The sequence below is a fragment of the Enterobacter sp. BNK-29 genome, from assembly GCF_048684785.1.
Taxonomy (GTDB): Bacteria; Pseudomonadota; Gammaproteobacteria; order Enterobacterales; family Enterobacteriaceae; genus Enterobacter; species Enterobacter cloacae_M.
Map to the genome: position 1 here is coordinate 2,682,408 of NZ_JBLQTU010000001.1, position 230,686 is coordinate 2,913,093.

197 protein-coding genes, 3 tRNA genes, 3 rRNA genes, 2 pseudogenes, 1 riboswitch and 1 other annotated feature (2 of these 207 only partly in view) are annotated in these 230,686 nt (G+C 55.9%); of the genes and pseudogenes, 127 read left to right on the forward strand and 78 right to left on the reverse strand.

The annotated features are described in order from the left end of the window. Window positions 1–971 carry the 5' portion of a YjjI family glycine radical enzyme gene (locus ACMGGX_RS12870; RefSeq protein ID WP_420298461.1) on the reverse strand. Its footprint begins 577 nt before the window's first position, so the window shows 971 of its 1,548 coding nt (coding positions 1–971); it begins with the start codon at window positions 969–971; its stop codon lies off the left edge, out of view. 262 nt (window positions 972–1,233) lie between these two features. Here ACMGGX_RS12870 and deoC point away from each other — a divergent pair, with 262 nt between their 5' ends. The 4 genes from deoC to deoD all read left to right on the forward strand — a co-directional run bounded on the left by deoC (window position 1,234) and on the right by deoD (window position 5,570). Further along, entirely contained in the window at window positions 1,234–2,013 is a 780-nt protein-coding gene (deoC, locus tag ACMGGX_RS12875) for a deoxyribose-phosphate aldolase (RefSeq protein WP_023310320.1), read from the forward strand. A 109-nt stretch (window positions 2,014–2,122) separates the two neighbouring features. Then, window positions 2,123–3,445 (forward strand): thymidine phosphorylase, encoded by a 1,323-nt coding sequence (deoA, locus tag ACMGGX_RS12880; RefSeq protein WP_420298462.1) that lies wholly within the window; start codon window positions 2,123–2,125, stop codon window positions 3,443–3,445. Between the two features lie 53 nt (window positions 3,446–3,498). Beyond that, window positions 3,499–4,722 carry a phosphopentomutase gene (deoB, locus tag ACMGGX_RS12885; RefSeq protein WP_033144579.1) on the forward strand — a complete coding sequence of 408 codons (1,224 nt, stop codon included), beginning with the start codon at window positions 3,499–3,501 and terminating at the stop codon, window positions 4,720–4,722. 125 nt (window positions 4,723–4,847) lie between these two features. Then, window positions 4,848–5,570, forward strand: a complete 723-nt coding sequence (gene deoD, locus ACMGGX_RS12890; protein WP_010427122.1) for a purine-nucleoside phosphorylase — start codon at window positions 4,848–4,850, stop codon at window positions 5,568–5,570. Window positions 5,571–5,630: 60 nt separating this feature from the next. On the opposite strand, the gene lplA is transcribed toward deoD, so the two are convergent. Next, window positions 5,631–6,647, reverse strand: coding sequence for a lipoate--protein ligase LplA (gene lplA / locus ACMGGX_RS12895; protein ID WP_420298463.1), 1,017 nt, complete (start codon window positions 6,645–6,647; stop codon window positions 5,631–5,633). Between the two features lie 39 nt (window positions 6,648–6,686). Beyond that, entirely contained in the window at window positions 6,687–7,331 is a 645-nt protein-coding gene (locus ACMGGX_RS12900) for a YtjB family periplasmic protein (RefSeq protein WP_023310324.1), read from the reverse strand. Between the two features lie 117 nt (window positions 7,332–7,448). Between ACMGGX_RS12900 and serB the strand changes: the two genes are divergently transcribed. From serB to nadR, 3 genes are all read left to right on the forward strand, one after another. Further along, a complete protein-coding gene (serB, locus tag ACMGGX_RS12905; protein WP_202770903.1) occupies window positions 7,449–8,417 on the forward strand; it encodes a phosphoserine phosphatase in 969 nt (322 codons plus the stop codon). Window positions 8,418–8,491: 74 nt separating this feature from the next. Next, window positions 8,492–9,877 (forward strand): DNA repair protein RadA, encoded by a 1,386-nt coding sequence (gene radA, locus ACMGGX_RS12910; RefSeq protein WP_014068810.1) that lies wholly within the window; start codon window positions 8,492–8,494, stop codon window positions 9,875–9,877. Between the two features lie 37 nt (window positions 9,878–9,914). Then, window positions 9,915–11,147 carry a multifunctional transcriptional regulator/nicotinamide-nucleotide adenylyltransferase/ribosylnicotinamide kinase NadR gene (nadR, locus tag ACMGGX_RS12915; RefSeq protein ID WP_006810194.1) on the forward strand — a complete coding sequence of 411 codons (1,233 nt, stop codon included), beginning with the start codon at window positions 9,915–9,917 and terminating at the stop codon, window positions 11,145–11,147. Window positions 11,148–11,211: 64 nt separating this feature from the next. Here the strand turns inward: nadR and ACMGGX_RS12920 are convergent, their stop codons facing one another. Then, complete coding sequence (locus ACMGGX_RS12920) at window positions 11,212–12,213, reverse strand: zinc-binding alcohol dehydrogenase family protein (protein WP_420298464.1); 1,002 nt, start codon at window positions 12,211–12,213, stop codon at window positions 11,212–11,214. A gap of 108 nt (window positions 12,214–12,321) precedes the next feature. Between ACMGGX_RS12920 and ACMGGX_RS12925 the strand changes: the two genes are divergently transcribed. Continuing rightward, window positions 12,322–13,221: a LysR family transcriptional regulator gene (locus ACMGGX_RS12925; RefSeq protein ID WP_252047013.1), complete on the forward strand. Its 900-nt coding sequence runs from the start codon at window positions 12,322–12,324 to the stop codon at window positions 13,219–13,221. Window positions 13,222–13,780: 559 nt separating this feature from the next. On the opposite strand, the gene ettA is transcribed toward ACMGGX_RS12925, so the two are convergent. Next, window positions 13,781–15,448 (reverse strand): energy-dependent translational throttle protein EttA, encoded by a 1,668-nt coding sequence (gene ettA, locus ACMGGX_RS12930; protein WP_006810191.1) that lies wholly within the window; start codon window positions 15,446–15,448, stop codon window positions 13,781–13,783. Between the two features lie 227 nt (window positions 15,449–15,675). Here ettA and sltY point away from each other — a divergent pair, with 227 nt between their 5' ends. Both sltY and trpR read left to right on the forward strand, forming a co-directional pair. Further along, complete coding sequence (gene sltY / locus ACMGGX_RS12935; protein ID WP_348561999.1) at window positions 15,676–17,613, forward strand: murein transglycosylase; 1,938 nt, start codon at window positions 15,676–15,678, stop codon at window positions 17,611–17,613. A gap of 55 nt (window positions 17,614–17,668) precedes the next feature. Then, window positions 17,669–17,998, forward strand: a complete 330-nt coding sequence (trpR, locus tag ACMGGX_RS12940; protein ID WP_023310330.1) for a trp operon repressor — start codon at window positions 17,669–17,671, stop codon at window positions 17,996–17,998. Window positions 17,999–18,025: 27 nt separating this feature from the next. On the opposite strand, the gene yjjX is transcribed toward trpR, so the two are convergent. Then, window positions 18,026–18,541 carry an inosine/xanthosine triphosphatase gene (yjjX, locus tag ACMGGX_RS12945; RefSeq protein WP_023334447.1) on the reverse strand — a complete coding sequence of 172 codons (516 nt, stop codon included), beginning with the start codon at window positions 18,539–18,541 and terminating at the stop codon, window positions 18,026–18,028. Window positions 18,542–18,591: 50 nt separating this feature from the next. Here yjjX and gpmB point away from each other — a divergent pair, with 50 nt between their 5' ends. Then, window positions 18,592–19,239: a 2,3-diphosphoglycerate-dependent phosphoglycerate mutase GpmB gene (gpmB, locus tag ACMGGX_RS12950; protein WP_023310332.1), complete on the forward strand. Its 648-nt coding sequence runs from the start codon at window positions 18,592–18,594 to the stop codon at window positions 19,237–19,239. Here the strand turns inward: gpmB and robA are convergent. After that, a complete protein-coding gene (gene robA, locus ACMGGX_RS12955) occupies window positions 19,236–20,105 on the reverse strand; it encodes an MDR efflux pump AcrAB transcriptional activator RobA (protein ID WP_023310333.1) in 870 nt (289 codons plus the stop codon). The genes gpmB and robA overlap by 4 nt on opposite strands. A gap of 211 nt (window positions 20,106–20,316) precedes the next feature. Between robA and creA the strand changes: the two genes are divergently transcribed. Continuing rightward, window positions 20,317–20,790 carry a protein CreA gene (gene creA / locus ACMGGX_RS12960; RefSeq protein WP_032660778.1) on the forward strand — a complete coding sequence of 158 codons (474 nt, stop codon included), beginning with the start codon at window positions 20,317–20,319 and terminating at the stop codon, window positions 20,788–20,790. Between the two features lie 45 nt (window positions 20,791–20,835). Here the strand turns inward: creA and arcA are convergent, their stop codons facing one another. After that, entirely contained in the window at window positions 20,836–21,552 is a 717-nt protein-coding gene (gene arcA / locus ACMGGX_RS12965) for a two-component system response regulator ArcA (protein WP_003856501.1), read from the reverse strand. Between the two features lie 95 nt (window positions 21,553–21,647). On the opposite strand from arcA, the gene yjjY reads away from it, so the two are divergent. The 7 genes from yjjY (at window position 21,648) to ACMGGX_RS13000 (ending at window position 28,477) form a co-directional block, all read left to right on the forward strand. After that, window positions 21,648–21,788: a protein YjjY gene (gene yjjY, locus ACMGGX_RS12970; protein ID WP_085928893.1), complete on the forward strand. Its 141-nt coding sequence runs from the start codon at window positions 21,648–21,650 to the stop codon at window positions 21,786–21,788. A 399-nt stretch (window positions 21,789–22,187) separates the two neighbouring features. Next, window positions 22,188–22,874 carry a tRNA/rRNA methyltransferase gene (locus tag ACMGGX_RS12975; protein WP_029740855.1) on the forward strand — a complete coding sequence of 229 codons (687 nt, stop codon included), beginning with the start codon at window positions 22,188–22,190 and terminating at the stop codon, window positions 22,872–22,874. 211 nt (window positions 22,875–23,085) lie between these two features. After that, on the forward strand, window positions 23,086–23,154 hold the full coding sequence (gene thrL, locus ACMGGX_RS12980) for a thr operon leader peptide (RefSeq protein ID WP_015572623.1): 69 nt from the start codon (window positions 23,086–23,088) through the stop codon (window positions 23,152–23,154). Continuing rightward, window positions 23,093–23,210 (forward strand) — a sequence feature (Thr leader region). (Overlaps the previous gene by 62 nt.) Before the next feature lie 24 nt (window positions 23,211–23,234). Then, window positions 23,235–25,697: a bifunctional aspartate kinase/homoserine dehydrogenase I gene (thrA, locus tag ACMGGX_RS12985; RefSeq protein ID WP_348562002.1), complete on the forward strand. Its 2,463-nt coding sequence runs from the start codon at window positions 23,235–23,237 to the stop codon at window positions 25,695–25,697. A gap of 1 nt (window position 25,698) precedes the next feature. After that, complete coding sequence (gene thrB / locus ACMGGX_RS12990; RefSeq protein WP_063439479.1) at window positions 25,699–26,628, forward strand: homoserine kinase; 930 nt, start codon at window positions 25,699–25,701, stop codon at window positions 26,626–26,628. A gap of 3 nt (window positions 26,629–26,631) precedes the next feature. Beyond that, complete coding sequence (gene thrC, locus ACMGGX_RS12995) at window positions 26,632–27,918, forward strand: threonine synthase (RefSeq protein WP_133550692.1); 1,287 nt, start codon at window positions 26,632–26,634, stop codon at window positions 27,916–27,918. Window positions 27,919–28,174: 256 nt separating this feature from the next. After that, window positions 28,175–28,477: a DUF2502 domain-containing protein gene (locus ACMGGX_RS13000; RefSeq protein WP_023310339.1), complete on the forward strand. Its 303-nt coding sequence runs from the start codon at window positions 28,175–28,177 to the stop codon at window positions 28,475–28,477. A 31-nt stretch (window positions 28,478–28,508) separates the two neighbouring features. Here ACMGGX_RS13000 and yaaA read toward each other — a convergent pair whose 3' ends face one another. Further along, window positions 28,509–29,282 (reverse strand): peroxide stress protein YaaA, encoded by a 774-nt coding sequence (gene yaaA, locus ACMGGX_RS13005; protein ID WP_420298465.1) that lies wholly within the window; start codon window positions 29,280–29,282, stop codon window positions 28,509–28,511. A gap of 66 nt (window positions 29,283–29,348) precedes the next feature. Further along, a complete protein-coding gene (locus ACMGGX_RS13010; protein ID WP_181594361.1) occupies window positions 29,349–30,779 on the reverse strand; it encodes an alanine/glycine:cation symporter family protein in 1,431 nt (476 codons plus the stop codon). Between the two features lie 262 nt (window positions 30,780–31,041). Between ACMGGX_RS13010 and tal the strand changes: the two genes are divergently transcribed. The 3 genes from tal (at window position 31,042) to ACMGGX_RS13025 (ending at window position 34,137) form a co-directional block, all read left to right on the forward strand. Next, window positions 31,042–31,995: a transaldolase gene (tal, locus tag ACMGGX_RS13015; RefSeq protein WP_023310342.1), complete on the forward strand. Its 954-nt coding sequence runs from the start codon at window positions 31,042–31,044 to the stop codon at window positions 31,993–31,995. A gap of 110 nt (window positions 31,996–32,105) precedes the next feature. Continuing rightward, complete coding sequence (gene mog / locus ACMGGX_RS13020; RefSeq protein ID WP_023310343.1) at window positions 32,106–32,693, forward strand: molybdopterin adenylyltransferase; 588 nt, start codon at window positions 32,106–32,108, stop codon at window positions 32,691–32,693. Between the two features lie 121 nt (window positions 32,694–32,814). Beyond that, window positions 32,815–34,137, forward strand: coding sequence for an MFS transporter (locus ACMGGX_RS13025; RefSeq protein ID WP_181594362.1), 1,323 nt, complete (start codon window positions 32,815–32,817; stop codon window positions 34,135–34,137). Here ACMGGX_RS13025 and satP read toward each other — a convergent pair. After that, window positions 34,114–34,680, reverse strand: coding sequence for an acetate uptake transporter (gene satP, locus ACMGGX_RS13030; RefSeq protein WP_023334461.1), 567 nt, complete (start codon window positions 34,678–34,680; stop codon window positions 34,114–34,116). The two genes, ACMGGX_RS13025 and satP, sit on opposite strands and share 24 nt — an antisense overlap. Window positions 34,681–34,976: 296 nt before the next feature. Here satP and dnaK point away from each other — a divergent pair, with 296 nt between their 5' ends. The 4 genes from dnaK to nhaR all read left to right on the forward strand — a co-directional run bounded on the left by dnaK (window position 34,977) and on the right by nhaR (window position 40,429). Then, window positions 34,977–36,890 (forward strand): molecular chaperone DnaK, encoded by a 1,914-nt coding sequence (gene dnaK / locus ACMGGX_RS13035; RefSeq protein WP_023310346.1) that lies wholly within the window; start codon window positions 34,977–34,979, stop codon window positions 36,888–36,890. An 87-nt stretch (window positions 36,891–36,977) separates the two neighbouring features. Then, entirely contained in the window at window positions 36,978–38,123 is a 1,146-nt protein-coding gene (gene dnaJ, locus ACMGGX_RS13040; RefSeq protein ID WP_023310347.1) for a molecular chaperone DnaJ, read from the forward strand. 172 nt (window positions 38,124–38,295) lie between these two features. Further along, on the forward strand, window positions 38,296–39,471 hold the full coding sequence (gene nhaA / locus ACMGGX_RS13045; protein WP_181594363.1) for a Na+/H+ antiporter NhaA: 1,176 nt from the start codon (window positions 38,296–38,298) through the stop codon (window positions 39,469–39,471). 58 nt (window positions 39,472–39,529) lie between these two features. Further along, window positions 39,530–40,429 carry a transcriptional activator NhaR gene (nhaR, locus tag ACMGGX_RS13050; protein WP_032660752.1) on the forward strand — a complete coding sequence of 300 codons (900 nt, stop codon included), beginning with the start codon at window positions 39,530–39,532 and terminating at the stop codon, window positions 40,427–40,429. A 57-nt stretch (window positions 40,430–40,486) separates the two neighbouring features. On the opposite strand, the gene rpsT is transcribed toward nhaR, so the two are convergent. Next, complete coding sequence (gene rpsT, locus ACMGGX_RS13055; protein WP_003856458.1) at window positions 40,487–40,750, reverse strand: 30S ribosomal protein S20; 264 nt, start codon at window positions 40,748–40,750, stop codon at window positions 40,487–40,489. A gap of 101 nt (window positions 40,751–40,851) precedes the next feature. Between rpsT and ACMGGX_RS13060 the strand changes: the two are divergent. The 13 genes and pseudogenes from ACMGGX_RS13060 (at window position 40,852) to folA (ending at window position 56,150) form a co-directional block, all read left to right on the forward strand. Then, window positions 40,852–41,070: pseudogene (locus tag ACMGGX_RS13060) on the forward strand (DUF2575 domain-containing protein). A gap of 7 nt (window positions 41,071–41,077) precedes the next feature. After that, a complete protein-coding gene (gene ribF, locus ACMGGX_RS13065) occupies window positions 41,078–42,004 on the forward strand; it encodes a bifunctional riboflavin kinase/FAD synthetase (RefSeq protein WP_023310350.1) in 927 nt (308 codons plus the stop codon). 45 nt (window positions 42,005–42,049) lie between these two features. Further along, window positions 42,050–44,866 (forward strand): isoleucine--tRNA ligase, encoded by a 2,817-nt coding sequence (gene ileS, locus ACMGGX_RS13070; protein ID WP_420298466.1) that lies wholly within the window; start codon window positions 42,050–42,052, stop codon window positions 44,864–44,866. Beyond that, a complete protein-coding gene (gene lspA / locus ACMGGX_RS13075) occupies window positions 44,866–45,366 on the forward strand; it encodes a signal peptidase II (protein ID WP_008502034.1) in 501 nt (166 codons plus the stop codon). The genes ileS and lspA overlap by 1 nt, the downstream gene beginning before the upstream one ends. A 52-nt stretch (window positions 45,367–45,418) precedes the next feature. Then, a complete protein-coding gene (gene fkpB, locus ACMGGX_RS13080; RefSeq protein ID WP_003856450.1) occupies window positions 45,419–45,868 on the forward strand; it encodes an FKBP-type peptidyl-prolyl cis-trans isomerase in 450 nt (149 codons plus the stop codon). Between the two features lies 1 nt (window position 45,869). Further along, window positions 45,870–46,820, forward strand: coding sequence for a 4-hydroxy-3-methylbut-2-enyl diphosphate reductase (gene ispH, locus ACMGGX_RS13085; protein ID WP_045888142.1), 951 nt, complete (start codon window positions 45,870–45,872; stop codon window positions 46,818–46,820). Between the two features lie 205 nt (window positions 46,821–47,025). Beyond that, window positions 47,026–47,847, forward strand: coding sequence for a 4-hydroxy-tetrahydrodipicolinate reductase (gene dapB, locus ACMGGX_RS13090; RefSeq protein WP_126796832.1), 822 nt, complete (start codon window positions 47,026–47,028; stop codon window positions 47,845–47,847). A gap of 453 nt (window positions 47,848–48,300) precedes the next feature. Further along, window positions 48,301–49,449: a glutamine-hydrolyzing carbamoyl-phosphate synthase small subunit gene (gene carA / locus ACMGGX_RS13095; protein WP_010427050.1), complete on the forward strand. Its 1,149-nt coding sequence runs from the start codon at window positions 48,301–48,303 to the stop codon at window positions 49,447–49,449. A gap of 18 nt (window positions 49,450–49,467) precedes the next feature. Continuing rightward, window positions 49,468–52,692: a carbamoyl-phosphate synthase large subunit gene (gene carB / locus ACMGGX_RS13100; RefSeq protein WP_023310356.1), complete on the forward strand. Its 3,225-nt coding sequence runs from the start codon at window positions 49,468–49,470 to the stop codon at window positions 52,690–52,692. A 138-nt stretch (window positions 52,693–52,830) separates the two neighbouring features. Then, entirely contained in the window at window positions 52,831–53,064 is a 234-nt protein-coding gene (locus ACMGGX_RS13105) for a YgdI/YgdR family lipoprotein (protein WP_023310357.1), read from the forward strand. 103 nt (window positions 53,065–53,167) lie between these two features. After that, window positions 53,168–53,698 (forward strand): glutathione-regulated potassium-efflux system oxidoreductase KefF, encoded by a 531-nt coding sequence (gene kefF, locus ACMGGX_RS13110; RefSeq protein ID WP_023310358.1) that lies wholly within the window; start codon window positions 53,168–53,170, stop codon window positions 53,696–53,698. Then, window positions 53,691–55,556, forward strand: a complete 1,866-nt coding sequence (gene kefC / locus ACMGGX_RS13115; protein WP_348562007.1) for a glutathione-regulated potassium-efflux system protein KefC — start codon at window positions 53,691–53,693, stop codon at window positions 55,554–55,556. The genes kefF and kefC overlap by 8 nt, the downstream gene beginning before the upstream one ends. 114 nt (window positions 55,557–55,670) lie before the next feature. Further along, a complete protein-coding gene (gene folA / locus ACMGGX_RS13120) occupies window positions 55,671–56,150 on the forward strand; it encodes a type 3 dihydrofolate reductase (RefSeq protein WP_008502023.1) in 480 nt (159 codons plus the stop codon). Window positions 56,151–56,189: 39 nt separating this feature from the next. Here folA and apaH read toward each other — a convergent pair whose 3' ends face one another. The 6 genes from apaH to lptD are packed head-to-tail and all read right to left on the reverse strand — an operon-like array spanning window position 56,190 to window position 62,919. Further along, window positions 56,190–57,038 carry a bis(5'-nucleosyl)-tetraphosphatase (symmetrical) ApaH gene (gene apaH / locus ACMGGX_RS13125; protein WP_023310360.1) on the reverse strand — a complete coding sequence of 283 codons (849 nt, stop codon included), beginning with the start codon at window positions 57,036–57,038 and terminating at the stop codon, window positions 56,190–56,192. Window positions 57,039–57,042: 4 nt separating this feature from the next. Next, entirely contained in the window at window positions 57,043–57,420 is a 378-nt protein-coding gene (apaG, locus tag ACMGGX_RS13130) for a Co2+/Mg2+ efflux protein ApaG (RefSeq protein ID WP_023310361.1), read from the reverse strand. A gap of 3 nt (window positions 57,421–57,423) precedes the next feature. Next, on the reverse strand, window positions 57,424–58,245 hold the full coding sequence (gene rsmA / locus ACMGGX_RS13135; protein WP_023310362.1) for a 16S rRNA (adenine(1518)-N(6)/adenine(1519)-N(6))-dimethyltransferase RsmA: 822 nt from the start codon (window positions 58,243–58,245) through the stop codon (window positions 57,424–57,426). After that, window positions 58,242–59,228, reverse strand: coding sequence for a 4-hydroxythreonine-4-phosphate dehydrogenase PdxA (gene pdxA / locus ACMGGX_RS13140; RefSeq protein ID WP_029740873.1), 987 nt, complete (start codon window positions 59,226–59,228; stop codon window positions 58,242–58,244). The genes rsmA and pdxA overlap by 4 nt, the downstream gene beginning before the upstream one ends. Next, complete coding sequence (gene surA, locus ACMGGX_RS13145; RefSeq protein WP_420298467.1) at window positions 59,228–60,514, reverse strand: peptidylprolyl isomerase SurA; 1,287 nt, start codon at window positions 60,512–60,514, stop codon at window positions 59,228–59,230. The genes pdxA and surA overlap by 1 nt, the downstream gene beginning before the upstream one ends. 53 nt (window positions 60,515–60,567) lie before the next feature. Beyond that, window positions 60,568–62,919 carry an LPS assembly protein LptD gene (gene lptD, locus ACMGGX_RS13150; protein WP_181594369.1) on the reverse strand — a complete coding sequence of 784 codons (2,352 nt, stop codon included), beginning with the start codon at window positions 62,917–62,919 and terminating at the stop codon, window positions 60,568–60,570. Window positions 62,920–63,158: 239 nt separating this feature from the next. Here lptD and djlA point away from each other — a divergent pair, with 239 nt between their 5' ends. Further along, entirely contained in the window at window positions 63,159–63,974 is an 816-nt protein-coding gene (gene djlA, locus ACMGGX_RS13155; protein WP_023310366.1) for a co-chaperone DjlA, read from the forward strand. 28 nt (window positions 63,975–64,002) lie between these two features. Here djlA and rluA read toward each other — a convergent pair whose 3' ends face one another. From rluA to araB, 6 genes are all read right to left on the reverse strand, one after another. Beyond that, window positions 64,003–64,662: a bifunctional tRNA pseudouridine(32) synthase/23S rRNA pseudouridine(746) synthase RluA gene (rluA, locus tag ACMGGX_RS13160; RefSeq protein ID WP_181594370.1), complete on the reverse strand. Its 660-nt coding sequence runs from the start codon at window positions 64,660–64,662 to the stop codon at window positions 64,003–64,005. A 12-nt stretch (window positions 64,663–64,674) separates the two neighbouring features. Further along, entirely contained in the window at window positions 64,675–67,581 is a 2,907-nt protein-coding gene (gene rapA, locus ACMGGX_RS13165) for an RNA polymerase-associated protein RapA (protein WP_420298468.1), read from the reverse strand. A gap of 128 nt (window positions 67,582–67,709) precedes the next feature. Then, window positions 67,710–70,067 carry a DNA polymerase II gene (polB, locus tag ACMGGX_RS13170; RefSeq protein ID WP_420298469.1) on the reverse strand — a complete coding sequence of 786 codons (2,358 nt, stop codon included), beginning with the start codon at window positions 70,065–70,067 and terminating at the stop codon, window positions 67,710–67,712. A gap of 74 nt (window positions 70,068–70,141) precedes the next feature. Further along, on the reverse strand, window positions 70,142–70,837 hold the full coding sequence (araD, locus tag ACMGGX_RS13175) for an L-ribulose-5-phosphate 4-epimerase (RefSeq protein WP_420298470.1): 696 nt from the start codon (window positions 70,835–70,837) through the stop codon (window positions 70,142–70,144). Between the two features lie 86 nt (window positions 70,838–70,923). Continuing rightward, window positions 70,924–72,426: an L-arabinose isomerase gene (gene araA, locus ACMGGX_RS13180; protein ID WP_420298760.1), complete on the reverse strand. Its 1,503-nt coding sequence runs from the start codon at window positions 72,424–72,426 to the stop codon at window positions 70,924–70,926. Between the two features lie 10 nt (window positions 72,427–72,436). Continuing rightward, on the reverse strand, window positions 72,437–74,146 hold the full coding sequence (araB, locus tag ACMGGX_RS13185; protein WP_420298471.1) for a ribulokinase: 1,710 nt from the start codon (window positions 74,144–74,146) through the stop codon (window positions 72,437–72,439). 337 nt (window positions 74,147–74,483) lie between these two features. Here araB and araC point away from each other — a divergent pair, with 337 nt between their 5' ends. Continuing rightward, window positions 74,484–75,329, forward strand: coding sequence for an arabinose operon transcriptional regulator AraC (gene araC, locus ACMGGX_RS13190; protein ID WP_023310373.1), 846 nt, complete (start codon window positions 74,484–74,486; stop codon window positions 75,327–75,329). A 128-nt stretch (window positions 75,330–75,457) separates the two neighbouring features. Next, complete coding sequence (locus tag ACMGGX_RS13195) at window positions 75,458–76,225, forward strand: DedA family protein (protein WP_023310374.1); 768 nt, start codon at window positions 75,458–75,460, stop codon at window positions 76,223–76,225. A 44-nt stretch (window positions 76,226–76,269) separates the two neighbouring features. On the opposite strand, the gene thiQ is transcribed toward ACMGGX_RS13195, so the two are convergent. The 4 genes from thiQ to sgrR all read right to left on the reverse strand — a co-directional run bounded on the left by thiQ (window position 76,270) and on the right by sgrR (window position 81,348). Beyond that, window positions 76,270–76,971 carry a thiamine ABC transporter ATP-binding protein ThiQ gene (thiQ, locus tag ACMGGX_RS13200; RefSeq protein WP_181594375.1) on the reverse strand — a complete coding sequence of 234 codons (702 nt, stop codon included), beginning with the start codon at window positions 76,969–76,971 and terminating at the stop codon, window positions 76,270–76,272. Further along, on the reverse strand, window positions 76,955–78,565 hold the full coding sequence (gene thiP, locus ACMGGX_RS13205) for a thiamine/thiamine pyrophosphate ABC transporter permease ThiP (RefSeq protein WP_181594376.1): 1,611 nt from the start codon (window positions 78,563–78,565) through the stop codon (window positions 76,955–76,957). Before thiP ends, thiQ begins: the two co-directional genes overlap by 17 nt. Beyond that, window positions 78,541–79,524, reverse strand: a complete 984-nt coding sequence (gene thiB, locus ACMGGX_RS13210; protein ID WP_420298472.1) for a thiamine ABC transporter substrate binding subunit — start codon at window positions 79,522–79,524, stop codon at window positions 78,541–78,543. Before thiB ends, thiP begins: the two co-directional genes overlap by 25 nt. Before the next feature lie 31 nt (window positions 79,525–79,555). Beyond that, window positions 79,556–79,656, reverse strand: a riboswitch (TPP riboswitch). Between the two features lie 36 nt (window positions 79,657–79,692). After that, window positions 79,693–81,348: an HTH-type transcriptional regulator SgrR gene (sgrR, locus tag ACMGGX_RS13215; RefSeq protein WP_420298473.1), complete on the reverse strand. Its 1,656-nt coding sequence runs from the start codon at window positions 81,346–81,348 to the stop codon at window positions 79,693–79,695. Window positions 81,349–81,436: 88 nt separating this feature from the next. Here sgrR and sgrT point away from each other — a divergent pair, with 88 nt between their 5' ends. Both sgrT and ACMGGX_RS13225 read left to right on the forward strand, forming a co-directional pair. Further along, entirely contained in the window at window positions 81,437–81,589 is a 153-nt protein-coding gene (sgrT, locus tag ACMGGX_RS13220; RefSeq protein WP_023310379.1) for a glucose uptake inhibitor SgrT, read from the forward strand. A 119-nt stretch (window positions 81,590–81,708) separates the two neighbouring features. Further along, on the forward strand, window positions 81,709–82,887 hold the full coding sequence (locus ACMGGX_RS13225; RefSeq protein ID WP_023310380.1) for a sugar efflux transporter: 1,179 nt from the start codon (window positions 81,709–81,711) through the stop codon (window positions 82,885–82,887). A gap of 48 nt (window positions 82,888–82,935) precedes the next feature. Here the strand turns inward: ACMGGX_RS13225 and ACMGGX_RS13230 are convergent, their stop codons facing one another. The 7 genes from ACMGGX_RS13230 to leuL all read right to left on the reverse strand — a co-directional run bounded on the left by ACMGGX_RS13230 (window position 82,936) and on the right by leuL (window position 89,535). Beyond that, window positions 82,936–83,517 (reverse strand): cytochrome b/b6 domain-containing protein, encoded by a 582-nt coding sequence (locus ACMGGX_RS13230; protein WP_045400998.1) that lies wholly within the window; start codon window positions 83,515–83,517, stop codon window positions 82,936–82,938. A 106-nt stretch (window positions 83,518–83,623) separates the two neighbouring features. Next, window positions 83,624–84,514, reverse strand: a complete 891-nt coding sequence (locus tag ACMGGX_RS13235) for a cation diffusion facilitator family transporter (protein WP_420298474.1) — start codon at window positions 84,512–84,514, stop codon at window positions 83,624–83,626. A gap of 161 nt (window positions 84,515–84,675) precedes the next feature. Beyond that, complete coding sequence (gene leuD / locus ACMGGX_RS13240) at window positions 84,676–85,281, reverse strand: 3-isopropylmalate dehydratase small subunit (protein ID WP_420298475.1); 606 nt, start codon at window positions 85,279–85,281, stop codon at window positions 84,676–84,678. A gap of 10 nt (window positions 85,282–85,291) precedes the next feature. Beyond that, window positions 85,292–86,692 (reverse strand): 3-isopropylmalate dehydratase large subunit, encoded by a 1,401-nt coding sequence (gene leuC / locus ACMGGX_RS13245; RefSeq protein ID WP_063441674.1) that lies wholly within the window; start codon window positions 86,690–86,692, stop codon window positions 85,292–85,294. Window positions 86,693–86,694: 2 nt separating this feature from the next. Next, on the reverse strand, window positions 86,695–87,786 hold the full coding sequence (leuB, locus tag ACMGGX_RS13250; protein WP_348562020.1) for a 3-isopropylmalate dehydrogenase: 1,092 nt from the start codon (window positions 87,784–87,786) through the stop codon (window positions 86,695–86,697). Then, complete coding sequence (gene leuA / locus ACMGGX_RS13255) at window positions 87,786–89,357, reverse strand: 2-isopropylmalate synthase (protein WP_029741222.1); 1,572 nt, start codon at window positions 89,355–89,357, stop codon at window positions 87,786–87,788. Before leuA ends, leuB begins: the two co-directional genes overlap by 1 nt. A 91-nt stretch (window positions 89,358–89,448) precedes the next feature. Continuing rightward, window positions 89,449–89,535: a leu operon leader peptide gene (gene leuL / locus ACMGGX_RS13260; RefSeq protein WP_071786497.1), complete on the reverse strand. Its 87-nt coding sequence runs from the start codon at window positions 89,533–89,535 to the stop codon at window positions 89,449–89,451. Window positions 89,536–90,141: 606 nt separating this feature from the next. On the opposite strand from leuL, the gene leuO reads away from it, so the two are divergent. The 23 genes from leuO to mutT all read left to right on the forward strand — a co-directional run bounded on the left by leuO (window position 90,142) and on the right by mutT (window position 117,319). Further along, on the forward strand, window positions 90,142–91,086 hold the full coding sequence (leuO, locus tag ACMGGX_RS13265; RefSeq protein WP_029741223.1) for a transcriptional regulator LeuO: 945 nt from the start codon (window positions 90,142–90,144) through the stop codon (window positions 91,084–91,086). A gap of 380 nt (window positions 91,087–91,466) precedes the next feature. Next, window positions 91,467–93,191 carry an acetolactate synthase 3 large subunit gene (gene ilvI / locus ACMGGX_RS13270; RefSeq protein ID WP_029741224.1) on the forward strand — a complete coding sequence of 575 codons (1,725 nt, stop codon included), beginning with the start codon at window positions 91,467–91,469 and terminating at the stop codon, window positions 93,189–93,191. A gap of 1 nt (window position 93,192) precedes the next feature. Next, on the forward strand, window positions 93,193–93,684 hold the full coding sequence (gene ilvN, locus ACMGGX_RS13275; protein WP_023310389.1) for an acetolactate synthase small subunit: 492 nt from the start codon (window positions 93,193–93,195) through the stop codon (window positions 93,682–93,684). 179 nt (window positions 93,685–93,863) lie between these two features. Further along, the gene (cra, locus tag ACMGGX_RS13280) at window positions 93,864–94,871 is read left to right on the forward strand and encodes a catabolite repressor/activator (protein ID WP_008501993.1); all 1,008 of its coding nucleotides are present in this window, start codon (window positions 93,864–93,866) and stop codon (window positions 94,869–94,871) included. A gap of 599 nt (window positions 94,872–95,470) precedes the next feature. After that, window positions 95,471–95,929: a division/cell wall cluster transcriptional repressor MraZ gene (mraZ, locus tag ACMGGX_RS13285; protein ID WP_420298476.1), complete on the forward strand. Its 459-nt coding sequence runs from the start codon at window positions 95,471–95,473 to the stop codon at window positions 95,927–95,929. A gap of 2 nt (window positions 95,930–95,931) precedes the next feature. Further along, complete coding sequence (gene rsmH / locus ACMGGX_RS13290) at window positions 95,932–96,873, forward strand: 16S rRNA (cytosine(1402)-N(4))-methyltransferase RsmH (protein ID WP_023310390.1); 942 nt, start codon at window positions 95,932–95,934, stop codon at window positions 96,871–96,873. After that, a complete protein-coding gene (gene ftsL / locus ACMGGX_RS13295; protein ID WP_008501989.1) occupies window positions 96,870–97,235 on the forward strand; it encodes a cell division protein FtsL in 366 nt (121 codons plus the stop codon). Before rsmH ends, ftsL begins: the two co-directional genes overlap by 4 nt. A gap of 15 nt (window positions 97,236–97,250) precedes the next feature. After that, window positions 97,251–99,017 (forward strand): peptidoglycan glycosyltransferase FtsI, encoded by a 1,767-nt coding sequence (locus ACMGGX_RS13300; protein WP_181594383.1) that lies wholly within the window; start codon window positions 97,251–97,253, stop codon window positions 99,015–99,017. Next, window positions 99,004–100,491, forward strand: coding sequence for a UDP-N-acetylmuramoyl-L-alanyl-D-glutamate--2,6-diaminopimelate ligase (gene murE, locus ACMGGX_RS13305; protein WP_420298477.1), 1,488 nt, complete (start codon window positions 99,004–99,006; stop codon window positions 100,489–100,491). The genes ACMGGX_RS13300 and murE overlap by 14 nt, the downstream gene beginning before the upstream one ends. Further along, the gene (gene murF / locus ACMGGX_RS13310; RefSeq protein WP_420298478.1) at window positions 100,488–101,846 is read left to right on the forward strand and encodes a UDP-N-acetylmuramoyl-tripeptide--D-alanyl-D-alanine ligase; all 1,359 of its coding nucleotides are present in this window, start codon (window positions 100,488–100,490) and stop codon (window positions 101,844–101,846) included. Before murE ends, murF begins: the two co-directional genes overlap by 4 nt. Then, the gene (mraY, locus tag ACMGGX_RS13315; RefSeq protein ID WP_008501985.1) at window positions 101,840–102,922 is read left to right on the forward strand and encodes a phospho-N-acetylmuramoyl-pentapeptide-transferase; all 1,083 of its coding nucleotides are present in this window, start codon (window positions 101,840–101,842) and stop codon (window positions 102,920–102,922) included. The genes murF and mraY overlap by 7 nt, the downstream gene beginning before the upstream one ends. 2 nt (window positions 102,923–102,924) lie before the next feature. After that, window positions 102,925–104,241 carry a UDP-N-acetylmuramoyl-L-alanine--D-glutamate ligase gene (gene murD / locus ACMGGX_RS13320; protein ID WP_181594386.1) on the forward strand — a complete coding sequence of 439 codons (1,317 nt, stop codon included), beginning with the start codon at window positions 102,925–102,927 and terminating at the stop codon, window positions 104,239–104,241. Beyond that, a complete protein-coding gene (gene ftsW / locus ACMGGX_RS13325) occupies window positions 104,241–105,485 on the forward strand; it encodes a cell division protein FtsW (RefSeq protein WP_023310395.1) in 1,245 nt (414 codons plus the stop codon). Before murD ends, ftsW begins: the two co-directional genes overlap by 1 nt. Continuing rightward, complete coding sequence (gene murG, locus ACMGGX_RS13330; RefSeq protein WP_039260813.1) at window positions 105,482–106,546, forward strand: undecaprenyldiphospho-muramoylpentapeptide beta-N-acetylglucosaminyltransferase; 1,065 nt, start codon at window positions 105,482–105,484, stop codon at window positions 106,544–106,546. Before ftsW ends, murG begins: the two co-directional genes overlap by 4 nt. Window positions 106,547–106,602: 56 nt before the next feature. Beyond that, a complete protein-coding gene (murC, locus tag ACMGGX_RS13335; protein WP_023310397.1) occupies window positions 106,603–108,078 on the forward strand; it encodes a UDP-N-acetylmuramate--L-alanine ligase in 1,476 nt (491 codons plus the stop codon). Then, window positions 108,071–108,991, forward strand: a complete 921-nt coding sequence (locus ACMGGX_RS13340; RefSeq protein WP_029741229.1) for a D-alanine--D-alanine ligase — start codon at window positions 108,071–108,073, stop codon at window positions 108,989–108,991. The genes murC and ACMGGX_RS13340 overlap by 8 nt, the downstream gene beginning before the upstream one ends. A gap of 1 nt (window position 108,992) precedes the next feature. Beyond that, the gene (ftsQ, locus tag ACMGGX_RS13345) at window positions 108,993–109,835 is read left to right on the forward strand and encodes a cell division protein FtsQ (protein WP_023310399.1); all 843 of its coding nucleotides are present in this window, start codon (window positions 108,993–108,995) and stop codon (window positions 109,833–109,835) included. Further along, on the forward strand, window positions 109,832–111,088 hold the full coding sequence (ftsA, locus tag ACMGGX_RS13350) for a cell division protein FtsA (protein ID WP_023334508.1): 1,257 nt from the start codon (window positions 109,832–109,834) through the stop codon (window positions 111,086–111,088). The genes ftsQ and ftsA overlap by 4 nt, the downstream gene beginning before the upstream one ends. 63 nt (window positions 111,089–111,151) lie before the next feature. Further along, window positions 111,152–112,303, forward strand: a complete 1,152-nt coding sequence (gene ftsZ, locus ACMGGX_RS13355) for a cell division protein FtsZ (protein WP_008501978.1) — start codon at window positions 111,152–111,154, stop codon at window positions 112,301–112,303. Between the two features lie 101 nt (window positions 112,304–112,404). After that, complete coding sequence (lpxC, locus tag ACMGGX_RS13360; RefSeq protein WP_008501977.1) at window positions 112,405–113,322, forward strand: UDP-3-O-acyl-N-acetylglucosamine deacetylase; 918 nt, start codon at window positions 112,405–112,407, stop codon at window positions 113,320–113,322. A gap of 279 nt (window positions 113,323–113,601) precedes the next feature. After that, a complete protein-coding gene (gene secM, locus ACMGGX_RS13365) occupies window positions 113,602–114,105 on the forward strand; it encodes a secA translation cis-regulator SecM (protein ID WP_420298479.1) in 504 nt (167 codons plus the stop codon). A gap of 58 nt (window positions 114,106–114,163) precedes the next feature. Further along, window positions 114,164–116,869 (forward strand): preprotein translocase subunit SecA, encoded by a 2,706-nt coding sequence (gene secA / locus ACMGGX_RS13370; RefSeq protein WP_023310402.1) that lies wholly within the window; start codon window positions 114,164–114,166, stop codon window positions 116,867–116,869. A gap of 57 nt (window positions 116,870–116,926) precedes the next feature. Beyond that, complete coding sequence (gene mutT / locus ACMGGX_RS13375; protein WP_181594393.1) at window positions 116,927–117,319, forward strand: 8-oxo-dGTP diphosphatase MutT; 393 nt, start codon at window positions 116,927–116,929, stop codon at window positions 117,317–117,319. A gap of 34 nt (window positions 117,320–117,353) precedes the next feature. Here the strand turns inward: mutT and yacG are convergent, their stop codons facing one another. The 3 genes from yacG to coaE are packed head-to-tail and all read right to left on the reverse strand — an operon-like array spanning window position 117,354 to window position 118,921. Then, entirely contained in the window at window positions 117,354–117,548 is a 195-nt protein-coding gene (gene yacG / locus ACMGGX_RS13380; protein ID WP_023310404.1) for a DNA gyrase inhibitor YacG, read from the reverse strand. A gap of 9 nt (window positions 117,549–117,557) precedes the next feature. After that, window positions 117,558–118,301, reverse strand: a complete 744-nt coding sequence (zapD, locus tag ACMGGX_RS13385) for a cell division protein ZapD (RefSeq protein ID WP_023310405.1) — start codon at window positions 118,299–118,301, stop codon at window positions 117,558–117,560. Beyond that, window positions 118,301–118,921, reverse strand: a complete 621-nt coding sequence (gene coaE / locus ACMGGX_RS13390; RefSeq protein WP_348562027.1) for a dephospho-CoA kinase — start codon at window positions 118,919–118,921, stop codon at window positions 118,301–118,303. Before coaE ends, zapD begins: the two co-directional genes overlap by 1 nt. Before the next feature lie 228 nt (window positions 118,922–119,149). Here coaE and ACMGGX_RS13395 point away from each other — a divergent pair, with 228 nt between their 5' ends. Further along, complete coding sequence (locus ACMGGX_RS13395; RefSeq protein WP_181594394.1) at window positions 119,150–120,193, forward strand: GMP reductase; 1,044 nt, start codon at window positions 119,150–119,152, stop codon at window positions 120,191–120,193. 43 nt (window positions 120,194–120,236) lie between these two features. Here the strand turns inward: ACMGGX_RS13395 and hofC are convergent, their stop codons facing one another. The 4 genes from hofC to nadC all read right to left on the reverse strand — a co-directional run bounded on the left by hofC (window position 120,237) and on the right by nadC (window position 124,308). Then, window positions 120,237–121,421, reverse strand: a complete 1,185-nt coding sequence (hofC, locus tag ACMGGX_RS13400; RefSeq protein WP_348562028.1) for a protein transport protein HofC — start codon at window positions 121,419–121,421, stop codon at window positions 120,237–120,239. Continuing rightward, entirely contained in the window at window positions 121,411–122,793 is a 1,383-nt protein-coding gene (gene gspE, locus ACMGGX_RS13405) for a type II secretion system protein GspE (RefSeq protein ID WP_420298480.1), read from the reverse strand. Before gspE ends, hofC begins: the two co-directional genes overlap by 11 nt. Window positions 122,794–122,803: 10 nt before the next feature. Then, window positions 122,804–123,241, reverse strand: coding sequence for a prepilin peptidase-dependent pilin (gene ppdD / locus ACMGGX_RS13410; RefSeq protein WP_047060126.1), 438 nt, complete (start codon window positions 123,239–123,241; stop codon window positions 122,804–122,806). A 173-nt stretch (window positions 123,242–123,414) separates the two neighbouring features. After that, window positions 123,415–124,308, reverse strand: coding sequence for a carboxylating nicotinate-nucleotide diphosphorylase (gene nadC / locus ACMGGX_RS13415; protein WP_033144643.1), 894 nt, complete (start codon window positions 124,306–124,308; stop codon window positions 123,415–123,417). 87 nt (window positions 124,309–124,395) lie between these two features. Between nadC and ampD the strand changes: the two genes are divergently transcribed. Together ampD and ampE are read left to right on the forward strand one after the other, a co-directional pair. Then, a complete protein-coding gene (gene ampD / locus ACMGGX_RS13420; RefSeq protein WP_063439736.1) occupies window positions 124,396–124,947 on the forward strand; it encodes a 1,6-anhydro-N-acetylmuramyl-L-alanine amidase AmpD in 552 nt (183 codons plus the stop codon). A 9-nt stretch (window positions 124,948–124,956) separates the two neighbouring features. Beyond that, window positions 124,957–125,811 carry a beta-lactamase regulator AmpE gene (gene ampE / locus ACMGGX_RS13425; protein ID WP_181594398.1) on the forward strand — a complete coding sequence of 285 codons (855 nt, stop codon included), beginning with the start codon at window positions 124,957–124,959 and terminating at the stop codon, window positions 125,809–125,811. 18 nt (window positions 125,812–125,829) lie between these two features. Here ampE and ACMGGX_RS13430 read toward each other — a convergent pair whose 3' ends face one another. From ACMGGX_RS13430 to aroP, 3 genes are all read right to left on the reverse strand, one after another. Next, window positions 125,830–126,780 (reverse strand): family 43 glycosylhydrolase, encoded by a 951-nt coding sequence (locus ACMGGX_RS13430; protein WP_181594399.1) that lies wholly within the window; start codon window positions 126,778–126,780, stop codon window positions 125,830–125,832. 10 nt (window positions 126,781–126,790) lie between these two features. Beyond that, the gene (locus tag ACMGGX_RS13435) at window positions 126,791–128,188 is read right to left on the reverse strand and encodes a glycoside-pentoside-hexuronide (GPH):cation symporter (RefSeq protein ID WP_047742805.1); all 1,398 of its coding nucleotides are present in this window, start codon (window positions 128,186–128,188) and stop codon (window positions 126,791–126,793) included. A gap of 164 nt (window positions 128,189–128,352) precedes the next feature. Further along, window positions 128,353–129,723 carry an aromatic amino acid transporter AroP gene (gene aroP, locus ACMGGX_RS13440; RefSeq protein WP_181594401.1) on the reverse strand — a complete coding sequence of 457 codons (1,371 nt, stop codon included), beginning with the start codon at window positions 129,721–129,723 and terminating at the stop codon, window positions 128,353–128,355. A gap of 537 nt (window positions 129,724–130,260) precedes the next feature. Between aroP and pdhR the strand changes: the two genes are divergently transcribed. The 4 genes from pdhR to lpdA all read left to right on the forward strand — a co-directional run bounded on the left by pdhR (window position 130,261) and on the right by lpdA (window position 137,325). Then, window positions 130,261–131,025: a pyruvate dehydrogenase complex transcriptional repressor PdhR gene (pdhR, locus tag ACMGGX_RS13445; protein ID WP_008501960.1), complete on the forward strand. Its 765-nt coding sequence runs from the start codon at window positions 130,261–130,263 to the stop codon at window positions 131,023–131,025. Between the two features lie 123 nt (window positions 131,026–131,148). Beyond that, on the forward strand, window positions 131,149–133,812 hold the full coding sequence (gene aceE, locus ACMGGX_RS13450) for a pyruvate dehydrogenase (acetyl-transferring), homodimeric type (protein ID WP_023310418.1): 2,664 nt from the start codon (window positions 131,149–131,151) through the stop codon (window positions 133,810–133,812). A gap of 14 nt (window positions 133,813–133,826) precedes the next feature. Further along, window positions 133,827–135,725: a pyruvate dehydrogenase complex dihydrolipoyllysine-residue acetyltransferase gene (gene aceF / locus ACMGGX_RS13455; RefSeq protein ID WP_348562031.1), complete on the forward strand. Its 1,899-nt coding sequence runs from the start codon at window positions 133,827–133,829 to the stop codon at window positions 135,723–135,725. Window positions 135,726–135,900: 175 nt separating this feature from the next. Continuing rightward, window positions 135,901–137,325: a dihydrolipoyl dehydrogenase gene (gene lpdA / locus ACMGGX_RS13460; protein WP_003856313.1), complete on the forward strand. Its 1,425-nt coding sequence runs from the start codon at window positions 135,901–135,903 to the stop codon at window positions 137,323–137,325. Between the two features lie 54 nt (window positions 137,326–137,379). Here the strand turns inward: lpdA and ACMGGX_RS13465 are convergent, their stop codons facing one another. Next, on the reverse strand, window positions 137,380–138,171 hold the full coding sequence (locus ACMGGX_RS13465) for a DUF2950 family protein (protein WP_348562051.1): 792 nt from the start codon (window positions 138,169–138,171) through the stop codon (window positions 137,380–137,382). Window positions 138,172–138,181: 10 nt separating this feature from the next. Next, window positions 138,182–139,738 (reverse strand): DUF3300 domain-containing protein, encoded by a 1,557-nt coding sequence (locus tag ACMGGX_RS13470; RefSeq protein ID WP_348562032.1) that lies wholly within the window; start codon window positions 139,736–139,738, stop codon window positions 138,182–138,184. 399 nt (window positions 139,739–140,137) lie between these two features. On the opposite strand from ACMGGX_RS13470, the gene acnB reads away from it, so the two are divergent. Beyond that, complete coding sequence (gene acnB, locus ACMGGX_RS13475) at window positions 140,138–142,735, forward strand: bifunctional aconitate hydratase 2/2-methylisocitrate dehydratase (RefSeq protein WP_126796864.1); 2,598 nt, start codon at window positions 140,138–140,140, stop codon at window positions 142,733–142,735. A 190-nt stretch (window positions 142,736–142,925) separates the two neighbouring features. Next, complete coding sequence (gene yacL, locus ACMGGX_RS13480; RefSeq protein WP_023310423.1) at window positions 142,926–143,288, forward strand: protein YacL; 363 nt, start codon at window positions 142,926–142,928, stop codon at window positions 143,286–143,288. A gap of 31 nt (window positions 143,289–143,319) precedes the next feature. On the opposite strand, the gene speD is transcribed toward yacL, so the two are convergent. From speD to ACMGGX_RS13495, 3 genes are all read right to left on the reverse strand, one after another. After that, window positions 143,320–144,114: an adenosylmethionine decarboxylase gene (speD, locus tag ACMGGX_RS13485; protein WP_032649781.1), complete on the reverse strand. Its 795-nt coding sequence runs from the start codon at window positions 144,112–144,114 to the stop codon at window positions 143,320–143,322. Next, window positions 144,115–144,984, reverse strand: coding sequence for a polyamine aminopropyltransferase (gene speE / locus ACMGGX_RS13490; protein ID WP_023310424.1), 870 nt, complete (start codon window positions 144,982–144,984; stop codon window positions 144,115–144,117). It abuts the gene before it with no gap. A 115-nt stretch (window positions 144,985–145,099) separates the two neighbouring features. Beyond that, window positions 145,100–145,447, reverse strand: coding sequence for a YacC family pilotin-like protein (locus tag ACMGGX_RS13495; protein WP_014882582.1), 348 nt, complete (start codon window positions 145,445–145,447; stop codon window positions 145,100–145,102). A gap of 145 nt (window positions 145,448–145,592) precedes the next feature. Here ACMGGX_RS13495 and cueO point away from each other — a divergent pair, with 145 nt between their 5' ends. After that, entirely contained in the window at window positions 145,593–147,161 is a 1,569-nt protein-coding gene (gene cueO / locus ACMGGX_RS13500; RefSeq protein ID WP_348562033.1) for a multicopper oxidase CueO, read from the forward strand. A gap of 178 nt (window positions 147,162–147,339) precedes the next feature. Here cueO and ACMGGX_RS13505 read toward each other — a convergent pair whose 3' ends face one another. Beyond that, window positions 147,340–149,730, reverse strand: a complete 2,391-nt coding sequence (locus ACMGGX_RS13505) for a glucose/quinate/shikimate family membrane-bound PQQ-dependent dehydrogenase (RefSeq protein WP_196367366.1) — start codon at window positions 149,728–149,730, stop codon at window positions 147,340–147,342. Between the two features lie 208 nt (window positions 149,731–149,938). On the opposite strand from ACMGGX_RS13505, the gene hpt reads away from it, so the two are divergent. Continuing rightward, window positions 149,939–150,475, forward strand: a complete 537-nt coding sequence (gene hpt, locus ACMGGX_RS13510) for a hypoxanthine phosphoribosyltransferase (RefSeq protein WP_008501948.1) — start codon at window positions 149,939–149,941, stop codon at window positions 150,473–150,475. Window positions 150,476–150,536: 61 nt separating this feature from the next. Here the strand turns inward: hpt and can are convergent, their stop codons facing one another. Then, entirely contained in the window at window positions 150,537–151,199 is a 663-nt protein-coding gene (gene can / locus ACMGGX_RS13515; RefSeq protein WP_348562034.1) for a carbonate dehydratase, read from the reverse strand. A 107-nt stretch (window positions 151,200–151,306) separates the two neighbouring features. Between can and ACMGGX_RS13520 the strand changes: the two genes are divergently transcribed. The 4 genes from ACMGGX_RS13520 to ACMGGX_RS13535 all read left to right on the forward strand — a co-directional run bounded on the left by ACMGGX_RS13520 (window position 151,307) and on the right by ACMGGX_RS13535 (window position 154,855). Further along, the gene (locus tag ACMGGX_RS13520) at window positions 151,307–152,233 is read left to right on the forward strand and encodes an ABC transporter ATP-binding protein (protein ID WP_003856300.1); all 927 of its coding nucleotides are present in this window, start codon (window positions 151,307–151,309) and stop codon (window positions 152,231–152,233) included. Continuing rightward, window positions 152,230–153,000 carry an ABC transporter permease gene (locus ACMGGX_RS13525; RefSeq protein WP_023310428.1) on the forward strand — a complete coding sequence of 257 codons (771 nt, stop codon included), beginning with the start codon at window positions 152,230–152,232 and terminating at the stop codon, window positions 152,998–153,000. Before ACMGGX_RS13520 ends, ACMGGX_RS13525 begins: the two co-directional genes overlap by 4 nt. A gap of 104 nt (window positions 153,001–153,104) precedes the next feature. Beyond that, on the forward strand, window positions 153,105–153,545 hold the full coding sequence (locus tag ACMGGX_RS13530) for a PTS sugar transporter subunit IIA (RefSeq protein ID WP_181594407.1): 441 nt from the start codon (window positions 153,105–153,107) through the stop codon (window positions 153,543–153,545). Window positions 153,546–153,607: 62 nt separating this feature from the next. Next, window positions 153,608–154,855, forward strand: a complete 1,248-nt coding sequence (locus tag ACMGGX_RS13535) for a polysaccharide deacetylase family protein (RefSeq protein ID WP_045355167.1) — start codon at window positions 153,608–153,610, stop codon at window positions 154,853–154,855. 3 nt (window positions 154,856–154,858) lie between these two features. Here the strand turns inward: ACMGGX_RS13535 and panD are convergent, their stop codons facing one another. The 9 genes from panD to thpR all read right to left on the reverse strand — a co-directional run bounded on the left by panD (window position 154,859) and on the right by thpR (window position 161,796). Next, window positions 154,859–155,239: an aspartate 1-decarboxylase gene (gene panD / locus ACMGGX_RS13540; RefSeq protein WP_006810068.1), complete on the reverse strand. Its 381-nt coding sequence runs from the start codon at window positions 155,237–155,239 to the stop codon at window positions 154,859–154,861. A gap of 33 nt (window positions 155,240–155,272) precedes the next feature. After that, entirely contained in the window at window positions 155,273–156,124 is an 852-nt protein-coding gene (gene panC / locus ACMGGX_RS13545; RefSeq protein WP_023310431.1) for a pantoate--beta-alanine ligase, read from the reverse strand. Window positions 156,125–156,135: 11 nt separating this feature from the next. Next, window positions 156,136–156,927 (reverse strand): 3-methyl-2-oxobutanoate hydroxymethyltransferase, encoded by a 792-nt coding sequence (gene panB / locus ACMGGX_RS13550; protein WP_223534982.1) that lies wholly within the window; start codon window positions 156,925–156,927, stop codon window positions 156,136–156,138. Window positions 156,928–157,050: 123 nt separating this feature from the next. Further along, window positions 157,051–157,530: a 2-amino-4-hydroxy-6-hydroxymethyldihydropteridine diphosphokinase gene (gene folK, locus ACMGGX_RS13555; RefSeq protein WP_420298481.1), complete on the reverse strand. Its 480-nt coding sequence runs from the start codon at window positions 157,528–157,530 to the stop codon at window positions 157,051–157,053. Beyond that, a complete protein-coding gene (gene pcnB / locus ACMGGX_RS13560; RefSeq protein WP_072162357.1) occupies window positions 157,527–158,924 on the reverse strand; it encodes a polynucleotide adenylyltransferase PcnB in 1,398 nt (465 codons plus the stop codon). The genes folK and pcnB overlap by 4 nt, the downstream gene beginning before the upstream one ends. 42 nt (window positions 158,925–158,966) lie before the next feature. Continuing rightward, a complete protein-coding gene (gene gluQRS, locus ACMGGX_RS13565; RefSeq protein WP_420298482.1) occupies window positions 158,967–159,857 on the reverse strand; it encodes a tRNA glutamyl-Q(34) synthetase GluQRS in 891 nt (296 codons plus the stop codon). 59 nt (window positions 159,858–159,916) lie between these two features. After that, window positions 159,917–160,372, reverse strand: a complete 456-nt coding sequence (dksA, locus tag ACMGGX_RS13570; protein WP_001155232.1) for an RNA polymerase-binding protein DksA — start codon at window positions 160,370–160,372, stop codon at window positions 159,917–159,919. A 175-nt stretch (window positions 160,373–160,547) separates the two neighbouring features. Continuing rightward, a complete protein-coding gene (gene sfsA / locus ACMGGX_RS13575; RefSeq protein WP_205916166.1) occupies window positions 160,548–161,252 on the reverse strand; it encodes a DNA/RNA nuclease SfsA in 705 nt (234 codons plus the stop codon). After that, window positions 161,242–161,796, reverse strand: a complete 555-nt coding sequence (gene thpR, locus ACMGGX_RS13580) for an RNA 2',3'-cyclic phosphodiesterase (RefSeq protein WP_126796870.1) — start codon at window positions 161,794–161,796, stop codon at window positions 161,242–161,244. Before thpR ends, sfsA begins: the two co-directional genes overlap by 11 nt. Before the next feature lie 73 nt (window positions 161,797–161,869). On the opposite strand from thpR, the gene hrpB reads away from it, so the two are divergent. From hrpB to fhuB, 6 genes are all read left to right on the forward strand, one after another. Next, entirely contained in the window at window positions 161,870–164,299 is a 2,430-nt protein-coding gene (gene hrpB / locus ACMGGX_RS13585) for an ATP-dependent helicase HrpB (protein WP_348562036.1), read from the forward strand. 144 nt (window positions 164,300–164,443) lie between these two features. Next, a complete protein-coding gene (gene mrcB, locus ACMGGX_RS13590; protein WP_420298483.1) occupies window positions 164,444–166,954 on the forward strand; it encodes a bifunctional glycosyl transferase/transpeptidase in 2,511 nt (836 codons plus the stop codon). 234 nt (window positions 166,955–167,188) lie between these two features. Further along, window positions 167,189–169,438, forward strand: a complete 2,250-nt coding sequence (gene fhuA, locus ACMGGX_RS13595; RefSeq protein WP_033144662.1) for a ferrichrome porin FhuA — start codon at window positions 167,189–167,191, stop codon at window positions 169,436–169,438. Between the two features lie 50 nt (window positions 169,439–169,488). Beyond that, window positions 169,489–170,286, forward strand: a complete 798-nt coding sequence (gene fhuC / locus ACMGGX_RS13600; protein WP_033144663.1) for a Fe3+-hydroxamate ABC transporter ATP-binding protein FhuC — start codon at window positions 169,489–169,491, stop codon at window positions 170,284–170,286. Beyond that, window positions 170,286–171,176, forward strand: a complete 891-nt coding sequence (gene fhuD, locus ACMGGX_RS13605) for a Fe(3+)-hydroxamate ABC transporter substrate-binding protein FhuD (RefSeq protein WP_126796873.1) — start codon at window positions 170,286–170,288, stop codon at window positions 171,174–171,176. Before fhuC ends, fhuD begins: the two co-directional genes overlap by 1 nt. After that, window positions 171,173–173,155, forward strand: coding sequence for a Fe(3+)-hydroxamate ABC transporter permease FhuB (gene fhuB / locus ACMGGX_RS13610; protein WP_420298484.1), 1,983 nt, complete (start codon window positions 171,173–171,175; stop codon window positions 173,153–173,155). Before fhuD ends, fhuB begins: the two co-directional genes overlap by 4 nt. Window positions 173,156–173,251: 96 nt before the next feature. Here the strand turns inward: fhuB and hemL are convergent, their stop codons facing one another. Further along, window positions 173,252–174,532: a glutamate-1-semialdehyde 2,1-aminomutase gene (gene hemL, locus ACMGGX_RS13615; RefSeq protein ID WP_348562039.1), complete on the reverse strand. Its 1,281-nt coding sequence runs from the start codon at window positions 174,530–174,532 to the stop codon at window positions 173,252–173,254. A 177-nt stretch (window positions 174,533–174,709) separates the two neighbouring features. Between hemL and clcA the strand changes: the two are divergent. Continuing rightward, window positions 174,710–176,109, forward strand: a pseudogene (gene clcA / locus ACMGGX_RS13620) (H(+)/Cl(-) exchange transporter ClcA). A gap of 79 nt (window positions 176,110–176,188) precedes the next feature. Next, window positions 176,189–176,536 carry an iron-sulfur cluster insertion protein ErpA gene (erpA, locus tag ACMGGX_RS13625; RefSeq protein WP_420298485.1) on the forward strand — a complete coding sequence of 116 codons (348 nt, stop codon included), beginning with the start codon at window positions 176,189–176,191 and terminating at the stop codon, window positions 176,534–176,536. 92 nt (window positions 176,537–176,628) lie between these two features. Here the strand turns inward: erpA and ACMGGX_RS13630 are convergent, their stop codons facing one another. From ACMGGX_RS13630 to mtnN, 3 genes are read right to left on the reverse strand one after another with little or no spacing between them, the layout of a single operon-like run. Then, window positions 176,629–177,252, reverse strand: a complete 624-nt coding sequence (locus tag ACMGGX_RS13630) for a TRIC cation channel family protein (protein ID WP_023310447.1) — start codon at window positions 177,250–177,252, stop codon at window positions 176,629–176,631. Between the two features lie 27 nt (window positions 177,253–177,279). Beyond that, window positions 177,280–178,080 (reverse strand): vitamin B12 ABC transporter substrate-binding protein BtuF, encoded by an 801-nt coding sequence (gene btuF, locus ACMGGX_RS13635; RefSeq protein ID WP_223605197.1) that lies wholly within the window; start codon window positions 178,078–178,080, stop codon window positions 177,280–177,282. Beyond that, window positions 178,073–178,771: a 5'-methylthioadenosine/S-adenosylhomocysteine nucleosidase gene (gene mtnN, locus ACMGGX_RS13640; protein WP_420298486.1), complete on the reverse strand. Its 699-nt coding sequence runs from the start codon at window positions 178,769–178,771 to the stop codon at window positions 178,073–178,075. Before mtnN ends, btuF begins: the two co-directional genes overlap by 8 nt. An 82-nt stretch (window positions 178,772–178,853) precedes the next feature. Here mtnN and dgt point away from each other — a divergent pair, with 82 nt between their 5' ends. From dgt to ACMGGX_RS13655, 3 genes are all read left to right on the forward strand, one after another. Continuing rightward, window positions 178,854–180,368 (forward strand): dGTPase, encoded by a 1,515-nt coding sequence (gene dgt, locus ACMGGX_RS13645; RefSeq protein WP_420298487.1) that lies wholly within the window; start codon window positions 178,854–178,856, stop codon window positions 180,366–180,368. Window positions 180,369–180,499: 131 nt separating this feature from the next. Beyond that, window positions 180,500–181,936: a serine endoprotease DegP gene (gene degP, locus ACMGGX_RS13650; RefSeq protein ID WP_023334569.1), complete on the forward strand. Its 1,437-nt coding sequence runs from the start codon at window positions 180,500–180,502 to the stop codon at window positions 181,934–181,936. Window positions 181,937–182,082: 146 nt separating this feature from the next. Beyond that, a complete protein-coding gene (locus ACMGGX_RS13655) occupies window positions 182,083–183,240 on the forward strand; it encodes a CdaR family transcriptional regulator (protein WP_338234829.1) in 1,158 nt (385 codons plus the stop codon). A gap of 104 nt (window positions 183,241–183,344) precedes the next feature. Here the strand turns inward: ACMGGX_RS13655 and ACMGGX_RS13660 are convergent, their stop codons facing one another. From ACMGGX_RS13660 to map, 4 genes are all read right to left on the reverse strand, one after another. Beyond that, window positions 183,345–183,734 (reverse strand): DUF3461 family protein, encoded by a 390-nt coding sequence (locus tag ACMGGX_RS13660; RefSeq protein WP_008501916.1) that lies wholly within the window; start codon window positions 183,732–183,734, stop codon window positions 183,345–183,347. Between the two features lie 111 nt (window positions 183,735–183,845). Further along, complete coding sequence (gene dapD, locus ACMGGX_RS13665; RefSeq protein WP_008501915.1) at window positions 183,846–184,670, reverse strand: 2,3,4,5-tetrahydropyridine-2,6-dicarboxylate N-succinyltransferase; 825 nt, start codon at window positions 184,668–184,670, stop codon at window positions 183,846–183,848. A 32-nt stretch (window positions 184,671–184,702) separates the two neighbouring features. Then, entirely contained in the window at window positions 184,703–187,378 is a 2,676-nt protein-coding gene (glnD, locus tag ACMGGX_RS13670) for a bifunctional uridylyltransferase/uridylyl-removing protein GlnD (RefSeq protein WP_029741204.1), read from the reverse strand. A 63-nt stretch (window positions 187,379–187,441) separates the two neighbouring features. Further along, on the reverse strand, window positions 187,442–188,236 hold the full coding sequence (gene map, locus ACMGGX_RS13675; RefSeq protein WP_047060083.1) for a type I methionyl aminopeptidase: 795 nt from the start codon (window positions 188,234–188,236) through the stop codon (window positions 187,442–187,444). A gap of 321 nt (window positions 188,237–188,557) precedes the next feature. Here map and rpsB point away from each other — a divergent pair, with 321 nt between their 5' ends. From rpsB to tilS, 20 genes are all read left to right on the forward strand, one after another. Beyond that, window positions 188,558–189,283: a 30S ribosomal protein S2 gene (gene rpsB, locus ACMGGX_RS13680; protein ID WP_003856207.1), complete on the forward strand. Its 726-nt coding sequence runs from the start codon at window positions 188,558–188,560 to the stop codon at window positions 189,281–189,283. Between the two features lie 117 nt (window positions 189,284–189,400). Next, window positions 189,401–190,252 (forward strand): translation elongation factor Ts, encoded by an 852-nt coding sequence (tsf, locus tag ACMGGX_RS13685; RefSeq protein WP_014882627.1) that lies wholly within the window; start codon window positions 189,401–189,403, stop codon window positions 190,250–190,252. A gap of 150 nt (window positions 190,253–190,402) precedes the next feature. Next, on the forward strand, window positions 190,403–191,128 hold the full coding sequence (pyrH, locus tag ACMGGX_RS13690) for a UMP kinase (protein ID WP_008501910.1): 726 nt from the start codon (window positions 190,403–190,405) through the stop codon (window positions 191,126–191,128). A 167-nt stretch (window positions 191,129–191,295) separates the two neighbouring features. After that, window positions 191,296–191,853 carry a ribosome recycling factor gene (frr, locus tag ACMGGX_RS13695; RefSeq protein ID WP_003856180.1) on the forward strand — a complete coding sequence of 186 codons (558 nt, stop codon included), beginning with the start codon at window positions 191,296–191,298 and terminating at the stop codon, window positions 191,851–191,853. A gap of 95 nt (window positions 191,854–191,948) precedes the next feature. Then, complete coding sequence (gene ispC, locus ACMGGX_RS13700; protein ID WP_420298488.1) at window positions 191,949–193,148, forward strand: 1-deoxy-D-xylulose-5-phosphate reductoisomerase; 1,200 nt, start codon at window positions 191,949–191,951, stop codon at window positions 193,146–193,148. Between the two features lie 186 nt (window positions 193,149–193,334). Then, complete coding sequence (gene ispU / locus ACMGGX_RS13705) at window positions 193,335–194,093, forward strand: (2E,6E)-farnesyl-diphosphate-specific ditrans,polycis-undecaprenyl-diphosphate synthase (RefSeq protein WP_024907522.1); 759 nt, start codon at window positions 193,335–193,337, stop codon at window positions 194,091–194,093. A gap of 12 nt (window positions 194,094–194,105) precedes the next feature. Further along, complete coding sequence (cdsA, locus tag ACMGGX_RS13710; protein WP_023310457.1) at window positions 194,106–194,963, forward strand: phosphatidate cytidylyltransferase; 858 nt, start codon at window positions 194,106–194,108, stop codon at window positions 194,961–194,963. An 11-nt stretch (window positions 194,964–194,974) separates the two neighbouring features. Beyond that, the gene (rseP, locus tag ACMGGX_RS13715; protein WP_023310458.1) at window positions 194,975–196,327 is read left to right on the forward strand and encodes a sigma E protease regulator RseP; all 1,353 of its coding nucleotides are present in this window, start codon (window positions 194,975–194,977) and stop codon (window positions 196,325–196,327) included. 29 nt (window positions 196,328–196,356) lie between these two features. Beyond that, entirely contained in the window at window positions 196,357–198,774 is a 2,418-nt protein-coding gene (gene bamA, locus ACMGGX_RS13720) for an outer membrane protein assembly factor BamA (RefSeq protein WP_126796880.1), read from the forward strand. 122 nt (window positions 198,775–198,896) lie between these two features. Beyond that, window positions 198,897–199,391: a molecular chaperone Skp gene (gene skp / locus ACMGGX_RS13725; RefSeq protein WP_029741200.1), complete on the forward strand. Its 495-nt coding sequence runs from the start codon at window positions 198,897–198,899 to the stop codon at window positions 199,389–199,391. Between the two features lie 3 nt (window positions 199,392–199,394). Beyond that, window positions 199,395–200,420, forward strand: coding sequence for a UDP-3-O-(3-hydroxymyristoyl)glucosamine N-acyltransferase (gene lpxD, locus ACMGGX_RS13730; RefSeq protein WP_029741199.1), 1,026 nt, complete (start codon window positions 199,395–199,397; stop codon window positions 200,418–200,420). Between the two features lie 102 nt (window positions 200,421–200,522). Next, entirely contained in the window at window positions 200,523–200,978 is a 456-nt protein-coding gene (gene fabZ, locus ACMGGX_RS13735; RefSeq protein WP_010426706.1) for a 3-hydroxyacyl-ACP dehydratase FabZ, read from the forward strand. Between the two features lie 3 nt (window positions 200,979–200,981). Then, on the forward strand, window positions 200,982–201,770 hold the full coding sequence (gene lpxA, locus ACMGGX_RS13740; RefSeq protein ID WP_023310462.1) for an acyl-ACP--UDP-N-acetylglucosamine O-acyltransferase: 789 nt from the start codon (window positions 200,982–200,984) through the stop codon (window positions 201,768–201,770). Continuing rightward, on the forward strand, window positions 201,770–202,918 hold the full coding sequence (lpxB, locus tag ACMGGX_RS13745) for a lipid-A-disaccharide synthase (protein ID WP_420298489.1): 1,149 nt from the start codon (window positions 201,770–201,772) through the stop codon (window positions 202,916–202,918). The genes lpxA and lpxB overlap by 1 nt, the downstream gene beginning before the upstream one ends. Further along, on the forward strand, window positions 202,915–203,511 hold the full coding sequence (gene rnhB, locus ACMGGX_RS13750) for a ribonuclease HII (RefSeq protein WP_023310464.1): 597 nt from the start codon (window positions 202,915–202,917) through the stop codon (window positions 203,509–203,511). The genes lpxB and rnhB overlap by 4 nt, the downstream gene beginning before the upstream one ends. 38 nt (window positions 203,512–203,549) lie before the next feature. Next, window positions 203,550–207,032 carry a DNA polymerase III subunit alpha gene (gene dnaE / locus ACMGGX_RS13755; protein WP_023334580.1) on the forward strand — a complete coding sequence of 1,161 codons (3,483 nt, stop codon included), beginning with the start codon at window positions 203,550–203,552 and terminating at the stop codon, window positions 207,030–207,032. A 12-nt stretch (window positions 207,033–207,044) separates the two neighbouring features. Continuing rightward, window positions 207,045–208,004 carry an acetyl-CoA carboxylase carboxyl transferase subunit alpha gene (accA, locus tag ACMGGX_RS13760; protein WP_008501895.1) on the forward strand — a complete coding sequence of 320 codons (960 nt, stop codon included), beginning with the start codon at window positions 207,045–207,047 and terminating at the stop codon, window positions 208,002–208,004. A gap of 100 nt (window positions 208,005–208,104) precedes the next feature. Next, window positions 208,105–210,237 (forward strand): lysine decarboxylase LdcC, encoded by a 2,133-nt coding sequence (locus ACMGGX_RS13765; RefSeq protein WP_420298490.1) that lies wholly within the window; start codon window positions 208,105–208,107, stop codon window positions 210,235–210,237. A gap of 65 nt (window positions 210,238–210,302) precedes the next feature. After that, window positions 210,303–210,692, forward strand: coding sequence for a VOC family protein (locus ACMGGX_RS13770; protein WP_029741193.1), 390 nt, complete (start codon window positions 210,303–210,305; stop codon window positions 210,690–210,692). Window positions 210,693–210,750: 58 nt separating this feature from the next. Beyond that, on the forward strand, window positions 210,751–212,040 hold the full coding sequence (gene tilS / locus ACMGGX_RS13775; protein ID WP_420298491.1) for a tRNA lysidine(34) synthetase TilS: 1,290 nt from the start codon (window positions 210,751–210,753) through the stop codon (window positions 212,038–212,040). Window positions 212,041–212,068: 28 nt separating this feature from the next. Here tilS and rof read toward each other — a convergent pair whose 3' ends face one another. Both rof and ACMGGX_RS13785 read right to left on the reverse strand, forming a co-directional pair. After that, entirely contained in the window at window positions 212,069–212,329 is a 261-nt protein-coding gene (gene rof, locus ACMGGX_RS13780; protein ID WP_008501890.1) for a Rho-binding antiterminator, read from the reverse strand. Beyond that, window positions 212,316–212,516, reverse strand: coding sequence for a YaeP family protein (locus tag ACMGGX_RS13785; RefSeq protein ID WP_008501889.1), 201 nt, complete (start codon window positions 212,514–212,516; stop codon window positions 212,316–212,318). Before ACMGGX_RS13785 ends, rof begins: the two co-directional genes overlap by 14 nt. A gap of 196 nt (window positions 212,517–212,712) precedes the next feature. Between ACMGGX_RS13785 and ACMGGX_RS13790 the strand changes: the two genes are divergently transcribed. The 3 genes from ACMGGX_RS13790 to nlpE are packed head-to-tail and all read left to right on the forward strand — an operon-like array spanning window position 212,713 to window position 214,410. Continuing rightward, entirely contained in the window at window positions 212,713–213,258 is a 546-nt protein-coding gene (locus tag ACMGGX_RS13790; protein ID WP_023310470.1) for a YaeQ family protein, read from the forward strand. Then, window positions 213,255–213,677, forward strand: a complete 423-nt coding sequence (gene arfB, locus ACMGGX_RS13795) for an alternative ribosome rescue aminoacyl-tRNA hydrolase ArfB (RefSeq protein WP_336669209.1) — start codon at window positions 213,255–213,257, stop codon at window positions 213,675–213,677. The genes ACMGGX_RS13790 and arfB overlap by 4 nt, the downstream gene beginning before the upstream one ends. Before the next feature lie 34 nt (window positions 213,678–213,711). Continuing rightward, a complete protein-coding gene (nlpE, locus tag ACMGGX_RS13800) occupies window positions 213,712–214,410 on the forward strand; it encodes an envelope stress response activation lipoprotein NlpE (RefSeq protein WP_032660574.1) in 699 nt (232 codons plus the stop codon). Between the two features lie 47 nt (window positions 214,411–214,457). On the opposite strand, the gene proS is transcribed toward nlpE, so the two are convergent. The 6 genes from proS to metN form a co-directional block, all read right to left on the reverse strand. Further along, the gene (gene proS / locus ACMGGX_RS13805) at window positions 214,458–216,176 is read right to left on the reverse strand and encodes a proline--tRNA ligase (RefSeq protein WP_033144681.1); all 1,719 of its coding nucleotides are present in this window, start codon (window positions 216,174–216,176) and stop codon (window positions 214,458–214,460) included. A gap of 112 nt (window positions 216,177–216,288) precedes the next feature. Then, window positions 216,289–216,996 (reverse strand): tRNA (N6-threonylcarbamoyladenosine(37)-N6)-methyltransferase TrmO, encoded by a 708-nt coding sequence (gene tsaA, locus ACMGGX_RS13810; RefSeq protein ID WP_202770839.1) that lies wholly within the window; start codon window positions 216,994–216,996, stop codon window positions 216,289–216,291. Next, entirely contained in the window at window positions 216,993–217,397 is a 405-nt protein-coding gene (rcsF, locus tag ACMGGX_RS13815; protein WP_063440181.1) for an Rcs stress response system protein RcsF, read from the reverse strand. The genes tsaA and rcsF overlap by 4 nt, the downstream gene beginning before the upstream one ends. Before the next feature lie 106 nt (window positions 217,398–217,503). Next, window positions 217,504–218,319: a methionine ABC transporter substrate-binding lipoprotein MetQ gene (metQ, locus tag ACMGGX_RS13820; RefSeq protein WP_420298492.1), complete on the reverse strand. Its 816-nt coding sequence runs from the start codon at window positions 218,317–218,319 to the stop codon at window positions 217,504–217,506. A 40-nt stretch (window positions 218,320–218,359) separates the two neighbouring features. Continuing rightward, complete coding sequence (locus ACMGGX_RS13825; protein WP_014168730.1) at window positions 218,360–219,013, reverse strand: methionine ABC transporter permease MetI; 654 nt, start codon at window positions 219,011–219,013, stop codon at window positions 218,360–218,362. Next, window positions 219,006–220,037, reverse strand: a complete 1,032-nt coding sequence (gene metN / locus ACMGGX_RS13830; protein ID WP_023310475.1) for a methionine ABC transporter ATP-binding protein MetN — start codon at window positions 220,035–220,037, stop codon at window positions 219,006–219,008. Before metN ends, ACMGGX_RS13825 begins: the two co-directional genes overlap by 8 nt. A 188-nt stretch (window positions 220,038–220,225) precedes the next feature. Between metN and gmhB the strand changes: the two genes are divergently transcribed. From gmhB to dkgB, 8 genes are all read left to right on the forward strand, one after another. Beyond that, window positions 220,226–220,792, forward strand: a complete 567-nt coding sequence (gene gmhB, locus ACMGGX_RS13835) for a D-glycero-beta-D-manno-heptose 1,7-bisphosphate 7-phosphatase (RefSeq protein ID WP_029741186.1) — start codon at window positions 220,226–220,228, stop codon at window positions 220,790–220,792. Between the two features lie 368 nt (window positions 220,793–221,160). Further along, window positions 221,161–222,702, forward strand: a 16S ribosomal RNA gene (locus tag ACMGGX_RS13840). Between the two features lie 69 nt (window positions 222,703–222,771). After that, window positions 222,772–222,848 (forward strand) — tRNA-Ile (locus tag ACMGGX_RS13845). A 42-nt stretch (window positions 222,849–222,890) separates the two neighbouring features. After that, window positions 222,891–222,966 (forward strand) — tRNA-Ala (locus ACMGGX_RS13850). A gap of 180 nt (window positions 222,967–223,146) precedes the next feature. Further along, window positions 223,147–226,051: ribosomal RNA gene (locus tag ACMGGX_RS13855) — 23S ribosomal RNA — on the forward strand. A 74-nt stretch (window positions 226,052–226,125) separates the two neighbouring features. Continuing rightward, window positions 226,126–226,241: ribosomal RNA gene (rrf, locus tag ACMGGX_RS13860) — 5S ribosomal RNA — on the forward strand. The 16S, 23S and 5S rRNA genes sit together here with 3 tRNA genes alongside, the layout of an rRNA operon. Window positions 226,242–226,296: 55 nt before the next feature. Then, window positions 226,297–226,373, forward strand: a tRNA-Asp gene (locus ACMGGX_RS13865). A gap of 160 nt (window positions 226,374–226,533) precedes the next feature. Further along, on the forward strand, window positions 226,534–227,337 hold the full coding sequence (gene dkgB / locus ACMGGX_RS13870) for a 2,5-didehydrogluconate reductase DkgB (RefSeq protein ID WP_032646936.1): 804 nt from the start codon (window positions 226,534–226,536) through the stop codon (window positions 227,335–227,337). Between the two features lie 29 nt (window positions 227,338–227,366). Here dkgB and yafC read toward each other — a convergent pair whose 3' ends face one another. Further along, window positions 227,367–228,272 (reverse strand): DNA-binding transcriptional regulator YafC, encoded by a 906-nt coding sequence (gene yafC / locus ACMGGX_RS13875; RefSeq protein ID WP_420298493.1) that lies wholly within the window; start codon window positions 228,270–228,272, stop codon window positions 227,367–227,369. Window positions 228,273–228,376: 104 nt separating this feature from the next. Here yafC and ACMGGX_RS13880 point away from each other — a divergent pair, with 104 nt between their 5' ends. The 3 genes from ACMGGX_RS13880 to ACMGGX_RS13890 all read left to right on the forward strand — a co-directional run. Then, window positions 228,377–229,552, forward strand: coding sequence for an MFS transporter (locus tag ACMGGX_RS13880; RefSeq protein WP_181594432.1), 1,176 nt, complete (start codon window positions 228,377–228,379; stop codon window positions 229,550–229,552). Window positions 229,553–229,688: 136 nt separating this feature from the next. Then, entirely contained in the window at window positions 229,689–230,489 is an 801-nt protein-coding gene (locus ACMGGX_RS13885) for an endonuclease/exonuclease/phosphatase family protein (protein ID WP_024909448.1), read from the forward strand. Between the two features lie 75 nt (window positions 230,490–230,564). Then, a protein-coding gene (locus ACMGGX_RS13890) for a class I SAM-dependent methyltransferase (protein ID WP_181594433.1) crosses the window boundary here: on the forward strand, window positions 230,565–230,686 show its beginning. 652 nt of this gene lie beyond the right edge of the window; only the first 122 of its 774 coding nucleotides appear in the window; it begins with the start codon at window positions 230,565–230,567; the stop codon falls past the right edge of the window.

Consider the following 230,686-nt stretch of genomic DNA (forward strand, 5'->3'; position numbering starts at 1 on the left):
TCCGCCAGGCCGTACATGCCAAACATGGGCACAAACCGATCCGCATCAATCAGCTCCTCTTTGACCAGGAAGCTATTCTCAAAGAAGCCAGATTGCTCGTACAGGAAACCGCAGCGTGCATCGATGATGGCAATTTGCTGCTGGCAGTAGTGCGGGAGCGTGCGGGTGAAGAAGTCCTCAATGGATGTGCTGCGTTCAGCAATGGCTTTGAGGTTGAGGCGCACCAGAGTGCTGCCACCGCCAGCAAGCGGCAGGGAGTTGTAACAGCTCACCACTCCGTAACGGCCTTTTGTGAAAATTTTATCATTCATCGGGCCGTTAGAAATATGCGGTTTGCTGCATTCACATATGTTTTTTGCCACCTCAAGCAGCAGGTCGTCCGGGGTGATATCGGGATCGTAAATAAAGGTCAGGTTCGGTGCGACCTGCTTCAGCTCTGCATCGGCACGCAGAATGGCACGGGTGATGGAGCCGTCAGCAGGCCCGATGTTTGCGTGCATAAACGCGTCCGGCAGCGTACGGTCGAGATAGCGCCAGAAACGTTTTATTCGGCTATCGATCTCTTCTTGTGTTAGAATTCTAACATATGGAGTTAATATCGCATCAAGCTGACCGAGATAGACCGGCATCGATGTGACGGACGGAACATGATGGTAGAGGATGGTTAACAGCGAGAGGGCATCGTCAAGATCTTTCGCGCCTTCCAGCTCCAGCCACTCTGAACCGTTAGCCAGAAATTTTGCGTAATCCGGCAGAACGTAACGGGGTTTGTAAGGCGCATGGCCTTCGAACATGTCGCAGATAACCCCCTCGTCCAGCGCGGCTCGTGCGGCCTCAGGAAGTGCCGGGTAAGGCAGGTTGTTTTCCGCTTCCAGCGCCAGAAAATGACGTTTTTGTCCCGGGGTTAACACCGGGCTTGTCACAATGTGCTGGCAACGTTGTTGCAGTGCGTCGGGGCTGGAGTGGGGCATATTCGCTTCCTTGAGTGTTCTGCGGATGATGAACGGATTGTAGGAAGCCAGCCTGTCTGGGCTTTTGATCCGACAGGGGGTATCGCTGCTTTAGTCGGCAATTTACGCGCTAAAGTTTGAAGAAGATCTCATTACAGTAATGCAAATTTGTATGCAGTTTTCATTAACTGTGATGAATGTCGAAGTGTGGATGCGGGTGAATGTTAGAATACTCACAGACCCGCAAGGTAAAATTTATACGGCACTGCCGTTGGAGAATGTTATGACCGATTTAACTGCAAGCAGCCTGCGCGCGTTGAAACTGATGGACCTGACCACCCTGAACGATGACGACACCAATGAAAAAGTCATCGCCCTGTGCCATCAGGCGAAAACGCCGGTGGGTAACACCGCAGCCATCTGTATCTACCCGCGCTTTATCCCGATTGCCCGTAAGACGCTGAAAGAGCAGGGTACGCCGGACGTGCGTATTGCAACCGTAACTAACTTCCCGCATGGCAACGACGATATCGAGATTGCGCTGGCAGAAACCCGCGCGGCGATTGCCTACGGCGCAGACGAAGTTGACGTGGTGTTCCCGTACCGCGCGCTGATCGCCGGCAACGAGCAGGTCGGTTTTGACCTGGTGAAAGCCTGTAAAGACGCGTGCGCGGCGGCAAACGTGCTGCTGAAAGTGATCATCGAAACCGGCGAGCTGAAAGAAGAAGCGCTGATTCGTAAGGCGTCAGAAATCTCCATCAAAGCCGGTGCGGATTTCATTAAAACCTCTACCGGTAAAGTGCCGGTGAATGCGACCCCGGAAAGCGCGCGCATCATGATGGAAGTGATCCGCGACATGGGCGTGTCCAAAACCGTTGGTTTCAAACCTGCGGGCGGCGTGCGTACCGCCGAAGACGCTCAGCAGTTCCTGGCGATTGCCGACGAGCTGTTTGGCGCCGACTGGGCCGATTCCCGTCACTACCGCTTCGGTGCGTCCAGCCTGCTGGCTAGCCTGCTGAAAGCGCTGGGTCACGGCGACGGTAAGAGCGCAAGCAGCTACTGATTGCCAGACAATGCCGGATGACGCTTAGCTTATCCGGCCTAAAGAATCGTAGGGCGGGTAAGCGTAGCGCCACCCGCCACAACTCCCCCGATTCCGCATGGAGGTTACCGTGTTTCTCGCACAAGAAATTATTCGTAAAAAACGTGATGGTCATGCATTAAGCGATGAAGAGATCCGCTTCTTCATCAACGGCATTCGTGATAACACCGTCTCAGAAGGGCAGATTGCGGCTCTGGCGATGACCATTTTCTTCCACGATATGTCGATGCCTGAGCGCGTGTCGCTGACCATGGCGATGCGAGATTCAGGAACCGTTCTGGACTGGAAAAGCCTCAACCTTAACGGCCCGATTGTGGATAAACACTCTACCGGCGGCGTGGGTGACGTGACGTCTCTGATGCTCGGCCCCATGGTGGCAGCCTGCGGCGGTTACATCCCGATGATCTCCGGGCGCGGCCTGGGCCACACCGGCGGTACGCTCGACAAACTGGAAGCCATTCCGGGCTTCGATATCTTCCCGGACGACAACCGCTTCCGCGACATTATTAAAGACGTTGGTGTGGCGATTATCGGCCAGACCAGCTCTCTTGCTCCGGCAGACAAGCGTTTCTACGCGACCCGCGACATCACCGCGACCGTTGACTCCATCCCGCTGATCACCGCCTCTATCCTGGCGAAGAAACTGGCAGAAGGGCTGGACGCGCTGGTGATGGACGTGAAGGTCGGCAGCGGCGCGTTTATGCCAACCTATGAACTTTCTGCTGCGCTTGCCGAAGCGATCGTTGGGGTCTCCAACGGCGCGGGCGTGCGCACCACCGCGCTGCTCACCGACATGAACCAGGTACTGGCCTCCAGCGCCGGTAACGCCGTCGAAGTACGTGAAGCGGTGCAGTTCCTGACCGGTGAATACCGCAACCCGCGTCTGTTCGACGTCACCATGGCGCTGTGCGTTGAGATGTTAATCTCCGGCAAGCTGGCCAAAGACGATGCGGAAGCGTGCGCGAAGCTGCAGGCGGTGCTGGACAACGGCAAAGCGGCAGAGATCTTTGGCCGCATGGTTGCAGCCCAGAAAGGCCCGACCGATTTCGTCGAAAACTACGCGAAATACCTGCCAACCGCGACGCTTAGCAAAGCGGTGTATGCCGATAGCGAAGGGTTTGTCTCTGCGATGGACACCCGTGCCCTCGGCATGGCGGTGGTCTCGATGGGCGGCGGCCGTCGTCAGGCATCGGACACCATTGATTACAGCGTCGGCTTTACCGATATGGCCCGTCTGGGCGACAGCGTTGACGGTCAACGTCCGCTGGCTGTGATTCACGCGAAAGACGAAGCCAGCTGGCAGGAAGCGGCTAAAGCGGTGAAAGCGGCAATTACGCTTGACGATAAAGCGCCAGAAACCACACCGACTGTCTATCGCCGTATCACCGAATAGCGGTATACTGATCTGATCGATAATTTTTGAAGCACTACGTACGGAGAACAATTATGAAACGTGCATTTATTATGGTGCTGGACTCATTCGGCATCGGCGCAACCGAAGATGCAGAACGTTTTGGTGACGTGGGTTCCGATACCATGGGTCACATCGCGGAAGCCTGTGCGAAAGGCGAAGCGGATAACGGTCGTAAAGGCCCTCTGACTCTACCTAACCTGACCCGCCTCGGTCTGGTGAAAGCGCATGAAGGTTCTACCGGTAAAATCGCAGCCGGTATGGACGGCAACGCGGAAGTCGTGGGCGCCTACGCCTGGGCTCACGAGCTCTCCTCCGGTAAAGACACCCCGTCTGGCCACTGGGAAATCGCCGGTGTGCCTGTGCTGTTCGACTGGGGTTACTTCTCCGATCACGAGAACAGCTTCCCGCAGGAGCTGCTCGATAAGCTGGTGAAGCGCGCCAACCTGCCGGGCTACCTCGGCAACTGCCACTCTTCCGGTACAGTGATTCTGGATCAGCTCGGCGAAGAGCACATGAAAACCGGCAAGCCGATTTTCTACACCTCCGCTGACTCCGTGTTCCAGATTGCCTGCCACGAAGAGACGTTTGGCCTGGATAAACTCTACGAGCTGTGCGAAATCGCCCGTGAAGAGCTGACCGAAGGCGGCTACAACATTGGCCGCGTGATCGCGCGTCCGTTTATCGGCGACAAAGCGGGTAACTTCCAGCGTACCGGTAACCGTCATGACCTGGCCGTTGAGCCACCGGCACCGACCGTACTGCAGAAGCTGGTTGAAGAGAAAGACGGCCACGTGGTTTCCGTGGGGAAAATCGCGGATATCTACGCCAACTGCGGCATCACCAAAAAAGTGAAAGCCACCGGTCTGGACGCGCTGTTTGATGCCACCATCAAAGAGATGAAAGAAGCGGGCGACAAGACTATCGTCTTCACCAACTTCGTGGACTTCGACTCCTCCTGGGGCCACCGTCGCGACGTAGCGGGCTATGCAGCGGGTCTTGAGCTGTTCGACCGTCGTCTGCCGGAGCTGATGGAGCTGGTGGGTGAAGATGACATTCTGATCCTGACCGCGGACCACGGCTGTGACCCAACCTGGACCGGTACCGACCACACCCGTGAGCACATTCCGGTGCTGGTGTACGGCCCGAAAGTGAAGCCGGGCTCGCTCGGTCACCGTGAAACCTTTGCGGACATCGGCCAGACCTTGGCGAAATACTTTGGTACGTCTGACATGGAATATGGCAAGGCCATGTTCTAAACGGATTGGGTGCGGCCTGATGCCCTCACCCCGACCCTCTCCCACAGGGAGAGGGAGAACAGAATGTAGGCCGGGCCAGGCGTAGCCGCCACCCGGCAAAAACAACAATGTAAAAGGAACTGAAGATGGCAACTCCTCACATTAACGCAGAAATGGGTGATTTCGCTGACGTCGTATTGATGCCGGGCGACCCGCTGCGCGCGAAGCACATTGCAGAAACTTTCCTGGAAGACGTGCGTGAAGTGAACAACGTTCGCGGCATGCTGGGCTTCACCGGTACCTATAAAGGCCGCAAAATTTCCGTTATGGGCCACGGCATGGGTATCCCATCCTGCTCTATCTACACCAAAGAGCTGATCACCGACTTCGGCGTGAAGAAAATCATCCGCGTAGGCTCCTGCGGCGCGGTGCGCATGGACGTTAAGCTGCGAGACATCGTTATCGGTATGGGTGCCTGCACCGATTCCAAAGTTAACCGCATGCGTTTCAAAGACCATGACTTCGCGGCGATTGCTGACTTCGGCATGGTGCGTGACGCGGTTGACGCGGCAAAAGCGCTGGGCGTTGAAGCGCGCGTGGGTAACATCTTCTCTGCTGACCTGTTCTATGCCCCAGACGGCGGCGAGATGTTCGACGTGATGGAGAAATACGGCATTCTGGGCGTGGAAATGGAAGCGGCGGGTATTTACGGCGTCGCGGCTGAGTTTGGTGCGAAAGCGCTGACCATCTGCACCGTGTCTGACCACATCCGTACCCACGAGCAGACCACCGCTGCCGAGCGTCAGACTACCTTTAACGACATGATCAAAATCGCGCTGGAATCCGTTCTGCTGGGCGATAAAGAGTAATTCTGTCTCTTCCCTCCCTCTCCCTGTGGGAGAGGGCCGGGGTGAGGGCATTAGACCGCACTAACGCACGGCCCGTGCAATCCACGCCGACAGCTCCCGCAGCTCTTTCTCCTGCTCCGGGAAATCTCCGATCAACGCGTCGCATTCCTGCTGCAGCATATCTGCCCTGTACAAACAGCCCTGCAAACGTGCCGCCAGCGCCTCTAACGGTGCCGGGTTCAGGCTATCGGTAAACACCTGCGTGCGGGTGATATGGCCTTTCTCCACATCAAAATGCAGCTCCACGCCGCCCCAGGTAAAACGCTCGTCCAGCAGATGGGAAAACGCAGGAGCCTGACCGAAGTTCCACTCCCAGCTGCTCTGGCGGGCGAAGGTTTCGGCGAAGTTGGGCAGGTCCGGGGTTTTGTCAGGGGAGATGACTTCTGCTTCCACGCGCTCGCCGTAATGTTCAAAGAACGCGTCACGGATGGCATCGCAAATCTGCTCGTGCGTGATCCCCGGCAGCAGTTCCACCAGATTTGCCACGCGGCCGCGCACGGAGGTAATTCCTTTGGCCTGGAGCTTTTTCTTATCCGGATTCAGGTAGTTCGCCAGACGGCTCAGATCGGCGTTCAGCAACAGGGTGCCGTGGTGGAAGCCGCGATCCATCGTTTCGCGGTAGGCGGAGCCGGAGACCTTCCGGTCGCCCTCGGGGGTTTTCACCACCAGATCGTTACGCCCGGACGCTTCTGCCGTCACGCCGAGTGAATTGAGCGCGTTGAGGACGATGGACGTTGAGATGGTTTTATCGTATTCCGGTTTGCCCGCCATAAAGGTAAAGCAGGTATTGCCCAGATCGTGAAACACCGCGCCGCCGCCGCTGCTTCTACGTGCGAGGCGGACGTTGTCCTCTTCCATACGCCGGGTGTTGCACTCTTTCCACGGGTTTTGCGCGCGGCCGATGACCACCGTATCGGCGTTACGCCAGAGAAACAGTACGCGCTGGGTAGCGGGCATCTGGCGGAAGATGCACTCTTCTACCGCGAGATTAAACCAGGGATCGTAAGAGTCAGAGATAAGCAGGCGTAACGTCGTCATGGCAAAGTTCCTTTTCCGAATCGTTCGCCTACTTTATCACTAATCTTTCTTCTCGCTCTCTTCGTCTTCGGGGACGGATTTGCTGGCGGTCAGCAGGAACGGGGATTGCTGCCAGCGCGAGCGCTTGCCGCGAAGCAGGGTGCGCGCCAGCACAACGCCGATGGCGAGTGAAAGCAGCAGCATCAGGCGCAGAATATTGGTGGTATTATCGACCTGTTTGGCTTCAGTAGGCAGGGTGTGGGTATCGAGGGTCAGGCGCAGATAGCCCAGCGGGCCATTCTTCCCCTGAATAGGTTCGACAATCTGCTGGTTAAAGTAGCCCCCGGCTTTTTTCCCGTCCAGCGCCAGCCTGTCGCGCACGTCGACGTGCTCGCCCGCGCGGGCAATCAGGTTGCCTTGCTCATCATAGACGCCAGCATCAAGAATGCGGCTGTTCTCCGTGAGCAGGCGTAAAACCTGGCCTATCCGCTTATCGTCCGGCGTTTCGGTACGCATGGACGGTGCGACGTTGAGCGTCACCTGGCGCGCCAGCGTGCGGGCCAGCTCTTCAAACTGCGGGTTGCGTTGCCGTTGATGGTTCTGGCTAAACCACGATGCCCCTTGCATCAGCACCACTAATAGTGCGAGACAGGAAAGGACAATCACGGCGCGATGAAGCCGGAATTTCAGTTTTGCGCGAGCCATATTCCACCTGCTGAAAATTTACGGCTTAATGTTGCCAGAAGTGATGGTTACAGGGTAGCCTCATGCGTTATTTTCCCTCTGCAACCTTCCGGCGCGAACGAAATTACAGGAGCTTTAATGCCGAACATTACCTGGTGTGACCTGCCAACGGATGTCTCTTTATGGCCAGGATTGCCGCTCTCTTTAAGTGGCGATGAGGTGATGCCTCTGGATTACCACGCCGGTCGTAGCGGCTGGCTCCTCTATGGACGCGGTCTGGATAAGCAACGCCTGACTCAGTATCAAACCAAACTGGGGGCCGCGATGGTCATCGTTGCTGCCTGGTGCGTGGAAGATTACCAGGTTATTCGCCTGGCGGGTTCCCTGACGCAGCGCGCAACGCGTCTGGCGCATGACGCCGGGCTGGACGTCGCGCCGCTGGGCAAAATTCCGCATCTGAAAACCCCGGGCCTGCTGGTCATGGACATGGACTCAACCGCCATTCAGATCGAGTGTATTGACGAGATTGCGAAGCTGGCGGGCAGCGGCGAGCTGGTGGCGGAAGTCACCGAACGTGCGATGCGCGGCGAGCTGGACTTCACCGCCAGCCTGCGCCAGCGCGTGGCGACCCTGAAAGGGGCCGATGCCAACATTCTGCGTCAGGTGCGCGACGTGCTGCCGCTGATGCCAGGGCTGACGCAGCTGGTGCTGAAGCTGCAGTCCCTCGGTTGGAAGGTGGCGATCGCCTCCGGTGGCTTCACCTTCTTCGCGGATTACCTGCGGGAAAAACTGCATTTGACCACCGTGGTGGCCAATGAGCTGGAGATCATGGACGGCAAGCTGACCGGCCAGGTGATCGGCGATATCGTGGATGCCCAGTACAAAGCCAATACGCTGACGCGTCTGGCGGAAAAATATGAAATTCCGGTCGTCCAGACCGTCGCCATCGGCGATGGCGCGAACGATCTGCCGATGATCAAAGCCGCCGGTCTGGGCATTGCCTACCACGCCAAGCCAAAAGTGAATGAAAAGACGGAAGTCACTATCCGTCACGCTGACCTGATGGGGGTGTTCTGCATTCTCTCCGGCAGCATTAATCAGAAATAACGGTCTGCTTCGTAGGCCGGGTAAGCGTAAGCGACGCCCGGCACGCAGGCCGCACAGAAATAACGAGGTAAACCGTGGCGAAAGCTCCAAAACGCGCATTTGTCTGTAATGAATGTGGTGCGGATTATCCGCGCTGGCAGGGGCAATGCAGCGCCTGTCATGCCTGGAACACCATCACCGAAGTGCGTGGTGTGGCGGCTTCGCCGAGCGTGGCCCGCAATGAACGCCTGAGCGGCTATGCCGGTAACGCGGGCGTGGCGAAGGTGCAAAAACTTTCGGACATCAGCCTCGAAGAGCTGCCGCGCTTCTCCACCGGGTTCAAAGAGTTTGACCGCGTGCTCGGCGGTGGCGTGGTGCCGGGCAGTGCGATCCTGATCGGCGGTAACCCGGGGGCGGGTAAATCGACCCTGCTGCTGCAAACGCTCTGCAAGCTCGCTGAACAGATGAAAACCCTGTACGTCACGGGCGAAGAGTCACTGCAGCAGGTGGCGATGCGCGCGCACCGTCTGGGCCTGCCGACCGGCAACCTGAACATGCTCTCCGAAACCAGCATCGAGCAGATCTGCATGATTGCCGAAGAAGAGCAGCCGAAGCTGATGGTGATCGACTCCATTCAGGTGATGCATATGGCGGACATTCAGTCTTCGCCGGGCAGCGTCGCGCAGGTGCGTGAAACCGCGGCTTACCTGACGCGCTTTGCCAAAACGCGCGGCGTGGCGATTGTGATGGTCGGCCACGTGACCAAAGACGGCTCGCTGGCCGGGCCGAAGGTGCTTGAACACTGTATCGACTGCTCCGTAATGCTCGATGGCGACGCGGATTCCCGCTTCCGTACCCTGCGCAGCCACAAGAACCGCTTTGGGGCGGTGAACGAACTGGGCGTGTTTGCCATGACCGAACAGGGGCTGCGCGAAGTCAGCAACCCCTCGGCCATCTTCCTGAGCCGCGGCGATGAGATCACCTCCGGCAGCTCGGTGATGGTGCTGTGGGAAGGGACGCGTCCACTGCTTGTCGAAATTCAGGCGCTGGTGGACGTGTCGATGATGGGCAACCCGCGGCGCGTGGCGGTCGGTCTGGAACAGAACCGTCTGGCGATCCTGCTGGCGGTGCTGCACCGTCACGGCGGGCTGCAGATGGCGGATCAGGACGTCTTCGTTAACGTGGTCGGCGGCGTCAAAGTTACGGAGACCAGCGCAGACCTGGCGCTGCTGCTGGCGATGGTCTCCAGCCTGCGCGACAGACCGCTGCCGCAGGATCTGGTCGTCTTCGGCGAAGTGGGCCTCGCCGGGGAAATCCGTCCGGTACCCAGCGGCCAGGAGCGTATCTCCGAGGCGGCAAAACACGGTTTCCGCCGGGCGATCGTTCCCGCCGCCAACGTGCCGAAAAAGATCCCGGAAGGGATGCAGGTATTTGGCGTGAAAAAACTCGCTGATGCGTTAAATGTCTTTGACGACTTATAATTACGTAAATTTGATTTTGCAGGAGGCACCGTAATTTATGTCATCATTTGACTACATCAAGACCGCAATCCGCCAGAAGGGCTGCACGCTGCAGCAGGTGGCGGACGCCAGCGGCATGACCAAAGGCTACCTGAGCCAGCTGCTGAACGCCAAAATCAAAAGCCCCAGCGCGCAGAAGCTGGAAGCGCTGCATCGCTTTCTGGGGCTGGAGTTCCCGCGTATGCAAAAGAACATCGGCGTGGTGTTCGGCAAGTTTTACCCCCTGCATACCGGACATATCTATCTGATCCAGCGCGCCTGTAGCCAGGTTGACGAGCTGCATATCATCATGGGATACGACGAAACCCGTGACCGTCAGCTGTTTGAAGACAGCGCCATGTCGCAGCAGCCGACCGTGCCGGACCGCCTGCGCTGGCTGCTCCAGACCTTTAAGTATCAGAAAAATATTCGTATTCATGCCTTTAACGAAGAGGGTATGGAGCCGTATCCGCACGGCTGGGACGTGTGGAGCAACGGCATCAAAGCGTTTATGGAAGAGAAGGGCATTGCGCCGAACTGGATCTACACCTCTGAAGAATCCGACGCGCCGCAGTTCCGCGAGCATCTGGGCATCGAGACGGTGCTGATCGACCCGAAACGCACCTTTATGAATATCAGCGGGGCGCAGATCCGCGAAAACCCGTTCCGCTACTGGGATTACATTCCGACCGAAGTGAAGCCGTTCTTCGTGCGTACCGTCGCGATCCTGGGCGGCGAGTCGAGCGGGAAATCAACGCTGGTCAACAAGCTGGCGAACATCTTCAACACCACCAGCGCGTGGGAGTACGGCCGCGATTATGTCTTCTCACATCTCGGCGGCGACGAGATGGCGCTGCAGTATTCCGACTACGACAAAATCGCGCTCGGTCATGCCCAGTACATTGATTTTGCGGTCAAATACGCCAACAAAGTGGCGTTTATCGATACCGATTTCGTGACCACGCAGGCGTTCTGTAAAAAATACGAAGGGCGCGAGCACCCGTTCGTGCAGGCGCTGATTGACGAATACCGCTTTGACCTGGTGATCCTGCTGGAGAACAACACCCCGTGGGTCGCTGACGGCATGCGCAGCCTCGGCAGCTCCGTGGACAGAAGGGAATTCCAGTCCATGCTGGTGGAGATGCTCAACGAAAACAACGTTGAGTTTGTCCATGTGGAAGAGTCGGACTACGACTCCCGCTTCCTGCGCTGCGTCGAGCTGGTGAAGGAGATGATGGGGGAGCAGGGGTAAAAACTTCCCCCTCACCCTAACCCTCTCCCTGTGGGAGAGGGCCGGGGTGAGGGCATCAAGCCACTCAGAACTCAACCACCACTTTCCCCCGCATATGCCCCTCCAGCACTTTACGGTGCGCCTCGGTAATGCTTTCCACGCTCAGCCCGTGCAGCGTTTCGCTGAGCGAACTTTCCACCACGCCGTTATCCACCAGCTTTGCCACCTCATTGAGGATCTCACCCTGACGCGCCATATCCGCGGTCTGGTACATGCTGCGGGTGTACATAAATTCCCAGTGCAGGGCGGCGGATTTGGACTTCAGCTTGTCCTGGTTCAGCGGACGTTCATTCTCAACGATGGAGCAGATATGCCCCTGCGGCGCAATCAGTTCGCTGACCGCATCCCAGTGCCCGTCGGTGTCGTTGAGGATGAAAATGTAATCCACAAAGGTGAGCCCGTGTTTCGCCAGCTCGTCTTTCAGGTCGCGGTAGTTGACGACAACGTCAGCCCCGCGATCGCGACACCAGCGGGCGGAATCTTCTCTTGATGCCGTCGCGATGATTTTCACCTTGCTGTTGTGCTTTGCAAAGGGGATCGCCAGCGATCCTACTCCGCCCGCGCCGCCGATGATCAGCAGCGATTTATCCGCCCCGGCATCCTGAATGTTCAGCCGTTCAAACAGACCTTCCCACGCGGTGAGAGCGGTCAACGGCAGCGCGGCGGCAGCCGCCCAGCCGAGGCTGGCAGGCTTGCGCCCGACAATGCGCGCATCGATCAGCTGATGCGTGGTATTGCTGCCCGGCCGGGTGATGTCGCCCGCGTACCACACCTCGTCACCCGGTTTGAATCCGGTGACGCCAGCCCCCACGGCTTTGACGATCCCGCTGGCATCCCACCCGAGGATGCGCGGCTCATTCAGCCCGTTCCTGGCAATGCCTGCGTGGACTTTGGTATCGACCGGGTTAACGGAGACGGCCTTCACCTCCACCAGCAGATCGTGCTCGCCGGGCTGCGGCATTGGCGGGGTGATTTCAATGAAGGTGGACGGATTTTCTGGGTTAACGGCAATGGCTTTAACAGACATGGTGTGCTCCTCAATGGAATGCGTTTTGTTGAGGCTAGTCTATAAAGTGGCCAGCTGCGTGATAAGATGGACAATCAAGAACTCAGCGTTCGTACAGGGTGAACAATCATGTTTAAACAGCTGCACGATATGGCGCTTTTCGCGCTGGTGGCGGAGATGGGAAGCTTTACCGCGGCGGCGCAGAAAGCCGAACTGCCGAAATCGAGCGTTAGCCAGCGAATTAGCCAGCTGGAGCAGCAGGTGGGTATCCGCCTGCTGAACCGCACCACGCGCAGGATCAGCCTCACGTTTGCGGGCGAGCACTATCTGGTGCACTGTCGCGAGATGCTGGCGGCCAGCGAGCGGGCGGAGTACGCCATTCAGCGGCTGCGCGAAAACCCCAGCGGGCGGCTGCGCATCACCTGTCCGGCGGGGATAGGGGCGACGCTGCTGGCGCACATGAATGCCGAGTTCCAGCTTCGCTATCCTGACGTTTCGCTGGATGTGTCGATTTCTGATGATGTGGTGGATCTGGTCGAGGCCGGTTTTGACGTAGCGCTGCGCACCGGTAAGCCGCAGGACTCCTCCCTGATTGGCCGGATGATCGGGCACTGCCCGCGTTATATGCTGGCGTCGCCTAACTATCTGGCGCGTCGGGAGCCGCTGACGCATCCCCGTCAGCTGGTGGAACACCGCTGCATTACGCACCGGGCGTGGTCGGAGTGGCTTCTGCGAAGCGAGAGCGAGGATTACCGCTACCTGCCGGATAACGCGCACATGACCGATAATCTGGTATACGCCCGCGAGTGTGCGATTGCCGGTGCGGGGATCACGCTCTTACCCGCATTTCTGCTGGAAGATAAAATTGAAAAAGGTGCGCTGGTTCAGGTGCTGCCGGAGTGGAATGTTGAAGGTAACGATCTGTGGCTGGCGTATCCAAGCCGCAAGCTGAACTCGCCTGCGCTGATGAGCTATATCGAGTTTGCGATGCAGTTTGACGAGGTGAAGCGGTATTACGTGGGCAAATAAAAAAGCCTGGTGGCGCTCACTCTTACCCGGTCTACAAACTGTACGGCCTGATGCCCTCACCCAGGCCCTCTCCTTGGGGCTGAGGGTTCCCCATAAAATAATGCCAGCACGGACGACCCCCTCTCCCTTGAGGGAGAGGGGTGGGGTGAGGGGGAACATACGGCTCTGGTGGTCGTTCCGTTCACTTTATGTTCCTTGCTACTCTGTAACGACATGACCTGTGAACGTGCCATGGCGGCTCAATCGCCGCCGCCCTGGCGACCCGGGCTCCCGGCGGTAAATCGCCGCTTCGCGGTGCCCTCGGCTTATTCCTTCCGGCTTGTCGGGTACGGGCGGAGGCAACGTCCATGTAAAGCCCGCCCTCTCGGCGCATCCCTGCGCCTCGCCCCGGCCTGCAGGAAACGCCTCAGCGATTTACAGCCGGACCAGGGTGTCGCTGCAATCCATTTATTTTACTAAAGAAATGTTTATCGCTTCGAGTTGGGAAATTACTGGATCCCTCTCCCACGGGGAGAGGGTACAAACATAAAAAACGGCAACCGAGGTTGCCGTTTTGCTTTTATTTCGCGATACGCTTGTACTTAATACGCTTCGGCTCCAGCGCGTCGGCGCCCAGCGTGCGTTTCTTATACTCTTCGTATTCGGTGAAGTTACCTTCGAAGAACTCCACTTTACCTTCGTCCTGGTAGTCCAGGATGTGGGTCGCGATACGGTCCAGGAACCAGCGGTCGTGCGAGATAACCATCGCGCAGCCCGGGAATTCCAGCAGGGCGTTTTCCAGCGCGCGCAGGGTTTCGATATCCAGGTCGTTGGTTGGTTCATCGAGCAGCAGAACGTTACCGCCCACCTGCAGCAGCTTCGCCAGGTGCAGACGACCGCGCTCACCGCCGGACAGCTCGCCCACGCGTTTGCCCTGGTCGGTGCCTTTGAAGTTAAAGCGGCCAACATAGGCGCGGCTTGGCATCTCGGTGTTGCCGATACGCATGATATCCAGACCGCCGGAGACTTCTTCCCACACGGTTTTGCTGTTATCCATCGCGTCACGGAACTGGTCAACGGAGGCCAGCTTCACGGTTTCACCCAGGGTGATAGAGCCGCTGTCAGGCTGTTCCTGGCCGGACATCATGCGGAACAGGGTCGATTTACCCGCGCCGTTCGGACCGATGATGCCAACGATAGCGCCTTTCGGTACGGAGAAGGTCAGGTCGTCGATCAGCAGACGGTCGCCGTAGGACTTACGCAGGTTGGTAACTTCAACCACTTTATCCCCAAGACGTGCTCCAGGTGGAATAAACAGTTCGTTGGTTTCGTTACGTTTCTGGTATTCGGTGTTGTTCAGCTCTTCGAAGCGTGCCAGACGGGCTTTGCCCTTAGACTGACGGCCTTTCGCGCCCTGACGAACCCACTCCAGCTCTTTCTCGATAGACTTACGACGCGCCGCTTCCTGAGAAGCTTCCTGCGCCAGACGCTGATCTTTCTGCTCCAGCCAGGAAGAGTAGTTGCCTTCCCACGGAATACCTTCGCCGCGGTCCAGCTCCAGGATCCAGCCAGCGACGTTGTCGAGGAAGTAACGGTCGTGGGTAATCGCCACAACGGTGCCTTCGAAGTCGTGCAGGAAGCGCTCCAGCCACGCCACGGATTCTGCATCCAGGTGGTTAGTCGGTTCGTCGAGCAGCAGCATGTCTGGTTTTTCCAGCAGCAGGCGGCACAGCGCCACGCGGCGGCGTTCACCCCCGGAGAGGTTAGCGATTTTCGCATCCCAGTCCGGCAGACGGAGGGCATCAGCCGCGCGCTCCAGCTGCACGTTCAGGTTGTGACCGTCGTGCGCCTGGATGATCTCTTCATACTTGCCCTGCTGCGCGGCCAGCTTGTCGAAGTCCGCATCCGGCTCAGCGTATTTGGCATACACTTCATCCAGACCTTTCAGCGCGTTAACCACTTCGGATACCGCTTCTTCAACGGATTCGCGAACGGTGTGTTCCGGGTTCAGCTGAGGTTCCTGCGGCAGGTAACCAATCTTGATGCCAGGCTGCGGACGGGCTTCACCTTCGATGTCTGTATCAATGCCGGCCATGATGCGCAGCAGGGTGGACTTACCGGCACCGTTGAGACCCAGAACACCGATTTTTGCGCCCGGGAAGAAGCTCAGCGAGATATTTTTAAGAATATGACGTTTCGGCGGGACAACTTTGCCGACACGATGCATGGTATAAACGAATTGAGCCACGTTGGACTTCGCCTCTTTTATCGTAATGAGAAGGAATTTCAGCCTCGAAGTGTAGCCTTTTTCACGTCCTAATCCCAGCCAGGAACGTCGGGAGTGTTAAAACGCGCAAGAAAGGTAAAAAAGTGTCCATGACGTGGCGCGTTGAAGGATGCCTGGTTAGCATAAGTTAATTAGACTTTGACGTGGCAAGACGCTGCAATTGACGAAAAAACAATGAGGAAGAGCTTGTGGAAAAAGCCAAACGGGTGGTCTGGCGTCTGCTGGCTGCCAGCGTATGCGTAATGGCGGTAAGCCAGGCGGTGCATGCCGATTCACTGGATGAACAACGTAACCGCTACGCCCAGATTAAACAGGCGTGGGACAACAAGCAGATGGATACCGTGCAGGCGCTGATGCCGACGCTAAAGGATTATCCGCTGTATCCGTATCTGGAGTATCGCCAGATTACGGACGACCTGATGAACCAGCCTACCGTCACCGTGAATAACTTCATTCAGGCGAACCCGACCCTGCCGCCTGCCCGAAATCTCCAGTCTCGCTTTGTGAATGAGCTGGCGCGTCGCGAAGACTGGCGCGGCCTGCTGGCGTTTAGCCCTGAGAAGCCGAATGCCACCGAAGCCCAGTGTAACTATTACTACGCAAAATGGGCGACCGGCCAGCAGGAAGAGGCCTGGACCGGAGCGAAAGAGCTCTGGCTGACCGGAAAAAACCAGCCGAACGCCTGTGATTCCCTGTTTAGCGCGTGGCGTGCTTCCGGCAAGCAGGATCCCCTGTCCTACCTTGAGCGCATCCGTCTGGCGATGAAAGCCGGTAACACGCGTCTGGTGACCACGCTGGCGGGGCAGATGCCGTCCGATTACCAGACGATCTCCACGGCGGTTATCTCGCTGGCAAACGATCCAAACAGCGTGCTGACCTTTGCCCGCAGTACGGGCGCGACCGATTTCACCCGCCAGATGGCGGCGGTGGCCTTTGCCAGCGTGGCGCGTGACGATGTGGAAAACGCGCGGCTGATGATCCCGCAGCTGGTGCAGGCGCAGCAGCTCAATGAGGAGCAAACCCAGGAGCTGCGCGACATCGTGGCGTGGCGACTGATGGGTACCGATGTGACCGATGAACAGGCGCGCTGGCGTGACGATGCGATTATGCGTTCGAATTCTACGTCGCTGGTGGAACGCCGCGTGCGCATGGCGCTGGGCACGGGCGATCGTCGCGGGCTCAATACCTGGCTCGCGCGTTTGCCAATGGAGGCCAAAGAGAAAGACGAATGGCGCTACTGGCAGGCCGATCTGCTGATGGAGCGCGGCCGTGATGATGAAGCCAAAGAGATCCTCCATACGCTGATGCAGCAGCGCGGGTTTTACCCAATGGCTGCCGCGCAGCGTCTGGGCGAGGAATACACCTTCCGTATAGATAAAGCGCCTGCCAACGCGAACCCGGCGCTGACGCAGGGGCCAGAAATGGCGCGCGTTCGCGAGCTGATGTACTGGAATATGGATAACACCGCGCGCAGCGAGTGGGCGAATCTGGTGACCAGCCGCACCACCGATGAGAAAGCCCAGCTTGCCCGCTATGCGTTTGATAATCACTGGTGGGATCTCAGCGTGCAGGCGACGATCGCCGGCAAGCTTTGGGATCATCTGGAAGAGCGTTTCCCGCTGGCGTACAAAGATCTTTTCGATCGCTATACCAGCGGCAAAGATATCCCGCAAAGCTACGCGATGGCGATTGCCCGTCAGGAGAGCGCCTGGAACCCGAAAGTCCGCTCCCCGGTGGGCGCCAGCGGCCTGATGCAGATTATGCCAGGCACGGCGACGCACACGGTGAAGATGTTTAATATTCCGGGGTACAGCAGCCCGTCACAGCTCCTCGATCCGGATACTAACATCAACATCGGTACCAGCTATCTCCAGTACGTGTATCAGCAGTTCGGCAATAACCGTATCTTCTCTTCGGCGGCGTATAACGCGGGTCCTGGGCGCGTGCGCACCTGGCTCGGCAACAGCGCCGGACGCATCGACGCCGTAGCGTTTGTTGAGAGCATCCCGTTCTCGGAAACGCGCGGCTACGTGAAGAACGTGCTGGCCTATGACGCCTACTATCGCTACTTCATGGGGCAGAAAGATACCCTGATGAGCGATGCCGAGTGGCAGAGACGTTACTGATCGGCGTGGGTTGTGTTATGCTGTACTCGCTAATGAGTACAAGAGGCAGCATAACATGACCCAGCATTCCCCGTATTCCTCGGCAATGGCCGAACAGCGTCATCTGGAGTGGCTTCGTTTTGTGGAGCTGCTGCGTCAGTCTTACGAGCAGGATTTGCACTTGCCCCTTATGCAGCTGATGCTCACGCCGGACGAGCGTGAGGCGCTGGGCACGCGCGTGCGGATCATTGAAGAGCTGCTGCGCGGCGAGATGAGCCAGCGCGAGCTGAAAAATGAGCTCGGGGCGGGCATAGCAACCATCACCCGCGGCTCGAACAGCCTGAAGTCTGCGCCGGTTGAGCTGCGCCAGTGGCTGGAAGCGGTATTGCTGAAAAACGCCGGATGACGGCTACGCCTTATCCGGCCTGGAAACTTACCGATAAATCGCGTTATGGAACGGGCTTAACGCCAGAATCACCGCCTGGTGGTAAACGCCTGAACGCGTCAGCGCGCCTGCGGTAAAGACGCCAATTGCCCCTTCTTTACGGCCAATCTCATCGATGCCGGTGTACTGCGACATCACCGGCCCGAGCGCTTCACCCGCACGGACTTTTTCCAGAATGATCTCCGGCAGCGGCAGGGTGGCCGAACGCGCTTCACCTCGCTGCTCGCGGCTTTCGATGACAACCCAGCTAAAGGTTGCGCCTTCGTCGATACCTGCTTCAATCGCTACCCAAAAGTCAGCATTCGGTGCGGCAGCCTTAGCGTTTGCCACGCGATTTCGTGCGCCAGCGCGCGTTTCCTCGCTGCCAAACGGCTGTTCAGGAACGCCACTCTCGACGCCGATGGCCTCAATATGGCAGGATCCTGCGCCGAAGATCTCGTCAAATGCCCTTAGAATTGCCTGAATTTTGGCAGGATTAGTGGTAGCAGAGACAACATGGTGCATAATTAAGCTCGATTCAAAAAAAACTCATCGCAGTATAACGGAAAAAAAGCATGTTACAGGTATACCTTGTTCGCCACGGTGAAACGCAGTGGAACGCCGAGCGACGTATTCAAGGCCAGTCAGACAGTCCTCTCACCGAGAAGGGTGTGCAGCAAGCGTGGCAGGTGGCGGAACGCGCCAGAACGCTGGGCATTACCCACGTGATTACCAGCGATTTAGGTCGCACACAGCAGACGGCGCGCATCATCGCAGATGCCTGCGGCTGTGACGTCATGCTGGAGCCGCGCCTGCGCGAGCTGGATATGGGCGTGCTGGAAAAACGCCATATCGATACGCTGACGGAAGCGGAGGAGGGCTGGCGCCGCACGCTGGTGAACGGTACCGAAGATGGCCGTATTCCTGAAGGCGAATCCATGCAGGAGCTCAGCGTACGCATGCATGCCGCCCTGGCGGAATGCCTGAAGCTGCCGGCGGGAAGCCGTCCGCTGCTGGTGAGTCACGGGATTGCGCTGGGTTGCCTGGTGAGCACCATTCTGGGGTTACCGGCTTACGCTGAGCGCCGTTTGCGTCTGCGCAACTGCTCCATTTCCCGGATTGATTATCAGGAAAGCGCGTGGCTGGCGTCGGGCTGGGTAGTGGAGATGGCAGGGGACATTTCGCATCTTGATGCCCCTGCGCTTGACGAACTGCAGCGTTAACGACGTATTGGAATCAAGAATTCCATACGCAGATTGATGGGGCCTTCTTCCGGTTTGGCATCCTGCGCCGGGTAGTAGCGCTCAATGTCCTGACCTTTACGGCGATTCAGATTCAGCATCGGCATGCAGGTTCCGTAAACGGTCAGGATAAACTCCTGAACCCCCGTTCCCAGCCCTTCATAGGCGAACATCACGTATTCGCCGCCTTCCAGCACGACAGGCTTCGAACCCTGAATATACCCGTTGGCCATCTCTGGCGTCAGCGCGGTGGTGTAGAACACCTCCTGCTCGTCGTCTTTTTCCTGGCTTGGGTGCGTTTCGTTGAGGCCATACAGGATTGGCGGGATCGTCGGCGCGTGGCTCAGGAAGTCGCGCCAGAACTGGACGCGCATCTGATGACGGAACTCAGAAATCTGCTCCAGTGAACAGGAGTAGCTTTGCGTCGTGCCGATCAGATGGGTTTCCGGCAGCGCGACAATTTCATATTTCGGCATCGCGAACTCGCCCAGACGCAGCGGCGGACGCATGCCAAACGAGCTCCAGTCAGGCGAGCGACGATACAGCGCTGGCGTCAACGAGAACTGTTTTTTAAAGGCGCGGGTGAAGGTCTGCTGCGAATCGAAACGATATTGCAGGGCAATATCCAGAATCGGCCGCGCGGTCAGGCGCAATGCCACCGCAGATTTTGATAAACGACGTGCGCGAATATAGGCCCCGATAGCATGACCGGTGACATCCTTGAACATCCTTTGCAGATGCCACTTGGAATAGCCTGCTTTAGCCGCCACATTATCCAGTGACAAAGGCTGGTCGAGATGACCTTCCAGCCAGGTGAGCAGGTCGCGAATAATTCCAGCCTGATCCATATACTATCCTCATCCTTAAAACAGCAGGTGCCTGATAACAGGTTAGCGGATAATAGCATTTTTTGATGTTTTAGCATTCAGTGTTTTTTTTGCGCATTCATGCTTTTTAGAGCACATTACAGGCAGATATATTCTAATCCTGTGATCTTGCTACATTTTTGTCTAAAGTGTTGAATAATCGCTCAGTGTAATTTTAAAGAATGGTAACAATATGAAATACAAGACTTTGATCTTCACCGCGTTGATGCTGATGGTCGGGCGCGTGGCGCAGGCAGAACAGATTGGCTCCGTCGATACCGTGTTCAAAATGTTCGGCCCTGACCACAAAATTGTGGTGGAGGCGTTTGACGATCCGGACGTGAAAAACGTCACCTGCTACGTCAGCCGCGCGAAAACGGGCGGTATCAAAGGCGGGCTGGGACTGGCGGAAGATACCTCCGATGCGGCGATTTCTTGTCAGCAGGTGGGGCCGGTTGAGTTGAGCGATAAAATTAAAAACGGCAAAGCGCAGGGCGACGTGGTATTCCAGAAACGGACTTCGCTGGTGTTCAAAAAACTGCAGGTGGTGCGTTTCTATGATGCCAAACGCAACACCCTGGCGTACCTTGCCTACTCTGACAAAGTGGTGGAAGGCTCGCCGAAAAACGCAATCAGCGCGGTGCCGATTATGCCATGGCGGGAATAAAAAAACGGCGCATTTGCGCCGTTTTTTAATGCGTTAACTGCGGGATTACTCCTGCAGATCGCCGCAGAAACGATACCCTTCGCCGTGGATCGTGGCGATGATTTCCGGCGTATCTGGCGTAGATTCGAAATGCTTACGAATACGACGAATGGTCACGTCTACGGTACGGTCGTGTGGTTTCAGCTCACGGCCGGTCATTTTCTTCAGCAGCTCTGCACGGGACTGAATTTTGCCCGGGTTTTCGCAGAAGTGCAGCATCGCGCGGAATTCACTGCGCGGCAGTTTATACTGCTCACCGTTCGGGCTAATCAACGAACGGCTATTGATATCAAGTTCCCAGCCGTTGAATTTGTAGCTGTCTACGCTACGACGCTCTTCGCTGACCGTACCCAGGTTCATGGTGCGGGACAGCAGGTTGCGTGCACGAATGGTTAACTCGCGAGGATTGAACGGCTTGGTGATGTAGTCATCCGCACCGATTTCCAGGCCAAGAATTTTATCAACTTCGTTATCACGGCCCGTCAGGAACATTAACGCGACGTTCGCCTGCTCGCGCAGTTCGCGCGCCAGAAGAAGACCGTTTTTGCCCGGCAGGTTAATATCCATGATCACCAGGTTGATATCATTTTCAGAAAGGATCTGATGCATCTCTGCGCCATCGGTCGCTTCAAAGACATCGTAGCCTTCTGCTTCGAAAATGCTCTTTAACGTGTTGCGTGTTACCAACTCGTCTTCAACGATAAGAATGTGCGGGGTCTGCATGTTTGCTACCTAAATTGCCAACTAAATCGAAACAGGAAGTACAAAAGTCCCTGACCTGCCTGATGCATGTCGCAAATTAACATGATCGGCTTAACGTGACTAAAGTACGTAATTGCGTTCTTGATGCACTTTCCATCAACGTCAACAACATCATTAGCTTGGTCTTGGGTACTTTCCCTTTGGACCCGACAGTGTCAAAAACGGCTGTCATCCTAACCATTTTAACAGCAACATAACAGGCTAAGTGACACCAGACACCCAATAAAACTACGCTTCGTTGACATATATCAAGTTCAATTGTAGCACGTTAACAGTTTGATGAAATCATCGTAGCGGAATGCTAGCCTTTGTCACAATTTTTCAATAAACCAACTAGTTGCGGACATTGATTTATAAACGAAGCGAATCCAATCAGAATAGGGTATTCATATTGCTATTATCATTATAAAACATAGGGATAATAGTGTTCTGTTAACATTCTAACTGATTGTTCAGACAAGGAATAGTTTAGCGTTTTTAATTTGTTATGAAACGCTATTTCGGTGATTTGTGTTGCAATTTTGTAAATTCGCGCTGCGTAATATGTTGAAGTGCATCACATTTTTACCCGCTAACTGATTAAAAAGAGAGCATAAATGCATCTGTCGATTGTACTGGTTGCCCCAGCCAGAGCCGAAAATATAGGCGCTGCCGCGCGTGCCATGAAGACCATGGGGTTCACCGATTTACGTATCGTGGACAGCACTGCCCACCTGGAGCCTGCGGCTCGTTGGGTAGCGCACGGATCGGGCGATATCCTCGATAATATAACCACTTACGCTACGCTTGCTGACGCGCTGCACGACATTTCGTTTACCGTTGCGACCACCGCGCGCAGCCGTGCGAAGTTCCATTACTATGCCACGCCAGCGGAGCTGGTGCCGATGCTGAGTGAGAAAAGCCAGTGGCTGGATAAAGCCGCCCTGGTGTTTGGTCGCGAAGATTCAGGATTAACCAACGAAGAGCTGGAGCTGGCGGACGTTCTTACCGGTGCGCCGATGGTCGCCGATTATCCCTCCCTGAATTTAGGCCAGGCGGTCATGGTCTACTGCTATCAATTAGCCTCCCTAATACAAATCCCCCAACCTCCGGCAGAAGGGGCAAATGAAAATCAGCTGGCTGCGCTGCGCGCTCGCGTTGAGCAACTGTTGTCTCAGCTGGGGGTGGCGGACGATCAGAAAATGGCTGACTGGCTGCAGCAGCGTTTGGGCCGTCTTGAGCAGCGGGACACCGCAATGCTGCACCGTTTGCTGCACGATATTGAAAAAAAATTGGCGGAGTAAAATCCTGTCATAAGTTTTTAATATGGCGAATAAGTCTGTCCGGAAGGGTTGCTATTGGGCGAATCGGATGAAAATAAATCTGCAAACAGCGGGAGGTGAGAGTCTCCCGAATTGTGATCAAATTAAAAATTCGTTGACTTAAGGTGCCCGATCCTTTAACCCTAAAAGAATACAGGACAGACAGATAATAATGACAGAGTACACAACATCCATGAAACGCATCAGCATCACCACCATTACTACAACCATCATCATTACCACAGGTAACGATGCGGGCTGACGCGTACAGGAAAAACAAAAAAAAGCCCGCACCTGAACAGTGCGGGCTTTTTTTTCGGCTAAAGGAAACGAGGTAGAACCATGCGAGTGTTGAAGTTCGGCGGTACATCAGTGGCAAATGCAGAACGTTTTCTGCGTGTTGCCGATATCCTGGAAAGTAACGCCAGGCAGGGGCAGGTTGCTACCGTGCTCTCTGCCCCGGCAAAAATCACGAACCATCTGGTGGCGATGATTGAAAAAACCATCGGTGGCCAGGATGCACTCCCGAACATCAGCGACGCAGAGCGTATCTTCGCTGACTTACTGCAAGGGCTGGCAGAGGCGCTGCCTGGCTTCCCGCACGCTCAGCTGAAGTCCTTCGTTGAGCAGGAATTCGCGCAAATCAAACACGTCCTGCACGGCATTAGCCTTCTCGGCCAGTGCCCGGACAGCGTCAACGCGGCGCTGATCTGCCGGGGCGAAAAACTCTCTATCGCTATCATGGCCGGCGTGCTGGAAGCGCGCGGCCGTAGCGTGACGGTGATCGATCCGGTTGAAAAACTGCTGGCGGTGGGCCACTACCTCGAATCCACCGTTGATATTGCCGAATCAACCCGCCGTATCGCCGCCAGCAAAATCCCGCCTGACCATATGATCCTGATGGCAGGCTTCACCGCCGGTAACGAGAAAGGCGAGCTGGTGGTGCTGGGCCGTAACGGCTCCGACTACTCCGCCGCCGTGCTGGCCGCCTGTTTACGTGCGGACTGTTGTGAAATCTGGACTGACGTCGACGGCGTTTATACCTGCGACCCGCGCCAGGTTCCGGACGCCAGGCTGCTGAAGTCGATGTCGTACCAGGAAGCGATGGAGCTTTCCTACTTCGGCGCCAAAGTGCTTCACCCGCGTACCATCTCCCCGATTGCCCAGTTCCAGATCCCTTGCCTGATTAAAAACACCGGTAACCCGCAGGCGCCGGGTACGCTGATTGGCGCGAGTACCGATGAAGACGGTTTGCCGGTCAAAGGCATCTCCAACCTCAACAACATGGCGATGTTCAGCGTCTCCGGTCCGGGGATGAAGGGAATGGTCGGCATGGCGGCGCGCGTCTTTGCTGCTATGTCCCGCAACGGTATCTCGGTGGTGTTGATTACCCAGTCCTCTTCCGAATACAGCATCAGCTTCTGCGTGCCGCAGGCCGACTGCCTGCGCGCCCGCCGCGCGCTGGAGGAAGAGTTCTATCTGGAGCTGAAAGAAGAGCTGCTGGAGCCGCTCGCCATTCAGGAACGCCTGGCGATCATCTCCGTGGTCGGCGACGGCATGCGCACGCTGCGCGGTATCTCCGCCAAGTTCTTTGCCGCGCTGGCGCGCGCCAATATCAATATCGTGGCGATTGCCCAGGGCTCGTCAGAGCGTTCAATTTCTGTTGTCGTGGACAACGATGACGCCACCACCGGCGTACGCGTGGTTCACCAGATGCTGTTCAACACCGATCAGGTTATCGAGCTGTTCCTGATTGGCGTCGGCGGGGTGGGCGGCGCGCTGCTGGAGCAGGTGAAGCGTCAGCAGGAGTGGCTGAAGAAGAAACATATCGATCTGCGCGTCTGCGGGATTGCCAACTCCAGAGCGTTGCTGACTAACGTTCACGGTCTGAACCTGGAAAACTGGCAGGCCGAGATGAACGAGGCGAAAGAGCCGTTCAACCTGGGCCGCCTGATCCGTCTGGTGAAAGAGTATCATCTGCTTAACCCGGTGATCGTCGACTGTACCTCTAACCAGGCGGTGGCCGACCAGTACGCCGACTTCCTGCGCGAAGGGTTCCACGTGGTGACGCCGAACAAAAAGGCCAACACCTCGTCGATGGATTACTATCACCAGCTGCGTCTGGCGGCGAGCAAGTCGCGCCGTAAGTTCCTGTACGACACCAACGTGGGCGCGGGCCTGCCGGTTATCGAGAACCTGCAGAACCTTCTTAACGCGGGCGACGAACTGCAGCGTTTCTCCGGCATTCTCTCCGGCTCGCTGTCGTTTATCTTCGGCAAGCTGGATGAAGGCATGAGCCTGTCGGATGCGACCCGCGCCGCGCGCGAGCTGGGCTATACCGAGCCGGATCCGCGTGACGACCTTTCCGGTATGGACGTGGCGCGCAAGCTGCTGATCCTCGCGCGTGAAACGGGCCGTGAGCTTGAGCTTTCCGATATCGTGATTGAACCGGTCTTGCCGGCAGAATTTGACAGCAGCGGTGATGTCGCTGCATTCATGGCAAATTTGCCGCAGCTTGACGATGCTTTTGCCGCTCGTGTGGCGAAAGCCCGTGATGAAGGTAAGGTATTGCGCTATGTTGGCAACATTGAAGAAGATGGCGTGTGCCGGGTGAAGATTGCCGAAGTGGATGGCAACGACCCGCTGTACAAAGTTAAAAACGGCGAAAACGCCCTCGCGTTTTACAGCCACTATTATCAGCCACTGCCGCTGGTGCTTCGCGGCTATGGCGCAGGGAACGATGTTACGGCGGCGGGTGTGTTTGCCGATCTGCTGCGTACCCTGTCATGGAAGTTAGGAGTTTAACATGGTCAAAGTTTATGCCCCGGCTTCCAGCGCGAATATGAGCGTCGGATTTGACGTGCTGGGCGCGGCGGTGACGCCGGTGGATGGTTCACTGCTGGGCGATACGGTCACGGTGGAAGCGGCAGACAGCTTCAGCCTGAAGAACGTGGGCCGCTTCGCCAGCAAACTGCCGTCTGAGCCGCGCGAGAATATCGTCTATCAGTGCTGGGAACGCTTCTGTCAGGAGATCGGTAAAAACGTGCCGGTTGCCATGACGCTGGAAAAAAGTATGCCGATTGGCTCGGGTCTGGGTTCCAGCGCCTGCTCGGTAGTCGCCGCGCTGGTGGCGATGAACGAGCACTGCGGTAAGCCGCTGAACAACAACCGCCTGCTGGGGTTGATGGGCGAGCTGGAAGGGCGCATCTCCGGCAGCATTCACTATGACAACGTGGCGCCGTGCTTCCTCGGCGGCATGCAGCTGATGATCGAAGAAAATGGCATCATCAGCCAGCAGGTGCCAGGGTTTGATGAGTGGCTGTGGGTGCTGGCCTATCCGGGCATTAAGGTCTCTACCGCGGAAGCGCGTGCGATCCTGCCCGCGCAGTATCGTCGTCAGGACTGTATCGCTCACGGGCGTCATCTGGCGGGCTTTATTCATGCCTGCTACACCCGTCAGCCGCAGCTGGCGGCGAAGCTGATGAAGGATGTCATTGCCGAGCCGTACCGCACGAAGCTGCTGCCTGGCTTTAACGAGGCGCGACAGGCATCGATGGATATCGGCGCGCAGGCGTGCGGCATCTCCGGCTCCGGCCCGACGCTGTTCGCCCTGTGCGACAAGCCTGACACCGCGCAGCGCGTGGCGGACTGGCTCTCTAAACACTACCTGCAAAATCAGGAAGGCTTTGTTCATATTTGCCGTCTGGACACGGCTGGCGCACGAGTACTGGGATAATTAATGAAACTCTATAACCTTAAAGATCATAACGAGCAGGTCAGCTTCGCGCAGGCGGTAACTCAGGGGCTAGGCAAAAATCAGGGGCTGTTCTTCCCGCATGACCTGCCGGAATTCCAGCTGACCGACATCGACGAGCTGCTGAAACAGGACTTCGTCACCCGCAGCACCAAAATTCTGTCTGCGTTTATCGGCGACGAAATTCCGCAGGAGCTGCTGGAAGAGCGCGTGCGTGCGGCGTTCGCTTTCCCGGCGCCGGTTAAGCAGGTTGAGCCTGACGTTGGCTGCCTGGAGCTGTTCCACGGCCCGACGCTGGCGTTTAAAGACTTCGGCGGCCGCTTTATGGCGCAGATGCTGACCCACATCAGCGGCGACAAACCGGTGACCATCCTGACCGCGACATCCGGCGATACCGGTGCGGCGGTGGCGCATGCCTTCTACGGCCTGAAAAACGTCCGCGTGGTGATCCTCTATCCGAAAGGCAAAATCAGCCCGCTGCAGGAAAAACTGTTCTGTACGCTCGGCGGCAACATTGAAACCGTGGCAATTGACGGCGATTTCGATGCCTGCCAGGCGCTGGTCAAGCAGGCCTTCGACGACGAAGAGCTGAAGGTGGCTCTGGGTCTCAACTCTGCCAACTCCATCAACATCAGCCGTCTGCTGGCGCAGATCTGCTACTACTTCGAAGCGGTGGCGCAGCTGCCGCAGGAAGCGCGCAACCAGCTGGTGATCTCCGTGCCGAGCGGTAACTTCGGTGACCTGACGGCAGGTCTGCTGGCGAAATCCTTGGGTCTGCCGGTGAAACGCTTTATCGCGGCGACCAACGCCAACGACACCGTGCCGCGCTTCCTGAAAGACGGGAAGTGGGCGCCGAACGCCACGCAGGCGACGCTCTCCAACGCGATGGATGTGTCACAGCCGAACAACTGGCCGCGCGTGGAAGAGCTGTTCCGCCGTAAGATCTGGCGTTTGGGTGACCTGGGTTACGCCGCGGTGACGGATGAAACCACCAAAGAGACCATGCGCGAGATGAAAGCGGTGGGGTATATCTCTGAACCGCACGCGGCAATTGCCTACCGCGCGCTGCGCGACCAGCTTAACCCGGGTGAATATGGCCTGTTCCTGGGCACCGCGCATCCGGCGAAGTTCAAAGAGAGCGTGGAAGCGATCCTGGGCGAAACGCTGCCGCTGCCGAAAGAGCTGGCCGAGCGCGCCGACCTGCCTCTGCTGTCACATGAGCTGCCGGCAGATTTTGCCGCGCTGCGTAAGCTGATGATGACGCGTGCGTGATTGTGTTACCCGGTGGCGGCTACGCCTTACCGGGCCTATAACGACCACGACGACCTAATCGTAGGCCGGGTAAGGCGAAGCCGCCACCCGGCTTTTTTATGGAGAAATTAAGGAGAGAAAAAGCAGGAAAAAAGCAGAAATTCCCAATAAATGCGGTCACTTAGCGTTTAGGATTGCAGAGAATAACATCCCCCGTTCCCCTCGCGTAATCTCCTTACATCGGCCCACGTTGGGCAAGAAGAATAAGGAGTCACCTGTGTCTACACTGAAACCTGCACTCATCGCGCTTTCACTGGTGCTGGCCGCCCCCATGGCGGTTCAGGCATCTGAAATTACCCTCGTACCGGCGGTCAAACTGCAGATTGGCGACCAGGACAACAACGGTCATTACTGGGACGGCGGCCGCTGGCGCGACCACGACTGGTGGAAGGCGCATTATGACTGGCGTGATAACCACTGGCGTCCACATGATGAGCATCGTAAACACGACGATCGTCACGATGACCATCACCACGATGACCACCGTGACGATCGCGGCCCGGACTGGAAACACCATTAATGCAAAACCCGCCAGCTGGCGGGGTTTGTTTTTACTGCTCGTGGCGCTTAAACACCAGCTCGCCTTTCCCCGACGACGACTCGTCAAAGAAATAGCCTTCGCTGTTAAAGGCGGTCAGCTGCTCTGGCTTCGTCAGGCGGTTCTGGATGATGTAGCGGCTCATCAGGCCGCGCGCTTTCTTGGCGTAGAAGCTGATCACTTTGAACTTACCGTTCTTCTCGTCGAGGAACACCGGTTTGATAATCTCCGCATCCAGCTTTTTCGGCTTCACCGACTTGTAGTATTCATCGGATGCCAGGTTTATCACCACGTTATCGCCCTGGGCGTGCAGCGCCGCGTTCAGTTTGTCGGTAATGATATCGCCCCAGAAATGGTACAGATCTTTGCCTTTGGCATTTTCCAGGCGAATCCCCATCTCCAGACGATACGGCTGCATCAGATCCAGCGGGCGCAGTACGCCGTACAGACCCGACAGCATGCGCAGATGCTGCTGGGCAAAATCGAAATCGGCTTCGCTAAAATCTTCCGCCTGCAGGCCGGTGTAGACGTCACCTTTAAACGCCAGAATCGCCTGGCGAGCGTTCGCCGGGGTGAAATCCGGGCGCCACTCGTGAAAGCGGGTCGCGTTAAGATCGGCCAGCTTGTCGCTGATGCTCATCAGCGAGGCGATTTGCGGCGCAGAGAGCTTGCGCGCTTCGCGGATCAGCTGTTGCGAGTAGTCCAGCAGTTCAGGCCGGGTATAGCGCTCGGTGGCGAGCGGGCTCTGGTAGTCGAGCGTTTTTGCAGGTGAAATCAGAATCAGCATATCCAGTCCTTGCAGGAAATTTAGAGCGACTTTAGCAAAAAATCGCCCTGAATTGATCGATAGCTGTTATTGCCGCGGCAAATCATCCCACGTGCCGGGGGCAAGCTGCGCCTTAACGTCGGGATAGCGGGCGGGATCAAATACCGGAGGAACGCCGAGTTTGCGCTGACGCAGATAGTCTCTGGCAATCAGGGTCACAACGGGTGAGAGCAGCAGGATAGCGGTGAGGTTCGTGATCGCCATCAGCGCCATAATGATATCGGCCAGCTGCCAGACCAGCGGCATACTGAGGAAGGAGCCAGCGATGATCATCAATATGACCGCGAGACGCAGGGCTCCGATTGCGGCGCGGGAGTCGAGTTTCAGGAAAATAAGGTTATTTTCGGCGTAGAGGTAATTCACCACAATCGAGCTGAAGGCAAACAGCACCAGGACGAGCGAGACAAATCCTGCTCCCCAGCCGCCGGTCAGGTTCACCAGCGCCTGCTGGAGAAGCTGTATCCCGGCGGTACCAGAAGAATGCGGGACGGGGCCTGCCAGCAGCAAAATCATGGCGCTGGCGGAGCAGATGATAATGGTATCGGTAAAGACGCCAATCATCTGCACAATGCCCTGTGCGGCGGGGTGCGGCGGCCAGGAAGAGGCGGCAGCGGCCGCGTTGGGGGTTGACCCCATTCCGGCTTCATTGGAGAACATGCCCCGCTGAAAACCCGCCATCAGCGCCTGGCTGAAGGTGTAGCCCAGCGCCCCGGAGGCCACCTCGCGCCAGCCAAAAGCGCTTTTGACGATGGTCGCAATCACGCCCGGCACCTGGTCGATATGCAGTGCGGCGACGAACAGACTCGCGGCAATCCAAAGCAGCGCCATAACGGGAACCAGCCACTGCATCAGGCGGGCGATGCCCCTGAGACCGGCAGAAATAGTGAGCAGAACGACGAGGGCTAAAGCAATACCGGCGACCCACTCCGGGCAGGAGAAGGCATAGCGCAGGGCATTGGCGACAGAATTTGCCTGGACGGTATTAAAAATAAGGCCGTACGCGAGCAGTAAAAAAAGCGAGAACAGAACGCCCATCCAGCGCATCCCTAAGCCACGCGCCATGTACCAGGCAGGACCGCCGCGAAACTGGCCGTTTTTATCTTTCTCTTTATACAGCTGGGCGAGCGAACTTTCGGCAAAGGAGGTGGCCATCCCGAGTAGCGCCGTCACCCACATCCAGAAGACCGCGCCTGGCCCACCGGCGCTGATGGCCAGCGCAACGCCCGCCAGATTCCCGCTGCCGAGGCGTGCCGCCAGGCTGGTACAGAGTGCCTGGAACGACGTTAATCCGCCCGGCTGGGGCGTAACGCTGTTTTTCAGACTTCTGCCAAACTTGCGAATATAACGAAACTGGATAAACCCACTGCGTAGCGTAAACCAAATACCTGCTCCCAGAAGCAGGTAAATCATTATCGAACCCCACAGGACTTCGTTAATAAAGAAAAAGAAATCAGGCATTAACGTCCCTCTTGTTGATGCCAAAGTGAATATGTAAGCGCTACCACTGATTGGGCATGCTGTTGCTTAGCAGCCTGTTAATCTTCCGAGTTTACCATACTCTGCCTAAGCGCACTGTCTGCGGTTGCGCTGCCTCTCACTCGTGTTATCATCAGGGCAGACCGGTTACATCCCCCTAACAAGTAAACCTGTCATTTTTCCGCTGCAGGCATGCTGTCGGTAGCGTGAATTATCCAGGGCACGTTAAAAGAGAAACACTATCATGACGGATAAATTGACCTCCCTTCGTCAGTTCACCACTGTCGTAGCTGACACCGGAGATATCGCGGCAATGAAGCTGTACCAGCCGCAGGATGCCACAACCAACCCTTCTCTGATCCTTAACGCCGCACAGATCCCTGAGTATCGCAAACTGATTGACGACGCAGTGACCTGGGCGAAAGCACAGAGCAACGACCGCGCGCAGCAGGTTGTGGACGCTACCGACAAGCTGGCAGTGAACATCGGTCTGGAAATCCTGAAACTGGTTCCTGGCCGTATCTCTACCGAAGTGGATGCACGTCTCTCCTACGACACCGAAGCGTCTATCGCCAAAGCGAAACGTCTGATCAAAATGTACAACGATGCTGGCATCAGCAACGACCGTATCCTGATCAAACTGGCTTCTACCTGGCAGGGTATCCGCGCGGCAGAGCAACTGGAAAAAGACGGTATCAACTGTAACCTGACCCTGCTGTTCTCCTTCGCGCAGGCGCGCGCATGTGCAGAAGCGGGCGTATACCTGATTTCTCCGTTCGTGGGCCGTATTCTGGACTGGTACAAAGCCAACACCGATAAGAAAGAGTACGCACCGGCTGAAGATCCAGGCGTGGTTTCTGTTACTGAAATCTACGAATACTACAAACAGCACGGCTATGAGACCGTGGTTATGGGCGCAAGCTTCCGTAACGTCGGTGAAATCATCGAGCTGGCTGGCTGTGACCGCCTGACCATCGCCCCTGCGCTGCTGAAAGAGCTGGCAGAAAGCGAAGGTACCATCGAGCGTAAGCTGTCCTACACCGGTGAAGTGAAAGCACGCCCAGAGCGCATCACTGAATCCGAGTTCCTGTGGCAGCACAACCAGGATCCAATGGCTGTAGACAAACTGGCGGACGGTATCCGTAAGTTTGCTGTTGACCAGGGCAAACTGGAAAAAATGATCGGCGACCTGCTGTAATCATTCTGCGTGACCGGGCTCCCGGTCACGCGACTTCTTTCGTACCCTGTCTGAATCTCCTCTCTGCGTGTATCATTCCCTTTAATCAGTACTTTTTGAATGGAATGGATATGAATACCTTACGCATCGGCTTAGTGTCGATTTCTGACCGCGCCTCCAGCGGCGTTTACCAGGATAAAGGCATCCCTGCTCTGGAAGAGTGGCTTGGCAGCGCGCTGACCACCCCCTTTGACATTCAGACCCGCCTGATCCCTGACGAACAGCCGATCATCGAGCAGACGCTCTGCGAGCTGGTGGATGAGATGAGCTGCCACCTTGTTCTGACGACGGGCGGAACCGGCCCCGCGCGCCGCGACGTGACGCCGGACGCAACGCTGGCGATCGCCGATCGTGAAATGCCGGGCTTCGGCGAACAGATGCGCCAGATCAGTCTACACTTTGTCCCGACGGCCATTCTTTCCCGCCAGGTGGGAGTGATCCGCAAGCAGGCGTTGATTCTGAACCTGCCGGGGCAGCCGAAGTCGATCAAAGAGACGCTGGAAGGGCTGAAGGCGGAAGATGGCAGCGTCCTCGTTCACGGCATCTTTGCAAGTGTACCGTATTGTATACAGCTGCTTGACGGCCCCTATGTGGAAACCGATGAGAAAGTAGTAGCAGCTTTTCGCCCGAAAAACGCACGCCGCGAAACAATCTCCTGAAATTAACCAATATGTGGCATTAGCTGAAGCGGCGATAGCGTGGTAAAGCTTTTACGGTATAGTAATTTTTTCTTTACGATTGCTGTAAAAATAAATCCACAATACACGCAAATGGTTCGCTATGTCACATAACACCCGCCCTCTGAATCGACAGGACTACAAAACTCTCACGCTCGCGGCCTTAGGCGGCGCGCTGGAATTTTACGACTTCATCATCTTTGTTTTCTTCGCCGCCGTGGTGGGAGAGCTCTTCTTCCCGGCGGATATCCCGGAATGGCTGCGTCAGGTGCAAACCTTCGGCATTTTTGCTGCCGGATATCTGGCGCGTCCGCTGGGCGGCATTATCATGGCCCACTTTGGCGATCTGGTCGGGCGCAAGAAGATGTTTACCCTTAGCATTCTGCTGATGGCCGTACCGACGCTGGCCATTGGTCTGCTGCCCACCTATGCCTCGATGGGCATTCTTGCTCCGTTGCTGCTGTTGCTGATGCGCGTCCTTCAGGGCGCGGCGATTGGCGGTGAAGTGCCGGGCGCATGGGTGTTTGTCGCGGAGCATGTTCCGGCGCGCCGCATTGGTATCGCCTGCGGAACCTTAACCGCGGGGTTAACGGTAGGGATTTTGCTCGGTTCCGTCGTCGCAACAATTGTAAACACCAGCATGACGCAGCAGGCCGTGCACGACTGGGGCTGGCGTATTCCGTTCCTGCTGGGCGGGGCGTTTGGTCTGGTCGCGATGTACCTGCGCCGCTGGCTGCAGGAGACGCCGATTTTCCTCGAAATGCAGCAGCGCAAAGCGCTGGCGCAGGAGCTGCCGGTGAAGGCGGTCGTGGTACGCCATAAAAAAGCGGTGGTGGTGTCGATTCTGCTCACCTGGCTGCTCTCGGCGGGCATTGTGGTGGTGATATTGATGTCTCCGGTGTGGCTGCAAAAGCAGTACGGTTTCGCTCCTGCCGTGACGCTACAGGCGAACAGTATCGCGACAATCATGCTCTGCTTTGGCTGTCTCGCCGCCGGGCTGGCGGCAGATCGTTTCGGTGCCAGCGTTACCTTTATCGTCGGTAGCCTGTTACTGGCCGCATCAAGCTGGGCGTTTTACCATCTGGCGGGCAGCAATCCTGAACAGCTGTTCCTGCTGTACGGCACTGTAGGGCTGTGCGTGGGCGTTGTCGGGGCGGTACCGTACGTGATGGTCCGCGCATTCCCGCCGGAAGTTCGTTTCACCGGGATCTCGTTCTCTTACAACGTCTCATATGCCATTTTCGGCGGGCTGACGCCGATTGCGGTGACGGTGCTGATGGGCGTGTCGCCGATGGCGCCAGCCTGGTATGTACTCGCGCTCTCGCTGATGGGGCTGGTATTAGGATTTTGGCTTCGTCAGGCGGGGGGATGTCGTGCCCGCGAGGCGGGCACGACAGAGGGATCAGTGTTTTTCACCAATCGGTAGAATGGTGCGGTCAAACTGCTCGTTCAGCACTTCACCCATTGCGAGGTAGATAGCGCTTGCGCCGCAAACCAGACCAATCCAGCCTGCAACATGAACGATGCCTTCGTTATCCACCAGGTGACCAATCGCCAGCAGGGCGAACAGTACGGTCAGGCTCAGGAAAACGAACTGCAGCATGCGGTTACCTTTCAGGGTACCGAAGAACATGAACAGGGTGAAGACGCCCCACAGGCCCAGGTAAACGCCCAGGAAGTGGGCGTTTGCCGCGTCTGCCATGCCCATTTTAGGCAGCAGCAGAATGGCAACCAGGGTCAGCCAGAAAGAACCGTAAGAGGTGAAGGCGGTTAAGCCGAAGGTATTGCCTTTCTTATATTCCAGCAGGCCCGCGAAGATTTGCGCGATACCGCCGTAAAAAATGCCCATCGCCAGGATGATGCCATCCATCGGGAACATCCCGATATTGTGCAGGTTCAGCAGGATAGTGGTCATGCCAAAACCCATCAGGCCCAGCGGAGCCGGATTAGCCAACTTAGTGTTGCCCATAAGTCCTCAAAAAAATCATCATTAATATGGTGAAATGGTTAAACCCGCGTCAGTTCTCCCTGACTGGGCGCGGCATCATAATGGGCGCAATCGATGGCGTCTATGATCTCATCAGGGTGAAATTAAAATTTTTTTTATGCTTGCCCCTTGATGGATGCCGTCGCGACCCCATCTTGTAGTCAACCGCAGTGTGTGGACCTGAAAAAAATCAAATCTGGGCAGTTGAAAAAGCACGTTCTGCCCTTATTACAGGTACACAACCACATGTTGACTGAATTTTTAGTGGAGACGTTTAGATGGGTAAAATTATTGGTATCGACCTGGGTACTACCAACTCTTGTGTAGCGATTATGGATGGCACTACTGCACGCGTGCTGGAGAACGCCGAGGGCGATCGCACCACGCCTTCTATCATTGCTTATACCCAGGATGGTGAAACTCTGGTTGGTCAGCCGGCTAAACGTCAGGCAGTGACAAACCCGCAAAACACCCTGTTTGCGATTAAACGCCTGATCGGCCGCCGCTTCCAGGACGAAGAAGTTCAGCGTGACGTTTCCATCATGCCTTACAAAATCATCGCGGCCGATAACGGCGATGCATGGCTTGATGTGAAAGGCACCAAAACTGCACCACCGCAGATTTCTGCTGAAGTGCTGAAAAAAATGAAGAAAACCGCTGAAGATTACCTGGGTGAGCCGGTAACTGAAGCTGTTATCACCGTTCCTGCGTACTTCAACGATGCTCAGCGTCAGGCAACCAAAGATGCTGGCCGTATCGCAGGTCTGGAAGTAAAACGTATCATCAACGAACCAACCGCTGCTGCACTGGCTTACGGTCTGGATAAAGAAGTTGGCAACCGCACTATCGCGGTTTACGACCTGGGTGGTGGTACTTTCGATATCTCTATTATCGAAATCGACGAAGTTGACGGCGAAAAAACCTTCGAAGTTCTGGCAACTAACGGTGATACCCACCTGGGTGGTGAAGACTTCGATACCCGTCTGATCAACTACCTCGTTGACGAGTTCAAGAAAGATCAGGGCATTGACCTGCGTAACGATCCGCTGGCCATGCAGCGCCTGAAAGAAGCCGCTGAGAAAGCGAAGATCGAGCTGTCTTCCGCTCAGCAGACCGACGTTAACCTGCCGTACATCACCGCAGACGCGACCGGTCCTAAACACATGAACATCAAAGTGACCCGTGCGAAACTGGAAAGCCTGGTAGAAGACCTGGTGAACCGTTCTATCGAGCCGCTGAAAGTTGCTCTGCAGGACGCTGGCCTGTCCGTATCCGATATCCAGGACGTTATCCTGGTCGGTGGTCAGACCCGTATGCCAATGGTTCAGAAGAAAGTGGCTGAGTTCTTTGGTAAAGAGCCACGTAAAGACGTTAACCCGGACGAAGCGGTTGCAATCGGTGCTGCGGTTCAGGGGGGCGTACTGACCGGTGAAGTTAAAGACGTACTGCTGCTGGACGTTACCCCGCTGTCTCTGGGTATCGAAACCATGGGCGGTGTGATGACTGCGCTCATCAACAAAAACACCACCATCCCAACGAAACACAGCCAGGTGTTCTCTACCGCTGAAGACAACCAGTCTGCGGTAACCATCCATGTGATTCAGGGTGAGCGTAAGCGTGCGGCGGATAACAAATCTCTGGGTCAGTTCAACCTGGACGGTATTAACCCGGCGCCGCGCGGCATGCCGCAGATCGAAGTGACCTTCGACATCGATGCTGACGGTATCCTGCACGTGTCTGCGAAAGACAAAAACAGCGGTAAAGAGCAGAAGATCACCATCAAGGCATCTTCTGGCCTGAACGAAGCGGAAATCGAAAAAATGGTTCGTGATGCCGAAGCTAACGCGGAATCCGACCGTAAGTTCGAAGAGCTGGTTCAGACCCGCAACCAGGGTGACCATCTGCTGCACAGCACCCGTAAGCAGGTTGAAGAAGCAGGCGATAAACTGCCAGCGGAAGACAAGACTGCTATCGAAGCTGCACTGAGCGCGCTGGAATCCTCACTGAAAGGTGAAGACAAAGCGGACATCGAAGCGAAGATGCAGGAACTGGCGCAGGCTTCTCAGAAGCTGATGGAAATCGCTCAGCAGCAGCACGCTCAACAGCAGGCGGGCGCTGACGCTTCGGCGAACAACGCGAAAGACGACGACGTTGTCGACGCTGAGTTCGAAGAAGTTAAAGATAAAAAATAATCGCCCTGATGCAGGGTAATTAATCGGCACGGGCGTAGGAGAATTCTCCACGCCCGTGCTCGCATGTTAAGGGGCTTAAAAAAACCAATGGCAAAGCAAGACTATTACGAGATTTTAGGCGTTCCGAAAACTGCGGAAGAGCGTGAAATCAAAAAGGCGTACAAGCGCCTGGCCATGAAATTCCACCCGGACCGTAATCAGGGTGACAAAGAGGCTGAAGCCAAATTTAAAGAGATCAAAGAAGCCTACGAAGTCCTGACCGATGCACAGAAACGTGCGGCCTATGACCAGTACGGTCACGCAGCCTTTGAACAGGGCGGCATGGGCGGCGGTGGATTCGGCGGCGGCGGCTTTGGCGGCGGCGCTGACTTCAGCGATATCTTTGGCGATGTATTCGGCGACATCTTCGGCGGCGGCCGTGGTCGTCAGCGCGCGGCGCGCGGCGCGGACCTGCGCTACAACATGGAGCTGACGCTGGAAGAGGCCGTTCGCGGTGTCACCAAAGAGATCCGTATTCCGACGCTGGAAGAGTGTGACGTTTGCCACGGCAGCGGCGCGAAAGCGGGCACACAGCCTCAGACCTGTCCAACCTGTCACGGCTCTGGTCAGGTACAGATGCGCCAGGGCTTCTTCGCGGTACAGCAGGCCTGTCCTCACTGTCACGGTCGCGGCACGCTGATTAAAGATCCATGCACCAAATGCCACGGGCATGGTCGCGTTGAGAAAACCAAAACTCTGTCCGTTAAGATCCCGGCTGGCGTCGATACGGGCGACCGAATCCGTCTGGCAGGTGAGGGCGAAGCAGGGGAGCACGGCGCACCGGCGGGCGATCTGTACGTTCAGGTGCAGGTGAAACAGCACGCTATTTTCGAGCGTGAAGGTAATAACCTGTACTGCGAAGTGCCGATCAACTTCGCGATGGCGGCACTCGGCGGTGAAATCGAAGTGCCTACGCTGGACGGTCGCGTGAACCTGAAAGTGCCTGGGGAAACCCAGACCGGCAAGCTGTTCCGCATGCGCGGGAAAGGCGTTAAATCCGTTCGCGGTGGTGCCCAGGGCGACCTGCTGTGCCGCGTCGTCGTGGAAACGCCGGTTGGCCTGAACGACAAGCAGAAACAACTGCTGAAAGAACTGCAGGAGAGCTTTGGCGGCCCAACGGGTGAGAAAAACAGCCCGCGTTCCAAAAGCTTCTTCGATGGCGTCAAAAAATTCTTCGATGATTTGACCCGCTAATTCGTTAGCTGATTTTCATCTTCTAAAAGCCCGGAAGCGATTCCGGGCTTTTTTATTTGCGCGTATAGCTCGGTTAAACTGAGTCTATACTCAACATTAATCTGTTTTTGCCGAGCTATTTGGCTTGGTATTATGGTTTTATCGAGGTATTGTTGTAAAAGAGAGAACTTAAATGAAATTACTACACCGTTTCTTTAGCAGTGAGGCGTCCGGTGGCGTGATCCTGATTATTGCCGCAGCGGCCGCGATGGTGCTGGCTAACCTTGGCATCACGCAGGATCTCTACCATGCATTTCTGGAAACGCCCGTTGAGCTGAAGGTCGGGGCGCTGGAAATTAACAAGAACATGCTGCTGTGGATCAACGATGCGCTAATGGCGGTATTCTTCCTGCTGGTGGGTCTTGAGGTTAAGCGTGAGCTGGTTCTGGGCTCGCTTGCCAGCCGCCAGCGCGCGGCGTTTCCTGTGATCGCAGCCATCGGCGGAATGGTCGTTCCGGCATTGCTCTTCCTGGCGTTCACCTGGCAGGATCCTGTTGCGCGTGACGGCTGGGCGATCCCGGCCGCGACGGATATCGCCTTTGCGCTCGGTGTCTTAGCCTTGCTCGGTAGCCGCGTGCCGGTGGCCCTGAAAATCTTCCTGATGGCGCTGGCGATCATCGATGACCTGGGCGCCATTGTGATTATCGCGCTGTTCTACACCAGCGATCTGTCGATCCTGTCCCTGAGCGTCGCCGCCGGGGCGATTGCGGTGCTGGCGCTGCTGAACATCTTCAATGTTCGCCGCATCGGTATCTATATCCTGGTGGGGATGGTGCTGTGGACGGCGGTGCTGAAATCCGGCGTGCACGCCACGCTGGCAGGCGTGATTGTGGGCTTCTTCGTGCCGCTTAAGCCGCAGGACGGCAAGTCGCCTGCCAAACAGCTGGAGCATGTGCTGCACCCGTGGGTTGCCTTTATGATCCTGCCGCTGTTTGCGTTTGCCAACGCGGGCGTTTCCCTCGGCGGCGTGACGCTGGACGGGCTGACGTCCGTGCTGCCGCTGGGCATCATTGCCGGGCTGTTTATCGGTAAGCCGCTGGGTATTAGCCTCTTCTGCTGGCTGGCGACGAAGCTGAAGCTGGCGTCATTGCCGCACGGCACAACTTTTGGCCAAATTATGGCCGTCGGCGTGCTGTGTGGAATCGGGTTTACGATGTCGATCTTTATTTCGACGCTGGCGTTTGGTACGCATGCGCCTGAGCTTATCGTCTGGGCTAAACTCGGCATTCTCATCGGGTCATTACTGGCCGCGGTAATCGGTTATACCTTGTTGAAGATGAAGTTGTCCGGACAGGCCGTCCAGGCATAACGGAACACCGGGAGGAGGCGATCCTTCTCCCGATACACACTCAGGGAGAGAAGACGAGATGTCTCATTTAAATTACAACCATCTGTACTACTTCTGGCACGTCTACAAACAGGGCTCGGTGGTGGGGGCGGCAGAGGCGCTATACCTGACTCCGCAAACCATCACCGGGCAAATCAAGGCCCTGGAAGAGCGCCTGCAGGGCAAGCTGTTCAAGCGTAAGGGGCGTGGGATTGAACCCAGCGAACTGGGTGAACTGGTGTTCCGCTATGCGGACAAAATGTTCACCCTGAGCCAGGAGATGCTGGATATCGTCAACTATCGCAAAGAGTCGAACCTGCTCTTTGACGTGGGCGTGGCGGATGCACTGTCCAAGCGGCTGGTGAGCGGCGTGCTGGATGCGGCGGTAGTCGAAGACGAGCAAATCCACCTGCGCTGCTTTGAATCCACCCACGAGATGCTGCTGGAACAGCTGAGCCAGCACAAGCTGGACATGATTATCTCGGACTGCCCGATTGACTCCACCCAGCAGGAAGGGCTGTTCTCGGTGAAGATTGGCGAATGTGGCGTGAGCTTCTGGTGCATTAACCCGCCGCCGGAGAAACCGTTCCCCGCGTGCCTTGAAGAGCGCCGTCTGCTGGTGCCGGGAAGACGTTCCATGCTCGGACGCAAGCTGCTGAACTGGTTTAACTCGCAGGGGCTGAAGGTAGAAATCCTCGGTGAGTTCGACGATGCGGCGCTGATGAAAGCCTTTGGCGAAGCGCATAATGCGATCTTCGTTGCGCCGACGCTGTACGCGCACGATCTCTATTCAGACGACAAGATTACGGAGATAGGCAGAGTGGATAACGTGATGGAGGAGTATCACGCCATATTTGCCGAAAGAATGATTCAGCACCCGGCGGTGCAGCGAATCTGCAATCGTGACTACTCGGCGCTGTTTACGCCACCGGCAATCTGAAGGCATAAAAAAACCCGCGTTAAGCGGGTTCTTTAAACAAGCAACAACAAGTAGCGATTAAGCCAGTTTGTTGATCTGCGCGGTCAGGTTTGCTTTATGACGCGCTGCTTTGTTTTTGTGGATCAGACCTTTAGCAGCCTGACGATCCACGATTGGTTGCATTTCGTTAAATGCGTTCTGCGCTGCAGCTTTGTCGCCTGCTTCGATTGCTGCGTATACTTTCTTGATGAAAGTACGCATCATAGAGCGACGGCTTGCGTTGTGCTTACGAGCCTTTTCAGACTGAACGGCACGTTTCTTAGCTGATTTGATATTAGCCAAGTCCAACTCCCAAATATGTTCTATGTGGACAATTCAAAGGCCGAGGAATATGCCCTCTTTGCCTTCTTTTGTCAATGGATTTGTGCAAATAAGCGCCGTTAATTAGCGACGCTACGTTACGTAGTGATGGCGCAGGATTCTACCAGCTTGTCTTCCCTGAATACAGCCTTTCGGCATAAAAATCGCAGTTCAGGAGCAGATTTTTTCGCTGCGAAAGGTCAGCCTGATGAAATCATTACGGCTTTCTGTTTTGCGCGAACAATCGCCGGTTAACCTTAACCGCTGTACAAGGTATACTTTGGCGATTTTCACTGTTTTGAGCCAGACATGAAGCTGATACGCGGCATACATAATCTCAGCAGCGCGCCACACGGGTGCGTGCTGACTATTGGTAATTTCGACGGCGTGCATCGTGGTCATCAGGCGCTGTTGCAGGGATTGCGTAAAGAAGGGGAGGCCCGCGGCCTGCCCGTTGTAGTGATGATTTTCGAGCCGCAGCCGCTGGAGCTGTTCGCGGGCGATAAATCTCCCGCCCGACTCACTCGCCTGCGCGAGAAATTGCGCTATCTGGCGGAGTCCGGCGTGGACTATGTATTGTGTTTACGTTTCGATCGTCGCTTTGCCGCGCTGACAGCACAAAATTTCGTCAGCGACCTGCTGGTTAAGCGTCTTGGCGTACAGTTTCTCGCCGTGGGCGATGATTTCCGCTTTGGCGCTGGTCGTCAGGGCGATTTCTTGCTATTACAGAAGGCTGGTCTGGAGTACGGATTTGACGTCACCAGCGCGATGACCTTCTGCGAAGGCGGCGTGCGCGTCAGCAGCACGGCGGTGCGTCAGGCGCTGGCTAATGATGACCTGGACACGGCAGAAACCCTGCTGGGGCATCCGTTCACCATCTCTGGCCGCGTGGTCCATGGCGATGCGCTGGGGCGCACGATAGGCTTCCCGACGGCGAATATACCGCTGCGTCGTCAGGTTTCCCCGGTTAAAGGGGTGTATGCGGTGGAAGTGGCAGGACTGGGCGATAAGCCGTTCTACGGCGTCGCCAACATTGGCACGCGTCCGACCGTCGCCGGTGTGCGTCAACAGTTAGAAGTGCACCTGCTGGACGTTGTAATGGACCTCTATGGTCGCCATATAGATGTGATACTGCGTAAAAAAATACGCAACGAGCAGCGATTTGGTTCGCTGGATGAACTAAAAGCGCAAATTGCGCGAGATGAATTGACGGCCCGCGAGTTTTTTGGGCTTTGAACCCGGCTTAACTGCCTACGTGATAAATACGGAACCGAGAATCTGATGAGTGACTATAAATCAACCCTGAATTTGCCGGAAACAGGGTTCCCGATGCGCGGCGATCTCGCCAAGCGCGAACCGGGAATGCTGGCGCGTTGGACCGATGATGACCTGTACGGCATCATTCGTGCAGCCAAAAAAGGCAAAAAAACCTTCATTCTGCATGATGGCCCTCCATATGCGAATGGCAGCATTCATATTGGTCACTCGGTTAACAAGATTCTGAAAGACATTATCGTGAAGTCCAAAGGCCTCACGGGATATGACTCGCCTTACGTTCCTGGCTGGGACTGCCACGGTCTGCCAATCGAGCTGAAAGTGGAGCAAGAGTTTGGCAAACCGGGTGAGAAGTTCACCGCCGCCGAGTTCCGTGCGAAGTGCCGCGAATACGCAGCCACGCAGGTTGACGGTCAGCGCGCTGACTTCATCCGTCTGGGCGTGCTGGGCGACTGGTCGCACCCGTACCTGACCATGGACTTCAAAACTGAAGCCAACATCATCCGTGCGCTGGGTAAAATCATCGGTAACGGCCACCTGCACAAAGGCGCTAAGCCGGTGCACTGGTGCGTGGACTGCCGCTCTGCGCTGGCAGAAGCGGAAGTTGAGTATTACGACAAAACCTCTCCATCTATCGACGTGGCGTTCTATGCCGTCGATCAGGATGCGGTGAAAGCTAAATTTGGCGTCTCCTCGGTAAACGGCCCGATCTCTTTGGTGATCTGGACAACCACCCCGTGGACCCTGCCAGCGAACCGTGCGATCTCCCTGTCCGGTGAGTTCGAATACGCGCTGGTGCAGATTGACGGTCAGGCGGTTATCCTGGCGAAAGATCTGGTTGAGAGCGTGCTGAAGCGCGCGCATATCACCGACTACACCGTGCTGGGCACCGTGAAAGGCGACACGCTGGAGCTGATGCGCTTCAAGCACCCGTTCCTGGACTTCGACGTTCCGGCGATCCTGGGCGACCACGTGACGCTGGAAGCGGGTACCGGTGCGGTACATACCGCCGGTGGCCACGGTCCTGACGACTACAACATCAGCCTGAAGTACGGTCTGGAAATCGCTAACCCGGTTGGCCCGGACGGATCTTACCTGCCAGGCACCTATCCGGCGCTGGACGGTATCAACGTCTTCAAAGCGAACGACATCATCGTCGACATGCTGCGCACCAGCGGCGCGCTGCTGCACGTTGAAAAAATGCAGCACAGCTATCCGTGCTGCTGGCGTCACAAGACCCCGATCATCTTCCGTGCGACCCCGCAGTGGTTCGTCAGCATGGATCAGAAAGACCTGCGCGAGCAGTCTCTGAAAGAGATCAAAGGCGTGCAGTGGATCCCTGACTGGGGCCAGGCGCGTATCGAATCCATGGTGGCTAACCGTCCTGACTGGTGTATCTCCCGTCAGCGTACCTGGGGCGTGCCGATGTCTCTGTTCGTACATAAAGAGACGCAGGAGCTGCACCCGAACACCCTGGAACTGATGGAAGAAGTGGCGAAGCGCGTCGAAGTTGACGGCATTCAGGCGTGGTGGGATCTCGACTCCCGCGACATCCTGGGCGCTGACGCAGACAACTACGAGAAAGTACCGGATACCCTGGACGTGTGGTTCGACTCCGGGTCTACCCACTCCTCCGTGGTTGACGTGCGTCCGGAATTTGCCGGTCACGCTGCCGATATGTATCTGGAAGGGTCTGACCAACACCGCGGCTGGTTCATGTCATCTCTGATGATCTCCACCGCCATGAAGGGTAAAGCGCCTTACCGTCAGGTACTGACTCACGGCTTCACCGTGGATGGTCAGGGCCGTAAGATGTCCAAATCTATCGGTAACACCGTTTCTCCGCAGGATGTGATGAACAAGCTGGGCGCAGACATTCTTCGTCTGTGGGTGGCCTCTACCGATTACACCGGCGAAATGGCGGTGTCCGACGAGATCCTGAAGCGTGCTGCCGACAGCTATCGTCGTATCCGTAACACCGCGCGCTTCCTGCTGGCGAACCTGAACGGGTTCGATCCGGCAAAAGACATGGTGAAACCGGAAGAGATGGTGGTGCTGGACCGCTGGGCGGTAGGCTGCGCGAAAGCGGCGCAGGAGGATATCCTGAAAGCCTATGAGTCTTACGACTTCCACGAAGTGGTGCAGCGCCTGATGCGCTTCTGCTCCATCGAGATGGGCTCGTTCTACCTCGACATCATCAAAGACCGCCAGTACACCGCGAAAGCGGACAGCGTGGCGCGTCGTAGCTGCCAGACCGCGCTGTTCCACATCGCAGAAGCGCTGGTTCGCTGGATGGCGCCGATCATGTCCTTCACCGCGGACGAAATCTGGGGCTACCTGCCGGGCGACCGTGAGAAGTATGTGTTCACGGGCGAGTGGTACGAAGGTCTGTTCGATCTCTCCAGCACCGAAGCGATGAACGATGCCTTCTGGGATGAGCTGCTGAAAGTGCGTGGTGAAGTGAACAAGGTTATCGAGCAGGCGCGTGCGGACAAGAAAGTCGGCGGCTCTCTGGAAGCGGCAGTTACGCTGTATGCCGAACCGGAGCTGGCGGCGAAGCTGACGGCGCTGGGCGATGAATTACGATTTGTCCTGTTGACCTCCGGTGCGAAAGTTGCGGATTATGCCGATGCTTCTGCTGATGCTCAGCAGAGCGAACTGCTCAAAGGACTGAAAGTCGCGCTGAGCAAAGCCGACGGTGAGAAATGCCCGCGTTGCTGGCATTACACCACCGATGTTGGCCAGGTGGCGGAACACGCAGACATCTGCGGACGCTGTGTAAGCAACGTCGCCGGTGACGGCGAAAAACGTAAGTTTGCCTGATGAGTAAAACTCTCTGTTCAACAGGACTGCGCTGGCTGTGGCTGGTTGTGGTGGTGCTGATTATCGATCTGGGCAGCAAGTTCCTGATCCTCCAGAATTTCGCTCTGGGAGAGACGGTCCCGCTGTTCCCGTCGCTTAACCTGCACTACGCGCGTAACTACGGCGCAGCGTTTAGTTTCCTTGCCGACAGCGGTGGCTGGCAGCGCTGGTTCTTTGCGGGTATCGCTCTCGGTATCTGCGTGATCCTCGCGGTGCTGATGTACCGCTCGAAGGCCACGCAAAAGCTGAATAACATTGCCTACGCGCTGATCATTGGCGGCGCGCTGGGCAACCTGTTTGACCGCCTGTGGCACGGCTTTGTGGTCGATATGATCGATTTCTACGTCGGCGACTGGCACTTCGCGACCTTTAACCTCGCCGATAGCGCAATTTGCATCGGCGCGGCGTTAATCGTGCTGGAAGGCTTCTTGCCTAAACCGGCTGCGAAAGAGCAGGCGTAACACACTCGCCCGGTGGCGTAATGCTACCGGGCAAAACAAGCGAGCAATTTGCATGTCTAAATCCGTACAGAGCAACAGCGCGGTTCTCGTTCACTTCACGCTGAAGCTGGATGACGGCTCCACGGCCGAATCCACCCGCAATAACGGCAAACCGGCCCTGTTTCGTCTTGGCGATACCTCCCTGTCTGAAGGTCTTGAGCAGCAGCTTCTGGGCCTGAAAGAGGGAGAGAAAAAAGCCTTTTCGCTGGAGCCGGATGCCGCGTTTGGCGTGCCGAGTCCCGATCTTATCCAGTATTTCTCGCGCCGCGAGTTTATGGACGCGGGTGAACCGGAGATCGGAGCGATTATGCTCTTTACCGCTATGGACGGCAGCGAAATGCCTGGCGTGATCCGCGAAATCAACGGCGACTCTATTACCGTTGACTTCAATCATCCGCTTGCCGGGCGTACCGTTCATTTTGATGTTGAAGTGCTGGAAATCGATCCTGCACTGGAGGCCTGAAATGCAGATCCTGTTGGCTAACCCGCGCGGCTTCTGCGCCGGTGTAGACCGCGCTATCAGCATTGTTGAAAACGCGCTGGAAATTTACGGCGCGCCGATTTATGTGCGTCACGAAGTGGTGCATAACCGCTACGTGGTCGACAGCCTGCGCGAGCGCGGTGCCATCTTCATTGAGCAGATCAGCGAAGTGCCGGACGGTGCGATCCTGATCTTCTCCGCGCACGGCGTCTCGCAGGCGGTACGTAACGAAGCGAAAAGCCGCGATCTGACCGTATTCGATGCCACCTGTCCGCTGGTGACAAAAGTGCATATGGAAGTGGCGCGCGCCAGCCGCCGCGGTGAAGAGTCTATTCTGATTGGCCATGCCGGTCATCCGGAAGTCGAAGGCACCATGGGCCAGTATAGTAACCCGGAAGGGGGGATGTATCTGGTTGAGTCGCCTGAAGATGTCTTTACGCTGAACGTGAAAAATGAAGCCCGTCTGTCGTTTATGACCCAGACGACGCTCTCCGTTGACGATACCTCAGACGTGATTGACGCGCTGCGTCAGCGCTTCCCGAAAATCGTCGGTCCGCGTAAGGATGATATCTGCTACGCTACCACTAACCGTCAGGAAGCGGTGCGCGCACTGGCTGAACAGGCGGATGTGGTGCTGGTGGTCGGCTCCAAAAACTCCTCTAACTCTAACCGTCTGGCCGAACTGGCGCAGCGTATGGGGAAAGCGGCGTTTCTGATCGACGACGCAACGGACATTCAGGAAGCGTGGGTCAAAAATGCAGCCTGTGTTGGAGTGACCGCCGGCGCTTCCGCGCCGGACATCCTGGTGCAGAACGTGATTACCCGCCTGCAGGAGCTGGGCGGCGGCGAAGCGGTGCCGCTGGAAGGACGTGAAGAGAACATCGTTTTCGAAGTCCCGAAAGAACTGCGCATCGACGCCCGCGAAGTCGAATAGTCCTTTTTCTGATGAAAGGCCAGCACCTCCTGTGCTGGCCTTTTTTTTACCCGTTACTTTATCGTGACGACAAAATCATGTCTTTTACTGATATTTAAGTCGGTTTCACGTTAAATTCTAATTATTGGTGTTTTCAGTTGGCAGTGCTTCTCAAGGCTGGTTAATCTGAAAACGGTTTACATCATTTTAACGTAAGAGAATAACTATGCATGATGCACAGATCCGTGTCGCCATTGCGGGCGCGGGTGGACGTATGGGCCGTCAGCTTATTCAGGCGGCACTTCAGATGGATGGCGTCGCGCTTGGCGCGGCACTGGAGCGTGAAGGTTCGTCGCTTCTGGGGACCGATGCCGGTGAGCTGGCAGGCGCTGGCCACACGGGCGTTACCGTGCAAAGCAGCCTGGAGGCTGTAAAAGATGACTTCGATGTATTCATCGATTTTACCCGCCCGGAAGGGACGCTCGCGCATCTGGCGTTTTGTCGCCAGCACGGCAAGGGGATGGTGATTGGCACCACCGGTTTTGACGATGCGGGTAAGCAGGCTATCCAGGATGCATCAAAAGAAATTGCGATTGTCTTCGCCGCAAACTTCAGCGTGGGCGTTAACGTCATGCTGAAGCTGCTGGAGAAGGCCGCGAAGGTGATGGGCAACTATACCGATATTGAGATCGTAGAAGCTCACCATCGTTATAAAGTTGATGCGCCATCGGGTACGGCGCTGGCGATGGGCGAAGCGATTGCTCATGCACTTGATAAAGATTTAAAAGACTGCGCGGTTTACACCCGCGAAGGTTATACCGGCGAACGCGTGCCGGGCACCATTGGTTTTGCAACCGTGCGAGCGGGTGACATCGTCGGCGAACACACGGCGATGTTCGCCGATATTGGCGAGCGCGTCGAAATTACGCATAAAGCCTCCAGCCGAATGACGTTCGCCAACGGTGCGGTACGTTCCGCTTTGTGGCTGAAAAACAAGAAAAACGGCCTTTTTGATATGCGAGACGTGCTCGATCTCAATAATTTGTAAGCATTATTACCCATCGTGATGTGGTTATTGCAGTCGTAATTGTTTGATTGCATAGGGCAATATTTTATTGCCCTTTTATTTTATCTGTTTCATAGCATATTTTTTCTTAATGCTCTAAATATCTATATCTTATAGCGTTTTAACGTTACTGAAATGTAAATTTTGACCATTTGGTCCACTTTATAGTGCTGCGCTAGCTAACTTTTCATTAAACCAGGCGCGCAAGCGTTTTCCGCAGTGATTTACCTGATCTTTTTGTCGCTTAAGCCGCATTCCACTCGTCAGGCTTGCAAAAGAGCAAACAAAATATCCGTTTTAAGTTGACTTTTACCCACCAAATCCCCAGAATGCCGCCGTTTGCCAAAAATCCGCTGGCAACACATTTGCATTGATCCATGACATGCTATGAATTAATATGCAAATAAAGTGAGTGAATATTCTCTGGAGGGTGTTTTGATTAAGTCAGCGCTATTGGTTCTGGAAGACGGAACCCAGTTTATCGGTCGGGCCATAGGGGCAACGGGTTCGGCGGTTGGGGAAGTCGTTTTCAATACTTCAATGACCGGTTATCAAGAAATCCTCACTGATCCTTCCTATTCTCGCCAAATCGTTACTCTTACTTATCCTCATATCGGCAATGTCGGCACCAATGCGGCTGACGAAGAATCTTCTCAGGTACATGCGCAAGGCCTGGTCATCCGCGACCTGCCGCTGATTGCCAGCAACTTCCGCAATACCGAAGACCTCTCTTCTTACCTGAAGCGCCATAACATCGTGGCGATTGCCGATATCGATACCCGTAAGTTAACGCGTCTGCTGCGCGAGAAGGGTGCACAGAACGGCTGCATCATCGCGGGTGATAACCTCGATGCGACGCTGGCGCTGGAAAAAGCGAAAGCCTTCCCGGGCCTGAACGGCATGGACCTGGCGAAAGAAGTGACGACCGCTGAAGCCTACAGCTGGACTCAGGGTAGCTGGACGCTGGAAGGCGACCTGCCGGAAGCGAAAAAAGAGAGCGAGCTGCCGTTCCACGTGGTGGCCTACGATTTCGGCGCCAAGCGCAACATCCTTCGCATGCTGGTTGACCGCGGCTGCCGCCTGACGGTAGTTCCGGCACAAACGTCTGCCGAAGACGTGCTGAAGATGAATCCGGACGGTATTTTCCTGTCTAACGGTCCTGGCGACCCGGCGCCGTGCGATTACGCCATCGCCGCTATCAAGTCCTTCCTGGAAACCGACATCCCGGTATTCGGCATCTGCCTTGGCCATCAGCTGCTGGCGCTGGCGAGCGGTGCGAACACCGTTAAGATGAAGTTCGGCCACCACGGTGGTAACCACCCGGTGAAAGACATCGACAATAACACGGTGATGATCACCGCGCAGAACCACGGCTTTGCCGTCGATGAAGCCTCTATGCCGGCTAACCTGCGCGTGACCCATAAGTCGCTGTTCGATGGCACCCTGCAGGGCATTCATCGTACCGATAAGCCAGCATTCAGCTTCCAGGGTCACCCGGAAGCCAGCCCGGGCCCACACGATGCCGCGCCGCTGTTCGATCACTTCATCGAACTTATCGAGCAATACCGTAAGACAGCTAAATAATCAGGAGCCGAGAAGACAATGCCAAAACGTACAGACATAAAAAGCATCCTGATCCTTGGCGCTGGCCCGATCGTGATCGGCCAGGCCTGCGAATTCGACTACTCCGGCGCGCAGGCGTGTAAAGCCCTGCGTGAAGAGGGTTACCGCGTAATCCTGGTAAACTCTAACCCGGCAACCATCATGACCGACCCGGAAATGGCCGATGCAACCTACATCGAGCCGATTCACTGGGAAGTGGTGCGTAAAATCATCGAGAAAGAGCGTCCGGACGCGGTGCTGCCAACCATGGGCGGCCAGACGGCGCTGAACTGTGCGCTGGAGCTGGAGCGTCAGGGCGTGCTGGAAGAGTTCGGCGTGACCATGATTGGTGCGACCGCCGACGCGATTGATAAAGCAGAAGACCGTCGCCGCTTCGACGTGGCGATGAAGAAAATCGGCCTCGACACCGCGCGTTCCGGTATCGCACACAACATGGAAGAAGCGCTGGCCGTTGCGGCTGACGTGGGCTATCCGTGCATCATCCGCCCATCGTTCACCATGGGCGGCACCGGCGGCGGTATCGCCTACAACCGCGAAGAGTTCGAAGAGATTTGCGAACGCGGTCTGGATCTCTCCCCAACCAAAGAGTTGCTGATTGATGAATCGCTGATTGGCTGGAAAGAGTACGAGATGGAAGTGGTGCGTGATAAAAACGACAACTGCATCATCGTCTGCTCCATCGAAAACTTCGATGCGATGGGTATCCACACCGGCGACTCCATCACCGTTGCGCCAGCCCAGACCCTGACCGACAAAGAGTATCAAATCATGCGTAACGCCTCGATGGCGGTACTGCGTGAAATCGGCGTGGAAACCGGCGGTTCTAACGTGCAGTTCTCGGTGAACCCGAAAACCGGCCGTCTGATTGTTATCGAAATGAACCCGCGCGTGTCCCGTTCCTCCGCGCTGGCCTCTAAAGCGACCGGCTTCCCGATTGCGAAAGTGGCGGCGAAGCTGGCGGTGGGCTACACCCTAGACGAGCTGATGAACGACATCACCGGTGGCCGCACGCCTGCGTCCTTCGAGCCGTCTATCGACTACGTTGTCACCAAAATTCCTCGCTTCAACTTCGAGAAATTCGCAGGCGCGAACGACCGTCTCACCACCCAGATGAAATCTGTCGGTGAAGTGATGGCGATTGGCCGCACGCAGCAGGAATCCCTGCAGAAAGCGCTGCGCGGCCTCGAAGTGGGCGCGACCGGCTTCGACCCGAAAGTGAGCCTGGACGACCCGGAAGCGCTGACCAAAATTCGCCGCGAGCTGAAAGACGCGGGCGCAGAGCGTATCTGGTATATCGCAGATGCCTTCCGTGCGGGCCTGTCCGTCGACGGCGTGTTCAACCTGACCAACATCGACCGCTGGTTCCTGGTGCAGATTGAAGAGTTGGTGCGTCTGGAAGAACAGGTCGCTGAGCTGGGCATCACCGGCCTGGACGCTGACTTCCTGCGCGTGCTGAAGCGTAAAGGCTTCGCCGATGCGCGTCTGGCTAAGCTGGCGGGCGTGCGTGAAGCGGAAATCCGCAAGCTGCGCGACCAGTACGACCTGCACCCGGTCTACAAGCGCGTGGACACCTGTGCGGCTGAATTCTCGACCGACACCGCCTACATGTACTCGACCTATGAAGACGAGTGCGAAGCGAACCCGTCCGTCGACCGCGACAAGATTATGGTGCTGGGCGGCGGTCCAAACCGTATCGGCCAGGGCATCGAGTTCGACTACTGCTGCGTACACGCCTCGCTGGCGCTGCGCGAAGACGGTTACGAGACCATCATGGTCAACTGTAACCCGGAAACCGTCTCTACCGACTACGACACCTCTGACCGCCTCTACTTCGAGCCGGTTACCCTGGAAGACGTGCTGGAAATCGTGCGCATCGAGAAACCAAAAGGCGTTATCGTGCAGTACGGCGGCCAGACCCCGCTGAAGCTGGCGCGCGCGCTGGAAGCAGCAGGCGTGCCGGTTATCGGCACCAGCCCGGACGCGATTGACCGTGCGGAAGACCGCGAGCGTTTCCAACAGGCGGTTGACCGTCTGAAGCTGAAACAGCCGGCGAACGCCACCGTGACCGCCATTGAAATGGCCGTTGAGAAGGCGAAAGAGATTGGCTACCCGCTGGTGGTGCGTCCTTCGTACGTGCTGGGCGGCCGCGCGATGGAAATCGTGTATGACGAAGCCGACCTGCGTCGCTACTTCCAGACCGCGGTGAGCGTCTCCAACGATGCGCCAGTGCTGCTCGACCGCTTCCTCGACGACGCGGTGGAAGTGGATGTGGACGCCATCTGCGACGGCGAAATGGTGCTGATTGGCGGCATCATGGAGCATATCGAGCAGGCTGGCGTGCACTCCGGCGACTCCGCCTGTTCTCTGCCGGCGTACACGCTGAGCCAGGAGATTCAGGACGTGATGCGCCAGCAGGTACAGAAGCTGGCCTTCGAGCTGCAGGTTCGCGGTCTGATGAACGTCCAGTTCGCGGTGAAAGACAATGAAGTCTACCTGATTGAAGTCAACCCGCGTGCGGCGCGTACCGTACCGTTCGTCTCCAAAGCCACCGGCGTACCGCTGGCGAAAGTGGCGGCGCGCGTGATGGCGGGTCAGACGCTGGCGCAGCAGGGCGTGACCAAAGAGATCATTCCACCGTACTACTCGGTGAAAGAAGTGGTGCTGCCGTTCAACAAATTCCCGGGCGTTGACCCGCTGTTAGGGCCAGAAATGCGCTCTACCGGGGAAGTCATGGGCGTGGGCCGCACCTTCGCAGAAGCGTTCGCAAAGGCGCAGCTGGGCAGTAGCTCCACCATGAGAAAATCAGGCCGTGCGCTGCTCTCCGTTCGCGAAGGCGACAAAGAGCGCGTGGTTGACCTGGCCGCCAAGCTGCTGAAACAGGGCTTCGAGCTGGACGCGACCCACGGTACCGCGATTGTGCTGGGCGAAGCCGGCATCAACCCGCGTCTGGTGAACAAGGTGCATGAAGGTCGTCCGCACATTCAGGATCGTATAAAGAATGGCGAATACACCTACATCATCAATACCACCGCAGGCCGCCAGGCGATTGAAGACTCCAAGCTGATTCGCCGCAGCGCGCTGCAGTACAAAGTGCACTACGACACCACCCTGAACGGCGGTTTCGCGACGGCCATGGCGCTGAACGCGGATGCCACCGAGAAGGTGATTTCGGTTCAGGAAATGCACGCGCAGATTAGCAAGTAAGTAAAAATGCCCGGTGCCGTTCGGCTGCCGGGCATTCCCCCATCTTCAGAACCTTCTGGTTTTTCACCCGCATTCAGTCAGTTAGCCTAAAATAGTTAGGTCGATAACGAAATTCAACTGAGAGCAGGGGAAAACACCATGCAAAATAAATTACTGATCGCTTCCGTTCTGGCTGCCACGACAATGTTTACCGTTGCGGGCTGTTCGTCTAATCAGGCCGTAAAAACCACCGATGGCAAAACCATTGTCACCGACGGCAAACCTCAGGTGGATGACGATACCGGTCTGGTGTCGTATAAAAACGCCGAAACCGGTCAAACCGAGCAGATCAATCGTGACCAGGTGAAATCCATGGGCGAGCTGGATAACTAATTCAGAATTCTGACGTAAGCCCGTCAATAATATTCACTATTAGCCTGTTGAATTACTGACTACACTCTTTTGTTAAAAGAAAGCAGTAACAACAGGCTAATCAATGATTCTGATAATTTATGCCCATCCTTATCCGCAGCACTCGCATGCGAATAAGCGGATGCTTGAGCAGGTAAGGACGCTTGATAACGTAGAGATACGTTCCCTCTATCAACTTTATCCCGATTTTAATATCGATATCGCCGCCGAACAGGAGGCGCTTTCCCGTGCCGATCTGATTATCTGGCAGCATCCCATGCAGTGGTACAGCACGCCTCCGCTCCTGAAGCTGTGGATTGATAAAGTCTTCTCCCACGGTTGGGCGTATGGCCACAACGGCAATGCGCTAAAAGGAAAAAGCCTGATGTGGGCGGTCACCACCGGCGGCGGTGAAAGCCATTTTGATATCGGTTCCTTCCCGGGTTTTGACGTTCTGGCGCAGCCGCTGCAGGCGACTGCGCTCTATTGCGGTCTGAACTGGCTCCCGCCGTTTGCGATGCACTGCACGTTTGTTTGCGACGATGAAACGCTGCAGGCGCAGGCTCGCCATTATAAACAACGCTTACTTGAGTGGCAGGAGACGCACCATGGATAGCCATACGCTGATACAGGCGCTGATTTACCTCGGCGCGGCGGCGCTGATTGTACCCGTGGCGGTACGCCTGGGGCTGGGCTCGGTGCTCGGCTACCTGATTGCGGGCTGCGTCATTGGGCCGTGGGGCTTTCGGCTGGTCACGGATGCCGAGGCGATTCTCCATTTCGCTGAAATCGGCGTGGTGCTGATGCTGTTTGTGATTGGCCTGGAGCTCGACCCGCAGCGGCTGTGGAAGCTTCGCGCATCGGTATTTGGCGGCGGCGCGCTGCAGATGGTGGCCTGCGGCCTGCTGCTGGGCGGGTTCTGCATCCTGTTGGGTATGGACTGGAAAGTGGCAGAGCTCATCGGCATGACGCTGGCGCTCTCCTCCACAGCCATTGCCATGCAGGCGATGAACGAGCGAAATCTGACGGTCTCCCAGATGGGACGCAGCGCGTTCTCGGTGCTGCTGTTCCAGGACATTGCCGCTATTCCGCTGGTGGCGATGATCCCGCTGCTGGCGGCTAGCGGTTCCTCTACCACGCTGGGCGCTTTTGCGCTGTCGGCGCTGAAGGTGGCGGGCGCGCTGGCGCTGGTGGTGCTGCTTGGCCGCTACGTGACCCGCCCGCTGCTGCGGTTTGTTGCCCGCTCTGGCCTGCGCGAAGTGTTCAGCGCCGTGGCGCTGTTCCTGGTGTTTGGCTTCGGTCTGCTGCTGGAGGAGGCCGGGCTGTCGATGGCGATGGGGGCGTTCCTCGCAGGCGTTCTGCTGGCGAGCTCTGAATACCGTCACGCGCTGGAAAGCGATATCGAGCCGTTCAAAGGACTGCTGCTGGGGCTGTTTTTCATCGGCGTCGGGATGTCCGTCGATTTCGGCACGCTGGTGACGCACCCGCTGCGGATCGTCATCCTGCTCGTCGGCTTCCTGGTCATTAAAATGGTGATGCTGTGGCTGATTGCTCGCCCACTGAAGGTGCCGGGCAGGCAGCGCCGCTGGTTCGCCGTGCTGCTGGGGCAGGGGAGTGAATTTGCGTTCGTGGTCTTTGGCGCCGCGCAGATGGCAAACGTGCTCGATCCCGAGTGGGCGAAGGCGCTGACGCTGGCGGTGGCACTGTCGATGGCGGCGACGCCGGTGCTGCTGGTGGTGCTGACGCGCCTGGAAAAATCGGGCAGCGAGCAGGAGCGCGAGGCCGACGAGATCGACGAGGAGCAGCCGCGCGTCATCATCGCCGGATTTGGCCGCTACGGGCAGATCGTGGGTCGTTTACTGCTGTCGAGCGGAGTGAAAATGGTCATCCTCGATCACGATCCCGACCATGTCGATACCCTGCGTAAATTTGATATGAAGGTGTTTTACGGGGATGCAACCCGCGTCGATCTGCTGGAATCCGCCGGGGCGGCAAAAGCCGAGGTGTTGATTAACGCGATTGACGATCCGGAAACCAGCATGCAGATGGTCGAGCTGGTAAAAGAGCATTTCCCGGCGCTGACCATAATTTCCCGCGCGCGCGATGTGGATCACTACATCCGGCTGCGGCAGGCGGGCGTAGAGGCGCCAGAGCGTGAAACCTTCGAAGGTGCGCTGAAGTCTGGCCGCATGGCGCTGGAAAATCTGGGGCTCGGCGCGTATGAAGCGCGCGAACGGGCGGACCTGTTCCGCCGCTTTAATACCGAGATGGTTGAAGAGATGGCGGCGATGGCCGGCAGTACGGCCACCGAGCGCGCGGCGGTGTTCAAACGCACCAGCGCGATGCTGACGGAAATCATTAACGAGGACCGTAACCACCTGTCGCTGATCCAGCGCCATGGCTGGCAGGGTACGGAAGAGGGCAAGCATACCGGCGATCCGGCTGACGAGCCCGAGAGTAAACCTTCCGCGTGAAGTGGAGTTGCCAGCAATATTAAAAAATTTCTTTATCTTTACCCTGCCGCCAGTCGACGAAAGATTAAGCTTTCCGTATAGTGGCGGCAATTTTTTGCATCCGGGAAATTTTCAATGATCAGTCTGATTGCAGCGCTGGCGGTGGACCGCGTTATCGGTATGGAAAATGCCATGCCGTGGAACCTGCCTGCCGATCTCGCATGGTTTAAACGTACTACGTTAAACAAGCCGGTAGTGATGGGCCGCCTGACCTGGGAGTCGATTGGTCGTCCATTGCCGGGCCGTAAGAATATCGTTATCAGCAGCCAGCCGGGCACTGACGATCGCGTCGAATGGGTAAAATCAGTAGACGAGGCGATTGCTGCATGCGGCAATGCCGAAGAGATCATGGTGATTGGCGGTGGGCGCGTGTACGAGCAGTTCCTGCCAAAAGCGCAGAAGCTGTATCTGACCCACATCGATGCAGAAGTGGAAGGGGATACCCATTTCCCGGACTACGATCCGGACGAGTGGGAATCGGTATTCAGCGAATTCCACGACGCGGATGCACAGAACTCCCACAGCTACTGCTTCGAGATTCTGGAACGTCGTTAAGTGATTTTCCCTCTCCCGGCCGGGAGAGGGGATAACGTATCAGGAGGCAACGGCCTCACTTTCCCCTAAGTCCAGCTGTCGGTTGGACGGCTGCACAAAGTAAGCTTTATCTTCCCAGCGTAAGCAGGTTAACTCTCCGCCCCAGCAGCATCCGGTATCCAGACCGTAAATCCCTTCCGGTGTACCTTTTCCTTCCAGCGCAGCCCAGTGGCCAAATACCACGCTGTACTCGCTGGTCACCGGTCCCGGAATGGCAAACCACGGTTTCAGCGGAGCAGGTGCGCTTTCCGGCGTCTCTTTGGAATACATGTCCAGCTGTCCGTTCGGGAAGCAGAAACGCATGCGGGTGAACGCGTTGGTGATAAAGCGCAGACGGGCCAGACCGCTGAGATCCTCGCTCCAGTGGTTCGGCATATCGCCGTACATGGCATCGAGGAAGAAAGGATACGAGTCGCTCGCCAGCACCGCCTCAACGTCACGCGCGCAGGTTTTCGCCGTCTCAAGATCCCATTGTGGCGTGATCCCAGCATGCGCCATGACCAGCTTTTTCTCTTCGTCGATCTGCAGCAGGGGCTGACGGCGCAGCCAGTTAATCAGATCGTCTGCGTCCGGCGCATCCAGCAGTGGGGTGAGGCGATCTTTAGGTTTGTTGCGGCTGATCCCGGCGAAAACCGCCAGCAGATGCAGATCGTGATTGCCCAGCACCATGCGGACGCTGTCGCCCAGCGATTTGACGAAACGTAATACTTCAAGGGAGCCGGGGCCACGCGCGACTAAATCGCCCGTCAGCCAGAGCGTGTCCTGTCCTGGCGTAAAGTCGACCTGTTTTAACAATGCGATCAGTTCATCGTAGCAACCGTGAACGTCGCCAATCAGATATGTAGACATTAGATTAATGAATGAGTGTGGTTACGGCGAGACGGAACACAGGAATGGCAACGCGGAAATCATTGCCATCGACGTCGACCATTTCATAATGGCCTTGCATAGTACCCATCGGCGTTTCAATCACCGCGCCGCTGGTGTACTGGTACTCTTCGCCAGGGGCGATGTGGGGCTGTTCACCAACCACACCTTCGCCCTGAACTTCGATTTCGCGGCCATTGCCATTAGTGATAAGCCAGTAGCGCCCGCGCAGCTGCACGGGCATCCGCCCCAGATTGCGAATGGTCACGGTGTAAGCGAAAACAAAACGTTCTTCGTCCGGTGAGGACTGTGATTCAACATAGACGCTTTGTACATGGACACATACGCGGGGCGAATCAATCATGGCTTAACTCTCCTTCGGCGGCGCATTATCGCTGATGTAATTAGCCAGCTTGCAGTACTGCTCTACGGAAATATTCTCCGCACGCATTGCCGGGTCGATCCCCAGCTCGGCTAACACCTCAACGGTAAACGAATTGCTCAGGCTGTTACGGATCGTTTTACGGCGCTGGTTAAAGGCTTCTGTGGTAATGCGGCTCAGTACGCGCAGATCTTTAACCGGATACGGTTTCGTCTTGTGCGGCACGAGGCGCACAACCGCTGAATCCACTTTCGGTGGTGGTGTGAACGCTGACGGCGGTACTTCGAGTACCGGGATCACGTTGCAGTAATACTGTGCCATCACGCTTAAACGACCATACGCTTTACTGTTCGGGCCTGCAACCAGACGGTTAACAACCTCTTTTTGCAACATGAAGTGCATGTCGGCAATGGCATCAGTATAGCTAAAGAGGTGGAACATGAGCGGCGTGGAGATGTTGTACGGCAGGTTGCCGAAGACGCGCAGCGGCTGACCCATTTTTTCCGACAGCTCGCCAAAGTTCATGGTCATGGCGTCCTGCTGATAGATGGTCAGCTTCGGCCCGAGGAACGGGTGCGTTTGCAGGCGTGCGGCCAGATCGCGGTCCAGTTCGATGACGGTCAGCTCGTCGAGGCGTTCGCCTACCGGCTCGGTCAGCGCGGCAAGGCCCGGGCCGATTTCGACCATCGCCTGACCTTTTTGCGGATTAATAGCCGAGACAATGCTTTCGATCACGAACTGATCGTTAAGGAAGTTTTGCCCGAAACGTTTACGGGCTAAGTGGCCCTGATGGACTCGATTAGTCATTGAGTATTAACAATCATTTTGATGGCGAGATTAAGCGCCGTAATAAAACTGCCGACATCCGCTTTCCCCTGGCCTGCCAGATCCAGCGCAGTACCGTGGTCAACGGACGTTCGAATAAAGGGTAAACCGAGGGTGATATTCACCCCGCGGCCAAAGCCCTGGTATTTTAGCACGGGCAGACCCTGATCGTGGTACATCGCGAGCACGGCGTCGGCATTATCCAGGTATTTCGGCTGGAAAAGGGTATCTGCAGGCAGCGGCCCGCTGAGGTTCATCCCCTTCGCCCGCATTTCGTTGAGTACCGGAATGATGGTGTCGATCTCTTCGGTGCCCATGTGCCCGCCTTCACCGGCGTGCGGATTGAGGCCACAAACCAGCACGTGCGGCTGCGGGATCCCAAACTTTGTCTGCAGATCGTGATGCAAAATCCCGATGATCTCGCGCAGGAGTTCAGGGGTGATCGCGTCAGGAATGGCTTTGATCGGCAGATGGGTGGTCACCAGCGCAACGCGCATCTCCTCCGTCGCCAGCATCATCACCACTTTCGGGCTGTGCGAGCGCTCTTCGAAGAACTCCGTATGCCCGGTAAAGGGTATACCCGCTTCGTTGATGACGCCTTTGTGGACGGGGCCGGTGATCAGAGCGGCAAATTCGCCCTTCAGGCAACCGTCGCAGGCGCGCGCAAGGGTTTCAACGACATAGTGACCGTTTTCCGTGCTGAGCTGGCCCGGGATGACCGGCGTACGAAGGGGAACTGAAAGAAGGGTGAGCGTACCGGCTTGCTGGGGTGCAGGCTGTTGGCCTTCAACGTAAGGGATGAGCGTTAAAGGCAGACCGAGCAGCGTTGCCCGGTCTTGTAACAGTGTTGCATCGGCGCAGACAACCAGTTCTACCGGCCAGCTGCGCTGGGCGAGCTGGACAACGAGGTCAGGCCCAATCCCGGCGGGTTCGCCGGGCGTGATAACAACACGATGCTGTTTCATTAGTTGCTCAGAACTTTCACGTAAGCGCTGGCGCGTTGTTCCTGCATCCAGGTTGCTGCTTCTTCAGAGAACTTACGGTTAAACAGCATACGGTAGGCTCTGTCTTTCTGTGCCGCATCCGTTTTATCAACGTTACGGGTGTCCATCAGCTCGATCAGATGCCAGCCGAATGAAGAGTGGACCGGCGCGCTGATCTGGCCTTTGTTCAGCTTCATCAACGCATCGCGGAAGGCAGGATCGTAGATATCCGCAGACGCCCAGCCCAGATCGCCGCCCTGGTTAGCAGAGCCTGGATCCTGAGAGAACTCTTTTGCTGCTTTCGCAAATGAGGTTTTACCGCTCTTAATGTCAGCTGCGATCTGTTCCAGCTTCACACGCGCCTGATCGTCAGTCATGATCGGTGACGGCTTCAGAAGAATGTGGCGAGCATGAACTTCGGTGACGGAGATATTTTGGCTCTGGCCGCGCAGATCGTTCACCTTCAGAATGTGGAAGCCCACGCCTGAACGGATAGGACCGACGATATCCCCTTTCTTCGCCGTGCTCAGCGCCTGGGCAAAAATGGATGGCAGCTCCTGAATACGGCCCCAGCCCATCTGGCCGCCTTTCAGCGCCTGTTGATCAGCGGAGTAGGTGATCGCCAGCTTGCCAAAGTCGCCGCCGTTACGCGCCTGTTCAACAATAGAACGCGCCTGGCTTTCGGCTTCCGCAGCCTGATCGGACGTTGGGTTTTCTGGCAGTGGGATCAGAATGTGGCTCAGGTTCAGCTCTGTGCTCGCATCGTTCTGGTTACCCACCTGTTTTGCCAGCGCGTCAACTTCCTGAGGCAGGATGGTAACGCGGCGACGCACTTCGTTGTTACGCACTTCCGAAATCAGCATCTCTTTACGGATCTGGTTACGGTAGGTGGCGTAGCTGATGCCGTCATAGGCCAGGCGGCTGCGCATCTGGTCTAAAGACATATTGTTCTGCTTCGCGATGTTAGCGATCGCCTGATCGAGCTGCTCGTCAGTGACCTTCAAACCCATTTTCTGCCCCATCTGCAGAACGATCTGATCCATGATCAGACGCTCCAGGATCTGGTGGCGCAGCGTGGCGTCATCCGGAAGCTGTTGACCGGCTTCGCCCGAATTGAGCTTCACCGATTTCATCAGACCGTCAACGTCACTTTCAAGCACGACGCCGTTGTTAACCACAGCAGCGACTTTATCAACAACCTGGGGGGCCGCGAAGCTGGTATTCGCAACCATAGCGACACCGAGCAGCAGCGTTTTCCAGTTCTTCATACTTTTTCCATTTCAATTAACCGCAAAGCGGATTACGTTGCAAATCAAGCACATTACAAGGCGCTACTGTACGGCAGAATATTCGAGCGCAGCATTTTCTGCGTACCCAGACCGTAGTTGGAACTCAGGCCGCGTAACTCGAAGTTAAAGCCAATCACGTTATCGTATTTGCTCTGATTGTTTTGAGTATCCCAGCCGTTAAGCTTGCGTTCGTAGCCGACACGCAGCGCGTAACAGCAGGAGTTATATTGCAGACCCACCATCTGGTCAGCAGCTTTATTGGCGTTAGTGTCGAAGTAGTATGCGCCTACGATTGACCAGCGGTCGGCGATTGGCCAACTCGCTGCGCCACCCACCTGCGAAATACCGTCTTTATAACGTTCAGAGCCAGCATAAGATGGCAATGTTGCCTGAATATATTCCGGGCTGGCGTAACGATACGTCAACTGGACCATACGGTCTTCATCGCGACGGTACTCAATAGCCGCGCTACTTGTGGCAATATTATCGAGGCGAGTGTCATATTGCACACCACCGCGCAGACCCCAACGATCGGTCATACGCCAGTAAGTATCTCCCGCCCAGACCAGCGATCCCGTTTTGTTATCTTTCTCCCAGTTAATGTTGTCATCACCGGTGCGTGACTCGGTGAAATAGTAGATTTGACCAACAGAAACGTTAAAACGTTCAACGGCAGCATCATCATAAACACGTGTTGTGACGCCGGTCGTTAACTGGTTAGCAGACGCGATGCGGTCAAGACCGCCGTAAGTACGGTCACGGAACAGGCCGCTGTAGTCAGACTGCAGTAAAGAGGAGTCGTAGTTCTGGATTTTGCTCTGGTCGCGGTATGGCACGTACAAATACTGCATACGCGGTTCAAGCGTTTGGGTATAACCATCCGCCAGCAGAGCCATATCACGTTCGAAGATCAGCTTCCCGTCCATTTTGAACTGCGGAAGCGTTCGGTTGACCGACTCCTCAAGGTTGGCATTTCTACTGGCATTGTAATTATCGATATTTTTTTGCTGATAGTGAGTCGCCATCAGCTTGGCTTCGGTATTCAGGCTCGCCCAGTCGTTAGACCACGGCAGATTGATCGTCGGCTCAAGGTGAACACGCGTCGCTTCAGGCATGTCCGAATCCGTGTTAACGAAATGTACCGCCTGAGCGTAAACTCGGGTGTCGAATGGACCCACATCATTCTGATACCAGTTAACGTCCAGCTGTGGCTCTGCCCCATAGGTAGGCGTGGACTGGTCAGAAAATACCTGGAATTGCTTGGTCGAGACGGTTGCGTCAAAGTTCTGTACCGCATAGCCTACGCTGAATTTCTGCGTGGCATAGCCATCGGTACTTGAGCCGTATTTGGACGAGAAGTCATTAAAATAAGACGAATCGCTAACTTTGGTGTAGTCAACATTAAAGCGCCATACCTTATCCATTACCCCGGCATGCTGCCAGTAGAATAACCAGCGGTGCTTGTCGCCTTCGGTCGGATGCTCGTCCTGGAAGACTTTATCCGACGGCAGATAATCCAGCTCCATCAGACCCGCACCGGCGTGGGTCAGATAGCGGAACTCGTTCTCCCACATGATGTTGCCGCGCTTGTGGATATAGTGCGGCGTGATCGTCGCATCCATGTTTGGCGCGATGTTCCAGTAATACGGCAGGTAGAACTCAAAGTAGTTCGACGTGCTGTATTTGGCATTCGGGATCAGGAAACCGGAGCGACGTTTGTCACCGACGGGAAGCTGCAGATAAGGGCTGTAGAATATGGGAACAGGGCCCAGCTTAAAGCGGGCGTTCCAGATCTCTGCGACCTGCTCTTCGCGGTCATGGATAACCTCGCTCCCGACCACGCTCCAGGTATTTGAACCCGGCAGACATGACGTGAACGTACCGTTTTCCAGGATCGTATAGCGGTTTTCACCGCGCTGTTTCATCAGGTCAGCGTCACCGCGCCCCTGGCGACCCACCATCTGGTAATCACCTTTCCAGACGTTAGTATCTTTAGTATTCAGGTTTGACCAGGCTTTCGGACCTTTCAGGATGACCTGATTGTCGTCATAGTGCACATTACCCAGCGCATCCACCGTTCGTACCGGCTCGGCCGCACCTTCCGGCTGCTTCTGGTGCAATTGCACTTCGTCTGCCTGCAGGCGGCTATTGCCCTGGTTAATATCGACATTGCCCGTAAACGTGGCATTGTCAGGGTAAGTCCCTTTCGAACTGTCGGCAGTAATGGTTACCGGCAAGCTATTTGTATCGCCACTCACCAGTGGGCGATTATAACTTGGGACGCCAAGCATACACTGCGAGGCGAGATCGGCCGCCAGCCCCTGTTGACTGTACAGGGCGGAGCCAATCATTGTGGCCAGGAGGGTGGGGATACGTTTTTTCATACGTTGTATTTTATTGTTCCGTCATCAGTGGCTACGGCTTACAAACGCTCAGAGACTATCTTACTCATCTGCGCAGTACCAGCGTTAATCCTGCCCGTTTGCGTGCCAGAGTGTTAGGCTCGCTATCGAATGACGAGTATGATAAAGCAAATTATAGGCGATGTCCTTCAATTGACCGTGACTTGAACACAGTGATGATGACGTTGCGTCGGCCAGGAATATGACTATCCGGGGAGTATATGCAGTATTGGGGTAAAATAATCGGCGTTGCGTTCGCCATCATCATGGGTGCCGGGTTCTGGGGAATTGTGCTTGGGCTTATTATCGGCCATATGTTTGATAAGGCTCGCAGCCGCAAAATGGCCTGGTTTGCCAATCAGCGCGAGCGTCAGTCACTCTTTTTCTCCACCACCTTTGAGGTCATGGGACACTTAACCAAATCCAAAGGGCGTGTCACAGAAGCCGATATTCAGATTGCCAGCGTTTTTATGGATCGCATGAACCTGCACGGCGACTCCCGTCTGGCAGCGCAAAATGCGTTTCGCATCGGTAAGTCGGATAATTATCCGCTTCGCGAAAAAATGCGTCAGTTTCGCAGCATCTGCTTTGGACGTTTTGATTTAATTCGGATGTTTCTGGAAATTCAAATCCAGGCGGCCTTCGCAGACGGCTCACTTCACCCTAATGAACGTGACGTGCTGTACGTCATTGCGGAAGAGCTGGGCATCTCCCGCATGCAGTTCGACCAGTTCCTGCGCATGATGCAGGGCGGGGCGCAGTTTGGCGGCGGCTATCATCAGCAGTCGTCCGGCGGTGCCTGGCAGCAGGCGCAGCGTGGTCCGACGCTGGAAGACGCCTGCAACGTGCTTGGCGTTAAGCCCTCTGACGATCAGACCACGATTAAACGTGCCTATCGCAAGCTCATGAGCGAACACCATCCGGACAAACTGGTCGCGAAAGGCTTACCGCCAGAAATGATGGAGATGGCGAAGCAAAAAGCGCAGGAAATCCAGAAGGCGTACGAGCTCATTAAAGAGAAGAAAGGTTTCAAATAAAAAAAGCCCGACGATGTCGGGCTTTTTTTTAGAAGTCCACCGGGGCTTTAAACGTCATCGCGTTACCGAATGCCGGATGGGTAATGGTGAGCGTCTGCGCGTGCAGCTGCAGACGTGGCGCTAAGGACAGCGCTTCAGGCGGCGCGTAGAAGCGGTCGCCCAGAATCGGATGACCCAAGGCGAGCATATGCACGCGCAGCTGGTGTGAACGTCCGGTAATCGGCTTAAGCAGGACGCGCGCGGTACTATCCGGCGCGTACTCCAGCACTTCGTACTCGGTCTGCGCGGCCTTGCCGGTTTCGTAACACACCTTCTGCTTAGGCCGGTTCGGCCAGTCGCAGATCAGCGGTAAATCCACCAGGCCTTCCGCCTGCGCGGGGTGGCCCCAGACGCGGGCGACATACTGCTTTTTCGGCTCGCGCTCGCGGAACTGGCGCTTTAACTCGCGTTCCGCCGCTTTGTTCAGCGCTACCACAATCACGCCGCTGGTGGCCATATCCAGGCGATGGACTGACTCCGCCTGCGGATAATCACGCTGAATGCGCGTCATCACGCTGTCTTTGTGCTCGTCCAGACGCCCCGGCACGGACAACAGGCCGCTAGGCTTGTTGACCACCATAATGTGTTCATCCTGATACAGAATGACCAGCCAGGGATCCTGCGGCGGATTGTAAGGCTCCATCACCATCTTGCGCTCCGTTTACTGATGCGTCACAACGATAAGACGCAGGGCATCCAGACGCCAGCCAGCCTGATTCAGGCTTTCCAGCACCTGCTGACGGTTGCTTTCAATCGCCGCCAGCTCGTCATCACGGATGTTCGGGTTGACGGCTTTTAACGCCTCCAGACGGGACAGCTCCGCAGACAGTTTCTCGTCTGCTTCACTGCGCGCGGCGTCAATCAGCGCTCTGGCCGCTTTTTCAATCTGGGTTTCGCCCAGTTGCAGAATCGCGTGCACATCCTGCTGTACCGCGTTCACCAGCTTGCTGCCCGTATGGCGGTTTACCGCGCTCAGCTGTCGGTTGAAGCTTTCGAATTCAACCTGTCCTGCCAGGTTCGTGCCGTTTTTGTCCAGCAGCAGGCGGACGGGCGTTGGCGGCAGGAAGCGGGTGAGCTGCAGCTGTTTCGGCGCCTGCGCTTCCACAACGTAGATCAGCTCCACCAGCAGGGTGCCCACCGGCAGCGCCTTGTTTTTCAACAGGGAGATGGTGCTGCTGCCGGTATCGCCGGAGAGGATCAGGTCCAGACCGTTGCGGATCAGCGGGTGTTCCCAGGTGATAAACTGGGCGTCTTCGCGGGACAGCGCCACGTCACGCTCAAAGGTGATGGTACAGCCATCTTCCGGCAGGCCCGGGAAATCCGGAACCAGCATATGATCGGACGGGGTCAGGACAATCAGGTTCTCGCCGCGATCGTCCTGGTTGATGCCGACGATGTCGAACAGGTTCATGGAGAAGCTGATCAGGCTGGTGTCATCATCTTGCTCTTCAATGCTCTCGGCAAGCGCCTGCGCTTTTTCACCGCCGTTGGAGTGGATCTCCAGCAGGCGGTCGCGGCCCTGCTCCAGCTGCGCTTTCAGCGCGTCGTGCTTCTCACGGCAGGACTTGATCAGCTCATCAAACCCTTCCGCGTTTTCCGGCGCGGCCAGGTAGCCGATCAGATCGCCATGCACTTGATCATAAATGGTGCGGCCCGTCGGGCAGGTATGTTCAAACGCGTCCAGACCTTCGTGGAACCAGCGTACCAGCACGGACTGCGCGGTTTTTTCGAGATACGGCACGTGGATCTGAATATCACGCGCCTGACCGATACGATCCAGACGGCCGATACGCTGCTCCAGCAGATCCGGGTTAAACGGCAGATCGAACATCACCAGGTTGCTGGCGAACTGGAAGTTACGGCCTTCAGAGCCGATTTCCGAGCACAGCAGAACCTGTGCGCCGCTGTCCTCTTCCCCGAACCACGCCGCGGCGCGGTCGCGCTCGACGATGGACATGCCTTCGTGGAACACGGCGGCGCGAATGCCTTCACGCTCGCGCAGAACCTGCTCTAGCTGCAGCGCGGTGGCCGCTTTGGCGCAGATCACCAGCACTTTCTGGGAGCGGTGCGCGGTCAGGTAGCCCATCAGCCACTCCACGCGCGGATCGAAGTTCCACCAGGTGCCGGTATCGCCTTCAAATTCCTGGTAGATTTGTTCCGGATAAAGCATGTCGCGGGCGCGCTCTTCCTGGGTTTTGCGCGCCCCCATAATGCCGGAGACTTTAATCGCCGTCTGATACTGCGTCGGCAGCGGCAGCTTAATCGTATGCAGCTCGCGTTTCGGGAAGCCTTTGACGCCGTTACGGGTGTTACGGAACAGCACGCGGCTGGTGCCGTGGCGATCCATCAGCATGTCGATCAGCTCTTTACGCGCGGATTCCGCGTTGTCGCTGTCGCTGTTCGCAGCCTGCAAAAGCGGCTCGATATCCTGCTCGCCAATCAGATCGCTCAGGGTGTTGAGTTCGTCATCAGAAAGACGCTTGCCCGCCAGCAGCATGGCGACGGCATCCGCGACCGGGCGGTAGTTATTCTGTTCTTCCACGAACTGCGCAAAGTCGTGGAAACGGTTTGGATCGAGCAGGCGCAGACGGGCGAAGTGGCTTTCCAGACCCAGCTGCTCCGGCGTTGCGGTCAGCAGCAGAACGCCAGGCACGCGCTCGGCAAGCTGCTCGATAGCCATGTATTCGCGGCTCGGCGCGTCTTCGCTCCAGACCAGATGGTGCGCCTCGTCAACTACCATAATGTCCCACTCGGCATCGCACAGGTGCTCAAGACGCTGCTTGCTGCGGCGCACGAAGTCCAGGGAGCAAATGACCAGCTGTTCGGTTTCAAACGGGTTGTCGGCGTCGTGCTGCGCTTCGGCATAGCGTTCATCGTCGAACAGGGAGAAACGCAGGTTAAAGCGGCGCAGCATTTCAACCAGCCACTGGTGCTGCAGGGTTTCTGGCACCACGATCAGCACGCGTTCTGCAGCGCCGGAAAGCAGCTGTTGATGCAGGATCATGCCCGCTTCGATGGTTTTACCCAGGCCCACTTCATCTGCCAGCAGCACGCGCGGCGCGTGACGACGGCCCACGTCGTGGGCGATGTTCAGCTGGTGGGGGATCAGGCTGGTGCGCTGGCCGCGCAGGCCGCTCCACGGCATGCGGTACTGTTCACTCTGGAACTTACGCGCACGATAGCGCAGGGAGAAGCGATCCATACGGTCGATTTGCCCGGCAAACAGGCGGTCCTGCGGCTTACTGAACACCAGCTTGCTGTCGAGCAGCACTTCGCGCAGGACGACATTGGTCTCGTCGGTGTCCAGACGAGTCCCGATGTAGGCGAGCAGTCCATTCTCTTCTTTTACGTCTTCAATCTTGAGCTGCCAGCCGTCATGGCTGGTCACGGTGTCACCCGGATTAAACATCACGCGGGTTACAGGGGAGTCATTGCGAGCGTACAGACGGTTTTCACCGGTGGCAGGGAAGAGGAGGGTAACCATACGCGTATCGATAGCTACGACGGTTCCTAATCCAAGTTCGCTTTCTGTATCGCTGATCCAGCGTTGACCAAGTGTAAAAGGCATAGTTGTTCGGCTCTAATCTTTAATTGCAGGCAATAGTTCGACTACCGTCAAAAAAGACGGTCATCGAAAAATGGGTCCGGGAATGGAAAGGGCGCTATGGTACTGGATGGCAGCCATTTCGTCACGCGTCAAAATAGGCCAAGTTGCCCTGTCACTAGTGTAGCAAAATCATCGTCGATGAAGGGCAAAATTCCGTCGGCAACCGGCTGAAGCTGACGCGTCAGATAGTGTTCGTAATCCAGAGGAGAATGCTGATAATCCACGGGTTCCGGGCCGCTAGTGGTCCAGACGTATTTAATGGTTCCCCGGTTTTGATACTGCGGCGCGCGGCCACGGCGGACGTTTTCTTCATCCGCCAGACGCGCGGCGCGTACGTGCGGAGGAACGTTGCGCTGGTACTCCGCCAGCGGGCGGCGCAGGCGCTTGCGGTATGCCAGCTGCGCGTCAAGTTCGCCCGCCATCAGGCTGGCTATCGTCTCGCGCACGTAGTCCTGATACGGCTCATTGCGAAACACCCGCAGATAGAGCGTCTGCTGGAACTGCTGCGCCAGCGGCGTCCAGTCGGTACGTACTGTTTCCAGCCCTTTAAAAACCATCCGCTGCGCGTCGCCTTCCTGAATCAGTCCGGCGTAGCGCTTCTTGCTGCCCTGATCGGTGCCGCGAATGGTGGGCATTAAAAAGCGGGCGAAATGGGTTTCAAATTCCAGCTCCAGCGCGCTGGTTAACCGCTCTTTCTGCAAATGTTCCTGCCACCAGTCGTTCACGAAGGCGACCAGCGCTTTGCCGATTTGCGCGGCGTCGTCTTCTGAATGCGCGCCCTTAAGCCACACAAAGGTGGAGTCCGTGTCGCCGTAGATGACGTCATAGCCCCGGGACTCAATCAGCGCTTTGGTCTGGCGCATGATCTCGTGCCCGCGCATGGTGATCGAGGAGGCCAGACGCGGATCAAAGAAGCGGCAGGCGCTGGTGCCCAGCACGCCGTAAAAGGCGTTCATAATGATTTTCAGCGCCTGTGATAGCGGCTTGTTGCCGTGGCGCTTGGCCTCATCGCGGCCGTGCCAGATGTTTCCCACGATTTCAGGCAGACAGTGTTTTTCCCGCGAGAAGCGTGCGCCGAGGAAACCTTCCGTGCTGTGCTCATCATCCGGCTGGGCCATGCCCTCAACCAGCCCGACGGGATCGATCAGGAAGGTGCGGATAATCGACGGGTAGAGGCTTTTGTAGTCCAGCACCAGCACCGAGTCATACAAACCTGGCTGGGAGTCCATGACGTATCCGCCGGGGCTGGCCTGCGGCGGCACGTCCCCGAGGTTGGGGGCGACGTATCCCGCCCGGTGCATGCGCGGAAAATAGAGGTGGCTAAAGGCCGCTACGGAGCCGCCGTGCCTGTCTGCCGCCAGGCCGTTTACCGTCGCGCGCTCCAGCAGGAACGGCATAATCTCGGTTTTGTGGAAAATCTGCGTGACCAGCTCGCAGTCTTTCAGGTTATAGGTGGCAAGCGCCGGTTTATCTTCATTAAAGCGCCGGTCGATCTCGTCCATTCTGTCCCAGGGGTTGTCGATGGATTTACCTTCGCCAAGCAGCTCCTGCGCGACGGCTTCCAGAGAGAAAGAGGAGAAATTCCAGAAGGCGGACTTAAGCGCCTCGATGCCGTCGATAATCAGGCGACCGTTAGCCTGCGCGAAGAAAACGCCGTTCTTAAAACCGTGCTCACGCCATTCCAGCTCGCTGTTTCCGCGCCCCAGCATCAGCGGGATGCGGTAGCGCTCGGCGTGCTTTTGCAGCACGCGCAGGTCGAACTGCACCACGTTCCAGCCGATCAGGACGTCGGGGTCGTTGTCGGCAAACCACTGGTTAAGCTTCTCCAGCAGCTGCGGGCGGCTGTTGACGTACTCAAGCCGGAAATCCAGCGCGGAGGCATCGCCATTCGGCGGCCCGAGCATATAGACAACCCGATCGCCGCAGCCTTCCAGACCGATGCAGTACAGTTCGCCGTGGCGGGTAGTTTCGATATCCAGTGAGACCCACTTCAGCGGCGGGCGGTAGTGCGGATTGGGCTTCAGGCGCGCGTTAACGAGGCTGCCGCTATGCTCGGTGCCGTCGACCCAGACGGGGGCGGTAATAAACCGCTCCATCAGAAAGCGTTCCGGTGGGCGGATATCGGCTTCGTAGAGCGTCACGCCCGCCTCGCGGAGCAGCTTTTCATAGCGCATCAGCTGTCGATGGGCGCGACAGTAGAGGCCGTAAACCGGCTGGCGGTGGAAATCTTTCAGTTCAAGCGGGGTGATGCGCCAGCCGTTTTCGCCGCGCAGCAGCTGTTTCACCTTCTCGACGTGGGCTTCAGGAATAAAGGCAACGGATTCCTGCGGCGGCAGCGTAACGTGTAGCGGACCGCTGTCGGTTGCCAGCCAGAACGCGACCTCGGTGCCCTGAGGGGTATCCCGCCAGTGTCGGGTCAGTAAAAAGCCTTCTTGCGCCTGCGCCACGCCGTTATCCCAGAAAACAAAACCAGGCCTGATTATAGCCTGGTTAAGATTTTAATGCTGGGTTTATATACAGTTTACTGCCCGTAATAGGCCTTCGCGCCGTGCTTGCGCAGGTAATGCTTATCCAGCAGGGTTTGCTGCATATCCGGCAGCTGCGGCGCCAGCTGGCGACAGAAGATCCCCATATAGGCGACCTCTTCGAGCACGATGGCGTTATGCACCGCGTCTTCCGCGTTTTTACCCCAGGCAAACGGGCCGTGGGAGTGCACCAGCACGCCGGGCATCTGCGCCGCATCGATCCCCTGTTTTTCGAAGGTTTCGACAATCACGTTCCCCGTTTCCCACTCGTACTCACCGCCGATCTCCGCATCGGTCATCAGACGCGTGCAGGGAATGGTGCCGTAAAAGTAGTCCGCGTGGGTGGTGCCGGTCGCCGGGATGGACTGGCCCGCCTGCGCCCAGATGGTGGCGTGGCGCGAATGGGTATGCACAATGCCGCCGATGGTCGGGAATGAGCGGTACAGCAGGCGGTGAGTCGGCGTATCGGAGGACGGCTTTTTCTTCCCTTCGACCACTTCGCCGGTCTCAAGGCTGACCACGACCATATCGTCTGCGGTCATCACCGTGTAATCCACGCCGGAAGGCTTAATCACCAACACGCCTTTTTCCCGGTCAACGGCGCTGACGTTGCCCCATGTCAGGGTGACCAGATTGTGTTTCGGCAGCGCCAGGTTGGCTTCGAGCACCTGACGTTTGAGATCGTCTAACATTGTTGTCTCCTGCCGGATGGCGCTTCGCTTATCCGGCCTACAGAACCGTAGGCCCGGTGAGCACAGCGTCACCGGGCATTCCGTACTTAGCGTTTTGAACCGTAATAGACTTCGTTCCAGCGCAGCGCGTCTTTGAAGGCAGGCAGGCGGGTATCGTTATCAATCACGGTCAGCTCGATGTCGTGCAGCTCGGCGAACTGACGCATGTCGTTCAGATCCAGCGCGTGGCTGAACACCGTGTGGTGCGCGCCGCCGGCCAGGATCCAGGCCTCAGAGGCGGTTGGCAGGTCAGGCTGTGCTTTCCACAGAGCGTTGGCCACCGGCAGTTTCGGCAGGGAGTGCGGCGTTTCAACCGCATCGACGCAGTTCACCAGCAGGCGGAAGCGATCGCCGAGGTCGATCAGGCTGGCGTTGATGGCCGGGCCCGTACGGGTGTTGAAGATCAGACGCGCCGGATCGGCTTTACCGCCGATGCCGAGGTACTGCACGTCGAGGATCGGTTTCTCTTCCACGGCGATCGTCGGGCACACTTCCAGCATGTGGGAGCCGAGCACCAGGTCGTTGCCGTTTTCGAAGTGATAGGTGTAGTCCTCCATAAAGGAGGTGCCGCCCTGCAGACCGGTTGACATCACCTTCATGATGCGAAGCAGAGCGGCAGTTTTCCAGTCGCCTTCGCCCGCAAAGCCGTAACCCTGCTGCATCAGACGTTGAACCGCCAGACCCGGCAGCTGTTTCAGGCCGTGGAGGTCTTCAAAGGTGGTGGTAAAGGCGTGGAAGCCGCCCTGTTCCAGGAAGCGCTTCATGCCCAGCTCGATGCGCGCCGCGTCCAGCACGTTCTGGCGCTTGTCGCCGTTGATTTGTGCCGCAGGCGTCAGGCGGTAGCTGCTTTCGTACTCGTCCACCAGCGCGCTCACGTCGCCGTCGCTGATTTCATTCACCACCTGCACCAGGTCGCCCACGGCCCAGGTATTCACAGAGAAGCCGAACTTGATCTGCGCGGCGACTTTATCGCCGTCGGTGACCGCCACTTCACGCATGTTGTCGCCGAAACGCACTACTTTCAGATGGCGGGTATCCTGTTTGGATACTGCCTGGCGCATCCAGGAGCCGATACGCTGTTGCGCCTTGCCATCCTGCCAGTGGCCGGTGACCACCGCGTGCTGCTGGCGCATACGCGCGCCGATGAAGCCGAACTCGCGGCCGCCGTGCGCGGTCTGGTTCAGGTTCATAAAGTCCATGTCGATGTTGTCCCACGGCAGGGAGGCGTTGAACTGGGTATGGAACTGCAGCAGCGGCTTGTTGAGGATAGACAGGCCGTTGATCCACATTTTGGCGGGTGAGAAGGTGTGCAGCCACACCACCAGACCGGCGCATTTATCGTCGTAGTTCGCGTCGCGGCATATATGGGTGATCTCATCCGGCGTCGTGCCCAGCGGTTTCAGCACCAGTTTGCACGGCAGTTTGGCTTCCGCGTTCAGCGCGTTAACGACGTGCTCCGCGTGTTTCGTCACCTGCTGCAGCGCTTCCGGTCCGTACAGATGCTGGCTGCCAATCACAAACCACACTTCATAGTTATTAAAAATGGTCATCATCGTGTCCTTAATGGGTCAGGGTTGCCGTAGTGTCCGCGGTGCTTTTGGCCGGGGCGGCGACAGGGAGATAGTGAAGTTCGGCGCTTTTTGCCCATTGCTGGTAGCGCTGATAAAGCTGTTCAAAGCGCTGTGCCTGCTGGGCGCGCGGCTGGAGCGTGTTTTCGACGGCGCTCGCCATATGCTGCTGCGCAGTCGGGATGTCGGCATGAACGCCTGCGGCCACGGCGGTGAAAATCGCCGCGCCCAGCGCGCAGCACTGATCGGAGGCCACAATCTGCAGCGGACGGTTCAGCACGTCGCAGCAGGCCTGCATGATCACCGGGTTTTTACGGGCGATGCCGCCCAGCGCCATCACGTTGTTCACGTCGATGCCCTGCCCGGTGAAGCACTCCATAATGGCGCGGGCACCGAAGGCCGTTGCGGCAATCAGACCGCCGAACAGCGCAGGGGCGTCGGTCGCCAGGTTGAGATCCGCGATCACCCCTTTCAGGCGCTGGTTGGCAAACGGCGTTCGGCGGCCGTTAAACCAGTCCAGCACCACCGGGAGGTGATCGAGAGACGGATTTTTTGCCCAGGCTTCGGTGAGCTGCGGCAGAAGCTGCTTTTTGCTGTCGGCTATCTGGGTTTTCAGTTCAGGATGCGCCGCCGCCAGCTGGTCCAGCGGCCAGCCGAGCACGCGGCCAAACCAGGCATAGATATCGCCAAACGCGGACTGACCGGCTTCCAGACCGATAAAGTCCGGCACCACGCTGCCGTCAACCTGGCCGCAGATGCCTTTCACCGCGCGGTCGCCGACGGTGCCTTTATCCGCCGTCAGGATGTCGCAGGTTGAGGTTCCGATGACTTTGACCAGCGTGTTTGGCTGTGCGCCCGCGCCCACGGCGCCCATATGGCAGTCAAAGGCGCCGCCGGAGATGGCCACGTTCTGAGGCAGGCCGAGGCGCGTCGCCCACTCTTCGCAGAGGGTGCCGACCGGAATATCGGCGGTGAAGGTGTCGGTAAACAGCGGGTACGTCAGACTCTTGTTGACGATCGGATCGAGCTCGTCGAAGAACGCGGCCGGAGGCAGACCGCCCCAGCTTTCGTGCCACAGGGATTTATGCCCGGCGCTGCAGCGGCCGCGGCGGATATCCTGCGGGCGAGTGGTGCCGGAGAGCAGGGCAGGCACCCAGTCGCACAGCTCAACCCATGACGCCGCAGCCTGCGCAACGGCTGCGTCGGCACGGGTGACGTGGAGTATCTTCGCCCAGAACCATTCGCTGGAATAAATCCCGCCGATGTAGCGCGAGTAGTCTGTTTTGCCCGGCTGATGGCACAGGCGGGTGATGGCTTCGGCCTCTTCCACGGCGGTGTGGTCTTTCCACAGCACGAACATGGCGTTCGGGTTGTCGGCAAACTCCGGGCGCAGCGCCAGCACGCGGCCTTCGGCATCCACAGGGGCAGGCGTGGAGCCGGTGCTGTCGACGCCAATCCCGACAATCTCAGCCCGCTGGGCGCCGGTCAGTTCGGCCAGGACGGTTTTGATCGCCGCTTCCATCGACTCGATATAGTCACGCGGATGGTGACGGAACTGGTTGTTAGGCGCATCGCAGTAGCGCCCCTCTTGCCAGCGCGGGTACCACTCAACGCTGGTTGCTATCTCCTGGCCGGACGTACAGTCCACTGCCAGCGCGCGAACCGAATCGCTGCCAAAATCGAGGCCAATCGCAATTGCCATGGTGTTGCTCCATCGAAAAAACAGGTATGGAAGAACATTAGAGACTGGGGAAAAAAGTCGTCAGGCAGGATCCGCTAATCTTATGGACTAAATTGCTGTTACAACGGAAAGTGTGACGCCGTGCAAATATTCAATGTGGACATTTCTGCCGCACTTATAGACACTTTTGTTACTGGTTATCTGCCTGCTCTGGCGGAGAAATCAGGGGGAAAGGCTGAAACATGGCGGACGTAAAAGCGGCGTGATGCTTTTTGGATCTTTTCGCGGGCCATTTTAAAGCTGCTTTTAGTGATATGGACAATTGGTTTCCTTCAGGACCCTTGGGAGAACTGAATCTATGGCCGAAACGCAAAACGATCCCCTGCTGCCGGGATACTCGTTTAACGCGCACCTTGTGGCGGGACTGACCCCTATCGAGGCTGAGGGATACCTCGACTTTTACGTCGACCGACCGCTCGGCATGAAAGGGTATATCCTCAATCTGACCGTGCGAGGAGAAGGGATCATCAAGAACGGTGACCAGCAGTTTGTCTGCCGCCCCGGCGATATCCTGCTGTTCCCGCCGGGGGAGATCCACCACTATGGCCGTCATCCCGATGCCAAAGAGTGGTATCACCAGTGGGTCTATTTCCGTCCGCGCGCCTACTGGCAGGAATGGCTTTCGTGGCCAGCTATTTTTGCGCACACCGGTTTTTATCGCCCGGATGAGGTTCATCTGGCGCAGTTTCGCGAGCTTTTTGCGCAGATTATCGAGGCGGGACAGGCCGGTGGTCGTTACGCTGAACTGCTGGCGATTAACCTGCTCGAACAGCTGCTGCTTCGCCGCATGGAGGCGATTAACGAGTCGCTTAACCCCCCGCTGGACAACCGCGTTCGCGACGCCTGCCAGTATATCAGCGACCACCTGGCCGATAGCCAGTTTGATATCGCCAGCGTTGCTCAGCACGTCTGCCTGTCGCCGTCGCGGCTGTCGCATCTGTTCCGCCAGCAGCTTGGGGTCAGCGTGCTGAGCTGGCGCGAGGATCAGCGCATCAGCCAGGCAAAGCTGCTGCTCAGCACCACCCGGATGCCGATTGCCACCGTCGGACGCAACGTGGGCTTCGAGGATCAGCTCTATTTCTCCCGGGTATTTAAAAAATGCACCGGTGCCAGCCCGAGCGAATTCCGCGCGGGATGTGAATAAACGGTAAAAAAAGATAAACAAACAGGTGAATGCAGAAAGCAACCTGTAAACTATTCAGACAATTGTTGCCTTGACGCGGTGCGGGGCGCTAAGCAGAATCGCTGATTCGTTTTCTGACCGGAATAGTTATGCAGGCATTGCTGGAACACTTTATTACCCAGTCCGTTATGTACTCTCTCATCGCCGTGGCGCTGGTGGCGTTTCTGGAATCGCTGGCGCTGGTTGGGCTGATCCTGCCCGGCACCGTCATGATGGCCGGGCTTGGGGCGCTGATTGGCAGCGGCGAGGTTAATTTCTGGCAGGCGTGGCTGGCCGGGATTATCGGCTGCCTGCTCGGCGACTGGATCTCCTTCTGGCTGGGCTGGCGCTTTAAGAAGCCGCTGCACCGCTGGTCGTTCATGAAAAAGAACAAAGCCCTGCTGGATAAAACCGAGCATGCGCTGCATCAGCACAGCATGTTTACCATCCTCGTCGGCCGCTTTGTCGGGCCAACGCGTCCGCTGGTGCCGATGGTGGCGGGGATGCTGGATCTGCCCGTCGCGAAATTCGTGGTGCCGAACATTATCGGCTGCGTCTTCTGGCCGCCGTTCTACTTCCTGCCGGGGATCCTGGCCGGCGCGGCCATCGATATTCCTGACGGTATGCAAAGCGGCGAGTTTAAGTGGCTGCTGCTGGGCACGGCTGTGCTGCTATGGCTGGCGGCATGGCTCTGCTGGCGGCTGTGGCGCAGCGCGAAAGCCAGCGTCGATCGTCTGACGCGCTATCTTCCGCGCACTCGTCTTTTGTGGTTGGCCCCGCTGACGCTGGGCGTGGCCGTGGTGGCCCTGGTCGCGCTGATTCGCCACCCGCTGATGCCGGTGTACGGCGAGATTTTATTAAAAGTGGTGAGCCGTTAACGACGATTTCCCTCTCCCCGTGGGAGAGGGCCAGGGTGAGGGCATCAGACGGCACGAATGCCCAACAGTGAAGACGCCCCCGCTTTACCGCTCAGCAGTTCTTCAGTTTTTCCATCCCACAAAATACGCCCTTCGGCAATCACTACCGATCGCGGGGCGATGCGGGCAGCATCCTCAATACTGTGTGAAACCATCAGCATCGTCAGCTGCTGGCGCTGGCAGACGTCCTGCACCAGGGCGAGCATCTCCTGGCGCAGCGCGGGATCGAGCGCCGAGAACGGCTCATCCAGCAGCAGGATCGGCTGCTCGCGGACCAGACATCGCGCCAGCGCCACGCGCTGACGCTGGCCGCCGGAAAGCTCGCCCGGCAGCCTGTCGATGAACTCGTTGATCCCCATCTGGGCGGCAATGATCTCCAGCTTCTGGCGCTGGGCATCGTTCAGCCTGAGTCCCGGATGCATTCCCAGCGCGATGTTTTGCCGCACCGTCAGGTGGGTAAACAGGTTGTTTTCCTGAAACAGCATTGAGACCGGACGTTTTGCGGGCGGCGTGTAGGTATGATCTTGATTGTTAATGACGATCGCACCGCTTGCCGGCTGCAGAAAACCCGCAATCAGATTAAGCAGCGTGCTTTTTCCCGCGCCGCTTGGGCCAAGCACGGCGATCATCTCTCCCTGGCGCACGGAGAGCGTGAAGCGCATCGGCAGATGCTGGTAAAGCCAGGTTACATCAGTCAGTTTTAACATCACGCCCCGGAAGTTTTTCGATAACGGTAAATAAGGCAAAGCACAGCAGCAGCAGTAACAGCGCGGTGACCGCGCCGTCCTGACTGCGATAAGAGCCGATCTGCTGATAGAGCCAGTATGGCAGCGTGCGGAAATCGTCATTGCCAAAGAGAGCCACCACGCCAAAATCCCCAATCGACAATACGCAGGCAAACGCCAGCGCCTGCGCCAGCGGGCGTTTTAGCGCGCGGAGCTCGACCACCTTCAGCCGCTGCCAGCCCTGCATACCCAGCGACTGGCACAGCAAACCGTAGCGGCTGTTGACGTCGCGCATCGGGTTTTCCAGCACCTTAAGCGCGTAAGGGATGGCCATCAGGGCGTTGGTAAAAATCACAATGCCATCGGCGCTTTCCGGTAGGCCGACGGTGCTGTTGAACAGTAAAAAGAAGCCCGTCGCCAGCACGATGCCCGGCATCGCCAGAATCAGCATGCCCGTCAGCTCCAGCATTTGCCCGGCCTTACGGGCCTGACGCGCGTAGAGTTCGCGGCTGCTCCACAGCAGCATCATGGTCAGCATGACGCACAGTAACCCTGCCGCCAGCGCGATACGCAGCGAGGTCCATGTCGCCTGCCAGAGTACGGGCTGTTGCAGGACGGAGATGAGATTGAGGTTCAGTCCGTCAACGATAACGGCCATCAGCGGCGGCAGCAGAAGCAGGAGCGCCAGCGCGATCAGAATAAAATCGGTAACGCGGCTGTGCAGGCTGTCCTGCGGATCGCGCCAGCCGGTTATTTGATTACTGCCAGCGGGAATGGCTTTACTCAGCCGCTGGCTCAACAGCACCAGCACAAGGCAGCACGCCATCTGCACCATCGCCAGCAGCGCGGCGCGACCGGGATCGTAGTCGTAACTCAGCGCCTGGTAAATCGCCAGCTCAATGGTGGTGGCCTGCGGCCCGCCGCCGAGCGACAGCACGGTGGCAAAGCTGGCAAAGCAGAGCATAAAGATTAACGCCGCGACGGGCGGGATCTGGCGGCGCAGCCACGGCCATTCGACAAAGCGGAAGAACGACACGCCGCGCATGCCGAGCTGGGCAGCAACCTGGCGCTGCTCGCCGGGAATGTTCTCCAGCGCCTGCAAGAAGAGGCGCGTTGCCATCGGCATATTAAAAAACACGTGCGCCAGCAGAATGCCCTGCAGGCCGTAAGGAGAGAATGACCATTCCAGACCAAGCTGGCCGAACAGCGAAGCCAGCCAGCCCTGGCGACCGTAAACGCTGAGGATGCCAAATACCGCCACCAGCACGGGCAGGATCAGCGTCATGGCGCACAGGCGCAGCAGTGCCAGCCTGCCGGGAAAACGCCTCCGATACAGGGCGCGCGCCAGGAAAATGGCCGGGATCGCCGACAGCAGGGCAGAGAGAGACGCCTGCCAGAAGGAGAACCGGATCACGTGCCAGAGGTAGCTGTCGTGCCAGAGGGCGAGCAGGTCGCTCTCTGGCGCGTTGAACCACAGTGCAAGAAAAGCCCCCAGGCTGAGCGCCACCATCACTGTGGCGGCGAGCAGCCCGGGAAGTAACCAGCCGGGAATCAACGGCTGACGGCGCGTTGCCATTCACTTACCCATACTGCACGCTGCGCGGCGACCTGCTGCGGCGTAAACTCCAGCGAGGTGTTTGGTTTGGTCAGCTGCTCGAAACCTGCGGGCAGGGTAACGTTAGTGACCGGATACATCCAGTTACCAGCCGGGATGGCATTCTGGAACCCCGGTGAAACCATAAACTTCAGGAACTTCTCGGCCAGCTCCGGCTGTTTGCTGGCGGCGGTACGCGCGGCGACTTCCACCTGCAGATAGTGCCCTTCAGCAAAATTAGCGGCAGCATAGTTATCTTTCTTCTCGGCGATGATGTGGTAGGCCGGAGAGGTGGTGTAGCTCAGCACCAGGTCGCTTTCGCCTTTCAGGAATAGGCCATAGGCTTCGCTCCAGCCCTTGGTCACGGTGACGGTTTTGGCGGCCAGTTTCTGCCACGCCTCCGGCGCTTTATCCCCGTAGACCTTTTGCATCCACAGCAGCAGGCCCAGGCCCGGCGTGCTGGTGCGCGGATCTTCATAAATCACGCGCCATTTCTGGTCACTTTCCACCAGCTCTTTCAGGCTCTTCGGCGGGTTTTTCAGCTTATTTTTGTCGTAAACAAAAGCAAAGTAGCCATAGTCGAACGGCACAAAGGTGTCGTTTTTCCAGCCGCCCGGCACGTTAACGGCATCTGCCGCTACGCCGCTTTTGGCAAACAGTTTAGTTTGCGAGGCGGCTTCCAGCAGGTTGTTATCCAGCCCGAGCACCACGTCGGCCTTGCTGTTTTTCCCTTCCATGCGCAGACGGTTGAGCAGCGACACGCCATCTTCCAGCGCCACGAACTTCAGCTCGCAGTTACAGTCCGCTTCAAAGGCTTTTTTAACCACCGGGCCAGGGCCCCAGTCGGCAGAGAAGGAGTCATAGGTGTAGACCGTCAGGACGGGCCTGGCAAAAGCAGGCAGCGCAAACAGCGCCAGCAGGGGAAGAACTTTTTTTAACACTTTGCACCTCAAGGTTGAGTGGCAAAGGATTTTGAGCAACAGCCTCAAATCCCTTCGCCGGCGTTATCCGGATCAGGTTCGACGGGTATTATCTCAGCGCACATCTTTGATGCAGCACCCCGTTGAGAACGGCGCTATTGTAATGATTTGGTGAATATTACGAAAGCGTTATGGCTCCGGCGGCGCAAACCAGGCGGATTTAAAATCAAACCAGCCCAGGGTATTCATCCGCAGGCCGCGCATGCTGCGCTGGCCATGGATCATCAGCCAGTGGTGGATCAAGGGTACGATCGCCTGCTCGGCCAGCAGCTGCTGGCACCACGCTGCAAGATTCATTTCGCCCGCGCGCCACAGGGCGGCATCCTGCTGCCAGTCACGGTTGATGCAGTGCTGGATCAGCGGGACTTCATACAAATGCGAGAAAAGGGAAAAATCGAGCGGCAGGGTAAAGTTGGCGCTGTTGAGCCAGATATCACTGGCGATCTCCCCCTGATGCCATTCGTCATAGTCCACTTCCCTGACCTCTAACCTGACCCCCTCGGCTGCCAGCAGTCGGGTCATGATTCTGGCGATAAAACGATGCTCCACGTGCTCGCGGTAGTAGGTCAGGGTGATGGACTCCAGCCCTGCGGGTTTGTCGCAGTGAACCGGGCGGGCGTGGTGCCAGCGCGGAAGCAGGCCGTACGCTGGGAACCAGTATGTCTGGTACTGCTCTTCCGCATGGTAAATCAGATTGGAAGGGGACAAAACGTGGCTGATCCACTTGCGGACGGCCTGGTTTGCCCCACGGTGGGTGCGGCGGTCAAACAGGAGATAGTAACATCCCTCCTCGAGGCGACTCTCCACGGCTTTTTCTCCCGTGGTGGGGCCTTCCAGCGTCAGCCCGCAGCTCAGGTCTTCATTGAGATCCGGCAATACCCAGACGTTCACTTCGTCGATCAGCGCCCGATAGCCAAAGTAGTCGTCGAACGCGCGGATTTTCAGCTGGTTGCTGTTATTGCGGGACACGGAATAAGGCCCGGTGCCAATCGGCAGGCTGGCAAAGTTGTTCATTGATTCCCACTCGCCGGGCAAAATCATCGACGGCACGTAGCCCAGCAGCCAGGGAAGCCACTTATCCTGCTGCGACAGCTCAATATCCAGCGTCCAGGCCGTGGGGGAGTGGACGCGGGAGATATGCGAGTAGAGCGGGAGCCTGCGGGCACGTTCCAGAGAGGCGATGACGTCGTGCATTTCCAGCTCGCGGCCGTGGTGAAAGTGGATGCCGGGGCGTAAAAAGAAGCGCCAGTGGCGCGGAGAAAGCTGCTGCCAGTGGTGCGCGATATCCGCTTCCAGTTCCCCGTTTTCCTCATTTATGCGCGTCAGGCCGCTGAAGATTTGCCGGGCCATGTGGGTTTCTGAGCGGCGTAAGGCCGTGCCGGGCAACAGATTTTTCATCGGACGGTAGTAGAGCACCCGCAGAATGTGTCGGCCCTGACGAAAGCTGCGCCCGAGATGGGAAACCAGCATCTGGCGCACGGCGGCTTTGTCGCCCACCAGCTGCACCAGCTGATCGATGCGATCCTGCTCGAGCAGATCTTCCGCGCGCTGCTGCTGCAGCGCCAGCCCGGTATAGAGGAAAGTCAGCCGCGAGCGTTTGCCGCGTCCCGCCTCCGCTTCCCAGCTTAACCAGCCCTGCTGCTGCATGGTGTTGAGCAGCGTGCGCATATGGCGGCGGGAGCAGCTAAGCAGGTCAGCCAGCTCGTTGAGCGTGGTCTCCTGCGATTGCCCCTCGCAGCACTGCCAGAGGCGGATAAACTGTTGTTGCAGACGACCGGAAGGCATAAAAGGGGAACTCCTGACAAAAAACCAGCAATTTATTTATCCCTATATTAGGCCAATAATTCTCCCCGATGAAGCGAGGAGGTAAATTATGAAGAGGTCTACCGCACGTCAGTTCTATCAGCAGTACTTTTCAGCGACAAAAGGAGCGTCCTGGCTGGCCCGCCGGTGTGCAGAGCAACGGCTGAAAACGTTAGAAGAATTGATGCAGTGGGACGTTACAGCCCCGACCTCTTCCCGCTAACTCGCCTCGATCATGTGTGACTGAGTATTGGTGCTTATCACCCGCCAGCAAAATGTTTTTGCTGGCTTTTTTCGTTTACTATTCACCCAATTTCGATTCGCTTTCACAAGGACTTGCGCATGCTGTGGTTGATGACGATGGGGCGACGCCTGAACGGCGTGTATGCCGCTTTTATGCTGGTGGCCTTTATGATGGGCGTGGCGGGGGCGCTGCAGGCGCCGACGCTGAGCCTGTTTCTCAGCCGCGAGGTGGGGGCGCAGCCGTTTTGGGTTGGCCTGTTTTACACTGTTAACGCCATTGCCGGGATCCTGGTCAGCCTCGCGCTGGCGAAACGATCGGACAGCCAGGGCGATCGCCGCAGGCTGATCCTCTTTTGCTGCGCCATGGCCGTGGGTAACGCGCTGCTCTTTGCCTTCAACCGTCATTATCTGACGCTCATTACCTGCGGCGTGCTGCTGGCTTCGCTGGCGAACACCGCCATGCCGCAGCTGTTCGCGCTGGCCCGTGAATATGCGGATAACTCGGCGCGTGAAGTGGTGATGTTCAGCTCGGTGATGCGCGCCCAGCTTTCGCTGGCGTGGGTCATTGGCCCGCCGCTGGCCTTCATGCTGGCGTTGAACTACGGCTTTACCACCATGTTTTCCATCGCCGCCGGGATTTTTGTCATCAGCCTGGCGCTGATTGCCTTCGCGCTGCCGTCCGTGGCGCGAGTCGAACAGACGACGGATAAACCTGTCACCGAAGTGAGCGGCTGGCAGGACAAAAACGTCCGCATGCTGTTTATTGCCTCCACGCTGATGTGGACCTGCAACACCATGTACATCATCGATATGCCGCTGTGGATCAGCAGCGATCTGGGCCTTCCGGACAAGCTTGCGGGGATCTTAATGGGCACTGCCGCCGGGCTGGAAATCCCGGCAATGATTCTGGCGGGTTACTACGTTAAGCGTTTTGGAAAGCGCAGGATGATGATCGTCGCCGTGGCGGCCGGAGTGCTGTTCTACGCGGGGCTGATCCTTTTCCATTCGCGGGAAGCGTTGCTGGCGCTGCAGCTGTTTAACGCCGTGTTTATTGGGATTGTTGCCGGGATCGGCATGCTCTGGTTTCAGGATCTCATGCCCGGCCGTGCCGGCTCGGCGACCACGCTTTTTACCAACAGCATTTCAACCGGGGTGATTCTGGCGGGCGTGATTCAGGGGGCGCTGGCGCAAAGCTACGGGCATGCGTCTGTCTACTGGATGATTGCGGCGCTATCCGTCGTGACGCTTCTGCTGACCTGCCGCGTAAAAGACGTGTGATCGGATGAACGAAACGGAGCCCAGGAACGCCGGGCTCTGCGAACCGTTTTATTCTGAATACTGATATTTACGTTGCGCGCGTAGCGTCAGGTACATATGGACTAGGCCCATGAAGCCGTGTGCCCAGAAATATGTCTCGATAAAGACCGTCAGGAATTTATGCAAATCTAAGACGGATTCCGTGACGGACGAAACCGGCCCGAGCGTGGCGTTCAGCACGAACCAGGCCGCGCCGCAGAGTGCAACGCCCAGCAGCGCCAGCACGCCCAGACCTTGCACCGTTGCCGCCATACCGCCAGCATGCGCGTCAGGAAGCTGACGCTGCGCGAGGGTGCGAATATCGTCAACAATTCCGCGAAAATCCAGCGCCAGCCAGGCGAAGTAATACTTAAATCCGCGCTGGGTTAACATCCATGCCATCATGGCAATGCCACAAAAAATTAAACCAAATCCGGAGATAACATGGATCCAGGTGACAATTCCGTTCAGCCCGGATTCGTGGAGGGCTTCACTTTCGGTGAAATTAGAATTGATAATCTGGGCCAGGACCAGTACGGCCACAAGAATGTGCAGTATGCGAAGAAAAGGCGTTTCTTTATGGGGAAGCGTATCACGTAATGTTGGTTTCATCGCATTTTACCTCAATAATGAGAGAGCTGATGCGATGCAGTGTGACGCAGATTAATTAACGAAACCTTAACGATCGGTTGCGTCACACTGTATTTATGCGTTTCGATTAGAGGGCAGGATCAATATGCGTCATCACGTTCAGCACATTGAATTTTTGCATCACGTTATTTCTGGCATTCACTGCAATCTGATGTCCTTCTTTTACGCTTAATTCGCCGTTTACTTCCAGATGAACATCGACAAGGGCTAAATCACCCATCTTGCGGGTTTTTAAATCATGGAGTCCGGTGACGCCCTCGGTTGCGAGAAGACACGTTTTGATGTCGTGCTCAAGCTCGGGCTCCAGCGAACGGTCCATCAGATCGTGCAGGGCATCGGCTGAAAATTTGTAACCCATGTGGGCGATGAATACTCCGACAATCAGGGCCGCAATGAGGTCCATCGCGTGAAATCCCACTAAATTCCCGGCAATGCCGATGGCGACAACCACTGACGACGCTGCGTCAGAACGGGCATGCCAGGCATTGGCTATCAGCAGCGAGGACTGAATACGTTTTCCCGTGGCAAACATGTATCTGAACAGGCTTTCCTTTACCACCAGCGCCAGAATCGCCACCCACAACGCGGCCCCTTTCACCAGCTGATGCGTCTCGGGGTGAAGCAGTTTATTCCCTGCGGACCAGAGCATCCCGACCCCCACAAGCAGCAGAATAGCGCCAATAATGAGCTTTGCACCGTTTTCGAAACGCAGATGACCGTAATGATGATCGATATCAGAAGCTTTCTGACTCTTTTTATTCGCAATCAAAACGACAAAGTCGGAGGATAAATCGGAAAGAGAATGAATCCCATCAGCAATTAAACCCTGTGAGCCGGAAAATATTCCTGCAACTATCTGAAAGGCGGTGAGTAAACTATTTATTATTACGCTTACTAATGTGCATTTATGTATTTCCCGAGAACGGATATGAGACTCATTGCCATTTTTCTTTTCCATGATTATTTCCGCTGTCAGCTGATTGAGCGGTTATTCTGCGCAGGAAACATTAAATTGACATTAAATATAACGTCATTAGTGGCTGGGTTTGGAAGTATTTACAGAAGGAGGCGGATATCGGGATAAAACGCGGCCTGCAGAATGGACTGCAGGCCGGAGAATTATTTCATAAATGCAGGTTGTTTGTTTTCGTAAGCGGCAATCGCCGCGTCGTGCTGGAGAGTTAAACCAATGCTGTCCAGACCTTTCAGCATGCAGTGACGGCGGAAGGCATCAATGCTGAAGCTGTAGGTCTTATCCCCGGCTTTCACCACTTCGGCTTCCAGATCCACTTCAAACGAAATGCCCGGATTCGCCTTAACCAGCGCGAACAACTCATCGACCTGTTCATCGCTCAGCGTGACGGGCAGCAGCTGGTTGTTGAAGCTGTTGCCGTAGAAGATATCCGCGAAGCTAGGGGCAATGACCACTTTAAAACCGTAGTCGGTGAGCGCCCACGGTGCGTGTTCACGGGATGAGCCGCAGCCAAAGTTTTCGCGTGCCAGCAAAATGGAGGCGCCTTTGTATTCCGGGAAGTTCAGAACGAATTCCGGATTAGGCACTTCTCCCTTATCGTCCAGGAAACGCCAGTCGTTAAACAGATGGGCGCCGAAACCGGTACGCGTCACTTTCTGCAGAAACTGTTTTGGAATAATAGCGTCTGTATCGACGTTAGCGGAGTCCAGCGGGACAACACGGCCCGTATGTTGGGTAAATTTCTCTGCCATGATTGTCTCCTTATTTCAGGCTGCGAATATCGGCGAAATGGCCGGTGACTGCCGCAGCGGCGGCCATTGCCGGGCTGACCAGATGGGTGCGCCCACCGCGGCCCTGACGGCCTTCAAAGTTACGGTTGCTGGTGGAGGCGCAGCGCTCACCCGGATTCAGGCGATCGTTGTTCATGGCCAGACACATGGAGCAGCCGGGCAGGCGCCACTCGAAGCCAGCTTCGATAAAGATCTTATCCAGACCTTCGGCTTCCGCCTGGGCTTTCACCGGGCCGGAGCCAGGTACCACCAGCGCCTGCACGCCTGGTGCCACTTTGCGGCCTTTGGCAATCTCGGCGGCGGCACGCAAATCCTCGATACGGGAGTTGGTGCAGGAACCGATAAAGACTTTATCAATGGTCACATCGGTCAACGGCACGCCGGGCTTCAGTCCCATATAGGCCAGCGCTTTTTCGGCACTGGCGCGCTCGACCGGATCGGTAAAGGATGCCGGGTCCGGGATATTGTCGTTGACGGAAATTACCTGGCCCGGGTTGGTGCCCCAGGTCACCTGAGGCGCAATCTCTTCTGCCTGCAGCGTGACGACGGTGTCAAAGGCTGCGCCATCGTCGGTTTTCAGGGTTTTCCAGTAAGCTACCGCGTCGTCAAAATTCTGACCTTTCGGCGCGTGCAGACGACCCTTCACGTAGTTGAAGGTGGTTTCGTCCGGCGCGACCAGACCGGCTTTTGCGCCCATCTCAATGGCCATATTGCACAGGGTCATGCGCCCCTCCATGCTCAGCGCCTGGATGGCTTCCCCGCAGAACTCGACAACATGACCGGTGCCGCCCGCGCTGCCGGTTTTACCGATGATGGCCAGCACGATATCTTTTGCGGTAATACCCGGTGCGGCTTTACCCTTCACTTCAATCTTCATGGTTTTGGCGCGGCCCTGTTTCAGGGTCTGCGTTGCCAGCACATGTTCCACCTCGGAAGTGCCAATCCCGAACGCCAGAGCGCCAAACGCGCCGTGGGTCGCGGTATGGGAGTCCCCGCAGACGATGGTCATGCCCGGCAGGGTGATCCCTTGCTCAGGCCCCATCACGTGGACGATGCCCTGGTACGGATGGTTCAGGTCGTAAAGCTCAACGCCAAACTCGTTGCAGTTCTTAATCAGCTCCTGCATCTGGATACGCGCCATCTCACCCGAGGCATTAATGTCTTTGGTCTGGGTGGATACGTTGTGATCCATCGTCGCGAAGGTTTTACCCGGCTGACGTACCGGGCGCTTGTGCGCCCGCAGGCCGTCAAATGCCTGAGGAGAGGTCACTTCGTGCACCAGATGACGGTCAATGTACAGCAGCGGGGTTTCGTTTGGCGCCTCGTACACAACGTGCGCATCAAACAACTTTTCATATAACGTCTTAGCCATGATTACACCCCTTCAGCGACATAGCGGGCAATGATGTCGCCCATTTCATCGGTACTGACTGCCGCCGTGCCGCATGCTAAATCGCCGGTACGGACGCCTTCTTCTAACGCCCGGTTAATGGCGTTCTCAATTGCGGTTGCCGCATCGCCTGCATCCAGGCTGTAGCGCAGCAGCAGGGCCAGGGAGAGGATCTGCGCAATCGGGTTAGCAATATTTTTGCCGGCAATATCCGGCGCGGAGCCGCCCGCAGGCTCGTACAGGCCAAAGCCTTCTTCATTCAGGCTTGCGGAGGGCAGCATGCCCATCGAGCCGGTGATCATCGCGCACTCGTCAGAGAGAATATCGCCGAACAGGTTGGAGCACAGCAGCACGTCAAACTGGGAAGGATCTTTAATCAGCTGCATGGTCGCGTTGTCGATATACATGTGCGACAGCGCGACGTCCGGGTACTGCTTAGCGACTTCACTGACGATCTCGCGCCACAAAATGGAAGACTGCAGCACGTTTGCTTTATCAATGGAGGTCACTTTATGGCGGCGTTTGCGCGCCGACTCGAACGCGATATGGGCGATACGTTCGATTTCGAAACGGTGATACACCTCGGTGTCGAACGCTTTCTCGTGTTGTCCGCTGCCTTCGCGGCCTTTTGGCTGACCGAAGTAGATCCCGCCGGTCAGTTCACGCACGCACAGAATGTCGAAACCGTTGGCGGCGATATCCGCGCGCAGCGGGCAGAACTCTTCCAGACCCTGATACAGCTTCGCCGGACGCAGGTTGCTGAACAGCTTGAAATGTTTACGCAGCGGCAGCAGCGCGCCGCGCTCTGGCTGCTCTGCCGGCGGCAGGTGTTCCCATTTCGGGCCACCGACGGAACCAAACAGCACGGCATCGGCATTTTCGCAGCCTTCCACGGTCGCTTTTGGCAGCGGCGTACCGTGGTTATCAATTGCAATACCGCCCACGTCGTAGTGGCTGGTGGTGATTTTCATCGCAAAACGCGCGCGAACGGCTTCCAGTACTTTCAGCGCCTGTGCCATTACTTCCGGACCAATACCGTCGCCCGGCAACACAGCAATATGGTAATTCTTCGACATTACACGGTTTCCTTGTTGTTCTCTTTATTCTGAGCTTTGCGTTGCAACTCTTTTTCGACTTCGGCGGCGCGCCAGATGTTGTTCAGAACATGCACCATCGCTTTCGCGGAGGATTCAACAATATCGGTCGCCAGGCCCACGCCATGGAAGCGGCGGCCATTGTGGGTAACAACAATGTCGACCTGACCCAGTGCATCTTTGCCGTGGCCCTTGGCCGTCAGGTCATACTTCACCAGCTCAACGTCGTACTCGGTGACGCGATTAATCGCCTGGTAGATGGCATCGACAGGGCCGTTACCGTTAGCGGCCTCTGCTTTAATTTCATCCCCGCAGGCCAGTTTGACCGAGGCGGTGGCGATGTCGCTGGAGCCGGACTGCACGTTGAAGTAATCCAGACGGAAGTGCTCCGGCTCTTCCTGCTGCTTGTTAATAAAGGCCAGCGCTTCCAGGTCATAGTCGAACACCTGGCCTTTTTTGTCGGCCAGTTTCAGGAACGCGTCGTACAGCTGGTCCATGTTGTAATCGCTGTCCTTATAACCCATCTCTTCCATACGATGTTTAACCGCCGCGCGACCGGAACGGGAGGTCAGGTTCAACTGCACCTGATTCAGGCCGATGGATTCCGGGGTCATGATTTCGTAGTTTTCACGATTCTTCAGGACGCCATCCTGGTGAATACCGGAGGAGTGCGCGAAGGCGCCGGTACCGACAATTGCTTTGTTAGCCGGAATGGGCATGTTGCAAATCTGGCTGACGGTCTGGCTGGTGCGCCAGATTTCGTTGTGATTAATGCGGGTGTGCACGTCCATGATGTCTTTGCGCACTTTGATCGCCATGATCACTTCTTCCAGCGAACAGTTGCCCGCGCGTTCGCCGATACCGTTCATCGCGCCTTCTACCTGACGCGCGCCAGCGTGGACGGCGGCGATAGCATTGCCTACGGCCAGACCCAAATCATCGTGGGTGTGGACGGAGATAATTGCTTTATCAATATTCGGCACGCGGTCATACAGGCCGGTGATGATGTTGGAGAACTCAAACGGCATGGTGTAGCCGACGGTGTCCGGGATGTTGATGGTTTTCGCGCCCGCGTTGATGGCGGCTTCCACAACGCGCGCCAGGTCTTCGATTGGCGTACGGCCCGCATCTTCACAGGAGAACTCAACGTCATCGGTATAGTTGCGTGCGCGTTTAACCATGTAGACCGCGCGCTCAATCACCTCATCCAGCGTGCTGCGCAATTTGGTTGCGATGTGCATAGGTGAGGTAGCAATAAAGGTGTGGATACGGAACGCTTCGGCGACCTTCAGCGACTCGGCGGCGACGTCGATGTCTTTCTCTACGCAGCGCGCCAGGGCACAGACGCGGCTGTTTTTAATGGTGCGCGCAATGGTCTGTACGGATTCGAAATCACCCGGGGAAGAGACAGGGAAACCGACTTCCATCACGTCGACACCCATACGTTCGAGAGCCAGCGCGATCTGCAGTTTCTCTTTTACACTCAGGCTTGCCTGTAATGCCTGTTCACCGTCACGTAAAGTAGTATCGAAAATAATGACTTGCTGGCTCATGGGTTAGGTCCTTGTCAGTCTTAGGGCGCCTTGCTACGAGCATAAAAAAACCCGCGCAGTGGCGCGGGTTTTTAGTCTTACTGGTGACGATTCAACGCTGAATTTCGCCCGCCAGTCTACCGCGCACAGTGGATGCGTTTAGTAGTAGTAGACCGGTGAAACGAATGGTGCGTGTCATGAATCGTGCTCCGTTAAATTCAATATGCTTTTAGTGGTACTGGATACGGCTGTTCATGTCAACCCCTGAGGATGAAAACGGGCCCGACAGACGGAATCAACAGGATATTCACTTTAGCTAATTGTGCTGGTTTTAGCTTTTCCTGCCCGACTAATTGTCTAATTTTGGACTTAAGAAAAGAGTTGCAGAAACAAATAAATATAATTGTTTAAAAATGAGTGAAATGTCTTGAAGAGGATGCTTTGTGCTTAAAGAGTTTGGATATCATTAAGTTATAAATGCAGTGAATCTATTTCTGAGTGCTAAAAAACGAACAGAGATAACAGGTTGTTAACTAATTGTAGGGACATAGCAATAACAGTTTAATAATACTTAAGTCATCATTAACCTGATGGCAATTGTATATTTGTTTGGTTTATGGTTTCATTCAGATCCTAAAGTCAAACATATCATTTTCGCTCATTAATTTTCGTTAATATAGAGTCTTTATATATTCCGAATTTTAAATAATTCTCTTTCGCTGATCGTATTTGCATGATAAATCATATTTTTCGAGATTATTGCAGTACGTTGGCAAAGGAGTGTAGCGTGACAGTGGAGTCAGAAGTGCCAGAAAATAATATTAAACAGTCTCAAGCTACTGATGGGATTAAACCGCAGTTACGCACGGTGGATCTGAATCTTCTGACGGTGTTTGATGCGGTCATGCAGGAACAGAATATCACCCGCGCGGCTCAAGCGTTGGGGATGTCACAACCTGCGGTGAGTAATGCCGTTGCCAGGCTTAAGCTCATGTTTAACGACGAATTATTTGTTCGCTACGGGAGGGGGATCCAGCCTACGGCACGCGCATTCCAGCTGTTCGGCTCCATCCGCCAGGCGTTACAACTGGTCCAAAATGAGCTGCCGGGATCGGGCTTTGAACCGTTAAGCAGCGAGCGCGTATTTCATCTTTGTGTCTGCAGCCCATTAGATAATTATTTAACGTCAATTATCTATAATAAAGTTGAAGAGATCGCACCAAATATCCATCTTGTTTTTAAATCATCCCTGAATCAAAACACGGAACATCAGTTACGCTATCAGGAGATCGAATTCGTTCTCGGATATGAAGAGTTCCGTCGTCCGGAATTTTCCTGCGTGCCGCTGTTTAAAGATGAAATGGTTCTGGTCGCCAGTAAAAAACACCCGCGCCTGAATTCTCCGCTGCGAGAAAACGATGTTTATAACGAGCAGCACGCCGTTGTTGCGCTCGACAGATATGCTTCCTTTAGCCTGCCGTGGTATGACACTGCGGATAAACAGGCGAGCGTGGCTTATCAGGGCATGGCCATGGTCAGCGTATTAAACGTGGTTTCCCAGACACAGCTGGTGGCAATTGCGCCGCGCTGGCTGGCAGAAGAGTTTTCTGACCCTTTAAATCTGCAAATTTTGCCTCTGCCGCTCAAGCTAAATAGCCGTACCTGTTATCTTTCCTGGCATGAAGCCGCGGGTCGGGATAAAGGACATCAGTGGATGGAAGAGTTGCTGGTTGGCATCTGCCGCCGGTAAACGCATCAGGATAAATCGCATCGGTTTATGTGATTTATCCTGAGTTTTTCTAGATACTTGCTATTTTGTTCTGTGAAGCTTTTTTTCGGGCTGCTCTCCGGCGCGCAAAAATAGATGATTTCCTGCATTGTCGCGGTTTTCAGCGATGATTTATCATCCCATCCTCTATTCCCAGAGGAATTAACCATATCTTCTGATAACGGCTGCTTTTTCTGCTTTACGCACCGTTTATCTCACCGGGTTTGCTAATTGCCTGCCTCATAACGAGCGGTTAAGGTAAAGAACACTCTGCAAAATATAAGATTGGTTTATCCCAATCGTAAGACGGTGCGGAAATGAATTCGGCAGTCCGTCTATAACAAAATGCCTGGAGGCAAAGCATGGAGATGTTGTCTGGCGCGGAAATGGTCGTTCGGTCGCTGATCGATCAGGGCGTAAAGCAAGTGTTCGGCTACCCTGGCGGTGCGGTCCTCGATATTTATGATGCGCTGCATACGGTTGGGGGCATTGACCATGTTCTGGTACGTCACGAGCAGGCGGCGGTACACATGGCTGACGGCCTGGCACGTGCGACGGGTGAAGTGGGCGTGGTATTAGTCACGTCCGGCCCCGGCGCGACAAACGCCATTACCGGCATTGCGACGGCCTATATGGACTCCATTCCGCTGGTGATCCTCTCCGGGCAGGTGGCAACCTCACTGATTGGCTACGATGCGTTTCAGGAGTGCGACATGGTCGGGATTTCGCGTCCCGTTGTGAAGCACAGCTTCCTGGTCAAGCAAACAGAAGACATTCCCGGCATACTGAAAAAAGCCTTCTGGCTGGCGGCGAGCGGACGCCCGGGACCGGTGGTGGTCGATCTGCCTAAAGATATTCTCAACCCGGCAAACAAGCTGCCTTATGTCTGGCCGGAATCGGTCAGCATGCGCTCTTATAACCCCACAACGCAGGGGCATAAAGGTCAGATCAAGCGAGCGTTGCAAACGCTTCTGGCCGCCAAAAAACCGGTGGTCTATGTCGGTGGCGGGGCGATCAACTCTGCCTGTGAAGCCCAGCTTCGTGAACTGATTGAAAAGCTTAACCTTCCCGTTGCGTCGTCGCTGATGGGGCTGGGGGCGTTCCCTGCCACCCATCGTCAGGCGCTGGGGATGCTGGGTATGCACGGTACCTATGAAGCCAACATGACAATGCATCATTCCGATGTGATCTTTGCCGTCGGCGTGCGCTTTGACGATCGCACCACCAACAACCTGGCGAAGTATTGTCCGAACGCCACCGTGCTGCACATTGATATCGATCCAACGTCAATTTCAAAAACGGTGTCGGCCGATGTGCCGATCGTCGGCGATGCCCGTCAGGTTCTGGAGCAAATGCTGGACCTGCTGACCCAGGAGAGTGCAACCCAGCCGCTGGATGAGATCCGCGACTGGTGGCAGCAGATTGAACAGTGGCGCGCGCGTCAGTGCCTGAAATATGACACGCAAAGTGAAAACATTAAGCCGCAGGCGGTCATTGAAGCGGTGTGGCGACTGACGAAAGGTGAGGCGTACGTGACCTCAGACGTGGGGCAGCATCAGATGTTTGCCGCCCTGTATTACCCGTTTGATAAACCGCGACACTGGATCAACTCCGGTGGTTTAGGAACCATGGGCTTTGGTCTGCCTGCCGCGCTGGGCGTGAAGCTGGCGCTGCCGAATGAAACCGTCGTCTGCGTGACGGGGGACGGCAGTATTCAGATGAACATTCAGGAGCTGTCTACCGCGCTGCAGTATGAACTGCCGGTACTGGTGCTGAACCTGAATAACGGGTATCTCGGTATGGTCAAGCAGTGGCAGGATATGATCTACTCTGGCCGCCACTCCCAGTCCTACATGAAATCGCTGCCGGATTTTGTTCGTCTTGCTGAAGCTTATGGCCACGTAGGCATGCGGGTGACCGATCCGGCTGAGCTGGAAACGAAGCTCGCACAGGCGCTTGAGCACGTTAAAAACAACCGCCTCGTCTTTATGGATGTGATTGTTGATGGAACCGAGCACGTTTATCCGATGCATATTCGTGGTGGTGGTATGGATGAAATGTGGTTAAGCAAAACGGAGAGAACCTGATATGCGCCGGATATTATCTGTTTTACTGGAAAACGAGTCTGGCGCACTGTCGCGCGTCATTGGCCTTTTTGCGCAGCGCGGCTATAACATTGAAAGCCTGACCGTTGCCCCGACGGAAGATCCGACGCTGTCGCGCATGACGATCCAAACCGTCGGCGATGCCAAAGTGCTTGAGCAAATTGAAAAACAGCTGCATAAGCTGGTCGACGTACTGCGCGTGAGCGAGCTGGGGCAGGGGGCCTACGTTGAACGTGAGGTCATGCTGGTGAAAATCCAGGCCAGCGGCTACGGGCGTGATGAAGTCAAACGCAATGCGGATATTTTCCGCGGACAGATTATCGACGTCACGCCTTCTCTTTATACGGTTCAGCTGGTCGGGACAAGCGACAAGCTGGATGCTTTCCTGGCGTCCGTACGGGATGTCGCAAAAATTGTCGAGGTCGCGAGATCGGGGGTTGTGGGTCTGTCACGCGGCGAGAAAATCATGCGTTAGTTGTCAAAAAGGTTCGCCTCTTTCTGCCCGGTCACCAAAGCCGGGCTTTTTTTTGCGTAATCAGCCGACAACGCAGATAAAAGCGGTTGCCGCGAAGGCTTTTCTGCGTTTAGATGTTAAAAGATTTAACCATAACCTTGACAGGGCCATGGACTCTTTTCTTTTTTTAAGGGGCAATTGTGAAACTGGATGAAATCGCCCGGCTAGCCGGCGTGTCACGAACAACGGCCAGCTATGTGATTAACGGTAAAGCAAAGCAGTACCGTGTCAGCGACAAGACCGTTGAAAAAGTTATGGCGGTGGTTCGTGAGCATAACTACCATCCGAATGCTGTCGCAGCCGGTCTGCGTGCCGGGCGTACCCGCTCTATTGGTCTGGTGATCCCTGACCTGGAAAACACCAGCTATACCCGTATCGCCAACTATCTTGAACGTCAGGCGCGCCAGCGCGGCTATCAGTTGCTGATTGCCTGCTCGGAAGACCAGCCCGACAACGAGATGCGCTGCATTGAGCATCTGCTCCAGCGCCAGGTGGATGCAATCATCGTGTCGACCTCCTTGCCGCCAGAGCATCCGTTCTACCAGCGCTGGGCGAACGACCCGTTCCCAATCGTTGCGCTGGATCGCGCGCTCGATCGCGAGCATTTCACCAGCGTCGTAGGTGCGGATCAGGATGATGCAGAAATGCTGGCCGCAGAGCTGAGAACATTCCCCGCTGAGACAGTGCTGTATCTTGGCGCGTTGCCCGAGCTTTCCGTGAGCTTCCTGCGCGAGCAGGGATTCAGAACCGCCTGGAAAGACGATCCGCGCGAGGTTCACTACCTCTATGCCAATAGCTACGAGCGTGAAGCCGCGGCACAGCTGTTTGAGAAATGGCTGGAAACGCACCCGATGCCTCAGGCGCTGTTCACCACCTCGTTTGCTCTGTTGCAGGGCGTCATGGATGTGACCTTACGCCGTGAAGGTAAACTGCCGTCCGATCTGGCGATTGCCACGTTCGGGGATAACGAGCTGCTCGACTTCCTCCAGTGCCCGGTGCTGGCGGTAGCACAGCGTCACCGCGATGTGGCTGAACGCGTGCTGGAGATTGTGCTGGCAAGCCTGGATGAGCCGCGCAAACCGAAGCCGGGCCTGACGCGGATCAAACGTAATCTCTACCATCGCGGAATTTTAAGCCGCCAAAAATGAAATGACTGGGGCAGCGAAATCTGCCCCATTTTGTTGCGATAATTCGTGCGCATAATTCCCGGAGAGAAATTAGGATAATTCTTGAGAGATCCTAATCGCCTATTTTCTTAATTCATTCTGGCTTTTAAATTGGCCCTTTAAAGAACGTCCGGGCGATTTTAAACAGCTATCTTTGTATTAATTTGTTACAAACCCTCTTCGGCCGATGAATATTCAGACGTTTTTCCTCCTCCTTTGCCAGCTTACGTGGCAACCGCCGCGCTTACCGGGTGCCCGAGTGAATCTGGCGCTGTTATCCCCTGAGAATCTGTCATAAAATGCTGCCCGCGTCGCAAACTGACACTTTATATTTATCTGCGATGATATTGAGTGAGCTTTAACGCTAGTGTGCATATTCGGTTTTTTTCTTACAAATATTCATAACGTTAATTTTGCCTCGCCAGTTGTGCAGTTATTAACCAGGACTGTTTATCTCTGTAAATAGAGGGCTTTCGGGTCCTTATAGGGAGAGTCCTGGCTTGACAAGCTTTTCCCTCGCTCCGTAAACTCCTTTAGGTGGGAATTTGTGGGTTAAAGTGGTGAGGAGGGGTGAGACTGGCATGTTCCGTGGAGCTGCGTTAGTCAATCTCGACAGCAAAGGGCGTTTATCGGTACCAACCCGATACCGCGACCAGCTGATTGAGAAAGCTGCGGGTCAAATGGTTTGCACCATTGACATTAACTCCCCCTGCCTGCTGCTTTACCCCTTGCCTGAATGGGAAATTATTGAGCAAAAGCTGTCGCGACTGTCGAGCATGAACCCGCAGGAACGCCGCGTGCAGCGGCTTTTATTGGGACATGCCAGTGAATGTCAGATGGATAACGCAGGGCGATTACTGATTGCGCCTGTGTTGCGGCAACATGCCGGTCTGACAAAAGAAGTGATGCTGGTCGGGCAGTTCAACAAGTTTGAACTGTGGGATGAAACGACCTGGTATCAACAGGTCAAGGAAGATATCGACGCTGAGCAGTCTGATTCCGCGACATTATCGGAACGGCTGCAGGACTTGTCTCTATAAATATGATGGAAAATTACAAACATAAAACGGTGTTACTGGACGAGGCCGTTAACGGTCTGAATATTCGTCCGGATGGCATCTACATTGATGGCACGTTTGGTCGCGGTGGTCACTCACGTTTGATTCTCTCCCAGCTTGGAGAGGAAGGACGTCTGCTGGCAATCGATCGCGATCCGCAGGCAATTGCCGTTGCACAGACCATCAATGATCCACGCTTTTCCATCGTGCATGGACCTTTCTCTGCGCTCGCGGAATATGTTGCCGAGCGCGGCCTGACGGGCAAGATCGACGGGATTCTTCTCGATCTTGGCGTCTCTTCACCCCAACTTGATGATGCTGAACGTGGTTTCTCCTTTATGCGTGATGGTCCGCTGGACATGCGTATGGACCCGACGCGCGGTCAGTCTGCCGCTGAGTGGTTACAGACCGCAGACGAAGCAGATATTGCATGGGTCATCAAAACGTTTGGCGAAGAGCGCTTTGGCAAACGTATTGCGCGCGCCATCGTTGAGCGCAATCGCATTGAGCCAATGACCCGCACCAAAGAGCTGGCTGAGGTGATCGCGGCGGCGACACCGGTGAAGGATAAGCACAAACATCCCGCGACCCGTACCTTCCAGGCGGTTCGCATCTGGGTAAACAGTGAACTGGAGGAAATAGAGCTGGCGCTAAAAAGCTCGCTCGACGTGCTGGCCCCGGGTGGGCGGTTATCCATCATCAGCTTCCATTCGCTGGAAGACCGTATTGTGAAACGCTTTATGCGTGAACAAAGCCGCGGTCCACAGGTGCCAGCGGGGCTGCCGATGACGGAAGAACAACTCAGGAAGCTGGGTGGCCGTCAGTTGCGAGCATTAGGCAAGTTGATGCCGGGCGAAGAAGAAGTGGCAGAGAATCCACGCGCCCGTAGTTCAGTGCTGCGTGTTGCAGAGAGGACGAACGCATGATCGGCAGAGTGACAGAGACCCTAAGCAAAGTTAAGGATTCGTTAGGAAGCAACGAGCGCCATGCCTTGCCTGGCGTGATCGGCGACGATCTTTTGCGGTTTGGGAAACTGCCACTCTGTCTGTTCATTTGCATCATTGTCACGGCAGTTACGGTGGTGACCACCGCCCACCATACACGTTTATTGACTGCGCAACGCGAGCAGATGGTACTGGAACGCGATGCGCTGGATATTGAATGGCGAAATCTGATCCTTGAAGAAAACGCGCTCGGCGATCACAGCCGGGTTGAACGGATCGCAACGGAAAAGCTGCAACTGCAGCATGTTGATCCTTCGCAGGAAAATATCGTAGTACAAAAATAAGGGAAAACGCGACGCATGAAAGCAGCGGCAAAAACGCTAAAACCAAAACGTCAGGAAGAACAGGCCAACTTTGTCAGTTGGCGTTTTGCGTTGCTTTGCGGCTGCATTTTACTCGCTCTGGGTTTTCTGCTGGGACGCGTGGCCTGGCTGCAAATCATCGCCCCTGACATGCTGGTGCGCCAGGGCGACATGCGCTCCCTGCGCGTCCAGGAAGTGTCGACATCCCGCGGGATGATCACCGACCGTTCGGGTCGTCCGCTGGCGGTGAGCGTGCCGGTGAAGGCGATCTGGGCCGATCCTAAAGAACTGCATGATGCTGGCGGGATCTCGCTTGATAACCGCTGGAAGGCCCTTGCGGATGCGCTGAAGATGCCGCTTGACCAGTTAGCTTCACGCGTGAATACCAACCCGAGAGGGCGGTTTATCTATCTGGCGCGTCAGGTGAACCCTGACATGGCGGATTACATCAAAAAATTGAAGCTGCCGGGGATCCATCTACGTGAAGAATCCCGTCGTTACTATCCTTCAGGCGAAGTGACTGCTCACCTCATTGGCTTTACTAACGTGGATAGCCAGGGGATTGAAGGCGTTGAAAAAAGCTTTGATAAATGGCTGACCGGCCAGCCGGGCGAACGCATTGTGCGTAAAGACCGCTACGGTCGCGTGATCGAGGATATTTCCTCTACGGACAGCCAGGCCGCACACAACCTTGCGCTGAGTATCGATGAGCGGCTACAGGCGCTGGTTTACCGCGAGCTGAACAACGCCGTGGCCTTTAACAAAGCGGAATCGGGCAGTGCCGTGTTAGTCGACGTCAACACGGGTGAAGTGCTGGCGATGGCCAATAGCCCTTCCTACAACCCTAACAATCTCACCGGTACGCAGAAGGATGTTATGCGTAACCGTACCATCACCGACGTGTTCGAACCGGGTTCGACCGTTAAGCCGATGGTGGTCATGACTGCACTTCAGCGCGGTATCGTCAATGAAAATACCGTACTGAATACCATTCCATACCGAATTAACGGCCACGAAATCAAAGACGTGGCGCGCTACAGCGAATTGACCCTGACCGGGGTGTTACAGAAGTCGAGTAACGTCGGTGTTTCAAAGCTGGCGTTAGCGATGCCGTCCTCAGCGTTAGTAGAGACTTACTCACGTTTTGGGCTTGGAAAGGCGACCAATTTGGGGTTGGTCGGAGAACGCAGTGGCTTATATCCTCAAAAACAACGGTGGTCTGACATAGAGAGGGCCACCTTCTCTTTCGGCTACGGGCTAATGGTGACACCGTTACAGTTAGCGCGAGTCTACGCAACGATCGGCAGCTATGGCGTTTATCGTCCGCTGTCGATTACCAAAGTTGATCCACCGGTTCCCGGCGAGCGTATCTTCCCGGAATCAACCGTCCGTACTGTTGTTCATATGATGGAAAGCGTAGCGCTGCCCGGTGGCGGCGGCGTGAAGGCGGCAATCAAAGGTTATCGCATCGCCATCAAGACCGGTACGGCGAAAAAAGTAGGGCCGGACGGCCGCTATATCAATAAATACATTGCCTATACCGCAGGCGTCGCGCCTGCAAGCAATCCGCGTTTTGCGCTGGTGGTCGTGATAAACGATCCACAGGCGGGTAAATACTACGGCGGCGCCGTCTCCGCGCCTGTGTTCGGGGCTATCATGGGCGGCGTGTTACGCACCATGAACATCGAACCGGATGCGCTGGCGACGGGCGAAAAAAGTGAATTTGTAATTAATCAAGGCGAGGGTACAGGTGGCAGATCGTAATTTGCGCGACCTTCTCGCTCCGTGGGTGCCAAATGCACCGGAGCGAGCACTGCGAGAGATGGTACTGGACAGCCGCGTGGCTGCTTCTGGCGATCTTTTTGTGGCGGTGGTCGGTCATCAGGCGGACGGGCGTCGTTATATCCCGCAGGCGATTGCGCAAGGTGTGGCTGCCATTATTGCTGAGGCCAAAGATGAGAGAACCGACGGTGAGATCCGTGAAATGCACGGGGTGCCGGTCATCTATCTCAGCCAGTTAAACGAGCGTCTTTCCGCGCTGGCGGGGCGTTTTTATCACGAACCTTCCGACCAGCTGCGCCTGGTTGGCGTGACGGGTACCAACGGTAAAACCACTACCACTCAACTGATGGCGCAGTGGGCCCAGCTGCTGGGTGAAACCGGTGCGGTGATGGGTACCGTGGGTAACGGCCTGCTGGGCAAAGTGAGCCCGACGGAAAACACCACCGGCTCGGCGGTAGACGTACAGCATGTGCTTGCCGGTCTGGCAGGGCAGGGGGCAACCTTTGCTGCGATGGAAGTCTCTTCGCACGGTCTGGTTCAGCACCGCGTCGCGGCGCTGAAATTTGCTGCTTCCGTGTTTACCAACCTGAGCCGCGATCATCTTGATTATCACGGTGATATGGAGCATTACGAAGCCGCGAAATGGCTGCTGTTCTCTACTCACCATTACGGACAAGCCATCATCAACGCCGACGATGAAGTGGGCCGCCGCTGGCTGGCGAAACTGCCGGATGCGGTTGCGGTGTCGATGGAAGACCATATCAATCCGAACTGCCACGGCCGCTGGCTGAAGGCGGTTGAGGTGAATTATCACGACAGCGGGGCGACAATCCGCTTTGCCTCTTCCTGGGGTGAAGGTGAAATTGAAAGCCGCCTGATGGGCGCGTTTAACGTCAGCAACCTGCTGCTGGCGCTGGCAACGCTGCTGGCGCTGGGTTATCCGATGGCTGAACTGCTGAAAACCTCAGCGCGTCTGCAGCCGGTTTGCGGCCGTATGGAAGTGTTCAGCGCGCCGGGCAAACCGACCGTTGTGGTTGATTATGCCCACACGCCGGATGCGCTGGAAAAAGCGCTGGAGGCGGCGCGCCTGCACTGTGTCGGTAAGCTCTGGTGCGTGTTTGGCTGCGGCGGCGATCGCGATAAAGGCAAACGTCCGCTGATGGGGGCTATTGCCGAGCAGTTCGCAGATATTCCGGTTGTGACCGATGACAACCCGCGTACCGAAGAGCCGCGCGCCATCATTAATGACATTCTGGCGGGCATGCTGGACGCGGGCCGCGCTCGCGTGGTGGAAGGCCGTGCGGAAGCCGTGACCAACACCATCATGCAGGCGCGGGAGAATGATGTTGTCCTGCTGGCGGGTAAAGGCCATGAAGATTATCAAATCGTTGGCAATCGCCGTCTGGACTACTCGGACCGCGTAACGGCAGCACGCCTGCTGGGAGTCGTGGCATGATTAGCATCACGTTAAGCCAGGCCGCTGCTATTCTGCAGGGCGACCTGCACGGGCAAGACCTGACCATTGATGCCGTAACGACGGACACCCGCAAAATCACCGCAGGCTGTCTGTTTGTGGCGCTGAAAGGCGAGCGTTTTGACGCGCATGATTTCGCAGAACAGGCCAAAGAGAACGGTGCCGGTGCGCTGCTCGTCAGTCGCAGGCTCGATATCAATCTGCCACAAATTGTGGTGAAAGATACGCGTCTTGCGTTCGGTGAGCTGGCCGCCTGGGTTCGTCAGCAGGTCCCTACTCGCGTTGTCGCCTTGACCGGTTCATCAGGCAAGACGTCGGTGAAAGAGATGACGGCGGCGATCCTCAGCCAGTGCGGGAATACGCTTTATACCGCGGGCAACCTCAATAATGACATCGGCGTGCCGATGACATTACTCCGTCTGACTAAAGAACACGAATTTGCGGTGATCGAGTTAGGGGCGAACCACCAGGGCGAAATCACCTGGACCGTGAGCCTGACTCGCCCGGAAGCCGCGCTGGTGAATAACCTCGCGGCGGCGCATCTGGAAGGTTTTGGCTCGCTGGAAGGCGTAGCGAAAGCCAAAGGTGAGATTTACACCGGCCTGCCGGATGACGGTATCGCCATCCTGAACGCCGACAACAACGACTGGCTGAACTGGCAAAGCATCATTGGTTCGCGTAAAACCTGGCGCTTCTCGCCGAATGCGGCCAACAGTGATTTTACCGCGACCAATATCCACGTGACGTCGCACGGTACGGAGTTCACCCTCACCACCCCAACGGGTGGCATTGATGTGCTGCTGCCGCTGCCGGGTCGCCATAACATCGCCAATGCGCTTGCGGCGGCGGCGTTGTCGACGGCGGTGGGCGCGTCGCATGAAGCGATTAAAACCGGGCTGGCGAACCTGAAAGCCGTGCCGGGGCGTCTGTTCCCGATTCAGCTTTCGGAAAACAAGCTGCTGCTGGATGACTCCTACAACGCGAACGTTGGCTCAATGACGGCGGCGGTGCAGGTGTTATCTGAAATGCCGGGCTACCGCATCATGGTGGTGGGCGATATGGCAGAGCTGGGCGACGAAAGCGAAGCCTGCCATAACCAGGTCGGTGAAGCGGCGAAAGCGGCGGGGCTGGACTGCGTGCTGAGCGCAGGAAAACTGAGCCAGGCGATTAGCCATGCCAGCGGCGTTGGCGAGCATTTTGCTAACAAAACCGCGTTGATAGCGCGCCTTAAGGCGTTGATTACAGAAAAACAAATTGTGACTGTGTTAGTGAAAGGTTCACGTAGTGCCGCCATGGAAGAGGTTGTGCACGCATTACAGGAGAACGGGACATGTTAGTTTGGCTGGCCGAACATTTGGTCAAATATTATTCAGGCTTTAACGTCTTTTCGTATCTGACGTTTCGCGCCATCGTCAGCCTGCTGACTGCGCTGTTCATCTCATTGTGGATGGGCCCGCGCATGATTGCCCGTCTGCAAAAACTCTCTTTCGGCCAGGTTGTGCGTAACGACGGTCCGGAATCGCACTTCAGCAAGCGCGGCACGCCGACCATGGGCGGGATCATGATCCTGACCGCCATCGTCGTTTCCGTGCTGCTGTGGGCGTATCCCTCCAACCCGTACGTCTGGTGCGTTCTGACGGTACTGGTGGGTTACGGGATCATCGGTTTTGTGGATGATTACCGCAAAGTCGTTCGCAAAGATACTAAAGGCCTGATCGCGCGCTGGAAGTATTTCTGGATGTCGGTGATCGCGCTGGGCGTGGCTTTCGCGCTGTATCTGGCAGGCAAAGACACGCCAGCTACCGAGCTGGTCGTGCCGTTCTTTAAAGACGTGATGCCGCAGCTGGGGCTGTTCTACATCCTTCTGGCCTACTTTGTGATTGTCGGTACCGGCAACGCCGTTAACCTGACCGACGGTCTGGATGGCCTGGCCATTATGCCAACCGTCTTTGTGGCCGCCGGTTTTGCGCTGGTGGCGTGGGCGACCGGTAACATGAACTTTGCGAACTACCTGCACATCCCTTATCTGCGCCATGCGGGTGAGCTGGTGATCGTCTGTACGGCGATTGTCGGCGCGGGGCTGGGCTTCCTGTGGTTCAACACCTATCCGGCGCAGGTCTTTATGGGTGACGTCGGTTCTCTGGCTTTGGGCGGTGCGCTCGGCATTATCGCCGTACTGCTGCGTCAGGAGTTCCTGCTGGTGATCATGGGCGGCGTGTTTGTGGTTGAAACCTTGTCGGTGATTTTGCAGGTCGGTTCCTTCAAGCTGCGCGGTCAGCGTATCTTCCGTATGGCGCCGATCCACCACCACTATGAACTGAAAGGCTGGCCGGAGCCGCGCGTGATTGTGCGCTTCTGGATTATTTCGCTGATGCTGGTGCTGATTGGCCTGGCAACGCTGAAGGTACGTTAATCATGGCAGATTACCAGGGCAAAAAAGTCGTTATCATCGGGTTGGGCCTCACGGGGCTCTCCTGCGTGGACTTTTTCCTCGCACGCGGCGTGACGCCACGCGTGATGGATACGCGTGTCTCTCCGCCGGGTCTGGACAAACTGCCGGAACAGGTTGAACGCCACCTTGGTGGTCTGAATGATGACTGGCTACTGGCAGCCGATTTGATTGTCGCAAGCCCAGGTATGGCGCTGGCGCACCCTTCGCTGAGCGCTGCCGCGGATGCGGGCGTTGAGATTGTCGGCGATATCGAACTGTTCTGCCGCGAAGCGCAGGCGCCCGTTATCGCCATTACCGGTTCTAACGGTAAAAGCACCGTCACCACCCTGGTGGGTGAAATGGCGAAAGCGGCGGGAATGAACGTCGGCGTTGGCGGTAACATTGGTTTACCCGCTCTGATGCTGCTGGACAAAGGCTGCGAGCTGTATGTTCTCGAGCTTTCCAGCTTCCAGCTGGAAACCACCTCCAGCCTGCATGCTGCGGCTGCGACGATCCTCAACGTGACTGAAGATCATATGGACAGGTATCCATTTGGTCTGCAGCAGTATCGTGCCGCCAAGCTCCGCGTTTATGAAAATGCCAAAGTCTGCGTTGTTAATGCCGATGACGCGCTAACCATGCCGGTTCGTGGCGCAGACGATCGCTGTATTAGCTTCGGTATCACGATGGGCGATTACCACCTGAACCGTCAGCTGGGCGAGACCTGGCTGCGCGTGAAGGGTGAGAAAGTGCTGAACGTGAAAGAGATGAAGCTCTCAGGTCAGCACAACTATACCAATGCCCTGGCGGCGCTGGCTCTGGCGGATGCAGTAGGGCTGCCGCGCTCCTCCAGCCTGAAAGCGTTAACCACGTTTTCTGGTCTGGCGCACCGTTTCCAGCTGGCGCTGGAACACAACGGCGTGCGCTGGATCAACGACTCCAAAGCCACCAACGTGGGTAGCACCGAGGCCGCGCTCAATGGTCTGCACGTTGAAGGCACCCTGCATTTACTGCTGGGCGGCGACGGTAAATCAGCTGATTTCTCCTCCCTGAAGCCGTATCTCGCCGGAGATAACATCCGCCTGTACTGCTTCGGCCGTGACGGCAGCGAGCTGGCTGAACTGCGCCCTGAGGTTGCCGAGCAAACCGAAACCATGGAACAGGCGATGCGGCTGATTGCCCCTCGCGTGAAGCCAGGCGATATGGTGCTGCTCTCTCCGGCCTGTGCCAGTCTCGATCAATTCAAGAATTTCGAACAGCGTGGTGATGTCTTTACCCGCCTGGCGAAGGAGTTAGGCTAATGCGTTTATCTCTCCCTCGCCTGAAAATGCCGCGCCTGCCAGGATTTGGGATCCTGGCATGGGTGTTTGCGGCGCTCAAAGGCTGGGTGATGGGCTCTCGTCAAAAAGATAACGACAGCCTGGTCATGTACGATCGCACGCTGTTCTGGCTCACGATGGGGCTGGCGGCGGTCGGCTTTATTATGGTGACGTCAGCCTCAATGCCTGTCGGGCAGCGTCTGGCGAACGATCCTTTCCTGTTTGCCAAGCGTGATGGTCTTTACATCATCCTGGCGTTCTGCCTGGCGCTGGTGACCTTGCGTCTGCCAATGGAGTTCTGGCAGCGGCACAGTACGGCGATGCTGATCGCCTCGATTATTATGCTGCTGATCGTTCTGGTGGTGGGGAGCTCTGTTAACGGGGCATCACGCTGGATCGCCTTTGGCCCGCTGCGCATTCAGCCTGCGGAATTTACCAAGCTCTCCCTGTTCTGCTACCTGGCTAACTACCTGGTGCGTAAGGTTGATGAAGTGCGTAACAACCTGCGCGGCTTCTTAAAACCGATGGGCGTGATTCTGGTGCTGGCGGTATTACTGCTGGCGCAGCCTGACCTCGGTACCGTTGTCGTGCTTTTCGTTACCACTCTGGCGATGCTGTTCCTGGCGGGCGCGAAGCTGTGGCAGTTCATCGCTATCATCGGGATGGGGATTTCAGCGGTTGTGCTGCTGATCCTCGCCGAGCCTTACCGTATTCGCCGTGTGACCTCGTTCTGGAACCCGTGGGAAGATCCGTTCGGCAGCGGTTATCAGCTGACGCAGTCGCTGATGGCCTTTGGTCGCGGTGAAGTCTGGGGGCAGGGGCTGGGTAACTCGGTACAGAAACTGGAGTATTTACCGGAAGCGCATACTGACTTCATCTTCTCCATTATTGCGGAAGAACTGGGTTATATCGGTGTGGTATTAGCGCTATTAATGGTATTCTTCGTCGCTTTCCGTGCTATGTCCATCGGGCGGAAAGCGCTGGAGATCGATCACCGCTTCTCAGGATTCTTAGCCTGCTCAATTGGTATCTGGTTTAGCTTCCAGGCATTGGTTAACGTCGGGGCCGCAGCGGGTATGCTGCCGACCAAAGGTCTGACGTTGCCGTTGATCAGTTATGGTGGTTCCAGTCTGTTGATTATGTCGACGGCCATCATGTTTTTGTTGCGCATAGATTATGAAACGCGTCTGGAAAAAGCCCAGGCGTTTACACGAGGTTCACGATGAATCAACCGAAGCGGTTAATGGTGATGGCAGGCGGTACCGGTGGACACGTGTTCCCGGGACTGGCGGTTGCGCACCATTTAATGGATCAGGGCTGGCAGGTACGCTGGCTGGGAACCGCAGACCGCATGGAGGCCGACCTGGTGCCGAAGCACGGTATCGAGATCGACTTCATTCGTATTTCCGGCCTTCGGGGCAAGGGCCTCAAGGCAATGCTGCTGGCACCGGTGCGTATTTTTAACGCCTGGCGTCAGGCGCGCACCATCATGAAGCGCTTTAAGCCAGATGTGGTGCTGGGCATGGGCGGCTATGTCTCGGGTCCTGGCGGGCTGGCGGCATGGTCGTTAGGCATTCCCGTTGTTCTGCATGAACAGAACGGTATTGCCGGACTGACCAACAAGTGGCTGGCGAAAATCGCTACCAAAGTTATGCAGGCGTTTCCCGGCGCGTTCCCGAAAGCGGACGTGGTGGGTAACCCGGTGCGTGTGGACGTGCTGGCGCTGCCGCTGCCGGATGCTCGCCTGACGGGCCGTGAAGGGCCGGTTCGTGTACTGGTCGTCGGCGGCTCTCAGGGCGCACGCATTTTAAACCAGACGATGCCGCAGGTTGCCGCAAAGCTGGGGGATACCGTGACGATCTGGCACCAGAGCGGAAAAGGCGCTCAGCAGACCGTTGAGCAAGCGTACGCAGACGAAGGCCAGCCGCAGCATAAAGTCACAGAATTTATCGACGACATGGCGGCAGCGTATGCCTGGGCCGATGTCGTGGTCTGTCGTTCAGGCGCGCTGACGGTGAGCGAGATCGCCGCCGCGGGTCTGCCGGCCCTGTTTGTGCCGTTCCAGCACAAAGACAGACAGCAGTACTGGAATGCGCTGCCGCTTGAGAAAGCCGGTGCCGCGAAGATTTTTGAGCAGCCACAATTTACCGCCGACGCGGTCGCCACCACCCTGGCGGGCTGGAACAGAGACGCACTGCTGGAGATGGCGCAACGCGCGCGCGCGGCCGCTATCCCTGATGCGACGGAACGGGTGGCAAAAGAAGTGAGCCTGGCAGCCCAGGCTTAACCCTCGCAGCGCGTGTTGCGCTGCACGAATTTTAAGTAGTCGATGGCGTTTAGAGAATGAATACACAACAACTGGCAAAACTGCGTTCAATCGTGCCCGAGATGCGTCGCGTCCGGCACATTCACTTTGTTGGCATCGGTGGTGCTGGCATGGGCGGTATTGCCGAAGTGTTAGCTAACGAAGGTTATCAGATCAGCGGGTCTGACCTGGCGCCAAACCCTGTAACGCAGCAGCTGGCGTCGCTTGGGGCGACTATCTATTTCAACCATCGCCCGGAAAACGTGCGCGATGCGAGCGTGGTGGTGGTCTCAAGCGCCATCTCCTCTGACAACCCGGAAATCGTTGCCGCGCACGAAGCGCGCATTCCGGTGATCCGCCGTGCAGAAATGCTGGCGGAACTGATGCGTTTCCGTCACGGCATCGCCATTGCCGGGACTCACGGTAAAACCACGACCACGGCGATGGTCTCCAGTATTTATGCGGAAGCGGGTCTCGACCCGACGTTCGTCAACGGCGGTCTGGTCAAAGCAGCGGGCGTACATGCGCGTCTGGGCCACAGTCGTTATCTGATTGCTGAAGCGGATGAGAGCGACGCGTCGTTCCTGCACCTGCAGCCGATGGTGGCGATTGTCACTAACATCGAAGCTGACCATATGGATACCTACCAGGGCGACTTCGAGAACTTAAAGCAGACCTTCATCAACTTCCTGCACAACCTGCCGTTCTATGGACGCGCGGTGATGTGCGTAGACGATCCGGTGATCCGCGAGCTGCTGCCGCGCGTGGGTCGTCAAATCACCACTTACGGCTTCAGCGAAGACGCTGACGTCCGCGTGGAAGAGTACAAACAGATTGGTGCGCAGGGGCATTTCACCCTGGCGCGTCAGGACAAAGAGCTGCTGCACGTCACGCTGAATGCGCCAGGTCGCCATAACGCCCTCAATGCCGCAGCGGCTGTGGCCGTCGCGACGGAAGAAGGCATTGATGATGATGCCATTCTGCGCGCGCTGGAAAGCTTCCAGGGCACCGGTCGTCGCTTCGACTTCCTTGGTGAATTCCCGCTGGACGCCGTTAACGGTAAAGCCGGCACAGCGATGCTGGTGGACGACTACGGCCACCATCCGACCGAAGTGGACGCCACCATTAAAGCCGCGCGTGCAGGCTGGCCTGACAAAAATCTGGTGATGATCTTCCAGCCGCACCGCTTCACGCGTACGCGCGATCTGTACGACGATTTCGCCAGCGTCCTGTCACAGGTAGACACCCTGTTAATGCTGGACGTGTACGCCGCAGGCGAGACGCCGATTCCGGGTGCTGACAGCCGTTCCCTGTGTCGTACCATCCGTGGACGCGGTAAAGTTGACCCTATTCTGGTTTCTGACCCTGCACAGGTGGCGGAAATTCTGGCACCGGTCCTGACGGGTAACGATTTGATTCTGATTCAGGGCGCGGGAAATATCGGCAAAATCGCCCGTACCTTAGCTGAAATCAAACTGAAGCCGCAAACCCAGGAGGATGAGCATCATGGCTGATAAGATTGCTGTCCTGTCTGGCGGCACCTCCGCCGAGCGCGAGGTTTCCCTGAATTCCGGCGCGGCTGTGCTGGCGGGCCTGCGTGAAGGTGGCGTCAATGCGCACCTGGTTGACCCAAAAGAGGTCGACGTGACGCAATTAAAAGCTATGGGCTTCGATAAAGTCTTTATCGCTTTGCATGGTCGCGGCGGTGAAGACGGCACCCTGCAGGGGCTTCTGGATTTGATCGGCATGCCGTACACCGGCAGCGGCGTGATGGCCTCCGCTATCTCTATGGATAAACTGCGCAGCAAGCTTCTGTGGCAGGGCGCGGGGTTACCCGTTGCGCCATGGGTAGCACTGACGCGTCGCGAATTTGAATTGGGCCTGCCGGATAGCGTTAATACACGCATTGCTGAACTGGGCTTACCGGTTATTGTAAAGCCCAGCCGGGAAGGCTCCAGCGTGGGAATGTCCAAAGTCGACAAAGCTGAAGATCTTTCGTCCGCTTTAGCACTGGCATTTCAACATGATGAAGAAGTTCTGATTGAAAAATGGCTCAGCGGGCCGGAATTTACCGTCGCGATGCTTGGCGAAGAAATTTTACCGTCAATTCGTATCCAACCGGCCGGAACCTTCTATGATTATGAGGCGAAGTATCTCTCTGATGAGACGCAATATTTCTGCCCTTGTGGTCTTGAAGCTGAGCGTGAAGCCGATTTACAGTCCCTGGTGCTTAAAGCCTGGCATGTTCTCGGTTGTCAGGGCTGGGGTCGCATCGACGTGATGCAGGACAGTGACGGACAATTTTATCTGCTGGAAGCGAACACCTCTCCGGGAATGACCAGCCACAGCCTTGTGCCGATGGCCGCGCGTCAGGCGGGGATGAGCTTCTCGCAGTTAGTCGTACGCATTCTGGACCAGGCGGGCTGATATGTCTCAGGCTGCATTGAACACGCGCAACCGCGATGACGAGGACGAATACGCCTCTTCACGCCGCAGTAATGGAACGCGTCTTGCAGGCATCATTTTCCTGCTCGGGGTGCTGTGCACCGTGTTTATCAGCGGCTGGATGGTCCTGGGCTGGATGGAAGATGCGCAGCGGTTGCCGCTTTCTAAGCTGGTGGTCACCGGTGAGCGTCACTACACGCGTAACGACGATATTCGCCAGTCAATACTGGCACTGGGCTCGCCTGGCACCTTTATGACGCAGGACGTCAATATTATCCAGAGCCAGATAGAACGTCTGCCATGGATAAAACAGGCGAGCGTAAGAAAGCAATGGCCTGATGAATTGAAGATTCATCTGGTTGAATATGTGCCCATTGCGCGTTGGAATGATCAGCACATGGTTGACGCAGACGGAAATTCCTTCAGCGTCCCGGCCGATCGTGTCAACAAGCAAAATTTACCGATGTTGTATGGCCCGGAAGGTAGTGAAAACGAAGTATTACAGGGTTTTCGCGAAATGGGTCAGGTGCTGGCGAAGGACAGGTTTACGTTAAAAGATGCAGCCATGACGGCGCGCCGTTCCTGGCAGCTGACGTTAACAAACGGCATTAAGCTCAACCTGGGACGCGGCGACACAATGAAGCGTCTGGCGCGTTTTGTCGAACTTTACCCGGTTTTACAGCAGCAGGCACAGACTGACGGCAAACGGATAAGCTACGTTGATTTGCGCTATGACTCAGGCGCAGCAGTCGGTTGGGTACCGGCTCCGGTCGAGGAACCTAATCAGCAACAGAATCAGGCACAGGTACAGGCAGAACAACAATGATCAAGGCGACGGACAGAAAACTGGTAGTTGGACTGGAGATTGGCACCGCGAAGGTTGCCGCTTTAGTAGGGGAAGTTCTGCCCGACGGTATGGTCAATATCATTGGCGTAGGCAGTTGCCCGTCCCGTGGTATGGATAAAGGTGGGGTAAACGATCTTGAATCGGTGGTGAAATGCGTTCAGCGCGCCATCGATCAGGCTGAACTGATGGCAGATTGCCAGATTTCTTCTGTCTATCTAGCCCTTTCTGGTAAGCATATTAGCTGCCAGAACGAAATCGGCATGGTGCCGATTTCCGAAGAAGAAGTGACGCAGGAAGACGTTGAAAACGTCGTGCACACGGCGAAATCCGTGCGTGTCCGCGACGAGCATCGCGTGCTGCATGTCATTCCGCAGGAATATGCGATTGACTACCAGGAAGGGATCAAGAACCCGGTCGGTCTTTCTGGCGTACGTATGCAGGCAAAAGTGCACCTGATCACATGTCACAACGATATGGCGAAGAACATTGTAAAAGCCGTTGAACGTTGTGGCCTGAAAGTTGACCAACTTATTTTCGCGGGTCTGGCGGCAAGTTATTCCGTACTGACCGAAGATGAACGTGAACTAGGTGTCTGTGTGGTCGATATTGGTGGTGGTACAATGGACATCGCCGTGTATACCGGCGGTGCGTTGCGCCACACGAAAGTGATCCCTTATGCCGGGAACGTTGTGACCAGCGATATTGCTTACGCTTTTGGTACGCCGCCGAGCGATGCAGAAGCGATTAAAGTGCGCCACGGCTGTGCGCTGGGGTCTATCGTTGGCAAAGATGAGAGCGTTGAAGTGCCGAGCGTCGGTGGTCGTCCACCGCGTAGCCTGCAGCGCCAGACGTTGGCAGAGGTCATTGAGCCGCGCTATACCGAGCTGCTCAACCTGGTCAACGAAGAGATTTTACAGTTACAGGAACAGCTTCGTCAGCAGGGCGTTAAACATCATCTTGCGGCGGGGATTGTATTAACCGGCGGCGCAGCGCAAATTGAAGGTCTTGCGGCCTGTGCTCAGCGCGTATTCCATACGCAGGTGCGTATTGGTGCGCCGCTGAATATCACCGGTTTAACGGATTATGCTCAGGAGCCGTATTATTCAACGGCTGTGGGCCTGCTTCACTACGGGAAGGAATCTCATCTCAGTGGTGAAGCAGAAGTGGAAAAACGCGTCTCAGTGGGGTCGTGGGTCAAACGACTGAACAACTGGTTGCGAAAAGAGTTTTAATTTTTTTAAGAGACCGGAGAGAATTAGCGGTCTCGGGCGACAGGCACAACGGAGAGAGAAATTATGTTTGAACCTATGGAACTGACCAACGACGCGGTGATTAAAGTCATCGGCGTCGGTGGCGGCGGCGGTAACGCCGTAGAGCATATGGTGCGTGAACGCATTGAAGGTGTTGAATTCTTCGCAGTTAACACCGATGCGCAGGCACTGCGTAAGACGGCTGTAGGCCAGACTATCCAGATCGGCGGTGGTATCACCAAAGGGCTGGGAGCAGGGGCTAACCCGGAAGTCGGGCGTAATGCGGCTGAAGAAGATCGTGAAGCGCTGCGCGCTGCACTGGAAGGTGCGGACATGGTCTTCATCGCAGCAGGCATGGGTGGCGGTACCGGTACCGGCGCAGCACCTGTTGTGGCTGAAGTGGCAAAAGATTTAGGTATCCTGACCGTTGCTGTCGTGACCAAGCCTTTCAACTTTGAAGGCAAGAAGCGTATGGCCTTCGCGGAGCAGGGTATCACCGAGCTGTCCAAGCATGTGGACTCGCTGATCACCATCCCGAACGACAAACTGTTGAAAGTTCTGGGTCGCGGTATTTCCCTGCTGGACGCATTCGGTGCAGCAAACGACGTGCTGAAAGGCGCGGTTCAGGGTATCGCTGAACTGATTACCCGTCCTGGCCTGATGAACGTTGACTTTGCAGACGTTCGCACCGTGATGTCCGAAATGGGCTACGCGATGATGGGCTCTGGCGTGGCGAGTGGTGAAGACCGTGCAGAAGAAGCGGCTGAAATGGCTATCTCTTCTCCACTGCTGGAAGATATCGATCTGTCTGGTGCGCGCGGCGTGCTGGTCAACATTACCGCTGGCTTTGACCTGCGTCTGGATGAGTTCGAAACCGTGGGTAACACTATCCGTGCGTTCGCCTCTGACAACGCTACCGTGGTAATCGGTACTTCCCTTGACCCTGAAATGAACGACGAGCTGCGTGTTACTGTTGTTGCGACCGGTATCGGTATGGACAAACGTCCTGAGATCACCTTAGTGACCAACAAGCAGACTCAGCAACCGGTAATGGATCGTTACCAGCAGCACGGTATGTCTCCTCTGACTCAGGAGCAGAAACCGGCCGCAAAAGTGGTGAACGACCCAACGCCGCAAACGGCGAAAGAGCCAGATTATCTGGATATCCCGGCGTTCCTGCGTAAGCAAGCTGACTAAGAATTGGCTGGAATTAGGGGATTTGCGCTCTTTGTGCTAAACTGGCCCACCGTTAGTGATATACACTCTCGGTTGGATAGTTAATTTGGCGAGATTATACGATGATCAAACAAAGGACACTTAAACGTATCGTTCAGGCGACTGGTGTCGGTTTACATACCGGCAAGAAAGTCACGCTGACGTTACGCCCTGCGCCGGCCAATACCGGGGTCATCTATCGTCGCACCGACTTGAATCCACCGGTAGATTTTCCGGCCGATGCCAAATCTGTGCGTGATACTATGCTCTGTACTTGTCTGGTGAACGAGCATGACGTGCGGATTTCTACCGTAGAGCACCTGAACGCCGCCCTGGCGGGTCTGGGTATCGACAACATTATTGTTGAAGTCGATGCGCCAGAAATCCCGATTATGGATGGCAGTGCTGCACCGTTCGTCTATCTGTTGCTGGATGCCGGCATCGAAGAACTGAACTGCGCGAAGAAATTTGTACGCATCAAAGAGACCGTTCGCGTCGAAGATGGCGACAAGTGGGCTGAATTCAAACCGTACAATGGTTTCTCGTTGGACTTTACCATCGACTTTAACCATCCGGCGATTGATTCCAGCACCCAACGCTATGCGATGAACTTCTCTGCTGATGCGTTTATGCGCCAGATCAGCCGAGCCCGTACATTTGGCTTCATGCGTGATATCGAATATCTGCAGTCCCGCGGCCTGTGCCTGGGCGGCAGCTTCGATTGTGCCATCGTTGTTGACGATTATCGCGTACTGAACGAAGACGGCCTGCGTTTCGAAGATGAATTCGTTCGTCACAAAATGCTGGATGCTATCGGCGACCTGTTCATGTGTGGTCACAACATCATTGGTGCATTTACCGCGTTCAAATCCGGTCATGCGCTGAACAACAAACTGTTGCAGGCCGTCCTGGCAAAACAGGAAGCCTGGGAATATGTGACCTTCGAAGACGAAGCTGAACTGCCGCTGGCTTTCAAAGCACCAAGCATGGTTCTGGCGTAACGGTTTATCCCGTTTCGTAAAAAACTCGACTGGTTAACCTGGTACTCTCTCCGACCAGGAAGACCAGTCGTTTTTATTTTTATCCCTCTTCGTTTGCCCCAGCGTTATCTCTCGTTTGTCTCACGCAGAAAATGTGTGCGTTAGCTGCATTCTTGACCGTTTTTACCCGCGGCGGCACCTCATTCCTGCTGATGTATATTGGCTTTAGTGGTACTATCTGGGCGCTAAAAAGAATAACTGAACTCAGCCTCTGCAAGGCTGGCTTATTGGGTGGAGCAGGTGAGCGGAATACTGACGCGCTGGCGACAATTTGGCAGACGTTACTTCTGGCCGCATCTCTTATTAGGGATGGTCGCGGCGAGTTTCGGCTTGCCTGCGCTCAGCAACAGTGCCGAAGCGGCGACGCCCGCAAAAACCTCCACTACCAAACACGATCTCAACTCGCGGGTTAACTTCACTAACCTCGCGTGGCTTGAAGCCAACCGCCGCCCAAACTTCTCCGTCGATTACTGGCACCAGCACGCTATCCGCACGGTTATCCGCCATCTGTCCTTCGCGATGGCGCCGCAGGCCATGCCTGTTGCGGAAGAGGCGCTGCCGGTGCAGGCTCAGCATCTTGCCCTGCTGGACACGCTCAACGCGCTGCTCACGCAGGACAGCCAGCCGCCGGTCATGGTTCGCCAGACAACGCAGCGTGCGTTGGTTTCACCTGTTTCATTCTCTGTTTCAACCTGGATTAGCCAGGCCCACGGCATTCGCGCCGGGCCGCAGCGCCTCAGCTAAATTAACTTTTTCAATACCTTAATTTATCTGCCCACACTGGGGCGTTTGAGAATTTATTATGCTAATCAAATTGTTAACTAAAGTTTTTGGTAGTCGTAACGATCGTACCCTGCGCCGTATGCGTAAAGCTGTTGCCGTCATTAACGGTATGGAACCGGCGATGGAGAAGCTCTCTGATGACGAGCTGAAAGCGAAAACGGCGGAATTCCGCGCGCGTCTGGAAAAAGGTGAAACCTTAGAAAGCCTGATCCCGGAAGCGTTTGCTGTCGTGCGCGAAGCGAGTAAGCGCGTATTCGGCATGCGTCACTTCGACGTCCAGCTGCTGGGTGGTATGGTGCTCAACGAGCGCTGCATCGCGGAAATGCGTACCGGTGAAGGTAAAACCCTGACCGCAACGCTGCCGGCTTACCTGAACGCGCTGACCGGTAAAGGCGTTCACGTCGTTACCGTCAACGACTATCTGGCGCAGCGTGACGCCGAAAACAACCGCCCACTGTTCGAATTCCTCGGTATGACCGTCGGTATCAACATGTCCGGCCTGCCTGCGCCAGCCAAGCGCGAAGCGTATAACGCGGACATCACCTACGGCACCAACAACGAATACGGCTTCGACTACCTGCGTGACAACATGGCGTTCAGCCCGGAAGAGCGCGTCCAGCGTAAGCTGCACTATGCGCTGGTGGATGAGGTTGACTCCATCCTGATCGATGAAGCGCGTACCCCGCTGATCATCTCCGGCCCGGCTGAAGACAGCTCCGAGATGTACCGTAAGGTCGACAAAATTATTCCACACCTGCTGCGTCAGGAGAAAGAGGACTCGGATACCTTCCAGGGTGAAGGCCACTTCTCCGTAGATGAAAAAGCGCGCCAGGTGAACCTGACCGAACGTGGTCTGGTGAAAATTGAAGAGCTGCTGGTGGCTGAAGGCATCATGGAAGAGGGCGAGTCCCTGTACTCCCCGAGCAACATCATGCTGATGCATCACGTGACCGCTGCACTGCGCGCCCACGCGCTGTTCACCCGCGACGTCGATTACATTGTTAAAGACGGCGAAGTGATCATCGTCGATGAACACACCGGCCGTACCATGCAGGGACGTCGCTGGTCTGACGGTCTGCACCAGGCTGTGGAAGCCAAAGAAGGTGTGGATATTCAGAATGAAAACCAGACGCTGGCGTCTATCACCTTCCAGAACTATTTCCGTCTGTACGAGAAGCTGGCGGGGATGACCGGTACTGCTGATACCGAAGCGTTTGAATTCAGCTCCATCTACAAGCTGGATACCGTGGTCGTTCCAACCAACCGTCCAATGATCCGTAAGGATATGCCGGACCTGGTGTACATGACCGAAGCGGAAAAAATTCAGGCGATCATCGAAGATATTCGCGACCGTACTGCGAATGGTCAGCCGGTTCTGGTGGGGACCATCTCCATCGAGAAATCCGAAGTGGTTTCTCACGAGCTGACTAAAGCGGGTATCAAACACAACGTTCTGAACGCCAAATTCCACGCCAAAGAAGCGGACATTGTTGCGCAGGCGGGTTATCCGGCTGCCGTAACCATTGCCACCAACATGGCGGGTCGTGGTACCGATATTATGCTGGGCGGTAGCTGGCAGGCTGAAGTGGCGGAGCTGGAAAACCCAACGCCAGAACAGATTGCCCAGATCAAAGCCGACTGGCAGGTTCGTCATGATGCCGTTCTGGCGTCCGGCGGTCTGCACATCATCGGTACAGAGCGTCACGAGTCTCGTCGTATCGATAACCAGCTGCGTGGCCGTGCGGGTCGTCAGGGTGATGCCGGTTCATCCCGCTTCTACCTGTCTATGGAAGATGCGCTGATGCGTATTTTCGCCTCTGACCGCGTGTCCGGCATGATGCGTAAGCTGGGGATGAAGCCAGGCGAAGCCATTGAGCACCCGTGGGTGACTAAAGCGATCGCTAACGCGCAGCGTAAAGTGGAAAGCCGCAACTTTGATATTCGTAAGCAGCTGCTGGAATATGATGATGTGGCTAACGATCAGCGTCGTGCGATCTACACCCAGCGTAACGAACTGCTGGACGTGTCTGACGTGAGCGAAACCATCAACAGCATTCGTGAAGATGTGTTTAAAGCCACCATCGACGCGCATATTCCACCGCAGTCTCTGGAAGAGATGTGGGATATCGAAGGCCTGCAGGAACGTCTGAAAAATGACTTTGACCTCGATCTGCCAATCAAAGAGTGGCTGGATAAAGAGCCTGAGCTGCACGAAGAGACCCTTCGTGAACGTATCTTTGAAACCGCGCTGGACGTCTACAAGCGTAAGGAAGAGGTTGTTGGCGCTGAAATGATGCGTCACTTCGAAAAAGGCGTGATGCTGCAGACGCTGGACTCCCTGTGGAAAGAGCACCTGGCGGCGATGGACTACCTGCGTCAGGGTATCCACCTGCGTGGCTATGCGCAGAAAGATCCGAAGCAGGAATACAAGCGTGAATCCTTCTCCATGTTTGCCTCTATGCTGGAGTCACTGAAGTACGAAGTGATCAGCACCCTGAGCAAGGTTCAGGTGCGTATGCCGGAAGAAGTGGAAGCGATGGAGCAGCAGCGTCGTGAAGAAGCCGAGCGTCTGGCACAGATGCAACAGCTGAGTCATCAGACCGACGACAGCGAAGCCGCAGCGGCGATCGCCGCGCAGACCGGCGATCGTAAAGTGGGTCGTAACGATCCGTGCCCGTGTGGTTCCGGTAAAAAGTACAAGGCGTGCCACGGCCGTCTGAGCTAAGTTCATAAAAAAACAAAAAGGCGCAGAAATCTGCGCCTTTTTTATGGAAGTGACAATATGAAAATACTGCAAATTGCCGTCGGGATTATTCGCAACCCGCAAAACCAAATCTTTATCACCCAGCGCGCTGCCGACGCCCATATGGCGAACAAGTGGGAGTTTCCGGGCGGTAAAATCGAGTCAGGTGAAACGCCGGAAGAGGCGCTGGTTCGGGAGCTTCAGGAAGAGGTGGGGATCACGCCGCTTGGCGCAACGCTGTTTGATAAGCTTGAGTACCAGTTTCCTGACAGGCACATCACGCTGTGGTTCTGGCTGGTGGAAAACTGGGAAGGTGAACCCTGGGGAAAAGAGGGACAGCCGGGGTGCTGGGTGGAACTTCAGGCAAGTGATGCCGAAAAATTCCCGCCAGCTAATGAGCCCGTGATCCTGCGGTTAGTCGCACAACCGTAGGCCTGCCAGGCGAAGCGCCAGCAGGCTTTATAGATTACTGCTGGGTTTCGCTCCAGTCATCGCTGTCCGAGAGATCGCCTTCGCTTGGAATGCGTTTCTCTTCCGCCGCCCATTCGCCCAGGTCAATGAGCTGACAGCGCTTGCAGCAGAATGGGCGGAACGGACTGACTTCGCCCCAGACAACGGTTTTGCCACAGGTTGGGCAGCTTACGGTGGTGACATCAGACATCGGCACTCCTTAACAACAGGCCAGTTCAAAATCGAGACGTTCCGGCACGGTGCCATTTTCACTGTCCAGCGGCATAAAGCGAATCGCAAAGCGGCTTTTATGCCCGGAAATCTGCGGGTAAAGCTGTTCGCCAAGAGACAGGTTGAGACGCAGAAGATCGGCATCATCACCGTTATCCTGGAAGAAACCATTCAGGCTGGTTTGCTTGCGGAACGGCGCAGAGTTACGGATCAGATCGAGGATCAGCGACAGCGTCTGGTGCATTGGCTCCAGGCTTGCCAGCCAGCTGTTCACCTGCGCGTCACGCTGCGCCTGTGGCATATGTAACCACATATGCAGCGTCGGCAGGTCGAAGCTGCAGCAGCCGCCAGGAATGCTCAGACGCTGGCGCACCAGGCCAATCAGGCGGTCTTCACGCAAAAACTGCCCGACGCGCGGCGCGGCCATCAGGACGGCGCTACTGCTTTTCAACTGCTGGCGGAGCGCGTCGATACGGCTCTGATCTACGCCGGGGACCTCTGTCCATGCCTGCAATTTACGCTGCTGGCGCTCCAGCTCTTTGAGTAATTCTGTGCGGACATCGCCGCGTTCAATCACATCCAGCAGATCGCCTACGTTGCGGAAGAAGTGCAGCGCCGTGGCATGATCGTTAACAGGCAGATGTTGTGAAAGTTGTTGAATGAGGAATTCGATGCGCAGCCAGGTGCGCATTTTTTCGTTGAGCGGATGCTCAAAAAGGATGTGTGTCGACATTATGGTTTTTCCTGTGCAACGGCCTGCGCGGCGAACGTCAAATACTGCGCGTGCAGACGGGCAACATCCGATGCAATGGCATCTGGTGCGCCGTTATTATCAATAACATCATCCGCCACGGCAAGGCGCTGAGCGCGCGTAGCCTGAGCGGCAAGAATTTGTTCAGCATGCTCCCGCGAGACGCGATCGCGCCCCATGGTTCTCTGGATTTGCGTTTCGGGTGCGACATCAATCACCAGCACACGATCGGCTTTCTTCTGCAGCTGATTTTCAACCAGTAGCGGAACCACCCACAGGACATAGGGCGAGCGGGCTGCGGCTATCTGACGCTGAGTTTCCTGGTGGATGATGGGGTGGAGCAGGGCATTAAGCCAGGCTTTTTCTGCAGAATCAGAAAAAATGCATTCGCGAAGCTGACGGCGATTCAGTGTGCCATCGGCATTGATGACTGTCTGACCAAAATGTTCTGCGATGACCTTTAGCGCGGGTGTATTGGGCTCTACCACCTGGCGGGCAATGATATCGGCATCAATAATCGTGATACCCAAACGAGAGAACGCGTCCGCAACGGTACTTTTGCCACTACCGATGCCGCCGGTTAATGCGACGATATACCCCATTAATTCAAATCCTGGGAATTATTCATTATTAAAATCAGTTGATTAAAACTCTTAGGTGCGCCAGCAACTGTTTGGTCCTGTTTACCGGCTTTTTACCAGGTAAATTTATAGGATTGTAGCGTAAAAAAAGAGAATTTCGCAGTCTTGCGGAGCAGGTATTAGTGCGTATGATAACGTCACTGGAGTTGTGCTTTTAACATATTTGCCTCTAACCCCAGGAATCCGCACATGCGTATCGAAGAAGATCTGAAGTTAGGTTTCAAAGACGTTCTTATCCGCCCTAAACGCTCTACACTGAAAAGTCGCTCAGACGTTGAACTCGAACGTCAATTCACCTTTAAGCATTCCGGTCAGATCTGGTCTGGCGTGCCGATCATCGCAGCCAACATGGATACTGTGGGAACCTTTGAGATGGCAACCGCCCTGGCACAGTTCGACATTCTTACAGCCGTGCACAAACATTACAGCCCTGAAGAGTGGAATGCGTTTGTTGCGTCCGTGTCTGCTGACGTGGTGAAGCATGTGATGGTTTCTACCGGGACTTCAGATGCGGATTTCGAGAAGACCAAACAGATCCTGAACGCTAACCCGGCGCTCAACTTCGTTTGTATTGACGTTGCGAACGGTTACTCCGAGCACTTCGTGCAGTTCGTCAGCAAGGCGCGTGAGGCCTGGCCGACGAAAACCATCATCGCGGGCAACGTGGTGACCGGTGAAATGTGTGAAGAGCTGATCCTTTCCGGTGCAGATATCGTGAAAGTGGGTATTGGCCCGGGCTCTGTGTGCACCACACGCGTCAAAACCGGCGTCGGTTATCCGCAGCTTTCCGCCGTCATTGAATGCGCCGATGCGGCGCACGGTCTGGGCGGTCAGATCATCAGCGATGGCGGCTGTACCATGCCGGGCGACGTTGCGAAAGCCTTCGGCGGCGGCGCTGACTTCGTGATGCTCGGCGGTATGCTGGCAGGCCACGAAGAGAGCGGTGGTACCGTTGTTGAAGAGAACGGCGAGAAATTTATGCTGTTCTACGGCATGAGCTCTGAATCCGCGATGACCCGTCACGTCGGTGGCGTGGCAAAATACCGTGCGGCGGAAGGTAAAACCGTGAAGCTGCCTCTGCGCGGCCCGGTTGAATACACCGCGCGCGATATCCTCGGCGGCCTGCGCTCGGCCTGTACCTACGTTGGGGCATCCCGCCTGAAAGAGCTGACTAAACGTACGACGTTTATTCGCGTTCAGGAACAGGAAAACCGCGTATTCAACAGCCTGTAATGGCTTCTGCTGGCGCATGTCCGTGCGCCAGCGCTGTTCAGCACTACCCCGCGCTCATCGCATCCCCCAGATGGAAAATCGGCAGATACATTGCCACTACCAGCGTGCCGATGATGACCCCTGTCACAATCAGAAGCAATGGCTCGAGAAGTGCCGCCAGATTATCTGCCCGTTGAAAGGTCTGTTCCGTGTGGTGCCGGGCGAGGTTTGCCAGCATGATGTCCAGCGCACCTGACATTTCACCGGTTCGTAAAAGCTGAATACACAGCGGGGTAAAGATGGCCGCTTTCTGAAAGGATGACCAGACGGGGAGACCTTTTTCAATGTCCTCCCGAACGCTGTGGAGTATCCCCCGCCAGTAACAACTTTCAACGGTCTCCTCTGCGCTCTCCAGACCCTGTAAAAAGGGGATACCTGCATGCTGCGTGAGTGACAGCACGGTAAAGATGTGTCCCAGTTTTTGGCCTTTTGCCAGCGCGCCCATCACGGGCATGTGCATCAGCATGCGCTGCCAGCGAGGGTTGTGCCGCAGTGCCCAGGCGGCGGCTAAGGGCGTTAATAACGCGGCGAACAACGCGAGGGCATAGGACTGGATAAATGCGGCCATCCCCATGACCATTTGCGTCAGCATCGGGAGCGGCGTGTTAAACGTTTTGTAGATCGCGGCAAACTCGGGCAAGACAAGGATGACCATCGCCAGCACCACGAGTACGGCCAGCGTCAGGACGATCGCCGGATAGCGCAGGGCCTTTTTCACCTTCTCTCTGAGCTGCTGCTGCGCTTTTTGCTGCTGCGCGAGCTGGCGACAGCACTCCTCCAGTTTCCCTGTGAGCTCACCGGTTTTCACCATAGAGACATGCAGTGGGCTAAACACCGCTGGCCACTTTTTTAGCGACTCAGAAAAGGGGGAACCCTCACTGAGCTCATCGGCAATACTTTGCAGCAGCGCCTGCCACGGTTTTAACGGGTGTTGCTCTGCCAGCATCTGCAGGCTGTGGGACAACGTCAGCCCCGCCTGCAGAAGCGTTGCGAGCTGGCGAAACATCTCGCAGCAGTGATGCGGCCGCCAGCGGTGTCGCTGAGCGCATCGGGTCAGCGCAAGAGGATGGAGATTGCTACGCATCAGCCTGGTGAAGGCGGCAGTGCGGTCTGTGGCCCAGAGTGTTCCGCTTCGGGGTTCACCTTCTTTGGTGAGCGCTCGCCAGCGCCAGAGCTGATTAGCAGCCATCCGGCATTCCCAGCACGCGCACCAGCTCTTCGATCGTGGTCAGCCCTTGCTCGACGGCCATGCAGCCGTGCTCAAAAAGAGAAGTCATTCCCGCCTGCCGGGCGCTCGACTCTATCACTTCGATTCCTGCCCCGCTGGCAATGGCCTGACGCAGGGCATTGTCGATCGCCAGCACTTCAAAAATGGCCACGCGGCCATAAAAACCGTGATAACAGCGATCGCAGCCGGTGGGCTGCCAGCGTGGAAGCGGTCTGGACCATACGGCGCGCGGTAATTCAGCATGCTCGCTGGCTTCCCGACGACAGTGCGGACACAAACGCCGGACCAGCCGCTGGGCAATCACCATCGACAGCGCGGAAGATATCATCCAGCGCGCGACGCCCATCTGCTCCAGGCGAATCAGGGTTTCCGTCGTCGAGTTTGTGTGCAGCGTTGACAGCACCAGATGACCGGTCTGAGCGGCATTAATGGCAATTTCTGCCGTTTCGCCGTCACGGATTTCGCCGACCATAATGATGTCTGGATCCTGACGCAGCAGCGCCCTCAGCACGCTCTGGAATGTTAAACCCGCCCGGGGATTAATCTGCGTCTGGTTTAATCCCGCAAGGGGGATCTCAATGGGATCCTCCACGCTACAGATGTTGACGTCGGGGGTGTTACGCGCCTGCAGCGCGCTGTACAGCGTCACGGTTTTGCCGCTGCCGGTAGGGCCGGTAACCAGAATCAGCCCCTGCGGCTGGTGGAGAACCTCATTGAAACAGGCCAGTTGTTCTGCGCTCATACCAAGCGCTTTCGGCTCAAGAGCCTGCTGAACCTGATGCAGCAGACGCAGCACAATTTTCTCACCACCGCTGCAGGGAAGCGTTGCGATCCGAAACGAGACCGGCGCGTTTGCCAGCTCAATCGTAAACTGACCGTCCTGAGGTAAACGACGTTCTGCAATATCCAGATTACCCAGCACCTTTAAACGAGCGCTGAACAGGCTGGCCAGCGAGGCGGAAAGCGGAGGCTGTGGGCAAAGAACCCCGTCGATGCGTAAACGGATCTGGCATGCGTGCTCCATCGGTTCGATATGAATGTCGGAGGCGCGCTGGCTGATTGCCTGCTGCAGCGTGTGATTGAGGATATCCACCGTCGAGTGTGTTTGCGAAACGACGGGCAGATGCGATTGTGACGTTAGCTGCCGATGTTTTTCCATGCGCTCAGCGCTCCAGCACTCAATATCAATCCGTTTCTGGGTCGCGAAGCGCAGCGCCTCCATGAGCTCAGCCGCGGGGCTGCCCACGACGGCGATGCTGACCATGTCACTGTCGCTGGTGAGCAGCAGAGCGTGATGGCGATGACAAAGCGCCACGAGTTGATCGGTATTCATTATCCGCTCCTCAGTTATTGTCGAAGCGGAAAACGTCTTCGCAGGCCTGTTTCAGGGCGCTGTCCGCGCTGATGTTGCAGTCGCGCGTCCAGCCCGTCATACCGTTGCCGTCGCTCCACCGTGGCGTCATGGTTACCGTCAGCCCGTTAAGACTCTCCTGCCCTGTTAAGGTCACGGTCCCTTTCGCTACGCTCATTCCTGAAACGTAGCGTGTCGTGGTGGGGGAAGGGATACCGTTACTGCCGGCGTCGCAGCTCTCCACGCCACCGTGATCCAGTGCGCAAAGCTCAATGGCCGTGCGGTAGGGAACGAAGGTTTGCAGCATATCGGTCAGCGCCGCCTTGCGCAGGTAGTTCTGATAGGCGGGAACGCCGATGGCGCTCAGAATCGCAATGATGCCAATGACCACCATCAGCTCAATGAGGGTGAAGCCTTGTTGTCTGTTCATATCTGCTCCTTATGCAAAGTGGCGCTACTTTGTCAGCGGGAAAGAGCAGAAACGAGAGGGAAAAAGGGAACGGGAAGGAGGCTTCCGAGAATTTTTTCAGTGTTGCAGGGCAGAACAGCGGATCTGCGAGCGGGGCTGAAATTCCCCTCTCCGGGTGGAGAGGGGAGAATGCGTTATTTGAAGCGCATTGAGAGGTCGAGGGCGCGAACGTGTTTGGTCAGCGCTCCGACGGATATGTAATCCACGCCGGTTTCGGCGAATTCACGGATCGTTTCGAAAGTGACGTTCCCGGACACTTCAAGCTGGGCCCGGCCGTTAGTCAGTTTTACCGCCTCGCGCATCTGCTCTGTTTCGAAGTTATCGAGCATGATGATATCGGCCCCGGCCTTAATCGCCTGCTCCAGCTCTTCCAGGCTTTCGACTTCTACCTCGACAGGCACATCCGGGTGCAGCCAGAAGGCTTTCTCCACCGCCTGACGCACGGAGCCAGAGGCAATAATGTGGTTCTCTTTAATCAGGAAGGCGTCGGATAAGCCCAGGCGATGGTTAGCGCCGCCGCCGCAGAGCACCGCATACTTCAGCGCGGTACGCAGGCCCGGCAGCGTTTTGCGGGTATCCAGCAGCTGGGTGCGGGTACCGGCCAGCAGGTCAACGTAGCGACGCACTTCACTGGCCACGCCAGAAAGCGTTTGTACAAAATTGAGCGCGGTACGTTCGCCGGTCAGCAAGACGCGGGAAGGACCGTCCAGTTCAAACAGCGGCTGGTTTGCCGTAATTGCATCGCCGTCTTCAACGTGCCAGATAATCTGCACATCATCACCCGCCAGCTGGGTAAAGACCTCTTCAACCCAACGCTTGCCGCAAAAAACACCGTCTTCACGGGTGATAATGACCGCGTGCGAGCGCGTCTCTTTTGGCAACAATTGTGCGGTAATATCCTTATCAGCGTTAACGTCACCGCCCAGATCTTCTTTCAAAGCATGGGAGACGCTTGCCGGAATATCCATATTAATACGTTCCAGAAGCGCTTCACGTCGGTGGTCGGGGTTGTAGCGGCGAGGCGGCATGATAAAACTCCAAATTGGTAACGAATCATAATATTGAAACATGCTACTCTGAACCGAGTCATTGCACCATACAGAAGGAGTTCCAGCATGTTGTTAGAAAACGGATGGCTGGTGGATGCGCGGCACGTGCCCTCGCCGCACCACGATTGCCGCCCGGAGGATGAAAAGCCCACACTGCTGGTGGTTCATAATATTAGTCTCCCGCCGGGTGAATTTGGCGGCCCGTGGATCGATGCGTTATTCACGGGAACGATTGATCCCGATGCTCATCCCTTCTTTGCTGAAATTGCACATCTGCGCGTATCGGCTCACTGCCTGATTCGTCGCGATGGTGAAGTGGTTCAGTATGTTCCCTTTGATAAGCGCGCCTGGCATGCCGGCGTGTCGATGTATCACGGGCGCGAACGGTGCAACGATTTTTCTATCGGGATCGAACTGGAAGGAACGGATACGACGCCTTACACCGATTCACAGTATCAACGGCTAGCGGCAGTGACCCGCACGCTTATCGGACTCTACCCGGCTATCGCCGACAATATCACGGGACACAGTGATATAGCCCCGGAGAGAAAAACCGATCCCGGCCCGGCCTTTGACTGGCCCCGGTTTCGCGCCATGCTCACCGCGTCGTCAGAATAAGGAGATACCATGACGTTGTTTACCATGCTGCTGGTTATCATCGCTGAACGCCTGTTCAAGCTCGGCGAGCACTGGCATCTGGATCACCGGCTGGAGGTATTATTCCGCCGTATCAAACATTTTTCCATGCTGCGCACGCTGCTGATGATGGCAGGGGTGATGGTCATTACGTTCCTGCTCCTGCGCTCGCTGTATGGACTCTTTTTCAACGTGCCGCTGCTGGTGGTGTGGATCCTGCTTGGCGTGCTGTGCATTGGCGCAGGCAAGGTGCGTTTACACTATCACGCATACCTGAAAGCCGCCTCCCGTGACGATGCCCATGCGCGCGGTGCCATGGCGAGCGAGCTGACGATGATCCACGGCGTGCCGCCGGACTGCGACGAGCGCGAATTCCTGCGCGAGCTGCAAAACGCGCTGCTGTGGATTAACTTCCGTTACTATCTTGCGCCGCTGTTCTGGTTTGTAGTGGGTGGCCCGCTGGGGCCGATGCTGCTGATGGGGTATGCGTTCCTGCGCGCCTGGCAGACCTGGCTTGCCCGTTATCTGACGCCGCATGAACGCCTGCAGTCCGGTATTGACGCCATCCTGCACGTGCTCGACTGGCTCCCGGTGCGTCTGGTCGGCGTGGTGTACGCGTTAATTGGTCATGGTGAAAAAGCGCTGCCCGCATGGTTCGCCTCGCTTGCCGATCGCCATACGTCGCAGTACCAGGTGCTAACGCGTCTGGCGCAGTTCTCGCTGGCGCGTGAGCCGCATACCGACAAGATTGAAACGCCGAAAGCCGCTGTCTCCATGGCGAAGAAAACGTCGTTTGTGGTGGTGGTGATCGTGGCGCTGCTGACGATTTACGGCACGCTGGTGTAGGCCAGCGCGCCGCAAAGGCTAAAGCGTATCCGCGGGCGGGATGCCGAAATCAGGCATCCCGTTTTCATTCCAGCGGACGAGCTTCAGGCGGGTATGGCGGTTCGGATCGTACAGCGGGTCGCCCTCAATTTCGGTGTAATTCCGCGCGTGATACACCAGCACATCTTCCCCTTCCGGCGTTTGCGTAAAGCTGTTGTGGCCCGGGCCGTACTGGCGATTTTCATAGCTGGTAACGAACACCGGACGCGGGGATTTGTGCCAGTTTGCCGGGTTTTGCGGATCGGCATTCAGGTCTATCCACAGTAGACCCATGCAGTAGTTCTCGTCGGTGGCGCTGGCGGAATAGCTGATAAACAGCCGATCGCTGTGAACCAGCACCGCCGGGCCTTCGTTGACCCAAAACCCGCGACGCTCCCAGTCATACTCCGGCTGGCTGAGCATCACCGGCTCGCCTTTCAGCGTCCACGGGTTCTCCATTTCACAGAGATAAAGATTGGAGTTGCCGGTGATGTCCGGCGCTTTTTGCGCCCACAGATACCAGCGTTTCCCCTGATGAACAAAGGTGGTGGCGTCCAGAGCGAAGGTATCGAAAGGCGTTTTGATTTGCCCTTTCTCCACCCACGTGCCGGCGAGCGGATCGCCGTCGGCACATTCAATGGCGAACATACGGTGCTGGAACATTCCGAGCGCGTCGAGCGCCTGGGTGTGCGTCGCAGCAAAATAGATGTACCACTTCCCGTCAATGTGATGCAGTTCCGGCGCCCAGATCAGCTGGCTCATCGGGCCGGTGTCGGGCTTGCGCCAGACCACCACTTCTTCAGCATTACGTAAGCCTTCCAGAGACTCTGCGCGGCGGATCGCCAGCCTGTCGTACTCCGGCACGGAGGCGATAAAATAGTACTGCCCCTGGTGGCGTAAAATGTACGGATCGGCGCGTTGTTCAATAAACGGGTTTGGCCAGGTTTGCATTCGGCTTTCCTTATTTTGTCTCAGCGACTTTGAGTTCCTGATAATCGTTCAGCTCGCGGTAGTTATTGCGACGCTTTTCCAGATCGGACTGGATCTGCTTCATGGTTTCGCGGTCCACTTTCAGCAGGCGCACCACGCCCGCGGTAATCAAGTATCCAATGCCGGGAATGACGGTAAAGAGCAGCACGATCCCATTAATGGCGTTCGCGCTCTGCGCTTTTGCGCCCGCGTCATAGCCGTACCAGGAGAGCAGGAAGCCGACCATCGCCCCGGCAATCGCCAGCCCCAGCTTCAGGAAGAAGATGTTGCCGGAGAAGCTGATCCCCGTGATGCGCTTACCGGTCTTCCACTCGCCGTAGTCGTCCACGTCGGCCATCAGCGACCAGTGCAGCGGAGACGGGATCTGGTGCAGGATGTTCAGCAGGAAGTAGAGCACCACGATGGTGACGGTGGCTTTCGGGTCGAAGAAATAAAAGGCGGTTGAGAAAATCGCCAGCACAATATTGGTCCAGAAGAAGACCTTCAGCTTACACCAGCGGTCGGTCAGCACTTTTGCCAGCACGCTGCCGAGCATCATGCCGACTACGCCCAGGCTGATAAACAGCGTGGCGAAGTGGGTGCTCTGGCCCATCACCCAGGTGACGTAATACATGGTGGCCGCCATGCGGATAAAGCCCGGGCAGACGTTGCACAGGGTCAGGAGCAGAATGCGTACCCACTGGTCGTTCTTCCACACGTCTTTGAGATCGTTTTTCAGCTCGTCGTTGGTCTGTACCGCCGGACGCACGCGCTCGCGCACGGTGGCGAAGCAGAACAGGAACATGCAGGTTCCAATCAGCGCCAGGACGGTCATCGCCATCTGGTAACCTTTGGCTTTGTTATCCCCGCCAAACCAGTCTGCCATCGGCAGCAGCGTTAATGAGAGCAGCAGCGTGGCGATGCCGACCAGCACGAAGCGATACGATTGGCAGGCCACGCGCTCTTTTGGATCGTTGGTGATCACCCCGCCCAGCGAGCAGTAGGGAATGTTGATGGCCGTATAGGTCAAAGAGAGCAGGAAGTAGGTGACAAACGCATAGATAACTTTGCTGTTATAGCTCCACTCCGGCGTGGTGAACATCAGAATGCTGAACAGCGCGTAGGGGAAGGCGATCCACAGCAGCCATGGACGAAACCGGCCATATTTGCTGCGGGTACGGTCAGCAATCGCGCCCATGATCGGGTCCGTTACGGCGTCAATCACGCGCACGGAAAGCAGCAGCACGCCGACCAGCGCAGGGGCGAGGCCAAAAATATCCGTATAAAAATAGTTAACAAACAGCATGATGGCGCCGAAGATGATATTGCATCCCGCGTCGCCCATCCCATAGCCGATCTTTTCTTTTACTGACAGTGTGTTGTTATCCATCGACAGCTCTCCGGTTTACGGTATGGAGAGAATTATTCGCTGGCAAAGGAATATATGCGTTGCAGTATCAGGGCGGTGATATGGATAAATGCGCTGTGGGCGTGAAAGTGTGAGGGAGGTAACAACGCGCGGCACCCGCAAAAGCAGGCGCCGCGGAGAGAGGCTTAGTGTGCTTTCATAGCATTACGGCTTTTCTGACTGAAGAGATAGCCTACGCCAAGGATCGCAATCCAGACCGGGATCAGGTAGACGGAAATCGCCATACCCGGGGTGATCAGCATGATCACCAGCACGGCCGCCATGAACAGCAGGCACACCCAGTTGCCCAGCGGGTAAAGCAGGGCAGGGAAGCGGGTGGTGACGCCCTGCTGCTCCTTGGCGCGGCGGAACTTCATGTGCGCCAGGCTGATCATCGCCCAGTTGATGACCAGGGCAGAGACCACCAGCGCCATCAGCAGGCCAAACGCCGATTCCGGAGCCATGTAGTTAATGAGCACGCACAGCGCGGTCACAACCGCCGAAACCAGAATCGTGTTTACCGGCACGCCGCGTTTATCGACGTTGAGCAGCGCTTTTGGCGCGTTGCCCTGCTGGGCCAGGCCGAACAGCATGCGGCTGTTGCAGTACACGCAGCTGTTGTAAACGGAGAGCGCTGCGGTCAGTACCACGATGTTCAGGGCGTTGGCGACAAAGGTGTCGCCCAGCTCGTGGAAGATCAATACAAACGGGCTGGTGTCAGCGGTCACGCGCGTCCACGGCAGCAGGGAGAGCAGCACGGCCAGCGAGCCCACATAGAAGATCAGGATACGGTAGATAACCTGGTTAGTGGCTTTTGGAATGCTCTGCTCCGGGTTGTCGGCTTCAGCGGCGGTGATGCCCACCAGCTCCAGACCGCCGAAGGAGAACATGATAATGGCCATCATCATCACCAGACCGGTCATGCCGTGAGGCAGGAATCCGCCCTGTTCCCAGAGGTTGCGCACGGTTGCCTGCGGGCCGCCGTTGCCGCTGAACAGCAGCCAGCCGCCAAAGATAATCATCGCCACCACGGCAATAACCTTAATGATGGCAAACCAGAACTCCATCTCACCGAACACTTTTACGTTGGTCAGGTTAATGGCGTTAATAATGACGAAGAAAGCGGCTGCGGAAGCCCAGGTTGGGATCTCGGGATACCAGAACTGAATGTATTTCCCGACGGCGGTAAGCTCGGCCATGGCAACCAGAACGTACAGCACCCAGTAGTTCCAGCCCGAGGCGAAACCGGCAAAGCTGCCCCAGTATTTATAAGCAAAGTGGCTGAAGGAGCCTGCGACCGGCTCTTCAACGACCATTTCACCCAGCTGGCGCATAATCAGAAAGGCAATAAAGCCGGCAATCGCGTAACCCAAAATAATGCCGGGACCGGCCGACTGGATAACGGATGCGCTGCCCAGAAACAGGCCGGTACCAATCGCACCGCCCAGTGCGATGAGCTGTATATGGCGGTTTTTAAGCCCGCGCTTTAGCTGATCGCCGTGCTGTTGAGCTTCCATTTGAAACCTCGTGTGTGGTTGTTATGTTCACGCTGTGCGTGTGTAATTATGAAAATCCATATTCTGTATTTATTTCTTTACGGCTAACGAGACCGAAAAAAGCGGACATGACTTCCGTAAGCGCAAGAATAGTGGTAAGTGCCTGCGAATGCACCTGCTTTATGAAGGGGTGATGACGACTTGAATAAAAAGAAAGCATTTGTAAATCGGCCCGCTTATTCTTCCTAACCCAACCTATAGAATAGAAATGCTCCGTAAGTGGGCGAATTTTCATTATTTGCCTTGTTGAATCGCTTCAGATTGCAAAAACCCTCGTTTCATTATGGTTAAAACTCCCTCTTTGGGAGTAATCAACTCATTTGTGCAAAGTTACATTTCTGAAACGTTATTTCTGTAAGGTTGTTAAAATGTGCAGGGTTTACTGATTTCAATCAAAACCAATATGGACAGAAGGTGAATACTTTGTTACTTTAGCGATACGAAATAGAAATTGGTAAGACCAATTGACTCCGGGCAAAAAGGCGTAAGACAGGGAATATGGCCTACAGCAAAATTCGCCAACCAAAACTATCTGATGTGATTGAGCAGCAGCTGGAGTTTTTAATCCTCGAAGGGACTCTGCGCCCGGGTGAGAAACTTCCGCCAGAACGCGAGCTGGCAAAACAGTTCGACGTTTCACGTCCCTCTCTGCGTGAGGCGATTCAACGTCTCGAAGCAAAGGGCTTGCTGCTTCGTCGCCAGGGCGGCGGAACCTTTGTGCAAAACAGCCTGTGGCAGAGCTTCAGCGATCCGCTGGTAGAACTTCTCTCTGACCACCCAGAATCCCAGTTTGATCTGCTTGAGACCCGTCACGCGCTTGAAGGTATTGCGGCCTATTACGCCGCCCTTCGCAGCACTGATGAAGATCGCGTACGTATCCGCGAACTGCATCAGGCCATTGAACGGGCACAGCAGTCCGGCGATTTAGACGCCGAGTCCAGCGCCGTCGTCCAGTATCAAATTGCCGTCACCGAAGCGGCCCACAACGTGGTGCTCCTCCATCTGCTACGCTGCATGGAGCCCATGCTGGCCCAGAACGTTCGTCAGAATTTTGAATTGTTGTATGCCCGTCGGGACATGCTCCCACTGGTAAGCAACCATCGCACCCGAGTATTCGAGGCGATAATGGCCGGGGAACCGGAGCAGGCGCGCGAAGCGTCGCACCGCCATCTGGCTTTCATTGAGGAAATCTTGCTGGACCGCAGCCGTGAACAATCGCGTCGCGAACGTTCATTACGCCGCATACAGCAACGAAAGGATTAAGCGCCAGGTACTTTTAGAGCGCGGCAACTAAACGCAGAACCTGTCTTATTGTGTTTTCTGGCGAAAATACAATGGGACAGGTTCCAGACAAATCAACGTATTAGATAGATAAGGAATACCCCCATGTCAGAACGTCTCCAAAATGACGTGGATCCGATCGAAACTCGCGACTGGCTACAGGCGATCGAATCGGTCATCCGTGAAGAAGGTGTTGAGCGCGCTCAGTATCTGATTGATCAGCTGCTTTCTGAAGCCCGCAAAGGCGGCGTGAAGGTTGCTTCAGGTGCAGGGGCTAGCAACTACGTAAACACGATTGCCGTCGAAGACGAACCGGAATACCCGGGCAATCTGGATCTGGAACGTCGTATCCGTTCTGCAATCCGCTGGAACGCCATCATGACCGTTCTGCGCGCATCCAAGAAAGACCTGGAACTGGGTGGCCACATGGCGTCCTTCCAGTCTTCTGCGACCGTTTACGAAGTGTGCTTCAACCACTTCTTCCGTGCAGCGAACGAGAAAGACGGCGGCGATCTGGTGTACTTCCAGGGCCACATCTCTCCGGGCATCTATGCACGTGCATTCCTGGAAGGTCGTCTGACTGAAGAGCAGATGAACAACTTCCGTCAGGAAGTACACGGTAAAGGTCTGTCTTCTTACCCGCACCCTAAACTGATGCCTGAATTCTGGCAGTTCCCGACCGTATCTATGGGTCTGGGCCCAATCGGTGCGATCTATCAGGCTAAATTCCTGAAATACCTGGAACACCGTGGTCTGAAAGACACCTCTGAGCAGACCGTTTACGCCTTCCTGGGCGACGGCGAAATGGATGAGCCAGAATCCAAAGGTGCGATCACCATCGCAACCCGTGAGAAGCTGGACAACCTGTGCTTCATCATCAACTGTAACCTGCAGCGTCTGGATGGTCCGGTAACCGGTAACGGCAAGATCATCAACGAACTGGAAGGCATCTTCGCTGGTGCTGGCTGGAACGTGATCAAAGTCATGTGGGGCGGTCGTTGGGATGAGCTGCTGCGTAAAGACACCAGCGGTAAACTGATCCAGCTGATGAACGAAACCGTTGACGGTGACTACCAGACCTTCAAATCCAAAGACGGTGCCTACGTTCGTGAGCACTTCTTCGGCAAATATCCTGAAACCGCAGCACTGGTTGCAGACTGGACTGATGAGCAGATCTGGGCTCTGAACCGCGGTGGTCACGATCCGAAGAAAGTCTACGCTGCACTGAAAAAAGCGCGTGAAACCAAAGGTAAAGCGACTGTAATCCTGGCCCATACCATCAAAGGTTACGGCATGGGTGATACCGCAGAAGGTAAAAACATCGCTCACCAGGTTAAGAAAATGAATATGGACGGCGTGCGTTATATCCGCGACCGTTTCAACGTTCCAGTGACCGATGAGCAGGTAGAAAACCTGTCTTACATCACCTTCCCGGAAGGTTCTGAAGAGCACAAGTACCTGCACGAACGTCGTCAGGCGCTGAAAGGCTACCTGCCAGCTCGTCAGCCTAACTTCACCGAGAAGCTGGAACTGCCAGCGCTGGAAGACTTCTCTCAGCTGCTGGAAGAGCAGAACAAAGAGATCTCCACCACTATCGCTTTCGTTCGTGCCCTGAACGTGATGCTGAAGAACAAGTCGATCAAAGATCGTCTGGTTCCAATCATCGCCGACGAAGCGCGTACTTTCGGTATGGAAGGTCTGTTCCGTCAGATCGGTATCTACAGCCCGAACGGCCAGCAGTACACTCCGCAGGACCGTGAGCAGGTTGCATACTACAAAGAAGACGAGAAAGGTCAGATCCTGCAGGAAGGTATCAACGAGCTGGGCGCAGGCGCATCCTGGCTGGCTGCTGCGACCTCTTACAGCACCAACAACCTGCCGATGATCCCGTTCTACATCTACTACTCCATGTTCGGGTTCCAGCGTATCGGTGACCTGTGCTGGCAGGCAGGCGACCAGCAGGCTCGCGGCTTCCTGGTAGGCGGTACCTCCGGTCGTACGACTCTGAACGGTGAAGGTCTGCAGCACGAAGATGGCCACAGCCACATTCAGTCTCTGACTATCCCTAACTGTATCTCTTACGATCCGTCTTACGCGTACGAAGTGGCAGTCATCATGCATGACGGTCTGCAGCGCATGTACGGTGAAGCGCAAGAGAACATTTACTACTACATCACCACCCTGAACGAAAACTACCACATGCCGGCAATGCCAGCAGGTGCCGAGGAAGGTATCCGTAAAGGTATCTACAAACTCGAAACCATCGAAGGTAGCAAAGGTAAAGTTCAGCTGCTGGGCTCCGGTTCTATCCTGCGTCACGTACGTGAAGCAGCGCAGATCCTGGCGAAAGACTACGGCGTGGGTTCCGACGTGTACTCTGTGACCTCCTTCACTGAACTGGCGCGTGATGGCCAGGATTGTGAGCGCTGGAACATGCTGCACCCACTGGAAACTCCACGTGTTCCGTACATCGCTCAGGTGATGAACGACGCGCCAGCGGTGGCGTCTACTGACTATATGAAACTGTTCGCAGAGCAGGTTCGTACTTACGTTCCAGCTGATGATTATCGCGTACTGGGTACTGACGGCTTCGGTCGTTCTGACAGCCGCGAAAACCTGCGTCACCACTTCGAAGTTGATGCTTCTTACGTGGTTGTAGCAGCACTGGGCGAACTGGCTAAACGTGGCGAAATCGATAAGAAAGTGGTTGCGGACGCAATCACCAAATTCAACATCGATGCAGAAAAAGTTAACCCGCGTCTGGCGTAAGAGGTAAAAGAATAATGGCTATCGAAATCAATGTACCGGACATCGGGGCTGATGAAGTTGAAATCACCGAGATCCTGGTCAAAGTAGGCGACAAGGTTGAAGCTGAACAGTCGCTGATCACCGTAGAAGGCGATAAAGCCTCTATGGAAGTCCCGTCTCCTCAGGCTGGCATCGTTAAAGAGATCAAAGTCTCTGTTGGCGATAAAACCGAGACTGGCAAACTGATCATGATTTTCGATTCCGCCGACGGTGCAGCAGCTGCTGCACCTGCGCAGGAAGAGAAGAAAGAAGCCGCTCCGGCCGCCGCTGCTCCAGCAGCTGCCGCAGCAGCAAAAGAAGTGAACGTGCCTGACATCGGCGGTGACGAAGTTGAAGTCACTGAAATCCTGGTGAAAGTGGGCGACACCGTTGCGGCTGAGCAGTCACTGATCACCGTAGAAGGCGACAAAGCCTCTATGGAAGTGCCGGCTCCGTTCGCGGGTACCGTTAAAGAGATCAAGATCAATACCGGCGATAAAGTGTCTACCGGGTCGCTTATCATGATCTTCGAAGTGGCGGGTTCAGAAGGCGCTGCAGCGCCTGCGCAGGCCGCTGCTCCGGCTCCGGCTGCTGCACCAGCAGCTGCTGGCGGCGCGAAAGACGTTAACGTACCGGACATCGGCGGTGACGAAGTTGAAGTGACCGAAGTGATGGTGAAAGTGGGCGACAAAGTTGCCGCTGAACAGTCACTGATCACCGTAGAAGGCGACAAAGCTTCTATGGAAGTGCCTGCGCCGTTCGCGGGTACCGTTAAAGAGATCAAAATCAGCACCGGCGACAAAGTGTCTACCGGCTCTCTGATCATGGTCTTCGAAGTGGAAGGCGCTGCGCCTGCCGCAGCTCCGGCAGCCGCGGCTGCTCCAGCACCGGCTGCTGCACCGGCTCAGGCTGCTAAACCAGCCGCTGCCCCTGCTGCTAAAGCAGAAAAATCTGAGTTCGCTGAAAACGACGCTTACGTCCACGCTACCCCGCTGATTCGTCGCCTGGCGCGCGAGTTCGGTGTGAACCTGGCGAAAGTGAAAGGAACCGGCCGTAAGGGTCGTATCCTGCGCGAAGACGTTCAGACCTACGTGAAAGACGCGGTGAAACGCGCCGAAGCTGCACCTGCTGCAGCCGCTGGCGGCGGTATCCCGGGCATGCTGCCATGGCCGAAAGTGGACTTCAGCAAGTTCGGCGAAATCGAAGAAGTGGAGCTGGGCCGCATCCAGAAAATCTCTGGTGCTAACCTGAGCCGTAACTGGGTGATGATCCCGCACGTTACGCACTTCGACAAAACCGATATCACCGATCTGGAAGCGTTCCGTAAACAGCAGAACGCTGAAGCTGAGAAGCGCAAACTGGACGTGAAATTCACCCCAGTGGTCTTCATCATGAAAGCCGTTGCCGCTGCTCTTGAGCAGATGCCACGCTTCAACAGCTCCCTGTCCGAAGACGGCCAGAAGCTGACGCTGAAGAAATACATCAACATCGGTGTTGCGGTTGATACGCCAAATGGTCTGGTTGTTCCGGTCTTCAAAGACGTGAACAAGAAGAGCATCACTGAGCTGTCCCGTGAACTGACCGTGATCTCCAAGAAAGCGCGTGATGGTAAGCTGACTGCCGGCGAAATGCAGGGCGGCTGCTTCACTATCTCCAGCATCGGCGGCCTGGGTACCACCCACTTCGCACCGATTGTTAACGCGCCGGAAGTGGCTATCCTCGGTGTGTCCAAGTCCGCGATGGAGCCGGTGTGGAACGGCAAAGAGTTCGTGCCGCGTCTGATGATGCCAATCTCTCTGTCCTTCGACCACCGCGTGATCGACGGTGCTGATGGTGCGCGCTTCATCACCATCATCAACAACATGCTGAGCGACATTCGCCGCCTGGTGATGTAATCGAAAAGCCGGCCAGTCGGCCGGCTTTTTTCTGATAATCTCATGGTGTTTGTGAGGTTATTGGCGAAAGCGACAATTCGTGAGCCGTTTGTTGTTTCAAAATTGTTAACAATTTTGTAAACTGCGGGCGGATAGAACGACCCGGTGGACGACGGGTATAAATTAAGAGGTCATGATGAGCACAGAAATCAAAACTCAGGTCGTAGTACTTGGGGCAGGCCCGGCAGGTTACTCCGCAGCATTCCGTGCAGCGGATTTAGGTCTGGAAACCGTCATCGTAGAACGTTACAGCACCCTCGGCGGTGTTTGTCTGAACGTCGGCTGTATCCCTTCTAAAGCGCTGCTGCACGTAGCGAAAGTTATCGAAGAAGCCAAAGCGCTGGCTGAACACGGTATCGTCTTCGGCGAGCCGAAAACCGATATCGACAAAATTCGTACCTGGAAAGAGAAAGTTATCACTCAGCTGACCGGCGGTCTGGCGGGTATGGCCAAAGGCCGTAAAGTGAAAGTGGTAAACGGTCTGGGTAAATTCACCGGTGCGAACACCCTGGAAGTGGAAGGCGAAAACGGCAAAACCGTGATCAACTTCGACAACGCGATCATCGCGGCAGGCTCTCGCCCAATCGAACTGCCATTCATTCCGCATGAAGATCCGCGCGTGTGGGATTCCACCGATGCGCTGGAGCTGAAAACCGTTCCTAAGCGTCTGCTGGTCATGGGCGGCGGTATCATCGGTCTGGAAATGGGTACCGTGTACCATGCGCTGGGTTCAGAGATCGACGTGGTTGAAATGTTCGACCAGGTTATCCCGGCTGCCGACAAAGACATCGTTAAAGTCTTCACCAAACGCATCAGCAAGAAATTCAATCTGATGCTGGAAACCAAAGTGACTGCCGTTGAAGCGAAAGAAGACGGTATTTACGTTTCCATGGAAGGCAAAAAAGCCCCATCCGAACCGCAGCGTTACGACGCCGTGCTGGTGGCTATCGGCCGTGTGCCGAACGGTAAAAACCTCGACGCGGGCAAAGCTGGCGTGGAAGTGGACGACCGTGGCTTTATCCGCGTTGACAAGCAGCTGCGCACTAACGTGCCGCACATCTTTGCTATCGGCGATATCGTCGGTCAGCCAATGCTGGCGCACAAAGGTGTTCACGAAGGTCACGTTGCCGCTGAAGTTATCGCCGGCATGAAGCACTACTTCGATCCGAAAGTCATTCCATCTATTGCGTACACTGAGCCAGAAGTGGCATGGGTCGGTCTGACTGAGAAAGAAGCGAAAGAGAAAGGCATCAGCTACGAAACCGCCACCTTCCCGTGGGCTGCTTCTGGCCGTGCTATCGCTTCCGACTGCGCTGACGGTATGACCAAACTGATCTTCGACAAAGAGACTCACCGCGTCATCGGTGGCGCGATTGTCGGTACCAACGGCGGCGAGCTGCTGGGTGAAATCGGTCTGGCTATCGAAATGGGCTGTGACGCTGAAGACATCGCGCTGACCATCCACGCTCACCCGACTCTGCACGAGTCCGTGGGCCTGGCGGCAGAAGTGTTTGAAGGCAGCATCACCGACCTGCCAAACGCGAAAGCGAAGAAGAAATAAGTTTCTTCAGATGAAAAAAAGCGGCCAATGGCCGCTTTTTTTTATGCGCTGCGTTTAGGGGGCCACAGGCTGCCAGGTTTTATCAGGGCTATAGGCGGCTAGCGCCCGGGCTTTCTGCTCTGAATCGCTGCCGAGATCGGACTGATACACCTTGTCGTCCTGATTTATCACAAAGCTCATGACGCCCGTCTGACCGTAGCTGACCGGCCAGGCCACCATCGCGAAACCGTGATTGTCCGGCAGGATGCGGAAGCGATAGCCGTGATAGCCGGTACCCGGCTCTTTCGGGCTAAATGCCGGGCCGAGCGGGCTGGGCGCTTCGCCGGGCGAGGCTGGCCAGTACAAACCGTCTTTTTTGCTCTTCGAGCTGACAATCTTCTGCGCGTATTTCTGGTTCATCGCAAAATAGCTTTGCTGCGCATCAACATAGGCATGCAAGGCTTCAATGGCGGCGAGCTCGTTACGCCCGATTTCGCGGGTGAGGATCTCTTCAGCCCCTTCTTTGATGTCGAACTGCCAGCCTGCAGAGGTTTTGATCACCGGGATGGGAAGCTGCCAGCCGCTGTCTCCGACAACCAGATGCGCCGTATCTCCCTCGACAACCGTGGTATGACGGACGTTCCAGTCGCGCAGGAAGCGATCGACAGCATCCGGATCAACGCCCTCAGGGGGCAGAAAATCGCGCCAGTTCTCTCCGAGCAGGTTGGTCATCGCGCTCTCATTTTGCTCACTGATGGCTTTGGTCAGCGCATCGGTTGCCTGAGCGGGTGTGCTAAAGGACTGCTGCGCCATCACCGAGGCCGAAAGCATGAATAACACCATTCCGCTGAGTAGTTTACGTTTCATGTCGGTTCCCTTAGCGATGTCGAATTTCACGGCGTTCAGCACGTCCACCAGACGCCTGACGTGGCTGCTGCTGGCGCGCAGCGAGCTGTCGGCTTTGCGCACCGCGCTGCTGCTGCGCCTGCCAGTTCGCCGAGCGGCTGTCGTTACCGCTCAGCGCATTGGCCCGCGGCTGGCTGTTTCGCTGCTGGAGAGTGCGCTGCTGCGCGGGCTGCGAAACCCGCTTCTCTTGTCTCTGCGCGGTGGTCTGGCGATTTTCTCGCTGCTGCGCGGTGCTCCGCTTCGCTGTCTGCGGTTTGGTGTCGTAGCCGCGGTAGTTATTGCGCTGCGAAATCTGCTTCAGCTGTTCGCCTGAGGCCTGACGCTGCACCTCTTTCGTTCCGGTTCGCGCCGTCTGGGGGAAGGTTTTGCCCGTGGATTTCTCCATCTGGCTCAGCGCGGCCTGACGCTGGCTATCGCGATTAACCGGTTTTTGCTGCGTTGAGCTGAGCCCTGTCGCCGCGTTAGTGGAGTGGAAGCGAGTGTTGAGCTGGTTAGTCGGATAGGGCACGCCTTCCCGATAGGCCGGGTTGTGCTGCCAGGTGCGGTTGGCATCCGTCAGGCGCTGTCCGCTGATTTTATTGAAGTTCTCAACGTTGATATTGATATTGTTATCACCGTTGCGGTTATAGCCGCCGTGATTATCCCAGTCGCCATGGTGATGATCCCAGTCATCGTCATCATCCCAGTCGATGCTGCTGAAGATGGCATAGGTTGTGGCGACGCCCAGGCTGAAGCCTAAACCGTTTACGAAGCTGTTGCTAAACTGCTCCCCGGGCGTAGGCGGCAGATAGGTGGGCGGATAGGCGGCGTTGGGCCAGGTCCCGTAAACCGTATTGGGGTTATAGGTGGGGACGTAAACAACCTGCGGGTCGGCAGATTCAATTTTGATTACCGTTGGGGCGGGCGCGGACGTCGTGGTTGTCGTCGCCTCGGTGGTGCTGGTTTTCGCTGGCGCCGGTTTTGTCACGGTGGTGACCGTCTGCTGGGGCGTGGATTGTAAAGCGCCGGCCTTCTGTGCCAGCGCGCGCAGGCGCTGAACGGAATCCATCACGTCCTTCGGCTGCGCGAGAAACGCATCACCCAGATTTTGTACCCACGGCGGGTTTTCACCCATCAGGGACATAAGCTGAGGAAACGCGACCAGCGATTTTACGCTGGGATCCCAGGGCTGGCTGGCAACGGCCTGAATCGCGGCGTCCCCTTCCATTTTAGGGTTGTCTTTGGACCACTGCGCGGCCTGGATCACGTTGGCGGGATAGGTCGACGCCATTAAAATTTGCGACAGCAGGGCATCCGGATAGAGCGCGATGGGAGCAACCCATTGATCGATTTGCGCGGCAGTGTAGGCTGGCGCGACAGCAGGGGCGAGCTGGGCTGCGGCAGGCGCAGGTGTCGCCGGTTGTTGTGCGACGGGAGCCGGCGCAGCGGGCTCCGTGGCGCGGCCTTTGACAAACATGACGCCCGAGGCGGCAAACAGCCCGGCACTGCACACAAGGACGAGCAGATGTGGCTTAAAGGGCAACTTCATAAAATGACTCCAACGAGACAAGCGCTGTGCCGTGAGGCGTTACGGTTGGCGTGAGTATTATTCACCCGTCTTTTACTGTTTTGACTTTTATTGGGAAGCGTCCGGGACGTCCGGATAAAGAGTGTGAGTATTTATTACACAATTATATCTGATGAAGAAAAAACTGAAGCGTCACGGTGCCGAAGATACCGCAAAAAGATGCCCTGAATCCCCGCTACACCATGCTTAACGATTCAGCAAATTTTTTAATGTTGCTTTTTTGTAAACGGATTAACACTGTGCAGAAATCCTGCTATGCTGCCCGACGCGGTATCGGGCATTTACCCTACAAACTGCTGTCTCACAGGAGCGTGAAGAGAACGCCCGCCGCATATGACAATGAGAGCGAGGAGAACCGTCGTGCTAGAAGAATACCGTAAGCACGTAGCAGAACGTGCCGCCGAGGGAATTGTACCCAAACCTTTAGATGCAACCCAAATGGCCGCGCTCGTCGAGCTGCTGAAGAACCCGCCTAAGGGCGAAGAAGAATTCCTGTTAGATCTGCTGATCAACCGCGTACCGCCTGGCGTAGATGAAGCTGCCTACGTAAAAGCCGGATTCCTTGCTGCTATCGCCAAAGGCGAAGCCACCTCCCCACTGGTTACTCCTGAAAAAGCCATTGAACTGCTCGGCACCATGCAGGGTGGTTACAACATTCACCCGCTGATTGACGCGCTGGATAACGACAAGCTGGCACCGATTGCCGCTAAAGCGCTCTCTTCCACGCTGCTGATGTTCGATAACTTCTACGACGTAGAAGAAAAAGCCAAAGCAGGCAACGTCTATGCGAAGCAGGTGATGCAGTCCTGGGCTGATGCCGAATGGTTCCTGAACCGCCCAGCGCTGGCTGAAAAAATCACCGTTACCGTCTTTAAAGTGACCGGTGAAACCAACACCGATGACCTCTCTCCGGCACCGGACGCGTGGTCTCGCCCGGATATCCCTCTGCATGCCCTGGCGATGCTGAAAAACGCCCGTGAAGGTATTGAGCCGGATCAGCCGGGCAGCGTCGGGCCGATCAAACAGATCGAAGCCCTGCAGAAAAAAGGGTTCCCGCTGGCCTATGTGGGTGACGTTGTAGGTACCGGTTCTTCCCGTAAGTCCGCAACCAACTCCGTGCTGTGGTTCATGGGCGACGACATTCCGCACGTGCCGAACAAGCGCGGCGGCGGCCTGTGCCTCGGCGGCAAAATTGCGCCAATCTTCTTCAACACCATGGAAGATGCGGGCGCACTGCCGATCGAAGTGGACGTTTCTAACCTGAACATGGGCGACGTGATTGACGTTTACCCGTACAAAGGCGAAGTGCGCAACCACGAAACCAACGAGCTGCTGGCAAGCTTCGAGCTGAAAACCGACGTGCTGATCGACGAAGTGCGCGCCGGTGGCCGTATCCCGCTGATCATCGGCCGTGGCCTGACCACCAAAGCGCGCGAAGCGCTGGGTCTGCCGCACTCAGACGTGTTCCGTCAGGCGAAAGACGTGGCGGAAAGCGACCGCGGCTACTCGCTGGCGCAGAAAATGGTGGGCCGCGCGTGCGGCGTAGCCGGTATTCGTCCTGGCGCGTACTGCGAGCCTAAGATGACCTCCGTGGGCTCTCAGGACACCACTGGCCCAATGACCCGTGACGAACTGAAAGACCTGGCGTGCCTGGGCTTCTCTTCTGATCTGGTGATGCAGTCCTTCTGCCACACGGCGGCCTATCCGAAGCCGGTTGACGTGACCACGCACCACACGCTGCCAGACTTCATCATGAACCGCGGCGGCGTTTCCCTGCGTCCGGGTGACGGCGTAATCCACTCCTGGCTGAACCGCATGCTGCTGCCGGATACCGTGGGTACCGGCGGTGACTCCCATACCCGTTTCCCAATCGGTATCTCCTTCCCGGCGGGCTCCGGTCTGGTGGCGTTTGCTGCTGCGACTGGCGTGATGCCGCTGGATATGCCGGAATCGGTGCTGGTGCGCTTCAAAGGTAAAATGCAGCCGGGTATCACCCTGCGCGACCTGGTTCACGCGATCCCGCTGTATGCGATTAAACAGGGCCTGCTGACCGTTGAGAAGAAAGGGAAGAAAAACATCTTCTCTGGCCGCATTCTGGAAATTGAAGGTCTGCCGGATCTGAAAGTGGAGCAGGCGTTCGAGCTGACCGATGCTTCCGCCGAGCGTTCTGCGGCGGGCTGTACCATCAAGCTGAACAAAGAGCCGATTATTGAGTATCTGAACTCTAACATCGTGCTGCTGAAGTGGATGATTGCAGAAGGCTACGGCGACCGTCGTACGCTGGAGCGTCGTATCCAGGGCATGGAAAAATGGCTGGCCGATCCGCAGCTGCTGGAAGCCGATGCTGACGCAGAGTACGCGGCGGTGATCGACATCGATCTGGCGGATATCAAAGAGCCAATCCTGTGTGCACCGAACGATCCGGACGACGCGCGTCCGCTGTCTGAGGTTCAGGGCGAGAAGATCGACGAAGTGTTCATCGGATCCTGTATGACCAACATCGGTCACTTCCGTGCTGCCGGTAAGCTGCTGGATACCCACAAAGGCCAGCTGCCAACCCGTCTGTGGGTGGCGCCGCCAACCCGTATGGACGCGGCTCAGCTGACCGAAGAGGGCTACTACAGCGTGTTTGGTAAGAGCGGTGCGCGTATCGAAATCCCTGGCTGTTCCCTGTGTATGGGCAACCAGGCGCGCGTAGCTGACGGTGCGACGGTGGTTTCCACCTCTACCCGTAACTTCCCGAACCGTTTAGGTACCGGAGCGAACGTCTTCCTGGCCTCTGCGGAGCTGGCGGCGGTTGCGGCGCTGATTGGCAAACTGCCAACGCCGGAAGAGTACCAGACCTTTGTGGCTCAGGTGGATAAGACCGCGGTGGATACCTATCGCTATCTGAACTTCGACCAGCTTTCTCAGTACACCGAGAAGGCCGACGGGGTTATCTTCCAGACGGCGGTATAAACAGCAAAACCGTCTCTACGAGACGGTTTTTAGTGTTTGCACCCTCTCCCACGGGAGAGGGACGGGGTGAGGGCATCAGGCCGCAGGGTCTTGCTCTCACCTTTTTATTTTCATTCCTCCCACCTCTCCCGCTTTTTTTCTTCCTCGCTGCTGCGATAATTACCGTAATGGCTTTGCAGAGGAAAACACTATGGATTACGAATTTCTGCGCGACATCACCGGAGTGGTGAAAGTGCGTATGTCGATGGGCCACGAAGCCGTTGGACACTGGTTTAACGAAGAGGTGAAAGAAAATCTCGCACTTCTTGATGAGGTTGAACAGGCGGCAAATACGGTGAAAGGCAGTGAACGATCCTGGCAGCGCGCCGGGCATGAATATACGCTGTGGATGGACGGTGAAGAGGTCATGGTGCGTGCCAACCAGCTCGAGTTTTCAGGTGACGAGATGGAAGAGGGGATGAGCTATTACGACGAAGAAAGCCTGTCGATGTGCGGCGTAGAGGATTTCCTTCAGGTGGTAAACGCCTACCGTGACTTTATGAAACAGAAATAACAGACCGGAGCATCCCTGCTCCGGCTTGCTCTTACACGGCCGGAATATTGCGGCCGTAGTAAATCTCGCGCATCTCTTTCCAGAGCAGGTCAGTAATCGCCTTACGCTCTTCTTCGCTCAAATCTTCCGGCTTCGTATGGAACATGTAGTGCTTAAGGTCAAATTCCTTAAGTAACATCTTGGTATGGAAGATGTTTTCCTGATACACGTTCACGTCCATCATGTCGTACAGCGATTTCATGTCCTCGGACATAAAGTTCTGGATGGAGTTGATCTCGTGGTCGATGAAATGCTTCATGCCGTTGATATCGCGGGTAAAACCACGCACGCGATAATCAATGGTGACGATGTCCGATTCCAGCTGGTGGATTAAATAGTTCAGCGCGTTCAGCGGTGAAATCACGCCGCAGGTCGATACTTCAATATCGGCGCGGAACGTGCACAGCCCGCCTTCCGGGTGACTCTCCGGGTAGGTGTGCACGCAGATATGGCTTTTATCCAGGTGGGCCACGACCACTTCCGGCAGCGGGCCCGGATGTTCAGTTTTGTCGATAAGCTTCGGGTCGACCGGCTCTTCGCTGACCAGAATGGTCACGCTGGCGCCCTGAGGTTCATAATCCTGTCGGGCGATGTTCAGGATGTTTGCGCCGATAATGGAACAGGTTTCTGACAGGATCTCGGTCAGACGGTTGGCGTTGTAGAGTTCGTCGATATAGGCGATGTAACCATCGCGTTCTTCCGCTGTTTTGGCATAGCAGATATCGTAAATACAAAAACTCAGGCTTTTCGTCAGGTTGTTAAAGCCATGCAGTTTAAGCTTTTTCAATTAGCTCACCCCCTTAGTGGATAATGCGTCTTGCAGGTACTGCGGCAGCGCGAACGCTGCGGTATGAATAGCCGGATTGTAGTATCGGCACTGAAGACCGGCCTGATGGAAGCGGGCCTGAATAATTTCGGTGGAGAGATGGCGTAATACGTCGTTATCGGTCGCCCAGGCAAAGGTCATGATCCCGCCGTAGTACGTCGGAATGGCCGCCTGATAGAAGCTGACGTCATCGAAATAGGTGCTCAGCTTACGATGGCTGTCGAGCGCTTCATCCTGCTGCAGGAAGCAGACGCCATTTTGTGCGACGAAGATCCCGCCCGGGTTCAGGCAGCGCTTGCAGCCTTCGTAGAAGGAGGAGGTAAACAGCGACGCGCCGGGGCCGATAGGGTCGGTGCAGTCGGAGATAATGACGTCAAAGGTCTGCGAGGTCTGGTTAACAAAGTTAACGCCGTCGTCAATCACCAGGCTAAAGCGCGGATCGTCATAGCTACCGGCATTGTGGTTGGGCAGATACTGGCGGCAGAAAGAGACGACGCCCGCATCGATTTCCACCATGGTGATGGTTTCAATGGAACGATGGCGGGACACTTCACGCAGCATTGCGCCGTCGCCGCCGCCGATAATCAGGACATGCTTCGCGTGACCGTGCGCCAGCAGCGGGACGTGGGTCATCATTTCGTGATAGATAAACTCGTCGCGCTCGGTGGTTTGCACCACGCCGTCCAGCGCCATCACGCGGCCAAAGGCGGCGTTTTCGAAGATGATGAGATCCTGGTGATCGGTTTTCTCATGATAGAGCACGTTATCAACGGCAAAGTACTGACCAAACTGGTCATGCAGTGTTTCATGCCACAACGTGTGGTCGGCCATACGCGGACTCCTCCTTTGTTAACATCCGTTACGCTCACAAAAAATGAGCGAAACATGATAGCTAACTATAACCGTGGTTGCACGGCTATAGGTTCAACAGGGGGCGTCGGGAAGGTTATTTGACGTAGGCGAGCAGGCTGAGTGAGTCGCGAGCCAGCGCTTTGCATTTTTTGGCAGTGGGAATACCAATACCGCTCAAGTCACGGTAGCTGTCTTCGCCGAGCGCCTTCATGTCGAAGCTGTCGTAGTTGCTGAGATCCCACTGGTTTTGCTGGGCAAAAAAGACCAGCGCGCGGCGAATCTGCCCGTTGGGTAAATTCTGGTAGCCACAATCATTTTTCAGGAATACAAAAACCGCCGTTAAATCGGCCATATCTTCCGCTTCATTTTCACTTAGCGCATAGCTGTTCGCACACATTGCCATCAGGCTTCCGAACAAAATTGTCCTGAAAAACGTCTTCATTGCTTCTACCACTTCTTCACGGAAAATTAACGTTAGCATACTTGATGCCGGTGCGACGATCTTTATTATTGCCGCTTGACTTGACCTTCCGGTAAGGGGAGGGTTTATGCTCAAAAGATCGCCTGCTGGAAATAAGGAAATGAACATGCAACGTCGTGATTTTTTAAAATATTCCGCTGTGCTGGGGGCTGCCAGCGCATTACCTCTCTGGAGCCGCGCGGTTTTCGCGGCCGACAGGCCTGCCTTACCCATCCCTGACTTAGTGACCGCTGACGCCCGCAGCCGTATCCAGCTTGTGGTTCAGGCCGGTAAAACGACGTTCGGCGAGCACCACGCCACGACGTGGGGCTATAACGGCAATTTGCTCGGTCCGGCGCTTCAGCTACGTAAAGGGAAAACGGTGACGGTGGATATCCACAACACGCTCGCCGAAGAGACGACGCTGCACTGGCACGGGCTGGAAGTGCCGGGCGAGGTGGACGGTGGGCCGCAGGGCATCATCAAAGCGGGCGGTACGCGCAGCGTCACCTTTACGCCCGATCAGCGCGCGGCGACCTGCTGGTTCCATCCGCATCAGCATGGTAAAACGGGCCATCAGGTGGCGATGGGGCTGGCGGGGCTGGTGCTGATTGAAGACGACGAAAGCCGCCTGCTGCGCCTGCCGAAGCAGTGGGGCATCGACGACGTACCGGTGATTGTGCAGGACAAGAAATTCAACGCTGACGGGCAAATTGACTACCAGCTGGACGTGATGAGCGCGGCGGTAGGCTGGTTTGGCGACACGCTGCTGACCAACGGCGCCATTTACCCTCAGCACGCCGCGCCGAAAGGCTGGCTGCGCCTGCGCCTGCTCAACGGCTGTAACGCGCGCTCGCTGAATTTCGCCGCCAGCGATAAACGCCCGCTGTATGTGGTAGCCAGCGACGGCGGGCTGCTGCCGGAGCCGGTGAAGGTGAGCGAGCTGCCGATGCTCATGGGCGAACGCTTTGAGGTGCTGGTGGATATCAGCGACGGCAAGCCGTTTGACCTCGTGACGCTGCCGGTGAGCCAGATGGGGATGGCGGTCGCACCGTTTGATAAGCCGCATCCGGTGCTGCGTATTCAGCCGCTGCTGGTGGCCGCTTCCGGCACGCTGCCTGATACGTTAACCACTTTGCCAGCCCTTCCGTCGCTGGAGGGACTTACGCAGCGCAGGCTGCAGCTCTCCATGAACCCGATGCTCGATATGATGGGCATGCAGGCGCTGATGGCGAAATATGGCGATAAGGCGATGGCGGGGATGCAGCACGGCCAGATGATGGGACACATGAATATGGACCACGGCAAAATGGGCGGCATGGGGAATATGAATCACGGCGACCACGGCTTTGATTTCCACAACGCCAACATGATCAACGGCAAAGCGTTCGACATGAATACGCCGATGTTTGCTGCGACAAAAGGGCAGTTTGAGCGCTGGGTAATTTCAGGCGAAGGGGACATGATGCTGCACCCGTTCCATATCCACGGCACACAGTTCCGCATTCTCACAGAGAACGGTAAAGCGCCGGATGCGCATCGCGCGGGCTGGAAAGATACGGTGAGAGTGGAGGGCGGCGTCAGCGAGGTGCTGGTGAAGTTTGACCATGAGGCGCCGAAAGAGTTTGCCTATATGGCGCACTGCCACCTGCTGGAGCATGAAGATACGGGGATGATGCTCGGCTTTACCGTATAAAAAAAGCCGGGTGGCGGCTTCACCTTACCCGGCCTGGATTTCGCAGGTGCGGCCTGATGCCCTCACCCTGGCCCTCTCCCACGGGGAGAGGGAACAAACACAAAAACGGCAACCGAGGTTGCCGTTTTGCATCTTTCCGTAGGCCGGGTAAGGCGTAGCCGCCACCCGGCTTTTTCAGTTACTTGTTTTCGTCAGGCAACGCATACGCGACGATATAGTCGCCCATCTTCGTGCCAAACGAACCGTGACCGCCGGCAGAGATGACAACGTACTGCTTGCCATTCACTTCATAGGTCATCGGCGTGGCCTGTCCACCCGCTGGCAGACGGCCCTGCCACAGTTTTTCACCGTTGGTCATGTTGTACGCGCGCAGGTAGTTATCTGCGGTTGCCGCGATGAACAGCACGTTACCGGCGGTGGAAATTGGGCCACCCAGCATTGGCATACCCATATTGAACGGCACCGGAACAGGCATCGGGAACGGCATGCTGTCCTGTGGCGTACCAATACGTTTTTTCCATACGATCTGGTTGGTTTTCAGATCCAGGCCGGAGATATAACCCCAGGCAGGCTGTTTACACGGCAGACCAAACGGCGACAGGAACGGGTTCAGCGTAACGCCAAACGGCACGCCGTACTGCGGCTGAATGCCGGCTTCGGTACCGCTGCCTTTCGCGTCTTTCGGCTGCTCCATTGGGTTGCCCGGACCGCGTGGGATCAGACGGGAAACGAACGGCAGCGCCATCGGGTTGGCGATCGCCACCTGACGGTTAGGGTCAACGGAAATACCGCCCCACTCGAACATCCCCAGGTTACCCGGGAAGACCAGCGTGCCCTGCTCAGACGGCGGCGTGAAGATGCCTTCATAGCGCAGCTGGTGGAACATCACGCGGCACACCAGCTGGTCAAACATGGTGGCGCCCCACATGTCCGCACCGCTGAGGTCTTTCTTCGGACGGAAGCTCAGGTCAGAGAACGGCTGGGTTTTGCTGACGTAATCGCCTTTCGCCGCGCCCTGCGGAACCGGTTTTTCCGGTGCTGGCACAACCAGCTTACCGTTGCTGCGATCCAGCACGAAGATGTTGCCCGTCTTGGCCGGCGCGTAAATCACCGGAACGGTTTTGCCATCAACGGTAATATCCGCCAGCGTCGGCTGGGACGGCATATCCATATCCCACAGATCGTGGTGAACGGTCTGGTAGCTCCATGCCAGCTTACCGGTGGTCGCGTTCAGCGCCACGATAGCGCTCGCATAACGCTCCTGCTCCGGCGTGCGGTTACCGCCCCAGATATCTGGCGTGGTCACGCCCATTGGCAGATAGACCAGGTCCAGCTTCGCGTCATACGCCGCTGGCGCCCAGGAGTTTGGCGAGTTAAAGGTAAAGGTGTGCTCGTCCGACGGGATCGCGTTTGGATCTTTCGCGCCCGGGTCGAAGGCCCACAGCAGTTTACCGGTGTTCACGTCGAAACCACGGATAACGCCGGAGGTTTCACGCGTGGAGAAGTTATCCGTTACCGAACCGGCAATCACGATGGTTTTATCGGTGATGATTGGCGGCGAGGTTGGCTCATACAGACCCGGCGTGGTGTCCGGCATGTTGGTCTGCAGGTTCAGGATACCTTTGTTGGCAAAGGTTTCGCACAGCTTGCCCGTTTCGGCATTGATGGCGAACAGACGGCCATCGTTCACCGGCAGCATAATGCGGCGAGGACAGTCGGCAATGACCTCCGGGCTGGCATTATCGGCGCGCGCTTCGTGGTAAGAGACGCCGCGGCAGGTGACGTGCTGGAAGGACGGGTTGGAGTTCAGCTGCGGATCGAAGTGCCATTTCTCTTTACCGGTGGCCGCGTCGAGCGCGAACAGACGCTGGTGCGCCGTACACAGATAAAGCATGTTGCCGACTTTAATCGGCGTCACTTCGTTGGTCAGCTCGCCCGGATCGTTCGGCATCTTCACATCGCCGGTACGGAATACCCAGGCTTCCTTCAGGTTTTTAACGTTGTCCGCGTTGATCTGCTTCAGCGGAGAGTAGCGTTGACCTTCCTGATTACGACCATATGCAGGCCAGTCGCCGTCAGCGACCTGCGAGATAGCTGCCGCAGGCGTGGATTCTGCGTTCAGCGTACCGTTGATCTCCTGCGGGTCATTAAAGCCGGCCCAGGTCAGAATGCCGCCGGTAATCAGCAGGGCAACAACCAGGCCCGCCACCGCACCGCTGGACGGCACAATCAGGCGACGCCAGACGAACGGCAGGATCAGCCAGATACCGAAGAAGACCAGGATGTCGCTGCGCGGCGTCAGTGCCCAGAAGTCAAAACCGACTTCCCAGACGCCCCAGATCATGGTGGCAAGGAGGAGGGCGGCATACAGCCACAGTGCAGATTGTTTTCTACGCAACAGCAGGACGGTTACGGCAACCATAACCAGACCCGCAATCGGGTAGTACCAGGAGCCGCCTAAAGCGACCAGCCAGACGCCACCGATTAACAGATACAGCGCGCAGAAGGCTGCGAATGCGGCTGTTAATGTCACCAGTAGACGCGGCTGTTTAGAGTTTGTTTCAGCCATAGAAAGTGTACTCGTCAGTTTTTGTTAATAATTTGCTAGCAACTAATTATAGGTATTAACAAGTGTGATCGGAATCACAATATTTGCTTTTTATAACTCATACGCCAGGGTTATCCATTTGCTGATATAATGGCTGGCTTGCGTATCAGTGCTGGATATTAACTCATCCGTATTGAGAGATTTTCACTAAAATCATTTGGTTAGTAATATGAAACATACTGTTGAAGTGATGATCCCGGAAGCCGAGATCAAAGCGCGTATCGCCGAACTGGGTCGTCAAATCACCGAACATTACAAGGACAGCGGCAGCGAAATGGTGCTGGTCGGTCTGTTGCGCGGCTCTTTCATGTTCATGGCAGACCTGTGCCGTGAAGTGCATGTGCCCCATGAGGTCGATTTTATGACCGCCTCCAGCTACGGCAGCGGCATGTCCACTACCCGTGATGTGAAAATCCTGAAAGATCTGGATGAAGATATTCGTGGCAAAGATGTGTTGATCGTTGAGGACATCATCGACTCCGGCAACACGCTGTCAAAAGTGCGCGAGATCCTGAGCCTGCGCGAGCCAAAATCTCTGGCGATTTGTACGCTGCTGGATAAACCTGACCGTCGTGAAGTGCAGGTGCCGGTAGAGTTCGTGGGCTTCTCGATTCCTGACGAATTCGTCGTCGGTTACGGCATTGACTACGCGCAGCGCTATCGTCATCTGCCGTATGTGGGGAAAGTGGTACTGCTGGACGAGTAATCGAGGGCTAATGCCCTCATCCCGGCCCTCTCCCACAGGGAGAGGGAGAAAATCCCCGGCTTTATTTATGATTTACATGCTTAAGCTGAAGGTTGGCAATTCCCGAACGATAACGCTGCTCCAGCGTTTCGCGGTTGGTGGCGGTCACTTCCAGATTGCGCAGCAGGCCATCGTGAATACCGTACGCCCAGCCGTGGATAGAGACCTTCTGCCCGCGTTTCCACGCTGATTGCATGATCGTTGAGTGGCCCAGGTTATATACCTGTTCCATCACGTTGAGTTCGCAAAGGGTATCCATGCGACGCTCCTGCGGCATTTCGCCCAGCAGTGAGCTATGTTTGAACCAGATATCGCGGATGTGCAGTAGCCAGTTATCAATGAGCCCCAGTTCCGTGTTTTCAACCGCCGCCTGCACGCCGCCGCAGCCATAATGGCCGCAGATGATGATGTGCTCGACTTCCAGCACGTCAACGGCATACTGAACAACAGAAAGACAGTTGAGATCGGTGTGAATCACGAGATTGGCGACATTGCGGTGAACAAACAGTTCGCCGGGTTCAAGGCCGGTCAGGCGCTCCGCCGGTACGCGGCTGTCGGAACATCCAATCCACAGAAAGCGTGGGTTCTGAGCCTGCGCGAGTTTTCCAAAAAATCCGGGGTCTTCCTCCACCAGCATTTTTGACCATAGTGCATTGTTGCTGATGAGTGTATCTATGTTGTTCATGGAGGTTAGCGACCTGTAACCGAGTTATTGCGTTGCGCTACTATAGGGTAACCCGACTTTTAATGAAACCACACAACGTGTGTAAGAACTGAAGGTAAGTTAATTTCATGGCAATTGCACTGGAGCTTGAGCAGCTTAAAAAAACCTATCCGGGTGGCGTTCAGGCGCTACGCGGAATAGATCTGAAAGTAGAGGCCGGTGATTTTTACGCGCTTCTGGGGCCGAACGGGGCGGGGAAATCGACCACCATTGGGATTATCAGCTCGCTGGTCAATAAAACGTCCGGCCGGGTGAGCGTCTTTGGGTACGACCTGCAAAAAGATGTGGTGAACGCCAAGCGCCAGCTGGGGCTGGTTCCGCAGGAGTTCAACTTCAACCCGTTCGAGACGGTGCAGCAGATTGTCGTTAACCAGGCGGGCTATTACGGCGTTGAGCGTAAAGAGGCCCTCGAGCGTAGCGAAAAATACCTTAAGCAGCTCGATCTGTGGGAAAAGCGTAACGAACGCGCGCGCATGTTGTCCGGCGGGATGAAGCGCCGCCTGATGATCGCCCGTGCGCTGATGCATGAGCCAAAGCTGCTGATCCTCGATGAGCCGACTGCAGGTGTTGATATCGAACTTCGTCGTTCCATGTGGGGCTTCCTGAAAGATCTCAACGATAAAGGCACCACCATTATTCTTACCACCCACTACCTGGAAGAGGCTGAAATGCTGTGCCGCAACATCGGCATCATTCAGCACGGCGAGCTGGTGGAGAACACCTCGATGAAGAATCTGCTCTCCAAGCTGAAATCCGAAACCTTCATTCTCGATCTGGCGGCGAAAAGCGCGCTGCCAAAACTTGAAGGCTACAACTATCGTCTGGTGGATACCTCGACGCTGGAAGTGGAAGTGCTGCGCGAGCAGGGGATTAACAGCGTATTCTCACAGCTGAGCGCGCAGGGGATTCAGGTTTTAAGTATGCGTAACAAAGCGAACCGACTGGAAGAGCTGTTTGTCTCTCTGGTACATGACAAACAAGGAGACAAGGCATGACGCATCTTTACTGGGTCGCGCTGAAAAGTATCTGGGCGAAAGAGATCAACCGCTTTATGCGTATCTGGGTGCAAACCCTGGTGCCGCCGGTCATCACGATGACGCTCTATTTCATCATCTTCGGTAACCTGATTGGTTCCCGGATTGGTGAAATGCACGGCTTTACCTATATGCAGTTTATCGTGCCGGGCCTGATTATGATGGCGGTGATCACCAACGCCTATGCCAACGTGGCGTCGTCATTCTTCAGCGCCAAGTTCCAGCGCAATATTGAAGAGCTGCTGGTCGCGCCGGTGCCGACGCACGTCATTATCGCGGGCTATGTTGGCGGCGGCGTGGCGCGCGGGCTGTGTGTGGGGATCCTGGTCACGGCGATTTCGCTGTTCTTCGTGCCGTTCCAGGTCCACTCGTGGCTGTTTGTCGCGCTGACGCTGCTCCTGACGGCGATCCTGTTCTCGCTGGCCGGTCTGCTGAACGCCGTGTTCGCCAAAACGTTTGACGACATCAGCCTGATCCCGACCTTCGTGCTGACGCCGCTGACCTATCTCGGCGGGGTGTTCTACTCCCTGACGCTGCTGCCACCGTTCTGGCAGGCGCTGTCGCACCTGAACCCGATTGTCTACATGATCAGCGGGTTCCGCTTTGGCTTCCTCGGCATCACCGATGTGCCGCTGTTTACCACGGTGGCGGTGCTGGTGGTGTTTATCATCGCCTTCTACCTGCTCTGCTGGTCGCTGATCCAGCGCGGACGCGGGCTGCGCAGCTAATCTTTTGCCCGGCGACGTTCTGTTTGCCGGGCACTTTCTTTGACAGTTATCACCGTAAGCTAACCTTCACTCCGCTAAACTACTTGCCTGCTAAGGAGGGAGTTATGCTGGGATGGGTTATCACCTGCCACGATGAACAGGCGCAGGAAATGCTGGATAAGCTTGAAGCCAGATTTGGCCCGCTGGTGCAATGCCGGGCGGTAAACTACTGGCGCGGGTTGAGCACCAACATGCTGAGCCGCATGATGTGCGATGCCCTGCATGAAACTGACACCGGAGATGGCGTGATTTTTCTTACCGATAAATCGGGCGCGGCGCCTTACCGCGCAGCCGCGTTGCTGAGCCATAAGCACGCGTGCTGTGAAGTGATCTCGGGTATTAACTTCTCCCTGCTGGCGTTAATGTATCCGCAGCGTGGATACTTAAGCAGCGCTGAGTTTCGCCAGGCCATCGTGGCGCAGGGCGTTCCGGGCGTCAGCAGCTTGTGGCATCAGCAGCAAAAAAATCCTCCCTTCGTCCTGCTCCACGATTTGTATAAGAATTAAACGTTGGTATTGATGTCTCATTTGTTACAATAGCGGCAGTTTTCCGCACCGATTAAGACACCATGCTACCGCGCATTCTTTTCTTGCTATTGATGCTCATTTCCGGCGTCAGCTCAGCCAGTTTACTCAGCCAGCACACGCTGCCTGCCCAGTACATGCAAACCACCGAAGACGCGGCGATCTGGGCGCAGGTGGGGAACAGCGTGATCAACGTCGGTAACGTGCGTGCCGGGCAGATCCTGGCCGTTGTGCCTGCGGCGGCGGACTACTACGAATTTCGCTTCGGTTTTGGCACGGGGTTTATCGACAAGGGGCACCTGGAGCCTGTTCAGGGGAAACAGCGCGTCGAGGACAGCCTCGGGGATCTCAATAAGCCCCTGAGCAATCAGAACCTCATTACCTGGAAAGACACGCCGGTGTATAACGCGCCGTCGAGCGGCAGCGCGCCTTTCGGCACGTTAAGCGCCAATCTGCGCTATCCAATACTGAATAAACTGAAGGACCGTCTGAATCAGACCTGGTTCCAGATCCGCATCGGCAATCGTCTGGCGTGGATCAGCAGCCTGGATGCGCAGGAAGATAACGGACTTCCGGTTCTGACCTACCATCATATTCTGCGTGATGAAGAGAACACCCGTTTTCGACATACGTCCACGACCACCAGCGTACGTGCGTTCAACAACCAGATGGCCTGGCTACGCGATCAGGGCTATACCACCCTGACGATGTACCAGCTTGAAGGGTACGTGCGTAACAAAATGAACCTGCCTGCAAAATCGGTGGTGATTACCTTTGACGACGGCCTGAAATCCGTCAGCCGCTATGCCTATCCAGTGCTGAAAGAGTACGGCTTCAAGGCTACCGCGTTTATTATCTCTTCCCGCATAAAAGGCCATCCGCAGAAGTGGGATCCAAAATCGCTGCAGTTTATGAGCGTGCAGGAGATTAAGGGGATTCAGGATGTGTTCGATATTCAGTCTCACACCCACTTCCTGCACCGCGTGGATGGGTATAAACACCCGATTTTACTGAGCCGCAGCTATCACGTGATTTTGTTTGATTTTGAACGCTCGCGTCGCGCGCTGGCGCAGTTTAATCCACGCGTGCTCTATCTTTCCTATCCGTTTGGCGGCTACGACAATAAAGCGATAAAGGCGGCGAATGACGCCGGTTTTCATCTGGCGGTGACGACGGTGAAAGGGAAGGTGAAGCCGGGGGATAATCCGTTCTTACTGAAACGCCTGTACATCTTAAGAACGGATTCGCTGGAGACAATGTCGCGGCTGATCAGCAATCAGCCGCAGGGATAGTGCTTAAGCAACCTGAACCGGAATCGCCTTCGCGGTACGTTTCATGTCGTTGTCGCCTTCAAAGTAGGCAACTTTCGGCTGCCAGCGGCGTGCTTCTTCATCAGACATCATCACGAAGCTGGCGATAATCACAATATCGCCCACGTCCGCGCAGTGCGCTGCCGCGCCGTTAACGGAGATGATTTTAGACCCGCGCTCGGCGGCGATGGCGTAGGTTGAGAAACGTTTGCCGTTGTTAACGTTCCAGATATCAATCGCTTCGTTTTCAAGGATGCCCGCAGCATCAAGGAAATCCTGGTCGATGGCGCAGGAGCCTTCATAGTGCAGGTCGGCCTGGGTGACTTTCACACGGTGAAGCTTACCTTGCAGCATTTTGCGAATCATTACGTTTACCTTTCATCTTCCGGGTAGAGAAACCTACGCCAGTTCAACCACTTTGTTGTCGATTAGGCGGGCCTGACCAAGCCATGCCGCCACCAGAATGACCGCACGTTTGCTGGTCTGTGTAAGCTCCAGAAGCGTGTCGGCATCGCGAATTTGAATATCATCAGCGCGGAAGCCTTTATCGTTCAGCGCCTGTTCAGCCAGAGCAATAATCTCTTCGGCCGTTAACTCTTTCGCCAGCAGCTGTTCTGCCATGGTGTTCATGACCTTGCTTAAGCCCGGCGCGATTTTACGCTGGTCGGCGGTCAGGTAGCCATTTCGCGAGCTGAGCGCCAGACCGTCTTTCGCGCGTACAATCGGTACGCCGACAATCTCGATATCGTAGCCCATGTCCGCAACCATCTTGCGGATCAGCGCCAGCTGCTGGAAATCTTTCTCACCGAAGCAGGCAACGTCCGGCTGCACCAGGTTGAACAGCTTGCTGACGATGGTCGATACGCCGCGGAAATGACCCGGGCGGCTTGCGCCTTCCAGCATGGTGGAAATGCCCGGTACGTCAACGTAAGTGGCCTCATCGGTACCCTGAGGATAGACATCCGCCGGTGCCGGAGAGAAGACAATATCCGCATGGCGTTTTTTGAGCTTCTCGCAATCTTCCTGCAGGGTGCGCGGATAGCGTGCCAGATCGTCGGCGCGGTCAAACTGCATTGGGTTAACGAAGATACTGACCACCACGATATCTGCACGGGCTCTTGCTTCGTCAACCAGCTTCATATGGCCGTCATGCAGGTTGCCCATGGTCGGGACCAGTGCGATACGTTTACCTTCCTGACGCGCGCGGCGGATATGCTGGCGAAGCAGCGGCAGGGTTTCAATGATTAGCACAACGAGACTCCTTAATGGAAACTGTGTTCTTCACCCGGGTAAACACCGGATTCAACGTCGGCAATATACTGCCTGACCGCAGCGCGCATGTCGCCCGCTTCGGTGAGGAAATTTTTGGCAAACTTCGGAATATGCCCGCCGGTGATGCCAAAGGCGTCGTGCATCACCAGGATCTGACCGTCGGTCACGTTGCCTGCACCGATACCAATCACCGGAATGGACAGCGCGTCGGTGATGCGTTTCGCCAGCTCAACCGGCACGCACTCCAGCACCAGCAGCTGGGCGCCTGCGGCTTCCAGCGCCAGAGCATCATCGAGCAGCGTCTGGGCTGCATCGCCGCGGCCCTGTACTTTATATCCACCAAAGATGTTGACGGACTGCGGCGTCAAGCCCAAATGGCCGCACACCGGCACGGCGCGCTCGGTGAGCATCTTCACCGTATCCACCAGCCAGGCGCCGCCTTCAATTTTGACCATGTTAGCGCCAGCACGCATGACCGCTGCCGCGTTTTCGAATGCCTGCTCCGGCGTGGCATAGGCCATAAACGGCAGATCGGAAAGCAGCAGGCAGGCTGGAGCCCCGCGGCGCACCGCACGCGTATGGTAAGCGATATCCTCAACCGTGACCGGCAGGGTGGAATCATGTCCTTGTACCGTCATCCCTAACGAATCTCCGACCAGCATGACGTTGATACCCTCTTCGGCAAAGAGTTTGGCGAAGCTGTAGTCATACGCGGTGATGGTGGCGAAGCGTTTTTTTTCCTGTTTGCATTTCTGCAGTAAGGAGATGGTGGTTGGTTTCATACTGTTTCCTGATAGCCCAAAAGCGAATCTTTGCGCATTCTAACAGTAACATTCGGGGGAACAATGATTTTAGGTAACCGATTAGCCACAATTATTTTGAGGTTAATCGGCAGAGGAACCGGATCACCAGCGGGTGGGTCTTTCCGCGTTGAGGTTGTCCAGAATGGTCCTGAGTGGGATGCCATCCGGGAAGATGAGATCGGGGGCGACTTCAAACAGCGGCCAGAGCATAAACCCGCGATTTTTCATGTCGTAATGCGGAACGGTGAGACGTTCAGTGTTAATGGTCTCGTGACCAAACAGCATAATGTCGAGGTCCAGCGTGCGCGGTCCCCAGCGCTCGGCTTTGCGTACGCGGCCCTGCTGCAGTTCGATGCGCTGGGTATTGTCCAGCAGCGTTTCGGCATTCAGAGCGGTTTCCAGCACCACGGCGGCGTTCAGATAATCAGGCTGATCCTGCGGCCCCAGCGGCGGGGTACGGTAGAAAGAGGAGACCGCCACGATCTTGCTTTGCGGGATCTCCCCCAGCGCCTGTACGGCAGCGTTCACCTGCTCCAGCGGAGAGGCTAAATTGCTGCCGATGGCGATATACGCAAGGGTCATGCTGTCCCTTCACGACGCGGCGCGCGTTTGCGCGGACGACGATGGCGGCGACGCGGTTCCGGCTCTTCATCCAGCCCGGTGAGCATATCTTTTTGCTCCGGCGGGGCGGAGACCTGGAATTCAGCCCACCACTGCGCCAGGCGCTGCAGCTCCTGGTTGCGTTCAATTTCAGCACGCAGCGACAGCAGATCGAAGGCGGCGCGGAATTTTGGATGCTCCATCAGCTTCCAGGCGCGTTTGCCCTGACGACGGGACATGCGCAGCTGAAGCTGCCAGATATCGCGCACCAGCGTGGTAATGCGTTTTGGAATAGCGAGCGTACGGCACCCTTCGTCCAGCACGTCGTTTGCGGCCAGCGCGAAGGCATCATAGTAGGCAAGCCCGCTCTCCTGGGTAATTCGCTGGGCCGTTTCCAGCAGCGGATACCAGAACATCGCCGCAAACAGGAACGCCGGATTGACGCGCATGTCGTTGCGAATACGGGTATCGGTATTTTTCAGCACCTGCGCAATCATCCGCTCCATTGGGCTGTCACCGCTTTCGGTGAAGTAGCGGGTAATGGTCGGGAACAGGGGCTGGAAAAGGTTGTATTCGCGCAGCAGATTGTAGGTTTCAAAGCCGTGGCCAGCCTGCAGCAGCTTCAGCGCCTCTTCGAAAAGGCGGGCAGGCGGCACGTCGTTAATCAGCGTCGCCAGACGCGGGATCGGCTCTGCCGTTTCCGGGCTGATGCGCATATTGAGCTTGGCGGCGAAACGCACGGCGCGCAGCATACGCACGGGATCTTCGCGATAGCGCGTTTCCGGCGTGCCGATCAGACGGATCAGACCTTCTTTCAGGTCCTGCATGCCGCCGACGTAATCGCGCACGGTGAAATCCGCCACGCTGTAATAAAGGCTGTTGATGGTGAAGTCGCGACGCTGGGCATCTTCTTCGATAGAGCCGAAGATATTGTCGCGCAGCAGCATGCCGTTCTGGCCGCGCTGTGACGTGGTGCGATCGGATGCGCCCGCTTCGTGGTGGCCGCGGAAGGTCGCCACTTCGATAATTTCCGGCCCAAACATCACGTGAGCCAGACGGAAACGGCGGCCAACGAGACGGCAGTTGCGGAATAATTTGCGCACCTGCTCAGGCGTGGCGCTGGTCGTCACGTCGAAATCTTTTGGTTTTTTGCCCAGCAGTAAATCACGTACTCCACCGCCCACGAGATAGGCCTCGTAGCCCGCTTTATTCAGACGATAGAGCACCTTGAGGGCATTTTCACTGATATCTTTGCGGGAAATAGTGTGCTGCTCACGCGGAATAACCGACATGTGTGGCTGTGCAATAGCATCGTTCGCCATGCTCTCTTCGCGGCTTAGCACTTTACGGCAAAAATTAGCGACTCGGGTAAAAATGGTACACCTCGTAGTGTGTTTTGTTATGAAAAAAGCGGCTAATCATAGCTCAGCGCAACGCATTTGAGAATGCTGGATTTTTGGCACTGCCGCGAGCGTCCAGTTGGCAACGGCCATTTTCAGCAGTTCGTCAATACGCAGATCCTGCCATTCATTGGTTACATTCTGGTTGAGAAATCGCAGCGCGTCGATCAAAACAGGACGCGGATCGCCGTCTGGCAGGGCCGGAGCGTGGTTCTGCTTTGACAATTTAAAGCCCTGTGCATTGACCGCCAGCGGCAGATGAATGTAGTCCGGGGCCGTCCAGCCAAACTGGTGATACAGCGATATTTGTCGCACGGTCGGTTCGACCAGATCCGCCCCGCGCACAATTTCCGTCACGCCCTGGAAACGATCGTCGACGACCACCGCCAGGTTATAGGCAAACAGGCCGTCACGGCGATGAATAATAAAATCCTCACGCGCCAGACGTTCATCGGCATGAATCTCACCGGAGAGGAGATCGGTAAAGCGCGTCACCGGGGAGCGCTGTTTTATACGCACGGCGGCATTTTCCGGAGGAAGATTAAGCGTGCGGCAGTGGCCGTCATAGACGCCACCCACGCTCTGGATACGCGCGCGGGTGCAGGTGCAGTTATAGGAAAGCCCCCGATCGCGAAGCCAGGCCAGACGTTCCCGATAGGCCTCGTGACGTTTTGACTGCCAGAGCACCTCGTCATCCCAGTGAAGACCGTAATGTTCCAGCTGACGCAGAATCGTCTCTGCAGCACCGGGAACTTCACGCGGGGGGTCTATATCTTCAATGCGGACAAGCCATTTTCCCTGGCGGGCGCGAGCCTGCAGGTAGCTGCCGAGCGCGGCAATTAATGAGCCGAAGTGTAATTCACCGGAAGGAGATGGCGCGAAGCGCCCAATATAGTGTGATTCAGACATATCAACAGTAACAAGGCGGGAGAGACTCCCGCCTTTGGAGTGTGTAAACAGCGCTGGTATTAACCGGCCATCTGTTTTTCGCGGATTTCGGCCAGCGTTTTACAGTCGATGCACAGATCGGCGGTTGGACGCGCTTCCAGGCGACGAATGCCAATTTCAACACCGCAGGATTCGCAGTAGCCAAAATCTTCGTCTTCGACTTTTTTCAGCGTTTTCTCGATCTTTTTGATCAGTTTGCGTTCGCGGTCACGGTTACGCAGTTCGAGGCTGAACTCTTCTTCCTGAGCGGCACGGTCTACCGGATCCGGGAAGTTAGCAGCTTCATCCTGCATATGAGTAACGGTGCGATCGACTTCATCCCTGAGTTGATTACGCCATGCTTCAAGAATACGCTTGAAGTGCGACAGCTGGGCTTCGTTCATATACTCTTCGCCCGGCTTCTCTTGATACGGCTCCACCCCAGCGATGGCGAGAATACTCAGGGACGATGTTTTACGGTTTTGCCCTTCTTGCATGTTGCTTCTCCTTAACACGCACTATCGATCCCCGTGTTGGGGGAAAAATCAGGTCGCTATAAATAGCAGATGCTTTTCCGTATGGCAATTATCTAAACGTAACACTTGACAAGCCTGTGAGGAAAAGCGTATTTGCGCACGCGGCCAGAACACTTATTCGTCAATGTCTAATCCCTTATAAGACAATGGGAAGAGACGATCTCAGAGTCATATTATCGGCAGAAAGTTCCGCTTTATAAGCGAAAACCTCTACCCCCTGCTTTTGTGCCTCATTCAACAATTGCGCGTATTTAGGATCAATATGGCGGGCAGGTGAGAAACGTTCAATGGCTGAATGCAACACCGCAAACAGCAATACGGCGCGTTTGCCCGCCGCCGCAACACTCATTAGCTCTCGCAGATGCTTCTGGCCACGTAGCGTTACCGCATCCGGGAAGTAGCCATTTTCCTGTTCCGCTAACGTCACTGATTTTACTTCAATATAGCACTCGGGCCTGTCTTCCGCCTGTAACATGAAGTCAATTCTGCTGCCTTCATCGCCATATTTCACTTCACTTTTATGCGTGCCATATCCCACCAGTTCGGGAATGGTGCCAAGGGTCAGCGCTTCCTTAACCAGCTGATTTGCGCGCTGGGTATTAACGCAAATAAATGCCCCGTTTTGTGTTTCGGTCACTTCCCAGGTATGGGCATATTTGCGTTTACTATTTTCTGATGTGGAATACCAGACCCTGTCACCCGGCGTTGCACACCCCGTCATGGCGCCGGTATTGGGGCAGTGCAGGGTGAGCTGAATCCCTTCGGGGGTGATCACGTCGGCGAGGAAGCGTTTGTAGCGTTGGATAAGCGTAGCGTGCTGCAGGGGAGGACTAAACTTCATCGGAATTCCTTTCGGTGTTGCCCAGCGTCCAGCGCTGTAGCGGCGTATAGCGGGTGCGTCCCTGTGCAAAGACGGATTCGTAAAGCGCGAATGCGTTGACCGGAAAGGCCCAGTGAAAACCCGGCGGCGGGATGGCAACGGCCTGACCGGCATCGCGCAGCAGCGTGATATGTGGATGAAACGGCTGTGGGCTCTGATAACAACCGCTGCGCGCCGCCTGGGCACGCAGCATATTCGCCAGCTGCAATAATCCGCGCGGCGGCTGGCGCGTTCCCAGCCACACCACGCGCGAACGCAGCCACTGGCCCGCGTCGTCGAGGTGCAGCGTAAATTCCGGCTGGGCAATACGCCCGGCCATTGCGGCTAACGCCCGCTGTTTTTCGGCACTGACGTCGCCCAAAAAGGCCAGCGTCAGGTGCAGGTTGGCAGCCGCGACAGGGCGGCCCGCTTCAGGCGGAAAGCAATCGGCGCGCCAGCGAACAATTTGACGCTGTATTGTGGTGGGCAATTCAATGGCAAAAAACAGCCGTTTCGACTCAGGCATACGGAGGACTCGGTAATGATATGCGCCGATGCTACAATGTACGCCGACTAATGTTAACCCTCTGGAGCTGTTAGTGTCCTCATTGCCGGTCGCCGTCATTCTTCCTGAGCTTCTCGCTGCCTTACACCATGCCCCGCAGGTTTTGCTGAATGCCCCTACGGGCGCGGGCAAGTCCACCTGGCTGCCGCTGCAGATTCTGAAAGACGCAAATATCAGCGGGAAAATTATCCTGCTGGAGCCGCGCAGGCTGGCCGCGCGCAACGTGGCGCAGCGTCTGGCGGAACTGCTGAATGAAAAACCGGGCGAAACGGTAGGTTACAGGATGCGTGCCGAGACCTGCGTTGGTCCGACCACGCGTCTTGAAGTGGTCACCGAGGGTATTCTCACCCGCATGCTGCAAAACGATCCGGAGCTGACCGGCGTCGGGCTGGTGATCCTGGATGAGTTCCACGAGCGCAGCCTGCAGGCGGATCTGGCCCTCGCGCTGTTGCTGGACGTGCAGCAGGGGCTGCGCGACGATCTCCGGCTGCTTATTATGTCGGCCACGCTGGATAACGAGCGGCTACGACAGGCATTACCCGATGCGCCGGTCATCAGCTCGGAAGGGCGGGCGTTTCCGGTTGAACGCCGCTATCAGCCGCTTCCCTCCCATCAGCGTTTTGACGAGGCCGTCGCCATTGCCACCGCTGAGCTGCTGCGCCAGGAAGCCGGTTCCCTGCTGCTGTTTTTGCCGGGCGTCGGTGAAATCCAGCGCGTGCAGGATCAGCTTTCTACCCGCGTAGGCGCCGACGTGCTGCTTTGCCCGCTCTACGGCGCGTTGTCGCTACAGGATCAGCGTAAAGCCATCCTTCCGGCCCCGGCGGGGCAGCGCAAGGTGGTGCTGGCAACCAACATTGCTGAAACCAGTTTGACCATTGAAGGGATTCGCCTGGTGGTGGATAGCGCGCAGGAGCGGGTGGCAAGCTTTGATCCGCGTACCGGGCTGACTAAACTCCTGACGCAGCGCATCAGCCAGGCGTCGATGGTGCAGCGCGCGGGCCGCGCGGGGCGTCTTGAGCCGGGCATATGCCTGCATTTGACCAGCGCGGAGCAGGCTGAACGCGCCGCACAGCAAAGCACGCCGGAAATTTTACAAAGCGATTTGTCTGGTCTGGTGATGGATCTGCTCCAGTGGGGCTGCCCGAACCCTGAGCAGCTCACCTGGCTTAATCCTCCCCCTGTCGTAAACCTCACCGCTGCGCGCACGTTGCTGACCCAGCTCGGCGCGCTGGAAGGCGAGCGTCTGACGGCGCGCGGCCAGAAAATGGCGGCGCTGGGCAACGATCCGCGTCTGGCCGCGATGCTGGTGGCCGCACAAGGGGATGATGAAATTGCCACGGCGGCAAAACTGGCGGCTATTCTTGAGGAGCCGCCTCGCGGTGGCAGCAGCGATCTGGGGCAGGCGTTTTCGCGCAGCCAGGGGAACTGGCAGCAGCGGGCGCAGCAGTTGTGTAAACGCCTGAATAGCCGGGGAGGTGCGCCTGACAGCGATAAGATTGCCTTCCTGCTGGCCCAGGCCTTCCCGGACAGGATTGCGCGTCGGCGCGGGCTGGACGGTCGCTACCAGCTGGCAAACGGCATGGGGGCGATGCTGGACAGCGATGATGCGCTGACGCGCCACGAATGGCTGATCGCCCCGCTGCTGCTGCAGGGCAGCCATTCTCCGGATGCGCGTATCCTGCAGGCGATTGCCGTAGAGATTGACGCCCTGACGCGTGCCTGTCCGCAGCTGCTTCAGCAATCTGATACCGTGGAATGGGATGACGCCCAGGGCACGCTGAAGGCCTTTCGTCGCAGCCAGATTGGTAAATTGACGTTAGGAACGAAGCCGCTGGCGAAGCCGTCGGAAGACGAGCTTCACCAGGCGATGCTGAACGGAATTCGGGAAAAAGGGTTGAGCGCCCTGAACTGGACGCCGGAAGCGGAGCAATACCGCATTCGTCTGCACTGCGCCGCGAAGTGGCTACCGGAATACGGTTGGCCTGCGGTGGATGACGAGACGCTGCTCGCTACGCTTGAGCGCTGGCTACTGCCGCAAATGAGCGGCGTACACTCTCTGCGAGCCCTTAAGGCGCTTGATGTTAAGACCGCGTTACAGAATTTACTGGACTGGTCATTACGTCAACGTCTGGATAGTGAACTGCCAGGGCATTACACTGTGCCGACCGGAAGCCGGATTGCCATCCGTTATCATGAGGATAATCCGCCGGCGCTGGCGGTTCGGATGCAGGAGATGTTTGGTGAAGCTACCACGCCGTCCATTGCGGAAGGGCGTGTGCCGTTAGTGCTTGAGCTGCTGTCGCCTGCGCATCGTCCATTACAAATCACCCGAGATTTGGGGGCGTTCTGGGCGGGAAGCTACCGTGAAGTGCAGAAAGAGATGAAGGGGCGATATCCCAAACATGTCTGGCCGGACGATCCGGCGAATACGGCGCCGACGCGGCGAACGAAGAAATATTCGTAAAAGGGGAGTGCGGCCTGATGCCCTCACCCCGGCCCTCTCCCACGGGGAGAGGGAGAAAACAAATTTTGAGAGATTTCTTCTTTCACAGGCCTGTGAAAGAAAAGAAAATCTGGCCTTTGCGCCTGAAAGTTGCGGAGAAAAAGCATGGCGGGGAATGACCGCGAGCCAATAGGACGTAAGGGAAAACCAACGCGTCCGGCGAAAGAAAAGGTAAGCCGTCGTCGCCTCAGAGATGAGGACTATGACGATGACTATGAAGACGATTATGAGGATGAAGAACCGATGCCGCGTAATGGAAAAGGCAAAGGGCGTAAGCCTCGGGGCAAACGCGGCTGGTTCTGGCTGCTGCTGAAGCTGTTTATTGTTTTTGTCGTGCTGATGGCGATTTACGGCGTGTATCTGGATCAGAAGATCCGCAGCCGTATCGACGGTAAAGTCTGGCAGCTACCTGCGGCAGTGTATGGCCGTATGGTGAACCTTGAGCCAGATATGTCCATCACCAAAAACGAGATGGTCAAACTGCTGGAAGCCACCCAGTATCGTCAGGTGTCTAAAATGACCCGTCCTGGCGAATTTACCGTGCAATCCAACAGCATTGAGATGATCCGTCGTCCGTTTGATTTCCCGGACAGCAAAGAGGGGCAGGTGCGCGCGCGTCTGACCTTTGACGGCGATCGTCTGGACACCATCGAGAACATGGATAACAACCGTCAGTTCGGTTTCTTCCGCCTCGATCCGCGTCTGATCACCATGCTTTCGTCAGCAAACGGCGAGCAGCGCCTGTTCGTGGCGCGTAACGGCTTCCCGGATCTGCTGGTTGATACCCTGCTGGCAACCGAAGACCGTCACTTCTACGAGCACGATGGCATCAGCCTCTACTCGATTGGTCGTGCGGTACTGGCTAACCTGACTGCCGGTCGCACCGTGCAGGGGGCGAGTACGCTGACCCAGCAGCTGGTGAAAAACCTGTTCCTCTCCAGCGAACGCTCTTACTGGCGTAAAGCGAACGAAGCCTACATGGCCGTGCTGATGGATGCGCGCTACAGCAAGGATCGTATCCTTGAGCTGTACATGAACGAGGTGTACCTCGGTCAGAGCGGCGATAACGAAATCCGCGGCTTCCCGCTGGCGAGCCTGTACTACTTTGGCCGTCCGGTGGAAGAGCTGAGCCTGGACCAGCAGGCGCTGCTGGTGGGCATGGTGAAAGGGGCGTCCATCTATAACCCGTGGCGTAACCCGAAACTGGCGCTGGAACGTCGTAACCTCGTTCTGCGTCTGCTGCAACAGCAGCAGGTGATTGACCAGGAGCTGTACGACATGCTGAGCGCGCGTCCGCTCGGCGTTCAGCCGCGCGGTGGCGTGATTTCGCCTCAGCCTGCGTTTATGCAGCTGGTTCGTCAGGAGCTGCAAAGCAAGCTCGGTGATAAGGTCAAAGATCTCTCCGGCGTGAAGATCTTCACCACCTTTGACTCCGTGGCGCAGGATGCGGCGGAAAAAGCGGCCGTTGAGGGCATTCCGGCGCTGAAGAAACAGCGCAAGCTGAGCGATCTGGAAACCGCGATGGTGGTGGTTGACCGTAACTCCGGTGAAGTTCGCGCCATGGTGGGCGGTGCCGAGCCGCAGTTTGCAGGCTACAACCGCGCCATGCAGGCGCGTCGCTCAATCGGCTCTCTGGCAAAACCGGCAACCTACCTCACAGCCCTGAGCCAGCCAAATCAGTATCGCCTGAATACCTGGATTGCGGATGCGCCGATCTCCCTGCGCCAGCCTAACGGCCAGGTCTGGTCACCGCAGAACGATGATAAACAGTTCAGCGGCCAGGTCATGCTGGTGGATGCGTTGACCCGTTCCATGAACGTACCAACGGTGAACCTGGGCATGTCGCTGGGACTGCCGGCGATTGTCGATACCTGGCAAAAACTGGGCGTGTCGAAAGATCAGCTGCACCCGGTGCCGGCGATGATCCTCGGCGCGCTTAACCTGACGCCGATCGAAGTGGCGCAGGCGTTCCAGACCATTGCCAGCGGGGGCAACCGCGCGCCGCTGTCTGCCCTGCGCTCAGTGATTGCCGAAGATGGCTCCGTGCTGTATCAGAGCTTCCCACAGGCGGAGCGTGCCGTTCCTGCTCAGGCCGCCTATATGACGCTGTGGACGATGCAGCAGGTCGTGCAGCGCGGTACCGGCCGTCAGCTGGGCGCGAAGTATCCGGGTCTGCATCTGGCGGGTAAAACCGGGACCACCAACAACAACGTCGATACCTGGTTTGCCGGTATTGATGGCCGTGAAGTGGTGATCACCTGGGTAGGCCGCGACAACAACCAGCCGACCAAGCTGTACGGTGCGAGCGGGGCGATGTCGATTTACCAGCGCTATCTGGCAAATCAGTCTCCTGTGCCGCTGAATCTGGTTGCGCCGGAAGATATCGTCGATATGGGCGTGGACAGCTCCGGTAACTTCGTCTGCGGCGGCGGAATGCGTACGCTGCCTGTCTGGACCGCAAACCCGGACTCGCTGTGCCAGCAAAGCCAGCCAGAACAGCCAACGGGTAACCCGTTCGACCAGTCTTCTCAGCCACAGCAGCCGCAGCAGCAGAATGAGAAGAAAGACAGCGACGGTGTCGCGGGCTGGATTAAAGACATGTTCGGCGGTAACTAAGCTTTTAAAGCCCTCTTCCCTGGAAGGGGGCTTTTTTACCCGTACACCTCATTTCGTTAACCCTCGCTTTAACTCTGATTAACCCTTCGTTTTCTCTTGATGATTTCTTAAACCCTTAATTCTCATAGGGCCGCTTACTGCTTGCTATGCAACCAGCGTTTCGCATATTATTCTGGCGCTCATAATAATAATTCTCGTTTACGTTATCATTCACTTTCACATCAGAGATTCAACATGGCGCTTTCCAATACTGCTCAGCCAATGAATACGTCGCTGCGTAAGCTCGCGGTCGTCGTCGCCACAGCGGTTGCCGGCATGTCTGCTTATGCTCACGCGGCCGAAACCCCGAAAAAAGAAGAAACCATTACGGTAACCGCAGCTCCTGCGGCACAGGAAAGTGCCTGGGGGCCAGCTGCGACCATCGCCGCACGGCAATCCGCTACCGGGACCAAAACGGATACCCCTATTCAAAAGGTTCCGCAGTCTATTTCTGTCGTCACGGCCGAAGAGATGGCGCTGCATCAGCCGCGCTCGGTGAAAGAAGCCCTGAGCTATACGCCGGGCGTTGCGGTAGGCACGCGCGGTGCGTCTAACACCTATGACTATTTGATCATTCGCGGCTTCGCGGCCGATGGCCAGACGCAGAATAACTACCTCGACGGCATGAAAATGCAGGGGAACTTCTATAACGACGCGGTGATTGATCCTTATATGCTGGAGCGCGCCGAAATCATGCGCGGTCCGGTTTCCGTTCTGTACGGCAAAAGCAGCCCGGGCGGTTTGCTGAACATGGTCAGTAAGCGCCCAACAACCGAGCCGCTGAAAGAGATCCAGTTCAAAGTCGGCACGGATAGCCTGTTCCAGACCGGGTTTGACTTTAGCGATGCGATCGACGACGACGGCGTTTACTCTTATCGCTTAACGGGCGTTGCGCGTTCTAATAACGCTCAGCAGGAGCGAGCGGAAGAGCAGCGTTACGCCATCGCGCCATCGTTCTCCTGGCGTCCGGATGATAAAACCACTTTCACGTTCCTCTCCTACTTCCAGAACGAGCCTGAAACGGGCTACTACGGCTGGCTGCCAAAAGAGGGAACGGTGGAGCCGCTGCCGAACGGCGATCGTCTGCCGACGAACTTCAACGAAGGCGCGAAGAACAATACCTATTCCCGTAACCAGAAAATGGTGGGATATAGCTTCGACCACGAGTTCAACGATACCTTTACCGTGCGTCAGAACCTGCGCTTTGCCGAGAACAAAACCTCGCAAAACAGCGTATACGGTTATGGCGTCTGTACCGATCCGGCAAACAGCGGCAACAAACAGTGTGCCGCGCTAGCGCCATCGGACAAAGGCCATTATCTGGCGCGTAAATACGTTGTCGATAACGAAAAGCTGCAGAACTTTACCGTTGATACCCAGCTGCAGAGCAAATTCTCAACCGGCGAGGTGGACCACGTCCTGCTGACCGGCGTTGACTTTATGCGCATGCGAAATGACATCAACTCCTGGTTCGGTTACGACGACTCTGTTCCGCTGCTGGATCTCTACAATCCGGTGAACAGCGATTTTGATTTCGGCTCAAAAGATCCCGCGACCTCCGGTCCATATCAGATCCTCAACCGTCAGAAACAGACGGGGCTGTACGTTCAGGATCAGGCTCAGTGGGATAAAGTGCTGGTAACCCTGGGCGGCCGTTATGACTGGGCCGATCAGGAATCCTACAACCGCGTGACGAACACCACCTCCAAACGTGATGATACCCAGTTCACCTGGCGCGGTGGCGTTAACTATCTGTTTGATAACGGCGTAACTCCGTACTTTAGCTACAGCGAATCGTTTGAACCGGCTTCGCAGACCGATGCCCAGGGCAAGCTGTTCTCGCCGTCTAAAGGCAAACAGTACGAAGCGGGCGTGAAATACGTGCCGAACGATCGTCCGATCGTCGTCACCGGTGCGTTGTACCAGTTGACCAAAACCAACAACCTGATGGCGGACCCGGCGGGCTCCTTCTTCTCGGTTCAGGGCGGTGAAATCCGCGCGCGTGGCGTAGAACTGGAAGCGAAAGCGGCCCTCTCTGCGAGCGTCAACCTGGTGGGGTCTTATACCTACACCGATGCGGAATACACCACGGACACCACCTACAAAGGCAACACGCCTGCTCAGGTGCCAAAACACATGGCATCGCTGTGGGGCGATTACACCCTGTTTGACGGTGCGCTGTCTGGTCTGACGCTGGGTACCGGCGTGCGTTACACGGGCTCAAGCTATGGCGATCCGGCGAACTCCTTCAAGGTGGGCAGCTACACCGTTGTCGATGCGCTGGTCAGATACGATCTGGCACGCGTTGGCATGGCTGGCTCAAACGTGGCGCTGCACGTGAACAACCTGTTCGATCGTGAGTACGTTGCCAGCTGCTTCAATACCTACGGCTGCTTCTGGGGTGCTGAACGTCAGGTTGTTGCCACCGCGACCTTCCGCTTCTAATCTCTCTTCGGGCACGGTTCGCCGTGCCCTTTTTATTTAAGTTGGCTGATATGCAGGATATTCAAACGCAACCCGACACCACCTTTACGCTCAACCATCTCTCCTTTCGCGTACCCGGGCGCACGCTGCTGCATCCGCTCTCTCTGACGTTTCCGGCCGGTAAAGTGACGGGCCTGATTGGTCACAACGGTTCCGGTAAATCCACGCTGCTCAAGATGCTGGGGCGCCATCAGCCGCCTTCAGAAGGCGATATTCTGCTGGATGACCAACCGCTGGAGAGCTGGAGCAGTAAAGCCTTTGCCCGCAAAGTGGCCTATCTGCCGCAGCAGCTGCCGCAGGCGGAAGGGATGACGGTGCGTGAGCTGGTGGCGATTGGGCGTTATCCGTGGCACGGTGCGCTTGGGCGCTTCGGCGTCGCCGACAGAGAGAAGGTGGAAGAGGCGATTGCGCTGGTCGGGCTAAAACCGCTGGCGCACCGTCTGGTGGATAGCCTGTCCGGCGGCGAACGTCAGCGCGCGTGGATTGCGATGCTGGTGGCGCAGGACAGCCGCTGCCTGCTGCTGGATGAACCGACCTCTGCGCTGGATATCGCCCATCAGGTCGACGTCCTGGCGCTGGTGCATCGCCTGAGCCAGCAGCGTGGCCTGACGGTCATTGCGGTTCTGCACGATATCAACATGGCCGCGCGCTATTGTGACTACCTCGTCGCGCTGCGCGGGGGCGAGATGATTGCCCAGGGGACACCGGCAGAGCTGATGCGCAGCGAAACGCTGGAACATATTTACGGTATTCCGATGGGTATTCTGCCTCACCCGGCCGGGGCTGCACCGGTGAGCTTTGTCTACTGATGCTGAATAACACACGCATTAGCCGCCGTCGCCTGCTGACGGCGATGGCGCTCTCGCCGCTGCTGTTAAAAATGAATACGGCGCGTGCCGCCGCCGTCGATCCGCACCGTATTGTGGCCCTGGAGTGGCTGCCGGTCGAACTGATGATGGCGCTCGGCGTCACGCCCTATGGCGTGGCGGACATTCCTAACTATAACCTCTGGGTGAACGAGCCAAAGCTGCCGGACTCGGTAATCGACGTCGGCCTGCGAACGGAGCCAAACCTTGAGCTGCTCACCCAGATGAAACCCTCGTTCCTGTTCTGGTCCGCGGGCTACGGCCCGTCAGAGGAGACTATGGCGCGCATTGCGCCGGGGCGTGGATTTGCTTTCAGCGACGGTAAAAAACCGCTGGCCGTGGCGAAAAACTCGATTAACGAGATGGCGCATTTCCTCAACCGCGAAGCGGAGGCCAAAAAGCATCTCGACGAATTTGATGCCCTGATCGACTCCCTGAAGCCGCGCTTTGCTCTACGGGGCGATCGTCCGCTGCTGATGGTGACGCTGCTGGATGCCCGCCATATGCTGGTCTTCGGTAAAAACTGTCTGTTCCAGGAGGTGCTGGACAGCTTCGGCATTCGCAATGCCTGGGAAGGGGAGATGACCTTCTGGGGCAGTACCGCCGTGGGTATCGACCGCCTGGCGGCGTTTCGCGATGTGGACGTGCTCTGTTTCGACCACGGTAATGAACGCGACATGCAAACCCTGATGGCGACCCCGCTCTGGCAGGCGATGCCGTTTGTACGAGAGAAGCGCTTCCAGCGCGCCCCGGCGGTCTGGTTCTACGGTGCGACGCTGTCGGCCATGCATTTTGCCCGCGTGCTGGATAACGCCCTGGGAGGTAAAGCATGAGTACGCGTATCGCCCGCTTCCCGGCGCTGCTGTTATCCCTGCTTTTTCTGGTTGCGCTGGCATTAACCGGGTTCAACCTCTCCGCGGCCTTACCACGCACGCAGTGGGGGGCCGCTCTGGCCTCGCCGGATATCGACAATATTCAGCAGATGCTGTTCCACTACAGCCTGCTGCCGCGTCTGGCGATCTCCCTTTTGGTCGGGGCAGGTTTAGGGCTGGTGGGCGTATTGTTCCAGCAGGTGTTGCGTAACCCGCTGGCAGAGCCAACCACGCTCGGCGTCGCGACCGGCGCGCAGCTTGGGATCACCATCACCACGCTGTGGGCGCTGCCGGGAGCGTTAACCTCGCAGTTTGCGGCACTCGCGGGAGCGTGCGTGGTGGGTGCGCTGGTCTTTGGCGTGGCCTGGGGCAAGCGCCTTTCTCCTGTGACGCTTATTCTGGCCGGGCTGGTGGTGAGCCTGTACTGCGGGGCGATTAACCAGCTGCTGGTGCTGTTCCATCACGATCGGCTGCAAAGCATGTTTCTGTGGAGTACCGGCACGCTCACCCAGACCGACTGGAACGTTGTCCTGCACCTGTGGCCGCAGCTGGCTGGCGGCGTCGTGCTGACGCTGCTGCTCCTGCGCCCTCTGACGCTCATGGGGCTGGATGATGGCGTGGCGCGTAACCTGGGGCTGGCGCTGTCGCTGGCTCGTCTGGCGGCGCTGACGCTGGCGATTGTATTGAGTGCCCTGCTGGTAAACGCGGTCGGCATCATCGGGTTTATCGGCCTGTTTGCGCCGCTGCTGGCGAAAATGCTCGGGGCGCGTCGCCTGCTGGCGCGTCTGATGCTGGCGCCGCTGATTGGGGCGCTGATCCTCTGGCTTTCCGATCAGCTTGTTCTCTGGCTGGCGCAGGTCTGGAGGGAAGTCTCCACCGGCTCTGTGACCGCGCTTATCGGGGCGCCGCTGCTGCTGTGGCTGCTCCCGCGCCTGCGCAGCATGAGCGCACCGGCGATGGACGCGGGCGATAAAGTCTACGCTGAACGTCGGTCGGTGCTGTGGTTTAGCCTTGCCGGTCTGGCGGTGCTGATTATCGCTTCGTTTGCGGCGCTCTCATTCGGACGCGATGCGTCGGGCTGGCACTGGGCAACGGGTGATTTACTCAATGAACTGGTGCAGTGGCGCTGGCCGCGTATCTTCGCTGCGCTGATCGCAGGGGTGATGCTGGCGGTGGCGGGGTGCATTATTCAGCGTCTGACCGGCAACCCGATGGCAAGCCCGGAAGTGCTCGGGATCAGCTCTGGCGCCGCCTTTGGCGTTGTGCTGATGCTGTTCTTTGTGCCGGGGAATGCGTTTGGCTGGCTGATGCCTGCAGGCAGTATCGGCGCGGCAGTCACGCTGATGATTATCCTTATTGCCGCCGGTCGCGGCGGATTTTCACCGCACCGCATGCTGCTGGCCGGGATGGCGCTCAGCACCGCGTTTACCATGCTGCTGATGATGCTGCAGGCCAGCGGCGATCCGCGTATGGCGAAGATCCTGACCTGGATTTCCGGCTCAACCTACAACGCCACCGGCAGCCAGGTGGTCTGGTCCGGGATCGCGATGCTCGTACTGCTGGCGATGGTGCCGCTGTGCCGCCGCTGGATGACCATTCTGCCGCTCGGCGGCGAAACCGCGCGCGCGGTGGGAATGGCGCTGACGCCAGCGCGCGTGGCCCTGCTGCTGCTGGCGGCGTGCCTGACGGCTGTGGCAACCCTGACGATTGGACCGCTGAGTTTTGTCGGGCTAATGGCGCCGCACATTGCCAGAATGATGGGGTTCCGCCGGACGATGCCGCATATCGTCATGTCGGCCCTGACGGGCGGGGTGATGCTGGTGTTTGCGGACTGGTGCGGAAGAATGGTGCTGTTCCCGTATCAGATCCCGGCGGGTCTGCTGTCGACCTTTATCGGTGCGCCGTACTTTATTTATCTGTTGAGAAAGCAGAGTCGGTAATCAGGTGCGGCCTGATGCCCTCACCCCGGCCCTCTCCCACGGGGAGAGGGAGAACATCGTAGGCCGGGTAAGCGTTAGCGCCACCCGGCAATGCCCTTACAGCTTCGCAAACACCTTGCGCGCCGCGTCGATGGTGTTGTTGATATCTTCTTCGCTGTGCGCCACGGACATAAAGCCCGCTTCGAACGCGGACGGCGCCAGGTACACGCCTTCGTCCAGCATCAGGTGGAAGAAGCTCTTGAAGCGTTCAACGTCGCACTTCACCACGTCCTGATAGCAGGTCACAGTTTTCGCATCGGTGAAGAAAATCCCGAACATGCCGCCCACGTGGTTGACCACCAGAGGGATACCGGCCTCTTCTGCCGCTTCCAGCAGACCGTTTGCCAGCTGCGAGGTCAGGTCGGTCAGGGTTTCGTGAATGCCTGGCTGTGCCACTTCGGTCAGGCAGGCAAAGCCCGCCGCCATGGCGATGGGGTTACCGGAGAGCGTGCCCGCCTGGTAAACCGGACCTGTTGGCGCCAGGGCTTCCATCACGTCCTTACGACCACCGAATGCGCCGACCGGCATGCCGCCGCCGATGATTTTGCCGAGGCAGGTCAGATCCGGCACGACGTCGTAGTAAGACTGGGCACCCGCCAGCGCCACGCGGAAGCCGGTCATGACTTCATCGATGATCAGCAGCGCGCCGAACTCGTCGCACAGGGCGCGCAGGCCCGGCAGGAAGTCAGGCTGCGGTGGGATACAGTTCATGTTGCCGGCAACCGGCTCAACGATGATGCAGGCGATCTCCTGCGGATATTGCTCGAACGCCGCGCGAACGGTAGCAAGATCGTTGTAGGTGCAGGTCAGGGTGTGCTTCGCGAAATCTGCCGGTACGCCAGGCGAATTCGGCTGGCCGAGCGTCAGCGCGCCGGAACCGGCTTTCACCAGCAGGCAGTCCGCATGACCGTGGTAGCAGCCTTCGAACTTGATGATTTTATCGCGACCGGTAAAACCGCGCGCCAGGCGGATGGCGCTCATGGTGGCTTCGGTACCGGAGTTCACCATACGCACCATGTCCATGGTAGGCACCAGCTCGGTCACCAGCTCCGCCATTTTCACTTCCATTTCGGTTGGCGCACCGAAGCTCAGGCCGCGCTGGGCGGCTTCAATCACCGCGTTACGAATGGCAGGGTGGTTGTGCCCCAGCACCATCGGTCCCCAGGAACCTACATAATCGATATAGGCTTTGCCATCGACATCATACAGATACGCGCCGTCAGCACGTTCGATAAACAGCGGCGTACCGCCCACGCCGGTGAAGGCGCGCACGGGTGAGTTCACGCCACCCGGAATAAGCTCGCGGGCTGCACTGTAGAGGTTTTCAGACTTGCTCATGGCGTCGTTCCTGGTTCGAATAAAATGGTTAAGCCCACTATTCTATGTGATTCGGGGAAGGTTATGAAATTTTTAGCCTGGCAATGCTTTAAGATTTGTTAAGTAATTTTCAGGAGACGGTGGGGCCGTCTCTGGTAAAATCCTTGCGGCTTTTTGTGTGACAAATAAGAACAGGACATGAAATCAGATTCTCCGTCTTTTGAAGAACAACAGTTTACGCGCGCCCAGCACCGAATCAGCATTCGGCGGCTGCTCAATCGCGATAAAACGCCGCTGGCTATCCTGCTGGCCGCTGCCGTGGTGGGCACTCTCGCGGGCCTGGTTGGCGTGGCGTTTGAAAAAGCGGTTAATGCCGTACTCAACTGGCGAGTGGGCACCGTGGCCGGTTTCGCCGACAGCGAATGGCTGGTCTGGGTGTGGGCATTCGGGCTGTCCGCGCTGTTTGCCATGGTGGGGTATTTTCTGGTGCGTAAATTCGCGCCGGAAGCGGGGGGATCGGGCATCCCTGAAATTGAGGGCGCGCTCGAGGAGCTGCGTCCGGTGCGCTGGTGGCGGGTGATTCCGGTTAAGTTCATCGGCGGCATGGGGACTCTGGGCGCGGGAATGGTGCTTGGACGGGAAGGACCCACGGTACAGCTGGGGGGAACGTCGGCCGCATGGTGGGCGATCTGTTTCGGATGCGAAGCGCCGAAGCGCGCCATACGCTGCTGGCAACCGGCGCGGCGGCGGGGCTTTCCGCTGCGTTTAACGCGCCGCTGGCGGGCATTTTGTTCATTATTGAAGAGATGCGCGCGCAGTTCCGCTACAACCTGATCTCGATTAAAGCGGTGTTTACCGGCGTCATTATGTCAAGCATCGTGTTTCGCATCTTTAATGGCGAGGGCGCGGTCATAGAGGTGGGTAAACTGACCAACGCGCCGGTCAACACCCTGTGGCTTTACCTGATCCTCGGCATGATTTTTGGCGTGGTGGGGCCGCTGTTTAACACCTTTATCCTGCGCGCTCAGGATATGTTCCAGCGCATTCACGGCGGGAACACCACGAAATGGGTGCTGATGGGCGGTCTGCTGGGCGGAATGTGCGGCGTGCTCGGGTTTATCGAGCCGAATGCCGCAGGCGGCGGGTTTGGGCTGATTCCCATTGCGGCGGCGGGGAATTTCAGCGTGGGTCTGCTGCTGTTTATGTTTATTTCCCGGGTTATCACGACGGTACTGTGCTTCTCTTCCGGCGCGCCCGGGGGGATTTTTGCCCCGATGCTGGCGCTGGGTACGCTGCTCGGGACCGCATTTGGTATGGCGGCTGAAGTGGGCTTTCCCGCCTATCACCTTGAAGCCGGGACCTTTGCGGTGGCCGGAATGGGGGCGCTGCTGGCCGCGTCCCTGCGTGCGCCCTTGACCGGGATCGTGCTGGTGCTGGAGATGACGGACAATTACCAGCTCATTTTGCCAATGATCATTACCTGCCTCGGCGCGACACTATTAGCCCAGTTCCTGGGGGGAAAACCGTTATACTCCACCATCCTCGCGCGTACCCTGGCGAAACAAGAGGCTGAACGGGCCGCCACGCAGAATACTTGAATGAATTACCAGGGTATTAGATAATGAGACAAAGAATTGGGTGAATTTTACCCAATAGCAGTATTCATGGGAGCATAAGATGAGTGATGACGTAGTAGCTGTACCGCTCGAATTTACCGAAGCAGCAGCCAACAAAGTGAAAGTCCTGATTGCCGACGAAGAAAATCCGGATCTGAAACTGCGTGTCTATATTACCGGTGGCGGCTGCAGCGGCTTCCAGTATGGTTTTACCTTTGACGATCAGGTTAACGATGGCGATATGACTATCGAGAAACAGGGCGTCGCGCTGGTGGTTGACCCGATGAGCCTGCAATATCTGGTGGGTGGTTCGGTGGATTACACCGAGGGTCTGGAAGGTTCACGCTTTGTGGTCACTAACCCGAATGCGACAAGCACCTGCGGGTGTGGATCTTCGTTCAGCATCTAACGGAGCGCGGCTGATGCCGTTACTCCGTCCCTCTCCCACAGGGAGAGGGCGTAAATACTCAAAACGGTAACCTTGCGGTTACCGTTTTGCTTTTACCTGCCATTATCATCCAGCGCAAACGTCGGCAGCTTCAGGTGCCAGCGTATCGCCGCTAAGCGTATCACCAGCGTCACGACCATCCCCAGCATCGCGGCATTTTCCAGCGGGAGGGCAAAGGTGTAGTACGCGGTAGCATGAACAATCCCGCCCACAATGCAGGCCGTCGCGTAAATTTCAGTACGCAGGATCATCGGCACTTCACGCGCCAGAATGTCGCGAATGATCCCTCCGCCCACGCCGGTTAATACGCCCATGCAGATTGCCACCATCGGACCGGTTCCCGCATTAAACGCCTTGTTGACGCCAATACCGACAAACACGGCCAGACCCACGGCATCCAGTACCGGCAATATCCACTTGGGTAAGCGGCGGGGCTGGCGAACCAGCACAATGGTTAACAGGCAGGTGACCATCGCGACCACCAGATCGGTAGGATCTTTCACCCAAAACACCGGCCCATTTGCCAGCGCCATATCGCGGATAGTCCCGCCGCCGACGGCGGTCACGACGCCCAGCACCAGCACGCCAAACGGATCCATGCGTAGTTTTCCAGCGAGCAGAACGCCGGAGATAGCAAAAACGGCTGTGCCAAGAATATCCAGCCAATAAACGAGCATCGTTAAATCCTCGAAAAGGGTCTTATGTTAGTGACTCTCTGCCAGCGCGGCACAGAGCTGTTTTGCGGCGAGGATAATACGCGGGCTGGCGCGTTCAAACCAGTCGCTGTTGAGCGGGATCACCGGAATTTTTAACTGCCTTTGCCAGAATTGTTCAATTTTAGGAATCTCGCTCGCATTTCCGACCACGACGATGGCCTGCGGCTGGCGCGCCAGCACCTGCTCGCGGCTCACCTGCGGCCACGGTACCCGGCTGGCAGCAAAGATGTTTTCACCGCCGCAGACTTCCAGCACCTGGTTCTGAATCGACCCTTTTCCGGTGGTAAACAGCGGCTGGCTGCCAAACTGCAGGAAGATGCGCTTTTTAACAGGGGTATCGTATCGGGATTTCAGCGCGGCATAGTCGCTCAGCATCTGTTTCGCCGCAGCCTCGGCTTTTTTGGGCGTCGGGCTATAGGGGGCCAGGGCGCGTAGCGCCTGAGCAACTTGCTCAATGCTGACGGCATCAATCCACATGACCTTTATGCCAAGCGAGGTTAGCTGGTTGACCTGCCGCTCGGCGTTGCCGCCTCGCCAGGCCAGCACGAGATCCGGTTTAAGCGCCACGATGCGCTCAAGGTTCATGCCCTGCCAGGTTGCCACCTGTTCAATACCCGCGGCTTGCGGCGGGTAATCCGAATAGCTACTCACGCCAACGGGTGTGATCCCGGCGGCAAACGCCAGTTCCGTATTCGCGGGAGAGAGAGTAATCACGCGCGGTAACGCATAGAGCCACAGCGGGGCGAGAAGAAGCAGGGCGGCCAGCGCCCTGACGGTATGTTTAGCCACGTGCCAGATTCTGCACCAGGCGCTCCACCATTACGGTGGACTGTTTTGCCGCAACGGCCAGGAACTCGTCGAAGCTGATGTGTGACTGCTGGTCTGCCACGTCAGAGATGGCGCGAACTACCACGAAGGGTACGCTGAAGTTATGGCAGACATGAGCGATCGCGGTCGCTTCCATCTCAACGGCAACCGCCTGAGGGAAGTTATGACGGATTTTCGCCAGCCCAACGGAGCCGTTGATGAAGGCATCACCGCTGACAATCAGACCACGTACCGCGTTGAGGTTGAGTTCTGCGATGCAGGTCTCTGCCGCCGCAATCAGCTTGTCGTCAGCTTTAAAACCAGCAGGGCAGCCCGGGAGCTGGCCGTACTCGTAACCGAACGCGGTGACGTCGGCATCGTGGTAACGCGCTTCGTCGGAGACAACGATATCGCCCACTTTCAGCGTCGGCGCCAGGCCGCCCGCAGAGCCGGTATTCACGATCACGTCCGGCTTGCAGCGCTCAAGCAGCAGGGTTGCACCCAGCGCAGCAGCCACTTTACCGATGCCTGATTTCAGCAGAGCCACGTCAACACCGTTCAGCTGGCCGGTGTAGATCTCACAACCTCCCAGAGAGAGGGTCTGACGGTTCTCAATTTTGTCACGCAGCAGCGTAACTTCTTCTTCCATTGCACCAATAATGCCGATTTTCATAGATTTACTCGCGATGTGCCTTGTTAAGATGCATAGTCTATCATGCGGTTAAGGGGAAACGCATTCTCACGCGGGGGAGCACATGTCACCAATCGATTTTCGTACCAAAATTAACTGGCACCGACGTTTCCGTTCGCCGCAGGGCGACAAGAGCGAACATGAGATCCTGCGTATCTTCGAGAGCGATCGCGGGCGGATCGTTAACTCGCCTGCCATCCGCCGTCTGCAGCAAAAAACTCAGGTGTTCCCGCTAGAGCGTAACGCCGCGGTGCGTACCCGCTTAACGCACTCCATGGAAGTGCAGCAGGTCGGGCGCTACATTGCCAAAGAGATTTTGAGCCGTCTCAAAGAGCAGCGTTTACTGGAAACCTACGGTCTGGACGAACTGACGGGGCCCTTCGAGAGCATCGTTGAGATGGCCTGCCTGATGCATGACATCGGCAACCCGCCTTTCGGCCACTTTGGTGAGGCGGCGATCAATGACTGGTTTAAGCAGCGGCTTTATCCTTCGGATGCGGTAAGCCAGCCCCTCAGCGATGACCGCTGCACCGTACGCGATTTACGCCTGCGTGAAGGTGAAGAGCGGCTGAACGATCTGCGCCGCAAAGTGCGCCAGGATTTGTGTCACTTCGAGGGCAACGCGCAGGGGATCCGGCTGGTCCATTCACTGATGCGCATGAACCTGACCTGGGCACAGGTCGGCTGCATTCTGAAATATACGCGCCCCGCGTGGTGGATGGGGGATACGCCCGCGTCCCACAGCTATTTAATGAAAAAACCGGGCTATTACCTTTCCGAAGAGGCCTATATTGAACGGTTACGTAAAGAACTTTCATTGACGCCAAACGGCCGCTTTCCATTGACCTGGATTATGGAAGCCGCGGATGATATTTCCTATTGCGTGGCCGATCTGGAAGATGCCGTGGAGAAAAGAATCTTCAGCGTCGAGGAGCTTTATCAACATCTTTATGCGGCCTGGGGTACCCATGAAAAAGGCTCGCTGTTTGCGCAGGTGGTCGAAAATGCCTGGGAAAAATCGCGCTCAAATACTTTAAGCCGCAGTACGGAAGACCAGTTCTTTATGTATTTGCGGGTCAATACATTAAATAAACTGGTGCCGTATGCGGCGTCGCGTTTTATTGATAATTTGCCGCTCATTTTCAGCGGGGAATTCAACCACGCGCTGCTGGAAGATGACAGTAGTTTCAGTCAACTCCTTGAGCTTTATAAACATGTGGCGATGCGGCATGTATTCAGCCATCCGGATGTCGAGCAGTTAGAGCTGCAGGGCTATCGGGTAATCAGTGGGTTACTGGAAATTTATTCCCCGTTGCTTCAGCTGTCGGTCGATGAATTCAGCGAACTGGTGGAACACGAGCGCGTGCGCAGAATACCCATCGAATCGCGGCTTTATCAGAAACTTTCTACCCGGCATCGTCTGGCGTATGTCGAAGCGATTGGCAAGCTGGAACGCAACTCTCCCGAATGGCCGGTGATGGAATATTATTATCGCTGCCGTCTTATCCAGGACTATATCAGCGGCATGACGGATTTGTATGCCTGGGATGAATACCGCAAGCTGATGGCGGTGGAATAATTCCGGAGTTTTGTAAAGACGGCCAATAAATTTTTACCTTTTCCATAAACTTATCGCCGGAACTAAGCGGTATAAAACGAATCTGAGTTACACAGCAATTTTGCGTTACCTGTAAATCGAGATTGAGAAACATGAAAAAAACCACATTAGCAATGAGTGCACTGGCTCTGAGTTTAGGTTTAGCGCTGTCTCCTCTGACTGCTACTGCAGCCGAGACCGCGTCGTCGGCAGCAACCGCGCAGCAGATGCCAAGCCTGGCACCGATGCTCGAAAAAGTGATGCCATCGGTGGTGAGTATTAACGTTGAGGGCAGCACGACCGTCAATACGCCGCGTATGCCGCGTAACTTCCAGCAGTTCTTCGGCGACAACTCGCCGTTCTGCCAGGACGGTTCGCCATTCCAGAGCTCTCCGTTCTGTCAGGGCGGCGGTGCCGGGGATGACAGCCAGGGCGGCGGCCAGCAGCAGAAATTCATGGCGCTTGGCTCGGGGGTAATTATTGATGCGGCGAAAGGCTACGTCGTCACTAACAACCACGTTGTCGATAACGCGAACAGCATTAAGGTTCAGCTGAGCGATGGCCGCAAGTTTGACGCCAAAGTGGTGGGTAAAGACCCGCGCTCCGACATTGCGCTGATCCAGATTCAGGATCCGAAAAACCTGACGGCGATTAAAATTGCCGACTCTGACGCGCTGCGCGTGGGCGACTATACCGTGGCGATCGGTAACCCGTTCGGTCTGGGTGAAACCGTGACATCCGGTATCGTCTCTGCGCTGGGCCGTAGCGGCCTCAACGCTGAGAACTACGAAAACTTCATCCAGACGGATGCGGCGATCAACCGCGGTAACTCCGGCGGTGCGCTGGTGAACCTGAACGGTGAGCTGATCGGTATCAACACCGCTATCCTGGCACCGGACGGCGGCAACATCGGTATCGGTTTTGCTATTCCAAGTAACATGGTGAAAAACCTGACCTCGCAGATGGTGCAGTATGGCCAGGTGAAACGCGGCGAGCTGGGTATCCTCGGTACGGAGCTGAACTCCGAACTGGCTAAGGCGATGAAAGTTGACGCTCAGCGCGGGGCATTCGTCAGCCAGGTGATGCCGAATTCCTCTGCGGCGAAAGCGGGCATTAAAGCGGGGGATGTGATCACCTCCCTGAACGGTAAACCGATCAGCAGCTTTGCTGCCCTGCGTGCCGAAGTGGGCTCGATGCCGATTGGCAGTAAAGTGACCCTCGGCCTGCTGCGCGACGGTAAGCCGGTTAACGTGAGCCTGGAGCTGCAGCAGAGCAGCCAGAATCAGGTGGATTCCAGCACCATCTTCAGCGGTATTGAAGGTGCCGAGATGAGCAATAAAGGCGCAGACAAAGGCGTGGTGGTGAACAACGTGAAAGCGAATTCACCGGCAGCCCGTATCGGCCTGAAAAAAGGCGATGTGATCATGGGCGCTAACCAGCAGCCGGTGAAAAATATCGCTGAACTGCGCAAAATTCTCGACAGCAAGCCTTCCGTGCTGGCGCTGAATATCCAGCGTGGTGATACCTCTCTTTATCTGCTGATGCAGTAATCCTCTGAAGCCCCTGTTCGCAGGGGCTTTCTCGTTTCTGTGATTCTTGCCACAACTCCATACTTCTCCCTCTCTCTTTGTGCATTCGCACAATGCAGCCGTCGCTGAACTTCCCTATGCTTGAGCTCTGCTCACGGGAGGGTTACATGGCTGGCTGGCATCTTGATACCAAAATGGCGCAGGATATCGTGGCGCGCACCATGCGCATCATTGATACCAATATCAACGTAATGGATGCCCGCGGGCGCATTATTGGCAGCGGCGATCGCGAGCGTATTGGGGAATTGCACGAAGGTGCGCTGCTGGTGCTTTCCCAGGGGCGGGTCGTGGATATCGACGATGCGGTAGCGAAACACCTGCACGGCGTACGCCAGGGCATTAATTTACCGCTGCGCCTTGAAGGCGAAATTGTGGGGGTAATCGGCCTCACCGGCGAGCCCGAGTCACTGCGAAAATACGGCGAGCTGGTCTGTATGACGGCTGAGATGATGCTGGAGCAGTCGCGCCTGATGCACCTGCTTGCCCAGGACAGCCGCCTGCGTGAAGAGCTGGTGATGAACCTTATTCAGGCGGAAGAGCATACGCCGGCGCTCAGCGAATGGGCGCAGCGTCTGGGGATTGATCTCAACCAGCCGCGCGTGGTGGCGGTCATTGAGGTCGATAGCGGCCAGCTTGGCGTGGACAGCGCGATGGCCGAGCTGCAGCAGCTGCAAAATGCGCTGGCGACGCCGGAGCGCGATAACCTGGTGGCGATCGTTTCTCTGACGGAAATGGTGGTCCTCAAACCGGCGCTCAATGCGTTCGGCCGCTGGGATGCAGACGATCATCGTCGTCGCGTGGAGCTGCTGATCTCCCGGATGGAGGAGAATGGTCAGCTGCGTTTTCGCGTTGCGCTGGGCAACTACTTTACCGGGCCGGGCAGTATCGCCCGCTCCTGGCGTACCGCGCGCACCACCATGATGGTGGGCAAGCAGCGGATGCCGGAGAGCCGCAGCTATTTCTATCAGGATCTGATGCTGCCGGTGCTGCTCGACAGCCTGCGCGGGGGCTGGCAGGCCAATGAGCTGGCTCGACCATTAGCGCGTCTGAAAGCCATGGACAACAACGGCCTGCTGCGCCGGACGCTGCAGGCGTGGTTCCGCCATAACGTGCAGCCGCTGGCGACCTCAAAGGCGCTGTTTATTCACCGCAATACGCTTGAGTATCGGTTAAACCGGATTTCAGAGTTGACGGGGCTGGATCTGGGAAACTTTGACGACAGGCTGCTGCTGTATGTGGCGCTGCAGCTGGACGAGCAGCGATGATGTTGTTTGCCGGGTGGCGGCTTCGCCTTACCCGGCCTACATGATGATTTTCTCCCTCTCCCTGTGGGAGAGGGCCGGGGTGAGGGCATCAGGCCGCACCCAACTTATTTGTTGCGAGTTAATTTCTCAAGATCCGCTTCAATCTCGCTGATCTTATTTGTTACAACGCTTTCAAGGTGACGCAGATCGTCAAGGATCTTACGCTTGAGATCGACTTCGGTGCGGTCGCGCTGGCAGATCTGATCGAGTTCATCGATCACATAGCGCAGGTTAGGGCTGATTTCCTGTACTTCTTTGTAGCCCTGTCCTACACCGTCAGCCACAACGGTCTTACGCTGGCGTGGATATTTAAACTTCACGCTTTTGGCGAAAAACTCTCCTTTGTCCTTGTGAAAATAGATTTTCAGAATATCGTTATTGGCTTCCTGACGGAGGCTGTAACGATCAATTTCATCAGGATTGGTAATGCCCAGACTTTTCAGATTATCGTACATAGCGGTACCCTTGATCTCAACATAACCTTTGAATAATTAACGAAAAAATCTATTTTCGCCACCCTCAGATATAAAAAAAGCGGGGTTGCCCCCGCTTTTTGTTATACCCGATTAATCGATGGTGCGCAGCAATTCGTTGATGCCCACTTTACCGCGCGTTTTCGCATCCACTTTCTTCACGATAACCGCACAGTACAGGCTGTATTTGCCATCTTTTGACGGCAGGTTGCCGGAAACCACCACGGAGCCCGCCGGAACGCGACCGTAGTGAACTTCACCGGTTTCACGGTCGTAAATACGGGTGCTCTGACCGATGTAAACGCCCATGGAGATCACGGAGCCTTCTTCAACGATCACGCCTTCAACCACTTCAGAGCGCGCGCCGATGAAGCAGTTGTCTTCGATGATGGTCGGGTTAGCCTGCAGTGGCTCCAGAACACCACCGATGCCCACGCCGCCGGACAGATGAACGTTTTTACCGATCTGCGCGCATGAACCGACGGTCGCCCAGGTGTCAACCATGGTGCCTTCGTCAACGTAGGCACCGATGTTCACGTAGGATGGCATCAGCACGGTGTTGCGCGCGATGAATGCGCCCTGACGCACTGCCGCAGGCGGTACCACGCGGAAGCCTTCTTTTTGAAAACGAGCTTCGTCGTAGTCAGCGAATTTCATTGGCACTTTATCGAAGTAGCGGCTTTCTGCTCCGTCGATAACCTGGTTATCGTTGATACGGAAAGAGAGCAGCACGGCTTTCTTCAGCCATTGATGAGTGACCCACTGACCGTCGATTTTTTCTGCCACGCGCAGCGCGCCGGAATCCAGAAGGGAAATCACCTGGTTTACCGCTTCACGGGTCACGGTATCCACATTTGCCGGGGTAATCTCGGCGCGACGCTCAAAAGCGGACTCAATAACGTTCTGTAACTGCTGCATTGTTTACTCTTTCCATTTCACTAAAAAACATATCACCCTTTATCGTTTGGATTGAGGGCTGCTGTCAACCGTTGTTGCACTTCAAGCTGCAGGTCATTATTAAGGGCACGCCGGTCCGCTGTAGCGATTATAAATAAATCTTCTACTCGCTCGCCAATCGTTGTAATTCGGGCCCCATGGAGCGAAATTCCCAGATCGGCAAAAACCTGGCCGACGCGAGCAAGCAGCCCCGGCTGGTCGAGCGCGATCAGCTCCAGGAACGATTTACGGTCGGTGTGGGTCGGCAGGAAATTGACCTCGGTATCGACGGTAAAGTGGCGCAATTTCGCCGGCTGGCGACGCGGCTGCGGGGGCTGCCAGCTGCGCTGGGTAATCGCCTGTTCCAGACCAAAACGTATCCCTTCATGCCTGTCCGACGACAGTGGGCTGCCGTCCGGCTCAAGCACGATAAAGGTGTCCATCGCCATGCCGTCGCGGGTGGTGAAAATCTGCGCGTCGTGAACGCTCAGGTTACGCCTGTCCAGCTCGGCGCAGACCGCAGCAAACAGGTAAGGTCGGTCCGGGCTCCAGATGAAAATCTCCGTCCCGCCGCGGGTGGCCTGCGGGCTCAGCAGGATCATCGGCTGGGACAGATCGTGCTTGAGCAGATGCCGCGCGTGCCACGCAAGCTGGTTTGGGCTATGGCGGACAAAATAGTTGGCGCGGCAGCGGGCCCAAATCTGATGCAGTGCCTCTTCATCAATATTATCCATCCGCAGCAGCGCCAGCGCCTGGAGCTGGTGATGACGCACGCGCTCGCGCATGTCCGGGGTGTTTTGCATCCCGCGACGAAGCTGTTTTTCGGTGGCGAAGTACAGCTCGCGCAACAGGCTCTGCTTCCAGCTGTTCCACAGGGTCTCGTTGGTGGCGCAGATATCGGCCACCGTCAGGCAGACCAGATAGCGCAGACGGTTTTCCGTCTGAACCTCTTCCGCGAACTGCTTGATCACTTCCGGATCCTGAATGTCACGACGCTGCGCGGTGACTGACATCAGCAGGTGATGGCGCACCAGCCAGGCCACCAGCTGCGTTTCACGCGAGTTCAGGCCGTGCAGTTCGGCAAATTTCAGCACGTCCTGTGCGCCCAGCACCGAATGGTCACCGCCGCGACCTTTGGCGATATCGTGGAACAGGGCGGCAATCAGGATCAGCTCCGGATGGGTCAGGCGCGGCCACAGCTCCACGCAGAGCGGGTGGCGGGAGCGCGTCTCTTCTTTCGCAAAGCTTTCCAGCTTGAGCATCACGCGGATCGTGTGTTCATCCACCGTGTAGGCGTGGAATAGATCGAACTGCATTTGCCCGACAATGTGCGACCACTGCGGCATATAGGCCCACAGCACGCTGTGGCGGTGCATTGGCAGCAGGCCGCGGCTGACGGCGCCCGGGTGGCGGAGCATGCTCAGGAACAGCGAACGCGCTTCCGGGATATAGCACAGCGGCTGCGTCAGATGACGGCGCGCATGGCGCAGATGGCGCAGGGTGGTGGAGTAGATACCGGTGATGGTGCTGTTACGCACCATGGTATAGAACATCCGCAGAATCGCTTCCGGCTCGCGGATGAACAGCGTTTCGTCGCGCAGATCGATAAGCGTGCCGCGCAGCTGGAATTCGTCATCAATCGGGCGCGGTTTTTCGTCCGCCGTCAGAGCCAGAATGGCCTCGTCGAACAGCTGCAACAGCATCTGGTTCAGCTCGGTCACCCGGCGGGTGACGCGGAAGAAATCCTTCATCATGTGCTCAACCGGCTCGTTGCCTTCGCCCTGATAATTCAGGCGCTGAGCCACGCTGAGCTGGCGGTCAAACAGCAGGCGGTTATCGTAGCGGGTGACTTCCAGATGCAGGGCAAACCGGATGCGCCACAGCAGGTGCAGGCACTCGTTCAGCTCGTTACGCTCGGCCTCGGTTAAAAAGCCGAAGCCGACCATCTCGTCCATCGAGGTGGCGCCAAAATGGCGGCGGGCGACCCACTGCAGGGTGTGGATGTCGCGCAGGCCGCCGGGGCTGCTTTTAATATCGGGTTCAAGATTATAGCTGGTGCCGTGGTAGCGCTGGTGGCGCTGATTTTGCTCCTCGACCTTCGCGGCGAAGAACTTTTCTGACGGCCAGAAGCCGTCGCTGAAGATGTGTTTTTGCAGCTCCAGGAACAGCGCGACGTCACCAATCAGCAGGCGGGTTTCAATCAGGTTGGTGGCGACGGTCAGGTCCGATAACCCTTCCAGCAGACACTCTTCCAGGGTGCGCACGCTGTGGCCGACTTCCAGCTTTACGTCCCAGAGCAGCGTCAGCAGTTCGCCGATTTTTTGCGCCTGTTCGTCCGGCAGCTTTTTGCGGCTTAAGATCAGCAGATCGATATCGGAAAGCGGATGCAGCTCGCCGCGGCCATAGCCCCCGACGGCAACCAGCGCAACATCACTGATTTGCCCAAATCCGTAATCGATCCACAGGCGCTGCAGCAGCTGGTCGATAAATTCGGTGCGCGCTTCAATGAGCTGCTCGGCCGACACGCCTGCGTCGAACGCGCTGCCCAGCCAGCGATGGAAAACATCCATATGGGCTTTAATATGCGCGCAGGTCAGCTCGTGCGACGGCCAGACGCCCGGGTTATCGGGCTGGTCGGGGAGGGTGGGAAGTGCTGTGTTAGCATACTGTTCGGGTAAAAGATTACTCATCGTGCGCCACCCATAAGAAAAAGCTATAGCCATTAAAAAAGCCGGCATTTGCCGGCTTTTTTATCATTCATCGTGCGTCAGTATCGCCGGGATGGTGTCATCCTTGCGCAACGTCATAATTTCGCAGCCGTTGTCTGTTACCACAATAGTATGCTCGTACTGCGCAGACAAGCTTCTGTCTTTGGTTTTCACCGTCCAGCCGTCTTTCATGGTACGGATACGGTAGTCACCCGCGTTGACCATCGGCTCAATGGTAAAGGTCATGCCTTTTTGCAGCACCACGCCGCCGTCATCTGCATCATAGTGCAGGACCTGCGGTTCTTCATGGAAGACGCGACCAATGCCGTGACCGCAGTACTCGCGCACCACGGAGAAACCTTCTGCTTCCACAAACTTCTGGATTGCCGCACCGAGGGTACGCAGGCGAATACCCGGTTTAACCATTTTCAGCGCCAGATAGAGGCTCTCTTGCGTCACTTTGCACAGACGCTCGCCAAGAATAGTCGGCTTGCCAACGATGAACATTTTTGAGGTGTCACCGTGGTATTCGTCTTTAATGACGGTCACGTCGATGTTGACGATGTCGCCATCTTTCAGCAGTTTTTCGTCATCCGGAATGCCGTGACACACCACTTCATTAATAGAGATGCAGACGGATTTCGGGAAACCGTGGTAGCCGAGGCAGGCGGAAACCGCGTGCTGCTCGTTCACGATATAGTCGTTACAGATACGGTCCAGTTCACCGGTGCTGACGCCCGGCTTCACGAACGGCTCGATCATTTCCAGCACTTCCGCGGCCAGACGACCGGCGACGCGCATCTTTTCAATTTCTTCAGGTGTCTTAATAGAGATAGCCATGTAATCTGTCCATCGGTGTCGATTTTTTCGACAATACTAGTCTAAGTGTCGTCAATGGTATCAGTCAGGCACGCCCCGTGCCAAATTGAGAATCATTAACAGCACACTCCGCCAACAACTGTTGGTTTCTGGTCGTGTTTTGTGGTATAAAGCGCGCCGGACTTCCGATCCATCTCAGATACACAGGCTGGACGGAAGCGACAAATCTCACTTTGTGTAACAACACACACGTATCGGCACATATTCCGGGGTGCCCTTCGGGGTCGGTAATATGGGATACGTGGAGGCATAACCCCAACTTTCAATATAGAGGTTTTAAACATGGCAACTGTTTCCATGCGCGACATGCTCAAGGCTGGTGTTCACTTTGGTCACCAGACCCGTTACTGGAACCCGAAAATGAAGCCTTTCATCTTCGGCGCGCGTAACAAAGTTCACATCATCAACCTTGAGAAAACTGTACCAATGTTCAACGAAGCCCTGGCTGAGCTGAACAAGATCTCTTCCCGTAAAGGTAAGATTCTGTTCGTTGGTACTAAGCGCGCTGCAAGCGAAGCTGTGAAAGATGCTGCTAACAGCTGCGACCAGTTCTTCGTGAACCATCGCTGGTTGGGCGGCATGCTGACCAACTGGAAAACTGTTCGTCAGTCCATCAAACGCCTGAAAGATCTGGAAACCCAGTCTCAGGACGGTACTTTCGACAAGCTGACTAAGAAAGAAGCGCTGATGCGCACTCGTGAACTGGACAAGCTGGAAAACAGCCTGGGCGGTATCAAAGATATGGGCGGCCTGCCAGACGCGCTGTTCGTAATCGATGCAGACCACGAGCACATCGCAATCAAAGAAGCTAACAACCTGGGTATCCCGGTATTCGCTATCGTTGATACCAACTCCGATCCGGACGGTGTTGACTTCGTTATCCCGGGTAACGACGACGCAATCCGTGCTGTTAGCCTGTACCTGAGCGCTGTAGCTGCTACCGTTCGTGAAGGCCGTTCCCAGGATCTGGCTTCTCAGGCGGAAGAAAGCTTCGTAGAAGCTGAATAATAAGGTTTTACCCCTTATTAGTACCGTGTATGAATAGGGGCCCATTACCGGCCCCTTTTTTCAATTTACACTGTTTGGCCCCCGGCCGGGCAGTTCACATCTCCCGAGGATTTAAGAATGGCTGAAATTACCGCATCCCTGGTAAAAGAGCTGCGCGAGCGTACTGGCGCAGGCATGATGGATTGCAAAAAAGCGCTGACTGAAGCGAACGGCGACATCGAGCTGGCAATCGAAAACATGCGTAAATCCGGTGCGATCAAAGCAGCTAAAAAAGCAGGCAACGTTGCTGCTGACGGCGTGATCATCACTAAGATCGACGGCAACTACGGCATCATTCTGGAAGTTAACTGCCAGACTGACTTCGTTGCTAAAGATGGCGGTTTCCAGGCATTTGCTAACAAAGTCCTGGACGCAGCTGTTGCTGGTAAAATCACTGACGTTGAAGTTCTGAAAGCACAGTTCGAAGAAGAACGTGTTGCGCTGGTTGCTAAAATCGGTGAGAACATCAACATCCGTCGCGTATCTTCTCTGGAAGGCGACGTTCTGGGCTCTTACCAGCACGGTGCACGTATCGGCGTTCTGGTTGCGGCTAAAGGCGCTGACGAAGAGCTGGTTAAACAGCTGGCAATGCACATCGCTGCAAGCAAACCAGAATTCGTTAAGCCAGAAGACGTGTCTGCTGAAGTGGTAGAGAAAGAGTACCAGGTTCAGCTGGACATCGCGATGCAGTCTGGTAAGCCAAAAGAAATCGCAGAGAAAATGGTTGAAGGCCGCATGAAGAAATTCACCGGCGAAGTTTCTCTGACTGGCCAGCCATTCGTAATGGACCCAAGCAAGTCTGTTGCTCAGCTGCTGAAAGAGCACAACGCTGACGTAACTGGCTTCATCCGCTTCGAAGTGGGCGAAGGCATCGAGAAAGTTGAGACTGACTTCGCAGCAGAAGTTGCTGCAATGTCCAAGCAGTCTTAATGATTGAAAAGGAGCCGCCTGAGGGCGGCTTCTTTTTGTCACCCGTCACAGGAAATCAGACAGGCTCCAGTATCGCTGTGCTGATTTGCGGCATATCATGTCGCCAGAATTAACCCCCATCTTAATCGTTGACAGTCTCAGGAAAGAAACATGGCTACCAATGCAAAACCCGTGTACAAACGCATTCTGCTTAAGCTGAGTGGCGAAGCGCTGCAGGGATCGGAAGGCTTCGGTATTGACGCAAGCATCCTTGATCGCATGGCACAGGAAATCAAAGAACTGGTCGAACTGGGTATCCAGGTTGGCGTGGTCATTGGCGGTGGCAACCTTTTCCGTGGTGCTGGTCTGGCGAAAGCGGGGATGAACCGCGTAGTGGGCGACCACATGGGTATGCTGGCAACCGTCATGAATGGCCTGGCAATGCGTGATGCACTGCATCGCGCCTATGTGAATGCCCGCCTGATGTCCGCGATTCCGCTGAATGGCGTTTGCGATAATTACAGCTGGGCAGAGGCCATCAGCCTGCTGCGCAATAACCGCGTGGTGATCCTCTCCGCCGGTACGGGTAACCCGTTCTTTACAACCGATTCCGCTGCCTGCCTGCGCGGTATCGAGATCGAAGCCGATGTGGTACTGAAAGCGACCAAAGTAGACGGCGTGTTTACTGCCGATCCGGCAAAAGATCCTTCTGCCACCATGTACGATCAGCTGAGCTACAGCGAAGTGCTGGATAAAGAGCTGAAAGTGATGGATCTTGCCGCCTTCACGCTGGCTCGCGACCACAAACTGCCGATCCGTGTCTTCAACATGAACAAGCCTGGCGCACTGCGTCGCGTGGTCATGGGCGAAAAAGAAGGCACTTTGATCACGGAATAATTTCCGTTGACGATAAATACAGGTAAGATTCCGCTTTATTTTGTAGTGGTATCTTACCCGGACGCGCCTTTGGCGTTGTCATGAATTAAACGCGACTATACTTAGCACACCTGTAGCGCTGTGCTGGCGGATAGTCTGCCTGAGACAAGTTTTCAAGGATTCGTAACGTGATTAACGACATCAGAAAAGATGCTGAAGTACGCATGGACAAATGCGTAGAAGCGTTCAAAAACCAAATCAGCAAAATCCGTACTGGCCGTGCTTCCCCAAGCCTGCTGGATGGCATCATCGTAGAATATTACGGTACGCCAACCCCTCTGCGCCAGCTGGCGAGCGTGACGGTTGAAGATACCCGTACGCTGAAAATCAACGTCTTCGACCGCTCTATGAGCCCGGCCGTTGAGAAAGCGATTATGGCCTCTGACCTTGGACTGAACCCAAGCTCTGCGGGCGCAGACATCCGTGTTCCACTGCCTCCGCTGACGGAAGAGCGTCGTAAAGATCTTATCAAAGTGGTTCGTGGCGAAGCTGAGCAGGGTCGTGTATCCGTGCGTAACGTCCGTCGCGACGCGAACGATAAAGTGAAAGCGCTGCTGAAAGAAAAAGAGATCAGCGAAGATGACGATCGCCGTTCTCAGGACGACATTCAGAAAATGACCGACGCGGCCATCAAGAAAATTGATGCGGCGCTGGCAGAAAAAGAAGCGGAACTGATGCAGTTCTGATTTCTGTCGTACACTGATAAACGCCGTTCAGAAGGACTTCGGGTCTTGCTGGCGGCGTTTTGCTTTTATCTGGTCTAACTTTTTTCGGGCATCTCATGAAGCATTTAACACTCCTCGGCTCAACCGGCTCTATCGGTTGCAGCACTCTCGACGTCGTTCGCCATAATCCTGAACTTTACACCGTGACAGCGCTGGTGGCCGGTAAGAATGTGCAGCGAATGGCCGAGCAGTGCCTGGAGTTTGCGCCCCGCTATGCGGTGATGGATGACGAAGAGAGCGCGCGTCTGCTGAAAGCACAGCTGCGTGAAAAGTGCAGTCGAACCGAGGTACTGAGTGGCCAGCAGGCTGCCTGCGAGATGGCGGCGCTGGATGAGGTGGATCAGGTCATGGCGGCCATTGTCGGCGCGGCAGGGCTGCTGCCGACGCTTGCTGCGATTGATGCCGGTAAGGATGTTTTGCTGGCCAATAAAGAGTCGCTGGTCACCTGCGGACGCCTGTTTATGGATGCGGTGAAGCAGCGCGGCGCGCGTCTTTTGCCGGTCGACAGCGAGCACAACGCGATTTTTCAGAGTTTACCGCAACCTTTTCAACAGAACCTGGGGTACGCTGACCTGGAGCAGAATGGCGTGGTGTCTATTCTGCTTACCGGGTCTGGTGGCCCGTTCCGTGAAACGCCACTGTCTGAACTGCGTACGATGACGCCGGATCAGGCGTGCCGTCATCCGAACTGGTCGATGGGGCGTAAAATCTCCGTTGATTCTGCCACCATGATGAACAAAGGTCTGGAATACATTGAAGCACGCTGGCTGTTTAATGCGTCAGCGAAACAGATGGAAGTACTGATTCACCCGCAATCGGTGATTCACTCGATGGTGCGTTATCAGGATGGCAGCGTGCTGGCACAGCTGGGCCAGCCGGACATGCGTACGCCGATTGCCCATTCAATGGCGTGGCCAAATCGAGTGAAATCCGGCGTGAAGCCGCTTGATTTCTGCAAGCTAAGTTCCCTGACGTTCAGTGAACCAGACTACGAACGCTACCCTTGTCTGAAGCTTGCGATGAATGCCTTTGACCAGGGGCAGGCGGCGACGACGGCACTTAATGCAGCCAATGAAATTACCGTTGAGGCATTTCTGAATCAGCAAATTCGTTTTACCGATATCGCGTCGTTAAATTTATCGGTGCTGGAGATGATGGATTTGCGCGAACCACAAAGCGTGGAAGAGGTGCTGGCGGTGGATGCAGCTTCGCGTAATATTGCGCGCCAACAGGTGACACGTCTCGCAAGCTGGTGATAAAGCAAGCACTAGTCGTCGTGCTATTTGTTAGCGTTGGGCTTCAGTGATATAGTCTGCGCCACCTGATCGCAGGTATTTGACTTAATGTGGTCAGGTGAGCCGTGGTTTGACACGGCTTTTTTATGTATAGGCTTCAGTATTCCTGAGTACCGTTAAATCCTTTTCAGGGACAAAAAACGCGTTATGTTGTCTGCGAATCAACCAATAAGCGAAAATTTGCCAGCTCATGGCTGCCGTCATGTAGCAATCATTATGGATGGCAATGGCCGCTGGGCGAAAAGACAAGGGAAGATACGAGCCTTTGGGCATAAAGCGGGGGCGAAATCCGTTCGCCGCGCCGTTTCTTTTGCCGCCAACAACGGCATTGATGCGTTAACGCTCTATGCTTTTAGCAGTGAAAACTGGAATCGACCTCTGCAGGAAGTGACTGCGTTGATGGAATTGTTTGTGTGGGCGCTAGACAGCGAAGTAAAAAGCCTGCACCGCCATAACGTCCGCCTGCGTATCATTGGCGATACCAGTCGTTTCAACTCACGTTTGCAGGAACGGATTCGTAAAGCAGAAGCGCTGACGGAAAATAATACCGGTCTTACGCTGAATATTGCGGCGAATTACGGCGGACGCTGGGATATTATCCAGGGCGTTCGGCATCTGGCCGAACAGGTTCAGGAAGGGCTGTTGAGACCCGACCAAATTGATGAAGAGGCGCTGAGCAAGCAAATCTGCATGAATGAACAGGCACCTGTGGATTTGGTAATTAGGACAGGGGGAGAACATCGCATAAGTAACTTTTTGATATGGCAAATTGCCTATGCCGAACTTTACTTTACAGATGTTCTTTGGCCCGATTTTGATGAACAAGACTTTGAAGGTGCGCTGCATGCCTTTGCCAATCGAGAGCGTCGTTTCGGCGGCACCGAGCCTGGTGGCGACAAAGCCTGATGGGGGTAGCTTTTGCTGAAGTATCGCCTGATTTCCGCTTTTGTATTAATACCTATTGTCATTGCGGCGCTGTTTTTACTGCCCCCGGTGGGATTCGCTATTGTCACGCTGGTGGTGTGCATGCTCGCCGCGTGGGAATGGGGACAGTTTAGCGGCTTTACCTCGCGCACTCAGCGAGTATGGCTTGCGGTACTTTGTGGCTTTATCCTGGCCATAATGCTGTTTACGTTGCCTGAATATCACCATGATATTCATCAGCCCCTGGTTGCCGGTTCCTTGTGGATATCGTTGGCCTGGTGGGTTGCCGCGCTGTTGCTGGTTCTTTTTTATCCGGGTTCAGCGGCATTATGGCGTAATTCAAAAGTGCTGCGACTGATTTTTGGCTTGCTCACAATTATTCCTTTTTTCTGGGGTATGGTTGCGTTGCGAGCCTGGCACTACGACGAAAACCACTACAGCGGTGCGATCTGGCTGCTTTATGTGATGATTCTGGTCTGGGGGGCTGACTCCGGGGCCTATATGTTTGGTAAACTGTTTGGCAAACATAAGCTGGCACCGAAGGTGTCTCCGGGCAAAACCTGGCAAGGATTCATCGGCGGCCTGTTTACGGCAGCGATCATCTCCTGGGGCTACGGCGTCTGGGCGAATCTTGAAGTGGCACCGTCAATACTGCTGGTGTGCTCGATTTTTGCTGCGCTTGCCTCCGTGCTCGGTGATTTAACCGAAAGTATGTTTAAGCGTGAAGCAGGGATTAAGGACAGCGGACACCTGATTCCAGGGCATGGCGGTATACTGGATCGCATTGATAGCCTGACAGCGGCTGTTCCAGTGTTTGCGTGTTTGCTTTTACTGGTATTCGGGACGATTTAACGGAAGGTTTTATGCTGAGCATTCTCTGGAATCTGGCGGCGTTCATTGTTGCACTGGGTGTACTGATTACCGTGCATGAATTTGGCCATTTCTGGGTTGCTCGCCGCTGTGGCGTGCGCGTAGAGCGATTTTCCATCGGCTTTGGGAAATCACTCTGGACGCGCACCGACCGCCACGGCACGGAATTTGTCATCGCCCTTATCCCGCTGGGCGGCTACGTCAAAATGCTCGACGAACGCGTCGAGCCTGTCGCTCCTGAGCTGCGACACAGCGCATTCAACAATAAAACCGTTGGACAACGCGCCGCCATCATTGCTGCCGGACCGGTAGCCAACTTCATCTTTGCGATTTTCGCTTACTGGCTGGTGTTTATCATCGGCGTCCCGGGCGTACGTCCGGTGGTGGGTGAAATTGCCCCCAATTCCATCGCGGCGAGTGCGCAAATTACATCCGGGATGGAACTTAAAGCGATTGATGGCATCGAAACCCCTGATTGGGATGCCGTGCGACTGCAGCTGGTAGCTAAAATTGGCGATCCGCAGACCACCATCAGCGTATCGCCGTTTGGTTCAGATACGCGTCAGGACAAAGTACTCGATTTACGTCACTGGCGTTTCGAGCCAGACAAAGAAGATCCCGTCGCTGCGCTGGGCATTCGTCCACGCGGCGCGCAGATCGAGCCGGTATTAGCCGAAGTACAGGCAAATTCGGCGGCGAGCAAAGCGGGTTTGCAAGCGGGCGACAGGATCGTTAAAGTCGATGGTCAACCATTAACAGAGTGGATGACCTTTGTTACTCTGGTGCGCGACAATCCGGGAACGTCTCTCGCGCTGGAAGTTGAAAGGCAGGGCAGTCCGCTTTCGCTGACGCTGATCCCGGATACGAAGTCGGTCGGCAAAAAGGCAGAAGGGTTCGCAGGCGTTGTGCCGAAAGTGATCCCGCTGCCAGATGAGTACAAGACAATACGCCAGTATGGGCCGTTCAGCGCCATCCTTGAAGCCACGGATAAAACATGGCAACTGATGAAGCTGACGGTCAACATGTTGGGGAAATTGATAACCGGTGATGTGAAACTGAACAACCTCAGTGGGCCAATTTCGATTGCTCAGGGGGCTGGGATGTCAGCGGAATTCGGGGTGATTTACTATCTCATGTTCCTCGCGCTCATTAGCGTGAACCTTGGGATAATCAACCTGTTCCCGCTTCCCGTTTTAGACGGGGGTCATCTGCTGTTTTTGGCGATTGAAAAGCTAAAAGGCGGACCGGTATCCGAGCGAGTTCAAGACTTTAGTTATCGCATTGGCTCGATTTTGCTGGTGCTGTTAATGGGGCTTGCACTTTTCAATGATTTCTCTCGGTTGTAAGAGAGTGTTAGGAAGAACGCATAATAACGATGGCGATGAAAAAGTTGCTCATAGCGTCGCTGCTGTTTAGCAGCGCCACCGTATACGGTGCTGACGGGTTCGTAGTGAAAGACATTCATTTCGAAGGCCTCCAGCGTGTCGCCGTTGGTGCGGCCCTCCTCAGTATGCCTGTACGCCCCGGCGATACGGTTAATGATGATGATATCAGTAACACCATCCGTGCTCTGTTTGCCACCGGCAACTTTGAGGACGTCCGCGTCCTGCGCGATGGTGATACGCTGCTGGTACAGGTAAAAGAACGTCCGACGATCGCCAGTATCACTTTCTCCGGTAACAAGTCGGTGAAAGATGACATGCTCAAGCAGAACCTTGAAGCATCCGGTGTTCGTGTGGGTGAATCCCTGGACCGCACAACTCTTTCAGACATTGAAAAAGGTCTGGAAGACTTCTACTACAGCGTCGGTAAATACAGTGCCAGCGTGAAAGCGGTTGTTACTCCGCTGCCGCGCAATCGTGTTGACCTGAAGCTGGTCTTCCAGGAAGGTGTTTCTGCGAAGATCCAGCAGATCAACATTGTCGGCAACCACGCGTTCAGCACCGACGAACTGATCTCCACCTTCCAGCTGCGCGATGAAGTGCCATGGTGGAACGTGGTAGGCGATCGCAAATACCAGAAACAGAAACTGGCGGGCGACCTTGAAACCCTGCGCAGCTACTATCTCGATCGTGGCTATGCACGTTTCAACATCGACTCGACTCAGGTCAGTCTGACTCCGGACAAGAAAGGCATCTACATTACGGTTAACATCACTGAAGGCGAACAGTACAAGCTTTCTGGTGTTGAAGTGAGTGGTAACCTTGCGGGGCATTCTGCTGAAATCGAATCGCTGACCAAAATTCAGCCGGGCGATCTGTATAGCGGTTCTAAAGTAACCAAAATGGAAGACAGCATTAAGAAGCTGCTCGGCCGCTATGGTTATGCCTATCCGCGCGTACAGACTCAGCCGGAAATCAATGACGCGGATAAAACCGTTAAGCTGCACGTGAATGTGGATGCGGGCAACCGTTTCTACGTGCGTAAGATCCGCTTCGTTGGTAACGACACCTCCAAAGATTCCGTTCTGCGCCGCGAAATGCGTCAGATGGAAGGCGCATGGTTGGGTAGCGACCTCGTTGATCAGGGTAAAGAGCGTCTGAACCGTCTGGGCTATTTTGAAACGGTGGATACCGATACCCAGCGCGTACCGGGCAGCCCGGATCAGGTTGACGTCGTTTATAAAGTGAAAGAGCGCAACACCGGTAGCTTCAACTTCGGTGTGGGTTACGGTACTGAAAGCGGCGTCAGCTTCCAGGTCGGCGTGCAGCAGGATAACTGGCTGGGTACAGGTTACTCTGTCGGTATTAACGGCACCAAAAACGACTACCAGACCTACTCTGAGTTCTCTGTGACTAACCCATACTTCACCGTAGACGGTGTGAGCCTGGGCGGTCGTATCTTCTATAACGACTTTAAAGCAGATGACGCGGACCTGTCTTCATACACCAACAAGAGTTACGGTGTAGACGGTACGCTTGGCTTCCCGGTTAACGAATACAACACCCTGCGTGCAGGCTTGGGCTATGTGCATAACGACCTGTCCAACATGCAACCGCAGGTGGCGATGTGGCGTTATCTGGACTCTATCGGCCAGTCAACCAGTAAAAATGGTAATGACAATGGCTTCGCGGCGGATGACTTCACCTTTAACTACGGCTGGACCTATAACCGTCTCGACCGTGGTTACTTCCCAACGGAAGGTTCTCGCGTCAACCTGAACGGTAAAGTTACCGTGCCGGGTTCCGATAACGAGTTCTATAAGGTTACGCTGGATACCGCGTCCTACTTCCCGATCGATGACGATCACAAGTGGGTGGTTCTGGGTCGTACCCGTTGGGGCTATGGTGATGGTCTGGGTGGCAAAGAACTGCCGTTCTATGAAAACTTCTATGCGGGTGGCTCCAGCACCGTTCGTGGTTTCCAGTCCAACAACATTGGTCCTAAAGCGGTTTACTACGGCGGAAACGACAAAGATAACTGTTATAAGTCTTCCTCGTCCGAAGTCTGTAGCTCCAATGACGCGGTGGGCGGTAACGCCATGGCCGTTGCCAGCCTGGAGTTCATCACGCCAACGCCGTTTATCAGTGATAAATACGCGAACTCGGTCCGTACGTCCTTCTTCTGGGATGCCGGTACCGTATGGGATACCAACTGGCAGAATACTGCCCAGATGCGCGCAGAAGGCATTCCTGACTACAGCGATCCGAGCAATATTCGCATGTCTGCCGGTATCGCATTACAATGGATGTCACCGCTGGGGCCGTTGGTCTTCTCCTACGCCCAGCCGTTTAAGAAATATGATGGAGATAAGTCGGAGCAATTCCAGTTTAACATTGGTAAAACCTGGTAATAATCCGCTGCAAAGGAATGCGTTGGCAGTGTAGCGCTGACAACTGGCGATCGGTAACTCGGTCGCCTTGCCACGCAAAGAACGGTACCTTCTGGTGCCAATGGGATGGTAAGGAGTTAATTGTGAAAAAGTGGTTATTAGCTGCAGGTCTCGGTTTAGCGATGGCAACTTCTGCTCAGGCAGCAGACAAAATTGCAATCGTCAACATGGGTAATTTGTTCCAGCAGGTTGCACAGAAAACGGGTGTTTCTGCAACTCTGGAAAACGAATTCAAAGGCCGTGCAAGCGAACTGCAGGGTATGGAAAACGATCTTCAGTCCAAAATGCAGCGTCTGCAGCGTGATGGTTCTACCATGAAAGCAAGCGACCGCAGCAAGCTGGAAAAAGACGTAATGGCTCAGCGCCAGGCGTTCTCTCAGAAAGCGCAGGCTTTCGAGCAGGATCGTCAGCGTCGTTCTAACGAAGAACGCGGCAAGCTGGTGACTCGCATTCAGACCGCTGTTAAATCAGTGGCTGCCGATCAGAACATCGATCTGGTTGTTGATGCGAACGCTGTAGCTTTCAACGGCAGCGATGTTAAAGACATCACCGCTGATGTTCTGAAACAGGTTAAATAAGTAATGCCTTCAATTCGACTGGCTGATTTAGCTCAGCAGTTGGATGCAGAATTACACGGTGATGGCGATATCGTCATCACCGCTGTTGCGTCCATGCAATCTGCTAAAGCTGGCACGATTACCTTCATGGTAAGCCCTAAGTACCGTGAGCAACTGGCTCAATGCCAGGCGTCAGCTGTTGTTCTGACGCAGGACGATCTTCCATTTGCCACTGTAAGCGCGCTGGTAGTGAAAAACCCCTACCTGACGTATGCACGCATGGCTCAAATTCTTGATACTACGCCGCAGCCGGCCCAGGACATTGCTGCCAGTGCAGCGATTGACGCGACGGCCAGGCTTGGTAGCAACGTCGCCGTTGGCGCAAATGCGGTTATCGAATCCGGCGTTGTGCTGGGCGATAACGTCGTCATTGGCCCGGGCTGCTTCGTTGGGAAAAATACGAAAATCGGCGCCGGGACCCGTTTATGGGCCAATGTGTCCGTTTATCATGATGTTGAAATTGGCGAAAATTGCCTTGTCCAGTCCAGCACCGTAATTGGTTCTGATGGCTTTGGTTACGCTAACGATCGCGGTAACTGGGTTAAGATCCCGCAGCTTGGTCGCGTTATTATTGGCGATCGCGTAGAGATCGGCGCCTGTACCACCATTGACCGTGGCGCGCTTGACGACACGATCATTGGCAATGGTGTTATCATCGATAACCAGTGCCAGATTGCGCATAACGTTGTGATTGGCGACAATACCGCGGTTGCGGGTGGCGTCATCATGGCTGGCAGCCTGAAAATTGGCCGTTATTGCATGATTGGCGGTGCGAGCGTGATTAATGGCCATATGGAAATATGCGACAAGGTCACTGTGACGGGAATGGGCATGGTAATGCGTCCTATCACTGAACCTGGCGTCTATTCCTCAGGTATTCCGCTACAACCCAACAAGGTATGGCGTAAAACAGCAGCTCTGGTGATGAATATTGATGATATGAGCAAGCGCCTCAAGTCTCTTGAGCGTAAGATCGATCAACAAGATTAAGCGTCATCCGTTGAACGCTATTTTTCCCGGCCTGTCGGCTTTCTATTAAACCGGCAGGCCGTGTTATTATTGTTATCAGTACATTTTGACAGGAAGAGTATTTTGACTACTGACACTCATACTCTGCATATTGAAGAGATTTTAGAACTTCTGCCGCACCGCTACCCGTTTCTGCTGGTAGACCGTGTGCTGGATTTTGAAGAAGGTCGTTTTCTGCGCGCAGTGAAAAATGTTTCCGTGAACGAGCCGTTCTTCCAGGGGCACTTCCCTGGTAAGCCTATCTTCCCGGGTGTGTTGATTCTGGAAGCGATGGCTCAGGCTACCGGTATTCTGGCGTTTAAAAGCGTCGGCAAACTGGAGCCAGGTGAGCTGTATTACTTCGCGGGTATTGATGAAGCGCGCTTTAAGCGCCCTGTCGTGCCTGGTGATCAGATGATCATGGAAGTCACTTTTGAAAAAACGCGTCGTGGCCTGACTCGCTTCAAAGGCGTAGCGCTGGTTGACGGCAAAGTTGTTTGCGAAGCGACGATGATGTGTGCTCGTAGCCGGGAGTCCTGATACGTGATTGATAAATCCGCCTTTATTCATCCTACCGCTATTGTGGAAACCGGTGCCATCATTGGCGCTAACGTCCACATTGGCCCGTTTTGTATTGTTGGACCCCATGTCGAAATTGGTGAGGGTACAGTACTGAAATCTCACGTTGTCGTGAATGGTCACACGACCATTGGCTGCAATAACGAGATCTATCAGTTCGCTTCCATCGGCGAGGTTAACCAGGATCTGAAATATGCTGGTGAGTCGACCCGTCTGGAAATTGGCGATCGTAACCGTATTCGCGAAAGCGTCACTATTCATCGTGGAACAGTACAGGGTGGTGGATTGACGAAGGTGGGCAGCGATAACCTGTTTATGGTTAATGCGCATATCGCGCACGACTGTACCGTGGGTGACCGCTGTATTCTTGCCAACAACGCAACGCTGGCAGGACACGTATCGGTTGATGACTTCGCAATTATTGGCGGCATGACCGCAGTCCATCAGTTCTGCATCATTGGTGCGCACGTGATGGTTGGCGGATGCTCCGGTGTGGCGCAGGACGTCCCACCGTATGTGATTGCGCAGGGCAACCATGCCACGCCGTTTGGCGTGAACATCGAAGGCCTCAAGCGTCGTGGTTTTAGTCGCGAAGCGATTACTGCCATCCGCAACGCGTACAAACTGCTGTACCGTAGCGGTAAAACGCTGGAAGAGGCGAAGCCGGAAATTGCCGAGCTGGCGAATAAGCACCCGGAAGTGAACGCGTTCATGGAATTCTTTGACCGTTCAACAAGGGGTCTGATTCGTTAATGGTCGACAGTCGTCCGCTTACGATAGCCCTGGTCGCCGGAGAAACCTCCGGCGATATTCTTGGTGCCGGTCTCATCCGCGCGCTTAAGGCGCGTGTACCCAATGCTCGCTTTGTCGGCGTTGCTGGCCCGCTGATGCAGGCCGAAGGCTGTGAAGCCTGGTATGAAATGGAAGAGCTCGCCGTGATGGGCATCGTTGAGGTGCTGGGACGGCTACGCCGTTTGCTGCACATCCGCGCCGATCTCACCCGTCGTTTTACCGAACTCAAACCCGATGTGTTTGTCGGTATCGATGCGCCTGATTTCAACATTACCCTCGAAGGGAATCTGAAAAAGCAGGGCATTAAAACCATTCACTACGTCAGTCCGTCCGTCTGGGCGTGGCGACAGAAACGCGTTTTCAAAATCGGACGGTCCACCAACCTGGTGCTGGCTTTCCTGCCTTTCGAAAAAGCGTTTTACGACAGATTTAATGTTCCGTGCCGTTTTATCGGCCATACCATGGCGGATGCGATGCCATTGGATCCGGATAAAAACGCGGCGCGCGACGCGCTGGGCATCCCGCATGATGTGCACTGTCTGGCACTGCTGCCAGGCAGCCGTGGTGCAGAAGTTGAGATGCTGAGCGCCGATTTCCTCAAAACAGCGCAAATTCTTCGCCAGACCTATCCGGATCTTGAAGTGGTTATTCCGCTGGTAAATGCCAAACGCCGCGAGCAGTTTGAGCGCATCAAAGCGGAAGTCGCCCCGGATCTTCACGTCCGCCTTCTGGACGGGAAAGGGCGGGAAGCGATGTATGCGAGCGATGCCGCGCTGCTGGCCTCCGGTACGGCGGCGCTGGAATGCATGCTGGCGAAATGCCCGATGGTGGTCGGCTATCGCATGAAGCCGTTCACTTTCTGGCTGGCAAAGCGTCTGGTTAAAACGGATTATGTCTCCCTGCCAAACCTGCTTGCCGGGCGCGAGCTGGTGAAAGAGCTGCTGCAGGATGAGTGCCAGCCGCAGGCGCTTGCCGATGCACTGCTGCCGCTGCTCGCCAACGGCAAGACCAGCCACCAGATGCACGATACCTTCCGCGAACTGCATCAACTGATCCGCTGTAATGCTGATGAGCAAGCGGCGGATGCGGTGCTGGAGCTAGCAAAATGATGGAATTTGTTTATCCTCACACTCGCCTTGTGGCGGGCGTGGACGAAGTGGGTCGTGGCCCGTTGGTCGGGGCCGTGGTGACCGCCGCGGTGATCCTCGATCCGGATCGCCCGATTATCGGGCTGAACGACTCTAAAAAATTGTCAGAAAAGCGCCGTCTGGCGCTGTTTAGTGAGATCCAGGAGAAGGCGCTGGCCTGGAGCCTGGGGCGCGCTGAACCGCATGAAATAGACGAGCTGAATATTTTGCATGCCACGATGCTGGCGATGCAGCGTGCGGTCGCGGGTTTGAAAATTTCCCCGGAATATGTCCTGATTGACGGCAACCGCTGTCCTGCATTGCCCATGCCTTCAATGGCGGTCGTCAAAGGCGATAGCCGGGTCGCAGAAATTAGCGCAGCTTCTATTATTGCCAAAGTGACGCGCGACGCCGAAATGGCCGCGCTGGACCTCACATATCCTCAGTATGGTTTCGCCCAGCATAAGGGGTATCCCACACCTTTCCATCTGGAAAGGCTGGCTGAACATGGCGCAACCGAACACCACCGGCGCAGTTTCGGCCCGGTGAAGCGCGCGCTGGGACGGGTGTCCTGAATCAATACGCAAGCAATTAAGTAACGCGGAATCTGAAGATGGCTGAACCACGTTTCGTACACCTGCGGGTGCATAGCGACTACTCCATGATCGATGGGCTGGCGAAGACCGGGCCGCTGGTAAAAAAGGCGGCCTCCCTTGGCATGCCCGCGCTGGCGATCACCGATTTTACCAACCTGTGTGGCCTGGTGAAGTTCTACGGAACGGCGCACGGCGCGGGGATAAAGCCCATCGTCGGGGCGGATTTTCATGTTCAGAGCGATCTCATCGGCGATGAAATGACGCAAATCTCCGTGCTGGCGATGAACAACACGGGCTATCAAAACCTTACTCTGCTTATCTCAAAAGCCTATCAGCGCGGATATGGTGCGCTGGGCCCGTGGATTGACAGGGACTGGCTGGCTGAGCTGAACGAAGGGCTGCTGCTGATCTCCGGTGGCCGTATGGGCGATGTCGGTAAATGCCTGCTGCGCGGCAATAGCGCGCTGGTGGATCAATGCGTTTCGTTCTATGAAGAGTATTTCCCGGATCGTTATTATCTGGAGCTGATCCGCACCGGTCGTCAGGACGAAGAGAACTATCTGCATGCGGCGGTCGCACTTGCGGAAGAACGCGGTCTGCCTGTTGTCGCGACAAACGATGTGCGGTTCCTCGAGCCGGGAGATTTTGACGCCCACGAAATTCGTGTGGCGATCCACGATGGCTTCACGCTCGACGATCCGAAACGACCGCGTAATTACTCCGCTCAACAGTACATGCGCAGCGAGGAGGAGATGTGTGAACTCTTCTCCGATATCCCTGAAGCGCTGGAAAACAGCGTAGAAATCGCCAAGCGCTGTAACGTTACCGTCCGCCTCGGCGAATACTTCCTGCCGCAGTTCCCGACGGGTGATATGACCACGGAAGATTTCCTGGTCGTGAAATCAAAAGAAGGTCTGGAAGAGCGTCTGGAATTCCTGTTCCCGGATGAGGCCGTTCGCAAAGAGAAGCGGCCGCCGTACGATGAGCGCCTGGATATTGAACTCCAGGTAATCAACCAGATGGGCTTCCCGGGCTACTTCCTGATCGTAATGGAGTTTATCCAGTGGTCGAAGGATAACGGCGTACCGGTCGGACCGGGACGAGGCTCCGGTGCAGGCTCGCTTGTGGCCTATGCGCTTAAAATTACCGACCTCGATCCGCTAGAGTTCGACCTGCTGTTCGAACGTTTCCTTAACCCGGAACGTGTTTCCATGCCCGACTTTGACGTCGACTTCTGCATGGAGAAACGCGACCAGGTGATCGAACACGTCGCCGATATGTACGGCCGTGATGCGGTTTCGCAGATTATTACGTTCGGTACGATGGCGGCAAAGGCGGTTATCCGCGACGTCGGCCGCGTGCTGGGCCACCCGTACGGGTTTGTCGATCGTATTTCTAAGCTGGTGCCGCCCGATCCGGGCATGACGCTGGCAAAAGCGTTTGAAGCCGAACCTCAGCTGCCGGAAATATACGAAGCTGACGAAGAAGTGAAAGCGCTGATCGACATGGCGCGCAAGCTGGAAGGCGTCACGCGTAACGCCGGCAAACATGCGGGGGGCGTGGTTATCGCGCCGACCAAAATTACCGACTTCGCGCCGCTCTACTGCGATGAAGCGGGTGAGCATCCGGTTACTCAGTTTGATAAGAACGACGTGGAATACGCCGGGCTGGTGAAGTTTGACTTCCTCGGCCTGCGTACGCTGACGATCATCGACTGGGCGCTGAAGATGATCAACCCGCGCCGGGAAAAGCAGGGCCTTGAGCCGATAGACATTGCCGCCATCCCGCTGGATGACAAGAAAAGTTTCGACATGCTGCAGCGCTCGGAGACGACAGCCGTCTTCCAGCTTGAATCCCGCGGCATGAAAGACCTGATTAAACGTCTGCAGCCCGACTGCTTCGAAGATATGATCGCTCTGGTCGCCCTGTTCCGTCCGGGCCCGCTGCAGTCAGGGATGGTAGATAACTTTATCGACCGTAAGCACGGTCGCGAAGAGATTTCTTACCCGGACGTTCAGTGGCAGCATGAAAGCCTGAAGCCGGTACTGGAACCAACCTACGGCATTATCCTGTATCAGGAACAGGTCATGCAGATTGCCCAGGTGCTTTCCGGCTATACGCTCGGCGGCGCGGACATGCTGCGTCGTGCGATGGGTAAGAAAAAGCCGGAAGAGATGGCTAAGCAGCGTTCCATCTTTGAAGACGGGGCGAAGAAAAACGGCGTTGACGGCGAGCTGGCGATGAAAATCTTCGACCTGGTGGAGAAATTCGCCGGGTACGGATTTAACAAATCCCACTCCGCCGCCTATGCTTTGGTGTCGTATCAAACGCTGTGGCTGAAAGCGCACTATCCTGCTGAATTTATGGCGGCGGTAATGACGGCCGATATGGACAACACCGAGAAGGTGGTTGGCCTGGTGGACGAGTGCTGGCGCATGGGGCTGAAGATCCTGCCGCCGGATATTAACTCAGGGCTCTACCACTTCCACGTCAACGACGACGGAGAGATCGTTTACGGGATCGGCGCGATCAAAGGCGTGGGCGAAGGTCCGATCGAGGCGATCATCGAAGCGCGTAACAACGGCGGGTATTTCCGTGAGCTGTTCGATCTTTGCGCCCGTACCGACACCAAAAAACTGAACCGTCGCGTGCTGGAAAAACTGATCATGTCCGGCGCGTTTGACAGGCTGGGGCCGCACCGCGCCGCGCTGATGAATTCCCTCGGCGACGCGCTGAAAGCGGCGGATCAGCATGCAAAAGCAGAAGCCATTGGTCAGGCGGATATGTTCGGGGTACTGGCGGAAGAGCCGGAGCAGATCGAGCAATCTTATTCCAACTGCCAGCCGTGGCCAGAACAGGTGGTACTGGATGGGGAGCGTGAGACGTTAGGCTTGTACCTGACGGGGCACCCGATCAACCAGTACATCAAAGAAATTGAGCGTTATGTCGGCGGCCACAGGCTTAAAGACATGCATCCGACAGAACGTGGTAAAATCACCACGGCTGCGGGGCTCGTGATTGCCGCAAGGGTTATGGTCACCAAGCGCGGCAATCGTATCGGCATCTGTACGCTGGATGACCGTTCCGGGCGTCTGGAGGTGATGTTGTTCACCGACGCGCTGGATAAATACCAGCAATTGCTGGAAAAAGACCGCATACTTATCGTCAGCGGACAGGTCAGCTTTGATGACTTCAGTGGGGGGCTTAAAATGACCGCCCGCGAAGTGATGGACATTGACGAAGCCCGGGAAAAATATGCTCGCGGGCTTGCTATCTCGCTGACGGACAGGCAAATTGATGACCAGCTTTTAAACCGACTCCGTCAGTCTCTGGAACCCCACCGCTCGGGGACAATTCCAGTACATCTCTACTATCAGAGGGCGGATGCACGCGCGCGGTTGCGCTTTGGTGCAACGTGGCGTGTCTCTCCGAGCGATCGTTTACTGAACGATCTCCGTGGCCTCATTGGTTCGGAGCAGGTGGAACTGGAGTTTGACTAATACAGGAATACTATGAGTCTGAATTTCCTTGATTTCGAACAGCCGATTGCTGAGCTGGAAGCGAAAATCGATTCTCTGACAGCGGTAAGCCGTCAGGATGAAAAACTGGATATTAACATCGACGAAGAAGTGCATCGTCTGCGCGAGAAAAGCGTAGAGCTGACGCGCAAAATCTTTGCCGATCTCGGCGCATGGCAGGTGGCCCAGCTGGCTCGCCATCCACAGCGTCCGTACACCCTGGATTATGTCCGCCTGGCGTTTGACGAATTTGACGAACTGGCAGGCGATCGCGCATACGCTGACGATAAAGCTATCGTTGGCGGTATCGCGCGTCTGGACGGACGCCCGGTGATGATCATTGGTCATCAGAAAGGTCGTGAAACCAAAGAGAAAATCCGTCGTAACTTTGGTATGCCAGCACCAGAAGGCTACCGTAAAGCCCTGCGTCTGATGGAGATGGCTGAGCGTTTCAACATGCCAATCATCACCTTCATCGACACCCCGGGTGCATACCCTGGCGTGGGCGCGGAAGAGCGCGGTCAGTCTGAAGCCATCGCGCGCAACCTGCGCGAGATGTCTCGCCTGAAGGTGCCGGTCATCTGTACCGTTATCGGTGAGGGTGGTTCCGGCGGTGCGCTGGCGATTGGCGTGGGTGATAAAGTGAATATGCTGCAGTACAGCACCTATTCCGTTATCTCTCCGGAAGGCTGCGCGTCCATTCTGTGGAAAAGCGCCGACAAAGCGCCGCTGGCTGCAGAAGCCATGGGTATCATTGCGCCACGCCTGAAAGAGCTTAAACTGATCGACTCCATCATCCCGGAACCGCTGGGTGGTGCGCATCGTAAGCCGGAAGTAATGGCGGCTTCTCTGAAAGCGCAGCTGCTGGCTGACCTGGCGGATCTGGACGTGCTGAGCAAAGAAGATCTGCTCAACCGTCGTTACCAGCGTCTGATGACCTACGGTTACGCGTAAGCTTCACAATTATCTGAAAAGCCGCACAATGTTGCGGCTTTTTTTATACCTGCGGTTTAGCCGGACTATGCTTAGCTAATGTTTTTTAAGGAGGAAGCCCATGAATATCATTGCCATTATGGGGCCGCACGGCGTCTTTTATAAAGACGAGCCAATTAAGGAGCTGGAGCAAGCCCTGCAGTCGCGCGGGTATCAGCTAATCTGGCCGCACAACAGCGCCGACCTGCTGAAGTTCATCGAGCATAACCCGCGTATTTGCGGCGTGATCTTCGACTGGGACGAATACGATCTCGAACTGTGCAGCGACATCAACAAGCTAAACGAATACCTCCCTCTCTATGCGTTTATTAATACCCACTCAACCATGGACGTCAGCGCCAACGATATGCGTATGGCGCTGTGGTTCTTTGAATATTCGCTCGGCGTGGCTGAAGATATTGCGACCCGAATTCAGCAATATACGAATGAATATCTCGATAACATCACTCCGCCGTTTACTCGCGCGCTCTTCACCTACGTGAAGGAGGGCAAATATACCTTCTGTACGCCAGGGCATATGGCGGGAACGGCCTATCAAAAAAGCCCGGTGGGCTGCCTGTTCTATGATTTCTTCGGTGGCAACACGCTGAAAGCGGACGTGTCGATTTCAGTCACCGAACTAGGCTCTCTGCTGGATCATACCGGCCCGCATCTTGAAGCCGAAGAGTATATCGCCCGCACCTTTGGCGCCGAACAGAGCTATATGGTGACCAACGGCACGTCGACCTCGAACAAAATCGTCGGGATGTACGCTGCGCCTGCTGGCAGCACCTTGCTGATTGACCGTAACTGCCATAAATCGCTGGCACACCTGCTGATGATGAGCGACGTCGTACCGCTCTGGCTGTCGCCCACGCGTAACGCGCTCGGTATTCTTGGCGGTATTCCGCGCCGGGAGTTCACCCATGACGCCATTGAAAGTAAGGTCGCGGCAATTCCTGGCGCAAGCTGGCCTGTTCATGCGGTCATCACTAACTCCACCTACGACGGTCTGCTGTACAACACGAACTGGATCAAAAAGACGCTGGACGTGCCGTCGATCCACTTCGATTCTGCATGGGTGCCATACACTAATTTCCATCCGATTTACGCCGGAAAAAGCGGTATGAGCGGTGAACGCGTGCCGGGGAAAGTGTTCTTCGAAACGCAGTCGACCCATAAAATGCTCGCGGCGTTTTCCCAGGCTTCGCTTATTCACATCAAAGGCGAGTACGACGAAGACACATTCAACGAAGCCTTTATGATGCATACCACCACCTCACCGAGCTACCCGCTGGTGGCCTCCATAGAAACGGCGGCGGCGATGCTGCGCGGCAATCCGGGTAAGCGTCTCATCAATCGTTCGGTGGAGCGCGCGCTGCATTTCCGCAAAGAGGTTCAGCGGCTGAAAGATGAAGCCGACGGCTGGTTCTTTGATATCTGGCAGCCGGAAGAGATTGATGAAGCAGAATGCTGGCCCGTCTCGCCCGGCGAAGACTGGCATGGCTTCCGGGATGCCGATAGCGACCATATGTTCCTCGACCCGGTCAAAGTGACGATCCTGACGCCGGGCATGGATGAGCAGGGCAAGATGAGCGATGAAGGTATTCCGGCCGCGCTGGTCGCGAAATTTCTTGATGAACGTGGCGTAGTGGTGGAGAAAACCGGCCCCTATAACCTGCTTTTTCTGTTCAGTATTGGTATTGATAAAACCCGGGCGATGGGGCTGTTGCGCGGCCTGATGGAGTTTAAGCGCGCCTACGATCTCAACCTGCGGGTGAAGAACATGCTGCCGGATCTCTACGCGGAGGATCCTGACTTCTATCGTAATATGCGCATTCAGGATCTGGCCCAGGGGATCCACAGGCTGATCCGTCAGCACGATCTGCCGCGTCTGATGCTTCAGGCGTTCGATGTCTTACCGGAGATGAAGTTTACCCCGCACAAGGCATGGCAGCGCCAGGTGAAAGGGGAGGTCGAAACCGTCGAGCTGGAAAACCTGGTCGGGCGCGTATCGGCTAACATGATCCTGCCTTACCCTCCGGGCGTTCCGCTCCTGATGCCGGGAGAGATGATTACCGAAGAGAGTCGGGCGGTGCTCGATTTCCTGCTGATGCTCTGTTCGGTAGGGCGTCACTATCCCGGTTTTGAGACCGATATCCACGGTGCGAAGCGCGACGAGAACGGCGTTTACTGGGTGCGAGTCCTAAAATAAGGGTGACCGCTTGCCAGGCGCGGGTTTTCGGTTGTAACGTTCAGGCATCATAAAAAGGAGAAGCTATGCTGGGTTTAAAACAGGTTCATCATATTGCGATCATTGCGACCGACTACGCGAAAAGTAAGGCCTTCTACTGCGACATCCTCGGCTTTACGCTCATGAGCGAGGCCTACCGCGAGGAGCGTGACTCCTGGAAGGGCGACCTGGCGTTAAACGGGCAATATGTGATTGAGCTGTTCTCTTTTCCTTTTCCGCCTGCGCGTCCGTCCCGCCCGGAAGCCTGTGGCCTGCGTCATCTTGCCTTCAGCGTCGATGACCTGGATAGCGCAGTAAAGCATCTGGAAGCGCACGGCGTGACGTGCGAAGCGATACGCGTCGATCCGTTCACCGACAAGCGGTTTACCTTTTTCAACGACCCGGACGGCCTGCCGCTGGAGCTTTATCAGCAGTAATGGTTGTCCTGTGTGATAATGCCCGCTCAGTTCGGGCATTTTTTATGTGTAATCTCCTATGACCTTACCCGCTATCGCACAAGCCGTTTCACCGTACCGCCAGCTGCTGGTGGGGTTTAGCGGTGGCCTGGATTCTACCGTGTTGCTGCATCGCCTTAAGCTTTGGCGCGATCGGGAACCTGACGTCCAGCTTCGGGCGATGCATATTCACCACGGAATAAGTCCTCACGCAGAGGCGTGGGTGGCGCACTGCGAAGCCTTATGTGCGGCCTGGGCGATCCCGCTCATCGTTGAGCGCGTCACGCTTGCGGAGGAGGGGCTGGGCATCGAAGCGCAGGCGCGGAAAGCACGCTATGCCGCGTTTGCCGGGGCATTACGTGCTGGAGAAGCGCTGGTCACGGCCCAGCATCTTGATGACCAGTGTGAAACCTTTTTTCTGGCGCTTAAGCGGGGAAGCGGGCCGGCGGGACTTTCTGCCATGCCGGCGCGTTCTGAATTTGCCGGCACAACGTTACTGCGTCCGCTGCTAGGCGAGACGCGTGCCTCGCTGGAAGCCTGGGCGCAAGAACATCAGCTGAACTGGATCGAAGATGAGAGTAACCAGGATGACGGCTATGACCGTAACTTCCTGCGCCTGCGCGTCCTCCCGCTTTTAGGCGAGCGCTGGCCGCATTTCGCCGACGCGACGGCAAGAAGCGCCATGCTGTGCGCCGAACAGGAGTTGTTGCTGGATGAGCTGCTGAGCGACGAGCTGGCTGGGCTGATTTCTGCCGACGGGGCGTTGGCAATCGCACCGATGAAAGCGATGAGTCCGGTACGTCGCGCCGCGCTGCTACGACGCTGGCTAGCCTTTCATCGCGCCGCGATGCCGTCGCGGACAATGCTGAGCCGTATCTGGGACGAAGTCTCACTGGCGCGGGATGATGCTTCCCCGTGCGTCCACCTGAACGGTTTTGAGGTTAGACGCTATAAGGGGGAGCTCTGGTGGATAAAATCCATGCCCTCTCTGACCGATGTGGTGCTCGACTGGCTTTCTCCTGATGCACCGCTGATATTGCCCTGTGAGGCAGGATGCGTCTCTCTCCAGTCATCTGGTCATGTGCGGCTGCCGAAGCCCGGAGAACCGGTCACCGTGCGCTTTAAGGCTGGCGGCATGCTGCATATTGTCGGGCGCAACGGGGGACGGAAGCTGAAGAAAATATGGCAGGAGTGTAACGTACCGCCGTGGCTGCGCGATACCACGCCGCTACTGTTCTACGGTGAAACGCTTATCGCTGCGGCAGGGGTTTTCATCACGGAAGAGGGGTGGTCAGAAGAGGGGGTCCGTTTTGAGTGGCAAAAAGCGTAACGGGCAGCCAGGCTGCCCGTTAGTGTCATCAGGATTCGCTCACCACGACGGTGCCGATTTGCGGGTGGCTGAAGCTGGCTATTTTGTCCAGACGCAGCTCACGCGTCGCACCGGCGTCTTCCACTATCAGGTATTCCACATTCTTTCGTGAAACCAGATCGCTGGCTTTCGCCTTCAACACTTCGCCATCTTTTAGCTCCAGCGTCAGTAATAAATGATGCTGGCAGGCGAGTTCGAGGTTGTCATAGTCATCACAATTGATGGGTTGATAAGTATCATTCATCGACATAATCGCTCACCAGTAAATTCGCCGCAGCATACGCTGCTTTTTCCCTGACCGACTCTGAAAGGCTCTCATCAGAGGCCACTTCATTAAGCACCTTCAATACACAGCCCAACGCGTCCGGGACATACCCCAGATCTCCGCTGGCGATTTCCGCATACCGTTTGCGAATTAACTCACAATAATTATTCACATCCCCTCCCGCCAGCGCACTGACTTACTGTGAGATATCATTAAGCCTACGAAGATAAACTCGGTTTAGCAAGGTGACTATACCATACTCATTTAAGCAATATCAGAGCCTTGATAGCGGTGTATTTAACACCCTGTAACAGCCTTTTGCCGCGGTTTTCGCTACAATGTGCGCCTGATTCGAATGGAGTTCTCTCATGGCGCTGAAAGCGACAATTTATAAAGCAGTGGTTAATGTGGCCGATCTGGATCGAAACCAGTTCCTCGACGCGTCGCTTACGCTGGCACGCCACCCCTCCGAAACTCAGGAGCGTATGATGCTGCGCCTGCTGGCGTGGATTAAGTATGCCGACGAGCGTCTGCAGTTTACCCGTGGGTTAAGCGCAGAAGACGAGCCTGAAGCCTGGCTGCGCAACGATCATCTGGGTATCGATTTGTGGATCGAACTCGGCCTGCCGGACGAGCGCAGAATTAAGAAGGCCTGCACCCAGTCCGCTGAAGTGGCCTTATTCGCGTATAATCAGCGCGCTGCGGAGATCTGGTGGCAGCAAAACAAGAGCAAGTGCGGACAGTTTAAAAATCTCACGGTCTGGTATCTGGATGATGAGCAGCTGGCGCAGTTGAGCGAATTTGCCAGCCGGACTATGGTTTTGCAGGCGACGATTCAGGATGGCGCCATCTGGCTCTCTGATTCTCAGAATAATCTGGAAATTCATTTAACGGCGTGGCAACCCGCGTCATGATCGTCTTGTCCCGAAACGTCAGCATCCCTGACAACGAGCTGGAGATCACCGCCATCCGTGCGCAGGGGGCAGGCGGGCAGCACGTCAACAAGGCGTCGACGGCTATCCATTTGCGTTTTGACATTCGGGCCTCAAGCCTGCCAGAGTATTATAAAGAAAGCCTGCTTGCCGCCAGCCATCACCTGATCACCAGCGATGGCGTGATTGTGATCAAAGCCCAGGAGTACCGCAGCCAGGAGCTCAACCGGGAAGCGGCGGTAGCCAGGCTGGTGGCGGTCATTAAAGAGTTAACGACGGTACAAAAAAGCCGCCGGGCAACGCGGCCAACCCGCGCATCGAAAGAGCGTCGGTTGTCCTCGAAGGCCCAAAAATCCACAGTGAAAGCACTACGCGGTAAAGTTCGTCGCCCGACAGAGTGACGAAAGGGAACACACTTTTCATAAGGAATTCATTGTGAAAAAAGTATTATGGTCAGCGCTGGCAGCGAGTACGCTGTTTGCGCTTTTTGGGTGTAACAACCGCTCCGAAACGCAGGTTTTACAACCCACGCAAACGGAAGAATTAAAACCAATGCAGCAGAGCTGGCGCGGCGTATTGCCTTGCGCGGACTGCGAAGGCATTGAAACGTCTCTGTTCCTGCAAAAAGACGGCACCTGGGTGATGAACCAGCGCTATCAGGGCGCAAAAGAGCCTTCTTCTTTTGCAACTTATGGAACATGGGCGCGTACGGCTGAGAAGCTGGTCCTGACGGACACCACCGGTGAGAAAACCTTTTTCCGCGCCAAAGGTGAGGGGATGGAGATGCTTGACCGCGAAGGCAACCCGATTGAATCCCAGTTCAACTACACGCTTGCGCCGGTAAAAGCGGCTCTGCCTGCCACGCCGATGGCAATGCGGGGGATGTACTTCTATATGGCGGATGCGGCGATCTTTACCGACTGCGCAACCGGCAGGAAGGTTAGCGTGGCAAACAATGCGCAGCTTGAACGTGATTACGCAGTGGCACGCGGTAATGACAGCAAGCCGGTACTGCTGACGGTTGACGGTCACTTTACGCTGGAGCCAAACCCGGATAGCGGGGAGATGGTGAAAACGCTGGTGGCAGATAAAGACGCGAAGTTTGTTGCGGGTAAAGACTGTAACAGTAAATAAGCTGACGCTGAGCCATTAAAAAACCCCGCCTGAGCGGGGTTTTTTGTTTAGCCTTTGATGGCTTTCACCAGGTAATCAAGAATGTCGCCGGTCTTGATCATCTGTTTTTCGCCGCTGCGACGGTATTTGTATTCAATCTCATCGCTGTCGAGGTTACGGTCGCCGATGACGACGGTGTGTGGGATACCGATCAGTTCCATATCGGCGAACATCACGCCTGGACGCTCTTTACGGTCATCCATCAGCACTTCGATACCCTGAGCGCGCAGCTCGGCATACAGCTTCTCGGCCAGCTCCTGCACGCGGTAAGACTTGTGCATGTTCATTGGCAGGATAGCCACCTGGAACGGCGCAATATTGTCCGGCCAGACGATGCCGCGTTCGTCGTAGTTCTGCTCAATTGCCGCAGCCACCACGCGCGTCACCCCGATACCGTAGCACCCCATGGTCAGGATCTGGTTACGGCCATCTTCACCCTGAACAGCGGCGTTCAGCGCCCGAGAGTATTTATCGCCCAGCTGGAAGATGTGACCGACTTCGATGCCGCGCTTAATCATCAGGGTACCCTGACCGTCCGGGCTTGGATCGCCTGCAACCACGTTACGGATGTCAGCCACTTCCGGCGTCGCCACGTCGCGATCCCAGTTGATGCCGAAGTAGTGTTTACCGTCGATGTTCGCACCTGCAGAGAAGTCGCTCATTGCAGCAACCGTGCGGTCAATAACAACCGGCACCGGCAGATTGACTGGACCCAGTGAACCTGGACCCGCATTCACCACGGCGCGGATTTCCGCTTCCGTTGCGAAGGTCAGCGGGCTGGCTACCTGCGGCAGCTTCTCTGCTTTCACTTCGTTCAGCTCATGATCGCCACGCACCAGCAGGGCAACCAGCGGATAAGCGCTACCTTCGGTAGATTTCACCAGCAGGGTTTTCACGGTTTTTTCGACTGGCAGATTGAACTGCTCAACCAGCTCGGCGATGGTTTTCGCGTTTGGCGTATCAACCAGCGTCATCTCTTGCGTTGCCGCGCCGCGTGGTTCTTTTGGTGCCAGCGCTTCTGCAAATTCGATGTTCGCCGCGTAGTCTGAAGAGTCAGAGAAGATCACATCGTCTTCACCGCTCTGCGCCAGTACCTGGAACTCATGGGATGCGCTACCGCCGATGGAGCCGGTATCAGCCTGCACAGCGCGGAAATCCAGACCCATGCGGGAGAAGATTTTGCTGTACGCCGCGTACATTGCGTCGTAAGTCTCTTGCAGTGATTCCTGAGAGGTATGGAAAGAGTAAGCATCTTTCATCAGGAATTCGCGAGAGCGCATGACGCCGAAACGTGGGCGAACTTCGTCACGGAACTTGGTCTGGATCTGGAAGAAGTTCAGCGGCAGCTGTTTGTAAGAGCTCAGCTCGTTACGAATCAGGTCGGTAATGACTTCTTCATGCGTTGGGCCGAGAACGAAAGGACGCTCGCCGCGATCGACAAAGCGCAGCAGTTCAGGACCATATTGCTCCCAACGGCCGCTCTCCTGCCACAGGTCAGCGGGCTGAACCACAGGCATGGACACCTCGATAGCACCGGCGTTGTTCATCTCTTCACGCACGATGTTTTCGACTTTTTTCAGGACGCGCACGCCGGTCGGTAGCCAGGTGTATAACCCGGAGGCCAGCTTGCGGATCATCCCGGCGCGCAGCATCAGCTGATGGCTGATCACTTCGGCGTCGGCAGGCGTCTCCTTCAGAGTGGAGAGCAGATATTGGCTAGTACGCATGTTGTTACGGTTCCATTTCGACGATTGGAACAGGCTGAAACACCAGCCTGACACAAAAAAAGTGGTTTAGTTTACCAGTGTGGCAAAGATGCCAAAAGAGAGGAGAACAAAATTACCTGGGTTCAAGGGCAAACACTTCAAAACCTGCACCGGTGACGCGCCAGCGAACGTTGAAATCAAGCAGCCAGACGGCGTACGTTTTTCCTTCTTCCTCTTCTTTACGGTAGGCCGGACGCGGGTCCTGTGCCAGAACTTCAGTGATGAAATCCCGTAAGCGAGGATAGCGTTTCTCCAGATGACCGAGCTGCACGGTTATCTCTGGCGTAAAATAAACAGGCATGTCCGCCTGCGGTGCGTCCTGAGCATAACTTGCACGCGCGTCCGGGAGCGCTTCGGCGAAGGGCAAATAGGGTTTGATGTCGATTACCGGCGTGCCGTCTACCAGGTCCAGACTACCTAACTCCAGTATCACCCGATCTTTCTGGCAGCGTATGCCTTTCAGTTCAACCAGCGACATTCCAACCGGGTTTGGGCGGAAGGTAGAGCGAGTCGCAAACACGCCCATTCTAGCATTTCCGCCAAGACGAGGAGGACGCACGGTAGGCCGCCAGCCGCCTTCCATCGTCTGGTGAAACACGAACACCACCCATAAATGGCTGAAAGCCTCGAGCCCGCGTACCGCATCGGCCTGATTGTAAGGCGCAATCAGGTGAAGCTCACCGCTTCCGCTGGTGACCAGACCGGGCTGGCGGGGGACGGCGAACTTCTCTTTATAAGGAGAGTGGATAACGCCTATCTGCTCGAACTGAAATGCACTCATTTCGCCGTGATGTTCAGCGCAGAACCGATGCAAACCGCCTGACGATAGCAGCCCGGCGTGCCGCTGGTGACTTCGCAGCTGTGCAGCAGAACCGCGTTGGCTTTCATTTTTGCGGCATTAATCTGCATACGTTTACGCGCTGTCGGAATATTCGGTGGTGAGTCCTGATTGGTCGCCTGACAGGATTCACCGCTCACTTCGCCCAGTTCACGGAACGGTTTACCGACGAGTTCGTCTGCTTTCGTGATAATGCGAACCGGTGCAGGGCGAACCACTTTCGGTTTCGTAGGCTCTGTTTTTGGCGGGGTTGCCGTGCTTTGAACAGGTTCAACGGGAGATCTGCTTAGCATAGAACAGCCGCTCAGCATGAGTGCTAAAAGACAGATCGGTAAAGCACGCATAATAGTTCCTCAATGGATAATCAAAACGTCAGATATTGAATCAGTTGACTGCACAAATGACAAGACGGGCATAAGCCCGTCCTGATGATATTACACTGAGGTGAGATTACCAGCCTTTAACAGCGCCGCCGTTAAACACTTTGTTGGCTTCCTGGTAAACTTCATCAGACTGATAAGCCTGAATGAATTTCTTCACGTTTTCCGCGTCCTTGTTGTCTTCGCGAGTCACGATCAGGTTAACGTACGGGGAGTCTTTATCTTCTACGAAGATACCGTCTTTGGCTGGCGTCAGGCCAATCTGGCTGGCGTAAGTGGTGTTGATAACGGCCAGGGCAATCTGCGCATCGTCCAGAGAACGCGGCAGCTGCGGTGCTTCCAGTTCAACAATTTTCAGATTTTTCGGGTTCTCGGTGACATCCAGAACGGTTGGCAGCAGGCCAACACCGTCTTTCAGTTTGATCAGGCCCACTTTCTGCAGCAGCAGCAGGGAACGGCCAAGGTTGGTTGGGTCGTTAGGCACGGCAACCTGAGAGCCCGGCTGCAGCTCGTCCAGTGATTTAATTTTCTTAGAGTAACCGGCAATTGGATAAACGAAGGTGTTACCAACACCCACCAGTTTATAGCCGCGATCTTTGATCTGCTGATCCAGGTAAGGCTTATGCTGGAAGGCGTTAGCGTCGATATCGCCTTTGCTCAGCGCTTCGTTCGGCAGAACGTAATCGTTGAAGGTCACCAGCTCAACGTCCAGGCCATACTTCTCTTTCGCCACTTTCTGAGCAACTTCAGCAACCTGCTGTTCTGCACCCACGATAACGCCCACTTTAATGTGGTTTGGATCTTTTTCGTCCTGACCGCAACCCACCAGTGCCAGAGAGCCGATCAGCGCGCCTACTGCTGCAAAGGTCTTTAATTTAAACGCCATGTTTTATCCTTAACTCGTAGAGTTTGTGTTGTGTGTAACGTTATTTGTGAGTAACGGTCCGGACGATGCGATCGCCAGAGAACTGGATTAAATAAACCAGAACAACCAGCAATACCAGAACGGTATTCATCACGGTAGCGTTATATCCAATATAGCCGTACTGGTAACCAATCTGGCCTAAACCGCCAGCGCCAACTGCGCCACCCATTGCGGAATAACCGACCAGCGTGATGAGCGTGATGGTTGCCGCGTTCACCAGGCCCGGCAGTGCTTCCGGGAGCAGAACTTTGCGGACGATCTGCATCGGCGTTGCGCCCATCGCGCGTGAGGCTTCGATCAAACCGGTTGGGATCTCCAGCAGGGCGTTTTCCACCATACGGGCGATAAACGGCGCAGCCCCCACGGTCAGCGGAACGATAGCTGCCTGCAGGCCGATAGACGTTCCGACGATCACGCGGGTAAACGGAATCATCCACACCAGTAGAATAATGAAGGGGATAGAACGGAAGATGTTCACCAGCGCAGAGAGCGTACGGTACAGCTTCGCGTTCTCAATGATTTGACCCGGACGCGTCACGTACAGCAATACGCCGACCGGCAGGCCAATCACAAAACCAAAGAAGCCAGAGACAAAGGTCATTGCCAGCGTTTCCCAAACGCCGCGAACCAGCAGCCACATCATCGGCTCAGACATAACCCAGTACCTCTACTTTTACGTGGTGTTCTTGCAGCCAGGCAATCGCGGCCTGGGTTTCTTCTTGTGTGCCGTGCATTTCTGTCAGCATGATGCCGAACTTCACGCCACCGGCGTAATCCATCTGCGCGCTGATGATGTTGTTGTTCACGTTAAAGCGACGCGCGGTTTCGGAAAGCAGGGGAGCGTCAACGGACTGACCGGTGAACTCCATGCGCAGCATCGGGACGCTGTCTGCTGCGGGTTCGGTTTTCAAACGCTCCAGATAGTCTTCCGGAATATCCAGATGCAGCGTGGACTGGATGAACTGCTGTGCCAGCGGCGTCTTCGGATGCGAGAACACTTCACTTACCGTGTCCTGCTCGATCAGTTCACCGTTGCTGATGACCGCCACGCAGTCGCAGATGCGTTTCACCACGTCCATCTCATGCGTAATAAGGAGGATCGTCAGGCCCAGGCGACGGTTAATGTCTTTCAGCAGTTCCAGAATCGAACGCGTGGTTGCCGGATCCAGTGCGCTGGTGGCTTCATCACACAGAAGTACCTTAGGGTTGCTTGCCAGCGCGCGGGCAATGGCCACACGCTGTTTTTGCCCACCGGACAGATTTGCCGGGTAGCTATCATGCTTGTCGCCCAGACCCACGAGGTCGAGCAGCTCGGTAACGCGACGCTTCACTTCTTCTTTCGGCGTATTATCCAGCTCAAGCGGCAGGGCAACGTTGCCGAACACGGTGCGGGAAGCCAGCAGGTTAAAGTGCTGGAAGATCATGCCAATCTGACGACGCGCTTTGGTGAGTTCTTTCTCTGAGAGGGCGGTAAGTTCCTGGCCGCCAACTTCTACGCTGCCCTGGGTTGGGCGCTCAAGCAGGTTAACACAACGAATCAGCGTGCTTTTACCTGCACCCGATGCGCCAATGACGCCATAAATTTGACCAGCAGGAACATGCAGGCTGACGTTGTTCAGCGCCTGAATGGTTCGGTTCCCCTGCTGGAACACTTTGGTGATATTGGAAAGTTTAATCATTAGATTATTTTTATCGTATGTAAGTTAGCCGTGGCATTTTCTTCTGCCAGATACGGGTGATGACCGTAAACAAAACGGATGTTAAGGCATCCAGACGTCTAAATCAATCCAACTCTGTACGATGAGCACTTTATTGCGCTGCGATTCATGAGATACTAGTCGAACATGCCTTTTTCAGGAGCAAACCGGTGGCAAAATCAGTACCCGCAATTTTTCTCGATCGTGACGGCACTATTAATGTGGATCACGGTTATGTCCATGAGATTGATGAGTTCGAGTTTATCGAGGGCGTAATAGATGCCATGCGCCAGCTGAAAGAGATGGGTTATGCGCTGGTGGTTGTGACGAACCAGTCCGGTATTGCACGCGGTAAATTCACCGAAGCGCAGTTCGAGACGCTGACGGAATGGATGGACTGGTCATTGGCCGACCGCGGTGTGGATCTCGACGGCATCTACTATTGTCCGCACCACCCGCAGGGAACGGTAGAAGCGTATCGCCAGACCTGTGACTGCCGTAAGCCGCATCCGGGGATGTTCATCTCTGCACAGGAGTTCCTGCACATTGATATGTCTGCTTCTTACATGGTGGGCGATAAACTGGAAGATATGCAGGCGGCAGCGGCAGCGGGTGTAGGAACCAAAATATTAGTTCGCACCGGTAAGCCAGTGACGCCAGAAGCAGAAAATGCAGCGGATTGGGTGATTAATAGTCTGGCCGACCTGCCAAAAGAGATTAAAAAGCACCAAAAATAGCCTTTTTGGTGAAAAGGTGAGCGGTTGAAATAAAAATGCATTTTTCCGCTTGTCATTCCTCGGCGGCCCCCTATAATGCGCCTCCATCGACACGGCGGATGTGAATCACTTCACAGACAACCCGGTCGGTTGAAGAGAAAAAATCCTGAAATAACGGGTTGACTCTGAAAGAGGAAAGCGTAATATACGCCACCTCGCAACGGTGAGCGAAAGCCGCGTTGCACTGCTCTTTAACAATTTATCAGACAATCTGTGTGGGCACTCAAAGTGACATGGATTCTTAATGTCTCCGGACAATAAATGAATACCAAGTCTCTGAGTGAACATACGTAATTCATTACGAAGTTTAATTCACGAGCATCAAACTTAAATTGAAGAGTTTGATCATGGCTCAGATTGAACGCTGGCGGCAGGCCTAACACATGCAAGTCGAGCGGTAGCACAGGAGAGCTTGCTCTCCGGGTGACGAGCGGCGGACGGGTGAGTAATGTCTGGGAAACTGCCTGATGGAGGGGGATAACTACTGGAAACGGTAGCTAATACCGCATAACGTCGCAAGACCAAAGAGGGGGACCTTCGGGCCTCTTGCCATCAGATGTGCCCAGATGGGATTAGCTAGTAGGTGGGGTAACGGCTCACCTAGGCGACGATCCCTAGCTGGTCTGAGAGGATGACCAGCCACACTGGAACTGAGACACGGTCCAGACTCCTACGGGAGGCAGCAGTGGGGAATATTGCACAATGGGCGCAAGCCTGATGCAGCCATGCCGCGTGTATGAAGAAGGCCTTCGGGTTGTAAAGTACTTTCAGCGGGGAGGAAGGTGTTGAGGTTAATAACCTCAGCAATTGACGTTACCCGCAGAAGAAGCACCGGCTAACTCCGTGCCAGCAGCCGCGGTAATACGGAGGGTGCAAGCGTTAATCGGAATTACTGGGCGTAAAGCGCACGCAGGCGGTCTGTCAAGTCGGATGTGAAATCCCCGGGCTCAACCTGGGAACTGCATTCGAAACTGGCAGGCTAGAGTCTTGTAGAGGGGGGTAGAATTCCAGGTGTAGCGGTGAAATGCGTAGAGATCTGGAGGAATACCGGTGGCGAAGGCGGCCCCCTGGACAAAGACTGACGCTCAGGTGCGAAAGCGTGGGGAGCAAACAGGATTAGATACCCTGGTAGTCCACGCCGTAAACGATGTCGACTTGGAGGTTGTGCCCTTGAGGCGTGGCTTCCGGAGCTAACGCGTTAAGTCGACCGCCTGGGGAGTACGGCCGCAAGGTTAAAACTCAAATGAATTGACGGGGGCCCGCACAAGCGGTGGAGCATGTGGTTTAATTCGATGCAACGCGAAGAACCTTACCTACTCTTGACATCCAGAGAACTTTCCAGAGATGGATTGGTGCCTTCGGGAACTCTGAGACAGGTGCTGCATGGCTGTCGTCAGCTCGTGTTGTGAAATGTTGGGTTAAGTCCCGCAACGAGCGCAACCCTTATCCTTTGTTGCCAGCGGTCCGGCCGGGAACTCAAAGGAGACTGCCAGTGATAAACTGGAGGAAGGTGGGGATGACGTCAAGTCATCATGGCCCTTACGAGTAGGGCTACACACGTGCTACAATGGCGCATACAAAGAGAAGCGACCTCGCGAGAGCAAGCGGACCTCATAAAGTGCGTCGTAGTCCGGATTGGAGTCTGCAACTCGACTCCATGAAGTCGGAATCGCTAGTAATCGTAGATCAGAATGCTACGGTGAATACGTTCCCGGGCCTTGTACACACCGCCCGTCACACCATGGGAGTGGGTTGCAAAAGAAGTAGGTAGCTTAACCTTCGGGAGGGCGCTTACCACTTTGTGATTCATGACTGGGGTGAAGTCGTAACAAGGTAACCGTAGGGGAACCTGCGGTTGGATCACCTCCTTACCTTAAAGAACCTGCCTTTGTAGTGCTCACACAGATTGTCTGATGAAAAACAGCAGTAAAAATCTCTGCAGGCTTGTAGCTCAGGTGGTTAGAGCGCACCCCTGATAAGGGTGAGGTCGGTGGTTCAAGTCCACTCAGGCCTACCAAACTCCTTTTAAAGGATGAGCGGTACAGAGATTATAAACGATGGGGCTATAGCTCAGCTGGGAGAGCGCCTGCTTTGCACGCAGGAGGTCTGCGGTTCGATCCCGCATAGCTCCACCATCTTTTACTGCGAACACAAGAAAACTTCAGAGTGAACCTGAAAAGGTGCACTGCGAAGTTTTGCTCTTTAAAAATCTGGATCAAGCTGAAAATTGAAACGACACATCTTAATGGTGTGTTCGAGTCTCTCAAATTTTCGCAAGTCGATGATGAATCGAAAGAAACATCTTCGGGTTGTGAGGTTAAGCGACTAAGCGTACACGGTGGATGCCCTGGCAGTCAGAGGCGATGAAGGACGTGCTAATCTGCGAAAAGCGCCGGCGAGGTGATATGAACCTTTGACCCGGCGATGTCCGAATGGGGAAACCCAGTGTGATTCGTCACACTATCGTTAACTGAATACATAGGTTAACGAGGCGAACCGGGGGAACTGAAACATCTAAGTACCCCGAGGAAAAGAAATCAACCGAGATTCCCCCAGTAGCGGCGAGCGAACGGGGAGCAGCCCAGAGTCTGAATCAGCTTGTGTGTTAGTGGAAGCGTCTGGAAAGTCGCACGGTACAGGGTGACAGTCCCGTACACGAAAGCACACAGGCTGTGAACTCGAAGAGTAGGGCGGGACACGTGGTATCCTGTCTGAATATGGGGGGACCATCCTCCAAGGCTAAATACTCCTGACTGACCGATAGTGAACCAGTACCGTGAGGGAAAGGCGAAAAGAACCCCGGCGAGGGGAGTGAAAAAGAACCTGAAACCGTGTACGTACAAGCAGTGGGAGCACCCTTGTGGTGTGACTGCGTACCTTTTGTATAATGGGTCAGCGACTTATATTCTGTAGCAAGGTTAACCGTATAGGGGAGCCGAAGGGAAACCGAGTCTTAACTGGGCGTTAAGTTGCAGGGTATAGACCCGAAACCCGGTGATCTAGCCATGGGCAGGTTGAAGGTTGGGTAACACTAACTGGAGGACCGAACCGACTAATGTTGAAAAATTAGCGGATGACTTGTGGCTGGGGGTGAAAGGCCAATCAAACCGGGAGATAGCTGGTTCTCCCCGAAAGCTATTTAGGTAGCGCCTCGTGAACTCATCTTCGGGGGTAGAGCACTGTTTCGGCTAGGGGGCCATCCCGGCTTACCAACCCGATGCAAACTACGAATACCGAAGAATGTTATCACGGGAGACACACGGCGGGTGCTAACGTCCGTCGTGAAGAGGGAAACAACCCAGACCGCCAGCTAAGGTCCCAAAGTCATGGTTAAGTGGGAAACGATGTGGGAAGGCACAGACAGCCAGGATGTTGGCTTAGAAGCAGCCATCATTTAAAGAAAGCGTAATAGCTCACTGGTCGAGTCGGCCTGCGCGGAAGATGTAACGGGGCTAAACCATGCACCGAAGCTGCGGCAGCGACACTTAGGTGTTGTTGGGTAGGGGAGCGTTCTGTAAGCCGTTGAAGGTGTGCTGTGAGGCATGCTGGAGGTATCAGAAGTGCGAATGCTGACATAAGTAACGATAAAGCGGGTGAAAAGCCCGCTCGCCGGAAGACCAAGGGTTCCTGTCCAACGTTAATCGGGGCAGGGTGAGTCGACCCCTAAGGCGAGGCCGAAAGGCGTAGTCGATGGGAAACAGGTTAATATTCCTGTACTTGGTGTTACTGCGAAGGGGGGACGGAGAAGGCTATGTTAGCCGGGCGACGGTTGTCCCGGTTTAAGCATGTAGGCGGGGGTTCCAGGTAAATCCGGTACCTTTTAACGCTGAGGTGTGATGACGAGGCACTACGGTGCTGAAGTAACAAATGCCCTGCTTCCAGGAAAAGCCTCTAAGCATCAGGTAACATCAAATCGTACCCCAAACCGACACAGGTGGTCAGGTAGAGAATACCAAGGCGCTTGAGAGAACTCGGGTGAAGGAACTAGGCAAAATGGTGCCGTAACTTCGGGAGAAGGCACGCTGATATGTAGGTGAAGCCCCTGCGGGTGGAGCTGAAATCAGTCGAAGATACCAGCTGGCTGCAACTGTTTATTAAAAACACAGCACTGTGCAAACACGAAAGTGGACGTATACGGTGTGACGCCTGCCCGGTGCCGGAAGGTTAATTGATGGGGTTAGCGGCAACGCGAAGCTCTTGATCGAAGCCCCGGTAAACGGCGGCCGTAACTATAACGGTCCTAAGGTAGCGAAATTCCTTGTCGGGTAAGTTCCGACCTGCACGAATGGCGTAATGATGGCCAGGCTGTCTCCACCCGAGACTCAGTGAAATTGAACTCGCTGTGAAGATGCAGTGTACCCGCGGCAAGACGGAAAGACCCCGTGAACCTTTACTATAGCTTGACACTGAACACTGGTCCTTGATGTGTAGGATAGGTGGGAGGCTTTGAAGCGTGGACGCCAGTCTGCGTGGAGCCAACCTTGAAATACCACCCTTTAATGGCTGGTGTTCTAACGTAGACCCGTAATCCGGGTTGCGGACAGTGTCTGGTGGGTAGTTTGACTGGGGCGGTCTCCTCCCAAAGAGTAACGGAGGAGCACGAAGGTTAGCTAATCCTGGTCGGACATCAGGAGGTTAGTGCAATGGCATAAGCTAGCTTGACTGCGAGAGTGACGGCTCGAGCAGGTGCGAAAGCAGGTCATAGTGATCCGGTGGTTCTGAATGGAAGGGCCATCGCTCAACGGATAAAAGGTACTCCGGGGATAACAGGCTGATACCGCCCAAGAGTTCATATCGACGGCGGTGTTTGGCACCTCGATGTCGGCTCATCACATCCTGGGGCTGAAGTAGGTCCCAAGGGTATGGCTGTTCGCCATTTAAAGTGGTACGCGAGCTGGGTTTAGAACGTCGTGAGACAGTTCGGTCCCTATCTGCCGTGGGCGCTGGAGAATTGAGGGGGGCTGCTCCTAGTACGAGAGGACCGGAGTGGACGCATCACTGGTGTTCGGGTTGTCATGCCAATGGCACTGCCCGGTAGCTAAATGCGGAAAAGATAAGTGCTGAAAGCATCTAAGCACGAAACTTGCCCCGAGATGAGTTCTCCCTGACTCTTTAAGGGTCCTGAAGGAACGTTGAAGACTACGACGTTGATAGGTCGGGTGTGTAAGCGCAGCGATGCGTTGAGCTAACCGATACTAATGAACCGTGAGGCTTAACCTTACAACGCCGAAGCTGTTTCGGCGAAGAGACGACGCAATCAAATTTCAGCTCTGATACAGATTTAACAGAATTTGCCTGGCGGCTTTAGCGCGGTGGTCCCACCTGACCCCATGCCGAACTCAGAAGTGAAACGCCGTAGCGCCGATGGTAGTGTGGGGTCTCCCCATGTGAGAGTAGGGAACTGCCAGGCATCAAATTAAGTAGTAAGCCGGTGCATAAATCCGGTGGTTACAGCAGTCTTCGGTGGAGCGGTAGTTCAGTCGGTTAGAATACCTGCCTGTCACGCAGGGGGTCGCGGGTTCGAGTCCCGTCCGTTCCGCCACTTATTAAAAGCCCTGAGCTCACGCTCAGGGCTTTTTTCTTATCTGTCGTTTAATTATTGCGAAATTAGCAAAAATCCTCTGCGTTTTGCGCTCTTTTTCTCTATAACAACGCCAGCGATAATCTTCCTCAGTTTACGAACATAATGATTGAGGAATAGTATGACTCTCCCTGCATTTGGTCTGGGCACTTTCCGCCTGAAAGACGACGTTGTTATCGCATCGGTTAAAACCGCACTCGAACTGGGTTATCGTGCAGTTGATACGGCACAGATCTATGAAAATGAAGCTGCCGTTGGACAAGCTCTCGAAGAGAGTGGTGTGCCGCGTAACGAACTGTTTATCACCACGAAAATCTGGATTGAGAATCTCAGCAAAGATAAGCTGATCCCTAGTCTGAAAGAGAGCCTGAAAAAACTGCGTACTGACTACGTAGATCTGACGCTGATCCACTGGCCATCACCGAATGATGCCGTCTCAGTAGAAGAATTCATGCAGGCGCTGCTGGAAGCGAAAAAACAGGGCTTAACCCGTGAAATTGGGATCTCCAACTTCACGATTCCGCTGATGGAAAAAGCCATTGCCGCTGTTGGCGCAGAAAATATTGCGACCAACCAGATTGAGCTGTCTCCATACCTGCAAAACCGCAAAGTCGTGGACTGGGCAAAACAGCACGGGATCCACATCACCTCATACATGACGCTGGCCTATGGTAAAGCGCTGAAAGATGAAGTGATTACGCGTATCGCAGAGAAACATAACGCCACTGCTGCGCAGGTGATTCTGGCATGGGCAATGGGTGAAGGTTATGCCGTGATTCCATCTTCAACTAAGCGTGAAAACCTGGCCAGCAACCTGTTAGCAACGGATCTTCAGCTGGATGCTGACGATAAAAAAGCGATCGCAGCACTGGAGTGCAACGATCGCCTGGTAAGCCCGGAAGGTTTAGCTCCTGACTGGGATTAAGATTGACCCGCCCTCTGTAACCTGAACCCTCACACAGCTCCTCCGGGAGCTGTTTTTATATGTTCACTCAGGAAGTCAATAAAGGCACGAATGCGCGTGCTTACCGCTCTGTCACTGTAATACACTGCGCTAAAAGGCATTTCGACCGGCAGACGTTTGTCGGCCATCAGCTCCACCAGTTCACCCCGCGCTATCTCCTTATCAATCATATAGTCTGATAAACAGGCGATCCCGTTCCCTTCCAGGCACAGCTGTTTTAGCGTCTCTCCGCTGTTTGACGATAATCCGCAGGTAATTTCATAAAGTTGACCATCATGGCAGGCAACAGGCCAGGTGTTCAGCGACACCGGCTCCGTAAAGCCCAGGCACAGGTGCTGCTTCAGTTCTTCAACCGTCTCTGGTTTCCCATGCTCGGCAATATACTCCGGTGATGCGATAATTTTGCGGTAGCTAGCAAACAGAGGGCGGGCGCGCAAGCTTGAATCTGTCAGTGTTCCCGCCCGGATAGCCACATCCACTTTCCGCTCGATGAGGTTGATAAACGTCTCTGAGGAGACCAGTGAAAGCGTCATCTCCGGATAGCGTTCGCGGAAAGGTTTGATCAGCGGCATCAGAAAGTGAAGCACCACCGGCGTGGCCGCATCAATGCGCAGCAATCCACGCGGCGTGCTGCGGGTCTCCATAATCTCCGTCTCCGCTGCGGCCATCTCCTGCAGTACCGACTGCACGCGGCGGAAGTAACGCTCACCTTCTTCCGTCAGGCTCAGCTGCCGCGTCGTACGGTTGAGCAGACTCACTCCAAGCTTCATCTCCAGTTTTTTTACCGAACGGCTGATGGCCGAATTAGCCTGTCCCAGCAGTTCGGCCGCGCGGCTAAAGCTGCCGCTTTCAACGACGGCGACAAAGATTGTCAGCTCTTCCGATGTTGCTTTCATTGTTGCACCACCTGCAAAATTCTATTGAGATTTTGACCATTTTTGTTATTTAAGCACTGGCGCATACTGCCTGTCATCTTAATCCTGATGATACGGAGTATTTTATGCCACTGGCGCTACTTGCCCTGACGATCAGTGCCTTTGCAATCGGCACGACCGAATTTGTTATCGTGGGCCTGGTTCCCACTATTGCTAACCAGCTTGCGATCTCGTTGCCCTCTGCGGGGTTGCTGGTATCAATCTACGCCCTGGGCGTCGCCGTCGGTGCGCCAGTGCTGACGGCCCTGACCGGACGTTTTCCGCGTAAGCAGCTGTTAGTCGCGCTGATGGTGCTGTTCACCGCCGGCAACGTTCTGGCCTGGCAGGCGCCGGACTACACCACTCTGGTGATTGCCCGTCTGTTAACCGGCCTTGCACACGGCGTGTTCTTCTCGATTGGTTCCACCATTGCAACCAGCCTAGTGCCCAAAGAGAAAGCGGCTTCAGCTATTGCGATCATGTTTGGTGGGCTGACCGTCGCGCTCGTTACGGGCGTACCGCTGGGAACGTTTATCGGACAACACTTCGGCTGGCGTGAAACGTTTCTGGCCGTCTCCTTACTGGGCGTCATCGCCCTGGTGACCAGCCTGCTGCTGGTACCGTCGAATATCCCAGGCCGGGCGAGCGCCAGCCTGCGCGATCAGCTGAAGGTGCTTACGCATCCGCGTTTGCTGATCATCTACGCGGTAACTGCATTGGGTTATGGTGGGGTATTCACCGCCTTTACCTTCCTGGCGCCGATGATGCAGGACCTGGCGGGCTTCTCACCCAATGCCGTGAGCTGGATTTTGCTGGGATACGGTATTTCCGTTGCCATTGGCAATATCTGGGGCGGCAAGCTTGCGGATAAGCATGGTGCGGTACCGGCACTGAAATTCATCTTCGCCGCCCTGGTTGTTCTGCTGATGATTTTCCAGTTCACGGCTTCGGTACACTACGCCGCGCTGGTCACCGTGCTGGTCATGGGGATCTTTGCCTTTGGTAATGTCCCCGGCCTTCAGGTTTACGTTGTCCAGAAAGCCGAGCTCTATACGCCAAATGCGGTGGATGTGGCGTCCGGGCTGAACATTGCCGCATTTAATATCGGCATTGCGCTGGGCTCCATCATTGGTGGGCAAACCGTAGCGCATGTTGGATTAGCCCAGACCCCATGGATTGGCGCGATGATTGTCCTGGTGGCCTTCCTGCTGATTGGCCTGAGTGGACGTCTCGATAAGCCAGCCAGGGTCGCGCTGGGTTAACATCAGTAAGTGCTTGCTTACAATACTGGAAAGCGGTTTCTCAGAAATTGCGTTGAAAGTATGACCTAAAGTCCCTATAACATTAGAACCAGTCCGTTTTCCGGGCTGGTTCATGTTACAGAGGCTGTTTCCAAAAGTGCGAAAAAATACCTATGCCATGCGTTATGTTGCCGGAATGCCCGCGGAGAGGATCTTGCCTCCGGGGTCATTTGCGAGCATAAGCCAGGCATTACCCGCCGGCACACCGTTAAGCAGCGATGAGAAAATCCGTGTACTGGTGTGGAATATCTTTAAGCAGCAGCGTGCCGAATGGTTATCGGTGCTCAAGAATTTTGGAAAAGATGCCCATCTGGTTCTGCTTCAGGAGGCACAAACCACCCCTGAACTGGTACGCTTTGCCACCACGAACTATCTTGCCGCCGACCAGGTGCCTGCGTTTGTCCTGCCGCAACACCCATCAGGTGTGATGACGCTTTCAGCAGCACATCCGGTCTATTGCTGTCCACTGCGCGAACGTGAACCTATCCTGCGTCTGGCAAAATCGGCGCTGGTGACGGTCTATCCGCTGCCGGATACCCGAATGCTGATGGTCGTAAATATCCATGCGGTAAATTTCAGTCTGGGCGTGGATGTCTACAGTAAGCAGCTACTTCCGATCGGCGATCAGATTGCCCATCACAGCGGGCCCATCATTATGGCCGGCGATTTCAATGCCTGGAGCCGTCCGCGCATGAATGCGCTGTATCGCTTTGCGCGCGAAATGTCGCTGCGTGAAGTTCGTTTTAGCGATGACCAGCGCAAAAAAGCCTTTGGTCGTCCTCTCGATTTTGTCTTCTATCGTGGTTTGAGCGTGCACGACGCTTCTGTGCTGGTGACGCGCGCCTCGGATCATAATCCTCTACTAGTCGAATTCAGTCCCGGCAAACCTGATAAATAATGGTGTGTCAGGTCTGCCGTGGGGCAGGCCTGCGCGGGTGCTGCCCTTTATTTTTCACTCACAAAGGACAGTACGATGACAACAACACGCTCCCATCATGACAATGTAGAAAAACAGTTTGGTTCTCAGGCAAGTGCCTATCTGAGCAGCGCCGTGCATGCTTCTGGCCGCGATCTGGTGCGTCTCGGTGAACGTCT

Excerpts from the sequence above, each read along its gene's own strand:
- deoC (WP_023310320.1), top strand. The coding sequence starts at position 1,234 with ATGACCGATTTAACTGCAAGCAGCCTGCGCGCGTTGAAACTGATGGAC.
- deoB (WP_033144579.1), top strand. The coding sequence starts at position 3,499 with ATGAAACGTGCATTTATTATGGTGCTGGACTCATTCGGCATCGGCGCA.
- deoD (WP_010427122.1), top strand. The coding sequence starts at position 4,848 with ATGGCAACTCCTCACATTAACGCAGAAATGGGTGATTTCGCTGACGTC.
- lplA (WP_420298463.1), bottom strand. The coding sequence starts at position 6,647 with ATGACGACGTTACGCCTGCTTATCTCTGACTCTTACGATCCCTGGTTT.
- ACMGGX_RS12900 (WP_023310324.1), bottom strand. The coding sequence starts at position 7,331 with ATGGCTCGCGCAAAACTGAAATTCCGGCTTCATCGCGCCGTGATTGTC.
- serB (WP_202770903.1), top strand. The coding sequence starts at position 7,449 with ATGCCGAACATTACCTGGTGTGACCTGCCAACGGATGTCTCTTTATGG.
- nadR (WP_006810194.1), top strand. The coding sequence starts at position 9,915 with ATGTCATCATTTGACTACATCAAGACCGCAATCCGCCAGAAGGGCTGC.
- ACMGGX_RS12920 (WP_420298464.1), bottom strand. The coding sequence starts at position 12,213 with ATGTCTGTTAAAGCCATTGCCGTTAACCCAGAAAATCCGTCCACCTTC.
- ACMGGX_RS12925 (WP_252047013.1), top strand. The coding sequence starts at position 12,322 with ATGTTTAAACAGCTGCACGATATGGCGCTTTTCGCGCTGGTGGCGGAG.
- trpR (WP_023310330.1), top strand. The coding sequence starts at position 17,669 with ATGACCCAGCATTCCCCGTATTCCTCGGCAATGGCCGAACAGCGTCAT.
- yjjX (WP_023334447.1), bottom strand. The coding sequence starts at position 18,541 with ATGCACCATGTTGTCTCTGCTACCACTAATCCTGCCAAAATTCAGGCA.
- gpmB (WP_023310332.1), top strand. The coding sequence starts at position 18,592 with ATGTTACAGGTATACCTTGTTCGCCACGGTGAAACGCAGTGGAACGCC.
- robA (WP_023310333.1), bottom strand. The coding sequence starts at position 20,105 with ATGGATCAGGCTGGAATTATTCGCGACCTGCTCACCTGGCTGGAAGGT.
- creA (WP_032660778.1), top strand. The coding sequence starts at position 20,317 with ATGAAATACAAGACTTTGATCTTCACCGCGTTGATGCTGATGGTCGGG.
- arcA (WP_003856501.1), bottom strand. The coding sequence starts at position 21,552 with ATGCAGACCCCGCACATTCTTATCGTTGAAGACGAGTTGGTAACACGC.
- ACMGGX_RS12975 (WP_029740855.1), top strand. The coding sequence starts at position 22,188 with ATGCATCTGTCGATTGTACTGGTTGCCCCAGCCAGAGCCGAAAATATA.
- thrA (WP_348562002.1), top strand. The coding sequence starts at position 23,235 with ATGCGAGTGTTGAAGTTCGGCGGTACATCAGTGGCAAATGCAGAACGT.
- thrB (WP_063439479.1), top strand. The coding sequence starts at position 25,699 with ATGGTCAAAGTTTATGCCCCGGCTTCCAGCGCGAATATGAGCGTCGGA.
- thrC (WP_133550692.1), top strand. The coding sequence starts at position 26,632 with ATGAAACTCTATAACCTTAAAGATCATAACGAGCAGGTCAGCTTCGCG.
- yaaA (WP_420298465.1), bottom strand. The coding sequence starts at position 29,282 with ATGCTGATTCTGATTTCACCTGCAAAAACGCTCGACTACCAGAGCCCG.
- ACMGGX_RS13010 (WP_181594361.1), bottom strand. The coding sequence starts at position 30,779 with ATGCCTGATTTCTTTTTCTTTATTAACGAAGTCCTGTGGGGTTCGATA.
- tal (WP_023310342.1), top strand. The coding sequence starts at position 31,042 with ATGACGGATAAATTGACCTCCCTTCGTCAGTTCACCACTGTCGTAGCT.
- mog (WP_023310343.1), top strand. The coding sequence starts at position 32,106 with ATGAATACCTTACGCATCGGCTTAGTGTCGATTTCTGACCGCGCCTCC.
- ACMGGX_RS13025 (WP_181594362.1), top strand. The coding sequence starts at position 32,815 with ATGTCACATAACACCCGCCCTCTGAATCGACAGGACTACAAAACTCTC.
- satP (WP_023334461.1), bottom strand. The coding sequence starts at position 34,680 with ATGGGCAACACTAAGTTGGCTAATCCGGCTCCGCTGGGCCTGATGGGT.
- dnaK (WP_023310346.1), top strand. The coding sequence starts at position 34,977 with ATGGGTAAAATTATTGGTATCGACCTGGGTACTACCAACTCTTGTGTA.
- dnaJ (WP_023310347.1), top strand. The coding sequence starts at position 36,978 with ATGGCAAAGCAAGACTATTACGAGATTTTAGGCGTTCCGAAAACTGCG.
- nhaA (WP_181594363.1), top strand. The coding sequence starts at position 38,296 with ATGAAATTACTACACCGTTTCTTTAGCAGTGAGGCGTCCGGTGGCGTG.
- nhaR (WP_032660752.1), top strand. The coding sequence starts at position 39,530 with ATGTCTCATTTAAATTACAACCATCTGTACTACTTCTGGCACGTCTAC.
- ribF (WP_023310350.1), top strand. The coding sequence starts at position 41,078 with ATGAAGCTGATACGCGGCATACATAATCTCAGCAGCGCGCCACACGGG.
- ileS (WP_420298466.1), top strand. The coding sequence starts at position 42,050 with ATGAGTGACTATAAATCAACCCTGAATTTGCCGGAAACAGGGTTCCCG.
- lspA (WP_008502034.1), top strand. The coding sequence starts at position 44,866 with ATGAGTAAAACTCTCTGTTCAACAGGACTGCGCTGGCTGTGGCTGGTT.
- fkpB (WP_003856450.1), top strand. The coding sequence starts at position 45,419 with ATGTCTAAATCCGTACAGAGCAACAGCGCGGTTCTCGTTCACTTCACG.
- ispH (WP_045888142.1), top strand. The coding sequence starts at position 45,870 with ATGCAGATCCTGTTGGCTAACCCGCGCGGCTTCTGCGCCGGTGTAGAC.
- dapB (WP_126796832.1), top strand. The coding sequence starts at position 47,026 with ATGCATGATGCACAGATCCGTGTCGCCATTGCGGGCGCGGGTGGACGT.
- carB (WP_023310356.1), top strand. The coding sequence starts at position 49,468 with ATGCCAAAACGTACAGACATAAAAAGCATCCTGATCCTTGGCGCTGGC.
- ACMGGX_RS13105 (WP_023310357.1), top strand. The coding sequence starts at position 52,831 with ATGCAAAATAAATTACTGATCGCTTCCGTTCTGGCTGCCACGACAATG.
- kefF (WP_023310358.1), top strand. The coding sequence starts at position 53,168 with ATGATTCTGATAATTTATGCCCATCCTTATCCGCAGCACTCGCATGCG.
- kefC (WP_348562007.1), top strand. The coding sequence starts at position 53,691 with ATGGATAGCCATACGCTGATACAGGCGCTGATTTACCTCGGCGCGGCG.
- folA (WP_008502023.1), top strand. The coding sequence starts at position 55,671 with ATGATCAGTCTGATTGCAGCGCTGGCGGTGGACCGCGTTATCGGTATG.
- apaH (WP_023310360.1), bottom strand. The coding sequence starts at position 57,038 with ATGTCTACATATCTGATTGGCGACGTTCACGGTTGCTACGATGAACTG.
- apaG (WP_023310361.1), bottom strand. The coding sequence starts at position 57,420 with ATGATTGATTCGCCCCGCGTATGTGTCCATGTACAAAGCGTCTATGTT.
- rsmA (WP_023310362.1), bottom strand. The coding sequence starts at position 58,245 with ATGACTAATCGAGTCCATCAGGGCCACTTAGCCCGTAAACGTTTCGGG.
- pdxA (WP_029740873.1), bottom strand. The coding sequence starts at position 59,228 with ATGAAACAGCATCGTGTTGTTATCACGCCCGGCGAACCCGCCGGGATT.
- surA (WP_420298467.1), bottom strand. The coding sequence starts at position 60,514 with ATGAAGAACTGGAAAACGCTGCTGCTCGGTGTCGCTATGGTTGCGAAT.
- lptD (WP_181594369.1), bottom strand. The coding sequence starts at position 62,919 with ATGAAAAAACGTATCCCCACCCTCCTGGCCACAATGATTGGCTCCGCC.
- djlA (WP_023310366.1), top strand. The coding sequence starts at position 63,159 with ATGCAGTATTGGGGTAAAATAATCGGCGTTGCGTTCGCCATCATCATG.
- rluA (WP_181594370.1), bottom strand. The coding sequence starts at position 64,662 with ATGGTGATGGAGCCTTACAATCCGCCGCAGGATCCCTGGCTGGTCATT.
- rapA (WP_420298468.1), bottom strand. The coding sequence starts at position 67,581 with ATGCCTTTTACACTTGGTCAACGCTGGATCAGCGATACAGAAAGCGAA.
- araD (WP_420298470.1), bottom strand. The coding sequence starts at position 70,837 with ATGTTAGACGATCTCAAACGTCAGGTGCTCGAAGCCAACCTGGCGCTG.
- araA (WP_420298760.1), bottom strand. The coding sequence starts at position 72,426 with ATGACCATTTTTAATAACTATGAAGTGTGGTTTGTGATTGGCAGCCAG.
- araB (WP_420298471.1), bottom strand. The coding sequence starts at position 74,146 with ATGGCAATTGCGATTGGCCTCGATTTTGGCAGCGATTCGGTTCGCGCG.
- araC (WP_023310373.1), top strand. The coding sequence starts at position 74,484 with ATGGCCGAAACGCAAAACGATCCCCTGCTGCCGGGATACTCGTTTAAC.
- ACMGGX_RS13195 (WP_023310374.1), top strand. The coding sequence starts at position 75,458 with ATGCAGGCATTGCTGGAACACTTTATTACCCAGTCCGTTATGTACTCT.
- thiQ (WP_181594375.1), bottom strand. The coding sequence starts at position 76,971 with ATGTTAAAACTGACTGATGTAACCTGGCTTTACCAGCATCTGCCGATG.
- thiP (WP_181594376.1), bottom strand. The coding sequence starts at position 78,565 with ATGGCAACGCGCCGTCAGCCGTTGATTCCCGGCTGGTTACTTCCCGGG.
- sgrR (WP_420298473.1), bottom strand. The coding sequence starts at position 81,348 with ATGCCTTCCGGTCGTCTGCAACAACAGTTTATCCGCCTCTGGCAGTGC.
- sgrT (WP_023310379.1), top strand. The coding sequence starts at position 81,437 with ATGAAGAGGTCTACCGCACGTCAGTTCTATCAGCAGTACTTTTCAGCG.
- ACMGGX_RS13225 (WP_023310380.1), top strand. The coding sequence starts at position 81,709 with ATGCTGTGGTTGATGACGATGGGGCGACGCCTGAACGGCGTGTATGCC.
- ACMGGX_RS13230 (WP_045400998.1), bottom strand. The coding sequence starts at position 83,517 with ATGAAACCAACATTACGTGATACGCTTCCCCATAAAGAAACGCCTTTT.
- ACMGGX_RS13235 (WP_420298474.1), bottom strand. The coding sequence starts at position 84,514 with ATGGAAAAGAAAAATGGCAATGAGTCTCATATCCGTTCTCGGGAAATA.
- leuD (WP_420298475.1), bottom strand. The coding sequence starts at position 85,281 with ATGGCAGAGAAATTTACCCAACATACGGGCCGTGTTGTCCCGCTGGAC.
- leuC (WP_063441674.1), bottom strand. The coding sequence starts at position 86,692 with ATGGCTAAGACGTTATATGAAAAGTTGTTTGATGCGCACGTTGTGTAC.
- leuB (WP_348562020.1), bottom strand. The coding sequence starts at position 87,786 with ATGTCGAAGAATTACCATATTGCTGTGTTGCCGGGCGACGGTATTGGT.
- leuA (WP_029741222.1), bottom strand. The coding sequence starts at position 89,357 with ATGAGCCAGCAAGTCATTATTTTCGATACTACTTTACGTGACGGTGAA.
- leuL (WP_071786497.1), bottom strand. The coding sequence starts at position 89,535 with ATGACACGCACCATTCGTTTCACCGGTCTACTACTACTAAACGCATCC.
- ilvI (WP_029741224.1), top strand. The coding sequence starts at position 91,467 with ATGGAGATGTTGTCTGGCGCGGAAATGGTCGTTCGGTCGCTGATCGAT.
- ilvN (WP_023310389.1), top strand. The coding sequence starts at position 93,193 with ATGCGCCGGATATTATCTGTTTTACTGGAAAACGAGTCTGGCGCACTG.
- mraZ (WP_420298476.1), top strand. The coding sequence starts at position 95,471 with ATGTTCCGTGGAGCTGCGTTAGTCAATCTCGACAGCAAAGGGCGTTTA.
- rsmH (WP_023310390.1), top strand. The coding sequence starts at position 95,932 with ATGATGGAAAATTACAAACATAAAACGGTGTTACTGGACGAGGCCGTT.
- ftsL (WP_008501989.1), top strand. The coding sequence starts at position 96,870 with ATGATCGGCAGAGTGACAGAGACCCTAAGCAAAGTTAAGGATTCGTTA.
- ACMGGX_RS13300 (WP_181594383.1), top strand. The coding sequence starts at position 97,251 with ATGAAAGCAGCGGCAAAAACGCTAAAACCAAAACGTCAGGAAGAACAG.
- murF (WP_420298478.1), top strand. The coding sequence starts at position 100,488 with ATGATTAGCATCACGTTAAGCCAGGCCGCTGCTATTCTGCAGGGCGAC.
- mraY (WP_008501985.1), top strand. The coding sequence starts at position 101,840 with ATGTTAGTTTGGCTGGCCGAACATTTGGTCAAATATTATTCAGGCTTT.
- murD (WP_181594386.1), top strand. The coding sequence starts at position 102,925 with ATGGCAGATTACCAGGGCAAAAAAGTCGTTATCATCGGGTTGGGCCTC.
- ftsW (WP_023310395.1), top strand. The coding sequence starts at position 104,241 with ATGCGTTTATCTCTCCCTCGCCTGAAAATGCCGCGCCTGCCAGGATTT.
- murG (WP_039260813.1), top strand. The coding sequence starts at position 105,482 with ATGAATCAACCGAAGCGGTTAATGGTGATGGCAGGCGGTACCGGTGGA.
- murC (WP_023310397.1), top strand. The coding sequence starts at position 106,603 with ATGAATACACAACAACTGGCAAAACTGCGTTCAATCGTGCCCGAGATG.
- ACMGGX_RS13340 (WP_029741229.1), top strand. The coding sequence starts at position 108,071 with ATGGCTGATAAGATTGCTGTCCTGTCTGGCGGCACCTCCGCCGAGCGC.
- ftsQ (WP_023310399.1), top strand. The coding sequence starts at position 108,993 with ATGTCTCAGGCTGCATTGAACACGCGCAACCGCGATGACGAGGACGAA.
- ftsA (WP_023334508.1), top strand. The coding sequence starts at position 109,832 with ATGATCAAGGCGACGGACAGAAAACTGGTAGTTGGACTGGAGATTGGC.
- ftsZ (WP_008501978.1), top strand. The coding sequence starts at position 111,152 with ATGTTTGAACCTATGGAACTGACCAACGACGCGGTGATTAAAGTCATC.
- lpxC (WP_008501977.1), top strand. The coding sequence starts at position 112,405 with ATGATCAAACAAAGGACACTTAAACGTATCGTTCAGGCGACTGGTGTC.
- secA (WP_023310402.1), top strand. The coding sequence starts at position 114,164 with ATGCTAATCAAATTGTTAACTAAAGTTTTTGGTAGTCGTAACGATCGT.
- mutT (WP_181594393.1), top strand. The coding sequence starts at position 116,927 with ATGAAAATACTGCAAATTGCCGTCGGGATTATTCGCAACCCGCAAAAC.
- yacG (WP_023310404.1), bottom strand. The coding sequence starts at position 117,548 with ATGTCTGATGTCACCACCGTAAGCTGCCCAACCTGTGGCAAAACCGTT.
- zapD (WP_023310405.1), bottom strand. The coding sequence starts at position 118,301 with ATGTCGACACACATCCTTTTTGAGCATCCGCTCAACGAAAAAATGCGC.
- coaE (WP_348562027.1), bottom strand. The coding sequence starts at position 118,921 with ATGGGGTATATCGTCGCATTAACCGGCGGCATCGGTAGTGGCAAAAGT.
- ACMGGX_RS13395 (WP_181594394.1), top strand. The coding sequence starts at position 119,150 with ATGCGTATCGAAGAAGATCTGAAGTTAGGTTTCAAAGACGTTCTTATC.
- hofC (WP_348562028.1), bottom strand. The coding sequence starts at position 121,421 with ATGGCTGCTAATCAGCTCTGGCGCTGGCGAGCGCTCACCAAAGAAGGT.
- gspE (WP_420298480.1), bottom strand. The coding sequence starts at position 122,793 with ATGAATACCGATCAACTCGTGGCGCTTTGTCATCGCCATCACGCTCTG.
- ppdD (WP_047060126.1), bottom strand. The coding sequence starts at position 123,241 with ATGAACAGACAACAAGGCTTCACCCTCATTGAGCTGATGGTGGTCATT.
- nadC (WP_033144643.1), bottom strand. The coding sequence starts at position 124,308 with ATGCCGCCTCGCCGCTACAACCCCGACCACCGACGTGAAGCGCTTCTG.
- ampD (WP_063439736.1), top strand. The coding sequence starts at position 124,396 with ATGTTGTTAGAAAACGGATGGCTGGTGGATGCGCGGCACGTGCCCTCG.
- ampE (WP_181594398.1), top strand. The coding sequence starts at position 124,957 with ATGACGTTGTTTACCATGCTGCTGGTTATCATCGCTGAACGCCTGTTC.
- ACMGGX_RS13430 (WP_181594399.1), bottom strand. The coding sequence starts at position 126,780 with ATGCAAACCTGGCCAAACCCGTTTATTGAACAACGCGCCGATCCGTAC.
- ACMGGX_RS13435 (WP_047742805.1), bottom strand. The coding sequence starts at position 128,188 with ATGGATAACAACACACTGTCAGTAAAAGAAAAGATCGGCTATGGGATG.
- aroP (WP_181594401.1), bottom strand. The coding sequence starts at position 129,723 with ATGGAAGCTCAACAGCACGGCGATCAGCTAAAGCGCGGGCTTAAAAAC.
- pdhR (WP_008501960.1), top strand. The coding sequence starts at position 130,261 with ATGGCCTACAGCAAAATTCGCCAACCAAAACTATCTGATGTGATTGAG.
- aceE (WP_023310418.1), top strand. The coding sequence starts at position 131,149 with ATGTCAGAACGTCTCCAAAATGACGTGGATCCGATCGAAACTCGCGAC.
- aceF (WP_348562031.1), top strand. The coding sequence starts at position 133,827 with ATGGCTATCGAAATCAATGTACCGGACATCGGGGCTGATGAAGTTGAA.
- lpdA (WP_003856313.1), top strand. The coding sequence starts at position 135,901 with ATGAGCACAGAAATCAAAACTCAGGTCGTAGTACTTGGGGCAGGCCCG.
- ACMGGX_RS13465 (WP_348562051.1), bottom strand. The coding sequence starts at position 138,171 with ATGAAACGTAAACTACTCAGCGGAATGGTGTTATTCATGCTTTCGGCC.
- ACMGGX_RS13470 (WP_348562032.1), bottom strand. The coding sequence starts at position 139,738 with ATGAAGTTGCCCTTTAAGCCACATCTGCTCGTCCTTGTGTGCAGTGCC.
- yacL (WP_023310423.1), top strand. The coding sequence starts at position 142,926 with ATGGATTACGAATTTCTGCGCGACATCACCGGAGTGGTGAAAGTGCGT.
- speE (WP_023310424.1), bottom strand. The coding sequence starts at position 144,984 with ATGGCCGACCACACGTTGTGGCATGAAACACTGCATGACCAGTTTGGT.
- ACMGGX_RS13495 (WP_014882582.1), bottom strand. The coding sequence starts at position 145,447 with ATGAAGACGTTTTTCAGGACAATTTTGTTCGGAAGCCTGATGGCAATG.
- cueO (WP_348562033.1), top strand. The coding sequence starts at position 145,593 with ATGCAACGTCGTGATTTTTTAAAATATTCCGCTGTGCTGGGGGCTGCC.
- ACMGGX_RS13505 (WP_196367366.1), bottom strand. The coding sequence starts at position 149,730 with ATGGCTGAAACAAACTCTAAACAGCCGCGTCTACTGGTGACATTAACA.
- hpt (WP_008501948.1), top strand. The coding sequence starts at position 149,939 with ATGAAACATACTGTTGAAGTGATGATCCCGGAAGCCGAGATCAAAGCG.
- can (WP_348562034.1), bottom strand. The coding sequence starts at position 151,199 with ATGAACAACATAGATACACTCATCAGCAACAATGCACTATGGTCAAAA.
- ACMGGX_RS13520 (WP_003856300.1), top strand. The coding sequence starts at position 151,307 with ATGGCAATTGCACTGGAGCTTGAGCAGCTTAAAAAAACCTATCCGGGT.
- ACMGGX_RS13525 (WP_023310428.1), top strand. The coding sequence starts at position 152,230 with ATGACGCATCTTTACTGGGTCGCGCTGAAAAGTATCTGGGCGAAAGAG.
- ACMGGX_RS13530 (WP_181594407.1), top strand. The coding sequence starts at position 153,105 with ATGCTGGGATGGGTTATCACCTGCCACGATGAACAGGCGCAGGAAATG.
- ACMGGX_RS13535 (WP_045355167.1), top strand. The coding sequence starts at position 153,608 with ATGCTACCGCGCATTCTTTTCTTGCTATTGATGCTCATTTCCGGCGTC.
- panD (WP_006810068.1), bottom strand. The coding sequence starts at position 155,239 with ATGATTCGCAAAATGCTGCAAGGTAAGCTTCACCGTGTGAAAGTCACC.
- panB (WP_223534982.1), bottom strand. The coding sequence starts at position 156,927 with ATGAAACCAACCACCATCTCCTTACTGCAGAAATGCAAACAGGAAAAA.
- folK (WP_420298481.1), bottom strand. The coding sequence starts at position 157,530 with ATGACCCTTGCGTATATCGCCATCGGCAGCAATTTAGCCTCTCCGCTG.
- gluQRS (WP_420298482.1), bottom strand. The coding sequence starts at position 159,857 with ATGTCTGAATCACACTATATTGGGCGCTTCGCGCCATCTCCTTCCGGT.
- dksA (WP_001155232.1), bottom strand. The coding sequence starts at position 160,372 with ATGCAAGAAGGGCAAAACCGTAAAACATCGTCCCTGAGTATTCTCGCC.
- sfsA (WP_205916166.1), bottom strand. The coding sequence starts at position 161,252 with ATGAAGTTTAGTCCTCCCCTGCAGCACGCTACGCTTATCCAACGCTAC.
- thpR (WP_126796870.1), bottom strand. The coding sequence starts at position 161,796 with ATGCCTGAGTCGAAACGGCTGTTTTTTGCCATTGAATTGCCCACCACA.
- mrcB (WP_420298483.1), top strand. The coding sequence starts at position 164,444 with ATGGCGGGGAATGACCGCGAGCCAATAGGACGTAAGGGAAAACCAACG.
- fhuA (WP_033144662.1), top strand. The coding sequence starts at position 167,189 with ATGGCGCTTTCCAATACTGCTCAGCCAATGAATACGTCGCTGCGTAAG.
- fhuC (WP_033144663.1), top strand. The coding sequence starts at position 169,489 with ATGCAGGATATTCAAACGCAACCCGACACCACCTTTACGCTCAACCAT.
- fhuD (WP_126796873.1), top strand. The coding sequence starts at position 170,286 with ATGCTGAATAACACACGCATTAGCCGCCGTCGCCTGCTGACGGCGATG.
- fhuB (WP_420298484.1), top strand. The coding sequence starts at position 171,173 with ATGAGTACGCGTATCGCCCGCTTCCCGGCGCTGCTGTTATCCCTGCTT.
- hemL (WP_348562039.1), bottom strand. The coding sequence starts at position 174,532 with ATGAGCAAGTCTGAAAACCTCTACAGTGCAGCCCGCGAGCTTATTCCG.
- erpA (WP_420298485.1), top strand. The coding sequence starts at position 176,189 with ATGAGTGATGACGTAGTAGCTGTACCGCTCGAATTTACCGAAGCAGCA.
- ACMGGX_RS13630 (WP_023310447.1), bottom strand. The coding sequence starts at position 177,252 with ATGCTCGTTTATTGGCTGGATATTCTTGGCACAGCCGTTTTTGCTATC.
- mtnN (WP_420298486.1), bottom strand. The coding sequence starts at position 178,771 with ATGAAAATCGGCATTATTGGTGCAATGGAAGAAGAAGTTACGCTGCTG.
- dgt (WP_420298487.1), top strand. The coding sequence starts at position 178,854 with ATGTCACCAATCGATTTTCGTACCAAAATTAACTGGCACCGACGTTTC.
- degP (WP_023334569.1), top strand. The coding sequence starts at position 180,500 with ATGAAAAAAACCACATTAGCAATGAGTGCACTGGCTCTGAGTTTAGGT.
- ACMGGX_RS13655 (WP_338234829.1), top strand. The coding sequence starts at position 182,083 with ATGGCTGGCTGGCATCTTGATACCAAAATGGCGCAGGATATCGTGGCG.
- ACMGGX_RS13660 (WP_008501916.1), bottom strand. The coding sequence starts at position 183,734 with ATGTACGATAATCTGAAAAGTCTGGGCATTACCAATCCTGATGAAATT.
- dapD (WP_008501915.1), bottom strand. The coding sequence starts at position 184,670 with ATGCAGCAGTTACAGAACGTTATTGAGTCCGCTTTTGAGCGTCGCGCC.
- glnD (WP_029741204.1), bottom strand. The coding sequence starts at position 187,378 with ATGAGTAATCTTTTACCCGAACAGTATGCTAACACAGCACTTCCCACC.
- map (WP_047060083.1), bottom strand. The coding sequence starts at position 188,236 with ATGGCTATCTCTATTAAGACACCTGAAGAAATTGAAAAGATGCGCGTC.
- rpsB (WP_003856207.1), top strand. The coding sequence starts at position 188,558 with ATGGCAACTGTTTCCATGCGCGACATGCTCAAGGCTGGTGTTCACTTT.
- tsf (WP_014882627.1), top strand. The coding sequence starts at position 189,401 with ATGGCTGAAATTACCGCATCCCTGGTAAAAGAGCTGCGCGAGCGTACT.
- pyrH (WP_008501910.1), top strand. The coding sequence starts at position 190,403 with ATGGCTACCAATGCAAAACCCGTGTACAAACGCATTCTGCTTAAGCTG.
- ispC (WP_420298488.1), top strand. The coding sequence starts at position 191,949 with ATGAAGCATTTAACACTCCTCGGCTCAACCGGCTCTATCGGTTGCAGC.
- ispU (WP_024907522.1), top strand. The coding sequence starts at position 193,335 with ATGTTGTCTGCGAATCAACCAATAAGCGAAAATTTGCCAGCTCATGGC.
- rseP (WP_023310458.1), top strand. The coding sequence starts at position 194,975 with ATGCTGAGCATTCTCTGGAATCTGGCGGCGTTCATTGTTGCACTGGGT.
- bamA (WP_126796880.1), top strand. The coding sequence starts at position 196,357 with ATGGCGATGAAAAAGTTGCTCATAGCGTCGCTGCTGTTTAGCAGCGCC.
- lpxD (WP_029741199.1), top strand. The coding sequence starts at position 199,395 with ATGCCTTCAATTCGACTGGCTGATTTAGCTCAGCAGTTGGATGCAGAA.
- lpxB (WP_420298489.1), top strand. The coding sequence starts at position 201,770 with ATGGTCGACAGTCGTCCGCTTACGATAGCCCTGGTCGCCGGAGAAACC.
- rnhB (WP_023310464.1), top strand. The coding sequence starts at position 202,915 with ATGATGGAATTTGTTTATCCTCACACTCGCCTTGTGGCGGGCGTGGAC.
- dnaE (WP_023334580.1), top strand. The coding sequence starts at position 203,550 with ATGGCTGAACCACGTTTCGTACACCTGCGGGTGCATAGCGACTACTCC.
- accA (WP_008501895.1), top strand. The coding sequence starts at position 207,045 with ATGAGTCTGAATTTCCTTGATTTCGAACAGCCGATTGCTGAGCTGGAA.
- ACMGGX_RS13765 (WP_420298490.1), top strand. The coding sequence starts at position 208,105 with ATGAATATCATTGCCATTATGGGGCCGCACGGCGTCTTTTATAAAGAC.
- ACMGGX_RS13770 (WP_029741193.1), top strand. The coding sequence starts at position 210,303 with ATGCTGGGTTTAAAACAGGTTCATCATATTGCGATCATTGCGACCGAC.
- tilS (WP_420298491.1), top strand. The coding sequence starts at position 210,751 with ATGACCTTACCCGCTATCGCACAAGCCGTTTCACCGTACCGCCAGCTG.
- rof (WP_008501890.1), bottom strand. The coding sequence starts at position 212,329 with ATGTCGATGAATGATACTTATCAACCCATCAATTGTGATGACTATGAC.
- ACMGGX_RS13790 (WP_023310470.1), top strand. The coding sequence starts at position 212,713 with ATGGCGCTGAAAGCGACAATTTATAAAGCAGTGGTTAATGTGGCCGAT.
- arfB (WP_336669209.1), top strand. The coding sequence starts at position 213,255 with ATGATCGTCTTGTCCCGAAACGTCAGCATCCCTGACAACGAGCTGGAG.
- proS (WP_033144681.1), bottom strand. The coding sequence starts at position 216,176 with ATGCGTACTAGCCAATATCTGCTCTCCACTCTGAAGGAGACGCCTGCC.
- tsaA (WP_202770839.1), bottom strand. The coding sequence starts at position 216,996 with ATGAGTGCATTTCAGTTCGAGCAGATAGGCGTTATCCACTCTCCTTAT.
- rcsF (WP_063440181.1), bottom strand. The coding sequence starts at position 217,397 with ATGCGTGCTTTACCGATCTGTCTTTTAGCACTCATGCTGAGCGGCTGT.
- metQ (WP_420298492.1), bottom strand. The coding sequence starts at position 218,319 with ATGGCGTTTAAATTAAAGACCTTTGCAGCAGTAGGCGCGCTGATCGGC.
- ACMGGX_RS13825 (WP_014168730.1), bottom strand. The coding sequence starts at position 219,013 with ATGTCTGAGCCGATGATGTGGCTGCTGGTTCGCGGCGTTTGGGAAACG.
- metN (WP_023310475.1), bottom strand. The coding sequence starts at position 220,037 with ATGATTAAACTTTCCAATATCACCAAAGTGTTCCAGCAGGGGAACCGA.
- dkgB (WP_032646936.1), top strand. The coding sequence starts at position 226,534 with ATGACTCTCCCTGCATTTGGTCTGGGCACTTTCCGCCTGAAAGACGAC.
- yafC (WP_420298493.1), bottom strand. The coding sequence starts at position 228,272 with ATGAAAGCAACATCGGAAGAGCTGACAATCTTTGTCGCCGTCGTTGAA.
- ACMGGX_RS13880 (WP_181594432.1), top strand. The coding sequence starts at position 228,377 with ATGCCACTGGCGCTACTTGCCCTGACGATCAGTGCCTTTGCAATCGGC.